Consider the following 230686-nt stretch of genomic DNA (forward strand, 5'->3'; position numbering starts at 1 on the left):
ACCTGTTGATATTCCAAGAGATATGACTGGTGAGCAATTTTTAACACATATGCGTAAAGATAAGAAAAATAAGAAAGGTACTATTCGCTTTATTCTTCCAACCCAATTTGGTCAATGTGCGCTGGTAAGTGATGTTACTGATCAGCAGGTTTGTGATTTAATAGCGCGCTAATGCAATCACAAATATTGCCTAGCCGTGCTGCGCTAGTTGATCGAATCGCTCTGCAGTTTGAATATGGGCAAAACCTAATTTGCTTACTTGGTCCATCGGGGCTAGGCAAAAGTTATTTACTAGAAACCTTTATTACAGATAAATACCTCGACTTTAACAAGGCGTTTGTTCAATTGTCGGGAAAAATGACCGACCAGCAGTTTATGACCGAACTGCTTGAACAAAGCTTTAGTAACCCACTGATAGACCACTCTTTGAGTTTGTCTGAAAACTTCTATCAACTTTATAAACAACAGCCTTGTGGTGATTGCTTATGGGTGATTGATGGAGGGCGTCATTTATCTGAAGAGTTAATCCAGCAACTAGAAATTTTAGCAAAGCAAAGCCCGAGCACACTATACATTTTAATAGCATCCCAGTCGGTAGGGCAATTTAGTCAAGCTGTTGAAATTCATCTAGAAGCGCTGAATTTGAGCGAAAGCAAACAGCTTATGCGTTGGTTTTTCGATAACCTGCCGGTTGAAGAAGATCCTGTTTTTCGCACCTTTTTACAAGAGGCTCATGGTAATCCAGCTTTATTACTTGCATGGCAGCCTGAGCAACAAAGCGCAGACATTCGAGTACCAGAAAAAAGCTACAAATTGCTTTATATAATTTTGTTGTTACTCACAACAATGTTGTTAATTATTGGCTTTTTGTATAAAGCGGATATGACCGAGTGGTGGAAAGCGCATTATCAGCAAGATACAGTGAGCGCTGTGGCAACAGCGCTGCCCGCAGAGACGATAGTCAATAGGCAAGTAGAAAGTGACGAGCGAGTATCAGAACAAGCGTTAGATAAGCTAACAAAACCAGAGCAAGCCATTACTGAACATGCTGTAAATACCACCCCAGTTGCTCAACCGCCAGTAGAAACTTCAGAAAAAGAAAGTCATGAGAACGAAATCCATGACAATAATGTTGCTGCGATTGTCGATAGCCTTTTTCCTGCTGAGCAACAACATGCAGCACAAGATAGCGAGCAGCAAAGCACAGAGGAAATAGCGACAGCGATAAATACTAATACTAAGCCGGTAGTAGCTGCGCTCGAGCAAACTACTGAATCTGAGCTAACGCTTGAAGGTAATGCTTGGTATTTAACTCAGCCAGACGATCATTATGTCATCCAATTACTTGCGGTTACTAAACCAGAGATTAGCGATAAATTTATTAGTGAAAATGATTTGCTAGGGCAGGTTAATACATACCGAAGTCTACGCAGTGGTAAGCCTTGGTGGATTGTAACTTATGGCAGTTATGCCACACTGAATGAAGCTAAGAAAGGTGTAACAACACTTTCTGATAATGTGCGTAAAAATCAGCCATTTTATAAAAAAATAAGTAAAATTAAACAAGAAATCGCTTCACTTAATCAGTAAATTAAAACTGATTAGTGTAAAATCGCGCAACACAGAATTGAAGTTAAGAGCAGATGCAGCAAAAGACCAGAGCCTTCCTTAAATGGGCAGGTGGAAAATACAGCCTAGTTGAAGATATTCGTACCCGCTTGAAGCAAGCGAGTATGGATGCTGACACCTTAGTTGAACCTTTCGTTGGTGCTGGCTCTGTATTCCTTAATACGGACTTTAAGCATTATATTTTAAACGATATCAATGCGGATCTGATCAACCTTTACACTGAGCTAAAGCGAACACCTGATGAATTTATTAGCGATGCAAAGAAGTTGTTTGTAGAGCTTAATAACCACCCTGAAGCCTATTATGAGTATCGTGTTCAGTTTAATCAAAGCAGTGATGTGTATGAGCGTGCAATTTTATTTTTATACATGAATCGCCATGGCTATAACGGTTTGTGTCGCTACAACCTTAAAGGTATTTTTAATGTCCCTTTTGGTAAATATAAGCGCCCTTATTTTCCTGAAAAAGAAATGCACTTTTTTGCTGAAAAAGCGCAGCAAGCAACCTTTACTTGTTTAGGTTATGACGAGGTATTTAAGCTTATTCCTAATAATGCAGTTGTGTATTGCGATCCACCATATGTGCCTTTGAGTAAAACTGCATCATTTACTTCTTACGCTAAAGGTGGCTTCAATTTAGATGATCAGGCTAACTTAGCTAATTTGGCTGAGCAAACTGCATTCGAAAATAACACACCAGTGCTCATATCTAATCACGATACAGTATGGACTCGTAAAATCTATAGCCAAGCTTCACTTGATGAAATTCAGGTGAAGCGAACTATTAGTCCGAAGGGCGGTTCACGTAATAAAGTGAATGAGTTAATGGCTATGTATTTAGCACCAAAGAAACGGTGAAATAAATCGCTGCTACAAACAGGCTAAATAAGATGAGCGCGATGATGATGATAGTACTGAGTGAATGCTCATTGAAGTCAGCTTGACGTTTGTCTTCTGATTGCACACCAAAAAATGCCGCGAAGACACTTTGCAATGCACTAATGAATTTGTTCATGCGATTTAGAACTTAGAACCTAAACTGCTAACTTTCTTTGACTCTTCACTACTTGTTAATAATTCAAGTAAATCAAGATAATGGAATTGAGCGCTGCGGCTATCACCAGTTAACCAAGAAAACCATCCTGTTTCTTGTTCAGCTTTCATACATTGAGCAGAAGATGACGATGCGCTTAGTGTATTGCATGAGCAATTAGACGCCGCTGCTAAAAAGTCGTCTTCATCGGCAGATGAAAAAGATACAAACGTAGCAACCGTAAGTGCGGACGCGATTAAGATCCCTATTTTAAAAGCACGCATGAGAATAACCCTTGTTTGTGTTATTTAGACAAGCATACATAATAATTGCTCAAATAACAAACTTAATTAAGGCTGAATTAAATAAAAATATAATAAAATTAGTTCTTTAAAGTAAATTTTATGTTTATTTTTTGTTTTATTTGGGGTTGTCAATGCAAGTAGCTGAATAGAGTTATTGTTCAATTTTTGATTAAATTCACTTTAATTCAATAAGCTAAAAGGACTAGCCTTAAGTAATAGCCTCTTAACAGTCAGCTGTGGTGTTTTAATCAGCTGTCGATTGGGTTACATTATGCGCTCTTCTTGCAGTCGCAAATTATGATGGAATCTTTTATGTTGGAAACATTACAAAAGTATTTAATTGCCCCTTCTATTTTATCAGCTGACTTCGCCCGTTTAGGTGAAGATGTTGATCGTGTAATTGCAAGCGGGGCTGACGTTGTACATTTCGATGTAATGGATAACCACTATGTGCCAAACTTAACCTTTGGCCCAATGATTTGTAAAGCACTGCGCGATTACGGCATCACAGCTCCTATTGATGTGCACCTTATGGTGAAGCCTGTCGATCGCTTAATTCCCGACTTTGCTGATGCAGGCGCATCTATTATTAGCTTCCACCCAGAGGCGAGTGAGCATATTGACCGTACTTTACAACTAATAAAGGATAGTGGCTGCCAAGCAGGACTCGTGTTTAATCCAGCTACGAGTCTTAGTTATCTTGAACATGTGCTTGATAAAGTAGATGTGGTGTTATTAATGTCGGTTAACCCAGGTTTTGGCGGGCAAAGTTTTATTCCACATACTCTCGAAAAGCTTCGCCAAGCGCGTAAAATTATTGATGATTCAGGTCGCAATATTCGTTTAGAAGTTGATGGTGGTGTGGGTGTTGATAACATTGCTAAAATAGCAGAAGCAGGAGCTGATATGTTTGTATCTGGTTCTGCGATTTTCAATCAACCAGATTACAAAGCGGTCATTGATGCAATGCGTAGTGAACTTGCAAAGGTTGAGTCATGAAATACGATGCGGCTTTTTTCGATTTAGATGGCACCTTAGTTGATAGTGTTTATGATTTATACATTGCGATGAACCTGACTCTAACTGACCTAGCATTTCCGGTTGTTACACAGAAGCTAGTTGAAAGCTGGGTAGGTAATGGTATAGAAACGCTCGTTAAACGCGGTTTGAGTGGCGATATGCAAGTCAGTGAGCATTTAGATGAAGCTCTTACTGAGCGAGCTATTAATTTGTTTTATCAGCACTATGACCAAGTTGTGGGTGACTATAGTGCGCTTTATCAACATGTAGAAACAGGGCTTGCTGCACTTGCTGGTATTCCTAAAGTGGTGATCACCAATAAAGCACGTCGTTTTACCGAGAAGCTACTTGATAAACTCTCACTGACCAGTCATTTTCAATTGATTGTGTGTGGTGATGATATGGCAAAGAAACCATCACCTGAGGCTTTACAATTTGCTTGTCAGCAACTCGATGTCAGCCCAGCCAAAGCGGTTATGATAGGCGACTCAAAAAGTGATATTTTGGCAGCAAAAGCTGCTAATGTTGACGTTGTCGCGCTCGGTTATGGCTATAACCAAGGTGAAAACCTTGCTGATTTCAATCCAGAGTACCTCTGCGAGAATTTCTTAGATATAATACCCGTTCTTACTCAAAGGTAAGAGCATTTTAAATTCGTCTTTTTAGTTTAGTAAAAATATAAAGGAACATCATGAGTAAACCAGTAGTGTTAAGTGGCATTCAGCCAACCGGTGGTATGACAATAGGCAACTATGTTGGCGCTATTAACCAGTGGCTTAAGCTACAGGAAGACCACGAAAGTTTCTTTATGTTAGTAGATTTGCACGCCATTACGGTTCGCCAAGATCCAGAGCAACTACGCTCGCGCGTACTTGACGGTATTGCGCTATATGCTGCATGCGGTATCGACCCAGAGAAAGCTGCGTTATTCGTACAGTCTCAAGTGCCAGAACATGCACAGCTAAGCTGGGTATTAAACTGTTATGCTCAAATGGGTGAGCTTAATCGTATGACGCAGTTTAAAGATAAATCATCTAAGCATGCTAATAACGTAAACGTGGGATTATTCTCTTACCCTGTACTGCAAGCTGCTGATATTTTGTTATACCAAGCAGATCAAGTACCAGTAGGTGAAGATCAAAAGCAACACCTTGAGTTAACTCGTGATATCGCAACACGTTTTAACAACCTATACGGTGATGTGTTCAAACTGCCTGAGCCGTACATTCCTGAGTTTGGCGCACGTGTAATGAGCTTACAAGATCCGCTTAAGAAAATGTCTAAGTCTGATGAAAATCCAAACGGTTACATTATGTTATTAGATGAGCCGAAGAAGATTGAAAAGAAACTGAAAAAAGCAGTAACCGATTCAGACGAACAAGTACGTATCTACTTTGATCGTGAAGAAAAGCCAGGTGTATCTAACTTACTAACTTTATTATCTGTGGCTACTAAGCGCTCAATTGAAGACTTAGTACCTGAGTACGAAGATAAAATGTATGGTCACCTGAAAAAAGACACAGCAGCAGCTGTTGTTAGTATGATTGAGCCGATCCAGACACGTTTTAAAGAAATTCGCGAAGATCAGTCACTGCTTGATAGTATTATGAAATCAGGTGCTGAAAAGGCGAGTATTCGCGCTGAAAAAACATTAAAAGCAGTATATGACGCTGTTGGTTTTATCCCGCGTCCGTAAGCTATTACTTAAGTCACATATAAAAATACCGCTTTTAAGCGGTATTTTTTATTAAAAGCTAAGCACAATTAAAACAGTAAACAAACAGATAAGTGCTGCGGCGGTTTTGTCGGTTTTTTCCATTTTCTTATTCCTCATCTGTATTCAACTGCTTAATTTCATAACCTTTATTTTTTAACAAGGCTAATAGGCTATCTTCTCCGGCCAAGTGAGCTACGCCAACGACTACCAGCTCTTTTTGCTGATCAGTTAAATAATGCTCAATATGATTAAGCCAATTCAAATTGCGTTGCTTTATGAGTATTTGATAAGTGTGGGGATCATGTTCTTTCAATGGCATGATGATAAGCTCATTCATTGCCCGCATATTGCCGTTTCGCCATGCAGCGAGCATGGCAATATAATCATGCTGATAGCGAGAAATTTGCGTTAACTGTGATTCAATAAAGGCATTTTCGTTTTGGCTGCCTAATTCCTTAAATAGATGTAATTGATAAGCTAAGCTTTCAAGGTAGGCTAATTTTTTGCTATCTTTTTTAGCTAATTTAGTAAGGTAGCTATCGACACCTTCACCCAAAAGCGATTGCTTTTTCAGCTCCAACGACATCATCAACAAACCCACCATAAACGGGCGAAAGCTATCGAATTCGCTGAGTTGCATGTCATAGCGGTTTAGTTGCTTTTCTAATCGTTGCTTCACGTGTGCTGTCAGCTTGCCACTTAAGGTTTCACCCGCTGGGTAGCTGAGAGCTTTGAGCATTGTCAGTTGTGCCGAGCTATTGCTTGGTGCTGGCATATTAGCTTCAAGTACTAAGGTATCTGCCAGATGATAAGCCTGATTAAACTCAGCAGGTAATGGTATCTCTTTCGGAGGCAAAACATGAATTGAGCCAGCAATGTAAATATATTTATCACCTTTACTTACCAGCCAAACAGCACTTTTAGCAATACTAAATTCACATATTAATAAGCCTGATACTGCAATCGATGAGATGAGTAAGTGTCGAGTCAGTGTTTTCATTACTTAAGCCTGTTAATTAGATGAAGCTTGCCCAGTATATTGGACAAGCTAGATATTACTTATTGAGCTGTTGCTCAATTTGGTGATCAATTTTATTGTTCATTTGTTCAATAGAAGCCTCGATAGAGGTCTCTAATTGCTGATTTAGCTTTTGGGCATTTTGACTATTTAATAAGGTGTTTGGTGATGTAAAAACAATTACCGTTACTGTTAGAAGTGACATCATTTTTAAAACTGAGCTGGTCATAATTTAATTCCTTTAATTGGTTGGTTAGTTTTATCAGCGAAGCAAAATTGGTTGGTAGCCCGTTGATGGAAACTACAATAGCGAGGAAAATAGTGAGTGTCGCTTATCTACATCTAAGCGATTTATTTATAAGGTTCTAAAAAGTTAATCTTTTTAATTTCAATGTTTTATGTCTAATCCTTACGGGGTTAAATAAGGTTTTATTGTCTATTATTTTTGAGTCTGTGCATTTTGATGCTAGTGTAGGTGTATTAAAATAGGAACTAGTAGGTTTTGGTATGGGCTTTAAAGTAAAACATTATGCGGCTAAAACTGTGGCTGCGAATAGCTCATTAGAATGGGAGCTAATTTTAACTGAACTTATTATTGGTAGCCTTTGCGCAGCCTTCGCAAAGGTCGGCTATGACGCAAGCATGCTGCTTATTTTTATACCCAACTTAGTAATCGCCTTAGTTTGCTTTGGCTTTATTGGGCTTTCGGTATTTCATTTCATCAGAGAAAAACGCAGTAAGCCAAGCGAGTAGTATTGATTGCTGCGTTACTTTGCTACTGGAGTGACACCAGGTGAGTCACACGCAATGACTTCAAATCGATAGCCGTATTCGGCATTGTGATCCGGGGTTACTTGCACAATTTCATAATCATTCAGCTCAACAGTTTTACTGTTCTGTGATTTTAAACAGCGAGAATAGCTATCAGCCTCAAAGCTATAAGCAAACATAGCAATTAAGCGTTTACTCCTTTCAAAGTAACCCTTAGTGTCTAAAAACTGACGTAGGTTTTGCGCAGTTTCGCTATCACCTTCAATATCTACATCTCGCCTTAGAATCGGCACAGAATTGCTGCTGTCTGGTAATTGCTGCTCTATTTTTTCACTGAGTTCTTCAACTGCTTTTTGCTGATCAGTAGGTGTCTCCTCTGCAATAGCTTTGCTATCTGCAAAACTGCTGACAACATCGTCTACCACTTCTTCAACTGGCTTGTCGTCAATAAACGAAATTAGATTAATAAATACGACTGACGCTAATATAAAACGCAATATAGCGGTTAACAGCGGTGAGTAACTTTGGCTAATAAACTTAATTCGCTCAGAACCAAACGGTTTTATCAACAAAAGAATAAAAATATAAAAAGGTAAAAAAAGTTGAAATAACAACAATGTAACTAAGCTAATGCCCATAGCCCAAGGGGGTAAATACAAGAGGGTGGCAAAGTTATGCGTGTAGTTAAAATGACTGGCAGAAACATGTGTTACATCATTTACAATACCGCTCGCACTGGCTAACACAAAATTAGCGACACTGGCGTAGAATATTAAAATCAGTGCTTTACCAGCAAGCGAATGCCAAAGCTGATTAAACTTGGGCCAAAATTCAATAACTAACGCAACAATTGTGATAGAGGCGCTTAACCAGCCCGATTGCACAACAATCAGGCTGCTTAATGCTAAAAGATAAAGCTTTTGTGCGGTACTTAAGTTAAACCAAATGGCTTGTAATCGTTCAACCAGCCTTGTTCTATGCGGCTGCCAGCTACGTTGCTGTTGTTGAAACTGTTTATTAGCGCGCCATTTTGCAATTTTTAAATACCTACGCACGCAATTTCCTTTTTAAAGTAGTGGTTTTAAATATCTTCCGGTGTGTGAGCGCTCACAATCGGCGACATCTTCAGGTGTACCTGAAATTAAAATTTCACCACCGCCTGAGCCACCTTCTGGGCCTAAATCGACAATCCAGTCTGCGGTTTTGATCACATCAAGGTTATGCTCAATAACAACAATGGTATTACCATGATCGCGTAAGCGGTGAAGTACTACTAATAATTGCTGAATATCGGCAAAGTGTAAACCAGTAGTTGGTTCATCAAGGATATATAAGGTTTTGCCGGTATCGCGTTTTGAAAGCTCACGAGCCAGTTTCACACGCTGCGCTTCACCACCAGAGAGGGTTGTTGCAGCTTGACCTAAGCGAATATACGACAAGCCCACATCCATTAAGGTTTGCAGTTTACGTGCAATAGCCGGAATTTTATCAAAATATTCACGGGCATCTTCAACAGTCATTTCGAGTACTTGATGAATGTTTTTACCTTTGTATTGTACTTCGAGCGTTTCGCGGTTGTAGCGCTGACCTTTACACACATCACAAGGAACATACACATCAGGTAAAAAGTGCATTTCTACCTTTATCACGCCATCGCCTTGACAAGCCTCACAGCGACCACCTTTAACGTTAAAGCTAAAACGACCGACTTTATAGCCTCGCGAGCGGGCTTCTTGAGTACCTGCAAATAGCTCACGAATACCGGTAAATATACCGGTGTAAGTTGCAGGGTTTGAGCGCGGAGTACGGCCAATTGGGCTTTGGTCAATATCAATGACTTTATCAAAATGATCTAGACCCTTGATTGACTTATACGGTGCCGCCTCTGCGGTAGTTGCGCCATTTAACTCTGTATGAGCCAGCTTAAATAAAGTGTCGTTGATAAGCGTCGATTTACCTGAGCCTGATACACCTGTGATACAGGTCATTAAGCCAAATGGAATACGTAAATCAACGTTCTTTAAGTTGTTACCTGTGGCACCAAATAGCTCAAGCCATTTGTCGTTGGTTTGATGGCGAGCCGCTGGCACTTCAATTTTCTTCTCTCCAGAGAGATACTGACCTGTGATTGAATCTTTGCTCGCTAAAATATCGTCATGGGTACCTTGTGCAATCACATGGCCGCCATGAACACCCGCACCTGGGCCAATATCGATAATATGATCCGCAGCGCGAATGGCATCTTCGTCATGCTCAACCACGATCACCGTATTGCCTAAATCACGTAAGTGAATAAGGGTTTTTAGCAGGCGATCGTTATCGCGCTGGTGCAAACCAATTGATGGTTCATCTAATACGTACATAACACCAACAAGGCCAGCACCAATTTGGCTTGCTAAACGTATACGCTGCGCTTCACCACCTGACAGAGTGTCGGCACTTCGTTCAAGCGATAAATAATTAAGGCCCACATTAATTAAGAAAGATAAACGATCGCGAATTTCTTTGAGAATTTTATCGGCAATTTGTGCGCGTTGACCAGTTAAATTCAAACCATCAAAAAATGCCATGCTTTCACCAATGCTCATAGTGGTGATGGCTGATAGGTTTGTTTGGCCAATAAATACGTGGCGAGCTTCTTCACGTAATCGAGAGCCATGACAGCTCGGGCACGCTTGGCTTGTTTGGTATTTAGCGAGCTCTTCGCGAACCGAGTTTGATTCGGTTTCACGGTAGCGGCGATTCATATTATTCAAAACGCCTTCAAACTCATGGTTACGAGTAATTAAATCACCACGGTCGTTACGGTAGTTAAAGGCAATTTTGGTTTTGCCAGAGCCTTCAAGAATAACTTTTTGCGCATCTTTACTAAGTTCTTGGAAAGGCACTTCTAGGTCAAACTTATAATGCTCTGCGACTGCTTGCAGCATTTGAAAGTAATAAAAGCTGCGTTTGTCCCAGCCTTTAATTGCACCGCCAGATAAGCTTAGCTCTGGATTTTGCACAACACGGTTTGGATCAAAGTACTGGCGTACACCTAAACCATCGCAACTTTGACACGCACCTGCTGGATTATTAAACGAGAATAAACGAGGCTCAAGCTCACTCATGGCATAGCCACAAGTAGGGCAGGCAAAGTTAGCTGAAAACAGCATGTCTTCGCTAAGTGAGTCGTCCATTGCCGCTACATGGGCAATACCACTCGACAGCTCAAGGGCGGTTTCGAATGATTCAGCTAAACGCTGTTGTTGGCCATCTTTTACTTTAAAGCGGTCAACGACCACTTCGATGGTGTGCTTTTTATGAAGCTCAAGGGTAGGTGGATCAGATAAGTCACATACTTCGCCATCGATACGAGCGCGAATAAAGCCTTGGCTTGCTAGTTGTTCAAGCAACTTAACATGCTCACCTTTGCGATCTTTGACGACCGGCGCTAACAGCATTAGCTTACTGCCTTCAGGTAGGGCTAAAACAGTATCAACCATTTGGCTGATGGTTTGTGCTGCAAGAGGTAAGTCGTGAGTAGGGCAGCGTGGCTCACCTACACGGGCAAATAATAAACGTAGGTAATCGTAAATCTCGGTGATAGTACCAACCGTTGAACGCGGGTTATGCGACGTTGATTTCTGCTCAATAGAGATAGCAGGCGATAAACCTTCAATGTGATCCACATCGGGTTTTTCCATTAGCGATAAAAACTGTCTTGCATACGCTGACAGTGATTCAACATAACGACGTTGCCCTTCTGCATACAAAGTATCAAACGCTAAAGACGATTTCCCTGAACCAGATAGGCCAGTGATAACTATCAGCTTATCACGGGGAATGGTTAGGCTGATGTCTTTTAAATTGTGCGTACGGGCGCCTCGGACTTCAATGTTTTCCATGCTATCTCGTTTTATTACCTAATTATTTTTTCAGTATCTCATAATACGCGATAAGATTAATCCTTGATCAAAGAAAAAATCATCACTTACAGGTGATTATTTAGTTTTCGCTTGTGGTAGAATCCACGCTCAAATTTTAAATAGACAGCAAGATCAGTAATTCATGACAGCATCTTCACTCAACTCTCGAGAAAAACGCGCAGCCGTTTCGTTGGCGAGCGTATTTGCATTCCGTATGCTTGGCCTATTTATGCTGATGCCAGTGTTGGCGATTTATGGTCAGCAGTTGGAAGGGTTTTCACCGCTTTGGATTGGCTTTGCTATTGGTGCTTATGGTTTAACACAAGCTGTCTTGCAAATCCCAATGGGTTGGTTGTCAGATAAAATTGGCCGTAAAAAAGTCATTATAGGTGGCCTTTGTGTGTTTGCTCTTGGCTCTGTGATAGCGGCAACGGCTGAGTCTGTGCAAATGGTTACGCTAGGGCGCGCACTACAGGGGATGGGGGCAATTGCCAGTGCGTTATTAGCGCTAGCTTCTGATTTAAGCCGTGATGAACAACGCCCGAAAGTGATGGCTGTAATCGGTATGTGTATCGGTATGAGCTTTGCAGTCGCCATGTTACTTGGGCCAATTGTCGCTGCATCTTGGGGAGTCGCTGGGGTATTTTGGCTTACTGCTGGACTTGCCATTTTAGGTATTTTAATCGTGTTATTTTTAGTGCCAAATGCTGTTAGTAAGGCACCAAGAGGTGATACGCTAGCGACAGTTGATGACATTAAACAACTCATTAAACACCCACAATTAGCGCGCCTTGATTTCGGTGTAATGCTACTTCACCTTACATTAACTACCGTATTTGTAGCCTTACCAGGGCAGCTTATAAAAGATGGTTTAATTGCAGATCACCATTGGTACTTATATATCCCAGTGCTGTTTTTAGCGTTTTTCCTGATGGCACCGATGATGATTGTGGCGATTCGTAAAGAAAAAGAAAAACAAGCCTTTATTGGCTCAATCGCGCTACTTGTTTTAAGTATGTTAGCGATGTCGTTATGGGTTGATTCGGTGATTGGCATTGGCATTTGTATGCTGGTTTATTTTATTGCTTTTAACTTTTTAGAGGCAACCATGCCTGCACTTGTGTCGCGTATTGCCCCTGCAAACCAGAAAGGTTCTGCGATGGGGGTATTTTCATCTACGCAGTTTTTTGGTGCCTTTTTAGGTGGTTTATTAGGAGGTTACGTTGCTCAAGCATTAAGTGCGCAAGCAGTGTTTGCGGCGGCGGCACTTGTTGGGGTAATATGGCTTATCCTTGCTTGGAATATGCAAGTCCCACCAAGAAGTAAAATAATTAGCTTAATGACTGAATTAAGTTCAGAGCAGCAGGCACAAGCGCTTGCTTCTCGTCTTGTTGCTTTACCGGGCGTAATTGAAGCAACGGTCGTCTGTGATGAAAATCGCAGCTATTTAAAGATTAATGATAAAGAATTTGACCTAGACCAAGCACGCAAAGTGGCTGGTTTAATCTAACGTTTTATAGGAGAAGTTCCATGGCACGCGGTGTGAACAAAGTTATCTTGGTTGGTAATTTAGGCCAAGATCCAGAAGTACGTTATATGCCTAATGGCAATGGCGTAGCGAATATCAGCATTGCTACGACAGATAGCTGGAAAGATAAAAACACAGGGCAAATGCAAGAGCGTACTGAATGGCACCGTGTCGTGTTATTTGGCAAACTAGCAGAAGTTGCTGGTGAGTATCTTCGCAAAGGTTCACAAGTGTACATTGAAGGTCGTTTACAAACCCGTAAATGGACTGATCAATCAGGCCAAGAAAAATACACCACAGAAATCGTGGTAGACATGGGCGGTCAAATGCAAATGTTAGGCGGCCGTGGTGAGCAACAAGGTGGTGGCTATCAAGGTGGCGGATACGGCGGTGGTGCTCAGCAATCACAAAGCAATAATAGTTATGCTCCACAGCAACAGTCTGCGCCAGCACAGCAGCAACAGCGTCCGCAACAGCAATCTGCACCACAACAACAAAGCAATAACCAATATGGTGGCGGTTATGGTCAGCAGCAAAGCAGCGCACCTCAACAAGGTGGTTTTGCTCCTAAGCCTCAAAATGCACCACAAGGTGGCGCATCAAATCCAATGGAACCACCAATCGACTTTGATGACGATATCCCGTTCTAGGAAACGTATAATCTAAAAGTGTAAATATAAATCGCTTTTTAATGAAATATCAAATCAAACCCAGTGTGAAAGCTGGGTTTTTTATTTTTTACACTTTTATCTTTTGAATTTTATACTATAGTTAGGTTAACGTAAGTTTGAAAGTGTAAAAAAAGATGATTGATTACAGTGTTGATACTTTGGTGTTTGGAAATGGTGAGCGTTACCCAATTTTGATGGGTAGCGATGATATGCCACACTTTCACATAACATTATGGACAACAACTAAACTGCGATCTAATGGTAAACAATTTAACACCATATCTAATAAACTCGAACATGTGAAATGGTTCCTTCAGTGGCAAGTTGAAAATCAAAGAGACTTATATTCAGAATTTCAGCAAGGTAAATTTTTAGATACAGATGATATTCAAAGTATTAAGTCTCACCTAGCCATTGATATCAGACAACTTAAAATAAGTACTTCAAGAAAAAATAGCAGCCGGAATAAAGTCATCAATTTAGCTGAACGTCCAACTTTAGTTGATGTTATTCCTTCTGTTGGTCGTAACCACCATTACAACCGAATGACCTCTGTTATTGAGTATTTAGATTTTTTAGCGAACTTGGCGGTAAAAGAACAAGCTTCTTCGATACTGTATGCAAAAATTAAGAAAATGACTAAGCAATTCAGGGCGGCTCGACCTAAAGGAAAAGGCCAAAATGTTCTTGATAATACAGAAAGTAAAACGTTACCTGAGGAGCTAGTTAGAGAATTTATCGCTGTTGCACATTATGACAATCCTCAAAACCCTTTTAAGAACGAGGTGATACGGTTTAGAAATCATCTCATGTTTCATTTAATGGAAAAACACGGAATTAGGGCCGGAGAGCTACTATCTCTGAAATTAGAAGATATCACGGTGCATGGTAGCGGAAAATCATTTTGGGTAAGAAGGACTCATGATGATGTTCATTATCCAAAGAAAAAGCAAAGAGTTGCGAAAACGAAAGAGCGGAAATTAAAGATAAGGGACACTACAGCGGAGCTATTGGATAAGTATATTTTACAATACCGCAAGCAGACACCAAACACGAAAAAGCATTCTTACCTCTTTGTCGCTCACCGAAAAGGTGACACTCAAGGACAACCGCTATCTGGTTCTACATTTGATAATACGATAGTGCCAGCAATGAAATCTGTGGACGAAAAATTTTCAGATATACACCCACACTATTTTCGTCACGATTGGAACGAAGGCTTCTCTCAAAAAATTGATGCAAATAATAAGTTGGCGGCAGCGGGAGTTGAGGGCTTCGAATTTATCGATAGTGGTAAAGAAGCGAAAATGAGAATGCAGCAAATGGGGCATTCAAGTGAAAAGTCTGGCGATACTTATAATAAACGCCACATAACAAAAAAAGCGAATGAGGTTAACTTGAATGAACAAGAAGAATTGAACATGAAAGCAGCGGAAGCTAGGAGCGGTAAATGAATAACAGTGCAGCAATTGTTTCACAAAAAAAGGGCATCGTTTTAAAAGGTACTTCAAGTAAAGTATCTAAAGATGGATATAGCTTCGATATTAATTCAAATAAATGGCACTTGAATAAAGATGTTGTGATTCGTTTTCAAGCAGATGTACTGGAGCTTGATCCTATTACGCAAAATGGATTTCGGGAGTCATTAGCAAGATATGCTGAAGAAGCATCAGCTTCACACACCCTAAATATGTATATGCGTTTTCAACGTATGGTGCGGGATACAAGATGTAAAACAATTGATGAATACGTAATTAGAAATTGGCGTGCGATGCTAGATAATGAGCATGAGTGGTATTTGGGCGCTCTTAGAGGTTTCTTAATCAGTTGGTATGACTATGGCTACAAGGGAATTAGTAGCGAAGTTGTTAAAGTACTAGAGGGTATGACCCTTTCGGGAAATCAAAAAGGAATAGCTATTGCAAATCGTTGCCCATATACAGGTGCATTAACTCAGCATGAGCAGATAGCCGTTGCCAATGAACTTATTAGAATGTTTTCAGAAGATCAAATCTCATTAGCGTGTTATAGCTATTTGGTTACTTTGCAAGCCACAGCTCGAAGAAGTGTACAGTTGCGTCAATTAAAAATTGTAGATCTTATTAAAGAACCTTGTTCTAAAACAAAAACGACTAATTATTACCTCAATATCCCAAGAGCAAAACAAAGAGGTGTGGGTTTTAGAGAAGTATTTAAAAAATTGGCAATAACAGAGGAGCTATATCTTACGCTGTTAAATTTAGCGGAAAGTGAAAGTAATAAGTTAGGTGAAATATTTAATATTGAGTTGAATGATAAGCAAAAGGTGTTAGTTCCAGTTTTTATTGACTGGAGTAAAGTTCGGGAGATGGTAAATCATAATTTGTCGAATGATGCGTTAGAACAGCTTTTAACGACAGACCTATTCCACCTTTCATCAAGCCAATTAATAGGTGGCTTTATTAGACAGGCCAATGTCCTGAATCGAGCTGTAAGTGAGAGAACTGGCGAAATTATTCAATTATCCGCAAGGCGTTTTAGGCGCACTCGTGGTACTAACCTTGGTCGAAAAGGGGTAGGTGCATTAATTATTGCTGAAGCTCTTGATCAGTCTGACACCCAAAACGTTAAAGTTTATACAGAGAACACAGCGGATACGGTAACTTATATTGATAAGGCCGTAGGAAAGCAGCTAGCGCCATTTGCTAAAGCATTTAAAGGCGAGATCATTGTAAATTTAGATGATGGTGAGCGAGGCGATGACCCATCTGCTCGTATACCGAATAATGATAATGAAGCTGTAGGTGCATGTGGTACTAATGACTTTTGTGTTAAAGGTTATGAAGCTTGTTATCTTTGTGAAAAGTTTAGACCTTTATTGGATGGGCCTCATGAAAAATTCTTAGAAAGCCTATACGCTGAAAAAGAAACTCGCCTCAAAGCGACAAAGAGTGAGCAATATGCTTCAACTAAAGACACTTTAATATTGGCTGTTGAATGGGTAGTGCAAGCTTGTGCCGAAATGAAGCAAAAGCAAGGAGACACGACTAATGGCTGATAATGTAATCCGTTTTAAAGCGAAAGCAACACTCAATGCTGAGCAAAATCTGAGTAAATTTATTTCTAATTGCAGAACACACTTAACTGTATTTGGAATAGATAAATGGCATGAAAACAAATGGGACACAGTTAAGGGAACAAGAAAGGTGGTTGCCCGTTTTTCAACGAATTTGAAGCCATCTAATTCTTACCAGTACGAACCTTTAGCTGCACCATTTATAGATTTTGCAAAAGCATACATCAAGCATACCTATACAGATAAGCCAGTTTCTAATTTACAACGTCACATGGAAGCACTACGTGTACTTGAAGAAGCCTTGATTTTAGCTACAGGAAAAGCTGATATTTTGATGCTTGATGGCACAGTACTGGGACGATTGGATGAAGTGTTTCATCGGCAATTGTCAGATTCTACAGCAAGAAATAAATCTGGTTATCAAATGGAGTTGATATTGAATTTTTGCCGTGAAAATTTAATTGCCCCTAATCTACCTGAATGGAACAATCCCTATCAAAAAATTAAAGATTTAACTATAACCGTTGATGAAAAAGGTAAGGAGTACCGTTCAGAAAAATTACCCACTAGTGAAGAAATGTTGCTAATTGCAGAGCTTTTCAACAAAGCACCAACTCTAGGTCTGGAAGTTGAGTATTTCACTGCCGTTTATGCGCTACTCATGGTTGCCCCATCTAGAGCATCAGAAACGACAACGCTTTCTACTGACTGTCTTGTTTGGGAAGAAGATCGTGCAGGAGATTTGAAACTTGGACTGCAATGGGTTCCTGCTAAAAAAGGAAAGGCGGGAGTTAAATGGGTTCCAACCCAAATGCAAGATGTAGTAGTTGATGCTGTGGAGCGACTTAAACGTATTGGTGAGCCTGCACGAAGAGCGGCTAAATTTGCAGAAGAACACCCTGAAGAATTTATGATCCATGACGGATGTATCACACCTGAGGGCTTTTCAATAGACAAGCCTTTGTCAATTGAGCAACTTAATGCGGCACTTTCTACAAACTATAAACAGCTTGAGAACCCACGTACAAAATGGCTAGAAAAACTCTTGGAAGACAACGGTGGTAGCATTAGTTACCGGGTGTTAGGGGGGCATGAGTACAGGAAGTACATCAAAAAGTTCCCGAACTGGCCTTACTCGGATAAAAACAAACATGTAAAAGTTTCTGAAGCATTGTTGTTACATCGAGATAATGAGTTTCATGCAGATTTTAGTCCTAGGGGGTTTTCATTTTGGATTCCAAATGTAAATCAGATTAATGATCGTTTTATTCAGGGAGGGGCGAGAGGTGAACGTAGTCTTTGGGTCAAGTATGGATTTAGTTTGAAAAGTGGGGAGAACATTGACTTATCTACTCATAAAGCTAGGCATTGGCTTAGCACTATGGCGGAAAGTGGTGGAATGGATGCACTGACATTGGCTCACTGGGCAGGTAGAGCAAAAGTTGACGATAACAAAAAATATGATCACCGCACAGAAGATGAAAAGGCAGAAGAAGTTGCGGCCTTAATGCTGCCAGAAGATGCCAATGTTTTAGACAAAATAAAAAATCGTATTCCTGTGACTTTTCAGGATATAGGCAAAGATTTGGATGGAGCTGCCATTGTAACTGAGCTTGGTGTTTGTGAGCATGATTATGCAATGTCACCTTGTCAGCGAAACGGTGATTGTGAAACTTGTAAAGAGCTGGTCTGTATCAAAGGCTTCAGTGACTCTTTAGTCTTACTCAAAAAGAGAGAGAATGAGATACAGCAGCAACTTGATAAAGCTTTACTTGATCATGAAATGGGCACTTTTGGTTCAGATCGTTGGGTAACTAATCAAGGTTGGCGATTAGCTCATATTCGAACAAAAATCCGCTTGCTGGAAGACGAGAATACCGCTGATGGCACACCGATTAGAATTCCAGAAGAATATGACCCCTCTCCTGTTAAAGAAATGTTGAGGGAGAAAGGGCTGGTAACTGATGTAGTAAGTCCTGAAGAGATAGATTTTTCTGATGAAATATTCAACCTGATGGAGCTTTAACGATGCCCAAGATCATAGTTACTAGCGACAATATTACTGAAATATTACACCTGATTGATACATGGAAAGGTAAGTTAACTTGGCCTCTTTTATGTGAGCAGGTTAAGTCTATGCTCGGATTGGAGGATGTTACTCGTCAAACTTTATCTGGTTATAAAGAGATTCAGGAAGCCTTTACTGCACGCAAAGAGTTTTTGAGGGAAAACACTGTTGAAGAAGTAAAGACTAAGGATAGTGACGTAGAGTACCTGATGACCCAAATTGAAGGACTAGAAGCTGAGTTAGCTAGAGCCAATAAAACAATAGAGAAATACAAGCAGAGGTTCGTACTTTGGCAGTTCAACGCTTATAAACATGGAATAAGAATAGACTCACTTGATGACGCTGTTGAAATGTTAGAACAACCGTTGACTGAATTGAAACGCAGGACAGGTGGCTCGTAATGGCAACAGGAAAAGGTTTAAACGGTCAACAAAAAGCACAAAAGAATGTAGATGACTTCATTGCTTGGGCTGCATCGCAATCTGATGATGATTTTAAACAGATCATTTTTAGAGGCCAGTTAAATCGTGGTGAAATTGCCAAGGCAGTCGGCTGCGGAAAATCTGCTTTGAATCAGAATCCATTGCTAAAAGAGAAGCTTAATAGTTTGGAAGATGGATTGCGGGAAAAGGGTATTTTACCAAGGCTGGCGGAGAGCGCCAAAGGAGCCAGCAGTAAACCAAAGCAATATGATAATACTACCAACCGAAAGTTATTAGACTCTAAACGCTTATCTAGCCTTGAAGCAGAAAATGTTGAGCTGAAAGCTAAAGTTCAAGAGCTGGAAAAAAGATTAGAACGGTTTGGCGAACTATCAGATACGCTTGCTGAAATGGGGTTCATGCCAAGATGAACTCGGTAGCGCATGAAGATCAATTCCGAGTCACCAGCATCCCATTTGCTTCCTCAAAGATGGTGATTTTCAGCGGTGTGCCGCTGCGGAAGAACTCATACAAAATAAATAGCGGCAAATATTACGTCACCATCAAGACTCATCCTGACGATATTCCAGTGCAACCTGCAATTGGTCAACACTGGTCAGTCAGAGGTAATAGGCTAGTTGAAGATATGGACACTGGTGACTATGTAATGCAGCAACATACGTACGAGTCACCAGTGCATGTTGAATGCCAGTTACCAGAGACAGGTGAACAGCTAATCAAATTTATTGCTAAAGAAAATGACTTTAAGGGTATCGGTGAAAGTAAAGCAAGGGCGCTCTGGGAGCTGCTAGGGAAAGATTTCCACTCAATTGTTAGTAATGGCAGTACTGAGTCTCGTTCGCGCCTTAGAGAGCTTCTCAGTAACGAGTCAATCAATGCATTGTTCAAAGGTTATGCAAAGTATAAAAACCTAGCGTTCTGTAACTGGATGTCTGAACAGAAAATTCCAGCAACGATTCAACAACGACTGTTGAAGCATCATAGTGAAAATTCAATTGGAGCGATAAAAAATAACCCGTACATTCTGGTGGGTTTTGGGATGTCATTTGAAGACATTGATTTAATTGCTTTTAATCCAGAATTGGGCTTCAACATACAAAAAGACGATGACAAGCGCTTAAGTGCAGCCTTAGAAATAGCAATTAGAAAGGAAATTGAAAAAGGCCATACCTATACATCACAAGCAGATCTGCGCCCAAGGCTAACAAAATTACTTAAAGACAAAGAGCTTGTTAGCCAAGCGTTTAAAGCTGGTTGCGATAAAGCGCAATACATCCTCAACTCTGAAACTGGAAATTATCACCCAACAGCTCAGTTGCTGATGGAAAATGTCGTTGCTAAACGACTAAAACAGCTATCTGGGCAAACAGATCTTTATGATGCAAAAGCCAACAGTGCCTACCTGAAAGCCGTTAGTGAGTTGCCTTATGAGTTAACACAGAAGCAAACAGAGGCTGTTACAACGTGTTTAGATAACGCAATTAGTTGTATCACTGGTGGAGCTGGAACAGGTAAAACTACTGTACTTAGAACAGCATTGCGTGCATATCATCAAATGGAGTTTGAAATACACGCTGTAGCGCTGAGTGGTAGAGCAGCTATGCGTTTGCATGAGTCTATCGGTTTTATTACATCAACCATTGCCAAATTGTTACGAGAAGCGCCTATAGAGCCAAATTCAGAACGGCAAAAACATCTTTTGGTAATTGATGAAGCTAGCATGATTGATTTGCCAACGATGTACCGCTTAGTGAATCATATTCACCCATCCGTCAGGATAATATTTACGGGTGATCCTGACCAACTTCCGCCTATTGGTTGCGGTAAAGTGTTGGCTGATATCGTTCTTGCCGAAACAATTGCTAATACCAAACTTGATATAGTAAAACGGCAAGAAGGCACAACAGGAATCCCTGAATATTCGAAATTGATTAATCAAGGCATTGTTCCTGATAACCTTTCATCGGGGGCAATATATTTTCATCAAACAGACAATGAAAATATAGCTACAGTGTGCTGTGAATTATACCAGAAATCACCCAGTGATAGCCGAATTATGGCTCCAACTAAGAAGTTAGTCGCTGATATAAACAAGCTAACGCAAGAGGCAGTTAACCCTCATGGTAATTTGTTGGAATTCACTATGCACGGAGAGCAATATTTTCAAAATTTCAGATTAAATGATCAAATTCTTTTTACTCAGAACCATTATGATAAAGGCATTCAAAATGGCTCTCTTGGCACACTAACCAGCGTTAATTTTTCTGGTGATGTTTATGGTGCTGTAACGCTTGATACTGGTGATGTGATAGAGATCAACCAATCTGTATTGGATTGCATGGAACTGGGTTATGCAATAACCCTTCATAAAGCTCAAGGGTCGCAATTTCCTCGAATCATTGTGGCCTTACAAAAAGGTAAAATCGTAGATAGAGCGTGGCTGTATACCGCAATTACAAGAGCGGAGAGTGAAATTCATATTGTGGGTTCACAAAATGACTTCAGGCATATAATTGAACAACCTAGTAATTCTTATTGCAGAAATAGTTATTTAGTGGACTTGTTAGTTGATTCTAAGCATACTGTGAATGACTCATTTAGCATTAAAAAAGGAGATTTTTTAAGTGATTCCGTTTAAGTTGAAAGTAAGAAATATTCCTTTTATTTTTCTTGTATTAGCGTCCTGCTTTTGGGCATATTTCTATCAATCATCTATATGGTTAAATGAATACGGTAGTTATAAACCTGAATGGTTATTAATCATTGACGGTTTAATAGTGCTGCCAATTTTGTGCTTAGTTTGTATTGAAAATAAAAAGGAAGCTATTACCAAGGCTATCGTATATGGCTGTTTGATTGTTCTGCTTGGAAGTTTAATAATACCGGAGCCTTCAAAATTATATTGGAACTACTTAGAGTCCTTGCGCTATTTGGCTCTTGCCGCTTTTCTTCTATTAGAAGTCGTAACTATTTTTACTGTGATTTTTGCAATTAAGGCATCGTTAGATAAGAGCCAAGATCCAGATTTGTCTATATCTGAACCAATTGAATCAATAGTTGGAAAATCTGCTATTAGTCAACTTTTATGCTTTGAAGCTAGAGTTTGGACATATTTATTGTTTTCCAGTCGAATAAGTAAAAATAACTTCGAGGGTAATAGTCATTATTACGGTTATAAAAAAGATGGAACTAAAAGCAATTTGATGGGGTTTATCATGTTAATTGCTTTTGAGCTTCCAATCATGCATTTGATTTTGCATTTTGTTTGGTCACCAATTGCGGCAAATATTATAAGTGCTTTAACCCTGATTGGACTGGTTTTCTTTATCTCTGAGTACAAAGCAATTTCTATAAGGCCGATATCAATAACTGGTGAAGCTTTAACCATTAGGTATGGCTTATGGAATCCAGTAAAAATACGTCATAGTGAAATTAAGAGTGTCATCTTGAATGATATATTTGTTCGTAGAGCAAGTGACGTGAAACGGTTTAATTTGTCAGGTGTGCCAAATATCAAAATTGAACTTTTGTCTGGTAATAAAATTTATCTGGGTTTAGATTCACCTAGGGACTTTATTGAGGATTTGAGTCGGTATAAAAAAAATGAATTTTGAAATACTTTCTGCAATGCCTACGCCTAAAGAATACGTTGAGCTTCGAGCATTGGTAGGTTGGGGCGAAGTTGATCTGGAAGTTGCATCAAAAGGACTTGAGAGATCATTATTCAATGTTTCAGCACGATTAGGTTCTAGGTTAGTAGGTATGGGCAGAGTAGTAGGAGATGGAGCTATGTTTTTTTATATCCAAGACTTAGTTGTTGCTCCAGAGTTTCAGAATAAAGGCTTGGGTAAGCGTCTGATGGATCAGATAGAGATTTATATTTCTCAAGTTGCGGTTAAGGGGGCTACGGTTGGGCTATTCTCAGCTCAAGGTAAAGAGTCGTTTTATATGCGTTATGAATATATTAAAAGGACAGGCGAAGATTTGGGGCTAGGCATGTGTAAGTTCATCTAATGATAGAATGAAGCCGCATGGATGCGGATACTGCACCGTACTTTTTAGCAGGTGCAAATCCCTCTCCTGCTAAACAAACGAATTACACTCATACTGTTCTCGACTTGTTGGAACAAGTCGCACTCAAATGTTATGGTTATTTACACAGCAAAAATTCATGGATGAATGATTACCGCTGAAGGACTCAGCGCAAATTGCTCTTATTTAAAAGTGTAAATTTAAACATTAAGATATGCTTAATTACGGGCTTGACTGGTCTTATATTTACGAAAAATTCAAAATCGTAAAAATAGAGTGGGGTAAGTAAGTGGTATGCTGATTGATTAGCCCTTATTCTGTATAAGGTTTCCCTACTCACTCAGTCACTCACTTAGGCAGTTTCGTGAAAATTTACGGATACTACCTTTTTAAATGACCAGACACCGTTAAGTGTTTGCAATATTTTAAACCCAGCCTAGTAGCTGGGTTTTTTATTTGCATAACACTCCGTATCACTACTCTTTAATTGAGTCGTGTTGGTTACAAAATAATTCTCATTAACTATTATTGCTAGGTGTTTAAAATTACAAAACTTTTGACAGCGCTGGTTATAGGATTTTTCTGATCTTGCTTTAAATCGCCCTGCAGCCTTGTATTTATAGGGTTCTTGGACAACACTTTGTATATGTTTAAGCAACTAACCTGTGAAATGAAACGAGATTTAACTTCACAATTCAAGCAACCGGTGGTCATCTATATGATGGCCGCGTTTTTGCTATTGGTTGTTTTTAATATTTTCTTAAGTGATGTGCTGCACGACAAAGTGCATCGCACAGGGACTGAGCTTGCCAAACAGGTTTATGAGTTAAATCTCGACCCAGTTGCCTCGCAAGATATTATTGCTTCATTAGCTAAGAGCCAAGGCTTTGCTGTGAGTGTCAGTGACGTACCCTCTAACTTTGCAAATTTTATTAACCTTGAACAAGAGGTGTTTAGCTATAAAACGGTTAATCTACGTCTTTTTCATTGGCCTTCTTGGCTGGTCGAAAGCCACTTATTTATTTTCTTAAATTTAATCTTGCTTGGAGCAGGGTATTGGGGGTTTCGCTGGTGGAAAAAAATGTTCAAGCAATTGGCTGTCGTAGATAAACCAATAATTAATCCAACTAAGAAGCCGAGTATTCAGTCGGCGACAAAAAAAATAGCATCGCCAAAACCTTTAGGCCATCAAGATTTGAATATTTTGTATGGTGTACCCACAAATTATAATCGCTTGTTTGCGTTGTTTTTTTGGAAGACCCCATTTCCTGCCAACCTCGACGTTGATAATTACTTTAAATTAGTAATAGCTAAAGGGTTTGGTGAGCTTGTAAATCGTTCTGTTAAATTGTTGCCATCTGGTGGTATTGCCGTGACCTTAAATAGTGTACCTGCTACTGAAGTCGACAAATACACTAAGCGATTACATCAAGTTATATATCAAGCTTGCTTAAACTACCGAAGTGACTTGTCTCGCTCTGATATTAAAATTGGCGTATGTAATTACCGTACAGGCGCCGATCAGGCCGTTGTATATCAGCTTACGAAATCGGCATTAGCATTGGCGAAACAAAGTGCTTGGCAGCATATTCACCGCTTGCCTTTTGGTCATACACAGTCAAGTATTTTGGCTGATAGCAAAGAGCACCTTTTTGAATATATAAAGAAAAAGCATTTTATGTTGTTTTTTCAGCCGTTGTTTGACTTACAAACAGGTGACATTTTGCAGCACGAGGCATTGATCCGCATACGCCATAAAAACTTAGGTTTGTTGGCTGCGCGGCACTTTATTCCGCACATGAGCAGTAAAAAAGATGTCTTGCTGTTGGATAAAACAGTGGTTTCGCAAGTGAAGAAAATGCTGGTGAACGAAACTGGCACATTAATAGTAAGCATCAATTTGCATGCAATGAATTGGTTTAATGATGAGTTTTGGGTTTGGTTTAAACAGCAAATGGATGATTTTAATTGTACAGAAAAATTGCAATTTGAACTCAGTGAAGATGATTATTTAAAACAACATAAAAAGCTTAGTGCACAATTTGAATGTTTAGAAACACTGTCGGCAGGTATTGTTATCGATAATGTTCGCAGTGCAGAGCATCTAGCAACTTATAAAAAAAATATCAAAAGTGTACGCAGTATTAAGCTGGCGTTTGAGCTTATTCACAATATTGATACTAATACTCAGCAACAAAAAACCGTTAAACAAATAATTACTAAAGGCACAGAATTAAACTTTCCAGTGTATGCGGTTGGGGTAGAAACTCAAAACGAACTCGCTACCTTGAAAAACCTAGGTGTAGTAGCTGCACAAGGTTTTTACTTTGCAGAGCCATTGCAAAGGCTGGCTGATATTACGCCTCATAGTTAGTCTATTAGCCTTCGATATTTAAGGCCATCTAAACCTTGCAGCCCACCAGTATGGACTGCAATAATGCGCGTTCCTTCACTAAAATAACCTTGTTCAATTAGTTGCCAAACGGCATAAAGCATTTTACCGCTATAAATAGGTTCAAGTGGGATTGCGTGTTGCTTAGTAAACGTTTGACAAAACTGCCACAAAGTATCGCTAAACTTTCCGTAGCCACCATCATGGAAATCGCAAAGCAGCTGCCAGTTTTGCTGTAGCATTGCTTTATTGCTGAGCTGCTTTATTTCCTCAATTAAATAGTGAGCTTGCTTTAACACTGCCACACCTAATAACTGAGTATGCTCTGGCATACCTTCAATTAAGCCCGCTAATGTGCCACCACTACCTGTTGGACAAACAAGCACATCACAACTTGGTAAGCTCTGTGCTAATTCTTTGCAGCCTAAAAGCGCTGCTGCGTTGGTGCCACCCTCGGGTAATATGTACGCATTAGGAAACTGCTTTTGTAATTTTGCCAAATAAGTTTGATCGTGCCTTGAACGGTAAGTAATACGATTAACAGGGTGCAAGCTCATACCACATTGTTTAGCGTAATTTAGTGTTGGGTTTGCTTCATCTAATTCGGGGCCGCGGATAATACCATGGGTTTTAAAACCAAATAGTTTGCCTGCAGTGGCCGTAGCATGGATATGATTTGAAAACGCACCACCAAAAGTGAGTAACTCAGATTTCCTCTGTTGTTTCATAGCATCTAAGTTAAATTTTAACTTACGCCATTTATTGCCACTAATTTGTGGGTGAATAAGATCATCACGCTTGATACTAAGGTGAATTTTACGTGCAGTTAGTAATGGGTGATTAACAGTTTGTATTGGTGATTCAAAGAAAGTGTACACGGTATCATTCAGTAAAAAAACACATCCAATTGTAGCAAAGTTGTCTTACAGATAGAAATTAGTCAATTAAACCAAAATGATTTTGTTATTTACTGGCATCAACTAAGGTAATAGATGTAAACTCAGATAATAATTGAACAAAGCTTGTGTTTTGCTTTGCAAGTACATAGCATAAGAGTTTAATTATAAAAAAATAATAATGACCAAATAATTGCCGCTTTTTGGGAATGGAATATATGCGAATTGCTCCTTTATCTCTGTTAATTTCAGTTAGTTTGCTAGCAACTAGTGCATTTGCACAAGATACTGCTACGGTAACTGGCATTGAATCAGAGATCAGTAAAAAACAAGCCGAATACGATAACTCGACCCTAATCCTCGAAAAACACCTAAAAGAAGAAAGTCAGTTACAAAAACAACTCGAATTATTGCGCGCCCGCTCAACTGAGCTAGACAAAGAAAAGAATCAAGCGCTAGATGCAATGAACGAGATGTACCGCCGACTAATTGATGACCCAACCCTTGATATCAGCAATGCGCAGTCGCGCTATCAAAAAGCGGTTGTTGATCACAAACAAAACAAAGATGATATTTCGATGCAATTGGCGGCAATTGCTTCACATAGAAAAGACATTGAGCAAATTCGTGTATCAAAACATACACAGTTAAACACCTTAGAAAGTTTAAAAGAGCAGTTAGCAACGGCACGTGTTGAGCGTTTACGTAACGAATTCACTCGTGAAGGCACATTAGAGGTTAATCACACAATTAACTGTAAGCGCACTGAAACACTTGCTGCATGTGAACAGCGCGGCCAGCAAATGGGCTTACAAAAAGCCACTAAACGTTTTGTAGACCAAATTTTTGCTAACTTAACTGAAGAGCGTTTAGTTGAACCAAAACGCAACCTTGCTGGTGCACAAGTTAAGATTTTAAGTAGCCATGTAGTGAATAGCGCTTTTAGTGGGCAAGGTAACTACAACGTTAACTTAAGCGTGACGATGCGCGGTGATGTAAATAGTAGCCGTTTATGTAGCTTACTTAATTTAGACAACCGTTTTTGTGCAGACTATGGCACACCTTTAGCTGGAAACTTTCAGCCAAGCTACGGGACCACATATTCAGATAGTCAGTTAACATTCAGTGATCCTCAGGATAATGGGCAGGTGGTATCGGTTTCACGTATGAGTGAACAACCTGTAAGCGATTACTCTGTAAAAAAGCCAATAAAGGTTGAACCATTACCTGATCTAAAAAAATCTAAAATGGTTGAATTAACACTGCGTTCAAATGTTTATGATGACGAAGTGTTTATTGATGGTGTGAGCTATGGCGCAACTAGGTTAACGACATCATTACCAAAAGGTTTCCATGAAATTGAAATTCGCAAACGAGGCTACAAAAGCTATAAAGCGCGAATTGATCTGCGTAAAGCGCAAACAATTAATGCAAATCTAGTGAAAGTACCAGAACCAGTTGTTGCTGAGGTTACTACGGCACCAACTCAACCAGTAATAGCACCCGTTGCAAGTATTGTTAATAAAACCAGCTCTGCCAGCATTGTGGTTATACCCGCTGGTAAATTTAAGATGGGTGATATTAACGGCAACGGTTTAGCGAATGAACGTCCAGTGGTAGAAAAAACCATTGCTAATTCATTTGCAATGCAAAGCAAAGAAGTAAGCGTTGGCGAGTATGAGCAATTCGTTGCGAATACGGGCTACAAAACAGAAGCAGAAAAAGATCGCGGCTGTGCGTATTACTTAAATGGTGAACCAGTGTGGGAAGCAACCCTAAACTGGCGTAACCCAGGCTTTGATCAAGAAAGTGATTTTCCGGCGGTTTGTTTAACTTACAATGATGCCAAAGCGTATGCAGATTGGTTATCTGGTCAAACAGGCCAGTTATTTCGTTTACCCAATGAGGTTGAGTGGGAGTACGCTGCACGCGCAGGTAAAGAAACTGAATACCCTTGGGGTAACGAAATTGGAAAGAATCTAGCGAACTGTGGCTGGTGTGGTAGCGAATGGTCAAATAAGAGCGCTGCACCAACAGGATCGTTTTCTCCTAACGCATTTGGCCTATACGATACAGTAGGTAATGTGTGGGAATGGACAAACAAAAAGTCAGGACAGTCTGATGTGGCTGTTCGAGGCGGTGCATGGAATTTTGCCCCTAGCCTAGCACGTGTATCAACGCGCTTAATCTTAGCGCCAGATTTCCGTGCAAACTATATCGGTTTCCGTTTAGTACGCGAACGATAGGAATTTGAAAAGGAAGCAATGGATGCTTCCTTTTTTAGCAATTTAAATAAAGCAGTTGCGCTTTCTCATGATTAGCATGATAGAGTGAGAGCAGCTAGTATAAGAATGAATTTTTCAAAGGTCATCCAGCCTCATGTTTAAAAAACTCCGTGGTATTTTTTCAAACGATCTATCGATCGACTTGGGTACAGCCAATACCCTAATTTATGTAAAAGAAGAAGGTATCGTATTAAACGAGCCTTCAGTTGTTGCTATTCGTCAAGAGCGTGCTGGTGGCCCTAAGAGCGTGGCATCTGTAGGTACTGAAGCTAAGCAAATGTTAGGCCGTACTCCGGGTAACATTAAAGCGATTCGTCCAATGAAAGACGGCGTTATTGCTGACTTCTATGTGACAGAAAAAATGCTTCAACACTTTATTAAACAAGTGCATAACAACAACTTTATGCGTCCAAGCCCGCGTGTACTTATTTGTGTGCCTTGTGGTGCAACTCAAGTTGAAAAACGTGCTATTCGTGAATCAGCAATGGGTGCTGGTGCACGTGAAGTTTATTTAATTGAAGAGCCAATGGCTGCGGCGATTGGTGCAGGTTTGCCTGTATCTGAAGCAACGGGTTCGATGGTTGTTGATATCGGTGGTGGTACAACTGAGGTTGCCATTATTTCACTAAATGGTGTGGTTTACTCTTCATCTGTACGCATCGGTGGTGACAAGTTTGATGAAGCGATTATCAACTATGTACGCCGTAACTTTGGTAGTTTAATTGGTGAAGCAACGGCTGAAAACATTAAACACCAAATTGGTTCGGCCTTCAAAACTGACGAGCCAATTGAAATTGAAGTACGTGGTCGTAACCTCGCTGAAGGTGTACCGCGCTCTTTCACACTGAACTCACACGAAATCTTAGAAGCATTACAAGAGCCATTAATGGGTATTGTAAGTGCAGTGATGGTTGCGCTTGAGCAATCTCCGCCAGAGCTTGCGTCTGATATCTCTGCACATGGTATGGTATTAACAGGTGGTGGTGCATTATTAAAAGACTTAGATCGTTTATTAATGGAAGAAACCGGTATTCCAGTTGTGGTTGCTGATGACCCATTAACCTGTGTTGCTCGTGGCGGCGGTAAGGCACTAGAAATGATTGATATGCACGGTGGTGACGTATTTAGTTACGACTAATGAAGTTACTGTTTGGTCGTACCATCTCTTTGCAACTGCGACTTTTTGTCGCAGTGCTTTTGAGTGTCGTGTTGATCGTGGGCGATCGCTACACTCAAGGTGGTACAACAATCCGCACTAGTTTAAATACCCTAGTTAGCCCACTTATTTATCTTGCCAATTTACCCTATGAGTTATTTAGTATTGGCGCGAAGAATCTGCACACCCGCGAACAGCTATTAACTGAAAACGAAGCGTTAAAAAAGAAGCAGTTACTACAAAGCGAACAACTACAACAATTGCAATTTTTATCTCGTGAAAACGATAAGTTACGAGCGTTATTGGGTTCATCCGCTAAGCAATCAAATCGTAAAATCATTGCACAAGTACTCTCTGTTCACTCTAATCCGTATAGCCATCAGGTGGTTATTAACCGTGGTACAACTGATGGTCTAAGTGAAGGTCAAGCCGTCATTGACGAAATGGGGGTTGTGGGGCAAATCACTCAAGTGGGCTCGACTACTTCTCGAGTACTACTGATGACAGATACAACCCATGCCACACCAGTGCGTATTCTACGTAACGATGTGCGAACCGTGGTTGAAGGGATTGGCAAAATTAACGTAGTAAAGCTTTCGCACGTTCCGCATAGCCTTGATGTTCGCATTGGCGATATTCTGGTTACCTCAGGTCTGGGGGGCACGTTCCCAGAGGGGTATCCGGTTGCAGTGGTGACCGAAATTAACCGCGATGAAGGGCGTCCGTTTGCACAAGTTTATGCTGAACCCATTGCACAACTCGATCGTATTCGCTTATTGGTTGTGCTGTGGCGTAATCAGCAGGAGAGCATGAGCAATGAATAGTCGTCACTCTTTGCTGATTGCTATCAGTATTTTCTTTGCATTGGTTATGGCGTTAATGCCGTTACCGATTTCGTTTGAGCCCTATCGTCCAGATTGGGTGTTAATGGTATTAATGTATTGGTCATTAGCGGTGCCACACCGTTTAAATATTGGCACAGCTTGGGTGGTTGGTTTATTGATGGACCTTGCATCAGGATCGCCATTAGGTGTGAACTCACTGACTTATTCGGTGTGTATATTTATCACTGCTAGTAACTTCCAAAAAATTAGAAACTTTTCTTTATGGCAGCAAAGTATATTAATTGCTTTGTTTTTAACGCTTTATCACCTCATGCAGTTTTGGCTTAACCACTTTTTAATGGGCGTTTACTTTAGCCCCCATTATATGTGGCCAGTGCTAACCGGCATGCTTTGTTGGTGGTGGATTTTCTTAATTTTGCGTAAATATCGCCGTCATTTCAGGATTAGATAATGCAAATCGCAATTTATTTGGCGTCTGCATCACCGCGCCGAAAAGAGTTGCTCAGCCAACTTGGCGTTGAGTTTTCTCAATTTAGCGTTGATGCAGATGAAAGCCAGTTCCCAAACGAAGCCCCTCGTGACTATGTAGAGCGTCTTGCCAGACTCAAGGCACAATCAGGCGTAGCTATGGGTTACATTGACCGTCCAGTACTTGGCAGCGATACCGTAGTTGTAATTGATGATACCGCACTCGGTAAACCGCTGGACCAAGCAGATTTTACTACCACGATGAAGCGTTTATCTGGCCGTACCCATCAAGTGATGACGGCTGTGGCAATTGCTGATAGTGAGCAAGTAAAAAGCTGTCTTGTTGTGACTGATGTCACATTTAAAGTGCTCAGCGATGCTGAAATTGATGCCTATTGGCATAGTGGTGAGCCACAAGATAAAGCTGGTGGTTATGGCATACAAGGCTTAGGTGGGCGCTTTGTTAGTCATCTTTCGGGTAGCTATTTTGCAGTTGTCGGCTTACCTTTATATGAGACAGAGCAGTTATTAAACGAATTTTTAAGAGGGTAACATGAGCACTGAATTACTGATCAACGTTACACCGAGCGAAAGTCGCGTTGCGCTTATCGAAAATGGCGTACTGCAAGAGATTCAACTAGAGCGAATTGGCAACCTAGGTATTGTCGGTAACATTTACCTAGGTAAAATCAGCCGTGTTTTACCAGGCATGCAAGCTGCGTTTGTGGATATTGGCTTAGAGAAAGCTGCCTTTTTACATGCATCGGACATTGTAAACAGTGCCTCGATTGTGGAAGGCGTTGATGAGCAGCCAATAAAGAAAGTACAAGATATTCGTGAGCTTGTGCGCCAAGGTCAATATATCATGGTGCAAGTGGTTAAAGACCCTCTTGGAACCAAAGGTGCACGCTTAACAACTGATATCACCATTCCTTCACGTTACTTAGTGTTCATGCCAGATGCGACTCATGTTGGTGTGAGCCAGCGCATTGAAACTGAAGAAGAACGTTTACGCTTAAAGAAAATTGTTGCTGAATATGGCGATGATGATGGCAGCTTTATTGTTCGTACCGCAGCAGAAGGTGCGTCGGAAGCTGAGCTACGTCATGATGCTGAGTTCTTAAAAAAACTGTGGCAAAAAATTGTTACTAAGCGTAAAAAAATCAGTAAAGAAAGCATCTTGCATGAAGACTTAACACTCGCTTTTCGAACTTTACGTGACTACGTAGGTGAAGACATGGAGCGTATTCGTGTTGACTCAAAGCTCACTTATCAGGAGCTTAAAGAGTTTACAGAAGAGTTTGTGCCTATCTTATCGGGAGCACTTGAATATTATCCTGGTGAGCGGCCTATTTTCGATTTATTCGATGTTGAAACCGAGATTCAAAAAGCACTCCACCGTAAAGTTGAGCTTAAATCGGGCGGTTATTTAATTATTGACCAAACCGAAGCGATGACAACCGTTGATGTAAATACTGGTGCGTTTGTTGGTCATCGTAATTTAGAAGAAACCATTTTTAATACTAATATCGAAGCGACCTCTGCGATTGCACGTCAACTGCGGTTACGCAACTTAGGTGGCATCATTATCATCGACTTTATCGATATGGTCAGTGATGAGCACAAGCGCCGAGTATTGCACTCGCTTGAGTCAGCTCTTGCAAAAGATCGTGCAAAAGCCAACATAAATGGTCTATCTGCACTAGGCTTAGTAGAGATGACCCGCAAGCGTACCCGCGAAAGCTTAGAGCATATCCTTTGTGATGTGTGTCCTGCGTGTTCCGGTCGTGGTTCACAAAAAACGGTAGAAACAGTTTGCTACGAAATTTTACGTGAAATCGTTAGGGTAAACCGTGCTTATGCGGCTGATAAGTTCATGGTTTATGCCGCTCCTTCGGTAAGTGAAGCGCTGATCAACGATGAGTATCACAATCTTGCAGAGCTGGAACTATTTATCGGTAAGCAAGTCAGTATTCAAACAGAGAGTTTATACAACCAAGAACAGTTTGATGTGGTAATGATGTAATGAAGGCAAAAACGGTCTGCTTTTATTGTTTACGTAAGTTATGGCAAGTATTTGCTATCACTCTCGTACTGCTGGCCGTTATTGTCTCTGTTGTGAAGTATTCACTCCCTTATGCGAATGACTATAAAGATGATATTGAAGCGTTTTTGTATGAACGTTTTGATGTTAATTTAGCGATTGGTTCTATCTCGGCTAGCTGGCAGGGCAAAGGTCCTGCCTTAGTCATTGAAGACATTTCGTTTGAAGATAACCAAACCTCACCCATCGCACTAACCATTGATAAAGCCAGCCTTGAAGTAAACTTATGGGAGTCGGTGAAAAGCCGTCAGCTTAAATCGAGCTACTTTGTGATCAATGGCTTTCATGCTGATGTTGATTTACCCACTATGCTTGATTTGGGTAATAACCAGCAAGCAGGCAACTTTGAGCAAAAAGAACTGATTGAAGGCTTATTCCTTGGTGAAACAGGCCACTTTGCAGTGCAAGACAGTAGCCTTAACCTTACCCTCAGTGATGGCAAAGAGCGTAAGCTGATCCTTGAAAACATTGTTTGGCAAAATACCCCAGAGCAGCATCAAGGCTCGGGAACATTAGCGTTACCGGGGATTTCTGTTGGTAGTTTTGACGCCCGTATGGCACTTAATGGCTCAACCCTCGAAACCATGGCTGGTGATATTTATGTCCAAGCAGCGAACGTCGATGTGTCTAAGTGGTTGGCGCAATATATTAATACTGACAAACAGCAGCTTAATTCAGACATCAACTTAAAGACGTGGTTTAGCCTTGAGAAAGGCCTGATCAGCGATGTAAAAGTGCAGTGGCTACCTAGCTTTATCAACTGGCAGCAAAACCAAGAAGCACATCAAATTAGCTTAAGTGAAGGTGGCTTTCATTTATTTCCAAAGCAAAATGGCTGGCGCTTAAAAAGCACCGGACTCACGTTTGAAAGTGACTTAAAAGAATGGCCGACCTTACAATTTGAAGCTCAACTTGGCGATAAAAGCCAAATCTGGCTTAAACAATTTGATTTTGCATTACTCGCCAAGTTATCGCAGTTAAGTAATTTTGAGGTGCTAGCACCATTTTTAGCACGCCAACCCAATGGTCAATTAAGTGATGCCTATTTAGAATTAGGTCAGCAAGATAAGTGGCAGTTCTGGTTTCAAGGTGAGCAAATTAATTGGCTATCGCTGCAAGGCATTCCTGGTGGGCAAGCTATTCGTGTTGATGGCTTAATTAATCAATCAGCTGGTCGAATTCAGTTATATGGCGAGAATAATCAACTGCTCACGAACGGCAGCTTTAGCCAAGATATTGCTTATAACCAATTAAATGTCGAGCTAGACCTTCATCGTTACGACGATGGCTGGCGTATTAGTAGCGATAATATCTGGCTTGATAACGACGAAGTTACCCTTGCAGCTGAGATGATGCTTAGTCTTACTGATGAGCCGCGTTTAGATTTATATGCTGAAGCCTATGCCCCTGATGCCAACGTAGCTGGGCATTATTTCCCATTACCTGTGATGAGCGAAAAGTTGGTTAATTACCTCAATGGGGCAATTAAGGGCGGTGAAGTAAACAAAGCTCAAGTGTTGTTTTCTGGGCCATTTAAAGGTTTTCCATTCAAACAGAAGCAAGGTCAATTTGAAGTTTTAGCGAATGTTGAGAGTGCCAAATATAAATTCTCACCGAGCTGGCCTACAGTTGAAAATGCTAACGTCATTTTACATTTTGAAAATGAGCGCATGGATATCTATAGCAAGTCAGGCAAGCTAGTTAATTTATCTCTCGGAGAGAGTGTGCACGTCAGTATTGCAGATTTAATGAATGCAGAGATACTAAAAGTTGCTATAAACAAGCGCGCCCATGGCAATAAGCTTAATCCTTTCTTTACTGAGACTCCGCTTGCAAAGCCTTTAGCAAGTGTCTTTGAAGTCGTGCAACCTCAAGGTGAAGCAACCGCCGAGATTGAGCTGTTAGTTAATTTACGTTCTGGTCATGTTGATGCGATTGGTGAAGTTGAACTTGCAAATATTCCGGTTTACCTTGCACAACCGGGGATCACACTTAATAACATGACTGGTATCGTTAAGTTTAATAACGATAAAATCGACCTAAAAAATGCTAAAGCAAACTGGATGGGGATGCCACTCACTGCGAGTTATAACAGCGAAAGCGTGGCTGATAACTACCTCGCAGAAATTGATATAAAACTGGCGCTTGAAGCTGAGCCTTTAATTGAACAAGCCCATGGTTTGCTTGCAGGTTACTTAAGCGGTCAAAGCGATGTTGATATTAATGTTTCACTTAATTTTTTACCGAATGATTTCAATTATCGTGCAGATGTGAGTGGCGACTTAATCGGTGTGACTAGCCAGTTGCCGGCACCTTATAACAAGAGTTCAGAGCAAAGTTGGCCATTAACCGCGGTGGTACAAGGCGACCGCATCTCAAATCTGATTACTGCTAATATCGATGAGCAGCTTTTCTTTAATGCGATTTTAGATAATGGTAAACAGAAATTTAGTAATGCCCATTTAGTTTTAGGCGCACAAGATTTAGGTCTTAATCGTGAAGGTTTTGCTGTATCTATCGATTTGCCAGAAACTAAAATAGTGCCTTGGTTTGGCTTAATTGATCAAATTATTGCGCTCACCAAAGTGAAGTCTGACGCGCCAAGTGTGATGCCTGCATTCAATAACGTAACGGGTAAATTTAATAAGCTGGCATTACATAATATCGACTTTAATGATTTTGAATTTCGCTTAGCACCAAAACAATCAGACTTAGAGTTAAGGTTAAATGCTAAAGAATTACGTGCCGACGCACTTATTCCAACCGGTGAAACGCGCAGACCAATTCAAATTTTTACTGACTATCTGCGTATTAACTTCAACGAAGTAGCAGATCAAGCAGATCAAGTTTCTGAACCTGAAGATTTAAGATGGTTAACTCGTGTTCCAGCAATCGAGTTTAACTGCGAAGATTGTAAAGTGGCAGAGTATCAACTCGATAAAATTAAAAGCAGCTTAGTAGGAGAGCAAGGTAAACTCTTGTTCACTGAGCTTGTTATTGACAAAGGCGATCATGTATTGCGTGGTAAGGGGCAATTTGCTGATGGTCAAACACGCTTTACTGGTAACTTACAAAGTGACGATATCGGTGAGTTATTTGATGAATTTGATATCACAACAACAGTAAAAGATTCTGATGCCGATATTAAGTTTGATCTTGCATGGCAAGGCGCACCTTATAACTTTGACGTACCCAGTTTAGCGGGGGAGCTAGATTGGCGTTTAGGTGAAGGTCACCTTACAGAAATTAGTGATGGTGGTGCGCGGGTATTCTCATTACTGAGTTTAGATTCGTTAGTGCGTAAGCTGAAACTCGATTTTAGAGATGTATTCTCTAAAGGCTTTTTCTATAACAGCATGCAAGGCACTATGCAGCTAGAAAAGGGCATTGCTTACACTCAAGATACCAAGCTTGATGGTGTACCTGCCGATTTAACGATTAAAGGCCACACTAACTTAAACACCTTTGAAATTGACTACGACCTGGCTGTTGCACCGCAGGTAACCTCAAGTATTCCTGTTATTGTGGCATGGATGGTCAACCCTGTAAGTGGTCTTGCAGCGCTGGCAATCGATAAAGTAATTCACTCGGCACGAGTGATCTCTGAGATCAACTTTAAAGTAACAGGGAGTATGAATGATCCTGTAGTGAAAGAGCTTGATCGTAAGAGTCGTGAAGTGACGTTACCGCAAGCTGCGCAAAGTCAGCCACAGTCGTCGACGCAATTAAAATTAAAAGATGCCGCATCTTCAGCGAGTTTAGGTAACAATGAAGACTAATCATCAACCACAGGTTGTCGCAGTACAAATGTGCTCAAGCATGAATGCTGAGCAAAACCTCGCTTTTCTAGCAGATACACTGACCAAGTTACCTGCTACTCGGCCATTGCTTGTGTGTTTACCTGAAAGTTTTTTGATTTTTAGTAAGCACAGCCAAGCAAGCTATGAATTAGGTCTACAGAGTGAGGTTTATAAAGCGAAACTTGCCGATTTATGTAAGCAGCATGATATCTGGTTAGCTGCTGGTACCCTCCCTGTTTCGCAGCAAAATGGTAAGTATTTAGCTGCCTCGTTTTTATTTAATAACCAGGGTGATGTGGTTGCACAGTACAATAAAATTCACTTATTTGATGTAGATGTTGCCGACACGACGCGCAGTTACCGAGAGTCTGATGCGACGCAGGCGGGCGAGGATATTGTGGTGGTTGATTCGCCATTTGGTAAAATTGGCCTAGCAGTATGTTATGATCTACGTTTTAGTGGCTTATTCACCGCGATGCAGCGCCAAGGGGCTGACCTCATTTTAGTGCCAAGTGCCTTTACTACAGTCACCGGCGCTGCTCATTGGCATATTTTATTAGCTGCGCGCGCAATCGAAACACAATGTTATGTGGTTGCCGCAGCACAGTGGGGCGAGCACGAGAATGGCCGTCACACTTATGGCCACAGCATTATTATTTCACCATGGGGAGAAACGCTCAGTGAGCTTGCCTCTGGTACTGGGTTTATCAGCCATTGGCTTGATTTAAACCGCTTGAATACAATTCGCCAAGACATGCCTATGCAGTCTCAGCAACGATTTAGAGAGCATTTATTATGAACACGGTTGAACAGCATTTATTACATGACAGCCAACTAACGAGAGAAGAATTAGAAAAAACGCTCGCTTTTATTCATCAACACCAAGTTGATTATGCCGACCTGTATTTTCAATCTAGTCACCACGAATCTTGGGTGCTTGAAGATGGCTTAGTGAAAGAAGGTTCTTACAACGTTGAACGCGGTGTGGGTGTGCGTGCTGTTAGTGGTGAAAAAACCGGTTTTTCATACTCAGATGCGATTAATCTTGAAGCGTTAAATAAAGCCGCAACCGCAGCGCGTAGTATTGCCAATGCAGGCGAAAACAAAACGATTCAGGTGTTCAGTGATGTTGCTGCTAAAGAGCAGTATGCGCCGCATCAACCTATTCAAAGCATGAGCAATGATGACAAAGTAAGTCTGCTACGTGAGCTTGAAAGCTATATTCGTCAATTAGCACCTGATGCTGAGCAAGTGATCAGTTCAATGTCGGCGGTTTATGAAGAAGTGTTAATTGCTGCAAGTGATGGCACCTTTGCAACCGATATTCGCCCGCTTATTCGTTTAAATTGTTCAGTGTTACTTGAGAAGAATGGTCGTCGTGAGCGCGGTGGTGCAGGGGGCGGTGCTCGTTTAGATTATGGTTATTTTAAAGAGTTAGTCGATGGCAAACCGCGTTGGATGGAATACGCGGAAGAAGCTGTTCGCCAAGCGAAAGTAAACCTAGAAGCTATCGATGCACCTGCAGGTAGCATGGAAGTAGTACTAGGTGCAGGTTGGCCGGGCGTGTTACTACACGAAGCGGTAGGTCATGGCCTAGAAGGTGACTTTAACCGTAAAGGCGCATCAGCTTTTAGCGGTAAGGTAGGTCAAAAGGTGGCATCTGAGCTGTGTACAGTCGTGGATGATGGCACCATTGCTGATCGCCGAGGTTCATTGAACGTAGATGACGAAGGCACTCCTGCTGCGTATAACGTGCTTATTGAAAACGGTATTCTAAAAGGCTACATGCAAGATAAGCTAAATGCGCGTTTAATGGGGGTTAACCCTACCGGTAATGCGCGCCGTGAATCGTACGCTCATTTACCTATGCCACGTATGACCAACACTTATATGTTAGGTGGAGAGCACAGCCAAGCCGATATTATCAGCTCGGTGAAAAAGGGTATCTTCGCGCCTAATTTTGGTGGCGGCCAAGTGGATATCACGTCAGGTAAATTTGTATTTAGCGCCTCTGAAGCCTACTTAATTGAAAACGGTAAAATCACGCAACCTATCAAAGGTGCCACACTAATTGGTAATGGCCCAGAAGTGATGCAGCAGATCTCAATGGTAGGGAACGATCTAGCACTTGATAAAGGCGTTGGCGTGTGCGGTAAAGATGGCCAAAGCGTACCTGTTGGGGTAGGTCAACCAAGCCTTAAAATTGATAACTTAACGGTGGGTGGTACGGCTTAATATTCCCTCATTATAGTTATAATGAACGCGAGGGTAATCCCTCGCGTTTTTGTATTAGCTTACTAGCATCCATATACCTGCGGCTATCATAAATAAGTTTTCACTCAGAGAGATAAAGCCGAGCGGCACATTACTGTCGCCACCAACACAGGCGCATTTCAGATCTCGTTTATCGATATACACAGCCTTAATAACCGATACTGCACCTATACAACCAATAAATAATGAAAATGGGCCAACAGCTAAGGCAGGTAATTCAGCTACCATACCTATCGCTACATACGCCTCAATAAACGGGTATACATAAGCGTAGGGCACAATACGCATCGCTAGTAAGTCATAGGTAATAAATGAGTTAGAAAAGCTGTATAAGTCTTGTAGCTTTTGTATCGCTAATACCGCCATTGATACTGCAACGAACAGCATCAGGTTTTGCAAAGAGAATAAAGCCTCACCGCTGGCATAAGTAAAACCGCAGCTGAGTAGCATAGCGACCGCAAAAATGGCTAATACAGGCGTGTAACTGGTGCCCTGTTGGCCAGCCTTAGGTAGATTATAAAAGTCGCGCAAATCATCGTAACCACCAATGCGTTTATCATTGATAAAGGTTTGTGGTGTGGTTTTTACATCATGCTGCTGTTTGAATTCGTCAGTTTGCTCACGGCTGGTTAAGTGACGATCGTCAACATCGTAACCATGTCGCTCTAATAAATCTTTTGATTTTAAACCGAACGGGCAAATATGCTCATCGGTCACCATGCGGTATAAAATTGCAGACTTAGACACAGTGCCTCCTTGTAAAAATGCCTTGAGTACTGCGTAAAAGTTGCTTAATTACACAGTAAACAAGGGCAAATTGTTGCTATAACTGGTTACTTTATTAACAGTTACAAGGTTTGTGCCAGCACTGTTTATTGCTTGGTTATGGTTAAAATAGCATCCATTACTGGGTCTACACCTGCAAAGTAGTCTTTTGCAGAAAGCGTAATTGGCATATCGGGCGCTAACCAAATACGATGGTCTTCAGCTCTGCTTTGCTGGTGGAATTGGCTCGAAATAAGGCCTGTTTGTTTACTGTATGGTAGGTTAAACCAGCCTGCTTCACCTGCCACGTTAGGGCGGGTGCCTGATGGTTCACCTACAAAAATTGCTGGCACTATATTGGTAATCTTAACTGCTAGATCATGGCCTGCCGAAAATGTATTTCGGCCAATTAATATAAATAACTTTCCTTGTGGCTTTAATACTTTAAAAAATGCGGCCGTTGCTACCAAAGGTGGGGTGAGCGAGCCATTACCACCACTGTTATGGCGAAGGTCTAGCACCATATGCTCAATGTCATCGTGTTTGATTTGTGCTTGTAGCTGCATAGCAAATTCAGCAAGGGTGAGATCTTTGCTATTACGTACATCATTGAATTGTACATACAGTAATTTATTCGCTTTTATTTGTTCGCTCCAAAACGGTGTGTTGTTTTTCGCTAAGTATCTAAGCGTAGGGTGTTCAGCAAGTTTTGGTAACTTAGGAAAACCTGCAAATTGCATTGGCTTGAGCGCTGGTGTAACTGTGGTGAGAGCGCCTTTTGGCGAGCTGAGCGTGAGCGTTACCTCGTTACCTTTGCTAATGCCAAGCCCGTTTAGTACATCAAGCAAACTTAAATAATATGGTCCCAGCCAAAGGGTTTGCATTTCATTATCGCGAGCATTAACACGTTTAGTTAACTCAAGAGCTTGCTGGGCTGGTGTATCGGCAAATGCCTCAACTTTATGGCCAACATATTGCTGGTAATCGCTACTTACTTTGGTGATGTATAAGCCGTCACTAAATTGATAAAACTGAAATGGTAGTTGCTGAAAGTTGCCTTTTTCACCCCATGCTGGGATCAATAGATTATGACCATTGCCAAGTAACGCAATTAGCTCCATAAACTGAAAAACAATTTGCTGATCAGTCAGATCAGGAATCGATTTATCAATCTCAGCTACTTTTTCTGCAAACTGTTGTGAGCTCATGTTTTGATACATTGCCACGTGTAAACGTTTAATCTCTGAAACTAAAAATGCTAAATCGGCGCGCCATTTTTGATCTCGATTGAGCTCAGTATTTAAATCATTACCTGCAAGTGATTTGTAACTGGCTGATTGCGCAAAGCGTTCAAAGTGAGGATTAGTACCAGATTTAAATAAGCTGGTGCCAGCAAGTGTTGGGCGGTCATCCCATCTTGCTGCCAGTGCTTTTTTAAGCCAATATTCTGCTTGCTGTTGGTTGTTAAGCTCTGCGTATGCTTCTGCAATTTTCACCATTAAATCGTTAGGGTTACTGGCCCCATTAGGAATGCCTTTTAAGCTAGTCCCTATTGCAAGTGCGCGTTGCAAAGCATTGCTGGCATTTTGATAATCAGCCAATTGAAAATAACTGAGACCAAGTAAATACCAAGTATCGCCATCATTTTGATATTCATTAATGAGCTGTTTTGTGAGTTTATTCACCAGAGCCCAGTTTTGTTGTTTAGCTAATTCTATAGCCGTTGTTTTCGATTGAAAGTAAGCGATTGGGTCGCTTGCACCAACACGACTTGGTTGCACTTTTAAGGCTTGATTTGTTACCTCTAAAGAGTGATTCGTTGCTAAAGCAAAGCTCGAAAAGCTTATTAATAGGCACAATGTTAGTAGTAAAAAATAGGACTTGTACATCTGGAGTCTCAAAGCTGTTTTTTGTTTAAATTAGCGTTAGGGCTGTAAAAAAGCGTCCTAAAACAGGATTTAGGACGTTTTTTGTCTGTTTTATGAGCAGATTTTTAGTGTTTGCTTCTTAAATTGACTCGGCGTTAATCCCGTTTCTTTTTTAAACACCGCATTAAAAGTCGATTTAGAATTAAAGCCAGCTTGAAATGCCAGCTCTATCAGGCTGAGTTTTTGAGATGAGTCTTGCTCTATTTCGCGTTTAACATCATTCACTCTATGCTGGTTGATGTACTCACAAAAGTTGTTCCCCGTTGTGCTGTTAATAGCCCAAGATATTTCTTTACTACCGAGCCCAGTTTGATTTGCTAAGTCGTTTAGTGACAGCCTAGGTTGTCGATAAAGCGATTCATTAATAATCAAGTTATCAATGGTTGATAAAATTTGCTGCGCAAGTTGCTCGTCAGACGAATCAGTTTGTTCAGCTTCGGGTTCTTCAGGCAATGTGACTGGCTCGAATTGAAAGCTATTTTTGATGGTGTGAAACAACAAAAAGCTAAACATTAGCAGTAACAGTATTTCGTTTAATAAATACCAGTGCATCTTTAAATCGAGCGGCGTGATTGGTTGCACATTCATACGCAGCAAATCGAATACGACAATAATGGCAAAAATAAATAATGCTTTGATCAGCCACTTTAATTTAAGGCTCTCAGCATCTGAGCGCGCATGCATAAGTTGTTTGTGGTAGCCCTTTAAAGTGCCATAAGCAAAGTAGAAGTAGCCAAGTTGACTGAGCGAACCGAGTAAAATGATCTCCTGCGTGTAGTGGGTAAAGGCCAAGGAAATAGCCGCAGGAATTAAGTGAACCGCGTAGTGTGATGTTATAAAGGGCTGCTTACCTGTAATCGACAAGGTAAAAAAGTAAATCATAGGCCCATACAGTAATGTAAATGCCGGTGTGATTAAGTAATCAGAAAGGCCTAACCCTTCTAACAGGTTAAAGGCGCATACACAGCCTTGAAATACAAATAGCAGCACCAAGGAACGACTTTGTTTTTGGCTATTAATTAATAATGCACCAAATAACATTTGGAACAGAAAGATACTCTGTGCAAGGTGTACAGGGAATAAAGTGATTGATTGCAAAGTAGTTTACGTTCTTATTCTTTTAACTGAGTTTAACAACTCATCATCACTTTGTAATCATAGGCATAAAAAAACCTTGTGGCAGCACCACAAGGTTTTAATTTAGCTTAAAGCTAATCTTATCTCATCGTCACAAACTCTTCTGAGCCTGTTGGGTGAATAGCCACAACAGCATCAAAGTCTGCTTTTGTTGCGCCCATTTTCATGGCAACCGCAAAACCTTGGATCATTTCATCAACTGTGAAGCCAATGCCGTGTAAGCCAACAACTTTTTCGTCTTCTCCAGCACACACCAGCATCATGTTACAAGCTTGGCGGTGCTGAGTAACCGCTGTGTACATTGCTGCAAAGCTTGATTTATAAACCTTGACGTTTTCAGCACCATATTGCGAAATCGCTTCTTGTTCTGTTAAACCAATCGTGCCAATAGGCGGGTGGCTGAATACCACCGTTGGTACTAGCTCGTAATCCATTTTTAAATCATCAGGCAATTCTTTATTGAATAAGCGCTCTGATAAAATACGACCTGCTTTAACGGCTACTGGCGTAAGTTCAATACCGTTTTCGATGATATCACCTACTGCATAGACGTTTTCAGCTGTAGTGTTTTGGAATTCGTCTACTTTTACGTAACCGCTTTCGTTCACTTCAACACCTGCTGCCGCAAGGTTGATCTTGTCAGTTGTTGGTGTACGGCCAATTGCCCAAATAACTTCATCAACGTTTTGGCTGTGACCATTTTCAAAGTGAATTGTTAAGCTACCATCGCTTTCTTTAACTACTTCTTTTGGAGTGCAATCAGTGTGAAGCGTAGGGCCTTCTTTAGCCATAATATCGACAAGCGTATCAATAATGTACGGGTCAAAAGTACGTAGCGGTTTGTTTTTACGAACAAACAGGTGGGTTTCTGTGCCAAGGCTATGAAGTACACCAGCGATTTCAACGGCAATGTAACCTGCACCAACCACAGCAACACGTTTAGGTTGTGCGTCTAGCTCGAAGAAGCCGTTTGAATCAATACCAAGCTCAGCGCCAGGGATGTTAGGAATAGTAGGACGACCACCAACAGCAACAAGGATATGATCTGCTGTGTAAAGTTCACCGTCAACTTCAACTGTTTTGTTATCAACAAACTTAGCAAAGCCATTGATCACAGTCACACCATTGCTAGATAAGTACTTGTTGTAACCTTGGTGAATACGACCAATATACGCTTCGCGGCTTTCAACTAATTTAGCCCAGCTAAAACCTTTTAACTCAACATCAAAGCCGTAATCAGGTGCATATGCGTTAATAGCTTCAGCGATTTGTGCGCCGTGCCACATAACTTTCTTTGGAACACAACCGACATTTACACAAGTGCCACCCATGTGTTTTGCTTCAATAAGAGCGACTTTTGCGCCACGCATTGCTGCACGGTTTGCAGAGGCAATACCGCCACTACCACCACCAATTGCAATGTAATCAAAATGCTGAGCCATAGTTTGTCCTCAAAAATAGATAATTTTTTATTAATTAATCGATTTAGTAATAACTTGATAATAGCATAATAAAGACCAAGGTTAAGCCCCTTGTATTTCATCAATTCGCCCCAACTTCAAAATCATCTTCGCATAAAATTTGAGAACAAAAATGACAATTGCAGAAAATAACCCACTCATTGGTTTAGAAGGGCTTCCGCCGTTTTCTAAAATTGAACCTGTACACGTAGTGCCAGCAGTAAAAGCGGCAATTGCTGAGTGCCGCGCTAAAATCGATGAGGTACTGGCAACCAAATCATACACATGGAATGATTTAGTACTTCCGCTTGAGGAAGCTGATGACAAGTTATCACGCCTATTTTCACCGGTATCACACATGAATTCAGTCGTTAACAGTGATGAGTTACGTGAAGCCTATGAGCAATGTTTGCCATTGTTATCTGAGTATTCAACGTTTGTTGGTCAGCACCAAGGTTTGTACGATGCTTACAACACACTTCATAATAGCGATGAATTTAAATCATTAACGATTGCCCAACAAAAAACCATTACTAATGCATTACGTGATTTTGAGCTGTCAGGGATTGCTTTAAAACCTGAACAACAAAAACGTTATGGCGAAATCAGTGCGCGTTTATCTGAGCTGGCTTCTAAGTTTGGTAACAATGTTATGGATGCTACACTTGCTTGGCAAAAACACATTACTGATGAAAGTGAACTGGCTGGCTTACCTGAGTCTGCTTTAGCACTTGGTGCTGATACCGCACAAAGTAAAGAGCTAGAAGGTTGGGTGTTTACTTTAGACTTTCCATCTTACTTACCTATTATGACCTACGCAGATAACCGCGAGTTACGTGAAGAGTTTTACACTGCGTTTGTGACCCGTGCCTCTGATCAAGGCCCTAATGCTGGTGAATTTGATAACTCTGCCATTATGAGCGAAGAGCTTGCACTGCGTCATGAGCTTGCCGAGTTGCTTGGCTTTAGCAGCTACGCTGACATGTCACTGGCAACTAAAATGGCAGAAACGCCTGAGCAAGTTTTCTCATTCTTAGAAGATTTAGCTGATAAGTCTAAACCGCAAGCTGAGCAAGAGCTTGCTGAGCTAACAGCTTATGCAAAAGACAAGCACGGTGTGACGGAACTTGCTGCATGGGACTACGCTTATTATGGCGAAAAACTTAAGCAAGAGAAGTATGCGATTTCTGATGAAGTACTGCGCCCATATTTCCCAGCCAATAAAGTATTAAGTGGCTTATTCACTACAGTAAATCGTTTATTTGGCATTAGTGTTAAAGAAGTAACAGAGTTTGATACTTATCACCCTGATGTACGTTTCTTCGAAATTTACGATAGCAGCAATACCTTACGTGGTCGCTTTTATCTTGATTTATACGCCCGCGATCGCAAACGCGGAGGTGCGTGGATGGATGACTGCATGGGTCGTAAAGTACGTGCTAACGGCGAATTACAAACCCCTGTTGCCTACTTAGTGTGTAACTTTAATAAAGCAGTGGGTGATAAGCCCGCCTTGTTTACTCATAATGAAGTGACAACTTTATTCCATGAGTTTGGTCATGGTATTCACCATATGTTGACGCAAGTTGATGCTGCGCCGGTTGCAGGTATTAACGGTGTTGCATGGGATGCGGTTGAGTTACCAAGTCAGTTCCTTGAAAACTGGTGTTACGAAGAAGAAGCGCTGAGCTTTATTTCGGGTCACTATGAAACAGGTGAACCGTTACCAAAAGAGTTATTAGATAAACTCCTTGCGGCGAAGAACTTCCAATCAGGTATGCAAATGCTGCGTCAGCTAGAGTTCTCGTTGTTTGACTTTACTATTCACCATACTTACAAAGCGGGTGAGCCATGTAATATTCAAGCAACACTTGACGAGGTGCGCAGTAAAACTGCTGTTGTTAAAGCGCCAGCGTTTAACCGTTTTCAGCATGGCTTTAGCCATATTTTTGCGGGTGGTTATAGCGCAGGTTATTACTCTTATAAGTGGGCTGAAGTGCTCTCGGCTGATGCGTTTTCTAAGTTTGAAGAAGAAGGTATCTTTAACCCTGCAACGGGCGAAGCTTTCTTAAAGAACATTTTAGAGAAAGGGGGTAGTGAAGAGCCTATGGAGTTATTTAAAAAGTTCCGAGGACGCGAACCGCAAGTCGATGCACTACTAAGACATAGCGGCATTGCTGCATAATAATTTTTGTTGATTTAAAGCGCCGTAAGGCGCTTTTTTTATTAATATTTCTTCGCAAAATTACGCTCTCGTACTATTCTTCTTAAAAAAGAGTTTATAGGAATTAAGCATGTCAAAACTGGTATTAGCCATTGATGATGATAAATATATCCATCATGTGATTGAGGAATCGCTATCGGGCTTTTGCACACTGATCCATGCTAAAAATGGCGACGAAGGATTAAGACAGGCGTTAAAGTACAACCCTGACATCATCTTACTTGATATCGAAATGCCGGGTAAAACGGGCTTTGAGGTATGTAACGAATTAAAAGCCAACCCGCAAACAAAAGACACGCCTGTGATGTTTTTGTCGGGTAAAGCTGATTTACCTGACCGTGTAAAAGGTTATAACGCAGGTGCAGCTGATTACATTGTAAAACCATTTAATGCTGAAGAGCTCATGGCACGTATTCGCGTGTTATATCAATATCGTCAGCACTCTAAAAAGCTTAAAAGTGATGTAGAGCGAGCGCAAATCACTGCCGAAATCGCGATGACAGATTCAGGCGATATGGGTCGTATAATGCGCTACGTTGGGCAGAGCTATCATGCACACGATATCAAAGCGTTATCTGAGCATATGTTTGAGTTTTTTAATCCGATGGAGCTCGATGTAGTGCTGGCGTTTTGGTATCAAGATATTGGCGTATTTTGTAGTGCTGAGGGCGGAGTGTGTCCACTAGAGCAAGAGTTACTCGAAAAACACCGTGATGCAAATCGCTTTGTTGACTTTAGCCATCGCACAATTATTAATTACCCTAAAGTGTCGATGCTGGTTAAAAACATGCCACTTGATGATGCCCAGCTTTATGGCCGTTATAAAGATTTATTTCCGCATATTCTTGAAGTGACTAACGCTAAAGTACAAGACATGGAAAACAATGAGCGGGCACTGACTCAGGCGCAGCAAATAGGTAACTCGTTTAATGAGTTATCTGATCAAATGTACCAAAACAGTGATTCGCGCGAACATGCTGTAGAGAAATTTGCCGCCCAACTTGATGAGCTAAACAAGTCTATTGAGCAAAGTGGTTTATCGGGCAGCGACGAAGTCGCATTTCACTTGCAGCAATTAAAACAAACTCAGCTGATATTTACCTCACTGAATGAAGACTTAGCGTTTATAAAGTTTCAGCTAAAGCATATTATCGAATCGCGTAGTGAACTTTTAGCTAGCTTACAAAAAATGGCTGAACCGAGTGAGACCGAAGATGTCACTTCACAAACGGATATCGAGCTATTTTAAGCCATGCTATACTGGCGCCGAATAATTTAGCTCGGAGTTTTGCGTGGTAATTCATTGTCCTTTTAAAGAAATGCGTCCTTATTTAGATGCCATCGAACAGCGTTTTGGTTTGGCTAAGTGGGCTGAGCAGAATGTTGGCTTTTCGCTTCATTATGACGATCAGGGTCTCAGCTTAAAGAAAAAGGACGAGCCAAAACTTGGTGCTATCCATGTTGATTTTGTAACTGGTGCTGCAGCCCATCGACGCAAGTTTGGTGGTGGTAAAGGGCAGGCTATCGCAAAAGCGGTTGGCTTAAACAAAGGTGCCACGCCAGTGGTGCTTGATGCCACTGCAGGCCTTGGCCGCGATGGCTTTGTACTGGCATCACTAGGCTGTAAAGTGATTTTGCATGAACGCCACCCTGTTGTTGCTGCACTATTATTTGACGGCCTAGAACGCGCCTATAACGATGCTGAAATTGGCCCTTGGATGAAAGAAAACATGAGCCTAGTGTTTGGCTCAAGCCACACTTTACTGGCGCAGTGCAGCGATACACCAGATGTTGTGTACTTAGATCCTATGTTTCCTCATCGTGAAAAGTCAGCCCTTGTTAAAAAAGAAATGCGAGTATTCCAAGAGCTTGTGGGCGGAGACAACGATGCCGATGATCTTCTTGATTTTGCTTATCCGCTTGCTAGTAAACGAGTAGTCGTAAAGCGCCCAGATTACGCCCCATTTCTAAATGATAAAACCCCGAGTATGCAAATCAAAACTAAAAAGAACCGCTTTGATGTGTATGTGAAGGCTGCAATGGTTTAATACCATTAATCCGCAATAATACTTAATCATTTTGAGGGATTAAACCTACCGCTACCAGCGTTAAAAATTTTTCATTAAGAGCAACTTAATAACGAAATTTTTGCCTTGTAATCGACGAGGTTTTATTGCCTCAAAATAGAGCCCTTAATTAAGCGAATTGGTATTTATGTAACCCTTTTAGCTTAGTTTGATTCGTTTTTACCTGTTATTTTTTACGGTTTACATCAAATTGTCATAAAAGGTTAATATTCTACGCGCGTAACGTTACTTGGGAATATCGTTTATGCGCGTGTCATCATTTACTCGGCTATTGGCCGTTTTACTCACTCTCGCTAGTATTTTACTGGCAGCAACCCTGTTCTGGGCTAGTCAAACTTTACTCGGTTTAGAGCAGCAAGATAACGCTTATAATAAGCTTAAAAACACCATCATTATTGATTTAAAAAGTTACCTTGATGATTATTTAGAGCAAGGTGACAGCCAACACTTAAATAAAGCCTCAACGCTAATAAGCGATGTTAAAAAGCAGCATTTAACTGAGCTACCTAATGACTTGGCGGGCCAACTAAATAGCCAACTGACGGCGCTCGATAAAGACATTAATGGTAAGTATCGTGCTTTAGGTAAGCTATCGGGTAACGAAATGGCGCTGCTCGATAACTCGTTAAGGCAAATGGCAGGTTCGGCCTCATCGTTAATTGGCTATGCAAGCAAAGCCGAGCCGCAAACAGTGCTTGCACTTGAGTATTATCAACTTGCTGCTGACTACTACAGCGAAGTTACATCACTCGCTTTGTATACATACAAGTTAGTGCTTAACTATGATCAAGACACTAAAAATAGCCTCAATCAAAGTGTTGAAAACCTAAATGACCTTGCTGCTAAAATAGATAGACTCGAAAACCTAGGTGTTATGAGCGAAGTGGATGAAGACGCTTTGTTTTTTGGTGAAGAAGCTGAAGACTTAGCCGGTGATATTAAAGCTGAACTAAGTAGCTGGCCTAAACGTTTCCCACGTGATTTAGCATCCACTCTTGAGCAAGCTGAGCAACGTCAAACTGGCATGCAAGCACTTCGAGAACAGATTGAAGCCCTATCTGCGACGGTGCTTGGTGCTGAGCAACAGTTAAAAGATGAACAAAGTAATCTTAAGCAACAAGTGTTTATCGTGTTCTGTGTGGCTATTAGCATGCTGGTGGTTTTAGCGGCGGGTGTTTACTTTGTACAGCGTAACCAAGTGCTTAACCCATTGCGCCAATTACGTGATGGTTTTGCTTTCTTAATTGAAAGTAATGAGCTTAAAAACATCGAGAGTAAAAACCCGAAAACCGAAATAGGTGAAATTGCCCATTACTTTAATCAACTGATTGAGCGTCAGCGTGGTGAGGCAGAAGAACGAGCACAAATGCTGAAGGTTATTAATGACTTTATGCTAGAGATGAGCGAGCACTTACATACCATTGCTCAGCAAACAGATGCCAGTCATTCTCAGGTTGAACAAAACCAAGGTTTACTTTCTGATATTCAACACATTGGTGAGCAGGTCAATAATATTAATGGTCAAGTTGCTGATAACGCCAAACAAACTTTTGGTGCGATGGAGCAGAGCCTAGGCTTTGCCGACAGCATGTTAACCGCAAGCTCTCGCACTGAAGAGCGCGTTGAGCAAGGTCTTGATAGCTTAAAAGAGCTATTAAAAGGGGTTGATGACGTTGGCCAAGTTATTGAGGTGATCAAAAACATTGCTGAACAAACAAATCTATTGGCACTGAATGCAGCGATTGAGTCGGCTCGTGCCGGTGAACATGGTCGAGGTTTTGCGGTTGTAGCGGACGAAGTCCGAAAACTTGCCAGACAAACACAAGGTTCACTTGATGATATTAATAGTCAGCTAAACCGCTTAAGTGAAAATTCAACCATGGTATCAGAGCAAATTAGTGCGTTGGCTAATGATGCCGAGCTGCAAACACAAAATGCCCAAGAGCTTAAACGTAACTCAGAAGGCGTAGCTGACAACGCGCAAGATGCCAATAAAGTCGCGTTTGATGCTATGGAGCTTGCTAAGCAGCAAAATGCTTTACTAGAAAACTTTAGCCAATCAATGCAAAGCATGAAGGGGCAAGTAAGCGAGTCGAACTCACTGGTTAGTGATATTCAGCTGCGCCTACAAGAGCAAATGCACACTATTAAATCCAGCTTAGGTTTATAACACTTCAAAGGGCGAACAATGTTTTGCATTGTTTCCCCTTAAATCATGCGGTATTCAATTTTTTGGGTATATACTCTGTACTCTTATTTTCTTTCAAGGAATCACGATGATCGAACAAGGCCAAACTTTACCTGCAGCAACCCTTAGCGAATTAACTAGTGAAGGTATGCAAACCTTATCAACAGAGGCATTATTTGCAGATAAAAAAGTGGTGTTATTTGCCGTGCCTGGCGCATTTACACCAACCTGTTCTAATGCTCACTTACCAGAATTTATCACCTTAGCTGATAAAATTACTGCCAAAGGCGTTGATGCAATTTACTGTGTATCGGTAAACGATGCATTTGTAATGAAAGCATGGGGTGAAGCGCACAATGCTGAGCACATTCGTATGTTGGCTGATGGTGATGCCAGCTTTACTAAAGCACTTGGTTTAGATAAAGATACGGCAAGTTTTGGTGGTGTGCGCTCAAAGCGTTACGCGATGATCGTTGAAAACCAAATAGTAACAGGGCTTTTTGTTGAACAAGATAAAGATTTTGTTGTGAGCCGCGCTGAAGCTGTGCTAGAAAAACTTTGATAGTAATTCGTGCTTAATTAAGTAAATACAAAAAAGCCGGACGTAAGTCCGGCTGAAAGTCCCAGGGGGGAACTGGGGAGATCAACTATTAAGGTTGATACTGTGCATCCAATGTCACACCAGAGAAAGTCTTGTAAGCATTTAAGCTTAAGTGCCAAGTACCTGCTTGTGGGTTACTGAATGTACATGTTTCTGCGTTACCGTTTTTGTACGGACGACAGTCATAGCTTGATGACGTTGGTTGGCTACCAAACTTAACGAATAAGTCAGCATCACCCGAGCCACCAGAAGTCGTTACTGTGAAGCTTGCCATACCTGCTGGTACTTCTAATGTGTAATGTTTCCACTGACCTGCACTTGCCGAGATATCAGTCACTGTGCCGCCACCTGCTTGTGGTGAACCTGAGCCTGAACCTCCGCCTGATACAGTTAAATCACCCACTAAGCTAACACCTGAGTAGGCAGAATAACCATTCAGCATTACATGGTAAGTACCTGCTGTTGGGTTATCGATAGAACATACTTCATTGTTACCGCCTTTGTATGGACGACAATCATAGGTTGACGTTGTTGGTGCGCTACCTGCACGAACGTAAAGGTCAGCATCACCTGTACCGCCACTCATAGTGAAAGTTACGTTAGTAGCTCCACTAGGTACTTCCATTGTGTAGAAAGTTTGGCTGCTAGCAGAGCCACTTAAACCTGTTAGTGCTTGACCATCTTCTAACACATTCCCCGTTGGTGGTGGCGGAGTTGTACCTGATGCCGCTGCAACTGCTGCTGCCGCATCCACAATACCTGTCCCACAGCTAGTACATGTTGCTGGGAAAGAACGGGTTGTTGATTTTAAAATGTTTTCGATTTCATCAGGCGTTGCTGAAGGTTTAGCTTGCTTGATTAGCGCAGCGACACCCGCAACATGTGGTGCTGCCATCGATGTACCTTGCGAGTAGTGATATGAATCGCTGCTTGGGCCTGTTGAGCCTGAGTTGTGAGTTGATAACACACCTTCAGAATCATTAGCAAAGCTTTGCGCGCCACCCGGTGCTGCAACATCAATGTTGCTACCGTAGTTTGAGTAGTATGCACGACCACCGTTACGACCTACTGATGCAACGTTTACTACGCCATTACAGTTACCTGGGTTGTAGTTTGCAGAGTTATCGTTGTCATTACCTGCTGCGATAACGACTACAGTGCCGTTGTTACGGGCTTGGTTAATTGCATTTTGTGTTGTAGAGCTACATGAGCCGCTACCGCCTAAACTCATGTTAATAACATCAGCAGGGTTAGCATTTGCTGGTACACCAGAAACTGAACCACCTGAAGCCCAGATAATACCGTCAGCGATATCAGATGTTAAACCACCACATTTACCAAGTACACGAACAGGAACTACTTTCGCATCGTAAGCAACACCTGCAACACCTTCACCGTTGTTAGTAACAGCTGCAACTGTACCGGCAACGTGCGTACCGTGCCAGCTAGAGTCTTGAGCACCGTGTGTGTAACCACACTCGTTAGCACTGATTGCATCACCTGGATCGCGAGCATCGCTATCACGACCGCCCCCATCGTTTGCTACAGACACGTTAGAGATCATGTCATAGCCCTGAAGGATGTTTGCGTTTAGATCAATATGAGGACGGTAACCTGTATCAAGTACCGCAACTACCACACCGCTACCTGTTGCTGTATCCCAAGCTGTAGGAAGGTTTAAACCACCTGCTTGCTCGTAGTAGTGCCATTGGTCGTCATAACGAGGGTCGTTAGGCGTTGCAAATGGCTTTAACATTTGGTCAATTTCGATGTATTCAACATTACCTGTTGCAAGCACCTCTTGCATGAACTCTTGTGCTTCTTGAGCAGAAAGTTTTTTATCAGCACGCATTACGTGGTGATTATTCATCGCCATTGCACGAACATATTGTGCTTTTACTTTACCTTTCTTACTGGTGAAGTTTTTAACAAAGCCTTTTGCTTTTTTGTTCATCATAGTTGGCGATTGTTCTGCTGCCGACATAGTCATCATTTCATCATTGTTATTTTTATATTTGATGATGAATTGCGTACCAAAGCCTTCTTGACCTTGTAATTTTGCTGCAGTTTCCTGCATAGATGGCGACATAAGTTGGTTTGGAGTAGCCATTGCTGCTGTTGTCCCAAACAACGCAGTCAAGCTCAGTGCAATTGCGCACTTCTTCAAGTTGTTGTTAGTTGTCATAATGATCCCTAGATTGTTATGTAAATCTTCACGGTATTTTTCGCGAAGGGGGACAAAGGTAAAATAAATGTAAATTTAGTTAAAATATCGTTTTATTATGGTTGTCTCTATTTTGGTTATAACCGAATGTATAGACGTCTAAATCAGTCTTTTTATGGTGTTTTTTAATACTTTTCTCATAATAAAGTTATAAATTTTTAGTTTTGAGTTTTTACTTTATTTCGTTTTTTGGTTTTATCTTTTTTGTAAAAACACCGTACTGTTAACACTGCAGCGAAAATAACTTGTTATAATCAGCTAAATTTTTTTAGTGAGTATGAGTAATGACCCAAGTAGACGTAATTGTGATTGGCGCCGGTGCCGCAGGTTTGATGTGTGCTGCACAAGCAGGCTACCGTGGTCGCAATGTTACTGTGCTTGATATGGGCAAAAAGCCGGGCCGTAAAATATTAATCAGCGGCGGTGGTCGTTGTAACTTCACCAATGAAAACGCAAGCCCAGACAATTACTTGTGTGGCAATCCTCACTTTGTAAAATCGTGTTTAAGCCGTTATACCCAACATGACTTTATTGAGCTGGTGGACCGTCACGGTTTGGCTTATCACCATAAAACGCTGGGCCAGTTATTCTGCGATAACAGCGCACAAGATATCGTCGATATTCTTTTAACTGAGTGCGAGTGGGCGGGAGTTAACATAGCGCTGCGTAACGAAGTACTCAGTGTGACCAAAACAGATGCTGGTTATGAAGTTATTACCGAGCAAGACAGCTATCAATGCGAGTCGTTAGTTGTTGCATCCGGTGGGTTAACCATGCCTAAGCTCGGTGCATCACCAATTGGTTATAAAATTGCAGATCAATTTGGTTTAACAGTGTTACCAACCATGGCGGCATTAGTGCCATTTACTTTGCACCAGCACGATAAAGATCGCTTTGAAGGTTTATCGGGGATCAGTATTCCTTGTCTGGTTAGCAGTGAAGATGGCACCCAGTTCAAAGAGAACATCCTGTTTACTCACCGTGGCCTTTCGGGCCCAGCGATTTTGCAAATCAGCTCTTTTTGGCGTGCAGGGCAAACTGTGTACATCAACTTGTTACCCGAGCTCGATTTGAAACAGCAGCTTGAGCAGTGGCGTCAAAGCCAAGGGCAAAAGTCACTAAAAAATACTCTTGCGACAATTTTACCAAAACGTTTTGTTGAAATGCTGCACGACACCAAGGCTATTCCAGATTGCAATGTAAACCAGCTAAGCCATGCGCAGATCGACGCGTTACATGACTACGTTCATAATTGGCAAATTAAACCTAACGGCACAGAGGGTTATAGAACCGCCGAAGTAACGCTTGGCGGTGTAGACACCGACGAGTTAAGCTCAAAAACCTTCGAAGCGAAAAAGTCACAGGGCCTTTATTTCATCGGCGAAGTAACCGATGTCACCGGCTGGCTAGGCGGCTACAACTTCCAATATGCTTGGAGCTGCGGCTTTGCAGCAGGGCAGTATTGTTGATTTGAGTTGCTAGCTGTTAGTTGCTAGGGGAAAGACATTACTGGCTAGGAGCCAGGAGCTAGGCTCTAGGAACTAGGTGCTAGGTTAGCACTTGTTTGGAGGTCGTGCTTTAGCGTTTTTTTATAACGCCATATGACGGCCTTAATAATTTAGCTTACAGCTCCTCCCATACAGCCAAGTTCCGATTTATGGTCTATTATTTCATTTTGCTGAGTAGTAATAATGTATTGGACTCGAGTTGCCCATGAAGCTTAACGACGCACAGATGTTTATTAACCCTGTTTATCGGTTAATAGAAATTACACCTATCCCCGTTACTGTTTCTTCGCCTAGCGGTAAACTTGAATATGCAAACCCGGCACTAAAACAATTATTAGGTTATGAAGGCGATGAAGTGTACGCAGATGATGTTGTTATAACTCATGCTGATGACAGGGAGTTAAATAAAACTATTCGTGCCAAGCTTAATCAGTTCCCTGAGCAGCCATTACAAATCGAAAAGCGTTACAAGCATAAGCTTGGGCATTCTATTTATTGCCAGCTGAACATTGTCGCAGAGGTAGATAATGACGGTAATGTCGTTCGTTATATTTCACAGATAATTGATTTAACAACGGTCAATAAAGAGGCGGCAGCAGATATTCTACTGACATATTTGGTTGATAAATCAAATGATGCCATGTTTATTGCAGACCCTCAGTTTGGTCAAATTCTTAACTGTAATCAATTAGCTTACAAGTGCTTAGGTTATGAAAAAGAAGAGCTACTAAAACTGACTGTGCCAGATATTAACCCAGACTATGATACGAATAGCAAATGGCTGGATAGGGTAGCGCGAATAAAAGCCCAAGAAACCACTATTTTTGAGTCGTGCTTAAAACATAAAGATGGTCATACTTTTCCAACTGAAGTGAGTGTTTGTTATATCGACCATCAAGGAAAAAGTTATCTTCTCGCGATTGTGCGTGACATTTCAGCTCGAAAAAATAAAGAACAGGCGTTGATTGAGCTTGCTAACCTTGACCCGCTTACCCAATTACCGAACCGTCGTTATTTAGAGCAATTATTGAATGATGTATTTAGTGAAAATGGTGATGTGTCTGAGGGAATGGGCTTTATTTATATCGATTTAGATGAGTTTAAACAAATCAACGATCAATATGGCCATGCAATAGGTGATGAAGTTTTAGTATGGGTTGCAAAGCAACTTCAAGCCGCCGTTAGAAGTACCGACTATGTAGTAAGAATGGGCGGCGATGAGTTTTTAGTGACTATATCAGGAGTAACTAATACGATGATTTTGAATCGCTTAGCTCATAAAATTGCGGCTCAGTTTACAAAACCATTTAGTTCTAAAGGTATATCAATTGAGGTTACAGCGAGTATAGGTGTGACAGCGCATTTTCTAGGAGATGGTGTGTACGCAGCGAACCAGTTAATTGAAGAAGCCGATGCGGCTATGTACCAAGCTAAAAAGCAACCTGGAACAACCATTATTCACTTTAGCTAATCGTTTTAAAGCCTTAAGTTACTTTGAAACTTGAAACTTGAAACTTGAAACTTTTCCCGTCTAAGCAGCCACTTCAACACAATTACGGCCGTTACTTTTCGCTTTATACAATGCTTTGTCGGCAACGGTGAGGGTTTCTTTCACGGTTGTTGAAGAGTGAGCTACGCTGTGTATACCAATACTCACGGTAAACTGCACGGTTTGCACTTCATCAATAGTGATGTAGGTTTCTTGCGCCTTTTGGCGAATTCGCTCGGCAACTAGCTTTGCATCAAGTAGGTTACAATTGAGTAGTAACACAAACTCTTCGCCGCCGTAACGGCAGGCTATATCAGCAAGGCCTTGTTCTGAGGTGAGTATGTTGGCAAATGCGATAATAACTTTATCGCCAACATCGTGGCCGTATGTGTCGTTAATGTTTTTGAAGTGGTCGAGATCAGCAATTAGGAGGGTAAACTCTTGCTGATTGGTTGCCATCGCGGCAATCAGTTCTTCACTTTTTCTGTCAAAGTAACGGCGATTATACAGGCCTGTCATTGGGTCTGTATCGACCAAGCGGTTGAGCTCAGTTTGCTGTGCTTTAATTTTTTCGAGGCTCTTAATTCGATAGGAAAGAATAAACGCCATCATTAACGCTTCGAGCAAAATACCTATGCCAACACCGTGGCTATTAATCACGTTTGCGTCGCTGATCCCTTTGTAATAAAGCACCGCCAGCATATTGAAAATAACGAACATAGAGTGGCCGAGCAAAAAGTATTTTGCCAGCGCGTTACCTTTGCGCCACAGCGAAATAGATACTCCAAATGTCACAGTCATCATTAATGCAGCCAAGCTGCTGGCAGGTTTTAATGCACCTACAATATCGAACAAGCTATAAACAAAGTCCGCAACGAGTAAGAACAAAATAATCGAAAGTGCAATATGCTCTTTAGGGTAGAGCTTTTTGGTTTCGAAAATAAGCATTACAAAGATCACTAAAAAGCTTGGCATACTTAGCAAGTTAGAATTGAGTTGTAATAGTTCGGCACTAAAAATACCGAAAAAGTTAGCGGCAACACCATAAGATAGCGCCACCCAAACTGTGCCAGAAATAAGGTAAAGGGCGTAAACGATGTTCTCGATTTTACGTGCCGATAAATACAAGAAAAAGTTATAAATCATCAGTGCTAACATCATCCCAACAAGTAGAGCAATATAATTACCATTCCCTACAAGAGCACGTTTTGAGTGCTCTTCATCAAAAATAGCGAGTGCAAACCATTGATGAGAAAAGGTCACGCTTTTTATGTAAATTGTTTTTTGCTGATTGGGTGCAATATAAAACGAAAATACGGCACTACCACCAAACATGTTGGTTTTAGGTCCTGCTTTATCAAGCTGAATGACCGATTGGTTTATCAGTTGCCCTGCTTGCGTTTCGTAAAAGCTCACTTCTTCTAAGTGATAGGCATCTGGGTTATGTACAAATAAGCGCAGGGTGTCGCTGTAGGTATTTTTTATAACTATTTTTGACCATGTTGTTTTGGCATTCGTGCCTAAAGTGAGCTTGTTTTGACTGTTTATAAAACTTTGCAGCTGAACTTGTGAAAGAGGCATAGTGCCAGAGCCATCAATAAAATAGCTCATATCAAATTGGGTGAGGTCAATGCTACGTTGGTTAATATTAACAATAGGGGAGTTATCGGCGCGGCTTTGATTAGCCAAAGTTAGGCATATTGAGTAGATAACAAAAAGCAGTATAAAGCGCGTAATCATCCCTGGTGCCTGTATCCAAATAAAAATAGTAATAAAGTTTTATTTTTAACGTAAACTGCTGGCTTGTCGAGTAAATTATTAACGAAAAATAAAAAAGCCGCTAACTTAGCGGCTTTGTTGGTTGCGAAAATATATTAACGTAGGTCGAAACGATCTAGCGTCATTACTTTAGTCCACGCTGCTACGAAATCATCAACGAACTTTTGTTTAGCATCGTCAGATGCATACACTTCAGCAATTGAACGAAGCTCTGAGTTGGAGCCAAAGATCAAGTCTACTGGTGTTGCTGTCCACTTAAGTTTGCCTGACTTACGGTCACGACCTTCGTAAACACCTTCTTCAGAAGATTTAGACCACTTCGTTGACATATCGAGTAGGTTAACGAAGAAATCGTTACTTAATGTGCCTGGTTTTTTCGTGAATACACCGTGTTTAGTTTGGTCAGTATTCGCGTTAAGAGCACGCATACCACCTAGTAGTGCAGTCATTTCTGGTACTGATAAGCTTAATAAATCAGCACGTTCTACAAGCATTTCAGCCGGTGATTTCCATGCTGAGCTGTAGTAGTTACGGAACGCATCTGCCGTTGGCTCAAGCACTTCGAATGATTCAACGTCAGTCATTTCTAATGACGCGTCCATACGACCTGGCTTGAATGGTACTGCGATAGAGAAACCAGCGTCGCTTGCTGCTTTTTCGATTGCAGCCGCACCACCAAGAACAATCATATCTGCTAGTGAAATTTCTTTACCGCCAGATGCGTTTTTGTTGAACTTAGTTTGGATTTTCTCAAGTTTGCTAAGTACTTTAGCCACTTCTTTCGGGTTGTTTACCGGCCAATCTTTTTGCGGAGCAAAACGAATACGTGCACCGTTTGCACCACCACGCATATCTGTGTCGCGGTAGCTTGCTGCTGATGCCCAAGCAACACGGACTAGTTCAGATACAGATAAACCTGAATCTAAGATGCTAGCTTTAAGTGACGCGATATCTTTGCTGTCTACTAGTTTGTGATCAACCGCAGGGATGTAGTCTTGCCAAATTAATACTTCTTCTGGCACTAAGTCACCTAAGTAACGAGCTCGTGGGCCCATGTCACGGTGGTTTAGTTTGAACCATGCTTTAGCAAATGCGAGTTCGAACTCTTTCGGGTCGTTTAAGAAACGTTCTGAGATCTTACGGAACTCAGGATCCGCTTTTAACGCGATATCGGTTGTGAACATGATAGGTGCATGACGCTTACCTTTGATGTGTGCATCTGGCACAAGATTAGATGCTTGACCCTTTTCAGGGATCCACTGAGTTGCACCTGCTGGGCTCTTGGTTTTAACCCATTCAAAGCTGAACAAGTTTTGAAGGTAGTTAATTGACCAACGTGTTGGTGTCACAGTCCATGCACCTTCAAGACCTGAAGTGATGGTATCTTCTGAATGGCCTTTACCACATTTATTTTTCCAACCTAAGCCTTGTTCTTCGATACCCGCTGCTGCAGGTTCTTTGTCTAAACAGGTCGCTTTTTTGGCACCGTGAGCTTTACCAAAGCTGTGACCACCGGCGATTAGGGCAACGATTTCTTCATCGTTCATTGCCATGCGGCCGAAAGATAAACGAATATCTTCTGCTGCAAGAAGTGGATCAGGATTACCGTGTGGGCCTTCAGGGTTTACATAGATTAAGCCCATCTCAACTGCCGCTAGTGGACCTTTTAGTTTGCCTTTTTTGTCACGACGTTCGTCAGTTAACATTTTGCCTTCAGGGCCCCAGTATACGTAGTCTGGTTCCCAATCGTCTTCACGACCACCGGCATAACCGAAAGTTTTGAAGCCCATTGATTCAAGTGCAACGTTACCCGTTAGTGCCATTAAGTCAGCCCAAGAAATACTGCGGCCATATTTCTGCTTTATTGGCCAAAGTAAACGACGCGCTTTATCAAGGTTTGCGTTATCTGGCCAGCTGTTTAGTGGGTCGAAACGTTGTTGACCACCGCCAGCACCACCACGGCCATCGAATGTACGGTAAGTGCCTGATGCGTGCCACGCCATGCGGATGAAGAATGGACCGTAGTGACCGTAATCAGCAGGCCACCAGTCTTGAGAGTCAGTCAGTACCTTCTCAATGTCGGCTTTTACCGCATTTAGATCTAATTTTAAGAATTCTTTTTTGTAATTAAAGTATGGACCCATAGGATCAGACTCTGCGCCATGAGCACGAAGTTGGCTAAGGTCTAATTGCTCTGGCCACCAGAATTGGTTTGATTTTATTTCGTTCGTAGCTTGTACGCCTGTTGCCACCAACAGTGATACTGCAACAGCGACTTTAGAGAAAGCTGAAGTTGATTTTTTTAACATTGTGTTGTCTCCAGTTAGAAGTTGGGTGAAATATAGAGTTGTTCTGATTAACTTTCCACTTACAAACTGGGGTTTAAATCGATTGATAAAATCGATAAAATAGATGGTGTGATTGATTTTTCCGAACAAAGCCAGCAATAATGCTGGCTCTAGGGGAGGGGGACATTAAGCTGAAATTCAGCTTATTGTTTATTCTTCAATAAAAGGGACGCCGTTTTTGATCCACTCAGCAGCAGGTTTACCTTTTAAGTAATGATCAAAATATTCCATCATGCGCACCGAAAAATCCACTTGGTTAGGGAATTTCTTCAAGTGGTGTGGTTCACCTTCGTATTGTAAGAAGGTTGCATCTTTACCAGCACGGCGAAGAGCTAAGTAGTATTGAACCCCTTCTTGCCATGGCACTGCATCATCTTTGTCACCAAACATAATCAGAATTGGGGTATTCACTTTATCGGCAAAGAACACCGGTGAGTTTTCGATATATAGCTCTGGCGCTTCGAATAAAGTTTTGCCTATACGGCTTTGCCCTGTTTCGTATTGAAACTGACGGGCAAGACCTGATTTTAAGCGAATACCGCTATAAGCACTGGTCATATTAGATACTGGCGCACCTGATACAACGGCCTTAAACATGTCTGTTTGAGTGATCATAAAGGCGCTTTGGTAGCCTGCCCAAGAGTGACCTTGTAAACCAATTTTATCTGGATCAGCAATGCCTAAATCAATTAACTTTTGAGTTGCGTTGATCATAGTTTGCGTTGATGATTTACCAGGATGACCAATCTCAAAACGGATATCAGGTAAGAAAATCGCATAGCCATTTGAGGTAAACATCGGGAAGTTAGGGCGATGATTTAACTCCATTTTCGGGAAGTCATACATGCGTTGGCTCATATAGCGGTAGAAGTACACAACTACAGGAACCTTATCGCCTTTTTTATAGCCTGCAGGCTTAATTAATACGCCTTGTAAATCTTCACCATCAAACCCTTTGTAGCTAATAAGCTCAGGTTTTTCACCCCATGCAAAGTTGCTAATTTGCGGGTTTAGGTTAGTAACACGTTGTGGCTTTTTGAAGCTAAAATCAGTTTGGTAGTAATCAGGGAATTGCTGGTATGTTTGTGCAGTAAATAGGTATTTGTCGGCATTTTTAGCCTTTTTCACTACGTCATAGCGCTTTTTACCCGAAAGTACTTTGCTGACTTTATTGCTCGATAAGTCAAGTTTGGCAATCTCTGTTTGCTTATCTTGCACGTTGGTTGCGCTTAGCAATAATGTTTCATCTTTGGCAAAACCAACTTGGTCTTTATCAAGTTTAATAACACGATATTGGGTGTTAGTTTCTTTACCTTGAGTTAAGCGCGTTGCCTTTTGTGATGCGACATCAAAAGCCCAAATATCAAATTTGCTGTAAACCAATACTTGGCTGCTGTCGTTCAACCAGCCCGCAAAACCATAACCCGGCTGAGGTGATGGGTAGTCATGTTTATCATCAGCAAAAACAGCGTTAATTGCTTTAGATAAGGTCGAAACCTTGTTGCTACCTAAATCTTTTAGCTGAACTTGGCTATCTTGGAAAAATGCTGCAAATTGACCATTTGGCGCAAGGCTTGGTCTAAATGGATAGTCGCTGACGATAGCTGTTTGTTTACCGGTTTTAACATCAACACTGAAGTAATCTGCATAAAAACCACCATACATAACGCGCTCTAAGTAAGGTCGGTCTGAATAGCCTAATAGTGCTTCGCGATTAGTGTTAAGCGAAACTTCTGGCATGTTTGGTGTGCTTAGCTGCACAACGTGCTGACCATTTATATGATACACAGCTTGGTAGTGACGAAGCTTATTCGCTTTGTTCCATTGCTGCTCTTCGCGAGGCTTAATTTCAGCGTCTTTATTGTGCCAAACGTTTAGGCCCTTCTGGTCGCGTATGGTATCGAAATCATATAAAGAGGCTTCATCTTTGTATTCTTTCAAGACAGATTTTGCGGCGAGTTTAGGGTGGTTTTCAAAGTATAAACGAGCACCATCTTCAGACCATTTTAATGATGCTGTTTTGCCGATAGTCCAGCTGCTATCTGCTGAGTTAATGGTTGAAAGAGCCCCGTTTTGTAAAAGCTGTAAGCTGTGATCGCGACGTCTTGTATCATCATTAACATAATTACCAATTAATAGTGCTGCGGTATTGCTGTTTGGTTGCCATGCAATTTTATTTGCAACAACACCAGGCTCATCAATCAACACGTTAGTTGCAAAGTCATTATTAAGATCAACTAATACAACTTGGTTGTCGGCACCATCGCTGTAGCTTTGGCTTGCTAATAATTGCTCGCCTGTACTGCTAATCGCATAGCTAAATACATTATTTATAGTGTGAGTGGTTTTGTCTTGAAGATTAACAAGCACTAAATCAAAGCTTTTATCTTTTTTATCTGGCTTGATTTCGCTGCTGTTTTCGTCTTTTTCTTCGCCGTCTTTTTTATCTGCTTTTTCTGCTTTCTTATCTAGTCGATAGGCAAGCCATATACCATCATCCGATAACGCATAGTCTTTTACATCGTTAAAAGTCTGTTGCTCGCCATTTTTAGTATTTACTAAAACAAGGTTATTTTTCAGCTGGTCTTTTTTCTTGGTGGTTTCTTTTTCAAGTAGGGTAGGTACCTGAGTAAAAGCCACCCAGTTTGCCGCTTTATTAATAGTAGGGCGAGTACCGCGCTCAACGCTGGTAAGTAGGTGGTTATTGTTTAACGTATAAACCTGACCTTCAGCATTACCGCGATAAGGGTCTGCACTAAAGCTAAGAATTTGGCCGTCTTCAGAAAGTTGGGTGCCTTTTGCGTATTTAAAATCAAACACGTCTTTAAATTGCAGAGCCTCTTTCGCACTAACATGTGCACTACCAAGGCTTGTCACCAAGGCTAAGCTCAAAAGTGATAATTGCGCTTTCATTAGTCTTTCTCGTTGTTTTTAAAATTTACGCACCCAGTGTAGCGTTTTTAATAAACAATTCGAGTAGATACGATAAGTGGCGTGTTTGGGGAGGTGAGCTGATAGCTGTAAGCTTTAAGCTATCAGCCATAAGCTAAAAAAAGTTGTCGGTAGGTTTTGTTAAAAGGGTAGCAGCGGGTTTATCCCGCGTAATTTTAATTTCACCGCTGCGCGATATGAGATCGCGCCTACGGCTAATTTCCTACAACCAAATCTTCTGTAGTTCTGGCCATTGTTTTTCAAATTGTGCACTTGGTTTTGCTTTAAAGTCGCTGCGCACGAATTGGTTCATCTTACCTTCAACATAGGCGAGTAAGAAATTGGCTAGGGTGCTTTCGTCTGATTGGAATGCTTTGCCTTCGCGAAGTTTGCGCTCGCGTAGCACTTGCTTGAATTGAGTTTCTAGCTTCTCGAATAAGCCTTGTACTCGTTCACGTAAACGCTCTTGTTCACCTTGTAAGGCATCACCGGTCAAAATACGGGTAATGCCTGGGTTTTTCTCTGCAAAGGCTAACAATAACAGCAAAATATTGTAGACTCGAGTTTGGCTTTCTTTCTCATTTTCTAAAATGAGATTAATGCGTGATAACAGAGTATCTTCAATAAACTCGATTAGGCCCTCAAACATCCGTGCTTTACTCGGGAAATGACGATATAACGCAGCTTCAGACACACCTACCTCCGCCGCTAGTTTTGCGGTTGTGATACGTTGACCTGGGCTGGTTTCTAACATTTGTGCGAGTGCTTGCAGAATCTGCTCTTTGCGATTACTTCTTTTTGTCGCAGGCATGACCATTCCTTTCTTATAATTTATTACTTGCGCTGTTGGGAGTCAGACAAGCCATTTTTTGTGCAAATGAGTGGCTTATGTTAATGTTTTATTCAGTTTCTTTCCAGCATTTTTACAAACGCTTGGCAAGCTCAGTCATTACGCTCATGGCCAAATCTTTTTTACTTCCCATTGCTAAATCTAGTTGCTCATTGTGCCAGAACAGTGTTAAAGCATTATGATCAGAATTAAAGCCAAGGCCTTCTTTTGATACGTCATTTGCGCAGATCATATCGAGGTTTTTATTCTTTAATTTACCTTGTGCGTAACTGGCAACATCTTGGGTTTCGGCAGCAAAACCAACTGTATAAGGACGGTTTTCGTTCAGCGCGGCGACGTTAGCTATGACATCTGGGTTTTTAACTAAGGTAAGGGTTAGTTCATCACCTAGCTTTTTCATTTTTTGCTCATGAATCGCTGCTGCACGGTAATCTGCCACCGCTGCACAGCCGATAAAGGCATCCGATTGCGCGGCTAGCTCCATCGAGGCGGTGAGTAATTGCTCAGCACTTTCTATATTAGTAAGCAGGGCATTAGCAGGTGCTTTAATTGTCACTGGGCCTGAAATCAGGTTTACCTTTGCACCTAACGCAAGTGCAGCTTCAGCAAGGGCATAACCCATTTTGCCAGAGCTGTGATTAGAAATATAACGAACTGGGTCGAGGGCTTCTCGGGTTGGTCCTGCTGTGATCGTGATGGTTTTGCCTGCAAGTAAAGGCTCAACCTCAGGTTGTGTACACAGCGCGACTAACTCATGAGGCTCTAACATACGTCCTGCGCCTACATCACCACAGGCTTGCTCACCTTTACCTGGGCCCCAAATAGCAACGCCGCGTTCACTAAGTGTGGCAATATTTGCTTGTGTAGCTGGGTGGGCGTACATCTGTTGGTTCATGGCAGGTGCAACCGCGACTTTTGCAGGGGTGGCTAGTAGTAGGGTTGTCAGTAAGTCATCTGCAATACCCATCGCCATTTTCGCTAAAATATTGCTGGTTGCAGGGGCGACTAAAATAAGGTCTGCCCATTTGGCAAACTCAATATGACCCATTGCGGCTTCTGCTGCAGGGTCGAGTAATGAATCAGAAACAATCTCACCGCTTACCGCTTGCATAGTTAAAGGAGTAATAAAGTGTTTTGCTGAGTCGGTCATGACGACTTTTACTTCACAGCCTTTATCTTTTAAACGGCGAACAAGCTCTGCGCATTTATAGGCTGCAATACCACCACTCATACCTAGCAGGATTTTTTTATTTACTGATTTTGTCATTACGTGAAATTTAACCTTTGTCGATATGGGCTAACGATAGCAAATCTTTACCGATAGCATGAAGTTTTCTTTTTTCTTACAGGAAAAAACGCGATTTTATAGTACAGTTTATTAAATGGAATAGTTGTTTTAAGGATGAAGCAATGCCGTTAACCGATCTACCTTTATCAGCAAGGCCGCGGGAGAAGTTACTCGCCCAAGGCGCAAAAGCACTCTCAGACGCTGAGCTATTAGCGATATTTTTACGTACCGGCGTGCCGGGTATGAATGCCATTGAGTTGGCCGAGCACCTACTAGATATAAATAGCACCCTGCACAATTTATTTAATGCCACTGAACAAGAGTTTTGTTCACAAAGGGGGTTAGGAGCCGCTAAATATGTGCAGCTCCAAGCTGTGCTTGAGTTGAGCCGGCGCTATATGCTTGAGCAATGTAAACGCGAGGCACTATTTAATTCGCCACAGGCTGTGTATAACTATTTAACTATTCAGTTGCGTGGCTTACAGCAAGAAGTATTTATGGTGCTGTACTTGGACAGTCAAAACCAATTGATAAAAGACGAAGTGCTTTTTTATGGCACTATTAATGCGGCCTCTGTGTATCCTCGTGAAGTTGTTAAAGCTGCACTACGCAATAATGCGGCGGCACTGATTCTTGCCCATAACCATCCAAGTGGGGTAGCAGAGCCAAGTCAGGCCGATAAATTGATCACTACAAAATTACAACAAGCTTTAGCCTTAATAGATATAAATGTACTGGATCACATCATAGTGGGTGGTGAAAATTGTGTATCGTTTGCCGAAAGGGGATTAATTTAAGCGGAGCTAAGGCAGGAGTGTGTTAAAAATGAGCAGTTTAGGGCGATTTTAGAAATTAGTTTAATTTAAATGCAGTTTTTACTTTCCCTAAGGGCATTCGATCATTATAATTAGCCGCTATCAAATTTACACATGAGCTGATTGGATAAGATCTGTTACTTGATCTTTGCCTGTATAAGCTGTATAAAGAGCGCCCTTCGATTTATCCCGGGGCACAAATACTGGCCTAAGGGAAAATTAAGCTCGAGCGAAGTTATTGGAGATATATAGACATGTCTAAAGTATGTCAAGTTACAGGTAAGCGTCCAGCGGTTGGTAACCACCGTTCACACGCGAGAAACGCGACTAAACGTCGTTTCCTACCTAACCTACAAACTCACCGTTTTTGGGTTGAAAGTGAAAAACGTTTTGTAACACTACGCACTACTACTAAAGGTATGCGTATTATCGATAAAAAAGGCATCGACGCGGTTCTTACAGAAATCCGTGCTCGTGGCGAAAAAGTTTAAGGAACTGAATCATGCGCGATAAGATCCGTTTAGTTTCAACTGCTGGTACTGGTTTTTTCTACACTACCGACAAGAACAAGCGTAACATGCCTGAAAAAATGGAAATCAAAAAATACGATCCTAAAGCTCGTAAACACGTGATTTTCAAAGAAGCTAAAATCAAGTAATTTTAGTTTTCAGAATCTCAAAAACCCAGCCTCGGCTGGGTTTTTTGTTTTTCAGCTTAGATTTGCAGTTTAGAAAATAGCAATCAGCACAAGAATCTTATTTGCTCTGCTGTTTTATCTTGCTTAATTATCAATCTAAGCGTAAAATGCGCGCTCATTTCGGCTTATTAAATTTAATTCCTTGCCTTAAACCGACTGGCCGAAACGGTAGAAGGCTCTATTAACCGTAAGGAATATCCATGCGTCATTACGAAATCGTATTCATGGTTCACCCTGATCAGAGTGAGCAAGTACCTGGTATGATCGAACGTTATACTGGTTCTATCACTGAAGCTGGTGGTACTATCCACCGTCTTGAAGACTGGGGCCGTCGTCAATTGGCTTACCCAATCGACAAGCTTCACAAAGCTCATTATGTTCTTATGAACGTTGAAGCACCTACTGAAGTAATCAGCGAGCTAGAAACTACTTTCCGCTACAACGATGCAGTGCTTCGTAACTTAGTTATGCGTACTAAAGACGCTGTAACTGAAGCATCTCCTCTTGCGAAAGAAGAGAAGAAAGAAGCACCAGCTGCTTAATCGTTTTGAGTTCAAGCATGGCGCTTGCAGTTGAGACAAAAAGATGAGCCAACCGGTTAATCCTTATATGAATCAGCTGACATTATCTGGGGTTGTTTGTAAAACACCTAAATATAGTCAAAGCCCTGCTGGTATACCGCATTGTATTTTTGTTCTTGAACATAAATCGATGCAAGTTGAAGCAGACCTTAACCGTAATAGTTATGTCAGACTTCAAGTTGTTGCCAGCGGCACGCCAATGCAACAACAAACTCAACAATTGCACGTTGGGCAACAAGTGCAAGTGACGGGGTTTTTAAACCGTCACGAAGGACGAAACGGCTTAAGCCAGTTAGTCTTGCATGCTCAACATATAGAAAGAATTTTTTGAGGAATTTTACTCATGGCACGTTATTTCAGACGTCGTAAGTTCTGCCGCTTTAAAGCGGAAGGCGTACAACAAATCGATTATAAAGATCTAGCTACTCTTAGAAACTATGTTACAGAAAGTGGCAAAATCGTACCTAGCCGTATCACAGGTACTAGCGCTAAATACCAGCGTCAGCTAGCAACTGCTATCAAGCGTGCTCGCTACTTAGCCCTTCTTCCATACACTGACTTACATAAGTAAGCAGCGGATTAACAGTTTTTAAAAGGTGTAGAGACATGCAAGTTATTCTACTAGACAAGATCGCAAACCTAGGTGGCCTAGGTGACCAGGTTGTAGTTAAATCTGGCTTCGCACGTAACTTCCTTTTCCCACAAGGTAAGGCAGTTCCTGCAACTAAAGCTAACATCGAAACTTTCGAAGCACGTCGTGCTGATTTAGAAGCTAAGATCGCTGAAGATCTAGCTGCTGCTCAAGCTCGCGCTGACAAGTTAGAAGCATTAGCTGAAGTTACACTAGTTTCTAAAGCTGGTGACGAAGGCAAGTTATTCGGTTCTATCGGTACTCGCGACATCGCTGAAGCTATTTCAGCTGTTGGCGTTGAAGTTGCTAAATCAGAAGTTCGTTTACCTCTAGGTACTATCCGTGAGACTGGCGAATTTGACGTAGCAATCGCAGTACACTCAGACGTATCGGCTACTATCAAAGTAATCGTTATCGCTGAAGCTTAATAGCAATATTAAGTAGAAAAAGCCGCGCTTTATGTGCGGCTTTTTTGTGCCTGAAATTTTTTTATAAACAACGTTATTCATTCGCCTAAACACTATTAATTTCAGCGTGTTGTACCTCCATTAATCATCAGTATAGATACTAATAGTATTAGTTTTTTATGTTTTAAACACACAAGTACTAACCATATAATCTTACCTATTTTGCAAACTAACGTTCTTTTTTCTTAATTTTCTTAATCTTATTAGTATAATCGGATGAGTAAAAGTAAATTGGTTAAAATTGACACTGACAACGCTGTCATTTATATTGTGCTGGTTAAAAAGTAGTAAGGAGTTGAAGTTGAGAAGTTCATTATTACCATATGGAAAGGGTAAACAAACTGGCTTTACATTAGTAGAAATTCTTATTGTTATCGCTATTTTGGGCATTCTGTATAGCGTAGCATTGCCTGCTTACACTGAGCATATGCAACGTAGTCGCCGCGCAGATATTCAACAACAGTTATTGCAATACAGTGCCAGTCTTGAGCGTATTTATTCACGAAATGGCGGCTACCCCAATGCATTTTCAACCCAAAATACTGATTACTACACCTTTACCTATACAGCAACTGACAAAGTATCAGGTGCTGTAAGCGACTTTAAAAATCGTGGCTACAGTTTAAAAGCCTCTCCTAAATCGGGTTCGGCGCAAGCAAGTGATCGCTGTGGTGACTTAACCATTAAACATGATGGTAGTTACAACGCTTCATTTAGTGATTGCTGGGAGTAACTAAGTTGCGTCGAATTGCAGGGTTTACCTTAATCGAGTTAATGGTTGTGCTAAGTGTTATTGGCATTATGGCAGCCCTTGCTTTTCCGTCATTTAGTCAACAGATCTTGCAAGATCGCGTTGTAACTACTGCAAATCAATTAAATAGTGTCTATAAGTTTGCACGCAGTGAAGCGGTAAAGCGTGACAAACCTATTAACCTAGTTGTTAGCAATAAGAACTGGCAAGTGACCCTCAATGAGGGCGGGGCAGACACGATTTTGAAAGAATTTTCGATCACTAAAAGCGGTGTTACTGTCAACTTGGTGGCACTGGCAATTAGCGCCAGTGGCGAAGTCGATAAACAAGCTGAAATTTTAGTTAAAGATGAGCACACAAATACCACAGATTACATAATGTGTGTGCTTAAAAGTGGTCAAAACTGGTTAGTTGAAAGTTCACAGCGAGGATGTGCATGAATAAGCAGGCAGGCTTTTCATTATTAGAGGTGATGATTTCAGTGGTGATTGCTGGAATCGCATTATTAGGGTTGGCTGCTGCGCAGCTAAAATCGCTGCAATATGCAACCAATAGCTTTAATTACACCGTGTCACTCATTCAAGGCCAAAATACTATTGAGCGTTTGTGGCCGCGCATTTGTGAAATTCAAAAAACTAATACCGCACTTTTTCAAGACGCGACTTTTAGAGCTTCGCTAGCACCACAAGTCAGTGATTATCAACTGACTATCCCAGCTAATTACAGTGATGATATGCAAATTAATGTCGCTTGGGTTGATAAGCGCATGACAGACAGTGCAGAAAATCAAATTAGTCTAAATGCCAGTTTCCCAGATTTAACGGCGGTATGCTCATGAATAAACGCGCTCAGGGCTTTACTTTAGTTGAACTTATGGTGGCATTGGCTGCAGGCGCTTTTTTACTAGCTGGAGTGAGTTTGTCTTACTCGGCGATTAAAAGCACTGTTGAAGTGAGTAAAGAACTCGAAAACGCCCAAGAGGTGATTCGCTATACCAGTAAAGTATTCAATCGTAGCATTAAGCAAACTCAGTTAGCTCCGATCATAAGTGCTGATAAAAGCACGATTACCATTACTCAGCCTAGTGGTGTTATTGCCTGTGATGGCTCTGCGACAACAGCGCAAGTGATTGAGGTCTATAGCTTAAATGGTAGTAATTTAATGTGTTCACTCGATGGCGCTACTGCTGAGCGATTACTCACAGGTATCGAAACTTTATCATTTGATATCGCTGGTGAGCTTGTCACAGTAACTGTGAAGCCAAATGATTTACCTGCGCAATTTGGCAATGGCATCAATATTGATATTGCTCTAACAAATGTAATATTAGTTAAAGCATACGGAGCAGGTAGTGTATAAAAAGCAAGGTGGTTTTACTCTAATTACAGTTTTGATCTTGACCAGTATGGCCAGTATCGTGGTGCTTAGTTCACTGCGCGAGAACGTCGTTCAAGAGCGCTTAAGTGGTAACTTTCAAAAGAAATTAAATAGTCGCTTATTGGCTGAAAAAGGTGTTTTTGAACAAGCTAAGTTATTACAACAAACCTTGGATGAGGAAGGTGTATTAGCGGTTGAAGATTTGATCAGTAAAACCAGTCATGCATCTGGTTCAGGTGTTATCGCTGATGATGCAATTTTTAATGCAAGTTTAAGTCAAAATGCTGCAGGTGAGCTAGAAATTGCAAGCCTTGGACAACGATTTGATGGCGATGCACAAAGTAACTTAGTTGCTCGTTTTGCAGTGCAAGGCGCGAAGGGAAGTTCGATTTTCACGAATGCTATGGTGGGTTGTAAAGGGGTTAACTTGTCTGGCAGTGGCAGTATCGACAGCTATGACTCTAGCAAAGGCACTTACGAAGAAACTAAGTCAAATGATGGCGATGTTTCAACGATTGCTGGCGATTCAGATGTGGTGCTATCGGGTCATTCACCGATAAAAGGCGATGTTAAAGCGACCGGGGTGATCTACTTAAATGGTTCATCACCGATTATTGGTAACATCCATTCAAATACCGGTGTTTATATTTCTCCAGGCAGCGGTTTACGTGTTGACGGTAATGTATATACCCGAGGTTATTATACGCATCGTGGCGGGACAGTTTCGGGGGTAGTGCGAGCGAATGGTGATGCAAAAATGCAGTGGTCAACATTCATCACGAATAGCCAAGCTGAAGCGTTAGATATTATGTATGGTGGCTCAGGCGATTTTAAAGATACCTACAATAATCAACAGGATGGTGTGCACTACAGTGATAGCAAGTTTAATGTAAACCCGAATGTTGAACCGATAACCGTTGCTGACCCAACTGCGCCAGATTATGACCCTACAAACCCAGATACGAGTTGTGATCCTTTGATATTGCCAGAGAAAATGGCAGACATCACGGATCAAGTGAGCAGTTATAGTTCTGTTGTTATAGGCCCTACGCAACAATTTAAGCTAAATACCGAAAAGGGTTATTACAGTAGTGGTGGTAGCCAAGTTATTTTACCAAGCCTTGCTGATATTTTCTTGTTTAACTCTAAAGCTCAGAACCAAGCCAATGGTAGTAATAGCAAAGAGTATATTTTTTCACTTGATAGACTCAAGATGACCAGTGACGGCAAAATGGAAGTGTCTGGTGGTGATGTTATTTTACTGATTGATGGTGACTTTTCGATGGAAGGGGACACCAGTCTAACAATAAAAAAAGATAGCAGCTTAACGGTGTTATTAACCGGAAAAGTAAATATTGGTGCAGGCGCAAAAGTAATTACTGAGCAAGAAGGGCTAACCACCAGTGGTCATCCTTCGTTATCATTCTACTCATCATTTAATGGTGTAAATGGTGTACAATTTAGCGGCGCTGCTAATTTATATGCGGCTATTTATGCGCCTTTGACTACGGTGAAATTGTCAGGTAGTGGTGAGTTGTTTGGTAGTGTACGTGGCTCAACAATTACCGCATCGGGGGGCAGTGGCGCTCACTATGATGCTGGTCTATTACAAGTACAAAATGGTGGTACACCAGCCTCTCCAGCACGCATCGTATTTTTAGGTTGGAGCTATAAAACCACAGAAACAACCGAAGAAGAAAACGAATCATCCCTTGCCGAATAACGCAAATCCCCAAATAAAATTGTGTAAGCTCAATTATTTGTAGCTTACACAAAAAAAATTAATTTCATTTAAACCTTTTGAATCCCTCCTTACGTCTAATACACTAAATTCACAACAATAATCATAAAGGACAACATCCAGGATGTTGATAGATGCAGAACAAGCGTTCGCCCAGCAAAGTGAGCATGCCTTGATAGAGCGCGTAAAAAGCGGTGATCAAGCTGCTTATGCAACACTTTATGAGTTGCATGTGAAGCGGGTTTATAGTCTTTGTTTGCGATTGCTTGCAGATAAAGAGCACGCAGAAGATGCAACACAAGAAGTGTTTGTACAGTTGTGGCACAAAATCGCGAACTTTGATGGACGCTCACAATTTTCGACTTGGTTACATAGTGTTACCAGCAATATTGCGATTAGCTACATTCGCAAACATAAAAGCTGGTTTCAAAAAGTAGTGAGTTTTGAACAAAGCGGTATGGATGAGCAAAGTGCCGAAGATTGCGGCGGCTTTAACGGCCTCGACAAATTAGTACTGAGACTACCTGAGCGAGCACGTATGGTTTTTGTGCTTCATGCAATTGAAGGCTATCGCCATGAAGAGATAGCAAGCATGCTTGATATGGCTGTAGGTTCAAGTAAGTCGCAATTTCACCGTGCAAGGCAGTTATTAAAAGAGTGGTATGAAAATGAGTAAGCCAGAATTTGAACAATTTTTAAATGACTCGCTTAATCAAAAGCAAGATATTAGTCCAGAAAAAGACCTTTGGCCGGGAATTGAGCGAGCAATTGCAAGGCCGCAAACACAGCATATTGATAAGCCAACTAATGGCTGGAATAAACTCGGTGCTGTTGCCGCTTGCTGTATTGCAGCCCTTTTGACTGTGCAGCTTTTTGTTGGCCAAGGTGAGTCAAATAGCATGATGGCAATGAGCGATTATTTTACTAAGCAAAAGCAAGGTTTGTTGGTGCAGTATCAAAATCAACCAGCTTTAACCGACAACTGGCAGCAACAACTAAAAGAGTTAGAAGAAGCCGAAAGTGCCATTAAGCAAGCACTTGAGAATGAACCTGAAAACCCAGCTTTATTACAAATGCTGTCGCAGGTTTATCAGCAACAACTGGACTTAATTAACAAGGTGCATGCACCGAAGTGGCAAACAATTTAGGAGTGACAATTATGAAATTACTAGCCTTAACTTTAGGATTACTGCCACTGATGGCAATGGCAGGACAAACCATTAATGAACAAATTGATGTACCTGCAAATAAACGCATTTTTATTGAAAACCAACGTGGTGATGTACGCATTGAAGGGTGGGATAAACCACAACTTAAAATCGAAGGTGAGCTTGACGATAAAGCACAAGGCTATCGTTTAGATGTAGAAGGCAGCCGTGTTGAATTTATCGTAAAAATGCCGCGTAACTTAGGTGGCTGGAATAGCGGTGACGGCTCTCGATTGACCATTTACATGCCAAAAAGTAGTGAGCTTGAATTTGCTGGAGTGAATGTCACAGTTAGTGCTAAAGAACTTGAAGCGGGCGCAGAGATTGATACTGTTAACGGCGATATTACAGTACAAGATATTAGCGGCAACATGAGCTTTGAAACGGTAAATGGGGACGTAAATGCCCATGACCTGAACGGTGATATTCGCTTTGAAACTGTGAATGGCGAAATTAATGATAAAAACTCGCAAGGTGCTTTACGCTTTACCGCGGTGAATGGTGACATTAAGTCAAAGACCAAAGCGCAAGATGTTCGTCTTGAGAACGTAAATGGTGATATTGACTTTGCTTTTGATGCGATTAAAAAACTGCGTATTAATACGGTAAACGGTGAAGCCGAAGTTCACATTAATAAGCTACTTGATGATGCTAATATTCGTTTTGAGTCGGTTAGTGGTGATGCTGAATTTTACTTCCCTGCTAATGTGTCAGCAAAGTTTGAAATTGAAGCTCACGCTAATGGTAAAATAGTCAATGAACTCAGTGACGACAAAGCAACAAAAGCGAAGTATGGCCCATCAAGCGACTTAGAATTTAGTATTAACGGTGGAGATGCTGATATCGAAATGGATACGATTAGCGGCCGCATTGAACTTCGTAAACAGAAATAACGATTAGAGTTACAATAAAGCGGGAAGACTTCCCGCTTATACCAATCGTGTTAAGTTATTGGTCTTAAATAGCGACAGATAAATGAAGTGATAACAAGGCAGAAATTTTGACATGTAGTTACTCTACTTTAGACATTTCTAACGCAGTTAACGCTTTATTTAGCACGCTAGAATGACCAAATATTTAAGTCGATTGGTATTTACTATTTGCACAGCCTTAGCAAGTCGATAGAATAGAGCCATTCAATTTTAGTTTTGTGAAGTTATGGCCAAACCAGATAAGCAAGTCGATACGTTAAAAGTCCCTCCTCATTCAATAGAAGCTGAGCAATCTGTTTTAGGTGGTTTAATGCTTGATAATCAAGCGTTTGACCGTGTTGCTGAGTTAGTGGTTGCCCAGGATTTTTATACCCGCACTCATAAGCTGATTTTTGAAGCTATGGTAAGCCTTGCTGAAGGCGGTGATCCAATCGATTTGATCACTATTTCTGAAAGCCTTGAGAAAAATAACCAGTTAAGTAGTGTTGGTGGTTTTGCCTACCTTGCTGAAATAGCCAAGAATACGCCAAGTGCAGCAAATATTGATGCCTACGCGAATATCGTGCGTGAGCGTGCTGTTATTCGAGAAATGATTGGTGTTGCCAATGAAATTGCCGAAGCGGGTTTTAGCCCTGAAGGGCGAAATAGCCATGACCTGCTTGATTTTGCTGAAAGTAAAGTATTTAAAATTGCGGAGCAGCGTACTAAAAGTACCGAAGGCCCACAAAACTTACATAGTATTTTAGAAAAAACCGTTGATAAAATTGAAGAGCTTTACCAGTCGCCGCAAGATGGTGTAACTGGTGTGAGTACAGGCTACACCGACCTAGATAAAATGACAGCGGGTATGCAGCCTTCAGATCTTATTATTGTGGCGGCACGTCCATCGATGGGTAAAACTACCTTTGCGATGAACTTGGCTGAACATGCTGCTATGACGCAAGATAAGCCTGTACTTATTTACTCACTAGAGATGCCATCAGAGCAAATTATGATGAGGATGCTGGCATCGCTAGGTCGCATTAACCAAACTAAAGTTCGTACAGGTCAGCTTGATGATGACGATTGGGCGCGTCTATCCTCAACCATGGGCTTGTTGATGGAAAAAGGTAAGATGTATGTCGATGATGCATCGGGCCTAACACCAACGGATGTGCGCTCTCGTGCTCGTCGTATTGCTCGCGATCATGGCGGTATTAGCATGATCATGGTCGACTACCTACAGTTAATGCGTGTTCCAAGTTTGTCAGATAATCGTACGTTAGAAATTGCTGAAATCTCACGTTCATTAAAAGCACTAGCAAAAGAGCTGCAGTGTCCGGTTATTGCACTGTCTCAGCTTAACCGTACCCTAGAGCAACGTGCCGATAAACGTCCAATCAACTCCGACTTACGTGAATCAGGCTCAATCGAGCAGGATGCCGACTTAATCATGTTTATTTACCGTGATGAAGTTTATAACGAAGATAGTGCTGAAAAAGGTGTGGCAGAAATCATCATAGGTAAGCAGCGTAACGGTCCAATCGGTAAAGTACGCTTAACTTTCCAAGGCCAATTCTCGCGTTTTGATAACTACGCGGGCCCAGCTATGGACGACGAATATTAATGCGCCTAGCCATTGCCGAAATCAACCTACAAGCGCTTGCTCATAACTTAGCGCAGGTGAAGCGCTTTGCGCCCGGTTGCAAAGTAATGGCGGTGCTAAAAGCTAATGCATATGGCCATGGTTTAGTTAAAATTGCCCAATACCTAAATGATGCAGACGCATTTGCAGTCGCACGCATTGACGAAGCGTTAGCGCTGCGTGCCGGTGGGCTGACAAAACCTATTGTATTGCTTGAAGGTTTTTTTCATAAAGATGATTTACCTATCTTGCTTGCTAATAACTTTCAAACCATCATTCACGATGAAAATCAGCTCGCAACGCTTGAAAACACAGCTCTTGATGCACCTATTGCTTGCTGGTTAAAAGTTAATACTGGCATGCATCGCCTTGGTATTGCACCATCACAATTTGAGTCTTTCTACAGCCGTTTAAAAGCAAGCTCGAATGCCCGTGATGATATTAAACTAATGACCCATTTTTCTTGTGCCGATGACATCAATGATGAAAAAACCGCTCAGCAAATTGCTTTATTTGACTCATTAGCTGATGGCAAAAGCGAGCAGCATTGTCTTGCAAATTCAGCGGGAATTATTGCTTGGCCAAAAGGGCATGGCGAGTGGGTACGCCCTGGGTTGATGTTGTATGGTGTATCACCAATGCTAAATAGCATTGGTCAACAGCATGGTTTAGAGCCGGTTATGCGCTTAACTACGCGTGTTATAGCAATACGCGATGTCGATGCTAATCAATGTGTTGGTTATGGTGGTCGTTGGCATAGCGATAAACCCACTAAGCTTGCTGTGGTCGCGATGGGTTATGGTGATGGTTATCCACGTCATGCTGAGCAAGGCACACCAGTGGTTATTAAATCACAACGCTATGGCATTGTTGGTAGTGTGGCGATGGATATGATCACGGTGGATATTGGTGATAACAGCGACAACATCAAAGTCGGTGATGAAGTGATCATGTGGGGGCCAGAGCTTCCCGTAGAAGAGATTGCCCAGTGTGCGACAACCATTCCTTACGAGTTACTGTGTAATATCACCCCACGAGTAAGCTACGAGTATCAAGAGTAACTTTGTTACTCTTTAATAAAATACACGTCACTGAACCCCATTCGTGCGAATTCTTGGTCACGAAAGTTACGTACTGCTGAAGAGCCTTTTGAAGTCATTTCTACTTGCTGCTCCATCTTTAAATAGTTGGTTAAATCAATGCCTTCAGCTGCAGCGATCGCATGGTACATATCGCGGTATTTATCTTTTGCAAAATTGATTTCGCGAGGCTGGTTTTTAAATTTGTAAGTGATGCGGCGTGCCATAATGAATCCTCAATGTTTATCGCGGCTGATTTTACACTAAAAAATAGCCATAGCCATGACTTGTTAGTATAAGCGGGTTACAATGCAATACTTTTCAAAGACTCGGTAAATCATAATGAAACTTTCAGTAGAGATCAGTAAGTACCCACTACATCAAGACTACATTCCGTTTATCAAAGGTTTTATTGACCGCGTAAACAGTTACGAAGGTCTTAAAGTGATCACCAATACCTTATCAACTCAGATTTTCGGTGATTATGATTTAGTGATGTCTGTACTTAATACTGAAATCAAACGTTCTTATGAAGAGTTTGGTAAAGCTATTTTTGTCTGTAAATTCTTGCATGGTGACTTGTCGCCTAGCGAAGACTAAAATCTAAAGTAGCGCGTGTTATGGAATTTTTGAGCGAAACCTTCTCTGGCTTTACTGCCATGTCGCATTGGGAATATATTGCCGTTGCATTGTCGATGGCGTACTTACTTTTAGCGATTAAAGAAAGCTTATGGTGTTGGCCAGCCGCGTTTGTTAGCACCTTTATTTATACCGTAATGTACTGGAATGGCGCACTGTTAATGGAGTCGCTACTGAATTTTTATTATATGTATATGGCAGTGTATGGTTGGGTGGTTTGGCGTCGGGGTATAAACAATAAAGATCAACTGCCCATTATTTCATGGTCGTTAAAGCGTCATGCAGTGATTTTGTTTGCAACCTCTGTGGCCTCAGTTGCTATTGGTTTCGTGATGACCAATTACACTCACGCTGATTTTGCCTATTTAGATAGCTTTACTACGTGCTTTGCGGTGGTGACGACTTATCTTGTTGCTAAGAAGGTACTGGAAAACTGGTTGTACTGGATTGTAATTGATGCAGCGTCCATGTATTTATACTTTGAAAAAGGGTATTACCCAACCTTAGTACTTTTCGTGTTTTACACCATTATGGCCGCGTGGGGCTTTAAAACATGGTATGAAGAGTACGAACAGCATCAGGCTAAACCGCTTGCACAGTTATAGATGAAAACTGAGCAACAAATTCGCGCGCTTTTTACGCGCTTCAACTCAAATTTAGTTATTACCTCAATCAGTCCGCTGGTTGAGGGGCTAAGCAATGATAACTACTTGGTAAAAACATCAAATCAAGCTTTCTTGGTTAAGCATTATCGAGACCACTGGCCGGCGATTGGTCTTGCTGCGCAAGCCCATTTTGCAAAGCAAAGTTGCTGCCCAGCACCACTTTGGTTAGAACAAGCAACCGATACTGTTATTTTCGAATACGTGGCAGGGAACATTGCCAGCGGTGAATTTTGTAATAGCTTACTACCCGATTTAGTTAATTTACATCGTTACCCTGTGCTTACCGAGCCGATGGATATTGCGTACGAAATTAACTACTACCAGCAAACACCCCGGTACCAGCAACATGCTGAGTTAATTAGGCAGTCACTGGATTATATTGATGGTGCACCTAAAGACATGGGCTTTTGTCATAATGATTTAGTGAAAGAAAATATCATTGTGAATGAATCGGGTATGTTTTTAATCGACTTTGAATATGCCAAAAGTAACGATGTTTATTTTGATTTGGCTGCGCTGGTGGTGAGCTTTACGTTAAATGATGAGCAGCAACTAGCGTTGCTTAAACGCTATCAAGCGTTAGTGTGCGACCATCACGCGTTTAACTTATCAGTTGAAAAGCTGGCAGCGTTTCATGCGCTGTTTTTACTTTTATGTATTTGTTGGTATGAACAACGTGGAGCGGTGGATAAAGTGGCGCCACTGCTTACACAGCTTAACCACTTCATAGAAAAAGTTAAAAATTAAAGACCGCCAATTCGCTCGGCAAGTTCTTTATATTTTTTTACGTCTTCTGGATCAAACAAAGGTTCACCTTTGTCATCTTGTGATTTCGAGATCAGTAAATGTTCGCGAGCAAGACGTTTTACGCGTTCGACTTTTACACCTAAAAACTCCGCGACTTGCTCTGTAGACATTAAACTCATGATCAAATTCCCCTTACATGGCTATACAGCCACCTTGTTATTAATTTTATTAAGTATACGTTAATACCTTGGTTCTGCACGAAAGTGAAGTGTTTTAATGCAAATTGCTGAATTTATGTGCATATAAAGGTCTCGATGCTAGCATTTAGGGCAAGATGCCATTATCATTGCCGGGTTGTCATGCTGATATCGCGAGTTAGCATTGGCGACGACAAATGTGCTCTCGTGGTGAAATGGATATCACGTGGCCCTCCGGAGGCTAAGTTGCAGGTTCGATCCCTGCCGAGAGCGCCATTTGCTCTTCACTTTAATATCTTCTAAGCTCGATTTATTCCTTAAGTAATCTCAAAAAAGCCAATGACTTATCAACCTATCGACTGTGGCGACTACGATAAATACGAATTATGGTGCATGCATAAGTCCCTATTACGAATTACCTTAGTATCTGGTGAACCGTTAGAGGGAAAGGCTGAGAATCTTAAAATAATTAACCCAGAGGGCGAGCACTTAATTTTGAGCACAAAAAAAGGCGAACATGCCGTTCGCCTTGATTTAATTAAAAAGGTTGTCGAGCTATAGCCATTTCTTATTTTTAAAGTAAATGCCAATCCCTACGGTAAGCACCACCAAGAAAATAATAAACAAACTAAATGCATAAGGGCTTTCAGTGCCCGGAATACCACCTACGTTTACACCCAGTAAACCTGTTAAGAAGCCGAGTGGTAAAAATAGTGCTGCAACCACCGACATTACATACATACGTTGATTTAGTTGCTCAGACACTTGGCTTGTAATTGCTTGTTGAATAATTTGCGCACGTTCAATTGAGCTATCTAGCTCTTCTAAGTAACGGATCAACATATTGGTTGTTTCGTTTAAGCGTGCCTTATCGTCTTCATCTAACCACTTATACTTATTGTTTAATAAAGTGATAAGAGCTTCTTTTTGTGGTCTTAAATAACGTTTTAACGCGATTGTCTGGCGGCGTATTTGTGCTAATGATTGATGATCAAAGCCTTTATTAGGTTCGTCAATTTCATCTTCAAAGCCATCGAGTGTGTCATCTAAACTGTCAATAACAGCTTGCATACGCGACGTTAGGTTTTGCGCCAATTGGCAAACTAATTCAGAGATTGAACATGGGCCATTGCTGCCATCGAACGACTCAACAACATCTTGCACCGATAATAAACGGCGCTTACGCGTTGTGATCACGATGTTTTCGTTAATGAATAAGCGTAACGAGACCATGTCTTCTGGGCTTTGCGCAGGGTTTAAGTTAACCCCACGCAAAAATAGCATATTACCATGAGTGACTTTGCTTAAACGTGGACGTGTCTCATCAGCAATCAGGGACTCAAGCTCGAAATCTGTTAATAAGTTACTCTGCTCAAGCCATTCAACGGCCTCAGCTTGGCTATAGTCCATGTGCACCCAAAGTTTTCCGTGTTCAGGTTGCCAATTTTGCAGCTCAGTACTATTTTCAATAGCACGTGCACCGCCTTGTTCGTCTAAAATTAAGACATGAAGTAACCCATTGATCATATTGAACTCTCGTTTTACAAATAGTGCGATATAGTTGATGATAGTTTAGCCTACGTCAATTAAATCGACTTATCGAGTGGATAAATATATTTCGTTGGTGTTTCTAGCTCCGTAGCGTATAAGACACTTTTTTAAAGAGGGCACATTAATGAGCGCAAAAATTATTGTTGGCTGGCGAGAATGGCTTGGTCTGCCTGAACTGGGAATCGAAAAAATCAAAGCAAAAGTTGATACCGGAGCAAGAACCTCATGTATTCATGCTTTTGACATTGAGGAATTTTCAGAAAATGGCGAAGCATGGGTGAAATTTTCTACCCATCCTCTACAAGACGATGTAGAAACAACGGTAGATTGTCGCGCCAAAGTAGTTGAGCGTAAGTATGTGACCAGTTCAAGCGGTCAGCGTGAGCTACGCTACTTTATTGAAACAAAATTAGTCGCAGGAACCCAAAGCTGGCCTGTAAGGGTGACTTTAAGTAACCGTTCAACAATGAAGTTTAGAATGTTGTTAGGGCGTACAGCAATGGAAAATCGCATAGTCGTTGATCCGGCTTTATCTCATTTATTATAGAAAAAGGACTTATCACACGTTGCTACGTGTATGAGTTTATCAGTTAAGGTTTTTAACTATGAAACTTGGTATTTTATCTCGCAACAAAAATTTATATTCAACACGTCGCTTAATTGAAGCTGCAGAGCAGCGCGGCCATGAAGTGAAAGTAATTGATGCACTTCGTTGTTATATGAATATCAATTCAGAGCAGCCAGAAATTCATTACCGTGGTGAAAATTTAAAAGATTTTGATGCTATCGTGCCGCGTATTGGTTCATCAGTGACCTTTTATGGCTGTGCGGTATTACGTCAGTTTGAAATGATGGGTGTATTCCCTGTCAATGAATCAGTGGCGATCACTCGCTCGCGCGATAAGTTACGTTCACTACAGCTACTTTCGCGTAAAGGTGTAGGTATGCCAGTGACAGGCTTTGCAAGTAAACCAGATGATGTAAAAGACTTACTAAGTATGGTGGGTGGCACACCAGTCGTTATTAAGCTACTTGAAGGTACGCAAGGTATCGGTGTGGTATTAGCTGAAACACGCAAAGCTGCAGAAAGTGTAATCGAAGCATTTATGGGCTTAAAAGCCAATATCATGGTGCAAGAATACATTAAAGAAGCGGGCGGTGCTGACATTCGCTGCTTCGTACTAGGCGATAAAGTAATTGCGGCGATGAAGCGTCAAGCGCAAGAAGGTGAGTTCCGTTCTAACTTACACCGTGGTGGTAGTGCGACTTTGGTTCGTATTACTCCAGAAGAAAGAAAAACAGCGGTTGCAGCTGCTAAAGCGATGGGCTTAAACGTAGCGGGTGTTGATTTACTTCGCTCTGCACGTGGTCCGTTGGTCATGGAAGTAAACTCATCACCAGGCCTTGAAGGTATTGAAGTTGCAACCGGTAAAGACATTGCAGGCATGATTGTCGAGTTTATTGAAAAAACAGCGGCATCAAAAAGAACAGCAACTCGTGGTAAAGGTTAAGTAATATAAGCGCTCTATTAAAAGGAAAAGTGCGTGGCTAAGGTTAAGAAAAATACACCGTTTTCAATTTTAGGTGATACGGTGGGTGTTGGCGAACGTAAAACATTTGCGATTGAAGCTGCCAAGCTTTACACCCACTCGCCGTTAAATATTCCAATTGAAGTCGTCAATGGTGTGCAGCAAGGGCCTGTATTAATGGTATGTGCTGCAATTCACGGTGATGAGCTCAATGGTGTTGAGGTTGTTAGGCAGTTGCTTGCTAAAATCGACCCAGAGCAATTGCGCGGTACTATTATTGCGGTACCGATTGTGAATGTGTTTGGCTTTATTCACAAGTCACGCTATTTACCAGACCGCCGTGACATGAACCGCAGTTTTCCGGGCTCAACACGAGGCTCGTTAGCAGGGCGAATGGCGAATGCTTTTTTTACTCAAGTTGCAATGCATTGTACGCATATTATTGATTTACATACGGGCGCAATTCACCGAACTAACTTGCCGCAAATTCGCGCTAATTTGAGTGACCCTGCAACGGCTGCGATGGCAAAAGCTTTTGGCACGCCAGCGGTGATTGATGCGTCACTTCGTAATGGTTCATTACGCAGTGAAGCGGCCAATTTAGGAATACCCGTTATTACCTATGAAGCCGGCGAAGCGCTACGCTTTGACCCAATTGCAATTGCTGCAGGTGTGCAAGGTGTTGACTATGTGATGCGCCATTTAAAAATGGTGCGCGGCAAGCGAGCTAAAAAGCTGCCAGAACCGGTAATTGCAAGCTCAACAAGTTGGATACGTGCCGAAGTTGACGGTATTGTTCGTGCACAGGTATCACTGGGTGAGCGAGTAATGAAAGGGCAGGTACTTGCCTATATAAGCAGCCCACTTGGTGATGCTGAGCTTGAGTTACTGGCGCCACGCAGTGGTATCGTAATAGGTCAGCAAACCATGCCGCTTGTCAACGAGGGAGATGCCGTGTTCCACCTTGCTTACTTTGCTCACGCAAACAGCCTAGTTGAACAACAGCTCGAAAACTTTATTGATGAAATAAGTGATATTGAAGACGAGTTAAAAACCGCAGAGTTAAATAACTAGCCGTTTAATCAAAATATTAAAAAGCCGCAAATTGCGGCTTTTATTTTTTTGGGCCTAAAATACGTTTTATGGTTGGCGCTTTAGTCGCTGTAGGTGGGTTTTTTAACACCATCACAGGGCGGGTGACAAAGATGTTGTTTGGGTAAATCACTTTGTGACCATCAACATGCTCAAGCACTACGTTCATCAAGCCCATTTCAATAATGCGGCCTTCTAAGAAGTTTGCACCGTCAATCACTCTCACCCAAAAGCCAACGCGACAGTCGTTTTGAATAAACATGAGTAAGAAAGCTGTTAGGTTACTCAGCAACGACCAGGCAGCAAAAAGCGCGACACCCAGCATGGCAAAAATTGATGAGCCTAGTACTAACAAGCCGCGCAGTTCTATACCCCAAAAAACCAAGACTAAACACAGCATGACAATAGCAAGAATGATATTGAGCAACAGCTCGGCACGGTATTCACGATGCGGATCAGCTTTGCCTTTAATTGCTTTTAAAAGCAGTTTTTTAGTGGTTTTACGCAGTAGCGGGTAGAGCAAGATCGCAATGATAGTTACGATTAAGTGGTATTGCTCATTAAAGAATTCGACGAAGTCCAAAAGGGATCCTAAGTTAAATATTTTTCATATCGATTCTAGCTTTTTAGCTTAACAATAACACTACCTTAAAAGGTATTTTTAACTGTTACTAGCCATTGCACTGAGTCAATATCGTCATCTTGTTTATTAATTGGTGCGGCAATATCTAGGTGAATAACAGTACCGGCATTTGCTCTACTTGGTGCTAAGCGCAGACCTAAACCCACATTTTGTAGCACGCCTCCATTCGTGCCATTATCTTTGTCGTTATACCAAGCTCTACCAATATCATAGAACGCGGCACCACCAACTTTGAACAATTGTAATAAGTCATACTCCCAGTAGTAGCGCTTCTCTAAAGTCACTAAAAAGCTACGGTCGCCTACTTGGTAGTCTAGCGGGTAACCACGTAGGCCGTTCTCACCACCAATAGTAAGCTGTTTATCAGCAGTCAGGTTTTCAGCATATTGTAAGCGTACTTTGGCGTACCAGCTTTGTCTAAGTGTGGTATTTAGGTAGTACTGTAGTTGCGTGCTGGCAAACAGGTTTTCGACATCATCGATTTCTTCATTCCAGTAGCCATCAAGGTCTGCCTTAAAACGCCATAACTGGTTGTCTCCAGAGTAATGCGCTTTTGATAACGATAACGAATAAATAGTGCGGCTGGCATCGTCGCTAAAATCTTTACTTGAATAACCTAATAAAGCATGAATATTCCAACCGAGGTTTAAATCTTCTGTACGGTAGATGCTATCGAAGTTTCTCACCTTAACGTAATGATCTTCAAACCATTGGCCACTAATGTAGGGGTAACTCAGGGTACGGTCTTCAGCAATTGGGAAGCGCGTGAATGGCGTTTCTTTAAAGGTTTCTTCGCGGTTTTCGATGCCAAGCTTAATACGTTGAGTCCAGCTATTACCAAGTTGTGATGAGTGACCAAAGTAAGCGCGGTTTAGTACCGTTTTTTGTTCAAACTCATTGACCACATCACCTCGGTAATAAAGTGACTCTCGACGTTGATCTGAGTAACTTGTAACACCGTAACTGTATGGCGTATCTATTGAGAAAAACGGGTAGCTTACATCGAGGTAATGACGCTTACCGTCGTCGTTATCTGAGTATTCAAAACGGCCTTGATACCGGCTCGAGAAAATATGCGGATCGTCATAAACAAATAGGTAACCTGTTCGGTCTGCATCACGGGTGCGACTAAATGAGACCCGCTTACCCCAACCCAAAAAGTTAGATTCACGAAACCCGATACTCGACTCATTTTCTCCGCCACTGCGGCTAAAGCTTATTTCTGGTAATAAGGTCCACAGATCGCGAGTAATTACTTTTACATGTACGTTGCCATCACAATCAAGCTTTGCGTTGATACGTGCATCATATAGATAACCTTGTTTACGCAGCAATCGCTCAGACTCTAACAATTTACGTGGGTTATACACATCACCTTCTTCGAACAATAAAACGCTGTGTATTACATTAGGTTCTGTGGTCATGTGAGCCCGATTGGCAAAGCGGAATAAAAAGTTATTTTCTTCTTCAAGCTCAGTGTTAAAGACGTTTAGTTGTTCAAGTTCAATGGAGACTATTTTACGGTTATTAGCAGCATCGGGGAGTGGGTTGTCGGCATCGAGCTGGCGGCGTAAGTTATTATCTTGTGATTTAAGTGTGCGTTGGTTTTGACAATAATTACTATCGTCAGTAAATAACTGCTCTGCATGAACATTTGCTGCTATGCAGATTGGTAATAGTGTTATTAACCTAGCAACAAAGTGCGACTTCTTAAATCCCATTTACACCCTTAGTTGAGTATGTCCTATACAACTACTACATACTAAGCGAGGTAAAAAGTCTAGCTTATTATTGTAATTGCGCGACTAAATACTGATGAAGTTGTGGTAAAGCTGCACTGGCTTCTATGCCCTCAGCATTAATCCAAATACTTTCACTGTAATGTTCAAAGTTTAGATTAAAACTATGATCTGTAAAGTGAAAGCGTAATTGATGACGATCAGCGCCAGCATCAAAATCAGCGGTTGTTATTGCTGGAGCGTGTAAGAAAAGCGTAGCCCAAAGTTCAAAGTCTTCGTCGTGTGGCAGCTCATTCGACGTTACGAGAATAATTTCATGCTCGGCATCATACGTTAGTTCAGTCATAGCAGTCCTAATTAGCGGCAAGATAGTCGCGAATGGTATTTAAAAATGGTGCGCCGTACTTATTTAGTTTAGTAAAACCAACTCCCGATACCTTTAAAAACTCACTGTCGTTGGTTGGCATTAACTGCGCCATTTCTGCAAGGGTTTTATCATTGAATACCACATAAGGTGGCACATCATCGGCATCTGCCAACTCTTTACGTAAGGCGCGTAATTTAGCAAACAGCTTTTTGTCGTAATTAAACTGGGCGAGTTTATCTTGGTATACATGTTTCGCCTGTAATCGAGGTTCAGCAAGTTGCAGTGCATATTCACTTTTAAGAACCGCACGGGCGGCTTCTGTTAAGCGTAATGAAGAGCCCTGGGTAATGTCTTGGCTTAATAATCCTTGATGGATGAGTTGCCTTAAAATACTGAGCCAAAATTCCACACTGTGCTCTTTTCCTATGCCATAAGTACTAAGCTGGTGGTGATTGTTATCACGAATGCGGCTAGTGTTTGCGCCGCGCAGCAGCTCAACGATATAACCAATCCCAAACCGTTGCTCAGCACGATACACACACGACAAAGCTTGTTGTGCGACAAGTGTGCCATCAAAGCTAGTGGGTGGGTTTAAGCAAATGTCACAGTTGCCACAGGTTTCGCGCTTATATTCACTAAAATAATTGAGCAAAATTTGTCTACGGCATGTTTGCGCTTCCGCAAAGCTGGCCATAGCATTAAAGCGCTGTTCTTCAACACGACGACGTTGTTCGTCTTCGATATCTTCAAAAAAGCGGCGTACGCGGCCTATGTCTGCCGGGTCAAAATACATAATGGCTTCTGCAGCCAAACCATCACGACCAGCACGACCGGTTTCTTGGTAATAAGCTTCGATACTTTTTGGAATATCGTAATGCACCACAAAACGTACGTTAGGTTTATTAATTCCCATGCCAAAGGCAACAGTTGCAACCACAATTTGAATATCGTCACGGGCAAAGCCTGATTGCACAAATTGGCGTTGCTCGTTACTCATACCTGCATGGTAGGCTGCGGCATTAAATCCTGCATCAGCAAGTTTTTCGGCTACATCATCAACCCGTTTACGGCTGGTGCAATAAATAATACCACTTTGATTTTGCTGTTCTTTTAAATAACGAAGTAGTTGCACCATAGGTTTGAATTTTTCTTCTATGGTGTAACGAATGTTAGGTCTATCGAAGCTACCAGTATGCACGTAAGGGTGGTTAAGCTGAAGTTGTTCAATAATATCGTAACGGGTTGCTTTATCTGCCGTTGCTGTAAGTGCCATCATAGGCACATGTGTAAAGCGTTGCTTTAATTCGTTGAGTCTACAGTAATGCGGTCTAAAGTCATGACCCCAATGCGACACACAGTGAGCTTCATCAATCGCAAAGAGTGCGAGTTTTAAATGACTTAAACGCTCTAAAAATTCGTGTTGCAGTACTTTTTCAGGTGCTACATACAACAGCTTAATTTGCCCGTAGTGCAATTGTTGATAGACAGCTTGTTGCTCTTCAAAAGGCAGGCTGTTATTGATGTATGCCGCTTGTACGCCGAGTGCTCTTAGTTGGGCTACTTGGTCTTGCATCAAGGAAATAAGCGGCGAGATAACCACAGTCACACCATCGAGGATCAAAGCAGGCACTTGATAGCACAATGATTTGCCCCCACCAGTTGGTAGGAGTACAAGCGAGTCTTGTCCGTCTAGCGCAGCGGCTATAATCGCTTCTTGGCCATCACGAAAATCCTTGTAACCAAACACTTGTTTGAGTACGGCTTGTGGTGATCGAACGGGTGTGTTGGACGTTGCGGTATTGGTATTCATCGCCGAGCATTTTAGTGGTTTTTTATTGCGATGTCTTTAGCAATATACCCAAACGACCTTAAAATGCAGAATTCAGCGTTTCACAGGTGCTTAATATCAAGGCGTTACTTTGCAACAATGGCAGTCCCTTTTAAGAAGTAAATACATGGGTTTATTTAGCGCGTTTTGGTTGCGTCACTGCTGAGGGGGCGTAAAATAAGGTTTTTAAACTATAAAGCCAAACTTATGCCTACCAACATTGAGCAGCGAAAAGGCGTCATTTTCGCTTGTTTAGCCTTTTTTATGTGGGGTCTTGCGCCCATTTACTTTAAGTTTCTACAGCAGATTTCTGCTTTTGAAATCTTAATGCACCGTGTTATTTGGTCGGTGTTGTTTTTACTTCTTATCATTGCTGCTCGTCATCAATGGCAGCGTATTCGTGTGGTTCTTGGACAGCCTAAATTACTATTGATGTTGGTGATAACAGCAAGCTTACTAGGCTTTAACTGGGGCTTATTTATTTGGGCAGTGAACAATAATCATATGCTTGATGCCAGTTTAGGTTATTACATAAATCCATTACTCAATGTGTTATTGGGTATGTTGTTTTTAGGTGAGCGGCTGCGTAAATGGCAAGGTGTTGCGGTTGGTCTAGCGCTTTGTGGTGTGTTGCTACAGCTTGTGAGCTTTGGTTCATTCCCCGTAGTTGCTTTCTCGCTGGCTAGCTCGTTTGCTATTTATGGTCTATTACGTAAAAAGTTACCAATCGAGTCATTACCAGGATTATTGCTCGAAGCGCTTATTTTATTACCTGTTGCACTTATTTATTGGTGGTTGATGGCGCCATCAGCAAGCTCTGATTTAACTGCAAATGATTGGCACATTAACTTATTACTCATTAGTGCCGGTGTGGTGACAACTTTACCACTGTTATGTTTTACCGGTGCCGCAAAGCGCCTGCAATACAGTACGCTTGGCTTCTTTCAGTACATAGGCCCAAGTTTAATGTTTATGCTTGCCGTGGCGTTTTACGGTGAAGTATTTGATGCTGAGCGTGTGGTGACTTTTGCGTGTATTTGGAGTGCTTTAGCATTATTCAGCTGGGATTCGTATCGTCAAAGTCGAAAGCAACGCAAAGCGCAGTTAGAGGCAGTGACTAAGCCTGTATAGGCTTAGCTTACTAATTTGTTGCGGCCAGAGTCTTTTGCTTGATAAAGCTTTAAATCGGCCTGTTTTATTAGTTCATCCAAACTATAAATGGGCCCATTATGAAAACCAATCGACAGCGTAAACTTGATGTGGTCTTTGCTAAATTCAGAGCTGTGTTTTTCGACAAACAAACGGAATTTTTCTAAACGCTGTAACGATTCTTGTGGATCTTGATCCGCAAAGTACACCGCAAATTCTTCACCACCGAAGCGGCCTACTAAATTATCTCCAAAATACTTCGCCATACATTGTGATAAACCTTTAAGTACTTCATCACCTGCATCATGACCATAGTTATCGTTAATTGATTTAAAGTGGTCAATATCAATCATGGCTAAAGAGACTGAGGTATCTGACATTTTTGCAGCTTTTAGGTGATTGTTTGCTTCACCGAAGAAATAGCGGCGATTAGGGAGTTTAGTGAGGTAATCAGTGTTTGCCTGCAAACGAATTGTTTTAATGTTTTCAAGCATGTCGACGTTTTGGCTTAGCCGACAATAGAACTCTTCATTATTAAATGGCTTGCGAAGGTAATCGTCAGCGCCAGATTTTAAAAAGCGCGTTGATAAATGCAGAGTATCGAGTGCAGAAATGCCGATTATGGCTTTTTCATCGTTAGAATATAAACGGCGAATTTCAACACAGAGCTCATCCCCATTCATATTCGGCATTTCGTTATCGGTAATGATCACCGATATTTTTGGGTTTTCAGCCAGTACTTTTAAAGCATCAACACCATCAACAGCTTCAATGGTTTGGTATTTGTGACGAGTTAATAAGTTACAAATATGGTGGCGTGTTGCCGCTGAATCATCGACCACTAATACCAATATTTGCTCATTACGAGGTAATCGAGCAAGTTGTTTTTCTAAGTATTGATAGGCTTGTTTATTTTCTTTGGTGATGTAATCAATGATGGGATGTTTTTCAACGATATTACGTGTTGTTTCGTCAAGATTGCCGGTCATTACAATGGTGGGAATGTCGGCAGCGATAGTACAGGGAACTGCTTCTCCGGTTGGTGCGTCAGGCAGAATAAAGTCTACTACTGCACAAAAGTAACTGTGCTTGCTAATAAGCTCTTTTGCCTCAGCTAAGTTACCAGCAATGTCGGCTTCATAGCCAACTTTTTGCGCGATGTGCTTTTGCACTCGCGCAATGGTTGGCGTATCTTCAATTATTAATATTCTTCGAGTCACAACTTGCCTTGAAATAACTTACTGGCGAAACAAAAGTTATTACAAGTTTTAACCCTAAAAGGGTAAAAAAGCAAATTGTTATAGGCTATCTGACTCAGAATAATATTCAACACTTTGTGTTGTTGGGCTCGCAATACGAGAGCGCCCAAATAAGGTATGAAACTTAGTTTTGCAGGTTGTTTGCTTAAGGTATTTGATCCAAGCGCGCTCAATTGGATTGGTCGCTTCAAGGTTACCGGTAACAACTTGTACAAATTGAGTTTGAAATTCATTTTGTGGTTCTAGGGTTTTGTTGTATAAACCCTTTAGAACAACACCATGCTGCTCGAGAATGTCGGCTTCTAGCAAAGTGAAGTGACCACTACGACCAAAACCGCGTGGGAAATTTTGATCATCATAGAATTGACGTTGGCTTGCAAATGCTTGACGAAGTGATGAAATGTCATTGCTCATGGCTTTATCCTCATGCCCTATTTTCTTGCTGGAGTATGGATCAAGTTGTCGATTTTATTAAACAAATTATTTTTATCGTAAGGGTAAAAAATGGATATCGATTTATTGAAGACTTTTGTTGAAGTGGTTCGTACGCGCCATTTTGGTAAAGCAGCTGAAAATTTATATATTACACAGTCTGCGGTAAGTTTTCGGATCCGACAATTAGAGCAAGGTTTAGGCGTTAACTTATTTATTCGTCAACGAAACAACATTCAGTTAACGGCACCGGGTGAGCGATTACTGCCACACGCACAAATGATCATAACGGGGATGCAACGAGCAAAAGTTGATGTGGCGCTTGCTGATAATATGCATAAACAAATTAGTTTAGCGGGCACACCTAATATATGGGATGCTTTTTTGCAGTTTGGTATTACAAACATTGTTTCTGCTATGCCGGGTGTATCGCTAGTCGCTGAAGTAAAAGCACAGCAAGAGAGTACTCGCTTATTGCTTGAACGTACATTAGATCTAGCGGTATTATTTGATCCCCCTAAAGTTGATGAGCTGATTGTTCAACGAATTTGTGAACTCCCTATTATTCCTGTGAGCGCTTTTGAAACTGCAAACAGCGAAAACTTTTTCGATAATCAATATGTTTATGTTGATTGGGGAACAACCTTTTCGTTATGGCATGCCCGAGAGTTTAATGGCCATGCTCCCCCTTATTTCAGAACCAGCACCGGGCGTATTGCACTCGATTTAATATTAAAATGCGGCGGCAGTGCCTTCATTCCACAATTATTAGTCGAAGAGCAGCTTAAATCTGGTGAGCTTTATCATGTTGAAGATGTTGCACATACCTCGCGAGATGTATTTGTTGCTTACCACAGAGATAATGAACAAACCCCTCTATTAGAGAAATTAGTGACATTATTAACTGAGCTGCAAATAAAGGCTTAAAATTAATTTAACTTAGCTTTTATAAAAATTTAATGCCGCAACAGTAGGTTACGTTTTTATTTCAGAAATAATTATATTTTATGAAGGTAAATTGACGTTTTTGTTTCAATTGTCATCTTTTTGTCATTTTTTGCTGTCACACTGCGCGCATTGAAACACAGTATGTGTTTTTTGTTGCGATTATTGAGGAAACGACATGAAATTTGCAAAGTCTAGCTTATTCCTAGCTTTATTTGGTGGTTTATCTTTTTCTGCATTAGCTGATGTAGATGTATATGGTAAAGCAAACGTGACTGTTCAATCATCAGATGATGGCGAAGGGTCTTTCACTGAAATTAAAAGCAATAACTCACGTTTTGGGTTAAAAGGTTCAGAAAAAATTTCTGAAGGCCTAGAAGCTGTTTATAAATTTGAGTTTGGTGTAGACGTATCTGACGCTGATTCAAAAGGCGACAATGACGATAACATTACTGCTCGTAACCAATATGTGGGTGTGAAAGGTAGCTTTGGTCAAGTTGTTATCGGCCGTAACGATACAGCAATGAAGCAATCTCAAGGTAAAGTTGATTTATTCAATGACCTTGAAGGAGATATCAAGAACGCATTTAAAGGTGAAAACCGTTTAGGCGACACAATTTCTTATGCTTCTAAAGACTTCAGTGGCTTCAAAGTATTAGCAACTTATGTAGCTGAAGATGATGTAGATGCTGATGATGGTTACTCAGTAGCGCTAACTTACGGCGATGCAAAACTTAAAGAAAGCAAACTTTATGCATCAGTTGCAGCTGACAGCGAAGTAAAAGGCTACGACATTGTTCGTGCAACAGTACAAGGTAAACTAGGTGACTTCAAACTAGGTGCTATGTACCAAACACAAGAAAAAGTGGATGGTAGTGCAGAAGCTGATGGTTACTTAGTAAATGCTGCTTACCAAATGAATAGCAACACTTTCAAAGTACAGTACCAAGTAATTGACTTTGATGAAGGCGATAAGAAAACAGCTATTTCTGCAGGTGTTGATCACAAGCTAAGCAAAAATACTAAAGTATTTGGTTTCTACTCGACGTTTGATACAGACAATCAAGTTGACCAAGATTACTTAGGTGTTGGTATTGAATATAAGTTCTAACCCAACACTGGGATAACTCTCTAACTTGTCAGCCCAGTTAATTAGCTGGGCTTTTTTATTGCTCTAGAAATAAAATTTTTACCGTAGTTAGCTTGCTTGAATGGTTAAGCTTGTGCGTAGTTTGATTTGCCAGCAAGCCAGCGCTGAATCAATTTATCGGTTAGTTCTGGGTAGTCGTTTAAAATTTTGAAGGCTATTGGTCTAACATGATTGAGTGTTTGTTTATCGCGGTTGAGGTCGGCAATTTTAAATTCAGCTAAGCCAGTTTGTTTGGTGCCAAGTACTTCACCTGGGCCACGAATTTCGAGATCTCGCTCAGCGATAACAAAGCCATCATTACTTTCACGCAGCACACCTAAGCGTTTTTGAGCCGTCGCTGATAATGGCGCATGATAAAGTAAAACACAGTGTGACGCTGTAGCTCCTCGACCAACACGGCCACGTAGCTGGTGGAGTTGTGCGAGCCCTAGCCGCTCAGGATTCTCTATAATAATAAGGCTGGCATTGGGCACATCAACACCCACTTCAATCACTGTTGTGGCAACGAGTACATGAATATTCCCGGCTTTAAACTCACTCATAATGGCTTGTTTTTCTGCGGCTTTCATCCGGCCATGCACTAAGCCAACGTTTAATTCTGGCAATGCTGCTTTTAATTGCTCAGCGCTATCTTCGGCGGCTTGGCATTGCAGAACTTCAGATTCATCAATCAGGGTGCAAACCCAATACACTTGCCGACCTTGCTCTGTGCAGGCTGTTCTAACGCGCTGGATAATTTCGTCGCGACGGGTATCAGGAATAGCCACTGTGGTAATAGGCGTTCTACCAGGTGGTAACTCATCAATCACTGAGGTTTCTAAGTCTGCATAGGCCGTCATTGCTAAGGTTCGCGGGATAGGTGTTGCAGTCATTACTAATTGGTGTGGATAACAGTCACCAAAGCGGCCTTTTTCACGCAGTGATAAGCGCTGATGAACACCAAAGCGATGTTGCTCATCAATAATAATTAATACCAGGTTGTTAAACTCAACCTGCTCTTGGAATAATGCATGGGTGCCAACAATCATTTGCGCTTCCCCTGAGGCAATTTTTTCAAGAGTCGTTGCGCGCTCTTTACCTTTACTTTTGCCACCTAACCAAGCGACTTCAATTCCTAATTGATTAAACCATTGGCTAAAGTTGATGCCATGTTGCTCTGATAAAATCTCAGTAGGTGCCATTAAAGCTACTTGGTACCCTTCGCTTATCGCGGTCAGTGCGCTGAGCGCTGCGACTAAGGTTTTACCAGAGCCTACATCGCCTTGCACTAAGCGCATCATTGGAAATGGGTGCTGCAAGTCACCTTTTATTTCTGCCACGACACGACTTTGTGCATTGGTTGGGCTAAAGGCTAAATTAGCTAAAAATTGCTGCTCAAGCTGATTATGAGGCTTTAATGCAACTGCTTTTACGGTTTGCCCTTTTTGCCGCAGCTTTAATAGGCTTAAGTTTTGGGCTAGTAACTCTTCAAAGACTAAACGTTGTTGGGCAGGGTGCATACCTTGCTCTAGAGCTGTTAAATCAATATCGTTTTGTGGGCGATGTAAAGTCATTAAAGCATCGGCTAAGCGCATTCCAGTTGCCTGAAACTGCTCTGGCAGTAGTTCTTCTACTGGGTATTTACGTAATAGAGCAAGCGCCTGATCGCTAAGTGCACGAATAGATAACTGCTTAAGACCTTCAGTAACTGGGTATACTGGTGTCAGCGTTGTGTTCGTTGGTTGCTCAGATGGGGTATCCGATAAGCTGTATTCTGGGTGTGTCATTTCATAACCAACACGACCACGGCGGATCTCACCAAAGCAGCGAATGATTTTACCTGTACTTAAAGCGTTTTTTTGAGCCGCACTAAAGTTAAAAAACCTGAGTGTTAAACGGCCTGTACCATCATTGACTTGGCAAACCAGCATGCGTCTTTTACCAAAGGTGATTTGGCTGGTTTCAATCGTGGCTTCAACACTAACATGACTATGAGGTTGGAGTTCGCAGATTGGGTGAATGCGGGTGCGGTCTTCATAGCGGTGAGGCAAATGAAACAGCATGTCTTGCACCGTCTCAATATTTAGCTTAGCAAGACGCTCGGCCATTTTCGGGCCGACGCCTTTTAATTCTGTAATTGGGTATAACGCTAAGCTAGGATGACTCAAAAGTGACTCAAATTATTAATTAGTAGACTGTTTTTCAGTTTACTTGCACTCGTTAGTAGCTTCAAGCGGTTGCGTGTGTTTTAAAATGTTCCAGAACGTTTCATCAGCAACAATATCACCATTTTCATCAAGCTCAGGGTACGGCAGCTCTTTTTCGCGGCATTGTTCTGCAATAATAGGGTGGCAGCCTTCAAACAAGATACGATGCTTAATTCTGGCATCAAGCATATCTCGGTTGTAAAGCCCAGCTTCTTCCCTTTGGCGCTGTGCTTCAAATAGAATAAGCGCTGCTGCTACGGATACATTAAGAGACTGCACCATTCCTTGCATTGGGATGATGATGTTTTTATCAGCGTGCGCGAGGGCGCGTGATGAAATACCGTCTCGTTCTTGGCCAACAATGACAGCTGTTGGTTTGGTGTAGTCGATTTCGCGAAAGTCGACTGCATCATCTGTTAAGTGAGTTGCTAAAATTTGTACTTCAGGGTTGTGAGCACGCATCATGGCAACGGCCTCATCGATATCACGATGTAAGTGGGTTTCTAGCCAGTTCTTACTACCGCCTGAGGTATTGTTGGTTAACCATTTTTGATTCTCTGGCCATACAGCATGTACGTGATGGCAGCCCGTTGCGTCTGCTGTGCGGGCAATAGCAGATAAATTATGATGCTTGTGTACTTCTTCTAAACAAACCGTTAGGTCCGTTTGGCGGCGATCTAATACGCGCTTAACACGCTCAAAGCGAGTTGTATCCATAGTTGTGTGCTCGTTGACGGATTCTAATTGGCGCTGATTATACCCTAGGGAACAACAGCTCGGCTAATTGGGTTTTGTAATGAGATCAGCGTTTCTGTTGATTGAATAGCTTCGATGGCTTGTATTTTGTTAATTAACACATCTTGTAGATGATCAATTGAGCGCGCCATCACTTTGATAAATATACTGTAATTACCTGTGGTGTAATAGGCTTCGACAACCTCTTCTAGCTCTTTTAAATGCAGTAAAGTTTGCGGGTAATCACGGGCATTATTGAGATTAATGCCAATAAAGCAGCAAACATCGTAACCAAGCTGTTTGGCATCAATACTGACTTGGGTACCTGTAATAATACCCGCTTGTTTCATCTTTTCGACCCTAACATGAATGGTGCCGGCACTTACAGCAAAGCGTTTAGCAAGTTCTGCATACGCTGTTCGGGCATTTTCCATTAAAGCGTTAAGGATGTTTTTATCGAGATTATCGATTTGATAATTTTCCATGGTATTTCTTAGTGTTAATTGTTGAATCAATAATTTTTATAGCATTATTTTTATGAATATTTCAATGTTAAGTTCTTTTTATTGCGGGTTATTGAAAATAATCTTTGTTTGGTTGAGGATTGCTTTAACAGGAGGAGCCAAGCAGCGGGTTTCTCTAATTAAGCAAGTAACAATAACTGGGAATGAGGCCAATTATTATGAGTTCACACTACCTGCAGCAACAGCAGCAAATTAGTAAAGTAAAACAGTTTTTTTCAAGCCAATTAGAACAACAATTAGGGTTAGTTGAAGTACAAGCGCCGATCTTGGCAAAAGTAGGCGATGGTATTCAAGATAACTTAAGCGGTACTGAAAATGCTGTATCGGTAGCAGTGAAAACAATTCCGGGTAGCCAATTTGAAGTGGTCCACTCTTTAGCAAAGTGGAAACGTAAGACCTTGGCTGATTACGATTTTTCGGTAGGTGAAGGACTTTATACGCATATGAAAGCGCTTCGCCCTGATGAAGAATCTTTAAGCCCAATCCACTCGGTGTATGTTGACCAATGGGATTGGGAAAAAGTGATTTGCGAGAGTACAGAGCGTACCTTAGACAAACTAAAAGAAACCGTAACATCGCTTTATCAGGCGATTAAAGCAACCGAACGCTTTGTGGCTAGTGAGTTTGATTTAACCTCGTTTTTGCCTGAGCAAATCACCTTTGTACACAGTGAACAGCTACGTCAGATGTATCCTGACTTTACAGCGAAACAACGTGAAAAAGCGGTCGCACAAGAATACGGTGCGGTATTTTTAATTGGTATAGGCGGCACACTTGCCGATGGTAAAATTCATGACGTACGAGCGCCAGATTATGACGATTGGTCAACACAAACCTGTAGTAAATTTGCAGGCTTAAACGGTGATATTTTAGTTTGGAACCCAGTGCTTGAAGATGCATTTGAAATCTCTTCAATGGGGATTCGAGTAAGTCCTGATGCCTTAGCTACTCAATTAGCGATTACAGGCGACCAAGCTCGTTTAGAGTTTGATTGGCATAAACAGCTACTCGCGAAGAAGTTTCCGCAAACGATAGGTGGTGGTATTGGTCAATCACGACTCGCTATGTTGCTGTTACAAAAACAGCATATCGGGCAAGTACAAGTAGGTGTTTGGCCTGAGCAGCTAAAACAGCAAGTGGAAGGAATTCTTTAAATTAAGATTTAAAGACCCTGGTAAAAAGAGGCTTTAAGCCTCTTTTTTATTAACTAGTTTTAAACTCAACCTCGACCTTGTTTTCTTCGAGCTTCACTTTGCAAGGTGGATATTGGCGGTTAGTTAAAAGTACTTTTTCGAAAATATGAATTTCGACGCCGGAGTGTAGTTTTTTATTAACTACTAACTGCGCATCTTCCAGTAAATCATGCAAATGATGCTCTAAGCTTGATAGCTTTTTCTCAAGAGTTTCAGCTTGCTCGCAATAGTGCATTTGTGTGGCACCAATTTTTGCGAGTAATTGCTTTTTCTTTTCGGCATCTTTTACTTGATCTGCCTTTTCAATAGCAGTTTGTAAGGTATCAAGTTGCGCATCTGTTTGTGCTAAGTCTTTTAAGCACTGATCTGTTTGCGCGGTTACATCAGCACCTGAAGCGGCTAAGTTAATCACCATTTTAGCACCCGATTCATTGCCAATTTCGCCAGCAATAATCATTTGTGCATCTAAGATTTCTCCGCCGAATAGCTTGCCTTGCGGATTATCTTCTTGGCCTATTTGCAACAGCTTAGTGGCTTTCATCGTACAATGGCTGGCTTGGCGCTCAATGAGAATATTATTGGCTTCAAGATAGCAGTATTGACCATGTGATAAGTGAATGTCACCTTGGCTGATGATATTACATGATAACTTTTTATCTTCGAGCTGGTGGCCAATCACGCCTTGTTTTATGGTGATATCGCCAGCCGCTGATAAATGACCAGACTCTACAGTACCCATAACAGTTATATCGCCTTTGGCATTAATACGCATGCCTGGTTCAACGTTATGAGTAACAATGACGCTGCCTTCAAAGTCTACGTGACCACTTTTTACGTTTACATCGGCAATAGTAAAAATATCATCAACACGCATGCCATTGGCAATATCAACAGGGACACCGGCAATGACAGAAATGAGTTCAAGTGGATTATTTTTAGATATTTCGGTACCTTCACCAGCAACTAATGTACTGCTCTCACCTGGTTTGGCTGGCAGTACATCACCGGTGACAGTAAAGCCTTCTTTACCAGGAGTTGCCGGAATTTGTTTAACTAGTAATACGCCAGGCTCTACGCTAGCTAATTTACCAAAGTCACGCATATCGGCAGTGCCATCCTCTCGTAGCTTTGGTTTTTTTAGGCGATCTTTTAAGGTCTCAACTTGTGGTACAAATTTGGATGGTTGACCATCAATAGGCAAGCGACCTTTTGCTAGCACCCCTTTAGCTACTTCTCCTGCGGGTAATTCAAATTGCTTCTGTAGTAATTGTTCTAAAAAGGTTTGTTTGTAACCTCGGGCTACCCCAGCTTTGATAAGCTCTTTCTTCGCTTCTTCAAGGCTCATTACTTTACCGCCTTCAGCGACGGTTAGCTCGCCTGTAGCCAGCATTTTATCATCGCTCAAAGTTACAACTAAGCTTGCATCATGTTTAGAAGCGACCACAAGCATGCGCTCATTAGAGTCACTTTTGAAGAAATTATTGATAGCTTCATGATCCACTCTGCATTCACAAAATGGTGACTTTTCTAATGCTTCGATAATAAACGCAGCACTAGGAGGCGAGTTTTCATGAACATCTAATAAAACGTTGCCGTTGTGAGCGAGCTTAAACACTTGTAATCCTTTTTTACTACTCTAGCTAAAGGTTTTATTAATTATAACAACAGAGTGCTAGAGAATTGCTTATGAGTCAAGAATTTCGGATGAGGAAAGTGGTAAGTTTTTCTAAAATAGCGCCAGCAACATTGCGTTGCTGGCAAGGAGCTATTAGTTTGTTGACGGTAGCTCCATGATACCGTCAATCTCAACTTGAACGCCTTTTGGTAACGCACGTACGCCAATTGCTGCGCGAGCAGGGTATGGCTGCTTAAAGTACTGACTCATTACTTCGTTAACGATAGCGAAGTTAGATAAGTCAGTTAAAAAGATATTTACTTTCACCATGTCTTGAATTTGACCGCCAGCAGCTTGGCAAACAGCTGTTAGGTTTTTGAATACTTGGTGGGTTTGTTCAGTAAAATCTTCAGAGATAACTTCCATTGTTTCTGGTACAAGTGGAATTTGACCTGATAAATAAACAGCCGTGCCTACTTTAACAGCTTGACTATAAGTACCGATAGCAGCAGGTGCATTATCAGTAGAAATAAAAGATTTGTTCATGATTATCCTTGTTACTTTTTACGATAGACTCTTTGCACATCAGGCATAACGCGAATGCGGCGCATAATATTAGCAACATGAACGCGGTTTTTTACCGTGATGCCTAAATCTATCATGTATAAATTACTTTCTTTTTCGTCAGTCGCTATCTCAACAATGTTGGCTTGGGTTGAGGCAACAACATTGGTTAATTTAGCTAGCGCACCTTGGTGGTTGATAATCTCAATACGAAGGGCTGCAATATATTCTTTCTCTGGGTTATCGTCCCATTTTACAACCAGGTATTTTGAGCGCTCTTTTTCCCAACCACGAATATTTTTACATTCTTGGCGGTGGACAGTAAGGCCTTTACCTTGGCTAATATAAGCTGTTATAGCGTCGCCAGGCACTGGGCGGCAGCATTTAGAGTAGTTAACCAACATGCCTTCAGTGCCGATGATGGTTGCTTTTGCTTTTTGCGCTAGGTCATCAAGATCGCCGGCATCAACTTGCATCAAGCGTTTCGCTATCAGCACACTCATTAAGTTACCAGAACCAATTTCAACTAATAGCTCAAGCACTGTATTTAGTTCATGCTCTTGAAGTACTCGGCGAATGTTTTCATCTGGAATATCATCCAGTTTGGTTTCACCTAGAGCTGAGTCGAGTAAACGTCTACCGAGCAACATTGCTTCTTCATGCTGCTGACTCTTCAGGTAATTGCGAATACCTAAACGCGCTTTACCTGTAACAACAAAGTTTAACCAAGTTGCATTCGGGTGTGCGCCTGAGCTGGTGATGATTTCGACCGTTTGTCCTGTATCAAGAGGCTTGCTCAGAGGGTGAGGTTTACGATTAACACGTGCACCCACACAAGTATTACCAACATCAGTATGCACTGCGTACGCAAAGTCGACAGCTGTTGCGCCCATAGGGAGCTCAACTATACGGCCATCTGGCGTGAATACATAAATCTCTTCAGGGAACAGCTCTGTTTTAACGTTTTCAACAAACTCAAAAGATGAGCCTGCACTTTGTTGAAGTTCCAATAAGCTTTGCATCCATTGGCGAGCACGCTGCTGTGCTGTATTACCTGCATTATCACCGGCTTTTTTATACATCCAGTGAGCAGCAACCCCTTTGTCTGCCATGTGATCCATATCGTGGGTACGGATTTGAATCTCTACAGGAATACCATGAGGGCCAACTAGTGAGGTATGAAGTGACTGATAGCCATTAGTTTTTGGTACTGCAATATAATCTTTAAAACGGGTTTCGATTGGCTTGTAAAGGTTATGAGCAACACCTAATACGCGGTAACAGGTATCCATATTATCAACATTGATACGGAATGCGTAGATATCCATTACTTCGTTAAACGACAGCTCTTTATTGAGCATTTTCTTATAAATACTATATAGGTGTTTTTCACGGCCAGATATAGTCGCTTCGATGCCAGATTCTTCTAAGCGCGCTTCAATTTCAGTTTTAATATTACTGATAACTTCTTTTCGGTTACCACGTGCTTTGACGACTTCTGATCTTAATGCGCGATGACGCATAGGGTAAAGGGCTTGAAAACCTAAATCTTCTAATTCATTTTTAATATCATGAATACCTAGGCGGTTCGCAATTGGTGCATAAATCTCTAGCGTTTCACGGGCAATTCGGCGGCGTTTATCTGGACGCAGCGCGCCTAAGGTGCGCATGTTATGGGTTCTATCAGCCAGTTTTATTAAGATCACGCGAATATCTTGGGTCATCGCCATGATCATTTTTCGATAGTTTTCGGCTTGGAATTCTTTTTTATCTTTAAAGCTAAGTTTATCTAGCTTACTCACCCCTTCAACAAGCTCAGCAACTGTGTCGCCAAAAATTTCAGCTAAGTCTTGTTGGCTAAAGTCGGTGTCTTCAATCACGTCATGCATCAGGGCAGCCATCAGCGTTTCGTGATCTAGGTGCATGCCAGCGAGTACTTGTGTCACTTCGACAGGGTGGGTGATATAAGGCTCGCCACTTGAGCGAGTTTGGCCTTCGTGGGCTTCGCGAGCTACCACGTATGCTTTTTGTACCAGCTCAATCTCTGCTGGTGGTAAGTATTCGGATATTTTCTTTTTGAGGCCTTCGAATAGATACAAAGTCACACTCCAATGCGCAAATGAAGTAAATCGGTAACGGTATGAATAGAATATACGATGAAAAGAAGGGCTTGCCAACGGCTAGTGTAGAAATACTAGCCGTATAGCTAAATCAAAGCGGGGAGCTTGATTACTGGTTGCCACCTACGATAGCAGCCACAGCAGCCATTTCTGCTGCTTCTTGATGTTGTTGTTCTTCACGATCAATTAAGTCCATAGAAGAGCTATCAACTAGCCCTTTCTCAATTTCACGTAAAGCAATAACCGTTGGTTTGTCATTTTCAGCATCAACGAGTGGATCTTTACCACCAACCGCGATTTGGCGGGCACGACGAGCCGCAACTAAAATTAAGTCAAAACGATTACCAATTGCATCTACTGCATCTTCAACAGTTACGCGAGCCATCTCAGCACTCCAAATAAATTCTTAAGCAAAGGCGTAGTTTACTGTACCAAGTTAAATTCGCCAATAGCTTGTGGTTAATTTTTATCTTATTCTTAAAAGTATTATTTAAGTAAGTTCTCTAATAACGCCTGATGGCGCAAAGTTTGGCTTTTTAACGATAAACGTTTAGCCATGACAATGGTTTCGATTTCAGCAAGCGCAGTATCAAAGTCATCGTTCACAACAACATAGTCATACTCATTATAGTGTGATGTTTCTGATTGTGCTTTCGCCATTCTTCCTGCGATTACCTCAGCAGAGTCTTGACCACGGTTATTTAAACGTGATTCTAGTTCTTCTTTTGATGGTGGAAGTATGAAGATAGTCTCAACATCATCTACTAATTTACGAATTTGCTGAGCACCTTGCCAATCAATATCTAAAAATACATCAATACCTGCAGCAAGTTGGCTTTCGATTGCTTGCTTAGACGTACCATAGTAGTTATCAAAAACTTGCGCCCATTCAAAAAAGTCATTTTTCTCAATTAGCGCTTTGAAGTCATCCACAGACACAAAATGATAGTGCACACCGTTTTCTTCACCCGGACGAGGTGAGCGAGTGGTGTGCGAAACCGATACTTTCATATCGCCGTGTTTCTTTAATAAAGCACCAATTAAGCTTGATTTACCAGCCCCTGATGGAGCTGACAAGATAAATAAATTTCCGCGAGTTTGCGCCATGATTTGTCTCTAATAAAAAATAAACAGGCTCGGACTATCACTAATCCAAGCCTTTAATTCATCTATTGTACTTTATTTCGCTAAAAGTGCTCAAGTTTGCCTGCTTTTAGCCTCATGAAAAAAAGACCCAGCAGGTGCTGGGTCTTATAAAAATGCTGTAAAGCGTGCTTATTCAATATTCTGAATTTGCTCATTGAGTAGCGGTCTAGACCCTAACAAACTCAATGAGTTATCGAAAAGAAACCGTTCAGAAATGCCTGTTTGCCCACCAAACTGCCCACCACTTGCTTATGGCTTTTACTAAATCTTAGTGGTGCTTCTTGGCTAAAACTACGGAAAAACAGTGCCGTTTTTATGCTGCTGTTAGAGCTAAAACATAGCAGTTTTGAAGGGCTTTATCGAGTGATTTTTCAACACCTCATCCGTTAGTGGATGCAATAGTATCCAATTTCTGTTTTATTTCGCTATAATGGATATAACTGTATCCACTCGGTCTTTGCGGATGAATTTTACCTTACTTGATGATACCGATGTAAGCCAAGCCTATGCGGCTTATTTACGTGAGTTACGAAAGCAGGCAAAGCTGTCACGAGCGGCGCTTGCTGAGCGAAGCTGTGTACCTGCGGCCACCATTAAGAAATTTGAGCTAACTGGGCAAATTTCATTTCGCCAATTGCTGTTGCTATGGCAGACCCTTGATTCGCTAGATAGGCTTTATCAGCTCACGCAACCTAACAAAGAGCGCACCACTATGCCCACTAGCATTGATGAGGTGTTAAAAGATGAGTTTTAAACCCATTCAAAAACTCGCCGTAACTCGTACGTTAAGCTCAGGTGAGCAGATATCAGTTGGAGTCTTGGCGCAGAATCGGCAAGGCGTTTTTTTTCAGTATGCAGACAGCTATTTGCAGCAGTTTGGCAATTTATCACCGTTTACCTTGCAAGCGAATACGCAAGTTCAAGCCGCACCTAAAGCGCCGCACCAAGGTGTACATGGCGTATTTGGAGATTGTTTGCCCGATGGCTGGGGCATGCTGTTGCAAGATCGTATTTTCCGGCAAAAGGGCATCCTACCTAATCAATTAACGGCGATGGATAGACTGGCCTTTGTCGGTGATAAAGGCATGGGAGCATTGTCTTTTTCTCCGGTGTCTGAGTTTTCAGCCACCACGCACGCGGATATTGATTTAGCGACGTTAGGCTTAGAAGCACAAACGCTGTTCGATTCATCGATGTCAGATTTTATGGATGATAATCACGATGAGTTAGATGGGCATACGCAACAGGTGTTGGCCGCATTAGTCGCCGGTGGTAGTTCGGGTGGAGCAAGGCCTAAGGCACAAATTTATATGCCTGCTGGGGAAACTCAGCATTGTCGAACCTTTGCCAAGCCTGGTGATGAAGCATGGCTGATTAAATTTACTTCTAAAAATCTCGCGCTCGGCCATGAAGAAGGTTTGTGCGAGGCGGTTTATTTACAAATGGCCGAGCTTGCTAAATGTCAACCGCCGCAATGGCAACTCATTGAAGCACCAACTACAAGCGGTGCGCCTGCCTGGTTGGCGCTTAAGCGTTTTGATTATGTCACTGAACAGGCCGACTTAGGCAGCAAGCGCAGTTCAGGTCGATTGCATATGCACAGCGCTTGCGGGCTGCTGGATGCAGACTTTCGAACGCCAAGTTTAGATTATATTGACTTGATCAAAGCCAGCCGTCAGTTGTGTAAATCCCCCGCTGCTGGGCAGCTGCAATTTCGCCGTGCCGTTTTTAACCTGCTGTCGTCTAATCAAGACGACCACAGTAAAAACTGGGCGTTTTTGCAAGCGGATGACGGTCAATGGAACCCTGCACCTTTTTACGATGTTACCTACAGCCCGCATCCATTCAACGAACACGCCACTGCTTTCGGCGGTTATGGCAAAGCGCCATCGCTTAAGGTGATGCAAAAACTTGCTACTAGTGCTGGCTTTGCGAATTGGCATGATGCAAAGCAAGTTATTGAAGAAGTCGCAGAAGCCATCAGCCAATTTACGTATCTTGCCAAGCAACAAGGGATCAGTAAAACAGCAGTGTCTGCGATTGCTAAGACATTGGATCAGCGCAAACAGGCAAATGCAGCGCTTTTTCAATGAAAGTAAAACAAACTTTTCAATTCACAATAAATAAATAGCAAGGTCACCGTGAGCGAATATCAATACTATAAATTTGAGCGTCTGGATGGGTATTTAGATGCTAAAGCACGTCAAGCACTCAGAGCCATTTCAAGCCGTGCCGAGATCAGCGCCACGGCCTTTCAGGTGTATTACACCTACAGTGATCTAAAGGCCGAGCCTTTTGAGCTGATGTTAAAATACTTTGATATCGGTTTTTACTATGCCGATTGGGGCTCAATCGATGTATACATCAAGCTACCAGCAGGAACGCTTCCAGATGCGTTACTTGGCTTTTCAAGTGATGGACTTCATGTTCACGAAAACGATGAGTGGCAGTTGCTGATTTTTTCCCTTGAGGAGTATGATGAGTATTTTGACGATGAGCATGCTGACGACTTTTTCCAGCATTTAGCCGCTTTACGCGGCGGGTTAATGCAAGGGGATTGGCGCCTTGTGTACTTTATGTGGCTCAAAGCGTTTGATTTTAATGATGGCGTTGAGCGAGTGCCGTTAATTCAATTCGATTTTGAGCACCTCAGTGAAGAGGAGCAGGCGTTTGCTGCGCTGTATGATATTCCCTTAGCATTGGTTAAGGCGCTCGCCATGGTGCTGAGCGAACAACCCAGTCACCAAGCCAAACAAACTCAGCTTACGCTTGATGCGTGGATCCATAATCTCTCGCAAGCAGAGAAAGACACGCTATTACGCACGTTGTTTGAGCAAGGCCAGCTAACCCGTCACCAAGCCTTAGCGCTGACGCGAAAAGAACCTGTCAACACAGACGAGATCTATCAATACTGGTTAACCTCCGCCGTCATTTCTCCTTTCATTGAGCAAGCGCAAAGTCAATTACAGCAAGAGCAAGCCGCAGCACTCGCAAAAAAATTAGCTATCGAAAAAGCGGAAAAAGAAAAAGCGTTGACGGATATCTACAATCAACGTGAGCACTACTGGCAGCAATCACAAGAGCAAGCGGATCGAACTTGCGCCAGTGGTTACGATGCGGCATCACGCTATCTGCATCAGCTGTTTGAGGCCTATCAGTTCAAAGCTGATGAAGCGGCGTTTGAACAACGCTTTAAGCGCTTTGTTGTGGCGAATAATAGCCGTAAAGCACTGTTAAATCGCTTGAGTGATTTGCTTTAAACGATGAGGCGATAGGCTGGCCAAATGACGTTAGCAAATAACCGATTGAGGGTTGGTTGAAAGGTTGTAAGCCCACCAAAGGTCTACAAATTGTTACCTATGAAGTCACTTTGTGTAGACCTCGGGGTCTAAGCAACGCGCTTTTACCATCTCTGTGGTAAATACTGCGTGAAATACAAAGGCATCACGATATTGGTTTGCTCTAATGCGGATGAGCCTTGTGTACCCGTTAACTTAAAGGTTTTACTTGGAGTACATTTTTCAACGTAGGATGCCAACGATTTTGCTCTTGTACGTTTACCACTTTTGACCTCCACAGGGACGATATCGCCTTCATCGGTCGCCAAAATAAATTCGATTTCGGCGCGGGCGTCATTCCATGAATAGCTTGGGTCAACGCCAATGGCAGTGAGCTCTTGTTGCACAAAGTTTTCAGCCACATAACCTTTGTATTCATAGTTTTGTTGCTTAATTTCTTTATAACTGCTGCCGAGCATATGATTAAGCAGGCCCACATCAAACAGAAACAGTTTCACCATATTTTCTTTTTTATAGGCCGCTAACGGAGATTTCGGCAATCCTTCAATAGGGTAGTTTGGCAAAGCTAAGCGGCAGCAGTTAAGCCAATGGATCGCGGTTTCAAAATCGCTATAACGAGATTTACGCTCATGCACATGCTTAAATTTAAAGCGTTTAACCGACTCATCGCTGACAAGTGATAGCTGGGCTGGAATGCTATTAAATACCGATTCAATCAGTGTGGCGTCGACCTTGCCCGCGTACTTACCAAAATCGCGGCGATAACCTTCCACTAAATCGGCATGAATTTTTGTGACTTTTTCAACACGCTCTAGAATGCTTGAATCCTTATACTGATACCAAGCAGAAACGGCTTCCGGCATACCACCAGTAAAAAAGTAGTCAGTGAGTTTGTCCATCAATTTGGTGTGTACTGCCGGTGTGCTTGCTTGACTATCAAACGCTTTGATCAGCGCTTGCTCGTTGGATGCGTAAATAAATTCTTGGAAGGTCAGTGGTCGTAAATTGTATTGTTCTACCTTGCCCACAGGGAAGGTGTTGAGCAAACCAATATTCGAGCCGCTGGCAGCGACAAAATAGGACGGTGCTTTTTCAGCAAAGTACTTTAGTGAGGTAACGGCACGTTCACATTCGCCAATTTCATCTAATATCAGCAGATCGGTTTCTGGGTTGAACGCTTGGTTGGTTAACAACTCAATGTTCATTACTAGCTCGTCAGGTGACAGAGAGCCATCGAACGCTTCTTTGTAGGCAGGGTTTTCAAGGAAGTCGATACGAAGGATGTTGGCAAAGGTGTTCCCAAATAACTCTTGTAGCAGATAGGTTTTACCTGTTTGTCTTGCACCATCGATCAATAATGGCTTGCGCACCGGTTGATTTTTCCATGCTATTAGGGCGTTTAGTAAGTTGCGCTGCATTGTCATTTCCCGCCAATTAAGACTGTTAACTGCCTGTAGTATAACTCAGTCTACACTTTTACGCGCAGAAAAGTGTGGATTTTTACATTTTTATGCGCATAAAAGTGTAATTTGATGGTCTTTGGCATTCAGGGATTCACATCATCGCCTTGGCCAACGCGCAAACTAAACCTAAAAGTAGGATATAAATCCAATTATATTGAGTAAAGTGGGAATATAGTCCCACATGTAAATTGTTGGAGTTGCTTCGGATTCAAAGTTGGACTATATTCCCATTAACGGTTAAATAGTGGGAATATAGTCCCTTTGGTTGGTGATATGGCTAAGCGTGACTTACACAATGTACTGTTTCCAAAGCAGCGCAAAATCCTGACGCATTTTGGTGAAGACTTGCTGTTGGCGATGAAACGACGTGGTTTTACAAAAAAGCTACTGTGTGAACGTACTGGTTTTGATCATAAAACTGTGAATAAAGTCTTCGCCGGTGATCCGGGTGTTGCCATAGGCACTTACTTAAAAGTCATGGCCGTTCTTGGCATGGAAAGCAACTTTGCAGAAATGGCCGCTCATGATGAAGTGGGTATCAAGCTGCAAAACATAAAATTGCTGGAAGGTTCAAAATGAGCCGTGAAATCGTCGAAGTCTATGCCGACTGGCAGCTAATTGAAGCGCCTTTGCTAATTGGGCTGCTTGCTTACAGTGATTCAAGCCGAGGTGGCGTGTTTAGTTTTGCCTACGATAAAGCATTTTTAACCTCAGCGTTTCGCTTGCAAATTGATCCAATCCTGACGCTTCACTCCGGTGAACTCTATAACGATGAAGCCGATAAAAACTTTCGCGCATTTCTTGATTCATCGCCTGATAGATGGGGGCGTATTTTAATGCAGCGGCGTGCAGCGATTGAGGCGCGCAAAGGCATTCGAGCAACAAGTCGATTAAACGAGTTGGATTACCTGCTGGGCGTACACGACTCTTATCGGATGGGGGGGATTCGATTTAAGCGAGTAGGTTCGGATGCTTTTTTGGACGACAACTCTGAGTTTGCTGCGCCGCCAATGGCTTCTTTGCGAGAGCTAGAGCACGCAGCAATGCAGATTGAAAAAGACGATAACATCGACAGTGACGAGTATTACCGCTGGTTGAAAATGCTGATTTCTCCAGGCTCATCATTAGGTGGTGCAAGGCCCAAGGCTTGTGTCACAGATGAACAAGGCCACTTGTGGATTGCTAAGTTTCCCAATTTAAACGATACCCATGATGTGGGCGCGTGGGAGATGGTCTGTTATGAATTGGCGTTGGCAGCAGGTGTTGACATGTTTCCAAGTGAGATTAGGCAATTTTCGTCACAGCACCATACCTTTTTAACCAAACGGTTTGACCGCGACGGTGAAAAGCGGCTGCATTTTTCGTCGGCCATGACACAGCTTCAATACTATGATGGTGAACAATCTCAAGGTGCTAGCTACTTAGAGATTGCTGAATTTATTTCCAATTGTGGAGCACAAACCACAGCTGATTTAGCTCAGTTATGGCGTCGAATCGTGTTTAATATTGCGGTGTCCAACACGGATGATCACCTGCGTAACCATGGGTTTTTATTAACAAAGAATGGCTGGAAGTTATCACCTGCTTATGATTTAAACCCGATAGTGGGTAAGCATGGCCTGCATCTGAATATTACCGATGCAGACAACACTTTAGACTACCAATTAGCCTTTGACGTAAAAGACTTCTTCAGACTTTCGCAAACCCAAGCCACGCAAATTTACGATGAAGTATTAATTGCGGTTAAGCAATGGCAAACCGTTGCTAAGCGGCTAGGGATCAGCCGAGCGGAGCAAGCCATGAAACAATCAGCGTTTAACGTTTAATGAGCCAGTGAAACTATATTTTCATTTTTTAGCATATAGAGAAGTTATAGTTTCACTTTTATGCTTTGCCTCATTCTCCATGTGTTGTCACACACCACTTAACTCTTGGGCTTCTGGGGCAGTCTGGGCAAAGCCTTAGTTCACGCCACTTAGGCACACACTAACCCTGCCCATACGATATTTATGACTTGGGGCATTATGTAAATTCTGGGGCAAGTAGCGACCTGTACCCTCAGAAAGCTGCACGATCTGGGCATTTATCTGCCTACTGCGTCCGATTAGTACTGGCAAACTCCGAACTGAACTTAACAGATCAGTGAGGAAGCAAACGATGAACCCAACCACACAATTATCCACCACATCAACACACCCAGCGCGTCAGCAGCGGATTTTGCGCTTGCCCGAGGTAAAGGCAAAAACAGGCTTTGGCCGCAGTACCATTTATGCCCTGATGGCCAGCGGTGAATTTCCACGTTCCATTCGTATTGGTGCGCGTGCCGTGGGCTGGTTAGAAAGCGATATCGACCAGTGGATTGAAACCCGCCGTATCGGTGCTGCTTATGGCCGTGGATAAACCATCAGCATCAACCCCGTTACCTGCCAATGAGGTGAATAACAACATGCCAACATTACCGGCTGGTTTTGCCTATAACGCGCAAAACTGGCTGGTGATGCAACCAGCAGGGCAAGATAGCCCAGTTAAAATCTGTTCTTGGCTGCAAGTAGCTGCTCGTACTCGCGATCCGCAAGGGGACAACTACGGCTATTTATTGCACTGGTTAGACGATGACAATCGCCATCGCTACTGGGCTATGCCCGCAGAACTATTGGCCGGAGACGGCAGCGAGTACCGCCGAATCCTACTCAGCCGAGGCATGCGCCTAAGCAACAGTGTCAAAGCGCGGCAGTTGCTCTCGCTGTTTATTCAACAAATGGGCGAACTGGCCACGCAAAAGGCCATTAGCGTGAACTGCATTGGCTGGCATCATCACGCTTATGTGCATCCGCGCCTCACCTTTTACCCAAGCGAACACAGCAATAACCCGCGCATGGTGCTGCAAACCATGCACCCGATAGAAGGCTTTATTCAACAAGGCAGTAGCGACAGTTGGCGGCAGCACGTAGGCCGTTATTGTCTGGATAACCCGCTATTAATTGTTGGCGTTTGTGCTGCACTGGCTGCACCTTTATTGCATTTGTGCGGGGTGGATGGTTTTGGTTTACACCTCTACGGTGCCAGCAGTACTGGTAAAACCGCAGCGTTGTATCCGGCGTTATCGGTGTGGGGCGAGCCTAATCAACTACGCCACAGTTGGCGTGCCACGGCCAACGGTTTAGAAGGCACTGCGTTAGCCCATAACGATGCCTTACTGGCGCTCGATGAAATGGGCGAAGTTGACCCAAAAGAGGCAGGCGATGTCGCTTATATGCTTGCCAATGGCCAAGGTAAAACCCGTGCAGGCAAATACGGTGAAATGCGCTTACCCGCTCGTTGGCGCTTGGTGTTTTTATCCACTGGCGAAGTGACGCTCGAAAGCCACCTTGCCAGTATTGGCAAGCGCGTAAAAGCGGGGCAGCAAGTGCGCGTGATTGATCTCAGTGCCGATGCCGGAGCGCAAATGGGCGTGTTTAACCATAGCCACGGTATGAACGCCGCCGATTTAGCCGATCATCTAAAACAGCAAAGTCGCCAACATTACGGCTACTTGGCCTTGGACTGGTTACGGTATTTAACGCAGCACAGCGCGCAGGTGCGACCCGTTTTCCAAAACGTACGCCAACGCTTTTTAGCCAGCTTGCCTCCCGAGGCTGACGGCCAAGTGCGCCGAGTCGCCGAAAAATTTGCCTTACTGGCCAGCGCTGGCCTGTTAGCCATTCAAGCAAAAGTACTTGATTGGCCAGCTCAAAGTGTCGAAGCCGCCTGTTTAAGCCAGCTTAACCAATGGATACTTGCTCGCGGTGGTGTGGCCGCCAATGAAGACCAACAAGCCATTCGTCAGGTACGCAGTTTTATTGAACAACATGGTGAAAGCCGTTTTACGCCCAAACAAACCGGTTACAGCAGCCAAGTACGCCAACGCGCGGGTTGGCTTGATTCTACAGGCCCACAAACCCTCTACCTGTTTTACCCAACCGGCTGGCGTGAAGCTACCGAAGGACTCAGCCCAGATCGCGCCGCCAAAGCACTAATGGCCGCAGGCTACCTAATCCCCGATGGCAACCGACCACAGCGCAAAGTCAGCCTGCCCGACAACACCCGCCCACGCATGTACTGTGTTAAAGGCAGCATTTTGGATGACTAACGGGGCGATGAATCCTGTGTAGGCTTGTCGCCTTGCAGTGAACCGCCAGTCAACATAAATAGCTAGCGAGGCTTGAAGTCCAATACAGACAATACCGCCAGAGGCATTCCCGTGAACCGCTAGCGTACCAACAACCAGCACCGAACGAATAACAAATACGCTCAATTATTTGGTTTTAACTCAAATAAGTTGAGAATAATCATAATCGTGGTAGGGTAAGTAACAGTGAAAAATCCCCAAGTTTATGGTTAAGAAAACACCGTGGAGAGAGCATGATCCGCTGCCACCTAGCCCGATTAATGGGTGAGAGAAAAATGCGCATTAGCGACGTGATGCGAGAAACTGGCCTAAGCCGTACCACCGTCACGCTACTTTACAAAGAAACCGCGCTTAAGGTGGACTTAGAGGCATTAGATAAACTGTGCGATTTGTTTAACTGCGATATACACGAACTACTCGAGAAATCGCCTGCGGCCTCCGCTGTGAATGAGAATACAAAATGACCCTAATTAACATCAAAGACCTCGAAGCACATCTCTGGCATGCAGCCCACATTATTACCGGGCCTATCGATGCATCGGACTACAAAACTTATATTTTCCCGATCCTCTTTTTTAAGCGCATTTGCGATGTGTACGACGAGGAATTTATCGACGCCATGGAACAAGTGGGTGATGAAGAGCTTGCTAAAGGCGACATGTTTCACCGCATTCAAATTCCACAAGAGTGCCACTGGAAAGACGTTTTTGCCGAAACCAAAGACATTGGCCAAGCCTTAAAAGATGCGTTTCGCGGTATTGAACTAGCCAACCCAAAGCTACATGGCATATTCGGCGATGCCAGTTGGACCAACAAAGAGCGCCTGTCGGATGAACTCTTAGCTACCTTGCTCAACCATTTCAACAAAGTAAATCTAGGTGTGGCGTTTGTTCGCGACGATGATATGGGCCGGGCATACGAATACCTCATCAAACGCTTTGCTGATAAGGCCAACAAAAAAGCCGGTGAATTCTACACCCCGCGCACCATTGTTCGCCTTATGGTGAACATCCTCGACCCGCAAGCGGGTGAAAGCGTGTACGACCCAGCCTGCGGTACGGGCGGTATGTTGCTTGAAACCATCCATCACGTAAAAGAAAACGGCGGCGACCCACGCCTGCTCAAAATCAAAGGTCAGGAAAAGAACCTCACCACCGAAGCCATTGCCCGCATGAACCTGTTTTTACATGGTCAGGAAGATTTCGATATCGTTCGTGGCGATACGCTGCGCGAACCGAAGTTTTTGGTGAATGATCGCTTAGAAACCTTTGATTGTGTAATCGCCAACCCGCCATTCAGCCTAAAAGAGTGGGGGCACGATCTCTGGTCTGCCGACCCTTATGGCCGTAAACAATATGGTTTAGCGCCTAAAACCAACGGTGACTTTGCCTGGGTGCAACATATGTTTGCCTCGTTAAACGAGCAAGGGCGCATGGCCGTGGTATTGCCCCATGGCGTGCTATTTCGTGGTGGGGCCGAAGGCGCAATCCGCACCAAGCTGCTGCAAGAAAACCGCATCGAAGCCATCATCGGCGTAGCGTCAAACCTGTTTTATGGCACAGGTATTCCGGCCTGTATTTTAGTGTTGCGTAAATCACGTCCAGCCGACCATCAAGATCACGTACTGATCATCAATGCAGAAGAAATCTTCACCAAAGGCCGTGCGCAAAATACCTTGTCTAATGATCAAGCCGACGACATTTTTAACATCTATCGTCAGCAAGAAACCTTAGGTCCTAAAGCTGAAGAAATCGAAGGCGTTGCGCGCTGGGTGGCGTTAGCCGAGATTGAAGAAAACGACTTCAACCTCAATATCGCGCGTTATGTACAAAAACCACTGGAAGAAGAAACCATCACAGTGGAAGAAGCGCTAAAAGACTTCCAACAAAAACTGGCCGCCCTGGAGCAAGCCGAAAATGAACTGGAAGCACTGCTAATCAAGGAAGGGTTTGAACTATGAGCAAAAAGCTCACGGTGATGGTGTCATCCACCGTTTATGGCGTAGAAGAGCTGCTTGACCGCGTATATTCACTACTAACAGCATTTGGTTATGAAGTTTGGATGTCGCATAAAGGCACAGTACCGGTATCGTCTAACGAAACCGCCTTTGAAAGCTGCTTAAAAGCGGTAGAAAAATGCGAACTATTTTTAGGCATCATTACCCCACAATACGGTAGTGGCGTTGATTCAACTGGCCTGTCCATTACCCATAAAGAGATGAAAAAAGCCATTGAGCTCAATAAACCTCGCTGGATTTTAGCGCACGATCAAGTTGTATTTGCCCGCCGTCTATTAATGGATTTGGGTTACAAAACCCAAGAACAGCGCTCAGAATTGACACTGGGCAAAGGCGCAGCGTCCATTTCTAATATTAAGGTGATCGACTTATACGAAGACGCCACCATGGAACAACTGCCACTGGATGATCGCCAAGGCAACTGGGTACAAAAGTTCGATCGCGACGACGACGCCAATCTTTTTGTGGTCGCGCAATTCTCTCGCTATCAAGACGTAGAGCAGCGCCTGACAGAACATTTTCAAAATGTCAGTCAAGTGAGCGCCTCAGTAGGAGCAAGCCATGAGTAAAACGGCCGCACAACTCAAGCAACTACTGTCGCTGGGCGAAAACCAAACCCTTGAATACCTTACAAGCTGCGACTTAAAACACTGCGGCCCGCAAGTTTGCGCCTTTTTAAATACCCAAGGTGGATACCTGCTATGTGGAGTCGATGATAACGGCCAAATTAAGGGTGTAGAGCATGCTGAACAAGTAGCTGAACAGCTCGAAAGCCAGCTTAAATCGACCATTCAACCGCCGGTACTGTTTTCGGTAGAAGTACAGCAAGTCGAAAATAAACAACTATTAGTGGTTGAAGTGCCGGCCGGCAAAGACATCCCCTACGCCTTTAACAGTGACATCTACATACGTGCTGGCGAGCAAACCCAAAAAGCCGATGTCGATACCATCCGCGACATGGTTATGCGCAAGCAAGTAGAACCTACCCGCTGGGAGCGTTTGTTTTCGTCTGAACTCGACGAACAAGGTTTATCAGCCAGCGCTTGTAACAAGTTGCTGTCCGCCAAACGTATACCCAAAGAAGTCGCGCAAGCCGAACAAGGCTTACTGCACCAGTTGCAATTGTTATCCTTGGCCAAATACGGCCGTTTAACCAATGCCGCCGATGTATTGCTGGCCAGTGCGCCAGGTAAACGCCATCCGCAAGCCCGCGTGCGTGCGGTGTGTTATCGCCATAAGGCCGACGACGAATATCAAGATTTACAGCACCTCGATGGCCCAATGGCCGAGGTGATAGAGCAGCTTATTAGCTTTGTGATGCGTAATACGCCATCGCGCGCACGCTTTAGCAGCGCCAATAACCAGCGCGAAGACATCCCCATGTACCCAGAACAAGCGGTACGCGAAGCCATTGTCAATGCCTTTGCCCACCGAGACTACAGCAACTTTGCCGGGGGCGTTAAGGTTGAAGTTAGCCCAGTACACCTAAAAATTTGGAACTCAGGTGCGTTTCCGCAAGGCATCGACGAGCACAAGATTCAGCAAGGCCATATCTCGGTACTGCGTAACCCCGACATCGCCCACGGCTTATATCTGCAAGGCTATATGGAAAAGCTCGGCCGCGGCAGTGTGGTGATCCAACAAGCTTGTAAAGCAGCGGGCCTACCTGCGCCAAAATGGCACTCCGACAGCAGCTCCGGCGTGACCTTGACCCTGTTCGCCACGGAAGTCACCACGGAAGTCACCACGGAAGTCACCACGGAAGCCACCACGGAAGTCGCACGGATGATCAGCCTGATGAGCCAAGAGCACAGCCGCGACGAATTAATGGCATTAATGGCACTGAAAAACGCCGAACATTTTCGTAAACACTACTTAAAACCGGCACTGGAGATCACCCCAGCCTTGGTAGAAATGACCATTCCAGACAAGCCAACCAGCCGTAACCAAAAATACCGTTTAACCGCGCTTGGCCAGCAGCTAAAGCAAAAACTAAAGCAGCAACTAAGCGATAAGAAGACATCATGAGCGCATTAAATAAGAAAAAATTAGAAGATTTACTCTGGGGCGCCGCCGAGTTTTTGCGCGGCCAGATCGACGCCTCAGACTACAAGCAGTACATCTTCCCACTGCTATTTTATAAGCGCCTGTCGGATGTGTATTTAGAAGAATACACCGAAGCATTGGAGATCCATGAAGGCGATGCCGAATACGCCGCCATGCCCATGTTCCACCGCTTTGATATTCCCAAGGAAGCCCGCTGGGAAAAGGTGCGCCATACCAGTAAAAACATTGGTGAGGCTATTCAAAATGCGCTGCGTCTAATAGAAGCCAACAACCCACGTTTACACGGCGTGTTTGGTGATGCTCAGTGGACCAATAAAGAGCGTTTGCCGGATCACCTGCTGTCGGATCTGATAGAGCACTTCAGTAAAATCCCGCTGGGTATTAAGTCGGTCGCTCAGGATGATCTGGGTGAGGCTTACGAGTACCTGATCAAAAAATTCGCCGACGACTCCGGCCACACCGCCGCCGAGTTTTATACCAATCGCACCGTGGTGCATTTGATGACGCGTATCATGGGCTTAAAGCCCGGTGAAACGGCTTATGACCCTACCTGTGGCACCGGCGGTATGTTGCTGAATGCGGTGATGGATCTGCGTGAAAGAGGTGAAGAGTGGCGCAGCGTTCATTTGTATGGGCAAGAAGTGAACCTACTTACCTCGGCGATAGCCCGTATGAATATGTTCCTGCACGACATTGAAGAGTTCGATGTGCTGCGCGGCGATACCCTGGCGGAACCCAAGTTTATTGAAAACGACCAGCTCAAGCAGTTTGATGTGATATTCGCTAACCCGCCTTATTCCATCAAAAAGTGGAACCGCGATAAGTTTGCCGCCGACCCTTACGGCCGCAACCTCTACGGCGTACCACCGCAAGGCTGCGCCGATTATGCGTTTTACACCCATATCATCAAGAGCCTAAAACCCGATACCGGCCGCGCCGCCATGCTCTGGCCACACGGTGTTTTGTTCCGTGATTCCGAGCAAAGCATCCGTAAACAAGTGATTGAGTCCGACATTATCGAAGCGGTGATTGGCCTTGGACCAAACCTGTTTTACAACTCGCCGATGGAATCCTGCGTGGTGGTGCTTAATTGCAATAAACCCGCCGAGCGCAAAAGCAAAGTGCTGTTTATCAATGGCGTGGAGCACGTTACCCGAGAGCGCGCCCATAGTCGTTTGTCTGATGATGATTTAGCTGTACTTTGTGAGGCTTACTTTAAGCCTGAGAAGCAGAGCGACATCACAGCGTTGGTTGACATCGAGACCATCAAAGAAAATCTCTACAACCTGTCTATTCCGCTCTATGTGCAAGCACAAAGCAATGGAGAAGTGCTCGATATTGAGCATGCCATCGAGGCATGGAAGGTCAGCCGGGTGCAATTAAAAAAGCAGTCCAATAAGTTATTCCAAAGCCTCGCGCAGTTAGGTTACGAGGTAGAAAACAATGACAAATAAACAAACCGTTAAATTTGGTGATATTTGCCGCGAAGTCAAGCTCACTACCAAAGACCCGATTGCCGATGGTTATGAGCGTTACATTGGCTTAGAACACTTGGATTCTGGCTCGCTAAAAATTAAACGCTGGGGAATGATTGCCGAGGACAACCCGAGCTTTACTCGTGTATTTAAGAAGGGGCATATCCTGTTTGGCAAGCGCCGTCCTTATTTAAAAAAGGCGGCGATTGCTGAGTTTGATGGGATTTGTTCTGGGGATATAATCGTGCTTTGCCCAAAAAGTAGTTTACTTTTAGATGATTTATTACCCTTTCTTATACAGTCAGATTTGATGTGGAATCATGCTGTAAAAACTTCATCAGGCTCGTTATCGCCGAGAACAAAGTTTGCAGAGTTGGCAAAACTAGAATTGCGACTGCTACAAGATAAAGAGCAGGTTAGATACCTAGGTACACTGAGAGCAATTGAAAGCACGCTTGCACAGGTCGAATTTGTAAAAAATAGTGCAGAAATTCTCTTTCAGCGCTTGATTGATCGTTTTTTAACAAACGATAGAAGTGAAACACCGTTAACTGGTTTTAGTAGATCAAGGCTTAAAAACTTGGTGTCAGTTAACTGCAAATCTGTGGCAGCAATTAAAAACTCCACCACTTCGTTCGATTATGTCGATATTTCTTCGGTAAGCTTCCCTGGTCAAGTAAACGAATTGAATAGCATGAGTTGGATTGATGCACCAAGTCGAGCTCAACGAGTTCTAAGCGCAAATGATGTAGGTGTTAGCACAGTAAGACCTAACCACAGAGCATCATTTTTTGTAGATGATGAATTAATCGGCAAAGTGGCATCAACGGGTTTTTCAGTATTGACACCAAAAGAAAGTAAATATGGAAAATGGATATTTTATGCCACATTAAGTAAACAATTTACGCATTCATTAACAAACTTAGCTACTGGCACAAGCTACCCAGCAGTATCTGACGGTGATGTATTAGCTCAACAGATTGATATTCCGAAAGATAATTTGAATGAGTATATTTCTACACTCGACAATATCAGATTATCGGTTAGTCATCTTAATGAGAAAATGAGTAACTTGAACGATGTCAAAATAAATGTGATTCGAGAGTTAATGGAGTAATTATATGTTTAACGAACAAACCGTCACAGAAAATGGAATTATCGACCGCTTAAAAGGGATAAGCGGTGTAAAGTGGACTTACTGCCATGGAGAGAGCCTGCCCAAACAAGCGCAGGATATCTTCGTAGATGAGTGGCTGAAAGATGCGTTGTGTTCGTTAAACCCCGATATCGCCAAGCAACCAGATTACGCGGATGAGGTGATTTATAAGCTGCGTGGCGTGGTGCTGGAAGCGCGTCATACCGGCTTGGTAAAAGCCAATGAAAACTTTCATGAATGGCTAATGGCCGAAAAGACCTTGCCCTTTGGTGAGAATGGCGACCATATCACCATCAACCTGATTGATTTCGACAAACTCGACAACAACCACTTTGTGGTGTCGCAGCAGGTGCACTATATCGCGGCCACCGAAGTCTATTTTGATATTGTGCTCTATGTGAACGGTATTCCCTTGGTGGTGGGCGAAGTGAAAACCGCTACCCGCCCGAGTGTAACCTGGCAAGACGGCGCCGCCGATTTTATGGGCGGTAAAAAGCACTACTGGAAAAACGTTGAACCCTACTTTGTGCCCAACCTGCTGTGTTTTGCCAGTGAAGGCAAAACCTTTGCTTATGGCGCCATCAACGCCCGGGTAAAAGACTGGGGCCCTTGGCACAATACCGACCTACGCGATGATATTCTGCCCGGCTTGGCATCGGTGCTGGATAGCTGTGAGGGTTTGTTAAACCCGCAAACCTTATTGCAGTTGCTGGAATCTTTCGCGCTGTTTTCAACGGTGAAAACCGGTAAGAACACTCCACCCAAGCGCATTAAAATTCTGCCGCGCTACCCGCAGTTTGAAGCGGCCAAGCAGATTGTTGACCGTGTGCGCAAAGGCTACCCGAAGAAAGGCCTGATCTGGCACTTCCAGGGTTCGGGAAAGTCGTTATTGATGCTCTACGCGGCCAAGATGCTGCGCAGTGATAATGCCCTGAAAAACCCCACCGTATTGATCGTGGTGGACCGCCGTGATCTGGATAGCCAAATCAACGAAACCTTTGGCGGTGCCGACGTTAAAAACCTTATCAAAGTACAAAGCTGCAAAAAGCTTGGCGAACATATCGAACAAGACAGCCGTGGCATATTGATTACCACCATCTTTAAGTTTAAAGATGTCGAGATAGACGATAGCAACCCCAACGGCCTCAACAGCCGCGACAACATTATTGTGTTGGTGGACGAAGCGCACCGCACGCAGGAAGGTGGCTTGGGCGAAAAAATGCGCTGGGCCCTGCCACAAGCGCACTTTTATGGTTTAACCGGTACACCGATTTCCGGTATAGACCGCAATACCTTCAAGTTATTTGGCGCCGAAGAAGACCCTGGCCGCTACATGAATCGCTACAGCTACAAGCAGTCGATCCGCGATGGCGCTACCAACCCGGTGAAGTTTGAACCCCGTTTGGCGGAGCTACGGGTAGACCGTGATGCCATCAACCAAGAATTTGAGCAGCTTGCCAAAGACAATAATCTCGACGACGAAGAAAAAGCCGCACTATCAAAACGCGCGGGCAAATTAGCGGTGATGCTCAAAGCGCCTAAACGCATGGCCGCCGTGAGCAATGATATTGCCGAACACTTTACCAGCCACGTTAAGCCGAAAAAGATGAAAGGCATGGTGGTGGTGTACGACCGCGATGCCTGCGTGCAGATGTACTACTTGCTGGGTGAAAAGCTCGGCTTTGATGCCGTTGAAGTGGTGATGAACGTCGACCAGGCACCGGTAAAAGCCGAAGAAGGCGGTAAAAAAGACAAACTCAATAAAGACTGGCGTAAGTGGCACGACGATTTAGAGCTGCCGATTAAACAAGCAGATTTTGAGCGTTGGCAGCAGATTGATGCCGAAGACCAAACCCAGAAAGACTTAATCGAAAGCTTTAAAGACCCCAAGCATCCGTTGCAGCTAATCATCGTTACCGCCAAGCTGCTCACTGGCTTTGACGCGCCAATCTGCTACTGCATGTACTTGGATAAACCGCTGCGCGACCACACGCTGCTACAGGCCATGTGCCGCACTAACCGCTTGTACGAAACAGACGATGTGCGCAAAGACATGGGCCTCATCATTGATTACCTTGGCGTGTTTGAAAACCTGCGCACCGCGCTGGCCTACAACCCGGAAGAAATCGATGGCGTGGTAGAAGGCATTGAAGCCTTTAAAGAATTATTACCCGCCCAGCTAGAAAAATGTTTGTCTTTCTTCCCGGGCGTAGATCGCACCTTAGAAGGTTTCGAAGGCATCATGGCGGCGCAAGAGTGCCTGCCAACCAATGAAAAGCGTGATGAGTTTGCTGCCAGCTTTGGCGTGTTAGCCAAGCTATGGTCGGCCATTAACCCAGACACCTTCTTAGCCCCGTATCGCAAAGACTACAAATGGCTGGCGCAGATTTACGAATCAGTGCGCCCAGTCGGCCAAACCGGTGCTTTGGTGTGGGCGGCCCTTGGCCCTGAAACCATCAAGATGATCCACGAGCACACCGACATCAATCGCATTCGCGACGATATCGACGAGCTGATCATGGATGAACACGCAATTTTCACCCTGACCGACAAAGAACAAGAACAACGTGCCAAGCGCCTGGAAATTGATCTGATGGGCCGCCTGCGCGGCAGCAACGACCCTAAGTTTGTCGAGTTAGGTGAACGCCTAGAAAAACTGCGCCAAGACTATGAGTCTGGCGTGATCAAAGCCATCGACTGGTTAAAAGGCCTGTTAGATGCCGCTAAAGACACAGTGCAAGCCGAGCGCGAAACCGGCGAGCATGTCGTGACCGAAGAGGACAACAAGCAGGCTTTAACCAAACTCTTCCTGGAAACCCGCCCAGAAACCACACCAAAGCTAATCGGCGATGTGGTTGAGCAGATCGACAAGATCGTAAAAGCCACCCGGTTTGAAGGCTGGCAAAACTCCAACAGCGGCCCGCGCGAAATCCAAAAGGCGCTGCTGGTGACATTGGCCCAGTTTGGCTTGGGCAAAGATAAAGATCTGTTCGCTAAGGCGTATGGGTATATAGAAGAGCATTATTGATGCAATACGTAGGTAGTGAACTTGAAAGGTTAGCGCTAAGCGACGCAGACCCTAACAACGCTGATTTGTTGGGGCGAAGTGCGTTCAACCGTTACTACTATGCCGCTTTCCTTATCACAAGAGAAACGCTTGGATATATGCAACCTAATTGGAAAGGTACACAACATGCGAATATCCCAGAGCTATTAACCACTAGTTTAAAGAAGCCGGCCAAACATGCTTTGACTAAGCAACGCCGGAATGGGTTGATAACTCCAGGGAAAGAAAGTCGATTACTTACAGAGTTGCGCACAACGGCAAGTGAATTAGCACAGTTATTAACACAAGCTTATGATGCACGGATTTTGGCTGACTACGAGCCTGAGATAAAAACTATCAAGGACAAAAATGTTATATGTTTGCAGTCTCATAAGTTAACAACTGCACGCCAATGGCCCGAACAAGCAGACCGACATTGTGCTCGACTAAAACGTATCTGGAAGGAGATAGGCCTTGCTTAAACAACCCGCGATCTCAAACTTTGACGGAATACGAGCTGAATACTGTATTTCAGATTTCATTGTACGTGCGTCTGATGGGATTTTAGTGCTGTATGTACCGAAAGATAAGGTCAGTGATAAAGCGCAAAAGGGATTTGTATCTCTAAAACAGCTGGATAACCTACAGAGCAAGTTAAAGAGAGAGTTCGACACCAGTACTGAGATTGTATTATTGGATGCGGATAGTCTGATAAAAGTCGGTGAAGGCTTTGTCGCTTTACTGAAAAGCACTTTTCCAGACATCATCACTGACGCTCGTATTTCTTTTTTAAATGCACATCGTGTGAGTGCGACAATTGTACTTTCAGAGTTTGTAGATGATTCAAAAAAGGAAGCTGTTGAAGCCTTTTTAACGGCGGTTCTAACACCTGCTCATATAGAGTTACAGGCACTTCAATGGGACGAAGTTGAATTGCCATCATTAATCGAGATATTAACAACAACCAAAAAGTTTCAACCAGTAAAACTGGACAATCTATATGACTTTTTGTCTAAAGATTATCCGGCATTACGAATAGACGGGTTAAATAAACAACTCGATAAGTTGATTAAGAAAAAATTTCTTATTCGAGAACGTGATACAGAAACTTATGTAATGACAGCTCTAGGCCTGAATTTGCTGCCCCAAATAGCAAGCCGCAACAGTTCTGACATAGTGAGAGCGCTTGATTTAGGGAAACGAAAATGGTGAAATACAAAAACGGAGCGGCGGAGAATTGTCGCGAGGGTGTGCATCATGCCCGTTTGCGAAGGCTAGACACAGAAACACCGATGGACAAACGTCCATCCGTGCTTCGCCCGGCTGGACGTTTGTCCATCGTTGTAAATTTTTTGAAAAGTACAGTGTCATGAATGCCGCGCCGCTCCTAGTTTCCTTTAACTCCCTAAGTAAATTCCTAGATGCTCTTCCAGAGAAGCATCGTGAGAACAATAGCGACCAAATCGAGAGCTTAGTTGATAAGTCCCTCCCTCCCGTTGTATCAGAAACGTGTTTAGCGGTGTTGTTTGGATATTCTCTTGATTTTGTCTATGCCTTATCTAAAAAGCAGCACAAGTTTTATCGAAGCTTTAAGATCCAACAGGGTAAGAAAGTTCGAACAATCCACTCGCCTAGAGTAGCGCTAAAAGTAGTGCAAAAGTGGTTTGGTACACACTTAAGTAATGCTGTGTCATTTGAACCTCATGTATGTGGTTTCGTGAAAGGAAAGTCATTTGCAGATGCAGCTAAAATTCATCAAGGTGCTAAGTGGGTCTATTCTATAGATATTGAAGACTTTTTTCCGTCTATCTCAATCTTTCAAATATCTAACGCTTTGGAAAGCCTAGGGTATTCAAAAGATGCCGCAAAACTACTAGCTGACATTAGCTCACTTGACTTTAAATTAGCGCAAGGTTCGCCTGCTAGCCCCGTTCTATCAAATATTGTTATGAAAGACATCGACAAGCAATTGAAAGAACTTGCGAACCAATATGATTTGCAGGTTACTCGTTATGCTGATGATATTGTTTTCTCTGGAAAGGACGTATTTCAGGAGGCGCTTCCCACTGAACTAGAAGCTATCTTCGAAGGGACGACATTTTCACTTAATAAGAATAAAACCTACTTTGCAGACTCTGAAAAAGGTCAGCGATTGAAAATTCATGGTTTGTTAGTTAAAGAAGATAAAATCACTCTAACTAAAGGTTACAGAAATAAGATTCGAGCATTTCGCCACATGGTCGCTCAAGGTAAAGTATCTGAAGATGATCTACCTAGGTTGCAAGGGCACCTGCGATTTGCGGAGTTTATTGCAAGCAAAAATGATCATTAATTCAGCGTATTTTTGCTAGGTGACGCCCGGAAATTCCGGATAGTTCAAACAGTAGCCTGAGTAAAAGCCTAACAAACAACGGCCTAGCCAAAAATATCGAGCTATTTGGCGCTTTTGATATTAAAATCGCATCAACAACACCCCTCCCGCTACCCGTTAGATCAGCGCCCCGCGAGGGGTTACTCGTTTTTAAGGGGTAGTGTCGTTTTTCAGGCTTATGATTTTGGAGCGGCAATTTGACACTCGTTGGTACCCTCATCATTGAGGGTACCAAAACTCGCTTTTATCCACACATCATTCTCTGGCCCACAAAGGTGGTGCAGCAGCGCTAGGTTGATCTGGTGGCTGATCATGTTGCTGTTTCGTTTTCGGTTGTCTTTTTTCAAACCTCTCAGTAATAACCCTGTGCATGATTTTCCTATTTGCTCCGGCGAACTGGGCAGGCAAAAGGCGCGGTTTTGCTGTTTGGGGTGCAAGGTAGCGCGCTTTCCTGTTTTAGATAAAGGCGAAATGCACCAAAAGATACAGGCGTTGGCCGGTGTGTTTGCGTGCAATGTGTTGGTTTGAATCGTGCCATCACTATATGTAGGTAACAAATGTGCCGGTAACACAACCAGCCCGCCTTGCGCGTGGCCATCAACCTCAGGTAAAGGTAGCCAATACAGGTTTGGCCATTGCCCGGGGCTATGCCATTTTTCTACGATCACTTGTGCACCAATGCTATTCAGCCATTGGTGAATGGGGCAGCCTGGGTGCGCTTGTTTAACACGCGGTAACTGATAGGTCAGCCAGCGGGTTAAGCGTTCGGCTGCATTATCGCACTGGCTTAATGCTGGGTAGAGGGTAAACGCGGCATTTCCAACCAGTAACGCGACCACCTGCTGTATCCATTCTCTATCCCAATCGTTACCACTTGCCCATAACACGTCACTTATCACCTTATTGGTTTTTCATGCCGTCTATTTTCAGTCGTCGGGTGCAGACGCGGTGGTGAATTAGATGAAAGAAATGGCCATCAAACTAACCAGTCAAATCAGTTTTTTATTATGACCTGTGCGCGGCTAACTGTTTGATATACATAGTCCAATACAGCGCAGTTTGGCGGCATTTGGCTAGTGCAAAAAAATCGAGACGCCAAACGATCGTTTGCATTTTGGGTTTAAAAAATCAAACGGTTTGTACTTTGATGCCGAGGTTTGTTTAGGGTGCAAAAAGTGCCAAACCTTGCTTTGAACCAGTAATGGCAAGGCCTGCCGGCTTTGGACTTCAATCGAGACGCCAAACAGTAAATGGGCTAATTTCCCTGTTTGGCGTTTCGATCCAAAAGCCAAACGGATAGTGGTTTTGGCGTATGGGTATAAAGGCATGGGGAAGTGTTTAATGAAGTGCTGCTGTTTATTTTGGCTTGGTATTTGATGAAGAGATGTCTTCCAGCTTTAATGAAGGTTGCTTGTCACTGTTACCATCACAGTACTCAAGGGCGTACCCCATAGCCTTGTAGCTTTTCTCGCGTTTTTTAAACATGCGTTGCAGCATAGGGAGGGCGCAGTCTACATAGTCGTGAATGGTGACTTGTGTTTTGCCTTCCGATTCACGATGAATACGACCGGCATATTGAGCCAATGTACCTTTCCATGCGATTGGCATAGCCAAAAACAACGTATCCAGTCTTGGCAGGCCAAATCCTTCGCCTACATATTTTCCTGTTGCGACGACAACTTGAGCCGATTGAAGATGATTGTCAGCGTTCTTGCGTTCCGCAGCTTTCATGGCGCCTTTAAGTACGACAGTGCTTATACCCATCTCGGTAAGTCGTGAGTGTATGTACTCTGCGTGCTCTCTACGCTCTGTAAGGACTAACGGATGTCCGCCATTTTGAACACACTGAGAGGCGTCTGAGACGATTTTTGACGTGCGCTGTTGGTTATCGACGAGCCAGCGGTAGGCATCGCTTATTTTTGGGCGCTCATCTGTTTTTATTAGCGCAGCTGGCGGTATATCGTAGAGCTGATGAATCATCACGGTTTGAGTAAATTGCTCATCAGGGCTTTGTTTCACTTTGTAGCGAATTGGCCCTGCCGCCATAAAAATGATCTTTTGATGGCCATCTTGTCGCTCTGGCGTTGCTGTTAGGCCCAATACATATTTTGCTCTTACCTCGTTGAGTACCATTTCAAACCTTGGCGCAGACAGATGGTGGCATTCATCAACAATAATGTGGCCGTAGTCTTGAATGAGAGGCGTGATGGAGTTGTCTTTTTTATTAACCAAGCTTTGGTAGGTGGCAATGTCGATAATGCCACTCGGCTTTCTTTTACCCCCGCCTATACTGCCAATGTTTACGTCGGTTAGGAACGTGCGTAATCGCTCTTGCCACTGTTCAAGCAGTTGTCGGCTATGAACCAGTATGAGGGTATTTACTTTGCGTTTTACGATCATGCCAATGGCAGTAACCGTTTTTCCAAATGCAGTCGGCGCATGCAAAATACCGAAGTCGTGTTTAGTTATTGAGGCCACTGCGTCACGCTGGTTTTTTCGCAAAGTGAACTCAGGGGTAAGTTTTAATAATGGTTTGCCGGTTTCACGCTTATCGTCAAACAGTGGCGAAATATTGTGCTCTTGTAGCAAAGCAATCGCGTCATCGAGACAGCCTCGCGGTAGTGCTAGATAACCGTTTTCAATACGAGCACAGGAAATAAACCTCGGAATGCCATGGGTTGAAAAGCGCAAAGCTTGTGTTTTAAAAAACACAGGATTAGAAAAACTAGCTAATCGCTTTAGTCCTGCCAGTAGTGGTCCAGGTAACTCGCTCATCAAAAAGTAGATATGGTTGGCCAAGGTAATAGTCACGTTTTTTGGCAAAGACTCTAATTTTATTGGTGCGGCTTTGGCTGTGATTTCCCAAGGTGGGCGGTTATCTGTTAGCCCTTGTTCGGACAGTAATAGGGTATCGGGTGTAATGGTTGTTATGAGTTGATCAATACTCGATTGCGTGAGCGTTTTAAGATCTGCAAGATACCGCCATTGATCGTCAATCGCATTCAGGTCACTGTCAACAAAGCAACTACGGCCTGAAAGGCGAGCTTCCTTTTGAAGTGGTAGCGCAATGAGATTACCAAAACCGCCTTCAGGAAGGGCATCTTGGTTAGGAAATAGCCTGTCATAGGAGTCAAACGAAAGATTTGGAAATATTTCCATGGCTTTATCAAGCAAAGCGAAACCCAGTGCCCGAGCCTGGTTAGCGGGGATATTGGTGTCAAAAAAGATCCATAAGTGTGCCCCGTTGCCAGAGCGCGAGATTTCTATCGCGTGGGGAATATCAAACGCTTGGCACGCTTTAGACATTGCTTTGACTTCTTCTTGCCAACAGCCTTTGTCAAAATCGGCGGCTAACAAATAGCACGAATTATCTCTCAGTAAGGGATACAGCCCCACCACTTGTTGACCGGCAAGGTGCCTATAAATAATGTGCTCGCTTAACTTGCTAAACTTTCGGTGTGAACAGTCTTGGCATTTAATTCGGGGTTTGTTGCATACCCCGTTTACCCATTCATTATCACAGGCTACGGAATAGCCACTGCGGCCCTGTTGGTTTTGCCAACGATTGGCGAAGATATCCTCTCGCCCACGAAATCGTTGTCTGAATAGGGCGACCTTTTGTTCTGGCGTGAATGTCTGTACTGAACGCTCGTTTTGAGCGCTACGCAAAGCCTCTCTTAATGCGAGAAGCTGCTGCTTTTCGTTTTCAAGCTCAGCTAGCCTGTTATCAATAGCAGAAATGTTTGGGTAGCGAGCGTCATTCATGACAACATAATTTTTATGCGCAGCGCTATGAAGCGCGAACTTGCGGCGGTTTGATGAGCGACTCTGCTGGAATACCTAGCCCTTCATGAAGTTTCCAAATCATTTTTAGCGTGAGTGATCGCTTATGGTTTAGGATTTCATAAACACGATTGCTTTTACCTATCATGGGTTCAAGATCTTTAACCGTTAAGCCTTTGCGCTCCATCTCAAACTTTATTGCCTCAACAGGGTCTGGCAAATCCATTGGAAAATGCTTTGCTTCGTAGGCCTCGACTAACGTAACCAAAATGTCCAGCTTTTCGCCTTCGACGGTATCAGGCTCCGCCATCATTAGGTTTTCGATGTCGTTTAATGCCGCGCGGTAGTCGGCATCTGTTTTAATAGGTCTGATGTCCATTATATATACCTCTTGTTACTACCTTTTGGCTTCAAATCGTTTGCACATCAATTCTGTCGTATTGTGCATGGCTACCTATAAACCGTATGTAAACCACTTTGTAGGCATAATTGATCCAAACGACTATCCGGTATTTATTACCGGCAATGTTAAACACGACACGCCCATCTTTGAGGATGCTGGCATTTCTAAAGTCCTGTTTCACATCCGCCGGTGATCCCCAATCAGCGTTTAATGCATGCCTATACCACGCTAAAGTTGGCTCTTTCGCGTCAATGTATTCTGGGCTGTCTTCCCAAAATGTTTTTAAGGTTGATAATGCGATAATTCTCATAAACAGATGTTAGTCCCAATTTGGGACTTTTGCAAGTTTGGCATTTTTGATGCGGTTAGGAGTTTTTACCGCATCCCCAATTGCCCCATTCCTTGGGGCGGTTCAAATTCCTCTTATTCACCCTATAAAGCTTGGCATATCTGGTGTTGCCCCATTGTCCCAACTGCCCACAGTAAGTGAGCGCGCGCGTTACGGTTTATCTATGATTGTATATCATAAAGTACTTGGTGATACATAATAGCTAATCATTCTTGTGTTTGTGGGATTACGGTGATATGTTTTTGTATATAATTATTCCTAATTGATTCATTAAGGCGTATCGAAATGAGCTATGTAACAGAGCAGATACTAGAAAGTCTTCGAGAAGCTCGGGTACGCAAGGGGTTTAGCCAAAGAGAGTTAAGCGCGCGTTCGGGGGTGCCGCAAAGTCATATTTCGAAAATCGAGTCTGGCGGCGTTGATTTAAGAATATCCAGTTTAATTGCACTTGCCCGTGTACTCGACCTAGAGCTATTGGTTGCGCCTAAAAAGTCAGTTCCTGCCATCAAGTCGATCATTCGAAGCAGCCAAGGGATCAGCGATGAAGGTGAGGCAATGTCGCCCGCATATCAGTTAGAGGAAGACGACGATGACTAATCATGTTTCTACGCTCAACGTGTTGCTCTATGGCGAACCCATAGCAACGGTCACCAACGTGGGCAATGACAGAACGCTTTTTGCCTTTATGGATTCGTACATTTATGACGACTCACGGCCTGTGTTAGGGCTGGGTTTTAAAGATGCACTGGGTGGCTTGCTGACTAACTTTAAACCGACCCAAACCAAGTTAACTCCGTTTTTCTCTAACCTTTTGCCAGAAGAAACCATGCGTCATTACCTGGCAGAGCGTGCCGGAGTGAACCCCGCACGAGAATTTTTTCTATTGTGGGTGTTAGGACAAGATTTAGCAGGTGCGATCACGGTTGAACCTGCTGATGGCGAAGCGCTGCCGCCTAATGTGCATCAAGACATTGACGATGAAACGAAAATAGATGTTCCAATGCGTTTTTCATTAGCGGGTGTACAGTTGAAGTTTTCAGCTGTACAACAGGCAAACGGTGGTTTGACTATTCCAGCAACCGGTCAAGGTGGCTCTTGGATTGTGAAATTGCCATCGTCTCGCTTTGACGCTGTGCCAGAAAATGAATATTCGATGATGGAATTGGCTCGCATGTTGGGGATGGATGTGCCAGAAACGCAGCTACTCCCGATTAACCAGATTGCTAATATCCCAGATGGTATTGGTAAATTTGGCGATGCTTTTAAAAATGCTCAGGCGTTTGTGATCAAGCGCTTTGATCGTGCAGGTGATCAAGCCGTACATATTGAAGATTTTGCGCAAGTGTTTGGCGTCTATCCTCAAGATAAATACAAAAAAGCCAGTATGCGCAATATTGCTCAGGTTATCGGCATCGAAGGTCAAGACGAAGACATTGCAGAATTTACGCGTCGATTGGTGTTCAATACCCTAATTGGCAATGCGGATATGCATCTGAAGAATTGGTCTGTGATTTACAAAGACAAGCGCGCAGCATCGATTGCACCTGCTTATGACTTTGTCTCGACCATTCCTTATATCCCCGATGATAGTGCGTCGCTGAAGGTGAGCCGTAGCAAGAAATTCAGTGATTTCACGCTGGATGAGCTGTCACACTTGGCGGCTAAAGCCATGCTGCCAGAAAAATTGGTGTTAGATACTGCCAAGCAAACCGTGGCAGGCTTTCATGAAATCTGGGCGAAAGAAAAAGCGCATTTACCACTTACCAAGTCGATGATTGAAGCAATCGAAACACATTTGCGAAGCATACCGCTACGCTAAAATGAGAACCGACGCGTACAGAAATGCAGAGGCGTCGGTCATATTGGTTTAAAGATTATGTTTGGTGGCTTGTTTTGTTAATCCAAGCCCCAATTGCCCCATTCCTTGGGGCAGTGTAATTTCCTCTTATTCACCCTCTAAAGCTCGGCATATCAAGTGTTGCCCCATAGTCCCAACTGCCCACGGTAAGTGAGCAAATGGGGGCTTGTTAGTTTCGCCTGATGGGCCTTTTCGGCATGCGGCTGCGTTTGCCATCGAAGAAGGCCAATACTCTGAACCAATAGAGTGATTTTTCATAACCTAGGCTGTACGTTGGGCGTGCTGGCGGGATGAGCCCCAGTTTGCGTCCTAGGCTGACAATCACGTAGAACGTAAGTTTTAGCGTCAGCCAAGGAGCGAGTACCACGAATACCATCAGGCAATATCGAGTCAGTGCGTAGCCTATACCATGAGGTTGATCGAGTAAGGCAATGCCAATACACCAACCAAGGCCTGCCAGCATGGCTATTGGAAAGGTAATGGGGGCGAGTCGCATCATAAACTGCATATTAGCGCCCTCCTGCGTGCTGTTGCGAATGGGGCTCAAAGTTCACCAGCGGTTCAACCACATCAGCCACGGTTTGATGGGCAATACGGCGCTCTTCAAAGTAATCGTGGCGGTCGTAGATACCCTCAACACCTTTTAGCTTATGGTTAAGACAGCGTTCGGCTACGTTGCCTGCAATGCCCAAAGAGGCGGCAAGGCTGCGAAAGGTGCGGCGCAAATCGTGTACGGTGAAGTGTTCAAGTTTGCCCATTTTATTGGGAGGCTGCTTTTTGCGCCCAGGCTCGCGACCAAAGAGTTTAGATATGGCACGGTTGAGTGTATCTGGCCCCATATGTGGGCGATGGCTTGCTCGTCTGGCTGGGAAAACATAAGGCGAGCCACAAGCGCGGACTTGCAGCTCGTTAAACCAGGCAATGGCTTGGCGCGGTAAGGGGATGCTAATGGGGACGCCGGTTTTGCTGCGTTCTTTGGGTAGATCCCACACACCCGTGGTTAAATCCATTTCACGCCACATGGCTTCGCACAATTCGCTTTTGCGCACACCCAACACCAAAAACAGGCAGCAAGCGAGGTAGTTGTCGCGGCCAAAGCTATTGATATGGGTATGAAACACGCTAAAGGCGTAGTGAATTTCCTCTTTGCTGAGCATCCTGTCTTTACTGGACTCCACGCCACCGGCATCGTCCACGGTAAATGCTGCGGCTGGGTTGTTCAGCGTTAAGTCTAGCTTTATCGCATGCCGAAACAGCTGCTTCATATACATCAAGGTATCGTTGGCAATGGTAGGGCGGTTACTTTCTCGAATGCGCTCTAATACTTCGCGTACATGTGTTGGCCGCACGGCTTGGATAGTAAGTTGACCAATCACTGGTGCAATTTCTTTGGTAAAAACACGTTTGGGTATATTGGGGTGCTTTAACCGGCGACTTAAGTCTTTGGCATACCAGTCTTGAAACAGCTGGCTGACATTTTGGATCTCTGGGATGGTTTCAATAGCGCGAATTGCTAATGGATCTTCACCTTGCTGAAGTTGTAGCTGCATTTTAGACGATTCAAGTCGAGCCTCTGCTAAGGTCATGCTTGGATATTGACCGAGCGTGGCTTCTCGTCGTCCGTTTAGGCTGGTATACCTTAGCATCCAATACGGCATGCCAGATTTTCTTACGCAAAAATATAGGCCATTACCATCATTGTATTTTTTATTTGCTGCTGCGGTGCGAGCATAAGACTGCACCTGAGTTGCGGTTAGTTTTGCCATCGTTTGTTACTCTATATTCCTAAGAAATCGTTAAAATTTGCTCACCATTGCCCACCACTGTTTGTTTATCGATTGGTTCGATAGTTGAGTGATTGAACAATCTGCAAGCAGCACGATAAGTGGAGATGGCATAAGGCGGTGGTGAGATAGATGCAAAAATCTGCTCACCAGATACCTTGACTTTTTGCTTATTGAGTCAAAAAAACAGGTCTTGCCCACCATTTTGCCCACCACTTAAACAGCAACTGGTAACGGACATCTGCAAACCGATATGGACGGGAAAAATAAAAAAGCCCTGTATTTACAAGCAAATAACAGGGCTTCTAAGACATTCTTGGACGGGTAAAAAACCTATTCGATATTTTGAATTTGTTCGCGCATCTGCTCAATTAACACTTTTAGCTCTACCGCAGCGTTAGTGATGTCACTGTTGATAGATTTTGATGCTAACGTGTTTGCTTCACGGTTAAACTCTTGCATCATAAAATCAAGACGTCGACCACATGCGCCGCCTTTAGTTAAGATTTTTTTGGTTTCTTTAACATGCGACTTTAATCGGTCAAGTTCTTCAGCAACATCTTGTTTTTGTGCAAGGTAAATAAGTTCTTGCTCAAGGCGAGATTCGTCGATGTCTGTTTTTAGTTCTTCAAGCTTTAGGTTTAGTTTTTCACGTTGCCATTTAGCGATTTCTGGTAAGTGGCTTTCAACAATAGCAACTTGCTCTAAAATTGCATCAAGGCGAGTCGCAATCATTTCTTGTAAGTTCGCACCTTCATCGCCGCGAGCTTGTTTGAAATCTTCAATGACTTCATCGAACCCAGCAATCAGTGCTGTATTTACGCTATCCATATCTAGCTCTTCGGCTTCCATAACGCCAGGCCAACGTAAAATATCAACAGGGTTAATGTCACCATTGCTTTGGTTTTGCACCCATTGTGCGCTTTTAATTAATTGCTCTGCGAGTGATTCGTTAATCGTTAACTCACCAACATGCGCTGGATTTGCAGCAAACTTTAAGAAAACTTCAACTTTACCGCGCTGTAAATGTTTACGTAAACGCTCTCGAATAACTGGCTCCATGCCACGAAATTGCTCAGGTGCGCGGATAAAAGTCTCAAGGTAACGTTGGTTAACTGAACGAATTTCCCAAGTGCCAGTGCCCCATTCGCCTTTAATTTCGCGGCGCGCATAAGCTGTCATGCTGTGGATCATGGATGATTTCCTAGTGTTATTGAATTTACAAAGTTGACTGATTATACCGAATCAGCTTTTAACCTCTAGCGTAAATTTTCTGAAATGTGTTTTTCTGATGTAGTTAATTATGTAAATGAACATGGCATCTAGCACCACATCGACTTATAATGTGGCAAATTCAGAATTAAGGGGATCGTTAATGCGTCCAAGCGAAAGAACACCTAACCAAATTAGACCGGTTACATTTACACGTAATTACACTATGCATGCTGAAGGTTCAGTATTAGTAGAGTTTGGAAACACTAAAGTTTTGTGTACAGCAACTGTTGAAGCAGGTGTACCACGCTTTATGAAAGGCCAAGGTAAAGGTTGGGTTACGGCTGAATACGGTATGTTACCTCGTTCAACACATACTCGTAATGGTCGTGAGGCAGCGCGCGGTAAGCAGGGCGGTCGTACTATGGAAATTCAACGCTTAATCGCACGTGCACTGCGTGCAGCGGTTGACTTAAAAGCGTTAGGCGAAAATACCATTACTATCGATTGTGATGTGATTCAAGCTGATGGTGGTACGCGCACAGCATCAATCAGTGGCGCGTGCGTTGCATTAGTTGATGCGCTAACTTATATGCGTAGTAAAGGTATGATCAATTCAAACCCACTTAAGCATATGATTGCTGCAATCTCTGTAGGTGTATATAAAGGCCAGCCAATTAGTGACCTTGAGTATCTAGAAGATTCTGAAGCCGAAACAGATATGAACGTGATTTTGACTGAAACTGGCAAAATCATCGAAATCCAAGGTACAGCTGAAGGCGAACCTTTCTCATTCGAGGAACTAGATGAGCTACTTACATTAGCTAAGCACTCAATTCGTGAAATTATCGACGTTCAAAAGCAAGCATTAGCATAATAAAGAAGTAGGTTTATTAGTTATGAAAGATTATCAAAAAGAGTTTATTGAATTCGCACTTGAAAAGCAGGTGCTTAAGTTTGGTGAGTTTACTTTAAAGTCTGGTCGCACTAGTCCTTATTTCTTCAACGCTGGTTTATTTAATACAGGTCGTGACCTTGCACGTTTAGGTCGCTTCTATGCAGCTGCACTTGAAGATGCAGGTATTGATTACGATGTGTTATTTGGCCCTGCTTATAAAGGTATTCCAATTGCGACGACTACAGCCGTGGCTTTAGCTGATCACCACGACAAAGATGTACCTTACTGTTTCAACCGTAAAGAGAAAAAAGCACACGGTGAAGGTGGCACATTAGTAGGTTCTGAACTTAAAGGTAAGATCATGTTAGTCGATGATGTGATCACTGCGGGTACAGCTATTCGTGAGTCTATGGAAATTATTGCAGATAATGGTGCAGACTTAAGTGGTGTTTTAATTGCACTTGACCGTCAAGAGAAAGGTAAAGCTGAGTTATCTGCTATTCAAGAAGTAGAGCGTGACTTCGGCACTAAAGTTATCTCGATAGTAAAACTAGCTGACTTAATTAGTTACCTAGAAGCGAAAGGCACAATGGATGAGCATTTAGCTGCAGTAAAAGCATACCGTGATCAATACGGCATTGCATAACAGCTAAAAACGCAAACTATATAAAAAGCCCTGCTATGTTGCTGGGCTTTTTTGTTTATGGACATTTGTGCTTTTATAGCCTTAAATACGGCTAAAAAGTTACTGAAGCGTTAATAAAGTTTCTCTTTTGTGCTGTTTAGATTAAAAAGAACTCAAAAGGTAGTTTTTTTAAAGTTTTCTCAAAAAAGTGCTTGCGTTAATTCGCCGTATCCCTATAATGCGCATCCACCGACACGGCGGACTGCTTACAAAAAAGCAAAACGACGAGTTGGTTGAGTCAAGTAAGACTGAGTTTTGAAAAAATAAACTTTTCTCAAAATTAAGTGTTGACAAAAATAACGGCTTGCGTAGAATGCACAGCCCTTGAGACGCGAAAGTATCTCAAACGTTCTTTAACAATATAAAGCAATCATCTGTGTGGGCACTCGTACAGATTGAGTTCTAACAGCCGATTCTAGTTCGCTAGATGACGCAAACAAATTTAGAGTCTCAATTGAACTGAGTGACCAACGGAAACAAGTTTACTTGTTTCAGCGCAGTCAATTCGATTCGAAAGAATCAAAATTCAGAATTCATTGAGCATGTCCTTCGGGACAGAAAAAACTTTTAATTGAAGAGTTTGATCATGGCTCAGATTGAACGCTGGCGGCAGGCCTAACACATGCAAGTCGAGCGGAAACGAAGAGGTGCTTGCACCTCTGGCGTCGAGCGGCGGACGGGTGAGTAATGCTTGGGAATATGCCTTATGGTGGGGGACAACAGTTGGAAACGACTGCTAATACCGCATGATGTCTACGGACCAAAGTGGGGGACCTTCGGGCCTCACGCCATAAGATTAGCCCAAGTGGGATTAGCTAGTTGGTGAGGTAATGGCTCACCAAGGCGACGATCCCTAGCTGGTTTGAGAGGATGATCAGCCACACTGGGACTGAGACACGGCCCAGACTCCTACGGGAGGCAGCAGTGGGGAATATTGCACAATGGGCGCAAGCCTGATGCAGCCATGCCGCGTGTGTGAAGAAGGCCTTCGGGTTGTAAAGCACTTTCAGTAAGGAGGAAAGGTTAAGTGTTAATAGCACTTAGCTGTGACGTTACTTACAGAAGAAGCACCGGCTAACTCCGTGCCAGCAGCCGCGGTAATACGGAGGGTGCGAGCGTTAATCGGAATTACTGGGCGTAAAGCGTACGCAGGCGGTTTGTTAAGCGAGATGTGAAAGCCCCGGGCTCAACCTGGGAACTGCATTTCGAACTGGCAAACTAGAGTGTGATAGAGGGTGGTAGAATTTCAGGTGTAGCGGTGAAATGCGTAGAGATCTGAAGGAATACCGATGGCGAAGGCAGCCACCTGGGTCAACACTGACGCTCATGTACGAAAGCGTGGGGAGCAAACAGGATTAGATACCCTGGTAGTCCACGCCGTAAACGATGTCTACTAGAAGCTCGGGTCTTCGGACTTGTTTTTCAAAGCTAACGCATTAAGTAGACCGCCTGGGGAGTACGGCCGCAAGGTTAAAACTCAAATGAATTGACGGGGGCCCGCACAAGCGGTGGAGCATGTGGTTTAATTCGATGCAACGCGAAGAACCTTACCTACACTTGACATACAGAGAACTTACCAGAGATGGTTTGGTGCCTTCGGGAACTCTGATACAGGTGCTGCATGGCTGTCGTCAGCTCGTGTTGTGAGATGTTGGGTTAAGTCCCGCAACGAGCGCAACCCCTATCCTTAGTTGCCAGCGATTCGGTCGGGAACTCTAAGGAGACTGCCGGTGATAAACCGGAGGAAGGTGGGGACGACGTCAAGTCATCATGGCCCTTACGTGTAGGGCTACACACGTGCTACAATGGCGCATACAGAGTGCTGCGAACCTGCGAGGGTAAGCGAATCACTTAAAGTGCGTCGTAGTCCGGATTGGAGTCTGCAACTCGACTCCATGAAGTCGGAATCGCTAGTAATCGCATATCAGAATGATGCGGTGAATACGTTCCCGGGCCTTGTACACACCGCCCGTCACACCATGGGAGTGGGTTGCTCCAGAAGTGGATAGTCTAACCTTCGGGAGGACGTTCACCACGGAGTGATTCATGACTGGGGTGAAGTCGTAACAAGGTAGCCCTAGGGGAACCTGGGGCTGGATCACCTCCTTATACGATTTAGAACTTATTTGTTCGTAGTGTCCACACAGATGATTGTTAGTTAGCTAAACCACTTGGTTTAACTAATTAATATGCTCTTTAAAAATTTGGAAAGCTGATATTAAAATTCTTATAGATACTTGTATCTATAAAGAGTTTTCAAAAGTAAAAAATATGCCATTAATCGAAAGATTAATTGGTATCTACTTTAGTATTCTCATCATTATTTGATGAATTAACTTCTGGCGAAGTTAACAGCTGTCACTAACAAAGACCCGTTTGGGTTGTATGGTTAAGTGACTAAGCGTACACGGTGGATGCCTTGGCAGTTGGAGGCGATGAAGGACGTATTAACTTGCGATAAGCCTAGTCAAGCTAGTAAAAAGCGCTTGAGACTAGGATTTCCGAATGGGGAAACCCACCTGCTTGCAGGTATCGTTAACTGAATACATAGGTTAACGAGGCGAACGCGGAGAACTGAAACATCTAAGTACCCGTAGGAACAGAAATCAACCGAGATTCCGGAAGTAGCGGCGAGCGAAACCGGACCAGCCCTTAAGCTTATTATGTGTTAGTGAAACATTCTGGAAAGTTTGACGATACAGGGTGATAGTCCCGTACACGAAAATGCATCTTAAGTGAAATCGAGTAGGTCGGAGCACGTGAAACTTTGACTGAATATAGGTGGACCATCATCTAAGGCTAAATACTCCCAACTGACCGATAGTGAACCAGTACCGTGAGGGAAAGGCGAAAAGAACCCCTGTGAGGGGAGTGAAATAGAACCTGAAACCGTGTACGTACAAGCAGTAGGAGCCCTTCGAGGGTGACTGCGTACCTTTTGTATAATGGGTCAGCGACTTATATTTTGTAGCGAGGTTAACCGATTAGGGTAGCCGTAGTGAAAGCGAGCGTTAACTGCGCGTTTAGTTGCAAGGTATAGACCCGAAACCCGGTGATCTAGCCATGGGCAGGTTGAAGGTTGAGTAACATCAACTGGAGGACCGAACCCACTAACGTTGAAAAGTTAGGGGATGACCTGTGGCTAGGAGTGAAAGGCTAATCAAACCGGGAGATAGCTGGTTCTCCCCGAAATCTATTTAGGTAGAGCCTCGGACGAATACTTACGGGGGTAGAGCACTGTTAAGGCTAGGGGGTCATCCCGACTTACCAACCCTTTGCAAACTCCGAATACCGTAAAGTACTATCCGGGAGACACACGGCGGGTGCTAACGTCCGTCGTGAAGAGGGAAACAACCCAGACCGCCAGCTAAGGTCCCAAAGTCATAGTTAAGTGGGAAACGATGTGGAAAGGCCCAGACAGCCAGGAGGTTGGCTTAGAAGCAGCCATCCTTTAAAGAAAGCGTAATAGCTCACTGGTCGAGTCGGTCTGCGCGGAAGATGTAACGGGGCTAAACTATGCACCGAAGCTGCGGATTCAAACTTTGTTTGAGTGGTAGGGGAGCGTTCTGTAAGCCGTTGAAGGTGTACCGGGAGGTATGCTGGAGGTATCAGAAGTGCGAATGCTGACATGAGTAACGATAATGCGGGTGAAAAACCCGCACGCCGGAAGACCAAGGGTTCCTATCCCATGTTAATCAGGGTAGGGTAAGTCGACCCCTAAGGCGAGGCCGAAAGGCGTAGTCGATGGGAAACGGGTTAATATTCCCGTACTTGGTATAATTGCGATGGGGGGACGGAGCAGGCTAAACAAGCATGGCGTTGGTTGTCCATGTGAAAGTGAGTAGGTTGAGAGTTTAGGAAAATCCGGACTCTTAAGACTGAGACACGAGACGAGCACCTAAGGGTGTGAAGTTGTTGATGCCATACTTCCAGGAAAAGCCTCTAAGCTTCAGATTATACCGAATCGTACCCCAAACCGACACAGGTGGTCAGGTAGAGAATACTAAGGCGCTTGAGAGAACTCGGGTGAAGGAACTAGGCAAAATCGTACCGTAACTTCGGGAGAAGGTACGCTCCTATCTGTGATGAGACTTGCTCTCTAAGCGGACGGGAGCCGCAGTGACCAGGTGGCTGGGACTGTTTATTAAAAACACAGCACTGTGCAAAATCGCAAGATGACGTATACGGTGTGACACCTGCCCGGTGCCGGAAGGTTAATTGATGGGGTTAGTTTTCGGACGAAGCTCTTGATCGAAGCCCCGGTAAACGGCGGCCGTAACTATAACGGTCCTAAGGTAGCGAAATTCCTTGTCGGGTAAGTTCCGACCTGCACGAATGGTGTAACCATGGCCACGCTGTCTCCACCCGAGACTCAGTGAAATTGAAATCGCAGTGAAGATGCTGTGTACCCGCGGCTAGACGGAAAGACCCCGTGAACCTTTACTACAGCTTGGCACTGAACATTGAACCTACATGTGTAGGATAGGTGGGAGGCTTTGAAGCAGAGACGCTAGTCTTTGTGGAGCCGTCCTTGAAATACCACCCTTGTAGTTTTGATGTTCTAACGTTGGTCCCTAATCGGGATTACGGACAGTGCCTGGTGGGTAGTTTGACTGGGGCGGTCTCCTCCCAAAGAGTAACGGAGGAGCACGAAGGTTGGCTAAGTACGGTCGGACATCGTACGGTTAGTGTAATGGTAGAAGCCAGCTTAACTGCGAGACAGACACGTCGAGCAGGTACGAAAGTAGGTCATAGTGATCCGGTGGTTCTGAATGGAAGGGCCATCGCTCAACGGATAAAAGGTACTCCGGGGATAACAGGCTGATACCGCCCAAGAGTTCATATCGACGGCGGTGTTTGGCACCTCGATGTCGGCTCATCACATCCTGGGGCTGAAGTCGGTCCCAAGGGTATGGCTGTTCGCCATTTAAAGTGGTACGCGAGCTGGGTTTAGAACGTCGTGAGACAGTTCGGTCCCTATCTGCCGTGGGCGTTTGAGAATTGAGAGGGGTTGCTTCTAGTACGAGAGGACCGGAGTGAACGAACCGCTGGTGTTCGGGTTGTCATGCCAATGGCACTGCCCGGTAGCTACGTTCGGAACTGATAAGCGCTGAAAGCATCTAAGCGCGAAGCAGGCCTCGAGATGAGTTCTCACTAGACTTTTAAAGTCTCTGAAGGGCCGTTGAAGACTACAACGTTGATAGGCAGGATGTGGAAGTGGTGCGAGCCATTAAGCTAACCTGTACTAATTACCCGTGAGGCTTAACCATACAACGCCAAACGCGTTTTGTGACAGCGTAACAGACAGAAGTTAAGAAACTAAAGTAGACATTTACTTGATATCAGAATTCCGAATTTTAGTTAATTGCTAAGGCGATTAACGACCCAAATTTGCTTGGTGACAATAGCGTTTTGGACCCACCTGACCCCATGCCGAACTCAGTAGTGAAACGAAACAGCGCCGATGATAGTGTGGCATTTGCCATGTGAAAGTAGGACATTGCCAGGCTCCAAATTAAAGAAAGCCCGATTCGAAAGAGTCGGGCTTTTTTGCGTCTGGAGCTTTCAGCTTTCAGCCGTCAGACGTCAGCTGAAATGTGGGGTTGTTTTTTACAGAGACTCCCTCAGCAACAAAACCCTGTAGGAGGCACGTCAGTGCCGAATCTAGACCTTAACAAACACATTCATGGCTAAAGCCATTCCTACAACTACACTCTTCCTAGAACCTAGAACCTTTATGACTTACTCTTTCTAACTCGCAAATCGTGTTTTGTTCAGCTTACTCCCCTTGTCTTTGTTCAGCCTTGGCTAATTGAATGTATTTGGTTTCTACTAGCTGTGAGAGTGGAACAAGTTCGAAGCCTTGCTGTTGTAGTTTTGGGAGTGCTTGCTGTAGAAATGCAACGGTTTCTGGGTAGGGGTGTGCAATAGCGATTGCATAGTTGAAGTGCTCAGCTTTGGTCTTTAGTTCTTCAAGTTGATGTTGTAGCTGGCTTTGGGTGACATTGTTATCAAGGAATACATGACGAGATACGTTTGCGACACCATAAAGGTTGGCAACATTTTGCGCTTCACTTTGGCTAGTTGTTCGACTATCTAAGAAGTACAAACCACGCTTTTTTAGGACTTCCATGGTCCATTTCATAGGCTCAGTTAGCTGTGTTAGCTCAGACCCCATATGATTATTGACACCTTTTACTTGTGGCAATGAGGCTAACGCATGCCCGAGAGTTGTTTGTAACTCGGACTTAGTCATGGTATCTGTTAGGGCTCCTGGACCAAGCGCTTTGCTTTTATCAAGCGCTTGCATTGGAACATGTAAAAGCAATTCTTTATGAGTTTTACTGGCGCGCTCTGCAAAAATTTGCGAATAGGGGGTATGGGGCAAGATTGAGAATGTCACTTGCCCTGGTAATTTTAATATTTCAAGATCGCGCTGATGATTACCTATATCATCGATTACTATGGCTATTTGCTTTGCTTGGCAGAATAGCGGTAGGCAACATACGGCGAGTAATAAGCCTGTTCGTAGATTCACTTTTTGTAATTATTATATCCATTGTGAGCATTTACTTACTGCATAATAACTAGCTGCTTTGCTGTAAGTTGCTTTTTGTCTTGTCTATCTAGAAGTGAGCTAAAAAGCGCCAATTCTTGAATGTTTTTTATTATAACGTCTTGGTCAATTTCTGAAAGCATTGTTTGATTAATACTCACATCTGGGGGAATCCCTTTACCATCGATTGATTGACCTGCAGGTGTGTAATAGCGTGCTGTGGTCAGTTTTAATGCTGTATTACCGTTACCTAATGGAATAAGCGACTGCACAGAGCCTTTACCAAATGAGGTTTCGCCAATTAGCACTGCTCGTTGATTATCTCTTAATGCTGCTGCGAGTATTTCAGCCGCAGATGCTGAGTTCTCGTTAATAAGTAGGGCGATAGGGGCACCATTGAGTATGTCACCCTTATGCGCTTGATACTTTTGATTAGCTTCGTTGAAGCGACCTCTGGTTGAAACAATAGTGCCGTTATCTAAAAACAGATCAGCGACTTCAATGGCCCCTTGTAATGTACCACCAGGGTTGTCACGTAAATCAATTATTAGCCCAGAAAGTGGAAAGCTATTGGTGACTTGCATTTTTGCAAGTTCTCGAGCAACATCGTGCAGTGTGTGATTGTTAAATGCATTGATACTGATTAGTGCAACGCCTGTATCTGCTAAATAGCCACTAACGCTCTGCAAATTAATTTGTTGGCGTTTAATCGAGAAGTTGAGCTCAGCTTCTTTCTCCCTTTTAACTGCTACATCGACAGCGCTTTGCCCGCTTTCACGAATTAATTTCGCTACTTCTTCAATGCTTTTATCTATAATTGGCTGTTGGTTTATACCAATAACTTCATCATTTACTTGTAAACCAGCAACTGCTGCAGGTGATTTATCAATGATGTTGACTATAAATACTCGACCATCTTCTACTTTGACTTCGATACCTAGTCCTGTGTATCGACCATTAGTGCTACTGAAGATGGCATCGAGCTCATTCTCATCCAGATACTTTGAATAAGGGTCAAGGCGTTCGAACAATTCTTCGACTTGTAAATTATCTGGCTGGTTAACAAATGAATTTTGTAGTTTAAGATCATCTACATAATACGTATGAATATTAAAAAGGATTTCGTTTAATTCATGATGCTGAAGAGACTGTAACGAGGGCTTAGAATTAGCCTGAAACGATTGCAGCATCAGGCAGAGAAAGGTTATAAGCATCATTAAAGACAGCTGAGTGAAAAACTTAGCTGGGGAAAAGTGTGCTTTGCAAGAATGTTTAGTTTTTAGCATCAGCTGCTCCTCATAGAGTGCAGCTATTTAATCAATTAAATGCGTCTGCACCATTTTACAGGATTTACTGCGCGTCCTTTGTGGCGTATTTCGAAGTATAGACCAGGATCCGGTTGTCCGCCGCTTTGACCTACTAAAGCAATTGTCTCCCCTTCTCTAACAAGGTCGCCAACATCGCGAAGTAGAGTTTGTGCGTGGCCATATAAGCTCATGAAACCATCGCCATGATCAATAGCGATAACCCAACCAAAGCCATTTAGCCAGTCAGCGTAAACAACTTGGCCGTTCTGTACGCTTTTTACATTACTGCCTTCTTTAGCGCTGATAAGTACGCCTTTCCAATCTATGTTGCCGTGCTTACGTTGCCCAAAGCGATGGCGTAATGACCCTTTAGTTGGCCAGTCAAGTTTGCCTTTACTACTTTGTAAGCCTAGAAGTTCTACTTTTTGGTTTCGTTCTTGTTCTAGCTCTTCTATTGCGGTTATTAGGGTTTGCTCGTTTTCTTTTAGATAATCAATTGAGCTCTTTGTTTCTTTTAATGCTGATTGTAGTTTATTGAGGTTAGTTTTACGTTCTTGCTGTGCATTGACTAAGGCTTGCTGACGTCTTTTTTGTTCGTCATATAAAGCAACTAGGCGTTGTTTAGTTTTTTCAAGTTCAGCTTGGTTGTCTGCAATTTCTTGCTGCAGTGCTTTGAGCTCTTCAATTTGTTCGATGCGTGCTTTATTTAAGTAATTATAATAACTTAGTGTACGTTCAATTTTGGCAGTGTCTTGCTGGTTAAGCAGCATTTTTGAGTAGTCATGGCTACCAGCCATGTAAGCACTTTTTAACTGTGCAGCTAATAAGGTTTGTCGCTGTGCTTGTTGGGCTTTCAGCTTTTGTGCCTTTGCTTGCTGTTCACGCTGTTGTTGCTCGTTTTCTTTAACCGATTGGGCTGCAAGATTTAATGCTTTTGCATTTTTAGCAATGTCGAGTTCATGGGCGCGGAGATCTTTGCGCATTTGGGCAATTGACTTGCGTTGACCTTTAAGTTCAGCCTCTGTTTTTTGTAAAGCTGATTGAATATCTGATAGGTCTTTTTTGGTTTGATCTTCATTAGCAACAACCGAAGTTGCTACTAATGAAGTCAGTATTAAACCAATTTTAAGGAAGTGGTTAATACATTTACTCATAGCTTATTTCAGCGTCATGATTGGTTTACCAGTCATTTCACTTGGCTGCTCTAAGCCGAGTAGGTGGAGCATGGTTGGTGCCACGTCACTTAATGTCTTACCATCATGCGGTGTTGCATCACGGCCAACATAGATAAATGGCACAGGCTCACTTGTATGTGCAGTATGTGCTTGCCCCGTTGCTGGGTTAGCCATTTGTTCAGCATTGCCATGATCGGCTGTGATGAGAGCTTCACCGCCATGTTCTTCAAGTGCTGCAACCACACGACCAATACAGTGATCAACTGCTTCACAAGCTTTAACTGCAGCTTCAAATACACCTGAGTGACCTACCATGTCTCCGTTAGGGTAGTTACAGATGATAGCATCGTATTTACCGCTAGCGATTGCTTCAACAAGTTTATCGGTCAGCATTTCAGAGTTCATTTCTGGTTGCAGATCATAGGTTGCTACTTGAGGTGATGGGATCAGTTCGCGAGTCTCACCAACAAATTCATCTTCACGGCCACCGCTGAAGAAGAAGGTAACGTGTGCGTATTTTTCTGTTTCAGAAATACGTAGCTGTGTTTTACCTTGTTTCTCTAACCATTCGCCCAATACGTTTGTTAAAGGTTCCGGTGCAAATGCAATCGGCGCATTGATGTCTGCTGCATACTCAGTCATCATTACAAAAGCGCTTAACTTCGGTGATTTTTTCTTATCAAAACCACTGAAGTCAGCATCAACAAAGGCACGAGTCATTTCACGTGCTCGGTCAGCTCTGAAGTTAGCAAAAATAACTGTATCACCGTCATTAATTTCAGCAGCTGATTGGCCCTCTGGCACAACAGTTGTTGCAGCAACAAATTCATCGTTTTCGTCACGTGCATAAGCGGCTTCAAGTGCGGTAACGCCATCTGTATAGCTGTATTCAGCAATACCACTAACCATAACGTCATAAGCAAGCTCGACACGGTTCCAACGGTTATCACGATCCATTGCATAGTAACGACCAACAAGCGTAGCTAAACGGCCGCAGCCAAGTTCTGTAAATACGGCTTCGATTCGTTCAATTGATGCTTTTGCACTGCGTGGCGGCGTGTCACGGCCGTCTAAGAAACCGTGAAAGTAAACTTCTTTTGCACCGCGCTTGGCTGCAAGTTCAATCGTTGCGACAATGTGATCTTCATGACTATGAACACCACCTGGGCTTAAAAGACCCATAATATGAACGGCTTTGCCAGCCTTTACAGCTTTGTCAATATTATCAACAAGTGCTGGGTTGCTATCGAACTCACCATCATCAATCGCTTTAGTAATGCGAGTGAAATCTTGGTAAACAATACGGCCAGCACCTAAATTTACGTGGCCTACTTCAGAGTTACCCATTTGTCCTGCAGGTAAACCAACATCAAGTCCCGAACCTGAAATTAATGTATGTGGGCGGGTTGCCCAAAGGTTATCGAGTACTGGGGTATTAGCAGCAAGAATAGCGTTACTTTCTGTGTCTTCACGGTATCCCCAACCGTCTAAGATCATTAATACCAATGGTTTTTTATGCTCTGTCATTATAGCTCCTGAAGATTGGCACTTATATATCACTAGCATACCGTGTTTTATGGTTTTGATCAGCTATCAATATGTCATATTAAAATATTTCACGCCCTAGCATTTTCAATTCAAGCACGTATACTTGCGTGGCAAATTTTAATTAACCCATGGCTATGCGCTGTGGTATCTAAATTTCTTAGTGGAAAACGCATGGATCAATATATTGAATTTATCTCAAATCATCCGGTTTTGAGCATTATCTGGTTGGCATTAGTCGCAATGCTGATCAGCAGTTGGTTTAAAAGTAAATTTTCGGCTATTCGTCAAATCAATCCACAGCAACTTACTTTGCTAATTAACCGTGATGATGGTCAAGTCGTTGATATACGTGCACAAAAAGAGTTTAACTCTGGCCGTATTGCAGGCGCAACTCACTTAAATCCAGAAAAAGCAAAGCAATCTGATTTTTCAAGCCTTGAAAAGTTTAAGACTAAACCCATTATACTAGTATGTACCACGGGCATGACTGCCTCAGGTATCGCAACTGCAATGCATAAAGCCGGTTTTGAGCGTGTTTATGTATTAGCGGGCGGTATGGGCGCTTGGCAATCAGCTAGCTTACCAACAACGACCGGTCGTTAAACAAAGCAGCTAACAGCCCGATAGAGGAATTATTATGAGTAAAGTTGTTCTTTACACCAAAGCATACTGTCCATTCTGCCAACGCGCTTTGGCGTTATTAGAGAGCAAAGGTGTAAACTACACTAATATCGATATTGGTGTTCACCCTGAGCGTCGTGATGAAATGATCGACAAAGCTAATGGTGGTTACACGGTTCCGCAAATTTTCATTAATGATGAACATATCGGCGGTTGTGACGACATGATGGCAATTGAAGCGCAAGGCCTTTTAGACGCAAAGCTTAACGCTTAATAAATTTTAAATATAAAAACGAATACAAGTTAGGAATTACAATGAACGAAGAAAATCAAAACGCAGCAGCAGAACAACAAGCAGGCGCTCAATTCTCAATCCAACGCATTTATACTAAAGATGTTTCTTTTGAGACACCTAATTCACCTGCTATTTTCCAAAAAGAGTGGACCCCTGAAGTTAAGCTAGACTTAGATACTCGTTCTAACAAATTAGAAGAAGGTGTATTTGAAGTTGTTCTTGCTTTAACTGTGACGGCTTCAATCGGTGAAGAAACAGCTTTCCTTTGTGAAATCCAACAAGCGGGTATTTTCACTATCGGTGAAGTTGAAGAAGTTCAGCTTGCGCACATGTTAGGTGCTTTCTGCCCGAACGTACTTTTCCCTTACGCTCGTGAAGCAGTATCAAACCTAGTTAACCGTGGTACTTTCCCACAATTAAACTTAGCGCCAGTTAACTTTGACGCACTATTTGCTCAATACATGCAACAACGTGCTGCTCAAGACCAACAGGCAACTGCAGACGCATAAGCTATGAGTACAGCACAATCAGCTGTTACAGTATTAGGGGCGGGGTCTTATGGCACCGCCCTTGCTATTTGCTTTGCCAGAAATGGTCACCCAGTTACCTTGTGGGGCCGCAATAGCGATGACGTTGCTACGCTTGCAGCTGAGCGGAAGAATCAACGTTATGTTCCTGATGTTAGCTTTCCTGAAACGCTTCAACTAGAAGCTAATTTAGAAACGGCAGTTAAAGCAAGCAAGATCATTCTTGTTGTTGTGCCAAGTCATGCGTTTGCAGGCACGCTTCAAAAAATTAAACCTTGGTTGTCAGAAGGTGCCGAAGTTGCATGGGCTACTAAAGGCTTAGAACCTAATACTGGCCGTTTATTGCAAGAAGTAGCAGTGCAAGAGCTTGGGGATGATATCCCATTGGCTGTGCTTTCTGGGCCTACTTTTGCTAAAGAAATGGCAATGGGCTTACCAACGGCTATTTCGGTATCGTCGACTTCTAAAGATTTTGCAAAGCAGCTGGCAGACCTTTTACACTGTGGACGTTCATTTAGGGTGTATAACAATGATGATTTCATTGGTATACAACTTGGCGGCGCGGTTAAAAATGTGATTGCAATTGGCGCAGGTATGTCTGACGGCTTTGGTTTTGGTGCTAATGCACGAACAGCCTTGATCACTCGTGGTTTAGCTGAGCTTTGTCGTTTAGGTTGTGCATTAGGTGCTCGTTCAGATACCTTTATGGGGATGGCTGGCCTTGGTGACTTAATCTTAACCTGTACAGATAACCAATCTCGTAACCGTCGTTTTGGTCTTGCGCTTGGTAAAGGTGAAGGGGTTGAAGCTGCGATTGAATCAATAGGTCAGGTCGTAGAAGGCTATAGAAATACCAAAGAAGTGTACCTACTTGCTGAGCGTACAGGCATAGAAATGCCAATTACGGAGCAAATTTACAAAGTGCTTTATGAAAATAAAGATGTAAAAGAAGCTGCGATGGCGTTGCTTGGCCGTGAGCAAAAATCCGAATAAACAATCTTAAAAATTCAGATTGTGCACTGTAAAATAAAAAACGCGATTCATGAATCGCGTTTTTTATTTGCAATTTTAACTGCTAGCTAGATTGCTGGTTCTCTAACGTGTCATTAATAAATTCGCTGACTTGCTCGGCTTTTAATGGTTTACAGTAATAATAACCTTGCTGGAAATGACAACCCATAATATGCAGCATATAGGCCTGCTCCTCAGTTTCCACTCCTTCAGCAACCACATTTATATCCAAATATTTAGCTAGTCGCACTATGGTGGCAGTGATATTGCGATCTTGTTCATTCTTATCGATGTCTTTTACGAATGACTTGTCGATTTTGAGCGTATCTATTGGAAAACGCTTTAGGTAACTTAGCGATGAATGGCCAGTGCCAAAGTCATCAAGCGCGATATGTACACCAATTGATTTAATCCGTTTCATTTGTTGTTCTGCAAACTCAGGGTTATCCATCATGGCGCTTTCAGTGATTTCAAGTTCTAAGCAATGTGCAGGCACGTCAAATTTAGCCAAGTTGTCGATTAGCGTTTCGATAAGGCTGCTTTGTTGAAAGTGTAAGGCTGAAATATTAATAGCTACATTACCAAATGAAATGCTTTGCTTTCGCCACTGAGCCAGCTGATTAAGAAGTTGCTCCATCAGTAATTGGGTGAGCGGAATAATTGCCCCATTTTGTTCTGCGAGAGGAATAAACTCATCAGGAATAATGATGCTGCCATCCTCTTGTGGCCAACGAACTAAAGCCTCAAAACCGTACAATTGGTTGTGCTGAGCATCAAACTTAGGTTGAAAGTAAAGCTCAAACTCATTGTTGGTAATCGCTCTAAATAAAGCGCTTTCTTTGGTTAATTCGGTTGGGTCGAGCGTGTGGCGGTCTTTATCAAAAAACTGATAAGTATTACGGCCCATTTTCTTAGCATGATTTAGGGCACTATTTGCGCTGCGCATTAAGTTTTCACAGTTGTATGCATTGTCTGGGTAGATAGCAAGGCCACAACACGCTGTTAGCGAGGTTTCAAAACCATCTAACATAAAAGGGGTCTTAAATTGTTGTAGTACGATGTCTGCGGTCTTTTTGGCGAAGAACACCGTTTTGCCAGAGTATAGGTAGGGCGGCACCAGTACCGCGAATTCATCAGCACCAATTCTTGCAATAGTAAAGCCTGAATTTAGGGAGTCGGTTAAACGACAGGCGACTTCTTTTAACAGAACATCGCCAATCGTGTGGCCCAGTGAGTCATTAATTTTTTTGAAATTGTCTATGTCGATAAAGATGATCAACAGGCTTGGGTAAGTGTCATTACAGGCTTTAATTGCTTTTTCAAGTGATTCTATAAAAATGGCGCGGTTTGATAAGCCTGTTATGCTGTCTTTGGTAGTGAGCTTGAGCATAGCTCGCTCGTTATTCTTACGAGCTGTCACATCAGAAAACATACCAACGTATCTTATAGAGCTTTTCGCAAAGCGTGGTGTGGTCACTTTTGTTATACACAAATCAATGGCGTAGGGTTGCCCATCTCTACGTAAATTCCAAATTTCGCCAGACCAATAACCGTCATTACTTAACTCCTGTTGTATGATTTCTTCGAGTTGCTTATCGCGACCAGCTTGCGTTAATGCTTTGAATTTTTTGCCAAGTACATCGGTTTTTTTATAACCCGATATTTCACTAAATGCGTTATTGATTTCTATGATCCGAAACTGCTCATCGCTGACCCAAATTCCATCTTTAGACTGAGAGAGTAGGGCATCCAATAGCGTCATCTTTTGATTTCTTTGATAATAGATGACCGCTCCAATAAGGATGACAATAGCTAAAAGAATCAGCAGTAAAAGGGGCGCTATGTTTGGGGCTTGGGAGATAGTGGGATTTGAAACAGCAGTAGAAGCAGCACTAGAAAAGTGCTGCATCAGCAAAATGATACTGCCTACTTGGGCGAAAAAGCGCATTAAAATCCATCTTTAGGGAACAAACTAACCTATTTAGGTTAGTCCATAAAAAATGGTCGTGCTAAACAATTAGTAAATATTTATTACGAGCGTTTTTTCAATAAGTTATTGACCGTTCACAAACCCCAGTTGACGCCAAGACTCATAAACAAATACAGCCACAGAGTTAGATAAGTTCATGCTACGGCTATCTTTTTGCATCGGAATGCGAACTCGCTGCTCTTTAGGTAATGATTGAATGAGCTCATCAGGTAGGCCGCGGGTTTCTGGACCAAACACTAAACAATCGCCTAGTTGGTATTGCGCTTGGTGGTGAAATTGGCTGCCTTTAGTGGTACATGCATAGACTTTTTTCGGCTGGCACTTTTCAAGATATGCTTCAAACGACGCATGGCGCTGTACATGGCTAAATTCATGATAATCAAGACCAGCACGTTTGACCCGTTTATCATCCCACTCAAAACCAAGTGGTTCAATTAGGTGCAGCGCATAACCCGTGTTCGCGCATAAGCGAATGATATTACCCGTGTTCGGTGGAATTTCTGGTTGGTACAACACAATATCAAGCATTTGAATCTCATTTAAAAAGGATTAGATCTGCTGCTGAGTATACACGAACTAGAATGAAAAGATGATATACTCAGTCTAGTTACTCTCTGAAGGTAAGTTGTTGTGCAGCATCGTAGTTATGAGTTTTGGGTTAGAACAGCCAGTCTAGTCACCATTGTAATGGTGAGTTTGATGATTGCGGCAAAAAGCTGGGCTTGGCTTGCATCAGGCTCAGCCTCGATGCTCGGTTCATTGACTGATTCGTTAATGGATATCACTGCATCACTGATGAGCTTTTTAGTCCTAGGTTATGCATTACGTCCTGCTGATGATGATCATCGCTTTGGTCACGGTAAAGCTGAAGCGTTAGCTGGGCTTGCACAAGCCGCTTTTATTGCCGGCTCGGGTTGTTTCTTAGCTTTTCATGCTGTTGAGCGCTTATTTAACCCTGTTATTTTAAAGCACTCTGATCTCGGTATTTGGGTTAGTATTTTTGCTATCGTTTGTACGCTTGTGGTGGTATTTGTTCAAACAAAAGTGATTAATCACACTGAGTCAATTGCGATAAAAGCAGACTCTATTCATTATAAAGGCGATTTAATCTTAAACTTGGCTGTATTACTGGCAATCGTATTAGCTAAGTACGGTGTCGCTTATGCCGATCCATTGTTTGCTATTGGTGTGGCTGTTTATTTGCTTTATAACAGCTGGGATATTGCTCGCGAAAGTGCTGACCACTTAATGGATAAAGAGCTTCCTGATGAAGAGAAACAACAAATATTGGAGATTGTGAATAGTCATCAAGACGTGTTTGGCGCCCATGATATCCGTACTCGCCAAGGTGGTAAAATTAAGTTTATTCAGATGCATTTAGAGCTTGAAGATTCATTATCATTGATCAGGGCGCATCAAGTCGCAGATGAAGTAGAGGCCTTAATTCAAACACATTTTGATTGTGAAATGGATATTCTCATGCACCTAGACCCGCTTTCAGTGGTTAATAAAACACGTCAAAGTGCAGCACAAAACTGATAAAAATCACTGAGTACAGCCTGCCTTATCTCGTCGCGTTCACATAACAGTTCGTGGCGTGCACCAGCATAGCTTTTTAGTTGTGCCTGTTTTTGTTTATGTGTAAGTGCAAACTGAGCGGCGTTATCGACCACTGTATCTTGCTCAGCACTGGCGATAAACAAAGGAATATCGACTTTTTTATCGACTAAAGAGGCGATAAAATCAAACGATGCATTGAGCCAACCATAGGTTACCCCACCTAACTGTAAATCATTTTCTGCAGCATACAGCTCTCTGAACAGTTTATAGCGAATTTCACTACTGGTTAGCTCATTGGCTGCAAAGTCGACCGGTAAGTAGTCGCTTTGGCCAAATGCATAACTGTGGCTAAGACCAATTAAAGATGCAATTTTAGCAGCCAGTTTTGCTACAGGCTTTGGTGTCCCTTTGGTATAAATATCAAACATGGGCGCTGACAAAAATGCCCCCGAAAATTGATGTTGATATCGTGACAGGTAATCATAGGCAATGGCGCTCCCCATTGAGTGTCCGAGCAGTACTTGTTTTCCTTGCCAGTGTTGCTTCACTACTGTATCTATAAACATAGCAAAGTCATCAGCATAATCAGTAAAGCGGTTTACATAGCCTTTATGTGTGTTTTCTAAATGGCGATAAGAGCGGCCTTGTCCTTGGTGATCAACACTAAAAACAGCAAAGCCATTTTGATATAGTTCCCATAGCAACTCTTTGTATTTAACCAAAGACTCTATTCGACCACTACTAATAACAACAGCGGTTTTTGCTTGGCGAGGAATAGCATAACCGTAATAAAGCTTACCATGAGCTGTACTCAGAAAGTCTTGCTGTAATTGCTCAGAAAAGAACTTATTAATATTAGGTATGTTACTGACAAGGCTTGCTTCGCTGCTATAAAACATTTACTCACTCTTAAAAGGAAGGCGGATGTTTACACAAAGTCCACCGAGTTCTTGGTTTTCAAGTGTTAGTGTACCATCATGTACTGAGATAGCATTCTTTGCAATTGCAAGACCTAAACCGGTACCACCTGTACTCCTATCGCGGGAATGCTCTTGACGAAAGAAAGGCTCACAAAGTCTTGCAAGGTTACTTTCTTCAACCCCTTTACCGTCATCACAAATAGTGATGTAGATAGCATCTGATTCAATTAAACCTATTGAAATAGAGTGCTCAGCGTATTTAATCGCATTACGTAGAACATTCTCGAGGGCGCTGGCAATTAAGGTTTCGTCACATTTGATGTCGGCTGTTAGTGCCCCATTGACAATGAGCTCTTTATTATTTTGCTTGGCTTCAAATTTAGCATCGTTTAGTACGTGATCAACAATCACTTGCAGAGATTGTTTACTTAACGCCAGTGTTTGGCTTTTAGCCTCTAAGCGAGATACTTGGAGGACATCAGCAATCATTTTATCGAGCTGATTTGCCTCTTTTTCAATGCGTTCTAAATAAGCGTTTTGTGCGTCATCGGCTTGCATTTGCGCAAGTCCTGTGGCCATTTTTAAACGCGTTAATGGTGAGCGTAGTTCATGGGAAATATCTGCGAGTAATCGCTTTTGGGCGCTAATAAGCTGCTCAAGTTGCACTGCCATGGTATTAAAGTCTCGGCCAAGTACACCTAGCTCATCTTGACGAGTAGGGGATACATCGGCACGGGCAGTTAAATCACCATGAGCCAGTTTTTTTGCGGTTTCTTTTAGACTATTAATAGGGGCAATTAAATTACGGCTAAAGAAGAAACTAAGCATTAATGAAGCAATTAAAGCAATGAGTAGTTTTAGCCAAATTGGCATCAGCCATAAGCTGACAAAAAACGGTTTTTTGCGTTTTTCATCAATCTCGTAGAGATAAAATTTACCTTCAGGTACATTCAATACTACAGGCCCATAGGCTTGATATTCATCGGTAAAAATAATTTGCGGACGCATATATTTGGTAAAGTTAAGCAAGCTCAAATCAATGTCTTTGGATACCGGTTCGCTGAGCATCTCAACACCATGCACCTCACCATTTAAGTACAATAATTTATGTTTGGATAAGCGCGGATGAGATAGTACCTCTTGAGTAGATTTACCGTGTTTAGCAACTATGCGTTCAATACTTTTAGCGGTGTACTCAAGATTTTTAAGCATGGGTCCACGCAGGTCATCATTGCCTACATTGCTCGTTAACTGGCTTAAAAACACCAATATAGTGATAGTGGCTATGACAGTAACCCAAAACCAGGCAAAGATTTTTAAAAATAAATAGTGGCGGGGATGCTTTAGCCAGCTCGGTGTTTGCATATTATTCGCCTTGTATTAGTACATAACCACTGCCACGCATGGTTTTGATCCGTTCATTACTCACGTGTTCTGCAATCTTTTTACGAATGTTACTTACATGCATATCGATTGAGCGGTCAAAAGGGGCGAGGCGTCTACCCAGGACTTGCTCACTTATTTGTTCTTTACTTATCACTTCACCTGCATGCTGTACGAGCATAGTAAGAATTTCATATTCAGTGCCTGTTAGGCTCAGTACGATGTCGTTTACCGAAGCCTCTCGCGTTGCGAAATTGATATTGATACTGTTTACACTCAATGAGCTGGCATGTTGACTCGATAAGCTATTGATATGCTCTATACGACGGGTTATTGCTTTAACGCGGGCTAGCAGCTCTCTGTGGTTAAATGGCTTAGGAATATAATCATCTGCGCCCAGTTCTAAACCAAAGATGCGATCAAAGTCTTCGCCTTTCGCGGTTAGCATGATCACTGGGGTAAGCTTATGCTGTCTTAATTGTTTTAACACCTCAAAGCCATCCATAGATGGCAACATAACATCAAGCAATATGAGCTCATAGCTATGCTTAATAGCTTGTTTTAGGCCCTCAGCACCATCATGAACACACTCTACTGTAAAACCTTGTGCTGATAAGTACTCACTGAGTAATTCACACAATCCTGTATCGTCGTCGATCATCAATAGTTTCATTTTGACACCTAGCTATTTACTTCTTTAAGGCTATTTTACTCACTAAATTGTGTAAAGGTGAATCTTTACACAACCTTTACACTGGTTTGCGTTCCTTTGCATTGAGTTAGATATAGTTATCACATTGGTCGGAAACGACAACAGAGCACAACCCAACAAAAGGTAATGATTATGACTATTTCAAAAAAGCTTTCTAAATTCGTACTTGTTTGTGGTTTAGCAGCAGCCAGTGTAGGTGCTACTTCAGCAATGGCGAAAGGTGACTTTAACCGTGGTATGAACCCACAGGCTCGTTTTTTACTTTCTGAGCGCGGCATTGATAAGTTACAACTTAGCGAAGATCAGCAAACGCAACTAAAAGCGATTTTTGCTGAGCAAAAATCGCAATTTGCAGCACTTCGCGGTGATAAAGATGCAATGAAAGCCTCTCGTGCAGCACACAAAGAGAAAATGGATGCGTTATTAGCAACGAAAGCATTTGACGAAAATGCCGCATTGGAGCTGATTAAAGCTCGCCAAGAAAAAGGCCAGCAGTTTGCAATGCTGAAAATGAAATCAGACCATGCAATTTGGCAAGTTTTGAATGCAGAGCAGCGCGAAAGTTATCAAAAAATCAAACAGCACCTTCGTAAAAAAGGTCACAAAAAAGGCCATTATGGCCTGAATAAAGGCGAGCGTTCAGAAGGTTAAAAGTAAATGTTTATGAAAATGCGGCAAATGCCGCATTTTTTGTATTACACTGCAATCAGACTTTATTCTTTAAAGAATGCATCATCATTTTTAGCCAGCATCGCTTCGATGTCTTCAATCATATCTTGGCTAAGCTCATTGGCATTGTTGATAGGACTAGAAATTTTATTATTTTCAAACGACCACTCGCCTAAATCAATTAGCTGGCAGCGTTTTGAACAAAATGGGCGATGCGGACTCTGCTCCGACCATTCGACTTTTGATTTACATGTTGGGCAGTTTACAACTGTTGGCATGGAATAACTCTTAAATAAGCACTTTAGTCAGATCTTACTGAACAGTTAGCTGATAATCCAGTAACGAATTTGTTTTAAAAACTCGTTACTCGGTTTATTTCTTTCAATGAGGTAACTCCATCGGCAGCTTTTTTAAGACCAGATAAACGCAGATTATTAAAGCCTGAACGAAGCGCTACTTCAGCAATTTCTAGCGAATTACCACCACGCATAATGATTTGCGCGATTTCAGGGGTAATTTGCATTACCTCGTAAACACCAACTCGACCCTTATAGCCATCTGTACAACTATCACAACCATTTGGTGCAAATAACTGGACTTCACTGAGCTTATCTTTATCAAAACCTTGGCGAATCAGCTCTTCTTCAGGAAGTGTTTCTGGCGTTTTACACTTAGGGCAAAGACGTCTCGCTAGACGCTGAGCAATAATAAGGCTGATTGAGCTTGCTACGTTGTAAGCTGGTACACCCATGTTCAAAAGACGGGTGAGGGTTTCAGGAGCTGAGTTTGTATGCAGGGTAGATAATACCAAGTGACCTGTTTGTGCCGCTTTAATAGCAATTTCAGCTGTTTCAAGGTCACGGATCTCACCAACCATCACCACATCAGGATCTTGTCGTAAAAAGGCCTTTAATGCATTGGCAAAGGTCATATCTGCTTTCGGATTGATCTGCACTTGGTTAATCCCTTCAAGGTTTATCTCAACAGGATCTTCGGCTGTACTGATGTTACGTTCTGGCTGGTTGAGAATATTCAAACCTGTATACAATGATACTGTTTTACCAGAGCCCGTTGGACCCGTTACTAAGATCATGCCTTGTGGTTGATCAAGTGCATCCATATACAGCTTTTTCTGCTCTGGTTCATAACCAAGAACATCGATACCCAGCATAGCACTTGATGAGTCGAGAATACGCATAACTATTTTCTCGCCCCAAAGGGTCGGTAATGTACTGACACGGAAATCGATACTTTTTCGTTCAGTAATTTTAAGCTTAATACGGCCGTCTTGAGGTTTACGTTTTTCTGCGATATCAAGTCGTGACATTACCTTTATCCGCGCCGATAAACGGCTGGCTAAGCTATTGGGTGGGCTTGCCATTTCATGCAAAATACCATCGATACGGAAACGCACACGGTAGCGGTGTTCATAAGGTTCAAAATGCAGATCCGAGGCACCTTTTTTAATCGCATCCATCAAAATTTTATTGATGTAAACAATAATAGGTGCATCGTCTTTGTCTTCATCTTTAGGTGCTAAGTTTTGTGGGCTCTCTGACTCTAAATCCCCAAGTTCTTTGAATTCGCTTTCACTTAGATGCAAGCTTCCTGCAGCATCAAGTAATTGCTCAATTTTGTTTTCAAGTTGAAGATAATCAACAACGACCACTTCGCATGAAAGACCGGTACTAAATTCAAAGTTTTCAAATGCACCGTAGTCGGTCGGATCTGAGGCGGCAATATAGAGCTTACGGCCTTTTTTTACTAACGGCAGAATATGGTGTTCACGAATGAGTTTGTCTTTAATAAGCTCTTCAGAAATATACGCTACATCAAAATCTCTAATATCAAAATAAGGCACACGAAAGAGGTCTGTACATTGCTCCGCAAGTTCATGCCCATCCATTCCACATGTTTTAGAAATAAGCTCGGCAGTAGAGCTGTATTCGCGCTGCTTTGATTTTACGGTCTCTGCATCAATGCGACCGAGTGTAATAAATTTTCTAAGTAGCGGTGAGTTTATATTCATTGAACACCTAGTTTGATCCTTTATTTGCCACAATCTAACAGAAAAAGTAAGGCTATTACATCAGTCTTGTCTGATTTAGGAAAAATTGCAAAATAATTTCACCATAAACTCAGTCATTTAGAATGCTTGTTGGTACTTTTGTATTGGTTTTGGGTAGGCTTTGTTTAATGAAAATCTATAAACAAAATCAATAGCCTAGTTCGAGTGTGGCAGGTACTTTTTATGTAGCTTTAGCACATCAATTTTTACCTCCTCAAGAGGGCGGTTGTTATCTAATATATCCGTGGCTTTTTTTTGCTTGTCAGCTCTCGACATTTGTGAGGCTATGATTTGCTTAGCTAATTCAGTAGATACATTATCACGAGCTGTAGTTCTTGTTATTTGCACTTCAACCGGAACATCAATTAGTAAGGTGTGATCGCAGTATTTTTCTAGGCCATTTTCAAAAAGTAAGGGAGCAACTAAGATGACATACTGGCTGGTGGCTTGCTTTAATTGCGTGATCATTGACTCCCTAATAAGTGGGTGTAATAAGCTGTTTAGCCATTGCTTTTCTGATTCATCTGCAAAGATAATCGTTCTTAGTTTTGCACGATCAAGCGTGCCTTCGCTAGTAAGTATTTCATTACCAAAATGTTCAGTAATTTTTTTGAGGCCAATAGAGCCTGGCTCGACGACTTCTCTGGCTACGATATCGGCATCAACAACTTGAATACCAAGCTCTTCAAACATGGCGCTTACTGCACTTTTGCCAGAACCAATACCACCGGTTAACCCTAAAACCCAGTTTGCCATAATTAGTAACCTAAATAGTTAAAGTAATAGCTTTGAATTTGCTGACCCCAAAGCAAAGTTACCCAACCTGCTATGGCAAGGTAGGGTCCAAAAGGGATTGGCGTGGTTTTGTCCTTACCTTGAATAAAAATTTGCGCAATGCCGATGATAGCACCGACGACACTTGATAATAGCACTATGGTTAATATATCTTGCCAACCTAGTAGCGCACCGAACACGGCTAATAGTTTAAAGTCACCATAACCCATGCCTTCCTTACCTGTGGCAAGCTTAAATAACCAGTAGACACTCCATAAGCTTAAATAACCAACCGCGGCACCTATTATGGCATCGGTTGGGGCAATGGTAATATCAATAGTAGCGGCAATCAGCGCTAGCCAAACCAATGGGAGGGTTAGCTGGTCAGGCAGCAACATGTGATCTATATCGATAAAGGTTAAAGCGACTAAAACCCAAGTAATCACTATATAAAGAAGAGCAAGCTTCGTTGGGCCAAAAACAGCAGCAACAATTAAACTTAAAACTGCTGTAAGCATTTCAACAATAGGGTAACGAACAGATATAACGGTTTTACAATTTGCACAGCGACCCTTTAAGAATAACCAACTTAGCACAGGGATATTTTGCCAAGCTTTGATCGGTGCTTTGCATTTAGGGCAGGTCGAATTTGGCTTTATCAGATTAAATGGCGCTTGTTCTGTCTGTTGTTTTGAATTGAGCTCATCGGCCAATAAAATACGGCATTCAGTTTGCCATTCTCTTTTCATCATCAGTGGTAAACGATAAATCACCACATTTAAAAAGCTACCAATACATAGGCTAACTAAGCCGACGGTCAAAAAATAAAACCACTGCTGAGTTTGCATCGCAGTGGTTATATCAAGAAAAAAGTTTTCCATTAAAATACCTAACTTCTGGCCATTTATAGGCCGATTTTACTTCGCTGTGTTGAACTATTCTTATTATTCATTTTATCTTGCAAGCTATCAATCAGCGTTTAGAGTTTTGCTTACAGCTATATTTTAAATCACCGATCCTAATTGGAAGATAGGTAAGTACATAGCAACAATTAATCCACCAACCAGCACACCTAATACAGCCATAATCAGTGGCTCAAGTAAACTTGATAAACCATCAACGGCATCATCGACTTCTTGCTCATAAATAGTGGCTACTTTTGCAAGCATACCATCGAGTGAACCCGACTCCTCACCAATAGCGACCATTTGTACGACCATATCAGGGAAAATTTTAGTATTACGCATTGCCCAGTTCATTAAGTTACCTGAACTTACCTCGGCTTTTATTTCTAAAATCGCATAACAGTACACCGCATTACCAGAGGCACCCGCAGCTGAGTCTAGGGCATCGACCAAAGGCACACCAGCTGCGAAGGTGGTTGATAAAGTACGAGCATAGCGAGCAACTGCCGCTTTATTTAAAATCATACCAATTACAGGTAGTTTTAATATTGCCCTATCATTAGCATCTCTGAGTTTTTTACTCTTAAGAAGTGCTTCTTTATATGCAAAACCTGCAGCAACAATAGCAATGAGCATTATCCACCAGTATTCTTGCATAAACTCTGAAATACCAATCACCATTAAAGTAAATGCAGGTAATTCAGCGCCAAAACCATTAAAAATTTCTTGGAATTGTGGCACTACAAATATAAGCAAGATAGATGTAACGATTAAAGCCACCACCAACACCGCAATTGGGTAAAACATGGCTTTTTTAATTTTTGATTTTAAAGCCTCTGCTTTTTCTTTATAGAGTGCAACACGGTCAAATATTTTATCAAGAGCACCGGATTGCTCACCTGAAGCCACTAGGTCGCAATATAAGTCATCAAAGTAACGTGGGTGTTTACGAAGCGCTTGTGAAAGAGGGATACCGGCTTTAACATCATCGCCAATACCTTCCATAAGTTTGGCAACACTTTTATTTTTAGCACCAGAACCGATCATTTCAATTGATTGAATTAGTGGTACACCAGCCATTAGCATCGTGGCTATTTGTCGAGTAATGAGGGCAATATCTTTTGCTGTGATTTTTTGGACGCGAGCGCCGAATAAAGGCTTTGCTTTACGTTTTACTTTCGACGGAATTATACCTTGCTTGCGTAGTTGTGCTTTAACCAACGCTATGCTTTGTCCAGAAAGTTCACCTTCAAGTTTTTTGCCGCGAGCACTCACACCTACCCACTGGAAAGTATCTAAGCTTTTATTTTCAGGTTGTTTAGCCATTTTTTTCTTTGGAATAGAAGAGAGAAAGGTAGCTTGATCCGCTACCTTAGAATGATTAAAACTATTTAATCAAGTGCCACTAAATTTGACAAGAACTAGGTACGTACTTGTTTTTAGTTGCTGAATCAATAGTACAAGTCCAGTTGATTTCTCCAGCAGGGATTTTACCGCTTGCTAGAGCTGCTGTACCAGTTTTTGGCGTCATTGTTAGTACAACTGATCCAGCTTTTGGTTCAGAAGTTACTTTGATTACTCCCGTACCGGCATCAATAGATACTGCTGAACAGTTTTCAGTTTTAGCGTTTGGATTAAAACCAGAATTAAATGCTGCACCTTCAGCTGCATTCATTGCTACAGTTGTTTTTGCTGCACTAGCAAGGTTTACACATTCTGATACCCGAGCTTTTACAGTATAATCTTGATAAGCAGGAAGAGCTACTGCAGCCAAAATACCGATGATTGCAACTACAATCATTAATTCAATTAGGGTGAAACCCTGTTGCTTTTGTTGTGTCATTTTGTTCCTCTCCTAAAGGATATGTTTATTGTAAGTTTAGCTGTAACTTCAGCGTTGTAAAACCAAGGCTCAATTTACAGGATAAATCTTACAGTTTTACTTAAAGTCAGTTTGAGTAAAGCTTGATGATTAACAAAGTTTTACTAGAACATCCTATGTTCAGAGTTCATAAAATTTACTTTAGCATTATTAAGCGTTTTTGGAAGCCATTTTCCTGTTCAATAAGCAGTTTTTCAGAACTTTCCTACCTTTGTTTGATGTAAAATAAGCTTAGATCTAGTTCTTTGTACTATTTATAAACACCTCATCTCTTTAGGAACTTATTGAATTGATTGCAATCTTGTGTAGGTTCAGGACGTGGATATACAAAATAATTAAAAACGCTGAATGAATGTTGGTTTTTTGTTACTAGCTCAGGCTTTTTACGTATTTAATGCTTTTTTAATTTCTTGTCAATGAATTAGGTAAAGCATTAAATACGTAAAGGAGAGTTTTAGCCGTTAAATCGCATTGAAAGGTCGATTGATTGTAAATTTTTTGTAAGTGCGCCACTTGAAATAAAGTCTACACCTGCCTGTGAATAGGCTTTTAAGGTTTCAAGTGTCATATTGCCAGAAACCTCAAGTTTTGCTCGCTTGTCTGTAAGCACTACAGCTTGTTGAATTTGCTCTACGGTAAAGTTATCAAGCATGATGATATCAGCCCCTGCGTTAATCGCTTGTTCAAGCTCATCAAGTGATTCCACTTCCACTTCAACTGGCTTTGTGGGGTGGTTGATTTTAGCCTGTGCGACTGCTTTATCAATTCCACCACAGGCAGCAATGTGGTTTTCCTTAATTAGGAAGGCATCAAACAAGCCGATGCGATGATTCGCGCCGCCACCACACTTTACAGCATATTTTTGTAGGGCACGTAAGCCCGGAATGGTTTTGCGCGTATCGAGTAGTTGCGTGCTCGTGCCTTCAAGTTCTTTTACATAATGAGCGGTTGTTGTTGCTGTACCACAGAGGGTTTGTACAAAGTTAAGGGCAGTTCGCTCTGCAGTTAAAATAGCCCGAGCTGAGCCAGATGCAGTGAAGAGCGTAGAGTTTGCTGTGACTCTGTCGCCGTCATTTACGAGTACCTCAACTTTTACTGAAGGGTCGACTTGGTTAAATACTTCTAAAATAATGTCTTTACCACAAAATACACAGTCTTCACGGGTAATTACCTTGGCATTGGCTAGCTCGTTTTCTGGAATTAGTTGCGCGGTAATATCACCGTCATTTGCGCTTTGGTAATCTAAATCTTCATCAAGGGCAAGTTTTACCAGTTGGCTAATTAAAGTGTGAGGGACTGACATGTCTAAAGCTCATTGTTTATTAATAAATTGGCGAAATTTTACTATGTTTAACTTCTTAATAGAAGACAAAGATTGCCCACATTTATGTAACCTTAGCCTCACTTTAAGCGAGTAAATTAAAGCAACTAGACCCTGAGTTTTTAACCCTTTACACTATTTAACTTTATTGTCATCGTTAGTTTTTAATATGCATATAAATGAATTAGGGCAATTAAACAATGTGTTACAAAGGCCTTGTACACATTTTGATGAGCGCCCTGAAAACGAAGTATCATTACTTGTTATTCATAATATCTCATTGCCAGCGGGGCAGTTTGCAACGCCCTATGTTGATGATTTATTTATGGGGGTAATTGATTGTACGGCACATGAAACCTTTGTTGATTTAAAAGGGTTAAGAGTGTCTGCGCATTGCTTTATTCGTCGCACGGGTGAAATTATTCAGTACGTGCCTTTTGAGAAACGAGCTTGGCATGCGGGTATCTCAATGTTTGAAGGCAGAGAGCAGTGTAATGACTTTAGTGTGGGCATTGAGCTTGAAGGCACAGATACGCAAGCGTATACCCAAGCACAATATAATGCATTACACTTAGTGACTAAGGCGTTAATGGATAAGTATCCTGCAATAAACCGTTCACGCATTGTTGGCCATTGTGATATTGCTCCCGGCAGAAAAACTGATCCGGGTAGTAGTTTTGATTGGCAGTACTATTTTGATTTAGTGTTTTAGTTGAAAGGATATAGGTAAAAGCATGATCTTAATTTCAATAATTATTGCTTTGGTGATTGAACGTTTAGGAGCTCGAGCTGATTACTGGCAAATCGGTTTTTATGCCAATACCTATTTAAAGCATTCGCAAAAGCAACTGTCAGAAAAGGGGTTGTTTAATTCGCCAATTGGTTTTTTGATATGGTTAATGTTACCTGTACTTGCCGCGGGGTTAGTTTATCAACTCTCTGATTTTATTATCTGGCAGTTGGCTGTGAATGTTGCTGTGCTGCTGGTTTGTTTTGGCTGTGCTAAGCAACGTGCTTTGTATAAGTCTTACTTAAATGCCTTAACACGAAACGATCAAGAAGCGGCTACCTTATATGCATTACAAATGGGCCAAAAGAAAACAGAAGATGAGCCGCTTGGTGAGACCTTTGGCCAAACTTTAGCTTGGTTAAATTTCCGCTTTTATTGTGCCGTTATTTTTTGGTTTGTGGTTTTAGGTGTACCTGGTGCGGTTCTTTATGCGCTGGTTCGTACTTTTGCTGACAAAGTAAGAGATGATCACCATGTTCCCTACGCTAAGCGTTTTAAACTAATCCATAGTTTATTGTTCTGGCTTGACTGGTTACCAGCACGGGTTGCGAGCTTTGGTTATTTAGTGATTGGTAACTTTAATAAAGGTACTAGTTGTTGGCTGAAGTATGTGCTCGACTTTTCAGTGAGTAACCGAAAAGTTGTTACGCAAACCGCACTTGCCGCTGAGCAAATCGAGCAACAACATTTTGGCTGTACTTATGAAGCCACTTGCATGATGAAGCTTGTAAAAAGAAATGTCTTGTTCTTTTTAGTGATTATCGCTGCATTAACCCTGTTTGGTGGCTTGGCGTAGGCGCGATTTTATATTGCGTTTTGATTTATAGGTGTGTACGAGTTTTGTCGCGGGGTAAACCCGCTGCTACAAAGCTACTCAATTCAACTAACATTTAAAACCTGACCTCTACCCGCTGCTACAAAGCTACTCAATTCAACTAACATTTAAAACCTGACCTCTACCCGCTGCTACAAAGCTACTCAATTCAACTAACATCTAAAACCTGACCTCTAAAAGCTCAGCTGCCCAATCTGGTCTGACCATTTATTTTTTATTGTTTTTTCCTTTAGAAAAAGCCACTTTAATCCATACTGTTTAATCTTTAGACGAATTGCGTTAGGGTGTAACCGGGCGCTGAGTGTAGTGAAATTGACAGAAATTCGGGTTTTTGATAACGTATGCGATAAATTTGGTATGACCAATTTACCTTTTTGGTCAAAGCACAAGGCTAAGTACCCGATATTTATGGGGTTAGCGCATAATAATGCGGACGTTAATAAATGTCTTTAAAGATTAAAGCAGCAAAGTTATCTGATGTAATTTTACAACAACTTGAGAATATGATTCTTGAGGGGTCGTTAGCGCCAGGCGAAAAGCTGCCTCCTGAACGTGAATTAGCGAAACAATTTGAAGTATCGCGACCATCATTACGAGAGGCAATTCAAAAACTTGAAGCCAAGGGATTAGTAACGCGTCGCCAAGGCGGTGGAACGTTTGTAAAAAATCAGCTTGAAGAGGGGCTCACTGATCCGCTTTTTGATTTGATTAGTAAGCATCCAGAGTCACAATTTGATTTACTAGAATTTCGTCATGCCCTTGAAGGAATTGCTGCATACTATGCGGCTATGCGCGGTACGACAAATGACTTTAAAAAAGTAAAACAAAGCTTTGACAATATTGCGCTCGTTAATGACGACCTTGTGCAAAAAGCAAAAGCAATTAACGCATTTCATTTTAGTGTGGCAGAAGCATCTCATAACGTTGTGTTACTACATTTAGTACGTGGCATGCAGGCATTGCTTGAGCAAAATGTATTACAGAATTTAACTGTACTGTTAAAAAAACCACAGATCAGCCAACAGCTCGCAGAACATAGACGACTGTTGATGGATGCGGTTATTGAAGGAAACCCAGAGCAAGCTCGTCTTGCTAGTAATGCTCACTTAGCCTTTATCGAAGAAGCCTTACTTGAGGCTGGCAAAGAGCATTCGCGGATTGAACGTAGTTTAAGACGCACCAAACAACATTAAGCAAGTGATTAGCTAAGTTTAGTTAACAACTTAATTTTAAGATTTATTAAAATAATTAGTATTTTAAACATAAGGAAACCTCCATATGTCTGAAGTCAATAAAATTGACGTAGACGCGCTAGAAACACAAGAGTGGTTACAAGCCCTTGAGTCTGTTGTGCGTGAAGAAGGTGTTGAACGTGCTCAATTCTTACTTGAGCAAGTGTTAGAGCAAGCCCGTTTAGACGGTGTTGATATGCCTACTGGCACAACCACTAACTACGTTAATACCATTCCGGTAGATCAAGAACCTGCTTACCCAGGTGACGTAAACATTGAACGTCGTATTCGTTCAATTATCCGTTGGAATGCGATCATGATCGTATTACGTGCGTCGAAAAAAGATCTAGACTTAGGCGGCCATATGGCTTCTTACCAGTCTTCAGCTGCATTCTATGAAGTATGTTTTAACCACTTCTTTAAAGCACCAAACGATGTAGATGGCGGTGACTTAGTTTATTACCAAGGCCACATCTCTCCTGGTATTTATGCTCGTGCATTCGTTGAAGGTCGTTTAACAGCTGAGCAGCTTGATAACTTCCGTCAAGAAGTTGATGGTAACGGTCTTCCTTCATACCCACACCCTAAATTAATGCCTGAGTTTTGGCAGTTCCCTACAGTATCGATGGGTCTTGGTCCAATTGCATCAATCTACCAAGCTCGTTTCTTAAAATATTTAGATGGTCGTGGCTTAAAAGATACTAAAAACCAACGTGTATACGCTTTCTTAGGCGATGGTGAGATGGATGAGCCAGAATCACGCGGTGCAATCTCATTCGCAGCTCGTGAGAAATTAGATAATCTATGTTACCTAATCAACTGTAACTTACAGCGTTTAGATGGCCCAGTAATGGGTAACGGTAAGATCATTCAAGAGCTTGAAGGCCTATTCAAAGGTGCTGGCTGGAACGTAATTAAAGTTGTATGGGGTAGCGGTTGGGATATCTTACTAGCTAAAGATACAACAGGTAAATTGCTTCAGTTAATGAACGAAACCATTGACGGTGATTACCAAACATATAAAGCAAAAGATGGTGCGTACGTACGTGAGCACTTCTTTGGTCGTTACCCTGAAACAGCAGCGCTTGTTGCTGATATGACTGATGAAGAGATCTTCGCGCTTAAGCGTGGCGGCCATGAGCCATCAAAACTTTACGCTGCATTCAAAAAAGCGGAAGAAACCAAAGATCGTCCAACAGTAATCCTAGCGAAAACTGTAAAAGGTTACGGCATGGGTGACGCTGCTGAAGGTAAAAACATCGCACACCAAGTTAAGAAAATGGATATGACCCATGTTGAACACTTACGTTCACGTTTAGGTCTACAAGACTTAGTTTCAGACGAAGAAATTAAAGACTTACCATACTTAACTCTTGAAGAAGGCTCTGAAGAGTATAAGTACCTTCATGCACGCCGTGAAGCGCTACAAGGTTACACGCCTAAGCGTATTCCAAAGTTTTCTGAAAGCCTAACATTGCCAGAAGTTGACGCGTTCAAGCCGCTACTTGAAGAGCAAAAACGTGACATCTCTACAACAATGGGCTTTGTACGTGCACTTAACGTGTTACTAAAAGATAAAGGCATTGGTAAAAACATCGTTCCTATTATCGCCGATGAAGCACGTACCTTTGGTATGGAAGGTTTATTCCGTCAAATTGGTATTTATAACCCGCATGGCCAAAACTACACACCTCAAGACCGTGATATCGTTTCTTACTATAAAGAAGCTACATCAGGTCAAGTACTACAAGAAGGTATCAACGAGTTAGGTGCAATGTCATCATGGGTTGCTGCTGCAACATCATACAGCACTAACGATTTACCAATGATCCCATTCTACATCTACTACTCAATGTTTGGTTTCCAACGTGTAGGTGATATGGCGTGGATGGCTGGTGACCAACAAGCGCGTGGTTTCTTACTAGGTGCTACTGCAGGTCGTACAACGCTAAACGGTGAAGGTTTACAGCACGAAGATGGTCACAGCCACATTCTTGCTAACACGGTTCCTAACTGTATTTCTTATGACCCGACATTCGCATACGAAGTAGCGGTAATCATGCAAGACGGTATCCGTCGCATGTACGGTGAAGATCAAGAAAACGTGTTCTATTACCTAACGCTAATGAACGAAAACTACCATCAACCAGCTATGCCTGAAGGCGCTGAAGAAGGTATTCGTAAAGGTATCTACAAACTTGAAACTGTGGCTGGCGATAAAGCAAAAGTACAGTTACTAGGTTCAGGTACTATCATGATGGAAGTGCGTAAAGCAGCACAAATCCTGAGCGAAGAGTATGGCATTGGTTCTGATGTATTCTCTGTAACGTCATTCAATGAGTTAACACGTGACGGTCAAGATGCTGAGCGTTTCAACATGCTTAACCCTGAAGCAGAACAGAAGACTGCTTACATCACCAACGCATTAACAGATGCCGTGACTGTAGCTGCAACAGACTATATGAAGAACTATGCTGAGCAAGTTCGTTCATTTGTACCAAGCAGCAACTATAAAGTGTTGGGTACTGATGGTTACGGTCGTTCTGATAGCCGTGAAAACTTGCGTCGTCACTTCGAAGTGAATGCTGGTTATGTTGTGGTTGCAACACTATCTGAGCTTGCTAAACGTGGTGAAGTTGAGAAGTCAGTGGTTGTTGAAGCAATCAAGAAATTTGACATCGACACAAACAAAGTTAACCCGCTATACGCATAAGAGGTTCCAATGAGTATTGAAATTAATGTACCAGATATCGGTGGCGATGAAGTTGAAGTAACCGAAATCCTTGTTAGCGTTGGCGATAAGGTTGAGGTTGACCAATCGTTACTAAAGGTTGAAGGCGACAAAGCATCAATGGAAGTACCTGCTGCACAAGCAGGTACGGTTAAAGAAATTAAAGTAGCTGAAGGTGATACAGTAACCACAGGTTCACTTATCATGATCTTCGAAGGTGAAGAGCAAGCTTCTGCACCTTCTGAAACAAAAGAAGCAGCTAAAGCAGAACCTGCTCAGCAATCTTCAGGTTCAGCGACACAAGAAGTCACTGTACCAGATATCGGCGATGATGAAGTTGAAGTAACTGAAATCATGGTTGCGGTAGGTGACACGGTTGAAGAAGAGCAATCTTTATTAAGTGTTGAAGGCGATAAAGCGTCAATGGAAGTACCAGCGCCAATCGCAGGGACTGTAAAAGAGATCAAAATCGCGACTGGCGATAAAGTAAAAACGGGCTCTTTAATCTTTGTGTTTGAAACTGCATCAAGTGGCTCAGAAGCACCAGCTGCAGAATCAGCTCCAGCTGAAGCGGCTCCAGCTGAATCAAGCACTAAAGAAGTAAATGTGCCTGATATTGGTGGTGATGAAGTAGAAGTAACCGAAGTGATGGTTGCTGTTGGCGATAAGGTTGAAGAAGATCAATCAATCTTAAACGTTGAAGGCGATAAAGCATCAATGGAAGTACCTGCACCATTTGCCGGTACTGTTAAAGAAATCAAAGTAGCAGCTGGGGATAAAGTATCAACTGGCTCACTTATCTTTGTATTTGAAGTAGCGGGTAGTGCACCCGCAGCAGCGGCACCTGCTCCTGCAAAAACTGAAGCAGCTCCTGCACCTGCAGCAAAAGCTGCACCGGCCGAGAAGCCTGCATCAGCACCGGCAAGCAACGAAGGTTTTGCAGATAACAAAGCCTATGCACATGCATCGCCAGTTGTACGTCGTTTAGCGCGTGAGTTTGGTATTAACCTAGCAAACGTAAAAGGCACGGGTCGTAAGAGTCGTGTTGTTAAAGAAGACGTACAAAACTACGTGAAAGACCTTGTGAAGAAAGTTGAATCAGGTCAGCTTTCTGCAGGTAAAGGTAATGCTGGTGGCGGTGAGTTAGGTCTTATCCCTTGGCCTAAGGTAGATTTTGCTAAGTTTGGTGAGATCGAAGAGAAGAAACTTTCTCGTATTCAGAAGCTATCTGGTGCTAACTTGCACCGTAACTGGGTACAAATCCCACATGTTACACAGTTTGATGAAGCGGATATCACAAGCTTAGAAGCATTCCGTAAAGAGCAAAATGCCCTTGCAGAGAAGAAAAAGCTAGGTGTTAAAATCACGCCGCTTGTGTTCGTAATGAAAGCTGCTGCGAAAGCACTTGCTGAATTCCCAACGTTTAACTCTTCTCTATCTGAAGACGGCGAAAGCTTAATCTTGAAGAAGTACATCAACATTGGTGTTGCAGTTGATACGCCAAATGGCTTAGTTGTTCCTGTTTTCAAAGATGTTGATAAGAAAGGCATCATTGAGCTTTCTCGCGAATTGATGGATATTTCTAAGAAAGCACGTGAAGGCAAATTAACTTCATCTGATATGCAAGGCGGTTGTTTCACAATCTCAAGCCTCGGTGGTATCGGTGGTACAGCGTTTACACCAATTGTGAATGCGCCAGAAGTTGCTATCTTAGGTGTATCTAAATCAGAAATGAAGCCTAAGTGGAATGGCAAAGAGTTTGAGCCTAAATTAATGGTTCCATTATCAATGTCATACGACCATAGGGTTATTGACGGTGCACTAGCGGCACGCTTTACTGTGACACTAGCAAGCTATATGAGCGATATCCGTCAATTGGTGATGTAATCGTTTCATAATTTATAAGAATCAAATCCCAGCAAGTTGTTTTTTGCTGGGATTTTTACCATTGGCAATGATACAATCTTTGCCATAGAACAATCTTGGTATAGATATCTGCTCTCCCTTTCTGCCTTGCAGAAACATGGCAGTTAAACTTAAGGGCAGTGTCCCGTTCAAACATTTAAGGTAATAGCATGAGCAACGAATTAAAAACTCAAGTTGTTGTACTAGGCGGTGGTCCTGGTGGTTATTCTGCGGCTTTCCGTGCTGCTGACTTGGGCTTAGAAGTTACATTAGTAGAATCTCGCAACACGTTAGGCGGTGTATGTCTAAATGTGGGTTGTATTCCTTCAAAAGCACTTTTACACGTAGCTAAAGTGATTGATGACGCAGCTGAAATGTCATCTCACGGCGTTACTTTTGGTAAGCCTGAAATCGACCTAGACAAAATCCGTGATTGGAAAGAGTCTGTAATCGGTCAATTAACTGGCGGCCTAGACGGCATGGCTAAAATGCGTAAAGTGAAAGTAGTTAGCGGCTACGGTAAATTCACTGGTAGCAACACCCTTGCTGTTGAAGGTGAAGACGGTACAACAACGATCACTTTTGATAATGCTATTATTGCTGCAGGCTCTCAACCTGTTAACTTACCTTTCATCCCTGAAGATGACCGTGTAATTGATTCAACGGGTGCTTTAGAGCTTAAAGACGTTCCTGAGAAACTACTTGTTTTAGGTGGTGGTATCATCGGTCTTGAGATGGGTACTGTATACCGTGCGCTAGGTTCTGAAATCGACGTAGTTGAGTTTGCTGATCAATTAGTACCAGCAGCTGATAAAGACGTTATTAAGATTTACCAAAAATACGTTAAGAACAAGTTCAACGTAATGCTTTCTACTAAAGTTGTTGGTGTTGAAGCGAAAGAAGACGGTCTATACGTTTCATTCGAAGGTAAAAACGCACCGGCTGACGCAGTACGTTACGATAAAGTACTTGTTGCTGTGGGTCGTACACCTAACGGTAAATTACTTGACGCAGACAAAGCGGGCGTTAACGTTGATGAGCGTGGTTTCATCAATGTTGATAAACAGCTTAAAACAAACGTTGATCACATCTTCGCTATCGGTGATATCGTTGGTCAACCAATGCTTGCGCACAAAGCGGTTCATGAAGCTCACGTTGCTGCAGAAGTTATCTCTGGCCAGAAACATTTCTTCGATCCTAAGTGCATTCCTTCAATCGCATACACAGATCCTGAAATTGCATGGGTTGGTGTAACTGAGAAAGAAGCTAAAGAGCAAGGTTTAAGCATCGAAACTGCAGTATTCCCTTGGGCAGCTTCTGGTCGTGCGATTGCTTCTGCACGTACTGAAGGTCAAACTAAGCTAATCTTCGATAAAGACTCAGGTCGTGTTATCGGTGGTGCTATGGTTGGTATCAACGCAGGTGAAATGTTAGGCGAAATCGGCCTAGCAGTTGAAATGGGCGCAGACGGTGAAGACCTAGCGTTAACTATTCACGCTCACCCAACGTTAAACGAATCAATCGGTCTAGCTGCTGAAATCTTCGAAGGTTCAATCACTGACCTTCCAAATAAAAAAGCAGTTAAAAAGAAGTAAGTTCTTTTGACGAATAGCTTAAAAACCCAGCTTCTGCTGGGTTTTTTGTTTTAGTTTAGAGCTATAACAAACCACTCAGATTAATATCTATTCCCCTTATTTTTAGCTACAATACGCGCCGTTCAATTTTCTGGTAAATACAGTGGCTACTATCTCAAATAACTCCGTGTTAGTACTTCGTGCTTTACAAATGGCTGAGTCTCGTCGTGAATTTAAAGCGCGAGGAGCTAAATTAACGCGTTGTGAGCGCTGTTTATTAGCTGAGCATTATTGTATCTGCGAAGGGGTAGAGCAGGCTGAGTGTGAATCGGCGGTCTGCTTACTTATGTATCACAATGAGAGTTTTAAGCCATCAAATACTGGGCGTTTAATTGCTGAGATCGTTCCAGATAACCACGCTTTTAAATGGGATAGAACGAACCCAGATGATGCTTTGTTAAGCTTGTTGGCAGATCCACAGTATCAGCCTATGGTTATTTTTCCTGCTAGTGATGTTGAAGATGAAACCCGTGTGATCACTGAAGTAGTGCCTGAGGACGGTAAACGTCCATTGTTTATCTTTTTAGACGGTACATGGCGCGAAGCAAAGAAAATGATCCGTAAAAGCCCTTATCTAGATAACTTACCTGTGCTTTCTATTACGCCTGAAAAGCTCTCAGATTATCGATTGCGTGTTGCCCCACATGAGCATCAATTAGGCACCGCTGAGGTTGCTATTATGGTGCTTGAGCTAGCTGGTGAAATGGATGCTACGAAAAAGCTAGAGGAACATTTTTTTAAGTTCAGAGATGCATACTTGCTTGGTAAGAGAAATAAAGGGCGTCCAGAGTAGTTCCTTTTGGATAAAAGAAAAGCGCGAACTATCTCTAGTCGCGCTTGCGGAATCTTCTTAATTTTTTGCATCCTGCAATTGAATCTAATCAACTCCCTAAACTTTGCCACTCCATGCGATTACACTTTACTTATTGGTTCTGTGTAATATAAGGCAATCCCGCCTTGTTTCCTTGTAAGTCCATTACATCCTTGCTGGTAATTACTTTACCCTTCCCTTACGTGTTATCCAGACACTATCCCTTTATTTGCAAATCCGTTGCGATGCCCTAACGGCCTGTCCTTTGTTCCACTTTTTTAACTTCCTGTATAACAACATCCTGCTGTTATTCCATTCCACATCATCCTGATGCTGTCCGTAGGTTGTCACTCCTTTGCGTTACTCTTCCTGAGCCTGTCCTTAATTCCTTATTCTCCAAATGAACCTTATTCCGCGGTTTTATGAGTAATGCTTCCTTATCCATCTACTCATTAAGCTTCTTGCTTAGTTGATGTAAGTAATTATAGAGAAATGGTCAAAGCTGAGTAGGTCAAAATCCTACTTAATCTATTGGTTATTTTATTGTCATTTAATATATATTATTAAATTTCAATTGGTTATGTGTTTTTGGGCAGTGTTTTCTGGTGCTTTTTACTCAATTGCTGCCATATAGGTGAGACATCTCTTACATGTAAATTCCTAAATGGCAGCTAGGTTGATTGAAATATGAGTTTAAACGGGTGCACTTTGCGCTAACTCTAGGTAAAATATTTTGATAATTGTTATTATTTAGGTGCTATAAAATGAAGAAAACAGCCTTAGTATTAGTTAGCGCATTATTGAGCGTGCCGGCATTTGCTGCAGACGTAGTAAATATTTACTCGTTTCGCCAGCCATTCTTAATTCAGCCTATTTTGGATGATTTCACTAAGCAAACTGGCATTAAAACTAATGTGGTATTTGCGAAAAAAGGTCTGATTGAGCGTGTAAAGCGTGAAGGCAAGCACAGTAAAGCTGATTTAGTATTAACCTCAAATTTTAGTGCACTTATTCAATTAGAAGATTTAGGTTTAACACAATCAATTAATAGTGATGTGGTAAATGCGAATGTGCCAAGCACCTTTCGCGATGCGGATGGTCAGTGGATAGCGCTTACTAAACGTGTACGTAATGTATACTCTGCAAAAGAGCGTATTGGTGCTCTTTCTGAGTTAACATATGAAGATTTAGCCGATCCAAAGTACAAAGGCAAAATATGCACGCGCTCAGGCAAACACCCATACAATTTAGGTTTAGTTGCTTCGATGGTTGCTCACCATGGCGAAGTAAAAACTAAGCAATGGCTAGAAGGTGTTAAAGCTAATTTAGCGCGTAAGCCGCAAGGTAATGACAGAGCACAAGTAAAAGCTGTGAAAGAAGGCTTATGTGATCTGGCGTTAGGCAACAGCTACTATTTCGGTAAAATGCTGCAAGATGAGCAGCAAAAATCTTGGGCAGAAGCTGTTTATATTAACTTCCCTAACCAAACTAACCGTGGTTCTCATATTAACGTATCGGGCGTTGTTATGACCCGTTACGCTAAAAACCCTGAAAATGCCTTGAAACTGATTGAGTATATGACCGACAATAAGGCGCAAAATATGTATGCTTCAGTTAATATGGAATACCCAGTAAAGCAAGGGGTTGCATTATCTGAGATGGTTGCATCATGGGGGAAATTTAAAGAAGACAGTCTTCCTCTTGATGAGATCAGCAAATATCGCCCAGTGGCACTGAAGCTAATTGACGAAGTAAAATTTGATTTATAACGAGAACACATCTCGTTTTATAAAAGCTGTTTTTTAACAGCTTTTATTTTATCTGGTATTAATCCACTTATGCATGTGAAGTTTTCGCTGTCGCGTTGGCAGCTTATAGCCTGGCTTATTGGCCTGTTGCTTGTTACGCCATTAGGCTTTTTGTTATTTGAATCTCTGCAAGGGGATTCAGACGTATTTCAGCACCTATTTGACACGGTGCTTTGGGATTATACCCGTAATACGCTATTACTCATTGTCGGAGTGGGACTATTAAGCTGCGTTATTGCTTTACCGTTAGCTTGGTTAACTGCCTATTGTGATTTTCCGGGACGTAAGCAGTTTGAGTGGGCTTTAATGCTGCCATTAGCAATGCCAACGTACCTCATAGCTTATGTGTATACTGACTTACTTGATTATGCTGGGCCAATTCAAATAGCGCTAAGAGAGTGGTTTGGTTGGCAATCACCAGATGATTATTGGTTTTTTGATATTCGTACGTTAACCGGGGCCATTATTATGATTGCTCTGGTACTCTATCCATACTTATTCCTTATTTTTAAAACAGCGCTTAGAGAGCAGTCTTTTAAATTAGTACAAGCTAGTCAGTTGATGGGGTTATCGCCATTTAAAAGTTTCTTAAGAGTTAGTTTGCCCCTTGGTCGAGGGGCTATTGTGGCAGGAATAACATTAATCAGCATGGAAGCAATGGCTGACTTTGCCACCGTTAATTATTTTGCGGTGAGTACATTAACGACTGCTGTTTACGATACTTGGCTTGGCTATTACTCATTGACGGCTGCAGCGAAAATCTCTGGCATTATGCTACTCATTTTGTTTTTAACCATCATGGTGGAGCGCTTTAGCCGACGTAATCAAGCTGTATATGAACGTCAGTCAAGTATCAACAGCGCAACATTATATCGCTTAAAAGGCTGGGCTGCATGGGCTGCAAGCTTAGCTTGCATGTTAGTTCTGTTACTTGCTTTTATACTGCCTGTAGGGGTGTTAATTAAGTACGCCATTGCGTATTCCGATGAAGCATGGAATGGGGCATTTTTTAATTACGCTTGGCAGAGTTTTAAAGTCGCTGTTGTGGTGAGTATTGCAACCATCCTATTGAGCTTGTTGGTATTGTTTTATCAGCGAATTGCTAAACAAGCTTACTCTTTACTTCCTGGACGTTTAGCTAGTACAGGTTATGCCTTGCCAGGTACAGTGTTGGCCATTGCCGTATTACTCCCATTAACTCAGCTAGATGATGCATTAAATAACTGGCTTGAGCCTTTTGGTTTATCGCCTGGGTTACTTTTGAGTGGCACTTTATTTGCCATGATCTTTGCTTATGTTGTGCGTTTTTATGCGATTGCGCATGGTGCGCTTGAAAGTAGCTTTCTGCGTATTAGTCCATCGCTAGATATGGCTAGTCAATCAATGGGCAAAGGACCATTACAAACCTTATGGCGGGTACATTTACCGTTGTTAAAACGAGGGATTCTTACTGCTGGTTTGTTAGTATTTATTGAGTGCATGAAAGAGTTGCCAGCAGCTTTATTACTTAGGCCTTTTAATTTTGAAACGCTTGCGACCCATGTTTTTCAGTATGTTAGTGATGAGCAGTTAGAGCTTGCGTCTATTTCAGCTTTGTTTATCGTGTTAGTTGGGTTAATACCTTTGTATTTCGTTAATCGTTCGATGGAGCAAAATCACTCATGAGTCATTTGATAATTCAAGACCTAGCTTATCAGTATAATGGCACTAAGGTATTGAGTGAACTCAATCTTAATGTTGAGCAAGATGAAATTGTTTGTTTGCTTGGCGCAAGTGGCTGTGGCAAAACCACCACCTTAAAGGCAATCGCGGGGATTTTACAGCCCGAGCAAGGCTATATGAGCATAGATTCAAATGTGGTCAATGATAGCGGACTATTTGTTGCACCTGAAAAACGTAATATCGGCATGATGTTTCAAGACTATGCGTTATTCCCTCATCTAACGGTTAGTGACAACATTGCGTTTGGCCTCAGTAATATGAGCAAAGCACAAAAGCGTGAGCGCGTGGACGAAATGCTCAGCCTTGTTAAATTAGATGGTTGTGCTGGACGTTACCCTCATCAACTTTCAGGTGGTCAGCAGCAACGAGTCGCGATTGCTCGTGCTCTTGCTTATAAGCCAAGCTTATTATTACTTGATGAGCCATTTTCGAATATTGACACACAAGTACGCTTTGAGCTTATTGCAGATATACGTCGCATTATTAAAGATCAGCAGGTATCTGCGGTATTTGTTACCCACTCGAAGGAAGAAGCTTTCGCGTTTGCCGACACGCTTGCGGTTATGCATGGTGGAAAAATCGCCCAACAGGGCTCCGCGGAGCAGTTATTTAGCCAACCTAACTCAAAGGTGGTTGCAGAGTTTCTTGGTACGGGCATATACTTAACGGCGAAAGTATTAACGCCAACTGAATACGAAACGGCGTTTGGTGTGGTTCACTCATTGACGGCGAACAATGTAGATTGTCAGCAAGGTCAAGTGTACATAAGACCGCACTATATTCAGTTGTGCGAAGCTGCTCACAGTGACGCAAACAGTTTAACAATCTTGCAAAGACGCTTTATCGGTACGCGTTATGTGTATCGTATCAATATTGCAGGGCAAGAGTGTGAAGTTGCCGCAGAGCAAGATCGCGTGTTAGCTGTTGAGCAGCCTGTAAAAATAAAAATAATGCCGCACACAGTCAATTTTTTTCATGATTAATCAATCTTGAATCCTTGGCTAGGTGCAAATAACGAGAAGCTAAGGATTCACTATGGCGCAAGCGCAATCTGGGATTTGTGCTGAAGCAAACTTACATGGTTTGCACCTGTTTTTTAATGTTTACGATGGCCATGATGAGTCATTACGTAAAAAACTAAAACGCGTCAGCGTTATTCAAGATGAGTTTGCAGATCAGTTCTCTGAAGCCATGCTGTCGTGCGTGGTTGCCCTTGGTGCTCAGTATTGGCCGCATATCCTGCCCGAATTTATTCCAAGTCAATTACAAAGCTTTCCTAATGTGACTCATAGTGAGCATGTGATCAGTGCACAGCCTTTTGACTTGTTTGTACAAATTCGCTCAGACCGCGAAGATGTAAACCATCTATTTGCTCTGCAAATTCTAAAGTTATTAACACCGGATGTAGAGCTGGTGGAGCAGGTACGTAATTTTCGGTTTTTAGATGGGCGTGATTTTAATGGCTTTATTTATGCTGGTGATACCCCTCATGGTCGTCAAAAGCGTAGCACGGCTCTTATCAACAAACCGGGGCACTTTGAAGACCAAGGCAGCTATATTCATGTGCAGCGTTTTGTGCATGACTTGAGTGTCTGGCAGCATTTGTCGTTGTTCGAGCAAGAACAAATCATGGGGCGTACGCGTCTTGATAATACCTTGATTGTGCCTGCTGTAGAAACTAGTCATGCGGTTCGCAGTGAACTAAAAGATGAGCACGGTCAGCCACTATTACTTAATCAAAGCATGCCATTTGGTGATGTGCATAAACAGGGGATTTTGATGGTTTCGTGTGCGGCGCAAGGGGATGCGTTTGAGCAGGTATTAAAGAGCCGGTTGGGGCAGGGCGATTGCTATGATCATTGGCTCGATTTTACTCAAGCCGATATGGGATCTGCGTTTTTCGCCCCGTCAGTAAACTTTTTAAAGCAGCTTTAAACTGTATCGAATAAAGTGCGCACGCGATCAAGCGTGACATCGATTTCTGAAATCTTCGCAGGGGCGATAAAAATAGTGTCGTCGCCTGCAATAGTGCCTAGTACACCATCCGCCTTACCTAGAGAATCAAGTAATCGAGCAATTAATTGAGCTGCGCCTGGGCTAGTACGAATAATGATCATCATTTCGTTATGCATAATATCGATAACAAGCTGACGCAGAGGGCTTTTCGCTGTTGGTACACCCATTTCAGCCGGTAAACAATAAACCATTTCTTGCTTTGCATTACGGGTACGTACAGCACCGAACTTGCTTAACATGCGAGAGACTTTACTTTGGCTAATATTATCAAAGCCTTGCTCTTTCAATGCTTCGACAATCTCACCTTGTGAGCCGAAGTTTTCTTCTTTTAATAGCGCTTTAAACGCTTTGATTAGTGCTTCTTGTTTGTCTTGTGGTTGCATGTTGCCGCTTCTTTATTCATAAAATGTGGAGTAATTCTACACAACTCTGCATATTTATGCAGTATTAGTTTACAAAGTCGTCCAAAATGCTGTGTCTTTACAGCTAAGTTTACAACTATGGTCGAAATTATACGCGAAATAAGCAGGATAAATTTGTTTTTAGTCGCTAATTTCATTATCTTTAGGGCCACAAATATTTCCTACCTCAAATTACGGAGAATTCCAATGAAAGTTGCTGTTTTAGGCGCAGCTGGCGGTATCGGCCAAGCATTGTCTTTATTATTAAAAACAAGTTTACCTGCAGGTTCTGAATTATCGTTATATGATGTTGCCCCTGTTGTTCCTGGTGTAGCGGTTGATCTTTCTCACATCCCAACAGACGTTAAAGTTGAAGGCTTTGGTGCTGACAACTTAGACGCAGCATTAGCTGGTTGTGATATCGTTCTTATCCCAGCGGGTATGCCACGTAAGCCTGGCATGGACCGTGCGGACCTTTTCAACGTAAACGCAGGTATCATCAAAACATTAGCTGAAGGCATCGTTAAAAACTGTCCTAAAGCGTTAGTAGGTATTATCACTAACCCAGTAAACGGCACTGTGCCAATCGTTGCTGAAGTATTCAAAAAAGCGGGTACTTACGATGCTAACCGTGTATTCGGTATCACAACGCTTGACGTGATCCGTTCAGAAGCTTTTGTAGCTGAACTTAAAGGTTTAAGCGCAACTGAAGTTAAAGTTCCAGTGATCGGTGGTCACTCAGGTACTACAATCCTTCCTCTTCTTTCTCAAGTTGAAGGTGTTACTTTCACTGATGAAGAAGTTGCAGCATTAACACCACGTATCCAAAACGCAGGTACTGAAGTTGTTAACGCTAAAGCCGGTGGCGGTTCAGCAACTCTTTCAATGGGTGCAGCAGCAGCGCGCTTCTGTATGTCTTTAGTGAAAGGCCTACAAGGTGAAGAAGTTGTTGATTATGCATACGTTGCAGTTGAAAACGGTGACGCAGCATACTTCGCACACCCAGTACGTCTAGGTAAAAACGGCGTTGAAGAAATCCTTTCTTACGGTGAGTTAAGTGCATTCGAAGAGCAAGCTAAAAACGACATGCTAGCTACACTTAACAAAGACATCCAAGAAGGTGTTGATTTCATCAACGGTTAATTCCGCCGGATGATAGGCGCTTTGCTTATTCGTTAACTTAGTAAAAGCGCTGAAAACAAAAAAGCCTGCAAATGCAGGCTTTTTTAATGGCTCGAATAAATAGAGTTTAATGATCGCGGGCAACGGCGATGCGGGCCAAACTCTCTAATGCTTGTTTGTAAGGTGTGTCTGGTAAGAAAGCAATACAAGCAATCGCTTTGTTAGCTTCTTGTTCTGCTTTTTGCATCGCAAACTCAAGCGCTTTAGTGTCAGCTAGTGCTGCTAGAATGCTCTCTAAGTGATCCATACCATTACCAAGCTCAATAGCTTCTCGTACCAGCTTAACTTGCTCGGGAGTGCCTTTTTGCATTGCGTAGATAAGCGGTAGGGTAGGTTTACCTTCAGCTAAATCATCGCCAATGTTTTTACCAAGTTGCTCGGCATCGGCGTTGTAATCAAGGACATCATCTACTAGTTGGAATGCAGTCCCAAGATGCATTCCGTATAAGTTTAATGCTTCAAGGGTTTGTTCATCTTGCTCAGTAATAATTGCGGCAAGGCCTGTTGCAGCTTCGAACAATTTGGCTGTTTTGCTGTAAATAACCTGCATGTAGCTTTGTTCTGTGGTGTCAGGGTCGTTACAGTTCATTAGCTGTAATACTTCACCTTCAGCGATGATATTCGTTGCATCAGCCAAAATTTGCATAATTGGCATTTTTCCAAGGCCAACCATTAGCTGAAACGAACGTGTATAGATAAAATCACCCACCAATACGCTTGCTGCATTACCGAACTCAGCATTTGCTGTAGGTGTGCCGCGGCGCAAATGTGACTCGTCGACAACGTCGTCATGCAATAAAGTAGCGGTATGAATAAATTCGATGATAGTGGCAAGCGTAATGTGGTCTTTACCCTCATAACCGAGTGCTTTTGCCGCTAAAATGGCCAACATAGGACGAACGCGTTTACCGCCGCTGTTTACTATGTATAAACCGAGTTGGTTAACCAATGCGACATCTGAACGCATTTGGGCATGTATAAGTTGATTGACGTCATCCATTTCATTTTCGATTAACGTCTGGATAGCTTTTATATCCATTGATCTCCGAGCCAATATTTATGGGTATACGGGGCTGATTGTACAACAAAAAAAGCACTTGCTCGATATTTTGTGATGATTCATTAAAAAAACACTGTAAAGTTTTTTATTTGAGATCAATTTTGCCAAGATAAATTTATAACCTTGATTAATAAGTGATCAGCTTTTTGAATTTTTAAAATGCGTATTATTAGCGTAATTTAATTGTCATGAGATCGTAAAAACCGCTTGGCATGTGGTGTTTTTAGGATAGAATAGAGAAAAATATTGAATTGCTCTCAATGCAGCTATTTTTTATTCATTTTATCGAAAAAGAGGCTTGCTAGTTTTTGCACATTAGCGTAAACTTCGCGCCCTATTGAAGAATATTTTAGTTGCGTCGATTTGAGGGCGCACAGACGGAGTTAATTATGTACGCGGTTTTCCAAAGTGGTGGTAAACAGCACCGTGTGACTGAAGGTCAAACAATTCGTCTTGAGAAATTAGACGTTGAAACTGGTGCAGCAGTTGAATTTGATTCAGTACTTTTAGTTGCTGATGGTGAGAAAATCGAGATCGGTGTACCGTTCGTAAACGGTGGTAAAGTAACAGCTGAGGTTGTTTCACACGGTCGCGGTGAGAAAGTTAAGATTGTTAAATTTAGACGTCGTAAGCATTCTCGTAAGCAAATGGGCCATCGTCAATGGTTCACTGAAGTTAAAATCACTGGCATTAGCGCTTAATTAGAGGTACTGAGAAATGGCACATAAAAAAGCAGCTGGTAGTACTCGTAACGGTCGCGATTCAGAAAGCAAACGCCTAGGTGTTAAGCGTTTTGGTGGCGAATCAGTTCTAGCGGGTAGCATCATTGTTCGTCAACGTGGTACTCGTTTCCACGCTGGCGCAAACGTAGGTATCGGTAAAGACCACACTATCTTCGCAAAAGCAGATGGTAAAGTTCAATTCGAACAGAAAGGTCCTTTAAACCGTAAATACGTAAATATCGTAGCTGAGTAATCATCTCGATATTTGAAAAACCCCGCCTTTGCGGGGTTTTTTGTTTTAAGGCGCATAATAGTGCGTATAAATATATACCTAAGCACCTTGGCATTGGGTGCTGAATAGGGCACTTAGGTATATAATAGAGTTATTAACAAGCCAATCTTAAAGTGAGTAATCATGAAGTTTGTAGATGAAGTAGAAATTCGTTGTGACGCGGGTGATGGCGGCAGCGGTGTCGTATCTTTCCGACGTGAAAAATATGTACCAGATGGCGGTCCTGATGGCGGCGACGGCGGCGATGGCGGCAGCGTTTATCTACAAGCCGATGAAAACTTAAATACGTTAATTGATTACCAATTTGAGCGTTTTCATAAAGCAGAGCGCGGCACAAATGGTCAAAGCCGTAACATGACTGGTAAAAAAGGCGCTGATTTAACGCTTAAAGTACCTGTGGGTACACGTATCATTGATGTTGATACTGAAGAGTCATTAGGTGATTTGACCAAGCATGGTCAAAAGGTTGTTGTTGCAAAAGGTGGTTTCCATGGCTTGGGGAATGCACGTTTTAAATCAAGTACAAACCGTGCGCCTCGTCAAAAAACACTAGGCACACCTGGTGAAGTTCGCAGCTTACGCCTAGAGCTAATGCTACTTGCGGATGTTGGCTTACTTGGTTTACCAAATGCCGGCAAATCAACGTTTATCCGCAGTGTTTCTGCAGCTAAACCAAAAGTGGCTGATTACCCGTTTACGACGCTTATTCCTAATCTTGGTGTAGTACGCCCAGACGCTAATAAGTCATTTGTAATTGCTGATATCCCTGGTCTAATCGAAGGGGCTTCAGATGGTGCTGGCCTGGGTATTCGCTTCTTAAAGCACTTAGAGCGTTGTCGTGTATTACTGCATATCATTGATGTTATGCCTGTTGATGGCACAAATCCTGTTGATAATGCCTTTGCGATTATTAATGAGCTGCACCAATACAGCCCTAAACTTGCTGAAAAGCCGCGCTGGTTAGTGTTTAACAAAATTGACCTATTACCAGAAGGTGAAGCTGAAGCCCTGTGTAATGAAATTGCCGAAGAGCTAGGTGAAGAGGCTAATGTTTACCGTATCTCTGCTGCGAATAAACAAAATACTCAAGCACTTTGTCATGACATTATGGCGCTACTTGATAGTATGCCGAAAGAGAAATTCGCTGAAGAAGAGAAAGAAGAAGTTGAATTTAAGTGGGATACTTATCATCAGAAAGCGACCTCTCAAGACGATGATGATTGGGATGACGACTGGGATGATGATGACTACGATGTAGAAGTTATCTACCAACGATAAAATTTAAAACTGAAAAGGAGCCATGCGCTCCTTTTTTATTAATAAGAAAAAAGTATTAAGGTTTAGTGTGAAAATTTCAATGATTGCTGCTATGGCAAATAACCGAGTAATTGGTCAAGACAACCAAATGCCATGGCATTTACCTGCCGATCTGCAACACTTTAAAAAAGTAACCATGGCAAAGCCTGTGATCATGGGCCGTAAAACGTTTGAATCAATAGGCCGCCCTTTGCCAGGCCGTCAAAATATTATTATCACGCGTAATGCTGATTATACCGCAGAGGGTATTGAGGTGGTTACTTCACCTGAGGCTGCGCTGGAATTGGTTGCTGATGTTGAAGAAGTAATGATTATAGGCGGTGGAAATATATACGAACAATTTCTATCTCAAGCAGATCGTCTATACTTAACATTCATCGACCTTGAAGTGGCCGGTGATACGCAGTTTCCAGATTACGAAAGTGTTGCTAATTGGACAGTTGTAGAGCAAGAACAGCATCAGCCTGATAACAAAAACTCTTACTCGTATACCTTTGTAACGCTGTATAAAAATTCGTAACATTATTGCGGTAAAAATAATTAGTTGGTACAATATTACACAATCTTGGTAAGAAGAAAGTATTACATAAGGGCAAAATATGATGAAGTTACCAAACATGTTACTTGCAGCGGTTGTTGTTTCAGCGTCAGTTGCGTATACAGCACCAGCAAAAGCTGATGATCAATTAGCGGTTTCAATCTGTGAGTACATCGCTGCTGATGATAAAAACCGTCTACGTAGTAAGCTGAAAAGCTCACGTGTGAAAATCCGTAATATCTTTGATGCTGTAAAATGTAATGGCAACAATATGCTTCGTCATGCAATTGAAAGCGGTGCTGCTGATGCTGGTGAATACATCGTTAAGAACTTATCTAAAAGTTCTTTAGAAGACGGTGCAGACATCGCATGGGCTGAATCAAACGGTCACGGTGGTTCACCACTAATTGCTGTTATTAAAGAGCGCGCAGGCCTTTAATTTAAACGCCAATAGAATTTAAGAAACCGCACTCGTTGCGGTTTTTTTGTGCCTGAATAACACCTTATAAAGTGAATACATATAAAAAAGCCGTGTTTGCTTTCACAAACACGGCTTCTATCTTTGTTAGATCGTAGCTCGTTTACAGCTTCTTAAACTTTAAACGCGTCTACCGATAAACGTAGTTCTTCGGCTAACTTAGCAACTTCTGAACTTGAAATATTGGTTTGGTTTGCGCCCTCAGCTGTTTGCTCTGCAATTGCCACAATTGACTCTAAGCGTTCGCTAATTTCTTGCGATACTTGTTGCTGTTCGTGAGCGGCTGTCGAGATCTCTTCACTTACATTATGAGCTTGTGCAACGGCTGCGGTGATTGAGTCAAGAGCTGTATTTGCAAGGTCTGATTGCTCAACACACGACTCAGCTTGTTGCTTACCTTTCGACATTGCCGATACAGCAGCCTCAGCGCCAACTTGAAGCGATTCAATCATAGCTTGAATCTCTTGGGTCGACTCTTGAGTCTTGCTTGCAAGAGAGCGTACTTCGTCAGCTACTACGGCGAAGCCTCGGCCTTGCTCACCGGCACGGGCTGCTTCAATGGCTGCATTAAGCGCGAGTAGGTTAGTTTGCTCAGCAATGCCACGAATAACATCTAAGATGCCACCGATTGATGCGCTATCTTTGTGTAGTTTATTGATAACTTGTGATGCATCATCCACTTCACGAGCAAGTTGTTCAATAGTCGCTTTATTTTGCGAAGAAATACCTTTAACACGGTCAGCTTCTTTATCTGCGTTCTTGATTTCACTTAGTGCTTGTTGAGCGCTACTGCTTACTGCTTGTGATGTGCTGCTCATTTCAGTGGTTGCTGTCGCAGCTTGTTCAACTTGCGCTTGTTGATTACGAATGGCCTGGCTAGATTCTTCAGTGATTGCTGAAGTCTCTTCAGAGGCTGCAGCAAGCTGTGTAGAGCGAGAGATAATGCCTTGAATAAGCGTACGTAAACTTTCGATTAGCGTATTACAACTACGCGATAGTTCCCCAAATTCGTCTTTTGCTGAATCGTCTAGACGTTGAGTCATATCGCCGCTAGCGACAATATCAAGAATACGGTTTACTTCAGAAAGCGGTTTAGTAATACGGCTAACAGTAATAGCTGCAACAGCAATGGCAATTAAAGTGGCGATAACCATGGCAATCCAAGTCCAAATGGTTGCCGTAGATACGTTCCCACTTACATCTTGCTGTAAGTCAAAAGCAAGGACCGTTGCTTGGTCAACAAGCTCTTTAAGTTGCTTTAGAGCTTCAGTGGTTGATTTTTCTGCATTAGCCAGCTCAGATTGAGTTTGTGCAATTGCATCAATGAGACGTTTTTTATTTGCTGATAAACTGTTGTTGCCGCGAACGTTGTCAGCAAGACTTTCAAAATAACCATTTAGGTCATTATATAAATCCGCATTATTATCAATGATAGCTGGACGGATAAGGCCAAGGCTTCGTTCAACTTCTTCTAGGTAATAAGTTTGTTCGTTTTTGATGATATCTAAGGTATTAAGCGTTTTAACCGTTAGCATGTCTGTGCTGTTAGTTACTACTGATTGGAAGTTATTTTCCATGTTATTGGCAGCTTGATAAGCACGCGAGTGGTTTTCTTCAAGACCATCAATATCAATAATATCAAGTACAACAGAGTTAGCATCTTCAGCACTTATCTCGATGTTTTCAAGCTGGGTGCGCAGTGTTTTGTTGAGCTCAAGTTGAGTTTGTTTGTCTGCAAAAAGGTTATCGACAGATTTAGCAAAGCGTTTATAAGTTTGTTCAACTTCTTGGCTGCTTTGTTTCAGTTTCGGATCGTTACTAACTACCTGTTGTAAATCTTGGTAGGAGTTATCGTAACGCTTTTTCTGTTCGTTAAAGTTTTTTCTAAGTGCAGCTAATTCATCTTGTGATGTAGTGTAAAAGCTCGCTTGCGCTGACTTACTCATCAAAATGAATTCAACTTGCAACTCATAACTTTTGTCGAGAGCCGGTAATGACAGCTGATTAACTCGCTGTGTCGATTGATCAATGTTGGTAATTCTGATCAACGAGTTACCACCAATAAATAGCAGGAGTAACGTAATAACAATAAAGCCACCCCAAATTCGCTGTCTAACGGTCAAGTTCATATGTAATTCCAGAAAATAGTACTAATCAATACTTATCGGCAAGGTTGCCAATTAGTTAAGTAATTAAATTTAATTAGCTTTAAATTAAATCAACTTTAATTTATATAAATCTAACAGATGTTCAGCTATTTTTCAGTTTATTTAGATAAAAGAGTGGGATTTTTCGACAAAACAGTCTTTTTTGCTGAGTTCCATGAGTGTCATTGCGCCTCCCCATACACAGCCAGTGTCGAGGGCATGAATATTTTCGGCGTTTACTTTACCTTCTAAAGCGGCCCAGTGACCAAATGTGATCTGTTGATTGAGTTCAGAAATATTCGGATGCTCGAACCAAGGTAGTATTGAGCTATCTTCACTAACGCTGGTTTTATTGCTGAAATCTAGCTCACCGAGCAAATTTACAAAACGCATACGAGTGAAGTAATTAACAATATAACGAAACTTGGCTTCATTACTCATCGTTGATTGCCATTCTAATGGATGGGAGTCATACATATTGGCAAAGTAATGATTGGCATCGCTACCTTGATAGCAACTTTCTGCAAAGCGAGCGCGCTTTAATGCTTTTTTAATCGACCAATTTGGATTTAAGCCGGCATGGCTTATTAGCATGTCGTAGCGTTCAAGCCACAAGGCTAAAGGCTGTTGTTGCAAAAAATGAATATATTCAGAGCGTTTTGGACTAGAAAAAACAGCATCAAGCTTATCTTTAGGATTTGCTGGTTTATTTAAATAATGACAGGCAATAAGGTGTAAGTCATGATTACCAAGGGTAATGGTCACACTGCCTTGCATTTTATAAAGACGCTCGAGGCAGGCGAGTGAGTCAGGGCCTCGAGCGACAATATCGCCAACTAAGTAAAGGTGATCTTGGCTTGGGTTGAAGTTGACACGTTTGAGTAACGTATCAAATTCACAGTAACAGCCTTGTAAGTCACCAATTGCGTAATCAGCCATTGTTACCTAGTGCAAAATGTTTGGACAGGCTAAACGAAAAACGTCGATTGGCGCTTCAAACTCAGTACCAAACTCGTTACGCATGGTGTAATGACCTTGCATTGTGCCAACCGGGGTATCAAGTACAGCACCACTGGTGTATTTATAGCTTTCGCCAGGAGCAATAGTGGGTGTTTCACCAACAACACCTTCGCCTTGTACCTCAACTTCTTTACCATTGGCATCGGTAATTAACCAATAACGACTTAAAAGCTTAGCGCTACATAAGCTGTGGTTTTTAATGGTGATTGAGTAAGCAAAAACGTATTTATCTTGTTCAGGCTCTGATTGACCTTCTACATAGAAGGTTTCAACCGAAACCTTAATTGGAGAACCTAAATTACTGCTTGTTGTCATAAATCCAATTAGCTATATCAATAAATTGTTGTAAAGATAGGCTTTCTGCACGAAGAGTGATATCAATACCTATACCTGTTAGTTCTTCAGCTGTAAGTAAGTTAGATAAGCTATTACGCAGTGTCTTACGACGTTGGTTAAAAGCTTCTAAACAAACGGTGTTTAATAACTTAGTACTTTTAGCTGAACGTTGTTCTGGCTTTTTAGGGATCAAGCGGATAACCGCTGAATCTACCTTAGGTGCAGGCTTAAAGCATTCAGGTGGCACATCAATCACTGGCATTGCGTGGCAGTAATACTGTGTCATCACACTTAAACGACCAAAGGCTTTACTGCCAGGGCCTGCTACCATTCGTTTGACAACTTCTTTTTGCAGCATAAAGTGCATGTGCTCAACATTATCTGCGAACTCAAATAAATGGAATAGCAGCGGGGTCGAAACGTTGTAAGGTAAGTTACCAAAAATCTTTAACTTTTCGTCAGACTTGATCAGAGAGCTGAAATCGAACTTCATTGCATCGCCTTGATGCACTGTTAATTTAGGCCCTAAAAATGGGTGGCTCGTTAAACGTTCTGCTAAGTCTTTATCTAGCTCAACAACAGTTAGATGGCCACTTAATTCAGCTACAGGCTCAGTGATTGCACCAAGGCCTGGGCCGATTTCTACTAAATTGTCTTCAGGTTTAGGATCAATAGCCGTGACGATTTTGTCGATGATCATGTCATCGTTTAAAAAGTTTTGACCAAAACGCTTACGAGCGCGGTGTCCTAAATGTACTTTATCTGTCATTGATTCTGTGCTTTTTCATGGGCGAGCTTAATTGCTTCGCGGATCGCTAATTCAAAACTACCTACATCAGCAGTACCAGTGCCAGCTAAATCTAGTGCCGTACCATGGTCTACTGAGGTGCGAATAAATGGCAGGCCAAGGGTAATGTTGACCGAATTGCCGAAACCTTTGTATTTTAGCACAGGTAATCCCTGATCGTGATACATTGCAAGCACAGCATCTGCTTGTGATAGATATTTATCTTGAAACAGGGTGTCAGCTGGCAATGGGCCAATTAAGTTCATACCCTGGTTATTCAGATGTTCTAAAGTTGGCGTTATGGTGTCAATTTCTTCAGTGCCTAAATGGCCATCTTCACCCGCATGCGGGTTGAGTCCACACACTAATATACGCGGCTTTTCAATACCAAACTTAGTTTGTAAGTCATGGTTTAAAATCGTAGCCACTTTACTTAAACGTTCAACAGTAATCGCACGAGACACATAAGCAAGTGGTATATGTGTTGTTACGAGTGCCACGCGTAAGCCTTCTGTTGCTAGCAACATAACTACATCGGCAGTATTTGATTGCTGTGCGAAATACTCAGTATGACCACTAAACGAGATACCCGCTTTGTTGATAATACCTTTATGGACAGGTCCTGTGACAACAGCTGCAAATGTACCATCCATGTTTTTTTCGCTGGCGATACGTAGCGTATCCAACACGTATTGACCGTTAGCGTCATTAAGTACGCCGACTTCAACGTCAGTGCCTAAATCCACTTGATGTAAGTAAACACTGCCAGCAGGTGCAAGGCTTGGCGCTTTGCTATCATCAAACTCAATTAAGTTGATATCTAAGCCAAGTAATTTGGCGCGCTGTTTTAAAAGCGCACCATCAGCAATCACCACCAGTTGGGCATCCCACTGGTGCTGCGCTAACTTGATAAGTAAATCAGGGCCAATACCGGCTGGCTCACCTGGGGTAATTGCGATTCTAATGGTCATAATTTTTATTCTGTTGGGAAAATATCAACGTGCGCTTGCTCACGCATTTCTTGCTGCCAGTTGAAACTTTCTTCTTTAAATTTACGATTAAACAGTAGCTGATGTGCGCGGTTGCGCTTAGCTTGTTCAGTTTTATCTGCTACACGCTTGTCAAGAAGCTGTACAATGTGCCAACCGAATTGAGTTCTGAATGGCTCACTGATTTCATTTTTATCTAGAGAAAGTAAAGTATTTTTGAATTCTGGTACATAAGTACTTGGATCAGTCCAATCATATTCACCACCTTTCAATGCTGAACCTGGATCTTCAGAGTATTCTTTAGCAAGTTCGCCAAAATCTGCTTTGCCTTCACGTAGATCTTTTGCAAAGCCTTTTAGCATGTCACGGGCTTTTTCTTCACTTAAAATTATTGATGGTTTAATTAGAATATGGCGTGAACGAACTTCAGTCGTTTCAACTACTTGGCGGCCACGAACATCTTGCACTTTGATAATGTGGAAACCTGCACCTGAACGTAGAGGGCCAACGATATCGTCTTTTTTATGGCCTTTTACCGCTTCAGCAAACAGCGATGGCATTTCGTTGATACCCATCCAACCTAGCTGACCACCTTCAAGTGCTTTTGAGCCACTTGAAGATGAAATAGCGATACGCTTAAACTCTTTGCCTTCTTTTAAAAACTCGATAACCTTTTCTGCTCGAGTTTTAGCACTCGCGATTTCATCTGCTGACGCATCACTAGGAATATCAATCAAGATGTGACCGATATCGTATTCTTCGGCACTTTTGCCTTGGGTTTCCATGATTTTTAGAAGATTATCGATTTCTTGCGGGCTGATATAAATACGACGGTCAACGTTCGCACGCATGACTTGTTGCGTGGTGATTTCTTTACGAATTTCTTCACGGTAAGCTGTATAGCTTTCACCTGCTGCTTCGATAGTACGGCGTAAATCCGCAATTGTACCGCCTTGCTCACGAGCCATGTTTTCAAGTGTTTGGTCTAACTGAGAGTCAGAGATCTCTAAACCCATTCGCTCAGCAAGTTGCATCATCAGAGTTTGGTTTACTAAACGCTCAATAGCTTGAATTCGAAGCGTGTCATCAGACGGTAACTCTTGACCTTGCTCTGCTGCTTGAGTTTTTACACGGTTGATAATGGTGTCGACTTCACTTTGTAGAATAACACCTTGGTTAACAACACCAACGACTTTGTCAATTTCGACAGGTGTTGCGAAAACGCTTTGGCATAGGCCAACTGTTAATAATGCAGATGCTAATAATTTTTTTAAATTCATACTTTTTCTAATACTCTTGCTAATAGTACTGCGGTACTAGTTATTAAGAAAATACGGTCTACGATAGCCAAAAATACCTTGTTGTAATAATTTTTGTGCATCATAACGGCTTTTACTTCCAAGCCCTTTTAATACGATATTGAAGCCAATACTGGTATCAAAAGTTGCTTGTTCTTGACCAATCGCCTGGTTCAAATCTGTTTCGATTTGACGACGGCCTGTGATTTGAAACGCCCAACAGCAGGATTCATACTGAAGACCGCTGAAAACTTCAATACTACGACCGCTTTCTAAATCGCGGTGGTAGCTACCAACAAACTGCCAATCTTGCGATAGCGGAATGCTTGTAAATAAACCAATTTGCTCGATTGTATTGCCTGAGACATCATTTGCATAGCGATGGTTCAATTGCACGAGCTGTTTATCGTCACCTTTATAATCTAAGGTGATATTTGATTGAATAATATCTTTGCCGTCAGTGTCGTACTGAATCCCACCTGATAAATACCAGCGACGGTGCCAATGTAACATGGTTTGCGCTGCGAACAAGGCATTGTAGTTAGTATCAACATTAATGCCTTGTGTTGTAGGTTTTGCGTCATTACTTAAATAAAAGATTTGTCCGGCACTAAAGTTAAATACTTCTTCGTTTTCATTGCTAAATAAGCGGGTTGTCGCACCTAACGTAAATTGGTTCGCAGTGGCAATACGGTCGATGCTTGAGAATCGACGGTCTCTAAATAAACCAAAAAAGTCGTCTTGTAATTTTGTTGTATCGTAAAGGCCAATGTTTGATTGGTCTTTATTAGGGGTGTACAAATACTGAATTTGTGGTTCAAGTGTTTGAATACCATCTTTAAAGAAAAACCCAGTATCACGTTCAAAATTTAATTGGCTGTATAAACGCACTTTTGGCAGAGTACGCGTGACCTTTTCGTCGTAGTCGGTTCCTGTTAAATCACCATGCTGGTTATATTCTGTATGCAGTAAACTGAATTCAGATAAAAATGACCATGCATATTCTTGGTAACCAAAGCTTGCTTTCGGTTCGATATGAACACGACTTGCTTCATCAATGACTGCGTTATCATTAGTGAAATAGCTAAGCTCACCATCAAGGGTTAAATCAACGCCATAAAAATCATACGCATCAGTTTGCGAAAAGCTAATTTGTGGCAGTGCCGCGTATGACTCGCGGTGATCACCAAGTACTTCAAAACTTTGCAACTTGATATTGGTACGCCAAGTGTCACCTAAGTGAGTTAGTGAACCTGTGCGGTATAACTGAGTATCTGTGCGAGTCGCATAACCAGAATTTAAATCAGTTAAGTAGTTATCATCACTAACGTTAGTAATATCTATATTACCGCGCCAGTTTTCACCAAAGTAGCTTTGCTGCTGCCAATGGAATAGATAACGCGAGTCAACATTTGGTTCTTCATCATCTTTATCTAAGTATTCAACAGCAATAAGACCGTTGTTTTGCTCCGTTAAATAACGAAATTCACCAATAATCTGTAAACCGCGCTTTGACATATAGCGAGGCGTAATGGTGGCGTCGTAATTAGGTGCAATATTCCAGTAATACGGTGTGATGGTTTCAATACCGTAGCGGCCTGAACTTGAGAAGTTAGGTGTTAATAAGCCTGATTTACGGCGGTCATCTAATGGAAACGTAAAATAGGGAATATAAAGAACCGGCGTATCAAATACCCGTAATACGGTATTGTGGGTTTCGCCCCAACCATCTTCACTGGATAGATCAATTTCGTCAGCTTCAATTGCCCACACCGGTGTTTCGCCCGGGCAGGTAGTAAAGCTTGCGTTCATCAGGTTTAAGCCAGACTCGTTTACTGTTAGTTTTTCTGCGCCACCATGACCAAGTTGGTCGGTGAGCTTATAATCAGCACCAAGCAAGCTTAATTCAGAATTATTTAAATCCGCATTGAGCCCAGAACTATTAATTTGGCTTACTTTATCGCGATAAACGATAGGGCCGGTTGCATTAAGTAACCCACGTTGTTTGTCAATCAGTGCACTTTGTGCGGACAAATTCATCGTTAGGGTGTTAATATCTACATTACCGGTAAATTCTGCGCTTTGGGTACCCAATAGTTCAATATCATCTGATTTGATATCGATCATATTAAGTTCAAGGCCAGGGAGCGGTTGCCAAGCTCTGGTTTGCATTGAAGTGCCACAAAGATTGTGTGTCAGTTCAGTTTCGGCGAACGATGGTGCGCTAAGTACGCTTAGCATCATTATGCCCCAGGTTTTGCTCATTTAATGACCTTAATGCTCTTTGGTTGGATATAAGCTAGACATAATAAAGGAAAACAATGGCAAATACAGTAATTGACTTAGTGAAAAATAGATATCTTACTAAATGAATCGTTATAAAAGTTTACAGCAGTTTTTAAATCCTCATTTTAAAGAGGATGAATATCAATTAGCCGCCATCACTGGGGATGCGAGCTTTCGCCGTTATTTCCGCGTAAATACAAGTGAACAGAGCTATATCGTCATGGACTCAGACCCCAATAAATTAGATAACACGCCTTATATAGAACTCAATAAAGTGTTTTCTCAACATGGCTTTAAATTACCAAAAATTCTTCAAGCAGATGAAAAGCAAGGTTTCTTCTTATTGAGTGATTTAGGCAATACTCATTTGGCCGATTTACTGGGCGACGAAGACCGCACTTTACACTACAAACATTTAATAAAGTTAAGTGCACAATGGGCGCAAATCCCACCTGCCCAACATATGAAAGTATTTGATGGTGAGTTTTTACAGTTTGAACTGAGCATTTTTAGAGATTGGTTAGTTGATAACTTTATTGGTGAGCAACTTTCTGTTGATGAACAGCAAATGTGGCAACAGGCTTGTGAGCTATTAGTTAATAATGCCCTTGAACAACCGATTGTTACGGTTCACCGAGACTTCCATAGCCGTAATATTATGCGCACAGGACAGCAATGGGCGATCATTGATTATCAAGATGCCGTACAAGGGCCAGTGTGTTATGACCTTGTTTCGTTATTAAGAGATTGCTATTTTAAGTTGCCAGAGCAAGAGCTAGATTACCTTTTACATTACGCTTATGACGAATTTTGCGAGCAAAAGCTTTTGCAAGACATCTCATTTACGATGTTTAAACGTTGGTTTGATTTAACTGGCGTGCAGCGTCATTTAAAAGCGGCAGGTATATTTTGCCGTTTGAAATTGCGTGACGGTAAGTCTGGCTATTTGAGTAATGTACTGCCAACCCTTACATACATCAGTAATGTCAGTAAAGAATACCCAGAGTTAACAGCCCTTGGCCAGTGGATAGAGCAGATAATTATTCCACAGACTAAGCAGCGTTTAACAAAAGAGATGAAATGAAAGCAATGATCCTAGCGGCAGGGCGCGGTAAGCGCATGATGCCGCTAACAGAAACGATGCCAAAGCCGATGCTAAAGATTAACGGCAAGCCATTATTAGAGCATCATATTAATAACTTACGCCAAGCAGGCATTACCGATATTGTCATTAACCTTGCTTGGCAAGGTGACAAAATAACAGAGTATTTTGCTGATGGTTCGCAGTTTGGTGTATCGATCACTTACAGCCAAGAGCGGGCTGGGGGTCTTGAAACCGCCGGTGGTATTATTCAAGCATTGCCGTTATTGGGTGAGCAATTTATTGTCATCAATGGTGATGTGTTTACTGATTACGATGTTACTTCGTTGATGCAGCTTCATCTGCAAGCAGGGGAGGCGCATATTGTCCTTGTTGAAAATCCTGCTCATAATCCTGATGGTGATTTTGCTCTAAGTCATCTAAGCCCAGATAGTCAAAAGTATACTTTTTCGGGTATAAGCCGCTATCATGTTGATTTTTTTGAAGGTCTCAGCGCAGGTATTCGTCCACTTGGGCCCATTTTGAGAGAAAAACTCACAGAGCATCAAGTTTCTACTGAGCTTTATTTAGGTCAGTGGGATGATATTGGCACGCCTGCCAGACTCGATGAAATAAATCAGCGTTTCACTTTGTAATAACAACAGAGGTTTGCCAAATTATGTGGGGAAAAGTACTCGGTTTTTGTTTTGGCTTTATGTTTGGCAAGTTTATTGGTGCCTTACTAGGTTTATACCTAGGCCATATGTTCGATCGCAGTTTAAAACAAGACTTTGATAAAGCAGGTGGTTTTTCTGGTTTGTTTAAAGGCGATGACATTAACGAACGCCAAGCACTTTTCTTTTCTAGCTGTTTTGCAGTGATGGGGCATATTGCCAAATCGAATGGTCGCGTTAGTGAAACGCATATTCGTGCTGCAAGTTTGTTTATGGACGAAATGGGCCTATCGGGCGATGAGCGCCGTGAAGCTCAAGATGCCTTTCGTAGCGGTAAAGAAACGGACTTTTCATTAAAAGAAACCGTTCATGACTTTAAGGAGCGCTTTGCCCGACGTCATGATTTATTGCAATTATTCCTCGAAATACAAATTCAAATGGCCTTTTCTGATGGCCACCTTGCAGAGCAAGAAAAGCAGCTCTTGCAAGAGGTGAGTAAGCAGCTTGGTATTTCGCGCACTCAGTTCGGATTTTTATTAAAGCGCTACCAAGCCGAATTTGCGTTTCGCCAGCAACAACAGCGCTTTTATGAGCAGCAACGTCAACAAAGCCAGCAAAATCGCAGCAGTCATAGTGAACAAAGAGGGCACAGTGTGCCACCCAATAATGGTATGAATCGCGCGCAAGCTTTGGCTCTTTTAGGCTTAAACAATGATGCTTCTGCGCGAGATATTAAAGTAGCCTATCGCAAACTCATGGCTCAGCATCACCCCGATAAGCTGGTATCGCAAGGTTTACCAAAACATATGATGGAAGTCGCAGTAAAGAAAAGCCAAGATATTCAAGCAGCCTATGAGTATTTAAAAAAGGCGGCGTAGGAAGCCATCAACTTCTTTGAGCAGCCTCTCGTGCTGCTCAGGCTCTGAAGGCACACCAAATAACTCTCTTTGTCGGTAGTCATATTTTGCGTGTTTTCTTACCCAGCGTTTCCTGTCTTTTACGCTTTGCAGCGTGTCAGGGTTACCCTCACTATAGAAAATATCTAATAACGGTGGGCTGATGGTCGATAGCGTAGCATTGAGATGCTGGTTACGAATACTGTTGGGTAAATAACTCCCTAAGCTAATAAAGGCGTTAAGTTCGTTATTTGGAAAGCTAGCATAGTGCTCAATTAATAGCCCCGCACTGGCACCTTGAGCCACAACAACTATGTTGCCGCCCTCATCCATTGCACTGTTATACAAGGCATTGAACCTGGCTATTAACTTTAACTTGTAATCATCAAGCACAGCTTCACTAATATTGGGTGCACCTGTAACAAAATGAGGCGCTTGTTGTGCTTGGGCTGGCGTGGCAGGAGCAGTTTGTTCATCGCTTTGCGTAGTTGACTCTTCAGCGTCTTCAGAGCTCTCAGATGGCTCAGGCATTGCCATGTCAGCAGGGTGCCAATCAATGTCTGGCATAGTCATGGCAAGAGTTGCATAGCCAATTTCATTTAACTGTTTACGTAAAAAGTTAATGCCAGCATTGTTTGTTGGTAAGTGCTGCCAATCGGGAATAATGAGCACAATTCCACGTTGACTTGCAGCCATCGATTGACGATATAAGCTGATAAACTCATCTTCACCAGCAAGCAGGGGACGCACTTCGTCAGTTGGTAAAAAACGTTGAATATCATTTGTGACCAAGCTTGACCAAGGCGTCGGTTTGATAAAGTCGGCTGCATTCACGCTGCTAATCAACGCAAAACAGGCTGCGTAAACTAAGCGATGTGAGGATTTTAAATTCATGCCGATATTACCTGAGTCATTAATTAAATCAGTGATTAACTAGGTTATCGGCAGTGTTTATTAAATATTTAGCGAATTGTCTTAAAACTCAGGAGCAGCTTCAAAAATCAGTGTTTCACCGCTGGCTGGGTGAGCTAAGGTTAGCATTTCGGCATGCAGTTGTAAGCGAGGAGCCATGGCGAATGCCTCGGGGTGAGCATACAACTTATCGCCTAAAATAGGGTGACCCAATGACAGCATATGCACACGCAGTTGGTGAGAACGCCCTGTAATTGGGGTCAGCTCAACACGAGTTGCATTACCTTCATATTCAAGCACTTTAAAATGGGTTAATGACGGTTTGCCATTGTCGTGATCAACCATTTGCTTTGGTCGGTTCGGCCAATCACAAATAAGTGGTAAATCTACCGATCCAGTTTCTTGCTCAAGCTTACCAAATACACGAGCAATGTAGCGTTTCGCGGTTTTTCTATCTTGAAACTGAATGCTTAAATTACGATGCGCTTCTTTGTGCATAGCTAAACAAATAATGCCAGAGGTAGCCATATCAAGGCGGTGAACAATTTTCGCCGTTGGAAAAACGCGATTAATGCGAGCAATAAGGCAGTCAGCGTGTTTTGGGTCTTTTCCCGGCACAGTAAGTAAACCACTTGGTTTATTCACAATAAGTAAGTCATCATCTTGATAAACAATACTTAAATAAGGTGTCATTGGGGGATTATAATTGAGTAACACAGCCAGCCTCGATGATATGCAAGGGCGCTATTTTAAAGGAGTATGAGCGCATACACAATGCCAGTGCTGGTTTTTGAGTAGTAGCTAAGATACAGTAAATTAAGGTATGGAGTTTAAAGAAAAGGACAAATGAATGTTTCGCCTTGGTTTAATTCGCTGTAAGCCTTGTACACGTTGTGGCTTAGAAGTGAATGATCTTGAGCCAGAGTGTCCGCATTGTAAAGGCTTTTCAGACCTACAAGCAGTATATTTGAAGCAAGCTTACAAAGACGATTTAATACAAAGAAATAAAAGCTTAGCTAAGTTATTTTGTAAGCTAGCGGCAGTGGCCGTAATTATTACCCTTGTGGTGTTTTTTGTATAAAAAAACGCGATGTGAAAGCACATCGCGTTTGTAGTTTTGAGTTTAGCGCTTCAACGTTAGTGCGAAACGACAATTAAACGAATTGCATCAAGTTTAACTTGGGCTTTTTCGATGTAAGTAGTGAGTTCGCTACGCTGCTTATCAAAGAAGCTCAGCTCTTCATCACGAATATTCGGATTGATTTGCTTAAGTGCTGTTAAGCGAGCTTGCTCTTCACCAAGGGCGGTTTGCATTTTCTCTAGTGATTCAGCACGCAGTGTTTCTAGCTTTGTTTGTGCCATACCTTGTGCGCTGGTGATCATTGGGTGAATGGCACTTTGTAGCGCGCTGGCTAATTTACTTGCAGTTTGGCGACCAACCGCAGACAGCTGCTGATTGAAAGCATCAAAAGCAACATTATCAGCCAGATTGTTACTGCCCTTATCTAATAAGATACGAATAGGCGTTGGTGGTAAGAAGCGGCCAACCTGAAGTGCTTTAGGCGCCATCGCCTCAGCAATGAAAATGAGCTCTACAAAGAAGGTACCAGCAGGTAGCTTTTTGTTTTTCAGTAACGCCACAGAGGCAGTACCAAAGTCATCATCACAAATCATGTCTAAGCTGCCTTGCACCATTGGGTGGTCCCAGCTGATGAAATGGGCGTCTTCTTGCGAAAGCGAGGTGCTGCGATCAAACGTTACTGTGATGCCATCATCTTTTAAACATGGGAAAGATGGATTTAGCATGTGCTCAGTTGGTTTTAAGATAATGGTATTTTCACCTTTATCTTCTTGGCTTACACCAAAAGTATCGAACACATTGATCATGTAACTTGGTAGTGTAAATTGATCGTCTAACTCTTCGATATCTGCAACAAGACTTTCTGCTCGGCCTTGGCCACTTGAATGCAGCTCTAGTAAGCGGTCACGACCACTTTCCATTTGCTTACGAAGCTTGGCATTTTGACCTGCCACTTGTTCTAGCAGTGGGTCTAGCTCTTCTTCATCGCAATTGTGTGCACCAATAAACTCAAGTAGTTCTTCGCCATACTCTTTATACAGCATTTGCCCTGTTGTCGATGTTGTTTCAAACGCATCTAAGCCTTCGTTGTACCAACGTAATAACACTTCCTGTGCGGTGTTTTCAAAATACGGCACATGAATGTTTACGTCTTGAGTTTGACCAATACGGTCAAGACGACCAATGCGTTGCTCAAGTAAGTCAGGGTTGAGCGGTAAATCAAACAATACTAAGTGATGCGAGAATTGGAAGTTACGACCTTCAGAGCCAATTTCAGAGCAAAGTAGAATTTGTGCGCTGTCGTACTCGTCGGCAAAGTAAGCAGCTGCACGGTCACGTTCAACAATCGACATACCTTCGTGGAAAACAGAGGCTTTAATCGCTTCACGCTCACGTAGAATCTGTTCTAGGCTAAGTGCGGTTTCGGCTTTAGCACAGATAAGCAGTACTTTTTCGTGTTTAAGGGTTTTTAACGTTTCGATTAACCAATCAACACGTGGGTCAAATGCGCCCCAGCTAGCATTTTCACCTTCAAACTCTTGGAAGATCTTTTCAGGAAATAAAGCTCGAAGGGCTGTTAGCTCAGCATTTTGAATGCCGCCCATGTTACCCAGTACCGACATCGCCGTTTTATATTGTTTAGGCATTGCCATAGGGTATGCATGAAGCTTACGGCTTGGGTACCCATCAATACCGCTACGGCTATTTCTAAATAAAATGCGACCCGTACCATGGCGGTCTAACAACATTGATAAAATTTCGTTGCGCGCCGTTTCATCACCTTTCTCTGCTTCGGCTAAAAGATCAGTGATATCGGTTTCTTTTAATAGCTCTTTTAATGTTGCACGAGACGCATCATCAAGGCCTTTTTCACCGAGTAATTGGTTGGCTGCTTCGGCAACCTCTTTGTAGTTACTTTCTTCTTCAACAAACGCATCGTAGTCGTAGAAACGATCTGGGTCGAGTAATTGCAGGCGTGCGAAGTGGCTGCGATGGCCTAGTTGATCCGGCGTTGCAGTTAATAAGATAAGGCCTGGAATGTCTTGGCTTAACTCCGCTATACGTTGGTATTCAGTGCTTGGTTTACCATTATTGATACTTAAATGGTGTGCTTCATCAACAACCAGTAAATCCCAATCAGCCAGAGTTGCTTGCTCAAACCAGCGTTTTTTCTTACTTAAAAATTCAAGGCTAGTAAGTACTAACTGTTCTGTTTCAAATACGTTTGGTGAGTCAGCAAAGGCTTCATCGCAACGCTCTTCATCAAAAATAGAAAAATGTAAGTTAAAGCGGCGTAGCATTTCTACTAACCACTGATGTTGAAGGTTTTCAGGCACAACAATCAGTACGCGACTAGCGCGGCCACTGATGATTTGTTGATGTAAAATCATACCTGCTTCAATGGTTTTACCTAAACCCACTTCATCAGAAAGTAATACGCGTGGCGCAAAACGTTTACCGACTTCTTGTGCGATATAAAGCTGATGCGGAATAAGGTTTGCTCGCTGACCAATTAAACCTTTTAAAGGTGATTGTTGGCGCTCAAACTGATGCTGCCAAGTTTGGTAACGTAGAGTGTAGCGGTCAAAGCGGTCCACTTGACCTGCAAATAAACGGTCTTGTGGTTTATTGAATTTGATAAAGTGATCTAAAAAAGTTTCTTTTAACTGTGCTTTTTCACCGTTATCAACGCGTGTGCCATGATAGCATAGTAACTCGCCTTGCTCTTCAACTGACTCAACTTCTAATTCCCACTCTTCAACGCTGCGAATAACATCACCTGGATTAAATGCGACACGAGTAACAGGTGCTTCTGTTAAAGAATAAACTCTGTTTTCTCCACTGGCTGGAAATAAAATGCTGACCTGGCGGCCTTCAAGGGCAACTACGGTGCCTAATCCTAAATCTGACTCAGTATCACTGATCCAACGCTGACCTAAGGAAAAATTCATGTATGTCTCGTCTATGAAGAAAAAAGGCGGCTATGTTACCTGTAACGCCATGCTACTTCAAGGCAGTAAACTCGCCGCACACAATTAAATTTAGTCAACCTTTTTAAGTCATTATTAAAGGTAAAAATTGTATGTATTCTAACCGGTTAAATAATTATATATTTGTTTGTCATAAAAAGGACTTTTGTCGTAAATAGACTAAACTGAGTATATACCTGACGAATAAACCATAGCTTCATCCGCCGCTTGTTTAGTTTATTGGGTATAGCATAAAAATCATAAAACGTAAGGAAAGTGCTATGGAAAAAGCTTCGAACCTTGATAGTAAAATGTATGTGCTTGATACCAATGTGTTACTCCACGAACCCCTCGCTTATTTATCTTTCCAAGAACACGATGTTGTTATCCCCATGACAGTATTAGAAGAGCTCGACCACATTAAAGATAGAAAACATGACGTTAGCCGTGACGCCCGTGTTGCTATTCGTGGTTTAGATGAAGTGCTAAAGGACGCTTCGCCAGAGCAAATGTTGCAGGGTGTCGCGCTCCCTAGTAACAAAAAGGCTAAAACAGATTCTCGTGGCCGCTTAATTATCGTTAATGACCATTTATTTGCAGACAGTATTTCAGGTTTACCAGGCAACGAAAATGACCACCGAATTATCAATTGTGCTGTGCATTTACAAAAGCAACATAGCGACAGCAAAGTGGTGCTTGTAACTAAAGACATCAATATGCGCCTCAAAGCGAAAGGGGCCGGGCTTAAATTTGTTGAAGATTACAGAACTGACCAATTAATTGATGACATAGCGTTGCTTACTAGTGGCTATAAAAAAATTGAAGGTGACTTTTGGCAACATGTTGGTGAGTGCGAAACAGAACAACAAGGCCGTGATACCTATCACCATGTTGCAAAAAGCACGATTAGCGATGTGTTCTGTAATGAATACATACTCGATGAAAGCGACCACTTTGCGGCTCGAGTAACAAGCTACGATGATAAACAAATTACTTTAAAAGATATCAGTGTTGAACGTTTGATGAGTCATACTGCTTGGGGCGTTAAACCAAAGAATGTGTATCAAGGAATGGCACTTGATGCACTGCTTGACCCAAGTATTGAACTAGTGATCTTAACCGGCCCCGCTGGTTGTGGTAAAACAGGTATTACTGCAAGCTTTTTTTCAATATTTGTGCAGACCTATCTACAGACCTTATTCTTACTGAATAAATTGAGTATTTATAACAGGCTAAGATCTAATCTCTCTAACATGTCATTAAGTGTGACTTAAAGAATAGAACCATTCATCAATAAATATAAATAATGGATTTAACCTGCAAGAGGCACAAACAAAAATAATAAAGCTAAGGTAAATCTAAAATGCTAATTAATGAAAATCGTTCTCAAAGGAGAACTAAAATGAATAATCCAAGTGAAAACAAAAACCCAAGAGTATTGGATACATCGGCACTAGTTCATGATCCAAAGTCACTTCTTGCGTACAGTGAAGACGTATACATCTGTCTAACAGTTCTAGAAGAATTAGATAACTTAAAAGAAAGAACTAACAAATCGGTTAGTGCTGATGCTCGTGTATGTATTCGTATGCTTGAAGATATAATAAATGGGCACAGTGCAGAAGAGATGGAAGCTGGTATTCCACTACCTTCTACTGAAACAGCTAAACGAGGAAAACTGTTTATTGGAATTGATACCCAGCTCGATATGGCTAAAGAGTTAAAGCACGGTATTGGAAGTGACGCTGACAATAGAATAATTAACTATGCACTGTATCTTCAGAAGGACTTAGATAAAGACGTAGTAATTGTTAGCCGTGACATTAATATGCGCTTGAAAGCTCGAACCGTAGGGGTCATGGCAGAAGACGTTGCCGTAGATAATCAAATATCAGATATTGATCTTTTATACACAGGGGTACAAGCCTTTAAAGGAGATCTTTTTGATCGAATTAAATCAGACAAAGACTTCAAGGTTTCAGGAGAAGTTTATACTTTCCCAATAAGTCTATTTAATGATGAAGTTCAGCCAAACATGTATTGGTACGATGAAGCTGGACACATTGGGCGAATTTCAGAAGTAACAGATACTGAGGTATTCACAAAGTTATTGCCTCGTAAACAAGAAAAAGTATGGGGCATTTTGCCTAAAAATCAGCGTCAGGCAGTAGCTTTAAGCCAATTAACAGATCCATATTATGACTTAAATATCATCCTTGGCCCTGCTGGCTCCGGAAAAACTTTTTTAGCAGTTGCTTCGGCGCTGCATCAAGTATTGGAGTTAAAAAAGTACAAAAAAATCGTTGTGGTGCGCTCCAGAGACTTTATGGACGATGATCCGGGGTTTTTACCCGGTGACCTGACAGAGAAATCAATGCCGTTATTAGCAGGTATAACAGATGCGCTTATATCAATGCATTCAGGTGATAACAATGAAGGTAATATTAGTGCAACTGTTGAGCATGTGATCGAAAAAGCCAATATAGAATTTACTAGTATGGCTTACTTCCGAGGTCGTTCAATAGACGATGCTGTTTTAATCATTGATGAAGCTCAAAACATGACTAGAGCGCAAATTAAGGGCATGTTAAGCCGTGGTGGCAAAAATTGTCGCACAATCGTGTTGGGCAACTTAGCCCAGATTGATGATAAGTTTGTCACACCCGCATCTTCAGGTGCTAGCGCGGCTGTTAACGTGTATAGAAACTATGAAAAAGGCTCAGTATTGATATTTGATGAAGTAGAGCGTAGTAGCTTGGCTGAATTCACTGAAAAGAACATGTAGGCATCAAACTACAATTCACATTTCCTTATAATATTGCGACAATAGCCACTGCTTTTTGCAGTGGCTTTTCAGAGAAGCCCGTTCCCACGAAAACAGGACGAAATGGATTTACTCTGAACTAAAAGATTAAATATTCACAAAAACTGAGTGACATAGGTGCGTGGCCTAGCGTTGCCGTTTTTTGGTGTATTGATGTCTTTTAATAAAGAAGACCTGCTAGTAAATATAAAAAGGCAGGCAAAACGATTATCTAAATTATTAACTATTCCCCTTGGACAAGCCCAAGAAGCCCTAGCTATTTGTCTTTACGGCTGTGACAGTTACAGCGATTTACTAGTAAAAATAAAAGCTGAATCCTTTGACAACCCATTGATAGCACTGTCTGCACTCTCACCAAACTCGGAAATATTTTTAGTAAAAATATTAGCTAGCCACCTAGATAGCATTATTGGAAATTTTGAAAAAAAATTTCCCGGCTCCAATATAAATGAAGAGATGGTCGTATCCCTGTTTGGGCTTAGCTTTTCAGAGTTCAAACTCAAAATATCTACCTAAAGTTGTACAAATACGTAAGTTGTCATTTTGTTTTTTGGCGATATTATAATATGAAGGCTGAACGGACAGCCTACGCCTACACATGTTTTTCGCCTTGAAAAACGTGAACAGTGAAGCGGAGCATCCGTAAAAATTTGGTTATTTGAACAATAAATAAAGCAATGTGTTGGTAGGCCATTGTTTATTGGAAAGTTGTTTGGAGAACTAAATGATCTCACTTTATCAATTAAAGAATAAGCTCAATAAACAAGCAAAAGAGTTTGCTGAGTTATTAGAGTTTCCTGATCTTTACGCCCAAGGCCTGTGGGCTAGAGGTGTTTATAACTGCCCTTATTTTTCTGATACCCATAAATATCTCTCTGAAGTATTTGAAAAGAAAAAGCTGGACTCAATTCTAAAGCACGATTCCCTGAAATATTTAATGATCAACGAATACGATGATCAAGAAATTATTGAATCGCTTCATAAAGAAATTGAGTCAATGGCAAACCGTATTGAAAGCCTGATGCTGGTAGATATCGAAACATTAGAGTTAGTTTCAGTGATATACCAAGTTTTAGGGTTGCCTGAAAATGCCAAGTTTATTGTAAATACAGGTGCAGACTTCCGCTTAGAGTGGCGACCATACTTTGATGCCTTTGATGATCCGTTGATAGTTCAATATGCAGATTTAAAAGTTCATGGTTGTTATTTCAGGCTAATCGCTTGCAAGTTTCCGTTTGAAAAGCTTTCCTTGGATGACATTAGAAAATACATGTACATCAATCATGTAAACCATAATGGTGAGTTTGAAGGCTGTATTTCTGAAGGAAATACATTTTCTAAGCATGTGCACTGGCTGGTGTTGACACTTGAATTATTCAGTAGCGGCAAAGTAAATAAGGCTCAGTTCAATCCAACAACCTTCAAAATCGAAGGTATGCGCTATTTGGTATATGGCTTCCCATTGATTCCTTCCTTTGTATCTGATTGGCACAAACCTGATTTATGTCTACGAGTCAAAAATCTAGATGGCGATCAGAAGTTCATTGTTCGTATCGAACAGCAAGATCTTGTTTTTTATGCGAGGCGCGTTGATACCAACTTTTTTAACACAATCGATTATGAAAAATACATTTCGTTGTATCAATCTAGTGTTCTGTCACATTTTGATGCTGACAACAATTTGCTTAAAGTTGATGGGGTTAAATATCTAAGTTTTTTTCGTCCTTTTTCTGTAGAAGATATGAAAGGAGTTCAAGCATGAGACCTAGAGTAAAACTAACCAACGCAAAACTTATCTCAATTCAATCTGATACAGAGGAAAAAGTTGAACGGGTGCTTTACGGCACATTTGCTGACGAAAATGAAAATGGTAAAGAAGGAGATGCTTTATTCACGATAAAGGTTTTGGAAATCAATGGTCTAGAAAGTAAGTGCTTTGGTGTTGACTTTTATATCTTAGATGCTGAATCTAAAGAGTTTGATGTAAATGCATTTGAGTTTAATTTAATGCATGAGTGTATGTATTCTCCTAATGAGTTATTAGAGCTGCGAGATATGCTCCCGGCTAGTTATTAGTAAGGGAATACGTTGGATAGAATATATTTAAAGGATGCCTACATAGTATCTGTTTACGACTATAAAGAATTTGAAAAAATATTTCTTGGCGAGTTTTTATCAGGGGGGGTTATTGAAGATGAAACATTCAGGTTTCGGCCATTTCAGCAAATCGTGACTTCAAAGATTGTTAGCAAATCTGCTGATGAAGATAAGTTAGAAATATACACACATAGTGGGAGTTGTTATGTGATTGATGCTGACCATAAGTTAATTGATATTTCATTTGTTGAACTGGTTGTTATGAGAGCAGGAGCTTATTCGGCAGATCGAGTTTTAGAAATGAGAGAGCAACTTAAGTCTCAAAATAAAAGCCATTGAATAGCGAAGATAAGAAGTCTGATGAGATTATTATTTGTCACTTACCTCTTTGAAAAATTTGACGATAATCAAATATTCATAAATGTTTATACAGCATCAATTGACTTAGTCAAAAATTTGCATTAGTATTAGAAATGTATATTTGTAAGAGAATTTTATGTCTAAAGCATTTTCAAAAGTCTTAGTAATGACGCTTATGCTGGTTGCCTTTGTAGGGCAAGCATTTGCGTATTCTGCTATGCCTTGCGAAATGTCATCAGGTTCTCACGAATCACACATGAACATGAACATGAACATGAACATGAACATGAACATGGATCATGGTGATATGAATAAAAGCAGTAATGGTCAATCAGAAGATTGTTGTGACGTTGAATGTATTTGTCCTGCAAATGCTTGCTCATCTACGACAGTCCTAAATTCCAGTATTGATTCGACAGATATTCAAATATTCAGTGAATCTGTAGCTGCTCTGCAATCTAAACAACCTCATTCAATTTCCACTTCCCTTTATCGTCCACCAATTTTTGCCTAATACAGGATTAGTGCGTCCAAATTTCTCGCACATGTAATTAATTTTTCTGTTAGTCAATATAGCGTCGTAGCGCTATAGATATTTTCCAGCGATGTCTGGGGGCAAAAATGATCAATAAGTATTTAAAAATAGCAGTAGTAATGCTGCTTTCACCTGCGTTTGCAAACGCCAACGAACATAACCATGCAGACAATCACGACGTAACACCTTTGGAGTTAATCGTTTATAAAACCCCTACTTGTGGGTGTTGTAAAAAATGGATAACTCATATTGAAGACAAAGGGATCGTTGCGCATTCCAAAGATTTCCGAAACATCGGCAACATCAAAACTAAGTATGGTATCAAACCTAATTACCGTTCATGCCACACGGCAGTGAGTAGAAATGGATTTGCCTTTGAAGGTCATATACCTGCTAAATTTATTCAGCAGTTCTTATCAGAAGAACATCCCAATGCGATTGGGCTTTCAGTTCCAGCAATGCCAGTTGGCTCTCCCGGTATGGAAGTCGATGACCGCTTTATGCCATACAACGTGTTAATTCTATTTAAAGATGGAACGAGCAAAGTCTATGCAAAAGTTAAGACATACGAGGAGCAATTCTAATGAAATTGAACTCTTCAAACCTTACTTCACTTTCAACTGCATTAATACTCGGCTTATCTGTATTCTCAGCTCAAGCTGAGAAAGTAGTGTCGCTTGAACAAGCTATCACCTTAGCTCAGCAAAATGATCCTTGGCTTCATGGTAGCCGATTGAAACAAAGTGCAGTTGAAAATAGAAGTATTGCTTCAGGTACTTTGCCTGATCCGAAAGTATCGCTAGGGATAATGAATTTACCAACAGATACTTGGGATTTAGATCAGGAAGGAATGACTCAGCTAAAGGTTGGCGTCTCTCAAATGTTTCCGAGAGGCGACAGTCTAGAGATCAAGAAAGACCAGTTACAAATTGAGTCCACGAAATTTCCACTGTTACGAGAGGATCGTAAAGCTAAGTTGAAAAGCCAAGTGTCACAACTTTGGTTAGATGCTTACTTAGCCCAACAAACTATTAAATTGATTGAAGATGATTGGTCTCTCTTTGAGCAGATGGCAGAAGTGGCTAAAGCTAGCTATTCAAACGTTGTTGGTAAAACTAGACAGCAAGATGTTATTCGTGCTCAGTTGGAAATCGTGCAGTTAGATGACAGATTAACTTCGCAAAAGCAGAAACTAGAAACGACAATCGCTCGTCTCAATGAGTGGCTTCATATTTACGATGCGGATCGTTTGAATGAATCATTCAACTTTGACGCGCAACCATTAGAGTTTAGCGTCTCAAAAGAATTGCCTTCGATTCAATTGAATAATCCAACAGTCCTAAAAGCATCTAATTACTCAAGAAATCTATTGGCTCAGGAGCTTTCGAATCACCCAGCCATACTTGCGATTGATATAAAACGCAAAGCTTCAGAAAAAGGAATTGAGTTAGCCAAACAGCAATATGAGCCGCAATGGGGTGTTAATGCTAGTTATGCCTATCGCGACAATATGCCCTCTGGTGATAGCCGAGCTGATTTATTTTCTGTTGGGGTAACGTTTGATTTACCCTTGTTTACCGAGAACAGACAAGATAAGCAAGTTGCAGCTTCTATTGCAGATTCAGAGACTATTAAAACCGAGAAACTATTACTGACAAAGCAAATGATCAGTGTTTTAGAAAAAGAACTAAGACAGCTTAAACGCTTATCAGATAGACAATCTATCTATCAAGAACAACTCCTTAAACAAACTCATGACCAAGCAGAAGCGTCATTGACAGCCTACACAAATGATGATGGCGATTTTGCCGAAGTTGTTCGAGCAAGAATTGCCGAATTAAATACCAGAATATCAGCTTTAAGAATTGATGTTGACGCACTTAAAACAGTTGCTCGTATCAACTATTTCTTTGCGCATTCTCAATCTAACTCAAATGCTGAACATAAGTCGATGCAAACTTCACACAAAACTAATCAGCACTTATCCAGTCAGCAATTTGGAGAAAAATAATGTCAACGAATACAAAAACAATTATTGCCATCATCATTGGGGCAGCACTTGGTGCTGGAGCATTGAGTTTATATCAAGGTACTGGCTCAAACAGTAATAGTAATGAAGCAACATCAGGAGAAAAAAAGCCTCTGTATTGGGTTGCACCGATGGATTCTAATTACCGCCGGGACAAGCCCGGTAAGTCGCCTATGGGGATGGATCTAATTCCAGTGTATGAGGAAGGATCATCTGGTGATGACTTTGGCCCCGGAGCAGTAAAAATTGCGCCTCATGTAGTGAATAACCTTGGGGTTCGCACTGCACCTGTTGAACTGAAAAATATGCATACTGAAATCTCAACGGTAGGTTATGTTCAATATGATGAAGATAAGCTAATTCATATCCACCCACGGGTTGATGGCTGGATTGATAAACTTTACATCAAAGCAGCAGGTAACCCTGTAGAGAAAGGGCAGCCTCTTTATACACTATATTCTCCTCAGTTAGTTAATGCTCAGGAAGAGCTGTTAATAGCGTTAAAGCGCAACAATAGTTCTTTAATTTCAGCAGCCAAAGATCGCCTAAAAGCGTTACAGCTTTCAGCAGACTTTGTTCAAAAGCTAGAAAAGACACGAAAGGTTCAGCAAACAATTACCTTTTATTCACCACAAGCAGGTGTTGTCGATGGTTTGAAGGTTAGAGAAGGTTTTTATGTAAAGCCGGGAAACACCTTATTAAGCATTGGCCAGCTAGATCAAGTTTGGGTTGAAGCAGAAGTGTTTGAACGTGACGCAGCCTTAATTAAAAAAGGACTTCCTGTATCAATGACACTGGATTATTTACCCGGTGAGGACTGGGCTGGTGTCGTTGATTATGTTTATCCAACATTGAACAGTAAAACACGCACACTCCGAGTGAGATTGAAATTTGATAACACAGACTATCAATTAAAACCAAATATGTTTGCACAAGTCTCTATTCACGCTAATCAAGCTGATAGCACCATCCTCGTGCCTAAAGAAGCCGTTATTAGAACAGGTAAACAGGACAGAGTAGTACTTGCGTTAGGTGATGGGCAATTTAAATCTATTGAAGTGACTATTGGCCGGGTTGATATCGACAGCATCGAAATATTAGACGGCTTAAATGAAGATGACGTTGTGGTGACATCTGCCCAATTCTTGATTGATTCTGAATCAAGTAAAAGCTCTGACTTTAAACGAATGACTCATGATGAAGTGCCTAACTCTGTTTGGATGCAAGGGGATGTTAATAGTGTTATGGCAGGGCACCGCATGGTTAATATTTCACATGGCCCTGCTGAAGCTTGGGATTGGCCTGAAATGGTTATGGATTTTACTGTGGCTGAAAAAGTCGATATTGACTCATTAAAGTCAGGTCAATCTTTGCACTTTGAAGTGAGCAAAACCGAAGACGGTGGATATGAAATTACTGGAATTCATATCATGAGTGAGCCTGAAGTATCATCAGCAACAGTATCTGGTTTGATTAATGCGATTGATATTGATACACGGATTCTAAATATTAGCAGAGGCCCAATAGAGAAATGGGATAGACCTGCTGCGACGATGGATTTTATCGTCGCGGACAATATAGAAATGGTTGATTTCAATGTCGGTGATAATGTCACTTTCACTTTTGAGGTTAGAGATGACTTAGTTATCACTGACATTTCTCTTGAATCAGATGAACAACACGGCAAGGAAAATAAAGCTGCTGTTGATCATTCTAATCATTAAGTGGGAGAAAAATAATGATTGAATCAATTATTAGATGGTCTATCGGCAATCGTTTCTTTGTTTTGTTGATTACCTTAATTATCGCGTTTGGTGGTTTGTATTCATTACAAAAAACACCAGTAGATGCACTCCCCGATCTTTCTGATGTGCAGGTTATAATTAAGACGAGCTATCCGGGACAGGCACCACAAGTAGTGCAGGATCAAGTGACATTTCCTCTTACTACAGCGATGTTATCAGTGCCGGGGGCGCAAACTGTTCGTGGTTACTCATTTTTTGGTGATTCCTACGTCTACATTATTTTTGATGACGATACTGATTTGTATTGGGCTAGAAGCAGAGTACTTGAATACTTAAGCCAAGTAGCATCAAGCCTGCCTGATTCGGCAAAACCTCAATTAGGACCTGATGCAACAGGTGTGGGTTGGGTATACATTTACGCTTTAACAGATAAGTCTGGAAACCATGATCTAAGCCAATTAAGAAGCATTCAAGACTGGTTCTTAAAGTATGAACTACAAACTGTTCCGGGCGTGTCCGAAGTTGCCGCCGTTGGTGGTATGGTTAAGCAGTATCAAGTGCAAGTAGATCCTGATAAATTGAGAGCTTACGATATTCCTCTAAGTTTAATACAAATAGCCTTACAAAAAGGGAACAAAGAAACTGGCGCATCCGTTGTGGAAATGGCTGAAGCTGAATATATGGTTACCGCAACGGGGTATATTCAATCAGTTAGTGATATAGAGAAAATCCCACTTGGTATTAACGAACAAGGCACGCCATTGCGTATTGGTGATGTTGCTACCGTTAATTTAGGGCCTCAAATGCGCCGTGGTATCGCAGAGCTTAATGGTGAAGGCGAAGTTGTTGGTGGTGTTGTCGTTATGCGCTTTGGTGAAAACGCTCAACAAACCATAAACGGGGTAAAAGAAAAACTTGAATCGCTTAAATCTTCTCTACCAGAGGGGGTGGAGATTGTCCCTGTTTATGACAGATCGAAGTTAATAGATCGTGCTGTTGATAATCTTTGGAGCAAGTTGCTAGAGGAGCTTGCAGTCGTTGCTATTGTCTGTGTGGCTTTCCTATTTCATCTTCGCTCATCTATTGTGGCAGTTGTTACGCTGCCATTAGGTATCTTGGTGTCGTTCATTATCATGTATATGCAAGGCATCAATGCCAACATTATGTCTTTAGGCGGTATCGCTATTGCGATTGGTGCGATGACTGATGGTGCAATAGTGATGATTGAAAATATGCACAAGCATATGGAGAAAACACCACTAACAGATGAAAATCGCTGGCAAATTGTTGCTAAGGCTGCGAGTGAAGTAGGCCCTGCACTATTTTTTAGCTTACTGATCATTACAGTCTCATTCTTACCTGTATTTATCTTGGAAGCGCAAGAAGGAAGAATGTTCTCTCCGCTCGCCTATACAAAAACCTATGCAATGGCGGCATCAGCAGGTTTGGCGATCACATTGGTGCCTGTTTTGATGGGCTACTTTATTCGAGGCAAAGTTGTTTCTGAAAAGAAAAACCCGTTAAACCGATTATTGATTGCTATCTACATGCCTGTTTTAAAGCAAGTCATGAAGTTTCCAAAATCGACAATAGTAGCAGCAATATTAGTGACTATCGTTGGCTTTTGGCCTGTCGATAAAATTGGTAGTGAATTCATTCCGCCATTGGATGAAGGCGATCTCATGTATATGCCTACTACCTATCCCGGTATTTCAATTGGTAAAGCAAGGGAGTTATTGCAGCAAACAGACAAGCTTATTCGCACTGTGCCAGAAGTTGAAACTGTATTTGGTAAAGTAGGAAGAGCTGAAACTGCAACCGATCCTGCACCTTTAACCATGATTGAAACCTTTATTCAATTGAAGCCACGAGAGCAGTGGCGAGAGGGTGTGACTACTGAATCGTTAAAAGCTGAGTTTGATAAATTGGTTAAGTTTCCGGGCTTAACGAATGCTTGGGTTATGCCAATCAAGACCCGAATCGACATGTTAGCAACAGGCATAAAAACGCCTGTGGGTATTAAAGTCGCCGGACCAGAGCTTGATGTGATTCAGGAAATCGGCCAACAAATAGAGCAAATTTTACCCGAAGTTACAGGCACAGCATCAGTTTACTCAGAGCGAGTTGCAGGTGGACGATATATCAAGGTTGATATTTCACGCGATAAGGCAAGTCGCTTTGGGTTAAACATCGAAGATGTTCAACAAGTGGTTTCTACAGCTATTGGTGGTATGAACGTTACCCAAACGGTAGAAGGTCAAGAGCGTTACCCTGTTAACTTACGCTATCCGCAAGACTATCGAGACTCTCCTGAGCAGCTATCACGATTACCTGTTGTAACACCAAGTGGTCAACGCATTGCACTAGGTGATGTCGCAGATATTCGAGTTGAGAACGGTCCGCCGGGAATTAAGAGTGAAAATGCTCGTTTAAATGGCTGGACGTTTATCGATATAGACGGTGTTGACGTAGGTACTTATGTTGAAAGTGCAAAAATACACTTGGCTAATAATCTAAAACTACCAGCAGGTTATTCAATTACTTGGGCTGGGCAATACGAATATATGGAAAGAGCGAAAGAAAAGCTCACCTATGTATTGCCTTTAACACTCGCCATTATTGTTATTCTACTTTACTTAAACTTCAGAGCGTTTAGTGAGGTGGCTATCATTATCGTTACCTTGCCGATGGCGATGATTGGTGGCTTATGGTTGATGTATCTGGAAGGGTTTAACTTCTCTGTGGCTGTTGGCGTGGGCTTTATTGCTCTAGCTGGGGTAGCGGTTGAGATTGGTGTGATAATGTTGGTCTATCTCAATCAGGCACTTGCTGAGCTTAAGGAAAAAGCTGAAGAGCGAGCTGAACCTATCTCTGATGATGCATATCAAGATGCATTATTGCACGGTGCAGGCTTACGAGTTCGTCCAGTAATGATGACAGTTGCAACAATCATTATCGGCTTGATGCCCATTTTATATGGTACAGGAACAGGTTCGGAGATTATGAGTCGTATTGCTGCACCTATGGTAGGCGGAATGACAAGTGCTGTGCTACTCACTCTTATTGTGCTCCCAGTAATTTACTCAATCGTTAAAAAGCCAGAATTAAACGCCTTTAACAAGGAGCTTTCTAAGGCGGAGCTAAAAAGTAATGCTTAGCACGGCTAGAAAATATCACAAATGGCTAATGGCATTTGTCGGAATACAATTCCTCTTCTGGTCTATTACAGGCGTGTATATGGTGACTATGGATATTCACTATATACACGGCGAAACCTTGGCTAAGAGTGAGGAAGCCAAAATAGATTTAGCAAGTATGGATTACTCCATTGTAAAGCTAGCTGCGGATTATCCTAAAGCTAGCCAAGTTACACTTACTCAAAGTATGGGCCGTCCTTTGTATTCTTTTATTAATGGAGAAAATGGAAAAGTAGCAATAGATGCTAAAACTGGAGCTGTTCAGGCACTTGTAGATGAAATCAAGGCTAAAGAAATCGCACAATACCATTATGCGCTGAATCATCAAATCGACAGCGTAAGGTTGATTAAGTCAGCGACAAACTTGCCTGCTGAGTTGTCCCCAAGGCATTTACCTGTTTGGAGAGTGACGTTTGAGCAATTCTCCACACCGACATTTTATATAAGTCAACAAACAGGATCACTTGTTGCCAAGCGTCATGATTACTGGCGATTGTTTGATTGGATGTGGCGGTTCCACATTATGGATTACTATGATGGAGAAAACGTATCTAACTGGTTTTTGTTCTTGGTCGCAACTCTAGGTCTAATGGGAGCAATTACTGGCGCAGTATTGACTTATTACCGAGTGCTTTCCCCAAATAAAAAGGGAGTCATTTTATGCGACTATTTAAGTTAAATACAACGATACACAAGTGGCTTTCTTTATTTGTTGGTTTACAACTGCTTATTTGGTTGGGAACGGGCCTTTACTTCAATTTGATGGATCACAGTAAAGCCAGTGGTAATGAACTTAGAGTTCATTCTCATCATGAAGGTAGCATTACAGGCTTTGACCTATTCCCTATTAAAGACATTACTAGTAATGCTCCGCAGGAAGTAAACCTTATATGGGTTTTACATCAGCCTTACTATCATTTTGTGTTCGATAAGGGGCAGCATAGCTATCAAGAACGCCACTCAAAGCTATTTGATGCTGTAACAGGAAAGCTATTTAATTTGTCTGAAGAACAAGTACTAACTTTGGCAAAAAACTCCTACTCAGGACAGGGTAAGTTAACTACTCCAGTGTTATCTCAACCTCCGTTTTCTGATCACGTAAGGCAGCAAAATCCTATGTGGCAAGTTGCCGTTGAGGATGAGAACAATACAACTATTTATTTAGAAAGTATTACAGGTCAAGTACTTCGCCATGCCAATGATGATTTCAGATTGAAAGATCTGATGATGAAGCTTCACTTTATGGACTATGGCAATTCTGGAGGATTTAACCATTGGTTGATCATTGCATTTGCTTTTGCAACGCTATTCCTTTCAATTACTGGTGTTACTTGGCTGATACAACAGTATCGAAGTGGTTTACTGAAGCTAGGTTGGGGCACTAACAGGCAAAAAGTGGCAGTGACGTTTTCCAATGAAAATACTATTACTGACATCTCAGCAGTTGGTCGCTCAACTGTACTAGAAGGGCTAGCTAGTTCACATGTATACCTTCCTTCAGGTTGCGGTGGTGGCGGTACTTGTGGCAAATGCGTGTTCTTAAGTTCAACTAAATTACCTATCACACTATCTGAACAGGAACATTTATCTCAGGAGCAACTTAAGGAAGGTTATCGGCTTGGATGTCAGCATAGGTTCTCTGAAATTAGTTCGATTGAAGTTAATACTGATCGCAATATTGAAAATCATGAGCTAGTTGTGGTTGCGACTAATTTCATTACTCCTTTTATCAAGGAAGTGAAATTTAAGCTGAAATCAGGCAAACAGTTGGCATTTAAAGCTGGTGCATATATGCAATTTGATGTGCCAGCAGGGATGAATAGCTTACGTCCAGATGATATGCCAGAGTGCTATGAAAAATACTGGGATAGCTACTATCATGGAAAATTTTCTCATAACGGTGTAACTCGCCACTACTCATTAGTTAACTTTGACGAGGAGTCTGATGAGTTAATGTTTAATATCCGTTGGCAGACCGCAAAGAATGGTTTTAAAGCAGGAATAGGTTCAAGTTATTTAGGTTCACTCCAAGTAGGTGAAACGATAACTGCAAAAGGCCCTTTTTCTGATTTTTATGCCACTTCAAATAAAAAAGTTAGTCGCGTGTTTATTGGTGCGGGTTCAGGACTTGCACCACTGAGGTCTATTATTTTTGAACAGTTGAAAAAGCATAAAGATAAAAGTGGTTTGACTCTTATCTATGGTGCGCGAACTGAAGATGACTTGCTATACCATAATGAATTGAAGTCACTGAGTGAGAAGCATAAAAACTTCTCTTATATTCCTACTCTTTCTAATCCTTCAGAAGAATGGCAAGGGCACTCAGGCTATGTTCAAAAAGTACTTCTGCCGTATATGAACCAAAAATCAGAACTGCTTTTGGCTGAGTTTTACTTGTGCGGTCCAGAAGCAATGATGAGTGAAGTGGAAAAAATAATTACAGATGCTGGGATTCCAAGTAATCAAATTTTCAAAGATAAATTTAGTCGTTAATCCATTAAATAAATAGAGGTATATATGAAAACATTAATTAAATTTTTAACCGTAATCAGTGTCGTTTTTAGTAGTGCGGTATTTGCGCATGTGCATCTTGAAAAAAGTGTGCCTGCTGATAATGCAATGCTAATGAATCCTCCAGAAGAGTTAACTTTGGTGTTCACCAAAGAGGTACGGGTTGTAAAAGTTTCATTGGCCAATAAACAAGGCGAAGAATTTAAATTTGGATTCGAGCCTTCTAAAGTCGCTACTAGCAAATTTACATGGAAACTACCTAAATTAGCTCCTGCAAACTATGCTGTGGATGTAACCTTCTTAGGTAACGATGGTCATAAAATGAAACATAGCTTCGGCTTTATGGTTCACTAAAATAGGCGGTGTGATTGATATGGAAATGTATATCTGGAATACAGTCATTGTACTGTCAAAAATTGTATTTTACGTCGGCTTTGCCTGTATTGCTGGTTATACATTTTTCAGGCAAATATTTGAGAATAATGAATCTCATACTAATGCTGTAATAGCGAATTTAACGTGGACAAGAACTTATATAGTTATGGCTTTGATCGCTAATATTACTTGGTTCTTTGCCAGTACTGGTGCAATGGCAGAAGAGGGAATTCAGGGGGCGATAGACGCTGATATATTGGCTATTATGTGGGACTCCTCTGTCGGCACTGGAGCTTTGCTTCGAGCGCTTGGGCTAGTTACCGCAATAATCGCTTTAGCTTTAAGGTTCAAACTCGCTGTGAACTCGTACTTAAAACAAAGCGCTTTAATGTTGAGTTTATTAATCCTTGCATACTCATTCACGTTACTGGGTCATATTTCTGAGTTAGGCACAATTGAAAAAGGCTTGCTTATTTTGCATGTGCTCGTTATGGCATGGTGGTTTGGGGCGTTATTGCCACTAAAACAGGCTTGCCATCAGCTAAGTTATGCAGAACTTCATTTGCTGATGGAAAGCTTTGGCAAACAAGCAAGTTTTACATTGAGCCTATTGTTGGTAGCAGGCCTCTGGCTCGTGATTCAATTGGTCGGAAGTCTTGATGCACTAATAAGCTCAAGTTACGGACAAACACTGTTGTTTAAATTGGCCCTTGTAGTGTCTATTTTGGCACTTGCTGCTAAACATAAACTAATACTCGTTCCACAACTTAAAAATAGTCAAGGCAGAGAGGCTTTATCTAAATCTATCTCGATAGAAATGGTAGTAGCTTTTGCCATTTTATCTGTAACGGCTGGGCTTACTAGTGTTGTTGGCCCTGCAAATTAAAACCTAAAAGAGAAAATGAAAATGAAAACAATAAATATCCTACTCGTTTTATTAATGACGTTTAGTTTCGCAGCAAACGCTCATGGTGATAAGAATAAAGACAAAGGATTGTTTAAAGGTGTAGATACACCAGCCGCAAAAGTTGTTTTGGCATTTCATCAAGCACTTGAAACTGGCAATCAAAAACAGGCTAGAGCGCAGTTAGCGGATGATGTCACCATTTTCGAGGGAGGCCGCGTTGAAAGGAGCGCTGATGAATATGCTCATCATCATATGTTGTCGGATATGAAGTATTTAGCAGCGATGAAGAGCGACACACTTGAACATCAAGTGACGATACTTGGAAATACAGCTATCTCTGCCTCGCGTAGTCAAACTAAAGGTACTTACAATGGTGAAGAACGTGATTATCAAGGGATGGAAACAATGGTTCTCGAAAAGCAAAACGGTGAATGGAAAATTAAGCACATTCATTGGTCACACTAATTTATTGGTCAAACCTCGGAGAGTAAAATGAGAATTAAAGATCCATTACATCAAATTTCTACACCGCGTAGACGCTTTGTACAAGGTTTAGCTGCTGGCGGTATATTAGCTGCTTTTCCAAGCATTCTTCATGCTGCTTCATCTTTAGTGGCTGGAACAATAACAGGTACTGTGCCCGAACTAAGTGGAGAAATAATAGATCTGGTGATAGATGAGTCACCCGTAAACTTCACAGGTGTTGTAAGAATGGCTACAACAATCAATGGCTCAATACCAGCTCCTACCTTGCGCCTCAGAGAAGGTGATGACGTTACTATCAGGGTAACTAATAAATTATCAGTGCCGAGTTCAATTCATTGGCATGGGATCATTCTTCCGTATCAAATGGATGGCGTACCGGGTATTAGCTTTAAAGGTATAATGCCGGGTGAAACCTTTGTTTATAAATTTAAGCTGCAACAAAGCGGCACATATTGGTATCACTCACACAGTGGCTTTCAAGAAATGACAGGTATGTACGGCGCATTAATTATTGAGCCAAGAGAAAAGGATATTATTAGTGCTGACAATGAGCATGTTATCCAATTGTCTGATTGGACTGATGATGACCCAATGGATTTGTTCCGCAAGTTAAAAGTACAGAGCGATGTATTTAACTTTAATCAACCTACTGTTCCAGAGTTTTTTGATGACATTTCAAATAGCAGCGTTTCAAATGCGCTACAACGCCGGGAAATGTGGAATAAAATGAGAATGAACCCTACAGATCTTGCAGACTTATCAGCATCTGCAATGACTTTTTTAATGAATGGTTGTGCGCCTTTGACAAACTGGCGTGGAATGTTTAAAGCTGGCGAAAAGGTTAGGCTTAGATTTATTAACGGTTCTAGCAATACGTTTTTTGATGTAAGAATACCTGAGCTGAAGTTAACAGTTGTACAAGCTGATGGACAAAATGTTGAACCTGTGACAGTAGATGAATTTAGATTTGGTCCCGGTGAAACTTATGATGTACTTGTCGAGCCAAAAAATGATGCATATACGATTTTTGCACAAAGCATGGATCGCTCAGGTTATGCTAAAGGTACTTTATCAATGGCACCTAATATTGATGCACCAGTACCTGCTCTAGATCCCGTTGAATGGTTAACGATGACAGATATGATGGGGAATATGGCCCAAGGTGGTGAGCATTCCGCGATGGCAGGTATGGCAGACATGTCGGGCATGAATTCTAATAAAATGGATCATAGTGCAATGGGTCATGGAGCGATGGCAATGGATCATAGTAAACATGGAATGACTAAAAACCCATTAGCTGTTGCTAGCACTAAAGTGCGTCATGCAAAAACAGAGTATGGAGCTTCTGTTGATATGCGTGTTGATATGCCTAGAACAAACCTTGATGATCCCGGTATAGGTTTACGTAAAAATGGACGCCGTGTTTTAACACTTGCAGATTTACATTCTCTTGAGGGAATTACAAACCAGCAAGAGCCAGAGGCTGAAATTGAATTACATTTAACTGGAAACATGGAGCGTTATAGCTGGTCATTTGATGGCTTGGAATTTGGAAAAAGCACGCCAGTTCACATGAAGCATAATCAACGTTTAAGAGTTATTTTACAAAACGATACAATGATGACACATCCCATGCACCTGCATGGTATGTGGAGCGATTTGGAGAATGAAAAAGGTGATGTACAGGTTCGTCGCCATACTATCCCTGTACAACCAGCGCAAAGAATTAGTTTTTTAACAACACCTCATGACGTAGGTCGCTGGGCATGGCATTGCCATTTATTATTCCACATGGATGCAGGTATGTTTAGAGAGGTAGTTGTATCATGAAAAAATTAATACTAACCAATACGTTAAGACTATTATTAATAGGTTTGCCCCTTATAAGTGTATCTGTATCTGCAAAAGATGAGATGACTGAGATGGGTGATTCTAAAATGCAAGCACAAGGTGGAGATGCACCTAAAGATGCTAGAGACCCCCATGCTTATGCAGCAGGTACAACTTTGACTGAAGGTCCTTATGCACTCAGTAGCGACAAACGACTGACTTTGGCAGATGAGCATTCATTTTACGCGCTACTAGGGGATCGTCTTGAATATAATGAGCAAACAAACGCAGGTGTTTTTGACTTTCAGGCATGGTATGGCACTACTTTTGATAGATTAGTCATCAAAACTGAAGGAGATTTTAGCGAAGGTAATTTAGAGGAGAACCAAACAGATTTTCTATGGGGCCACGCAATATCTGCTTATTGGGATACACAAGTCGGTATTCGACTTGATTACAATAACGAAGGTGAAAACCGCAAATGGCTAGCTTTTGGTTTACAAGGTCTAGCCCCCTACTGGTTTGAAATTGATATGACTGCGTATTTAGGAGAGCAAGGTAATAGTGCATTTTCGATCGAAGCTGAGTATGAGCTATTACTTACTCAAAAGTTAATTGTTCAACCACGAGCAGAGTTGACGCTTTACGGTAAGGATGACGTCCAAAATAACCTTGGTAGTGGCTTGTCTAGCAGTGCTATTGGTTTTCGGGTTCGTTATGAGTTTACCCGCCAGTTTGCTCCCTATGTTGGCGTTGAGTGGACAAATAAATTTGGTAATACAGCCGACTTTGCGAAGTTAAATGGGCAAAGTACTCGTGATACTGCTTTTGTTGCAGGTATCAAGTTCTGGCTCTGATATGAAGAAATACTATATTGACTTGATGAGAGCTACCGCAACTATATTGATGGTAGCTTTCGTTTTTTGGGATTTAAACCATTTTAGTTATGTTAGGAAAGGCCTAGCTAATAGTTTTTTTGGAAAGAACTAAGAGCAGTAATAGTAAGCTACTTCTTGTTTTCAATCGGTGCCAGTCTGGTGTATACCTATCAAGGTGGAATATCAGCTAAGAAGTAAAGTTGGCGAATGGTTAAGGTTAAAGAGTCAAGGCAAAAAACATCGCCATTGAAAGACGTACAATAGGCCATTTTATCACTTTTGATGAACGGGAATTGGATGTGCCCGGGATAGAACCGATTGTTGCAAAGTACTGCGCTTAAAGCTGAACAATTGGAAAAATGATCCATTACTCAATACCTAGTTATGAGCGTAGGGTTTTTATTTCTTTTAATGGTGCTCATGCTTGGCTTCAATCTCATGAGTATAAATTAGACACCCCTTTTATACTTGTGAAGTTAAAGCTGTTTAAAAAAGTAAAAAGTAAAAAGTAAAAAGTAAAAAGTAAAAAGTAAAAAGTAAAAAGTAAAAAGTAAAAAGTAAAAAGTTTAGGTTTTAGTTCAAAGGTTGATCAAGATCATAAAATTATTTTTATAAAGTGGCTAATATTGTAGGTGATAAATAAGGAATTAAAATGTTTGGACTTTTCAAGTGGTTTAAAATAGTGGTAATTACTCTGTTGCTTACGCAGCATGGCTTTGCTATTGCTAAACCAATGAATTGTGAAGAACATCAAAATGGATCTTCCGACACGCATATTATACAACCAAGCAAAAATATGCATCATCAATCAATGAATGACAATAGTCACTATCACACTGAAAATTCGCAAGATTCTAAAAACCGTCATGGTGATGAAGACTGTGAAAAATGTAAAGCTGGTGATTGTGTTTGTTGTGAAGGCGGTTTTTGTACAAGCTTTCATTTAAATGCCTATCTTGTGGAAGCGCAAGACGAAGGTATTTGCAATATTCATTCTGAGCTAATTCTACAGCGTATACCCCTACCAAAATCTGGTATCCATCTCTTACTTTATCGTCCACCAATTATTGGCTAATCACGGGATCAGTGCGCCTTTTTTTCGCCAGTCCCATCAAAAATAAAACGATTTACTGATTGGTTTAAATTACCAACCGTTTTGAACAATTAGCACAATATTTTTTGGAGGCATGATGAACATGCTCAAACTATTGCTATTTACAGTACTTAATGCTGTCGATTTTGACCGAGATTTCTCTTTTACCAAAAAATTAGTTTTTAGCTTATTCACTAGAATTAGTACTTGACCTGTGTCTTAGACACAGGTCTAAGCTGAAGATGAGAGTACAAACTTAGCTAAAAAACTGAGGAGTGAATATGAAAGTTGCGGAGCTGGCAAAAAGCCTTGGAACGACTGCTGATACGGTGCGCTATTACACCAGATTAGGATTGTTAAAACCTGCTAAGTCAGTGAACGGCTACAAGTCATACTCGAATAAAGAAGTATCGAGACTTAAATTCATTTTAAGTGCCAGAAACCTTGGTTTTTCCGTTGCAGATATCAAGGAAATTATTAATGAATCTGAAGATGGTAAAAGTGCGTGCCCATTAGTCAGAAGCCTGATCAAAGAGCGGCTTGAAGAAACAGAAAAGCAGTTTCAAGCAATGTTGGCACTTCGAGGAAAAATGTCTTCTGCGCTTTCTCGATGGGAAGAAATGGAAGACAAAGCACCGACTGCAAACATGGTTTGTCATCTCATCGAAAACTTTGAGCAAATTAAAAAAGCATAGGAGGAAAAAGGGTGGCTACTAACACAAATATAAAAACTGAATCAGGCTGTTGCTGTCAGGCAAAAGCTCAATCCTCTTCGTGTAAAAGTAAGGAGAATACGTTGGAGAAAGTATCACATAACCAACAGCTTATCATTGAAGGTGCTGGGTGTGCTAGCTGTGTAGGCAAAATTGAAGGGGCGTTGAAGGCAACTCTTGGAGTCGTCAGTGCGGAAATGAATTTTGCTGATAGGACAGTAACAGTTTATGGGACAGCTAAAACAAAAGAGTTGATCAAAGCTGTTGAGTCAGTGGGGTATAACGCGAAGCCAATTGATGATAGCTCAGCAACAGATGCGCTTGATGAGAAAGAGGCTGCGGATTTTGCATATTACAAAAAGCTAATGCGCGATACGTTTATTGCCCTTTCACTCGGCGTTCCTTTGATGATCTACAGCATTGTAGTTGGAGAAATGACGGTTGAAACAAACCTTGAACGAATTTCTTGGTTGGTTGTAGGCATTTTAACTTTTGGTGTTATGTATTTTTCAGGCAAGCATTTCTATGTAGGAGCATGGAAGAGCTTCAAAAATCATTCAGCCAATATGGACACCCTAATTGCTTTAGGAACAGGCACGGCTTGGTTGTATTCGATGGTTGTCGTGTTTGCACCTGACGCTGTTCCATTGATGGCACGGCATGTTTATTTTGAAGCTACCGCCATGATCATTGGCTTAATTGATTTAGGTTTAGCATTAGAAATCAAAGCCAGAGGTAAAACCTCTGAGGCCATTAAACGTCTTATCGGCTTGCAAGCCAAAACAGCAACCGTGGTTCGTGACAACAAAGAAGTTCAGATAGGTATTGAGCAGGTTTTATTTAACGATATTGTGAAGGTAAAACCGGGTGAAAAAATTCCCGTCGATGGCGTGGTATTGGAAGGACACACCTCTATTGATGAGTCCATGCTGACAGGCGAACCTATGCCTGCTGAAAAAGCTGAAGAAGATGAGGTTGTCGCAGGTACTTTGAACAAATCAGGCATGATTTTATTTAGAGCCACACGCGTTGGTAAAGACACGGCGCTTGCACAGATCATCAATATGGTGAAACGAGCACAAAATTCGAAACCGCCGATTGGCCGTTTGGCCGATGTTATTTCAGCTTTTTTCGTACCTGTCGTGATGATCACCTCTGTGTTAAGTGCGCTAGCATGGCTTAACTTTGGACCTGAGCCAGCCATTGCTTTTGCCATCGTTTCAGCAACTACTGTGCTTATTATTGCCTGCCCGTGTGCTTTAGGCTTGGCAACACCCATGTCTGTCATGGTGGGAGTAGGAAAAGCAGCAGAAGCCGGAGTGCTTATTCGCAACGGTGAGGCACTGCAAACCGCCTCTAAAATCACTGCCATGATTTTAGATAAAACGGGCACTATTACTGAAGGGGCACCTAAGGTAACCGATATTATTTTAGCAAAAGCTACTGACGAAAAAGACGTACTACAGCTTGCAGCAAGTTTAGAAAGCGGCTCAGAGCATCCTTTAGCGCAAGCGATTGTTGAAAGTGCGTTAGATCAGGATATTGAGTTACTAAAAATTGAAGCCTTTAACGCCATTACGGGTTTTGGTGTAGAAGCAAGCTGCAACAACAAAGCCCTGCTTTTCGGAAACGATAAACTAATGAAGTTAAAAGGCATAGACCTCACAGGCTTTGTTGAACAAGCACAGTCTTTAGCCAAAGAAGCCAAAACACCTATGTACTTTGCTGTAGATGGTGAACTTGCAGCAATCATTGCTGTTGCAGATCCTATCAAGTCAGACTCAATCTCTGCTATCAAACGGCTTCAGGCTAATGGTATACGCGTCATCATGTTAACGGGTGATAACAAGGAAACCGCTGCCGCCGTAGCTAAAAAAGTGGGTATTAGTGAGTTTCTTGCTGAAGTGCTGCCAGAAGATAAAGCCAACAAGGTGAAAGAGCTACAAGAAGGCGGCGAAATTGTTGGTATGACAGGAGATGGCATCAACGATGCTCCTGCGCTAGCGTTAGCCGATGTTGGCTTCGCCATAGGCACAGGGACTGATGTAGCTATCGAAAGTGCTGACATTACCCTAATGCGTGGTTCACTTCATGGCCTTGCTGATGCCATAGCGGTAAGCAAAGCTACTTTACGAAATATCAAACAAAACTTGTTTGGCGCGTTTGTCTATAACGTAGCCGGGATTCCTTTTGCTGCGGGGGTTCTATATCCCTTCTTTGGCATTCTGCTTAGCCCTGTAATTGCAGGTGCTGCAATGGCGTTTTCGTCATTGACTGTAGTGTCAAATGCAAATCGACTTCGCTTTTTAAAGCAAAAGAGCATTAAGGAGAATCACAATGATGGTTATTAACTTATTAGGCTTAATGTTAATCGCGCTGATTGTTTGGTGGTTTTGGCTATATAAACCCAATAAAACAATCGTTCAAGGTAATGAAGTACTCATTGAAGTGAGGGATGGTGTGTATTCCCCATCCTCAATTCAGGTGTCTGCTAGCCAACCTGTCACTCTGAAGTTTATGCGCAAAGATCAATCCCCCTGCGCTGAAACAATGCTTATTCCTTCATTGGATATAAGCGAACAGCTTAAATTAAATGAAATTACTCAAATTACCCTATTGAACTTATCACCGGGAGAGCATGAGTTTCACTGTCAGATGCAAATGTATCGCGGTGTCTTAAAAGTCGTTTAGGAGGGCAATATGAAAAATCAACACCCTAATTTTTGGTCAACACCTACAGGCTGGGCTGCACTGGCACTTATTGCCGCAGTGACCTACTTCTTAGTGCTTGAGCATGGTCAACATATGCTGCAATTTCTTCCCTACTTGATTTTATTGCTATGCCCCTTGATGCACGTATTTATGCATGGCAGTCATGGTAAACATGGTCACGATCATTCACATGCGCCTGATGAAAAAAAGGAAGAGAGCTTTCAAGAACTCACGGATAAAAATGCAGCCTATCGCGATGGCTACATACAAGGGTTAGAAAAGGCACGTAAGGAATCACATAAAAAGGAGAGCAGTGATGAATGAAACATATGATTATGACTTATGGTCAATGGTGATACTGAACTCAGCAATTTTTATCTTTTTTGCCTTTAGTTTTGTCAAACCAAAAACATCAACTGATTGGAGAAGTCTAAGCGCGTTCTCTGCCTTTATTGTTGCCCTATTTACTGAAATGTATGGCTTTCCTTTAACTATCTATTTTCTGTCGGGGTGGCTGACGGAGACCTATCCAGAAGTAAATTTCTTTGCGCATGAAAATGGGCATTTATTACATACTTTCTTTGGATTTCAAGGTGATGCCCATTGGGACCCATTTCATATAGTGAGTATGGTGTTAATTGTTGCAGGTTTCTTTATGTTGTCTTCAGCATGGAATGTATTGCATCACGCGCAAAAACATCATCAATTGGCTACAACTGGATGGTATGCAAGGTGTCGCCACCCACAGTATGTAGCTTTCATTCTAATCATGTTCGGCTTTTTATTGCAGTGGCCGACAATCCCAACACTTGCGATGTTTCCGATCTTAGTCGTTGTTTACGTCAAGCTAGCGAAACGCGAAGAAGCACAAGCGATTGCTGAGTTTGGTTCGGAGTACCACAGGTATATGGAATCGACACCAAGTTGGATCCCAAATTTTAATAAAAGTGTAGAAGGTAAAAATCATGAAAACGTTAACTAAATCAATTTTATTTATTAGTTCACTACTTATAACCACTAGCTCATTTGCCCAAAACAATGAGCATAAGCATGAAGGTGCGAACAAAGCTGATATGCATCAAGGCATGGCAATACCACATGAGAACATGGGAGAAATGCACAAAAAGATGATGGAAATGAAAAAGGAAGTCCATGCCATTAAAACTGAAAAAGATCCTGAAAAGCAACAGCAGATGATGGTTGAACATCACCGTTCAATGATGAAGATGATGCAATCCATGCACAAAAACATGGAAGAAATGCCAATGCATCAACAAATCAAGATGGCTGAACATCATTTAGAAATGATGGGGAACATGATGCCGCAGATGAACCGTAAAATGGAAGAAATGAAAGATAGCAATCAACAGCATTCACACAAACATTAGGAGAAAAATTATGAGCGATTTAAATCATAGAGTTGGCGTTAAAGAGCAAAATTTAGTTGTTCGAAACCTAAAGCTTAGCAATGTCACAGAAGAAAGCTGTGACGAGTTAGTAAAAGAAATAGATCAGCTTTTTGGTATAGATGAAGTTAGTTACAACATCAAAGAAGGTGAAATACACCTTGCCTATGATGCCGCAAACGTAAGCCTTGATGGGATTGAGGAGGTAATCCGTAAGTATGGCGCAGATGTTCATGATGATTGGTGGACACATACTAAAGAAAGTTACTATAAATTTGTTGATCAGAACATCAAAGATAACTCTGTTCATAAGCCTTGGAGTTGTCATCAAGCACCTTCGGGGGCTGGCCGGAAAAACAAATGAATTCATAAAAAAGTGTATAGATAATTAGTTAGTCAAATGAGGTAACAGTGATGAAAACACCCTATATAAAAGCTCTTTTATTGCTTACATTCGGTTTATATTTAGTGGGTTGTTCCAATACCACTTTTTATCATAAATACATGATGAGAGGTCAGGTAGTAGAAAGTTCTGATAATCGAACTCTAATCTGTATTGGTGCTAAGCATGGCGCAGAGGTTGGGCAAAAATACAGTGTTATTAGATTCCATGAAAGAATAGTATTGAGTGAAGGTGAAGATCCCTACACTATCGAAAAGGTAGGAACGGTACAAATTACTAAAATTGTGAATGATCATTTCGCAACTGTAAAGCTAGTGTCTGGTGACATTGCAGCGAAAGATATGGTGGAACTTGAAAACTAATAAAGTGGTGGCGAAAGCCACCACAAGAGCATAACAATAAAACTTAATGAAAAAACTTTAGTGTTATTTTGTACAACCTTTGAGATTGTTTGCTCAGTTCTGGTTATCTTGATGCCAGTACGACAGAAAAAATGTTACATATGAATTAGAAAGGTGTGGGCTGGCATCCTAGGTCTAATCTTAACAGTTAAGGGGCCGCCGAATAGAGCTATACCTTTACATCAGCAGCATAATCAATGCTCCCGCGATCATAAATAAGTTTTCAGATAGCGATACAAATCCAAGTGGCACACTGCTATCGCCGCCTACACAGGCACACTTTAACTGGCGTTTGTCGATGTAAACGGCTTTGAAAACTGAAATTGCTCCAACTGTGCCGATAAACAATGAAAATGGTGCCACTGCGAGAGGCTGTAGTTGGGCAACCATACCAATACCTGCATATGCTTCAATGAAGGGATAAATATAACCATATCTTATCCATCTCATCGCTAGTAAATCATAAGTAATAAACGAATTTGTGAAACTGTATAGGTCTTTCAGTTTTTGCACCGCTAAGAGCGTCATTGAAAAAGCTATAAATAGCATCAGTGTTCTGATGGAGATAAATGAGCCGGAAGCAAAATGTTGAGATGCGACAGCAAGAAGTGCAGCTATCGAGAAAATGGCTACAACGGGCGTGTAGGTTGTGCCAGTTTGACCTGCTTCATCTTTACCAAAATACTCTCTTAAGTCATCGTATCCTCCGACACGCTTTCCTTCAATAAAGGTTTGTGGCGTAGTTTTGACATCATGCTTAGCTTTGAAGTCATCAGCTTGTTGTCTTGACGTGAGCTTATGATCTTCTACATCATACCCTTGCCTCTCCAGCAAATCTTTCGACCTTAAACCATAGGGGCAGATATGTTCGTCAGTGACCATTCTGTACAGGGTAGCTGTCTTAGTCATCTTAGTCTCCTTTGTTCAGTGTGCCTTCAAACTTTGGGAGCGGTCGTTGCTCAGCCTGAGCTTGTGAGCTGACCTTTCCATTTTCAGAAATATCTTTAATCAGCCATTCCATTTCTTTTATTTCTTTTCGTTGGGCTTTAATAATACCATTTGCCAATTCACGCACGCGTACATCCTCCAAAGTTGAATGCTCACTAGTAAGAATAGCAATGGAGTGATGAGGAATCATCGCTTTCATGTAAGCAGTGTCAGAAATTGTGCTTTGAGAGCGAACAAGATAAAGACATATGGCAAACAGTATTGTCGCCAATAGAAAAATAGCCATGTTGAGCTTCTTGTTACTGTACATGCCAAGCATAAAGGCCAGCATGATCATTGCCATACCTGCTCCCATATACAACGCCATATAGATACGCGTTTCACTAAACCATATATGTGATACTGCGTAAGTGTTGAGATACATCATGACAAACATAGCAATGGTTGAGGTGATGATCATTGCAGCAAATCTTGAGTATTTCATAAGTAATCCTTACATTGATAGTGTAAATATTTCCCACTGTTAGCCTATTATTCTCTACATGTGGTCATGTTCTCGAAAAAGTGCAAGTAATGAGCCAGTATCAATAAGAGTATTTGTAATACGATTGACTCAATTTCAGCTTATATCTAAAGTTTAAGTTTTGAACTTATGATAGACACAGGCTAAATTGGCTTTAGTTAACAATCTAATGGGAGAACTCAAAGCACTACAAGCTGAGCTTCAACAAATGGCAAGCTCGTGTACAAGTGAAGCGTGTGAAATAATTAAGTCACTTTATAGTTAGAATTGTCATTCATTTTCTATCCGTAGTGTACGAATTTCTATTTTTTATTACGTTCATGTACGAAATTTATTTAATATACTTTCGTTCATTTAATTGTTAAGGTGTGCGAAAGTTACAGGTTTCGTATATATGAAAGTTGGTTTTGCAAGAGTTTCAACTAAAGAACAAGATTTAAATGTTCAACTGTCCAAGTTGGACGCTCAGGGCTGTGAAAAAATATTCCAAGGCAAACAGTCTGGTGCTTCGATTCGAAATGAAGAAAAGCTTTAGGAACTCATCGACTTTATCAGCGGAGTTTTTCAAGTTAGTTGTCGCCTCAAGTTAAATTTTATGCCGCCCGCATTTCTTCTTTTTTCTCAGGGTTTAAATTTACTTCATTTATCATTGACCAGTCTCGTGACTTTCCTGACCAACGACTTGGGTTATTCAATTTAGCTGCGTCGTTTACCTGCTGACGCTTAGCTAATATTTCTTTATCTAAACCTGAATGACGTTGGTTTGGCGTCACAAATTTTATACCACTGTGTAGGTGCTCATTATTGTACCAATCAACGAACCCACTTACCCATTCTCTTGCTGCGCTTATATCTTCAAATGCCTTTTCTGGGTATTCTGGGCGATACTTTAACGTTTTAAATAACGACTCAGAGTATGGATTGTCATTACTTACTGACGGTCGACTAAATGATGGCACAATCCCTAACTCCTGTAATGTTGCCAGTAATGTCGCGCCTTTCATTGGGCTACCATTATCTGAGTGCAACGTGACTTGCTCGCGCTTTATTTGCTCCCGACTGCAAATATCCTTCATTAAATCTGCGGCTAATTCACTTAACTGTGTGTCGTAAACCTGCCAGCCAACAACCTTTCGACTAAAAATGTCCATCACTAAATATAAGTATAAAAATTGCCCTTTTACGCTCGTTGGTAAATAGGTGATATCCCAAGTGTATACTTCATTTGCACGCACTGCTTTCAATGCTCTTGGCTTTTTCATCGGCTTAGCTGGCTTTACTTTTTCTCTATGCGTTAATAAGTTATGTGCCTTCATGACACGATAAAACGAACTTTCAGACGCTATCCATATGCCCTTATCAA

General features: G+C 42.0%; 210 protein-coding genes, 1 tRNA gene, 3 rRNA genes and 1 pseudogene (2 of these 215 only partly in view). 142 read left to right on the plus strand and 73 right to left on the minus strand.

The window, feature by feature from the left end; all coding sequences use genetic code 11:
• The 3 genes in view from aroB to J8Z25_RS02360 are tightly spaced (at most 53 nt apart) and all read left to right on the plus strand, a layout consistent with a single transcriptional unit that may run on beyond the window.
• Positions 1-172, plus strand: the 3' end of a protein-coding gene (gene aroB / locus J8Z25_RS02350) for a 3-dehydroquinate synthase (protein WP_130049793.1). 899 nt of this gene lie to the left of the window's left edge; only the last 172 of its 1071 coding nucleotides appear in the window; its start codon lies off the left edge, out of view; it ends in the stop codon at positions 170-172.
• Positions 172-1590 carry an AAA family ATPase gene (locus J8Z25_RS02355; RefSeq protein ID WP_130049792.1) on the plus strand — a complete coding sequence of 473 codons (1419 nt, stop codon included), beginning with the start codon at positions 172-174 and terminating at the stop codon, positions 1588-1590. Before aroB ends, J8Z25_RS02355 begins: the two co-directional genes overlap by 1 nt.
• A gap of 53 nt (positions 1591-1643) precedes the next feature.
• Positions 1644-2486, plus strand: a complete 843-nt coding sequence (locus J8Z25_RS02360; RefSeq protein WP_130049791.1) for a Dam family site-specific DNA-(adenine-N6)-methyltransferase — start codon at positions 1644-1646, stop codon at positions 2484-2486.
• On the opposite strand, the gene J8Z25_RS02365 is transcribed toward J8Z25_RS02360, so the two are convergent.
• Positions 2458-2643: a DUF2970 domain-containing protein gene (locus J8Z25_RS02365; RefSeq protein WP_239978056.1), complete on the minus strand. Its 186-nt coding sequence runs from the start codon at positions 2641-2643 to the stop codon at positions 2458-2460. The two genes, J8Z25_RS02360 and J8Z25_RS02365, sit on opposite strands and share 29 nt — an antisense overlap.
• 5 nt (positions 2644-2648) lie before the next feature.
• Entirely contained in the window at positions 2649-2945 is a 297-nt protein-coding gene (locus tag J8Z25_RS02370) for a hypothetical protein (protein WP_239978055.1), read from the minus strand.
• A 333-nt stretch (positions 2946-3278) separates the two neighbouring features.
• Between J8Z25_RS02370 and rpe the strand changes: the two genes are divergently transcribed.
• Genes rpe through trpS form a run of 3 tightly spaced genes read left to right on the plus strand, consistent with a single transcriptional unit; the run spans position 3279 to position 5682 of the window.
• Complete coding sequence (rpe, locus tag J8Z25_RS02375; protein WP_167658718.1) at positions 3279-3965, plus strand: ribulose-phosphate 3-epimerase; 687 nt, start codon at positions 3279-3281, stop codon at positions 3963-3965.
• Positions 3962-4627: a phosphoglycolate phosphatase gene (locus tag J8Z25_RS02380; RefSeq protein WP_130049787.1), complete on the plus strand. Its 666-nt coding sequence runs from the start codon at positions 3962-3964 to the stop codon at positions 4625-4627. The genes rpe and J8Z25_RS02380 overlap by 4 nt, the downstream gene beginning before the upstream one ends.
• A 50-nt stretch (positions 4628-4677) precedes the next feature.
• Positions 4678-5682 carry a tryptophan--tRNA ligase gene (gene trpS, locus J8Z25_RS02385; protein ID WP_250661610.1) on the plus strand — a complete coding sequence of 335 codons (1005 nt, stop codon included), beginning with the start codon at positions 4678-4680 and terminating at the stop codon, positions 5680-5682.
• 127 nt (positions 5683-5809) lie between these two features.
• On the opposite strand, the gene J8Z25_RS02390 is transcribed toward trpS, so the two are convergent.
• Entirely contained in the window at positions 5810-6703 is an 894-nt protein-coding gene (locus J8Z25_RS02390; RefSeq protein ID WP_250661611.1) for a TraB/GumN family protein, read from the minus strand.
• A 55-nt stretch (positions 6704-6758) separates the two neighbouring features.
• Positions 6759-6950, minus strand: coding sequence for a hypothetical protein (locus J8Z25_RS02395; RefSeq protein ID WP_130049784.1), 192 nt, complete (start codon positions 6948-6950; stop codon positions 6759-6761).
• Positions 6951-7228: 278 nt separating this feature from the next.
• Here J8Z25_RS02395 and J8Z25_RS02400 point away from each other — a divergent pair, with 278 nt between their 5' ends.
• Positions 7229-7474 (plus strand): hypothetical protein, encoded by a 246-nt coding sequence (locus J8Z25_RS02400; protein ID WP_130049783.1) that lies wholly within the window; start codon positions 7229-7231, stop codon positions 7472-7474.
• 14 nt (positions 7475-7488) lie between these two features.
• Here the strand turns inward: J8Z25_RS02400 and J8Z25_RS02405 are convergent, their stop codons facing one another.
• Both J8Z25_RS02405 and uvrA read right to left on the minus strand, forming a co-directional pair.
• A complete protein-coding gene (locus J8Z25_RS02405) occupies positions 7489-8547 on the minus strand; it encodes a hypothetical protein (protein ID WP_167658716.1) in 1059 nt (352 codons plus the stop codon).
• A gap of 12 nt (positions 8548-8559) precedes the next feature.
• Positions 8560-11379 carry an excinuclease ABC subunit UvrA gene (uvrA, locus tag J8Z25_RS02410; protein ID WP_250661612.1) on the minus strand — a complete coding sequence of 940 codons (2820 nt, stop codon included), beginning with the start codon at positions 11377-11379 and terminating at the stop codon, positions 8560-8562.
• 163 nt (positions 11380-11542) lie between these two features.
• Between uvrA and J8Z25_RS02415 the strand changes: the two genes are divergently transcribed.
• From J8Z25_RS02415 to J8Z25_RS02465, 11 genes are all read left to right on the plus strand, one after another.
• Positions 11543-12910: an MFS transporter gene (locus J8Z25_RS02415; RefSeq protein ID WP_130049780.1), complete on the plus strand. Its 1368-nt coding sequence runs from the start codon at positions 11543-11545 to the stop codon at positions 12908-12910.
• A gap of 20 nt (positions 12911-12930) precedes the next feature.
• Positions 12931-13578, plus strand: a complete 648-nt coding sequence (gene ssb, locus J8Z25_RS02420) for a single-stranded DNA-binding protein (RefSeq protein WP_250661613.1) — start codon at positions 12931-12933, stop codon at positions 13576-13578.
• 155 nt (positions 13579-13733) lie between these two features.
• Positions 13734-15053, plus strand: coding sequence for a site-specific integrase (locus J8Z25_RS02425; protein WP_250661614.1), 1320 nt, complete (start codon positions 13734-13736; stop codon positions 15051-15053).
• Entirely contained in the window at positions 15050-16636 is a 1587-nt protein-coding gene (locus J8Z25_RS02430; protein ID WP_250661615.1) for a site-specific integrase, read from the plus strand. The genes J8Z25_RS02425 and J8Z25_RS02430 overlap by 4 nt, the downstream gene beginning before the upstream one ends.
• On the plus strand, positions 16629-18680 hold the full coding sequence (locus J8Z25_RS02435) for an integrase (protein ID WP_250661616.1): 2052 nt from the start codon (positions 16629-16631) through the stop codon (positions 18678-18680). Before J8Z25_RS02430 ends, J8Z25_RS02435 begins: the two co-directional genes overlap by 8 nt.
• 2 nt (positions 18681-18682) lie before the next feature.
• The gene (locus J8Z25_RS02440; RefSeq protein ID WP_250661617.1) at positions 18683-19123 is read left to right on the plus strand and encodes a hypothetical protein; all 441 of its coding nucleotides are present in this window, start codon (positions 18683-18685) and stop codon (positions 19121-19123) included.
• Positions 19123-19575, plus strand: a complete 453-nt coding sequence (locus tag J8Z25_RS02445; RefSeq protein WP_250661618.1) for a VPA1267 family protein — start codon at positions 19123-19125, stop codon at positions 19573-19575. The genes J8Z25_RS02440 and J8Z25_RS02445 overlap by 1 nt, the downstream gene beginning before the upstream one ends.
• On the plus strand, positions 19572-21803 hold the full coding sequence (locus J8Z25_RS02450; protein ID WP_250661619.1) for an AAA family ATPase: 2232 nt from the start codon (positions 19572-19574) through the stop codon (positions 21801-21803). Before J8Z25_RS02445 ends, J8Z25_RS02450 begins: the two co-directional genes overlap by 4 nt.
• Entirely contained in the window at positions 21790-22779 is a 990-nt protein-coding gene (locus J8Z25_RS02455) for a hypothetical protein (protein WP_250661620.1), read from the plus strand. Before J8Z25_RS02450 ends, J8Z25_RS02455 begins: the two co-directional genes overlap by 14 nt.
• The gene (locus J8Z25_RS02460; protein ID WP_250661621.1) at positions 22769-23179 is read left to right on the plus strand and encodes a GNAT family N-acetyltransferase; all 411 of its coding nucleotides are present in this window, start codon (positions 22769-22771) and stop codon (positions 23177-23179) included. The genes J8Z25_RS02455 and J8Z25_RS02460 overlap by 11 nt, the downstream gene beginning before the upstream one ends.
• Before the next feature lie 664 nt (positions 23180-23843).
• Positions 23844-25571 (plus strand): EAL domain-containing protein, encoded by a 1728-nt coding sequence (locus J8Z25_RS02465; RefSeq protein WP_250661622.1) that lies wholly within the window; start codon positions 23844-23846, stop codon positions 25569-25571.
• On the opposite strand, the gene J8Z25_RS02470 is transcribed toward J8Z25_RS02465, so the two are convergent.
• Positions 25568-26467, minus strand: coding sequence for a 1-aminocyclopropane-1-carboxylate deaminase/D-cysteine desulfhydrase (locus tag J8Z25_RS02470; protein ID WP_233786783.1), 900 nt, complete (start codon positions 26465-26467; stop codon positions 25568-25570). The two genes, J8Z25_RS02465 and J8Z25_RS02470, sit on opposite strands and share 4 nt — an antisense overlap.
• 236 nt (positions 26468-26703) lie before the next feature.
• On the opposite strand from J8Z25_RS02470, the gene J8Z25_RS02475 reads away from it, so the two are divergent.
• The 9 genes from J8Z25_RS02475 to tldD all read left to right on the plus strand — a co-directional run bounded on the left by J8Z25_RS02475 (position 26704) and on the right by tldD (position 39378).
• Positions 26704-28731 carry an SUMF1/EgtB/PvdO family nonheme iron enzyme gene (locus J8Z25_RS02475; protein ID WP_130049776.1) on the plus strand — a complete coding sequence of 676 codons (2028 nt, stop codon included), beginning with the start codon at positions 26704-26706 and terminating at the stop codon, positions 28729-28731.
• A 133-nt stretch (positions 28732-28864) separates the two neighbouring features.
• Positions 28865-29908 (plus strand): rod shape-determining protein, encoded by a 1044-nt coding sequence (locus J8Z25_RS02480; protein ID WP_054552787.1) that lies wholly within the window; start codon positions 28865-28867, stop codon positions 29906-29908.
• Complete coding sequence (mreC, locus tag J8Z25_RS02485; protein WP_130049775.1) at positions 29908-30750, plus strand: rod shape-determining protein MreC; 843 nt, start codon at positions 29908-29910, stop codon at positions 30748-30750. Before J8Z25_RS02480 ends, mreC begins: the two co-directional genes overlap by 1 nt.
• The gene (gene mreD, locus J8Z25_RS02490) at positions 30743-31222 is read left to right on the plus strand and encodes a rod shape-determining protein MreD (protein ID WP_054552785.1); all 480 of its coding nucleotides are present in this window, start codon (positions 30743-30745) and stop codon (positions 31220-31222) included. Before mreC ends, mreD begins: the two co-directional genes overlap by 8 nt.
• Complete coding sequence (locus J8Z25_RS02495) at positions 31222-31791, plus strand: Maf family protein (RefSeq protein ID WP_250661623.1); 570 nt, start codon at positions 31222-31224, stop codon at positions 31789-31791. Before mreD ends, J8Z25_RS02495 begins: the two co-directional genes overlap by 1 nt.
• Before the next feature lies 1 nt (position 31792).
• Positions 31793-33265 carry a ribonuclease G gene (gene rng / locus J8Z25_RS02500; RefSeq protein WP_130049773.1) on the plus strand — a complete coding sequence of 491 codons (1473 nt, stop codon included), beginning with the start codon at positions 31793-31795 and terminating at the stop codon, positions 33263-33265.
• Positions 33265-37122 carry a YhdP family protein gene (locus J8Z25_RS02505; protein WP_250661624.1) on the plus strand — a complete coding sequence of 1286 codons (3858 nt, stop codon included), beginning with the start codon at positions 33265-33267 and terminating at the stop codon, positions 37120-37122. Before rng ends, J8Z25_RS02505 begins: the two co-directional genes overlap by 1 nt.
• On the plus strand, positions 37112-37942 hold the full coding sequence (locus J8Z25_RS02510) for a carbon-nitrogen hydrolase family protein (RefSeq protein WP_130049771.1): 831 nt from the start codon (positions 37112-37114) through the stop codon (positions 37940-37942). Before J8Z25_RS02505 ends, J8Z25_RS02510 begins: the two co-directional genes overlap by 11 nt.
• Positions 37939-39378, plus strand: a complete 1440-nt coding sequence (gene tldD, locus J8Z25_RS02515) for a metalloprotease TldD (RefSeq protein ID WP_130049770.1) — start codon at positions 37939-37941, stop codon at positions 39376-39378. Before J8Z25_RS02510 ends, tldD begins: the two co-directional genes overlap by 4 nt.
• 54 nt (positions 39379-39432) lie before the next feature.
• Here the strand turns inward: tldD and J8Z25_RS02520 are convergent, their stop codons facing one another.
• From J8Z25_RS02520 to gorA, 4 genes are all read right to left on the minus strand, one after another.
• A complete protein-coding gene (locus tag J8Z25_RS02520; RefSeq protein ID WP_250661625.1) occupies positions 39433-40164 on the minus strand; it encodes a MauE/DoxX family redox-associated membrane protein in 732 nt (243 codons plus the stop codon).
• A 125-nt stretch (positions 40165-40289) separates the two neighbouring features.
• Complete coding sequence (locus J8Z25_RS02525; RefSeq protein ID WP_250661626.1) at positions 40290-41963, minus strand: hypothetical protein; 1674 nt, start codon at positions 41961-41963, stop codon at positions 40290-40292.
• A gap of 198 nt (positions 41964-42161) precedes the next feature.
• Positions 42162-43208 (minus strand): helix-turn-helix domain-containing protein, encoded by a 1047-nt coding sequence (locus J8Z25_RS02530; RefSeq protein ID WP_250661627.1) that lies wholly within the window; start codon positions 43206-43208, stop codon positions 42162-42164.
• Between the two features lie 119 nt (positions 43209-43327).
• Complete coding sequence (gene gorA / locus J8Z25_RS02535; protein ID WP_167658706.1) at positions 43328-44689, minus strand: glutathione-disulfide reductase; 1362 nt, start codon at positions 44687-44689, stop codon at positions 43328-43330.
• Between the two features lie 151 nt (positions 44690-44840).
• Here gorA and prlC point away from each other — a divergent pair, with 151 nt between their 5' ends.
• From prlC to J8Z25_RS02560, 5 genes are all read left to right on the plus strand, one after another.
• Positions 44841-46892: an oligopeptidase A gene (gene prlC, locus J8Z25_RS02540; RefSeq protein ID WP_178926562.1), complete on the plus strand. Its 2052-nt coding sequence runs from the start codon at positions 44841-44843 to the stop codon at positions 46890-46892.
• Between the two features lie 109 nt (positions 46893-47001).
• The gene (locus J8Z25_RS02545; RefSeq protein WP_250661628.1) at positions 47002-48180 is read left to right on the plus strand and encodes a response regulator; all 1179 of its coding nucleotides are present in this window, start codon (positions 47002-47004) and stop codon (positions 48178-48180) included.
• A 43-nt stretch (positions 48181-48223) separates the two neighbouring features.
• Entirely contained in the window at positions 48224-48979 is a 756-nt protein-coding gene (locus J8Z25_RS02550; protein ID WP_167658703.1) for a class I SAM-dependent methyltransferase, read from the plus strand.
• 283 nt (positions 48980-49262) lie between these two features.
• Positions 49263-51188 (plus strand): methyl-accepting chemotaxis protein, encoded by a 1926-nt coding sequence (locus J8Z25_RS02555; protein WP_250661629.1) that lies wholly within the window; start codon positions 49263-49265, stop codon positions 51186-51188.
• 106 nt (positions 51189-51294) lie between these two features.
• Complete coding sequence (locus tag J8Z25_RS02560; RefSeq protein ID WP_250661630.1) at positions 51295-51768, plus strand: peroxiredoxin; 474 nt, start codon at positions 51295-51297, stop codon at positions 51766-51768.
• Positions 51769-51856: 88 nt separating this feature from the next.
• Here J8Z25_RS02560 and J8Z25_RS02565 read toward each other — a convergent pair whose 3' ends face one another.
• Positions 51857-53992, minus strand: coding sequence for a S8 family peptidase (locus tag J8Z25_RS02565; protein ID WP_167658700.1), 2136 nt, complete (start codon positions 53990-53992; stop codon positions 51857-51859).
• Positions 53993-54315: 323 nt separating this feature from the next.
• Between J8Z25_RS02565 and J8Z25_RS02570 the strand changes: the two genes are divergently transcribed.
• Complete coding sequence (locus J8Z25_RS02570; RefSeq protein ID WP_250661631.1) at positions 54316-55500, plus strand: BaiN/RdsA family NAD(P)/FAD-dependent oxidoreductase; 1185 nt, start codon at positions 54316-54318, stop codon at positions 55498-55500.
• Between the two features lie 244 nt (positions 55501-55744).
• A complete protein-coding gene (locus J8Z25_RS02575) occupies positions 55745-57010 on the plus strand; it encodes a sensor domain-containing diguanylate cyclase (protein WP_250661632.1) in 1266 nt (421 codons plus the stop codon).
• 60 nt (positions 57011-57070) lie between these two features.
• Here the strand turns inward: J8Z25_RS02575 and J8Z25_RS02580 are convergent, their stop codons facing one another.
• The 5 genes from J8Z25_RS02580 to coaBC form a co-directional block, all read right to left on the minus strand.
• Positions 57071-58768, minus strand: a complete 1698-nt coding sequence (locus J8Z25_RS02580; protein ID WP_130049757.1) for a sensor domain-containing diguanylate cyclase — start codon at positions 58766-58768, stop codon at positions 57071-57073.
• A 134-nt stretch (positions 58769-58902) separates the two neighbouring features.
• Complete coding sequence (gene katG, locus J8Z25_RS02585) at positions 58903-61116, minus strand: catalase/peroxidase HPI (protein ID WP_130049756.1); 2214 nt, start codon at positions 61114-61116, stop codon at positions 58903-58905.
• A gap of 189 nt (positions 61117-61305) precedes the next feature.
• Positions 61306-64068: a S9 family peptidase gene (locus J8Z25_RS02590; RefSeq protein WP_250661633.1), complete on the minus strand. Its 2763-nt coding sequence runs from the start codon at positions 64066-64068 to the stop codon at positions 61306-61308.
• Positions 64069-64309: 241 nt separating this feature from the next.
• A complete protein-coding gene (slmA, locus tag J8Z25_RS02595) occupies positions 64310-64897 on the minus strand; it encodes a nucleoid occlusion factor SlmA (RefSeq protein WP_054554189.1) in 588 nt (195 codons plus the stop codon).
• Positions 64898-65009: 112 nt separating this feature from the next.
• Complete coding sequence (gene coaBC / locus J8Z25_RS02600) at positions 65010-66203, minus strand: bifunctional phosphopantothenoylcysteine decarboxylase/phosphopantothenate--cysteine ligase CoaBC (protein WP_250661634.1); 1194 nt, start codon at positions 66201-66203, stop codon at positions 65010-65012.
• A 143-nt stretch (positions 66204-66346) separates the two neighbouring features.
• Here coaBC and radC point away from each other — a divergent pair, with 143 nt between their 5' ends.
• The 17 genes from radC to alr all read left to right on the plus strand — a co-directional run bounded on the left by radC (position 66347) and on the right by alr (position 78109).
• Complete coding sequence (radC, locus tag J8Z25_RS02605) at positions 66347-67021, plus strand: RadC family protein (protein WP_130049753.1); 675 nt, start codon at positions 66347-66349, stop codon at positions 67019-67021.
• 272 nt (positions 67022-67293) lie between these two features.
• Positions 67294-67530 carry a 50S ribosomal protein L28 gene (rpmB, locus tag J8Z25_RS02610; protein ID WP_036973115.1) on the plus strand — a complete coding sequence of 79 codons (237 nt, stop codon included), beginning with the start codon at positions 67294-67296 and terminating at the stop codon, positions 67528-67530.
• A gap of 11 nt (positions 67531-67541) precedes the next feature.
• Complete coding sequence (gene rpmG, locus J8Z25_RS02615; protein ID WP_022946036.1) at positions 67542-67697, plus strand: 50S ribosomal protein L33; 156 nt, start codon at positions 67542-67544, stop codon at positions 67695-67697.
• A gap of 239 nt (positions 67698-67936) precedes the next feature.
• Positions 67937-68278, plus strand: coding sequence for a 30S ribosomal protein S6 (rpsF, locus tag J8Z25_RS02620; protein ID WP_036973113.1), 342 nt, complete (start codon positions 67937-67939; stop codon positions 68276-68278).
• Between the two features lie 67 nt (positions 68279-68345).
• Positions 68346-68648 (plus strand): primosomal replication protein N, encoded by a 303-nt coding sequence (gene priB, locus J8Z25_RS02625; protein WP_036973732.1) that lies wholly within the window; start codon positions 68346-68348, stop codon positions 68646-68648.
• Positions 68649-68660: 12 nt separating this feature from the next.
• Positions 68661-68888, plus strand: a complete 228-nt coding sequence (gene rpsR, locus J8Z25_RS02630) for a 30S ribosomal protein S18 (RefSeq protein ID WP_002962753.1) — start codon at positions 68661-68663, stop codon at positions 68886-68888.
• 35 nt (positions 68889-68923) lie between these two features.
• Positions 68924-69376, plus strand: a complete 453-nt coding sequence (gene rplI / locus J8Z25_RS02635) for a 50S ribosomal protein L9 (RefSeq protein ID WP_054554192.1) — start codon at positions 68924-68926, stop codon at positions 69374-69376.
• 340 nt (positions 69377-69716) lie between these two features.
• Positions 69717-70148, plus strand: a complete 432-nt coding sequence (locus J8Z25_RS02640; RefSeq protein WP_250661635.1) for a type IV pilin protein — start codon at positions 69717-69719, stop codon at positions 70146-70148.
• Positions 70149-70153: 5 nt separating this feature from the next.
• The gene (locus tag J8Z25_RS02645) at positions 70154-70606 is read left to right on the plus strand and encodes a GspH/FimT family pseudopilin (protein WP_130049751.1); all 453 of its coding nucleotides are present in this window, start codon (positions 70154-70156) and stop codon (positions 70604-70606) included.
• Positions 70603-71004, plus strand: coding sequence for a type IV pilus modification PilV family protein (locus tag J8Z25_RS02650; RefSeq protein WP_130049750.1), 402 nt, complete (start codon positions 70603-70605; stop codon positions 71002-71004). The genes J8Z25_RS02645 and J8Z25_RS02650 overlap by 4 nt, the downstream gene beginning before the upstream one ends.
• Positions 71001-71525: a prepilin-type N-terminal cleavage/methylation domain-containing protein gene (locus J8Z25_RS02655; RefSeq protein WP_250661636.1), complete on the plus strand. Its 525-nt coding sequence runs from the start codon at positions 71001-71003 to the stop codon at positions 71523-71525. Before J8Z25_RS02650 ends, J8Z25_RS02655 begins: the two co-directional genes overlap by 4 nt.
• A complete protein-coding gene (locus tag J8Z25_RS02660) occupies positions 71518-73266 on the plus strand; it encodes a DUF7305 domain-containing protein (protein ID WP_250661637.1) in 1749 nt (582 codons plus the stop codon). Before J8Z25_RS02655 ends, J8Z25_RS02660 begins: the two co-directional genes overlap by 8 nt.
• A gap of 142 nt (positions 73267-73408) precedes the next feature.
• Positions 73409-73960, plus strand: coding sequence for an RNA polymerase sigma factor (locus J8Z25_RS02665; RefSeq protein WP_167659157.1), 552 nt, complete (start codon positions 73409-73411; stop codon positions 73958-73960).
• Positions 73947-74432 carry a hypothetical protein gene (locus J8Z25_RS02670; protein WP_250661638.1) on the plus strand — a complete coding sequence of 162 codons (486 nt, stop codon included), beginning with the start codon at positions 73947-73949 and terminating at the stop codon, positions 74430-74432. Before J8Z25_RS02665 ends, J8Z25_RS02670 begins: the two co-directional genes overlap by 14 nt.
• Positions 74433-74443: 11 nt before the next feature.
• Positions 74444-75385, plus strand: coding sequence for a DUF4097 family beta strand repeat-containing protein (locus tag J8Z25_RS02675; RefSeq protein ID WP_130049747.1), 942 nt, complete (start codon positions 74444-74446; stop codon positions 75383-75385).
• Between the two features lie 265 nt (positions 75386-75650).
• Positions 75651-77030, plus strand: coding sequence for a replicative DNA helicase (gene dnaB, locus J8Z25_RS02680; RefSeq protein WP_130049746.1), 1380 nt, complete (start codon positions 75651-75653; stop codon positions 77028-77030).
• A complete protein-coding gene (alr, locus tag J8Z25_RS02685; protein WP_130049745.1) occupies positions 77030-78109 on the plus strand; it encodes an alanine racemase in 1080 nt (359 codons plus the stop codon). Before dnaB ends, alr begins: the two co-directional genes overlap by 1 nt.
• Before the next feature lie 5 nt (positions 78110-78114).
• Here alr and J8Z25_RS02690 read toward each other — a convergent pair whose 3' ends face one another.
• Positions 78115-78354 carry a DUF2960 domain-containing protein gene (locus tag J8Z25_RS02690; protein WP_062567354.1) on the minus strand — a complete coding sequence of 80 codons (240 nt, stop codon included), beginning with the start codon at positions 78352-78354 and terminating at the stop codon, positions 78115-78117.
• 115 nt (positions 78355-78469) lie between these two features.
• On the opposite strand from J8Z25_RS02690, the gene J8Z25_RS02695 reads away from it, so the two are divergent.
• From J8Z25_RS02695 to J8Z25_RS02705, 3 genes are read left to right on the plus strand one after another with little or no spacing between them, the layout of a single operon-like run.
• Complete coding sequence (locus J8Z25_RS02695; RefSeq protein WP_054563401.1) at positions 78470-78727, plus strand: YkoF family thiamine/hydroxymethylpyrimidine-binding protein; 258 nt, start codon at positions 78470-78472, stop codon at positions 78725-78727.
• Positions 78728-78747: 20 nt separating this feature from the next.
• Positions 78748-79371 carry a nicotinamide riboside transporter PnuC gene (pnuC, locus tag J8Z25_RS02700; protein ID WP_130049744.1) on the plus strand — a complete coding sequence of 208 codons (624 nt, stop codon included), beginning with the start codon at positions 78748-78750 and terminating at the stop codon, positions 79369-79371.
• The gene (locus J8Z25_RS02705) at positions 79372-80178 is read left to right on the plus strand and encodes a phosphotransferase family protein (RefSeq protein WP_250661639.1); all 807 of its coding nucleotides are present in this window, start codon (positions 79372-79374) and stop codon (positions 80176-80178) included.
• On the opposite strand, the gene J8Z25_RS02710 is transcribed toward J8Z25_RS02705, so the two are convergent.
• The gene (locus tag J8Z25_RS02710; protein ID WP_054563404.1) at positions 80175-80357 is read right to left on the minus strand and encodes a helix-turn-helix domain-containing protein; all 183 of its coding nucleotides are present in this window, start codon (positions 80355-80357) and stop codon (positions 80175-80177) included. The genes J8Z25_RS02705 and J8Z25_RS02710 overlap by 4 nt on opposite strands.
• A gap of 219 nt (positions 80358-80576) precedes the next feature.
• On the opposite strand from J8Z25_RS02710, the gene J8Z25_RS02715 reads away from it, so the two are divergent.
• Both J8Z25_RS02715 and J8Z25_RS02720 read left to right on the plus strand, forming a co-directional pair.
• Positions 80577-80651, plus strand: a tRNA-Arg gene (locus J8Z25_RS02715).
• A 63-nt stretch (positions 80652-80714) separates the two neighbouring features.
• A complete protein-coding gene (locus J8Z25_RS02720) occupies positions 80715-80936 on the plus strand; it encodes a Rho-binding antiterminator (protein WP_167659156.1) in 222 nt (73 codons plus the stop codon).
• On the opposite strand, the gene zntB is transcribed toward J8Z25_RS02720, so the two are convergent.
• Positions 80931-81902: a zinc transporter ZntB gene (gene zntB / locus J8Z25_RS02725; RefSeq protein WP_130049741.1), complete on the minus strand. Its 972-nt coding sequence runs from the start codon at positions 81900-81902 to the stop codon at positions 80931-80933. The genes J8Z25_RS02720 and zntB overlap by 6 nt on opposite strands.
• A gap of 148 nt (positions 81903-82050) precedes the next feature.
• Here zntB and J8Z25_RS02730 point away from each other — a divergent pair, with 148 nt between their 5' ends.
• From J8Z25_RS02730 to J8Z25_RS02740, 3 genes are read left to right on the plus strand one after another with little or no spacing between them, the layout of a single operon-like run.
• Positions 82051-82473 (plus strand): ATP-dependent zinc protease family protein, encoded by a 423-nt coding sequence (locus J8Z25_RS02730; protein WP_250661640.1) that lies wholly within the window; start codon positions 82051-82053, stop codon positions 82471-82473.
• A gap of 58 nt (positions 82474-82531) precedes the next feature.
• Positions 82532-83437, plus strand: coding sequence for a 30S ribosomal protein S6--L-glutamate ligase (gene rimK / locus J8Z25_RS02735; protein ID WP_250661641.1), 906 nt, complete (start codon positions 82532-82534; stop codon positions 83435-83437).
• A 33-nt stretch (positions 83438-83470) separates the two neighbouring features.
• Positions 83471-84529, plus strand: a complete 1059-nt coding sequence (locus tag J8Z25_RS02740; protein ID WP_130049739.1) for a succinylglutamate desuccinylase/aspartoacylase family protein — start codon at positions 83471-83473, stop codon at positions 84527-84529.
• A gap of 40 nt (positions 84530-84569) precedes the next feature.
• Here the strand turns inward: J8Z25_RS02740 and J8Z25_RS02745 are convergent, their stop codons facing one another.
• The 4 genes from J8Z25_RS02745 to recQ form a co-directional block, all read right to left on the minus strand.
• The gene (locus tag J8Z25_RS02745) at positions 84570-85130 is read right to left on the minus strand and encodes a mechanosensitive ion channel domain-containing protein (protein ID WP_105174932.1); all 561 of its coding nucleotides are present in this window, start codon (positions 85128-85130) and stop codon (positions 84570-84572) included.
• A 65-nt stretch (positions 85131-85195) separates the two neighbouring features.
• Positions 85196-86911 carry a BamA/TamA family outer membrane protein gene (locus tag J8Z25_RS02750; RefSeq protein ID WP_167659155.1) on the minus strand — a complete coding sequence of 572 codons (1716 nt, stop codon included), beginning with the start codon at positions 86909-86911 and terminating at the stop codon, positions 85196-85198.
• A gap of 67 nt (positions 86912-86978) precedes the next feature.
• Entirely contained in the window at positions 86979-87275 is a 297-nt protein-coding gene (locus J8Z25_RS02755; RefSeq protein WP_130049737.1) for a DUF3630 family protein, read from the minus strand.
• Between the two features lie 7 nt (positions 87276-87282).
• Positions 87283-89106, minus strand: a complete 1824-nt coding sequence (recQ, locus tag J8Z25_RS02760) for a DNA helicase RecQ (protein WP_130049736.1) — start codon at positions 89104-89106, stop codon at positions 87283-87285.
• Positions 89107-89331: 225 nt separating this feature from the next.
• Between recQ and rarD the strand changes: the two genes are divergently transcribed.
• Positions 89332-90255 carry an EamA family transporter RarD gene (rarD, locus tag J8Z25_RS02765; RefSeq protein ID WP_130052203.1) on the plus strand — a complete coding sequence of 308 codons (924 nt, stop codon included), beginning with the start codon at positions 89332-89334 and terminating at the stop codon, positions 90253-90255.
• Positions 90256-90257: 2 nt separating this feature from the next.
• On the opposite strand, the gene J8Z25_RS02770 is transcribed toward rarD, so the two are convergent.
• On the minus strand, positions 90258-91493 hold the full coding sequence (locus J8Z25_RS02770) for a GGDEF domain-containing response regulator (RefSeq protein WP_167659153.1): 1236 nt from the start codon (positions 91491-91493) through the stop codon (positions 90258-90260).
• A 78-nt stretch (positions 91494-91571) separates the two neighbouring features.
• Positions 91572-91946, minus strand: a complete 375-nt coding sequence (locus tag J8Z25_RS02775) for a MaoP family protein (RefSeq protein ID WP_130049734.1) — start codon at positions 91944-91946, stop codon at positions 91572-91574.
• A 90-nt stretch (positions 91947-92036) separates the two neighbouring features.
• Between J8Z25_RS02775 and J8Z25_RS02780 the strand changes: the two genes are divergently transcribed.
• On the plus strand, positions 92037-92891 hold the full coding sequence (locus tag J8Z25_RS02780; RefSeq protein WP_250661642.1) for a LysR family transcriptional regulator: 855 nt from the start codon (positions 92037-92039) through the stop codon (positions 92889-92891).
• A gap of 196 nt (positions 92892-93087) precedes the next feature.
• Positions 93088-94020, plus strand: coding sequence for a porin (locus tag J8Z25_RS02785; protein WP_250661643.1), 933 nt, complete (start codon positions 93088-93090; stop codon positions 94018-94020).
• A 104-nt stretch (positions 94021-94124) separates the two neighbouring features.
• On the opposite strand, the gene recG is transcribed toward J8Z25_RS02785, so the two are convergent.
• Genes recG through asnC form a run of 3 tightly spaced genes read right to left on the minus strand, consistent with a single transcriptional unit; the run spans position 94125 to position 97465 of the window.
• Positions 94125-96206, minus strand: a complete 2082-nt coding sequence (gene recG / locus J8Z25_RS02790) for an ATP-dependent DNA helicase RecG (protein ID WP_250661644.1) — start codon at positions 96204-96206, stop codon at positions 94125-94127.
• Positions 96207-96245: 39 nt separating this feature from the next.
• Positions 96246-96962, minus strand: coding sequence for a tRNA (guanosine(18)-2'-O)-methyltransferase TrmH (gene trmH / locus J8Z25_RS02795; RefSeq protein WP_130049731.1), 717 nt, complete (start codon positions 96960-96962; stop codon positions 96246-96248).
• A 44-nt stretch (positions 96963-97006) separates the two neighbouring features.
• A complete protein-coding gene (asnC, locus tag J8Z25_RS02800) occupies positions 97007-97465 on the minus strand; it encodes a transcriptional regulator AsnC (protein WP_054554220.1) in 459 nt (152 codons plus the stop codon).
• A gap of 197 nt (positions 97466-97662) precedes the next feature.
• On the opposite strand from asnC, the gene asnA reads away from it, so the two are divergent.
• Entirely contained in the window at positions 97663-98658 is a 996-nt protein-coding gene (gene asnA / locus J8Z25_RS02805; RefSeq protein ID WP_130049730.1) for an aspartate--ammonia ligase, read from the plus strand.
• Positions 98659-98707: 49 nt separating this feature from the next.
• On the opposite strand, the gene J8Z25_RS02810 is transcribed toward asnA, so the two are convergent.
• The 5 genes from J8Z25_RS02810 to gmk form a co-directional block, all read right to left on the minus strand.
• Positions 98708-100312, minus strand: coding sequence for a flagellar assembly protein A (locus J8Z25_RS02810; RefSeq protein ID WP_130049729.1), 1605 nt, complete (start codon positions 100310-100312; stop codon positions 98708-98710).
• A 153-nt stretch (positions 100313-100465) separates the two neighbouring features.
• Positions 100466-100858 carry a deaminase RidA gene (gene ridA, locus J8Z25_RS02815; protein ID WP_054554223.1) on the minus strand — a complete coding sequence of 131 codons (393 nt, stop codon included), beginning with the start codon at positions 100856-100858 and terminating at the stop codon, positions 100466-100468.
• An 11-nt stretch (positions 100859-100869) separates the two neighbouring features.
• Positions 100870-102975 carry a bifunctional GTP diphosphokinase/guanosine-3',5'-bis pyrophosphate 3'-pyrophosphohydrolase gene (gene spoT / locus J8Z25_RS02820; protein WP_130049728.1) on the minus strand — a complete coding sequence of 702 codons (2106 nt, stop codon included), beginning with the start codon at positions 102973-102975 and terminating at the stop codon, positions 100870-100872.
• 130 nt (positions 102976-103105) lie between these two features.
• The gene (rpoZ, locus tag J8Z25_RS02825) at positions 103106-103381 is read right to left on the minus strand and encodes a DNA-directed RNA polymerase subunit omega (protein WP_054554225.1); all 276 of its coding nucleotides are present in this window, start codon (positions 103379-103381) and stop codon (positions 103106-103108) included.
• A 101-nt stretch (positions 103382-103482) separates the two neighbouring features.
• A complete protein-coding gene (gene gmk / locus J8Z25_RS02830; RefSeq protein ID WP_130049727.1) occupies positions 103483-104103 on the minus strand; it encodes a guanylate kinase in 621 nt (206 codons plus the stop codon).
• A 502-nt stretch (positions 104104-104605) separates the two neighbouring features.
• On the opposite strand from gmk, the gene J8Z25_RS02835 reads away from it, so the two are divergent.
• The 3 genes from J8Z25_RS02835 to J8Z25_RS02845 are packed head-to-tail and all read left to right on the plus strand — an operon-like array spanning position 104606 to position 107402.
• Complete coding sequence (locus J8Z25_RS02835) at positions 104606-104896, plus strand: helix-turn-helix domain-containing protein (protein WP_250661645.1); 291 nt, start codon at positions 104606-104608, stop codon at positions 104894-104896.
• Positions 104886-106235, plus strand: coding sequence for a type II toxin-antitoxin system HipA family toxin (locus J8Z25_RS02840; protein WP_250661646.1), 1350 nt, complete (start codon positions 104886-104888; stop codon positions 106233-106235). The genes J8Z25_RS02835 and J8Z25_RS02840 overlap by 11 nt, the downstream gene beginning before the upstream one ends.
• 48 nt (positions 106236-106283) lie before the next feature.
• Positions 106284-107402 carry a hypothetical protein gene (locus tag J8Z25_RS02845; RefSeq protein WP_075607773.1) on the plus strand — a complete coding sequence of 373 codons (1119 nt, stop codon included), beginning with the start codon at positions 106284-106286 and terminating at the stop codon, positions 107400-107402.
• A 143-nt stretch (positions 107403-107545) separates the two neighbouring features.
• On the opposite strand, the gene J8Z25_RS02850 is transcribed toward J8Z25_RS02845, so the two are convergent.
• On the minus strand, positions 107546-108859 hold the full coding sequence (locus J8Z25_RS02850; protein WP_086585839.1) for an ATP-binding protein: 1314 nt from the start codon (positions 108857-108859) through the stop codon (positions 107546-107548).
• A gap of 318 nt (positions 108860-109177) precedes the next feature.
• On the opposite strand from J8Z25_RS02850, the gene J8Z25_RS02855 reads away from it, so the two are divergent.
• The 14 genes from J8Z25_RS02855 (at position 109178) to J8Z25_RS02920 (ending at position 125165) form a co-directional block, all read left to right on the plus strand.
• Complete coding sequence (locus J8Z25_RS02855) at positions 109178-109483, plus strand: helix-turn-helix domain-containing protein (protein ID WP_036984862.1); 306 nt, start codon at positions 109178-109180, stop codon at positions 109481-109483.
• On the plus strand, positions 109480-110730 hold the full coding sequence (locus J8Z25_RS02860; RefSeq protein ID WP_250661647.1) for a type II toxin-antitoxin system HipA family toxin: 1251 nt from the start codon (positions 109480-109482) through the stop codon (positions 110728-110730). The genes J8Z25_RS02855 and J8Z25_RS02860 overlap by 4 nt, the downstream gene beginning before the upstream one ends.
• A 331-nt stretch (positions 110731-111061) precedes the next feature.
• Positions 111062-111304, plus strand: coding sequence for a helix-turn-helix transcriptional regulator (locus J8Z25_RS02865; RefSeq protein WP_228209230.1), 243 nt, complete (start codon positions 111062-111064; stop codon positions 111302-111304).
• Positions 111291-113033 (plus strand): DUF927 domain-containing protein, encoded by a 1743-nt coding sequence (locus J8Z25_RS02870; RefSeq protein ID WP_250661648.1) that lies wholly within the window; start codon positions 111291-111293, stop codon positions 113031-113033. Before J8Z25_RS02865 ends, J8Z25_RS02870 begins: the two co-directional genes overlap by 14 nt.
• A 272-nt stretch (positions 113034-113305) precedes the next feature.
• Positions 113306-113536, plus strand: a complete 231-nt coding sequence (locus tag J8Z25_RS02875; protein ID WP_000617363.1) for a helix-turn-helix domain-containing protein — start codon at positions 113306-113308, stop codon at positions 113534-113536.
• Positions 113533-115032, plus strand: a complete 1500-nt coding sequence (locus J8Z25_RS02880; protein ID WP_250661649.1) for a type I restriction-modification system subunit M — start codon at positions 113533-113535, stop codon at positions 115030-115032. The genes J8Z25_RS02875 and J8Z25_RS02880 overlap by 4 nt, the downstream gene beginning before the upstream one ends.
• Positions 115029-115658, plus strand: coding sequence for a DUF4062 domain-containing protein (locus J8Z25_RS02885; protein ID WP_250661650.1), 630 nt, complete (start codon positions 115029-115031; stop codon positions 115656-115658). Before J8Z25_RS02880 ends, J8Z25_RS02885 begins: the two co-directional genes overlap by 4 nt.
• The gene (locus tag J8Z25_RS02890) at positions 115651-117117 is read left to right on the plus strand and encodes an RNA/DNA-binding domain-containing protein (RefSeq protein WP_250661651.1); all 1467 of its coding nucleotides are present in this window, start codon (positions 115651-115653) and stop codon (positions 117115-117117) included. The genes J8Z25_RS02885 and J8Z25_RS02890 overlap by 8 nt, the downstream gene beginning before the upstream one ends.
• Positions 117114-118610 carry a type I restriction-modification system subunit M gene (locus J8Z25_RS02895; protein WP_250661652.1) on the plus strand — a complete coding sequence of 499 codons (1497 nt, stop codon included), beginning with the start codon at positions 117114-117116 and terminating at the stop codon, positions 118608-118610. Before J8Z25_RS02890 ends, J8Z25_RS02895 begins: the two co-directional genes overlap by 4 nt.
• Positions 118600-119748, plus strand: coding sequence for a restriction endonuclease subunit S domain-containing protein (locus J8Z25_RS02900; RefSeq protein WP_250661653.1), 1149 nt, complete (start codon positions 118600-118602; stop codon positions 119746-119748). Before J8Z25_RS02895 ends, J8Z25_RS02900 begins: the two co-directional genes overlap by 11 nt.
• A 4-nt stretch (positions 119749-119752) precedes the next feature.
• Positions 119753-122815, plus strand: a complete 3063-nt coding sequence (locus J8Z25_RS02905; protein ID WP_250661654.1) for a type I restriction endonuclease subunit R — start codon at positions 119753-119755, stop codon at positions 122813-122815.
• Entirely contained in the window at positions 122815-123315 is a 501-nt protein-coding gene (locus J8Z25_RS02910) for a hypothetical protein (protein ID WP_250661655.1), read from the plus strand. Before J8Z25_RS02905 ends, J8Z25_RS02910 begins: the two co-directional genes overlap by 1 nt.
• Positions 123308-124045, plus strand: a complete 738-nt coding sequence (locus J8Z25_RS02915; protein WP_250661656.1) for a hypothetical protein — start codon at positions 123308-123310, stop codon at positions 124043-124045. The genes J8Z25_RS02910 and J8Z25_RS02915 overlap by 8 nt, the downstream gene beginning before the upstream one ends.
• A gap of 157 nt (positions 124046-124202) precedes the next feature.
• Positions 124203-125165, plus strand: a complete 963-nt coding sequence (locus J8Z25_RS02920) for a reverse transcriptase family protein (protein WP_250661657.1) — start codon at positions 124203-124205, stop codon at positions 125163-125165.
• Between the two features lie 215 nt (positions 125166-125380).
• Here J8Z25_RS02920 and J8Z25_RS02925 read toward each other — a convergent pair whose 3' ends face one another.
• The 4 genes from J8Z25_RS02925 to J8Z25_RS02940 all read right to left on the minus strand — a co-directional run bounded on the left by J8Z25_RS02925 (position 125381) and on the right by J8Z25_RS02940 (position 129700).
• Positions 125381-126091, minus strand: a complete 711-nt coding sequence (locus J8Z25_RS02925) for a hypothetical protein (RefSeq protein ID WP_250661658.1) — start codon at positions 126089-126091, stop codon at positions 125381-125383.
• Between the two features lie 469 nt (positions 126092-126560).
• Entirely contained in the window at positions 126561-128969 is a 2409-nt protein-coding gene (locus J8Z25_RS02930) for a TOTE conflict system archaeo-eukaryotic primase domain-containing protein (protein WP_250661659.1), read from the minus strand.
• A 25-nt stretch (positions 128970-128994) separates the two neighbouring features.
• A complete protein-coding gene (locus tag J8Z25_RS02935) occupies positions 128995-129366 on the minus strand; it encodes a helix-turn-helix domain-containing protein (protein WP_000354815.1) in 372 nt (123 codons plus the stop codon).
• 31 nt (positions 129367-129397) lie between these two features.
• Positions 129398-129700: a type II toxin-antitoxin system HigB family toxin gene (locus tag J8Z25_RS02940; protein WP_250661660.1), complete on the minus strand. Its 303-nt coding sequence runs from the start codon at positions 129698-129700 to the stop codon at positions 129398-129400.
• 324 nt (positions 129701-130024) lie between these two features.
• Here J8Z25_RS02940 and J8Z25_RS02945 point away from each other — a divergent pair, with 324 nt between their 5' ends.
• Complete coding sequence (locus J8Z25_RS02945; protein ID WP_250661661.1) at positions 130025-130336, plus strand: helix-turn-helix domain-containing protein; 312 nt, start codon at positions 130025-130027, stop codon at positions 130334-130336.
• Positions 130329-131558 (plus strand): type II toxin-antitoxin system HipA family toxin, encoded by a 1230-nt coding sequence (locus J8Z25_RS02950; protein WP_250661662.1) that lies wholly within the window; start codon positions 130329-130331, stop codon positions 131556-131558. The genes J8Z25_RS02945 and J8Z25_RS02950 overlap by 8 nt, the downstream gene beginning before the upstream one ends.
• 208 nt (positions 131559-131766) lie before the next feature.
• Here J8Z25_RS02950 and J8Z25_RS02955 read toward each other — a convergent pair whose 3' ends face one another.
• The 3 genes from J8Z25_RS02955 to J8Z25_RS02965 all read right to left on the minus strand — a co-directional run bounded on the left by J8Z25_RS02955 (position 131767) and on the right by J8Z25_RS02965 (position 134575).
• Positions 131767-132105 carry a hypothetical protein gene (locus tag J8Z25_RS02955; RefSeq protein ID WP_250661663.1) on the minus strand — a complete coding sequence of 113 codons (339 nt, stop codon included), beginning with the start codon at positions 132103-132105 and terminating at the stop codon, positions 131767-131769.
• A gap of 1 nt (position 132106) precedes the next feature.
• Positions 132107-133363, minus strand: coding sequence for a tyrosine-type recombinase/integrase (locus J8Z25_RS02960; protein WP_250661664.1), 1257 nt, complete (start codon positions 133361-133363; stop codon positions 132107-132109).
• A 351-nt stretch (positions 133364-133714) separates the two neighbouring features.
• On the minus strand, positions 133715-134575 hold the full coding sequence (locus J8Z25_RS02965; RefSeq protein WP_167659147.1) for a YicC/YloC family endoribonuclease: 861 nt from the start codon (positions 134573-134575) through the stop codon (positions 133715-133717).
• Positions 134576-134756: 181 nt separating this feature from the next.
• On the opposite strand from J8Z25_RS02965, the gene rph reads away from it, so the two are divergent.
• The 5 genes from rph (at position 134757) to rrf (ending at position 141685) form a co-directional block, all read left to right on the plus strand.
• Positions 134757-135470, plus strand: a complete 714-nt coding sequence (gene rph / locus J8Z25_RS02970; protein ID WP_130049721.1) for a ribonuclease PH — start codon at positions 134757-134759, stop codon at positions 135468-135470.
• A 22-nt stretch (positions 135471-135492) separates the two neighbouring features.
• Complete coding sequence (gene pyrE / locus J8Z25_RS02975) at positions 135493-136137, plus strand: orotate phosphoribosyltransferase (protein ID WP_054554229.1); 645 nt, start codon at positions 135493-135495, stop codon at positions 136135-136137.
• Between the two features lie 607 nt (positions 136138-136744).
• Positions 136745-138285 (plus strand): 16S ribosomal RNA (locus J8Z25_RS02980).
• 278 nt (positions 138286-138563) lie between these two features.
• A 23S ribosomal RNA gene (locus tag J8Z25_RS02985) occupies positions 138564-141446 on the plus strand.
• Between the two features lie 124 nt (positions 141447-141570).
• Positions 141571-141685, plus strand: a 5S ribosomal RNA gene (gene rrf / locus J8Z25_RS02990).
• Together the 16S, 23S and 5S rRNA genes form the textbook arrangement of a ribosomal RNA operon.
• Before the next feature lie 270 nt (positions 141686-141955).
• Here rrf and J8Z25_RS02995 read toward each other — a convergent pair.
• Genes J8Z25_RS02995 through gpmM form a run of 4 tightly spaced genes read right to left on the minus strand, consistent with a single transcriptional unit; the run spans position 141956 to position 146741 of the window.
• A complete protein-coding gene (locus J8Z25_RS02995) occupies positions 141956-142714 on the minus strand; it encodes a divergent polysaccharide deacetylase family protein (RefSeq protein WP_167658225.1) in 759 nt (252 codons plus the stop codon).
• 35 nt (positions 142715-142749) lie between these two features.
• Positions 142750-144018, minus strand: coding sequence for a S41 family peptidase (locus J8Z25_RS03000; protein ID WP_130049719.1), 1269 nt, complete (start codon positions 144016-144018; stop codon positions 142750-142752).
• 35 nt (positions 144019-144053) lie between these two features.
• Positions 144054-145193 carry a murein hydrolase activator EnvC family protein gene (locus tag J8Z25_RS03005; protein WP_130049718.1) on the minus strand — a complete coding sequence of 380 codons (1140 nt, stop codon included), beginning with the start codon at positions 145191-145193 and terminating at the stop codon, positions 144054-144056.
• Between the two features lie 3 nt (positions 145194-145196).
• Entirely contained in the window at positions 145197-146741 is a 1545-nt protein-coding gene (gpmM, locus tag J8Z25_RS03010) for a 2,3-bisphosphoglycerate-independent phosphoglycerate mutase (protein WP_250661665.1), read from the minus strand.
• Positions 146742-146933: 192 nt separating this feature from the next.
• On the opposite strand from gpmM, the gene J8Z25_RS03015 reads away from it, so the two are divergent.
• From J8Z25_RS03015 to gpsA, 4 genes are read left to right on the plus strand one after another with little or no spacing between them, the layout of a single operon-like run.
• Positions 146934-147365, plus strand: a complete 432-nt coding sequence (locus tag J8Z25_RS03015; protein WP_130049716.1) for a rhodanese-like domain-containing protein — start codon at positions 146934-146936, stop codon at positions 147363-147365.
• A 34-nt stretch (positions 147366-147399) separates the two neighbouring features.
• On the plus strand, positions 147400-147657 hold the full coding sequence (gene grxC / locus J8Z25_RS03020) for a glutaredoxin 3 (RefSeq protein WP_130049715.1): 258 nt from the start codon (positions 147400-147402) through the stop codon (positions 147655-147657).
• Positions 147658-147698: 41 nt separating this feature from the next.
• Positions 147699-148187, plus strand: a complete 489-nt coding sequence (gene secB / locus J8Z25_RS03025) for a protein-export chaperone SecB (protein ID WP_058586639.1) — start codon at positions 147699-147701, stop codon at positions 148185-148187.
• Positions 148188-148190: 3 nt separating this feature from the next.
• Positions 148191-149198 (plus strand): NAD(P)H-dependent glycerol-3-phosphate dehydrogenase, encoded by a 1008-nt coding sequence (gene gpsA, locus J8Z25_RS03030; protein ID WP_130049714.1) that lies wholly within the window; start codon positions 148191-148193, stop codon positions 149196-149198.
• A gap of 82 nt (positions 149199-149280) precedes the next feature.
• Here the strand turns inward: gpsA and J8Z25_RS03035 are convergent, their stop codons facing one another.
• Complete coding sequence (locus J8Z25_RS03035) at positions 149281-150978, minus strand: putative bifunctional diguanylate cyclase/phosphodiesterase (RefSeq protein WP_250661666.1); 1698 nt, start codon at positions 150976-150978, stop codon at positions 149281-149283.
• Between the two features lie 291 nt (positions 150979-151269).
• A complete protein-coding gene (gene trmL, locus J8Z25_RS03040; protein ID WP_250661667.1) occupies positions 151270-151734 on the minus strand; it encodes a tRNA (uridine(34)/cytosine(34)/5-carboxymethylaminomethyluridine(34)-2'-O)-methyltransferase TrmL in 465 nt (154 codons plus the stop codon).
• 102 nt (positions 151735-151836) lie between these two features.
• Between trmL and J8Z25_RS03045 the strand changes: the two genes are divergently transcribed.
• Positions 151837-152745, plus strand: a complete 909-nt coding sequence (locus J8Z25_RS03045; protein WP_130049712.1) for a cation diffusion facilitator family transporter — start codon at positions 151837-151839, stop codon at positions 152743-152745.
• Here the strand turns inward: J8Z25_RS03045 and J8Z25_RS03050 are convergent.
• Genes J8Z25_RS03050 through J8Z25_RS03060 form a run of 3 tightly spaced genes read right to left on the minus strand, consistent with a single transcriptional unit; the run spans position 152724 to position 155742 of the window.
• Positions 152724-153665 (minus strand): alpha/beta fold hydrolase, encoded by a 942-nt coding sequence (locus J8Z25_RS03050; protein ID WP_130049711.1) that lies wholly within the window; start codon positions 153663-153665, stop codon positions 152724-152726. The genes J8Z25_RS03045 and J8Z25_RS03050 overlap by 22 nt on opposite strands.
• Complete coding sequence (locus J8Z25_RS03055; protein ID WP_250661668.1) at positions 153666-155051, minus strand: ATP-binding protein; 1386 nt, start codon at positions 155049-155051, stop codon at positions 153666-153668.
• Between the two features lies 1 nt (position 155052).
• Positions 155053-155742, minus strand: coding sequence for a response regulator (locus tag J8Z25_RS03060; protein WP_130049709.1), 690 nt, complete (start codon positions 155740-155742; stop codon positions 155053-155055).
• 171 nt (positions 155743-155913) lie between these two features.
• Here J8Z25_RS03060 and J8Z25_RS03065 point away from each other — a divergent pair, with 171 nt between their 5' ends.
• Positions 155914-156432, plus strand: coding sequence for a Spy/CpxP family protein refolding chaperone (locus tag J8Z25_RS03065; protein ID WP_167658220.1), 519 nt, complete (start codon positions 155914-155916; stop codon positions 156430-156432).
• Between the two features lie 62 nt (positions 156433-156494).
• Here the strand turns inward: J8Z25_RS03065 and yacG are convergent, their stop codons facing one another.
• The 7 genes from yacG to nadC form a co-directional block, all read right to left on the minus strand.
• On the minus strand, positions 156495-156728 hold the full coding sequence (yacG, locus tag J8Z25_RS03070; RefSeq protein ID WP_130049707.1) for a DNA gyrase inhibitor YacG: 234 nt from the start codon (positions 156726-156728) through the stop codon (positions 156495-156497).
• A 74-nt stretch (positions 156729-156802) separates the two neighbouring features.
• The gene (gene pilB, locus J8Z25_RS03075; RefSeq protein WP_130049706.1) at positions 156803-158479 is read right to left on the minus strand and encodes a type IV-A pilus assembly ATPase PilB; all 1677 of its coding nucleotides are present in this window, start codon (positions 158477-158479) and stop codon (positions 156803-156805) included.
• Positions 158480-158674: 195 nt separating this feature from the next.
• Positions 158675-159274, minus strand: coding sequence for a dephospho-CoA kinase (gene coaE, locus J8Z25_RS03080; RefSeq protein WP_239977176.1), 600 nt, complete (start codon positions 159272-159274; stop codon positions 158675-158677).
• 2 nt (positions 159275-159276) lie between these two features.
• The gene (locus tag J8Z25_RS03085; protein WP_284693408.1) at positions 159277-160173 is read right to left on the minus strand and encodes a prepilin peptidase; all 897 of its coding nucleotides are present in this window, start codon (positions 160171-160173) and stop codon (positions 159277-159279) included.
• 123 nt (positions 160174-160296) lie between these two features.
• A complete protein-coding gene (locus tag J8Z25_RS03090; protein ID WP_250661669.1) occupies positions 160297-161523 on the minus strand; it encodes a type II secretion system F family protein in 1227 nt (408 codons plus the stop codon).
• A gap of 79 nt (positions 161524-161602) precedes the next feature.
• Positions 161603-162040 (minus strand): pilin, encoded by a 438-nt coding sequence (locus tag J8Z25_RS20770; protein WP_284693409.1) that lies wholly within the window; start codon positions 162038-162040, stop codon positions 161603-161605.
• A 493-nt stretch (positions 162041-162533) separates the two neighbouring features.
• A complete protein-coding gene (nadC, locus tag J8Z25_RS03105) occupies positions 162534-163382 on the minus strand; it encodes a carboxylating nicotinate-nucleotide diphosphorylase (protein ID WP_250661670.1) in 849 nt (282 codons plus the stop codon).
• A 187-nt stretch (positions 163383-163569) separates the two neighbouring features.
• On the opposite strand from nadC, the gene ampD reads away from it, so the two are divergent.
• From ampD to J8Z25_RS03160, 11 genes are all read left to right on the plus strand, one after another.
• Positions 163570-164112: a 1,6-anhydro-N-acetylmuramyl-L-alanine amidase AmpD gene (ampD, locus tag J8Z25_RS03110; protein WP_178926590.1), complete on the plus strand. Its 543-nt coding sequence runs from the start codon at positions 163570-163572 to the stop codon at positions 164110-164112.
• A gap of 22 nt (positions 164113-164134) precedes the next feature.
• On the plus strand, positions 164135-164986 hold the full coding sequence (ampE, locus tag J8Z25_RS03115; protein WP_178926591.1) for a beta-lactamase regulator AmpE: 852 nt from the start codon (positions 164135-164137) through the stop codon (positions 164984-164986).
• A 482-nt stretch (positions 164987-165468) separates the two neighbouring features.
• Complete coding sequence (pdhR, locus tag J8Z25_RS03120) at positions 165469-166218, plus strand: pyruvate dehydrogenase complex transcriptional repressor PdhR (RefSeq protein ID WP_130049698.1); 750 nt, start codon at positions 165469-165471, stop codon at positions 166216-166218.
• Between the two features lie 85 nt (positions 166219-166303).
• Positions 166304-168970, plus strand: a complete 2667-nt coding sequence (gene aceE / locus J8Z25_RS03125) for a pyruvate dehydrogenase (acetyl-transferring), homodimeric type (protein WP_178926592.1) — start codon at positions 166304-166306, stop codon at positions 168968-168970.
• 9 nt (positions 168971-168979) lie between these two features.
• Entirely contained in the window at positions 168980-170875 is a 1896-nt protein-coding gene (gene aceF, locus J8Z25_RS03130) for a pyruvate dehydrogenase complex dihydrolipoyllysine-residue acetyltransferase (RefSeq protein WP_250661671.1), read from the plus strand.
• Positions 170876-171063: 188 nt separating this feature from the next.
• Entirely contained in the window at positions 171064-172488 is a 1425-nt protein-coding gene (gene lpdA, locus J8Z25_RS03135; protein ID WP_054562783.1) for a dihydrolipoyl dehydrogenase, read from the plus strand.
• Between the two features lie 190 nt (positions 172489-172678).
• Complete coding sequence (locus J8Z25_RS03140) at positions 172679-173320, plus strand: tRNA-uridine aminocarboxypropyltransferase (RefSeq protein WP_130052202.1); 642 nt, start codon at positions 172679-172681, stop codon at positions 173318-173320.
• A gap of 782 nt (positions 173321-174102) precedes the next feature.
• Positions 174103-175107: a Fe(3+) ABC transporter substrate-binding protein gene (locus J8Z25_RS03145; protein ID WP_250661672.1), complete on the plus strand. Its 1005-nt coding sequence runs from the start codon at positions 174103-174105 to the stop codon at positions 175105-175107.
• 69 nt (positions 175108-175176) lie between these two features.
• On the plus strand, positions 175177-176811 hold the full coding sequence (locus J8Z25_RS03150; RefSeq protein ID WP_167658211.1) for an ABC transporter permease: 1635 nt from the start codon (positions 175177-175179) through the stop codon (positions 176809-176811).
• Positions 176808-177851: an ABC transporter ATP-binding protein gene (locus tag J8Z25_RS03155; protein ID WP_130049693.1), complete on the plus strand. Its 1044-nt coding sequence runs from the start codon at positions 176808-176810 to the stop codon at positions 177849-177851. Before J8Z25_RS03150 ends, J8Z25_RS03155 begins: the two co-directional genes overlap by 4 nt.
• A 52-nt stretch (positions 177852-177903) precedes the next feature.
• Positions 177904-178803, plus strand: a complete 900-nt coding sequence (locus tag J8Z25_RS03160) for a Dyp-type peroxidase (protein WP_130049692.1) — start codon at positions 177904-177906, stop codon at positions 178801-178803.
• Here the strand turns inward: J8Z25_RS03160 and argR are convergent.
• On the minus strand, positions 178800-179267 hold the full coding sequence (argR, locus tag J8Z25_RS03165; protein WP_054551012.1) for a transcriptional regulator ArgR: 468 nt from the start codon (positions 179265-179267) through the stop codon (positions 178800-178802). The genes J8Z25_RS03160 and argR overlap by 4 nt on opposite strands.
• Positions 179268-179492: 225 nt before the next feature.
• On the opposite strand from argR, the gene mdh reads away from it, so the two are divergent.
• A complete protein-coding gene (mdh, locus tag J8Z25_RS03170) occupies positions 179493-180428 on the plus strand; it encodes a malate dehydrogenase (protein ID WP_130049690.1) in 936 nt (311 codons plus the stop codon).
• A gap of 106 nt (positions 180429-180534) precedes the next feature.
• Here the strand turns inward: mdh and ispB are convergent, their stop codons facing one another.
• Positions 180535-181506, minus strand: a complete 972-nt coding sequence (gene ispB / locus J8Z25_RS03175; protein WP_250661673.1) for an octaprenyl diphosphate synthase — start codon at positions 181504-181506, stop codon at positions 180535-180537.
• Positions 181507-181916: 410 nt separating this feature from the next.
• Here ispB and rplU point away from each other — a divergent pair, with 410 nt between their 5' ends.
• The 5 genes from rplU (at position 181917) to J8Z25_RS03200 (ending at position 184835) form a co-directional block, all read left to right on the plus strand.
• Positions 181917-182228, plus strand: coding sequence for a 50S ribosomal protein L21 (gene rplU / locus J8Z25_RS03180; protein ID WP_036965957.1), 312 nt, complete (start codon positions 181917-181919; stop codon positions 182226-182228).
• Between the two features lie 16 nt (positions 182229-182244).
• The gene (gene rpmA, locus J8Z25_RS03185; protein ID WP_054551015.1) at positions 182245-182502 is read left to right on the plus strand and encodes a 50S ribosomal protein L27; all 258 of its coding nucleotides are present in this window, start codon (positions 182245-182247) and stop codon (positions 182500-182502) included.
• A gap of 162 nt (positions 182503-182664) precedes the next feature.
• On the plus strand, positions 182665-183819 hold the full coding sequence (cgtA, locus tag J8Z25_RS03190; protein WP_130049689.1) for an Obg family GTPase CgtA: 1155 nt from the start codon (positions 182665-182667) through the stop codon (positions 183817-183819).
• A gap of 79 nt (positions 183820-183898) precedes the next feature.
• Positions 183899-184378 carry a type 3 dihydrofolate reductase gene (gene folA, locus J8Z25_RS03195; protein WP_130052201.1) on the plus strand — a complete coding sequence of 160 codons (480 nt, stop codon included), beginning with the start codon at positions 183899-183901 and terminating at the stop codon, positions 184376-184378.
• A gap of 79 nt (positions 184379-184457) precedes the next feature.
• A complete protein-coding gene (locus J8Z25_RS03200; protein ID WP_130049688.1) occupies positions 184458-184835 on the plus strand; it encodes a DUF3718 domain-containing protein in 378 nt (125 codons plus the stop codon).
• A gap of 152 nt (positions 184836-184987) precedes the next feature.
• Here J8Z25_RS03200 and J8Z25_RS03205 read toward each other — a convergent pair whose 3' ends face one another.
• The 7 genes from J8Z25_RS03205 to lptD all read right to left on the minus strand — a co-directional run bounded on the left by J8Z25_RS03205 (position 184988) and on the right by lptD (position 193716).
• A complete protein-coding gene (locus J8Z25_RS03205; RefSeq protein ID WP_130049687.1) occupies positions 184988-187003 on the minus strand; it encodes a methyl-accepting chemotaxis protein in 2016 nt (671 codons plus the stop codon).
• Between the two features lie 141 nt (positions 187004-187144).
• The gene (locus J8Z25_RS03210; protein WP_130049686.1) at positions 187145-187960 is read right to left on the minus strand and encodes a symmetrical bis(5'-nucleosyl)-tetraphosphatase; all 816 of its coding nucleotides are present in this window, start codon (positions 187958-187960) and stop codon (positions 187145-187147) included.
• A 6-nt stretch (positions 187961-187966) separates the two neighbouring features.
• A complete protein-coding gene (gene apaG / locus J8Z25_RS03215; RefSeq protein ID WP_130049685.1) occupies positions 187967-188356 on the minus strand; it encodes a Co2+/Mg2+ efflux facilitator ApaG/CorD in 390 nt (129 codons plus the stop codon).
• The gene (gene rsmA, locus J8Z25_RS03220; protein ID WP_130049684.1) at positions 188340-189146 is read right to left on the minus strand and encodes a 16S rRNA (adenine(1518)-N(6)/adenine(1519)-N(6))-dimethyltransferase RsmA; all 807 of its coding nucleotides are present in this window, start codon (positions 189144-189146) and stop codon (positions 188340-188342) included. Before rsmA ends, apaG begins: the two co-directional genes overlap by 17 nt.
• Positions 189143-190135, minus strand: a complete 993-nt coding sequence (gene pdxA, locus J8Z25_RS03225; protein WP_130049683.1) for a 4-hydroxythreonine-4-phosphate dehydrogenase PdxA — start codon at positions 190133-190135, stop codon at positions 189143-189145. The genes rsmA and pdxA overlap by 4 nt, the downstream gene beginning before the upstream one ends.
• Before the next feature lie 5 nt (positions 190136-190140).
• Positions 190141-191433, minus strand: coding sequence for a peptidylprolyl isomerase SurA (surA, locus tag J8Z25_RS03230; RefSeq protein WP_130049682.1), 1293 nt, complete (start codon positions 191431-191433; stop codon positions 190141-190143).
• A 36-nt stretch (positions 191434-191469) separates the two neighbouring features.
• Positions 191470-193716 (minus strand): LPS assembly protein LptD, encoded by a 2247-nt coding sequence (gene lptD / locus J8Z25_RS03235; protein WP_250661674.1) that lies wholly within the window; start codon positions 193714-193716, stop codon positions 191470-191472.
• Between the two features lie 103 nt (positions 193717-193819).
• Between lptD and J8Z25_RS03240 the strand changes: the two genes are divergently transcribed.
• From J8Z25_RS03240 to djlA, 3 genes are read left to right on the plus strand one after another with little or no spacing between them, the layout of a single operon-like run.
• On the plus strand, positions 193820-194821 hold the full coding sequence (locus J8Z25_RS03240; RefSeq protein ID WP_130049680.1) for an aminoglycoside phosphotransferase family protein: 1002 nt from the start codon (positions 193820-193822) through the stop codon (positions 194819-194821).
• Positions 194818-195474 (plus strand): N-acetylmuramate alpha-1-phosphate uridylyltransferase MurU, encoded by a 657-nt coding sequence (gene murU / locus J8Z25_RS03245; protein ID WP_239977222.1) that lies wholly within the window; start codon positions 194818-194820, stop codon positions 195472-195474. Before J8Z25_RS03240 ends, murU begins: the two co-directional genes overlap by 4 nt.
• A gap of 23 nt (positions 195475-195497) precedes the next feature.
• Positions 195498-196370, plus strand: a complete 873-nt coding sequence (gene djlA, locus J8Z25_RS03250; RefSeq protein ID WP_167658207.1) for a co-chaperone DjlA — start codon at positions 195498-195500, stop codon at positions 196368-196370.
• Here djlA and J8Z25_RS03255 read toward each other — a convergent pair.
• Both J8Z25_RS03255 and rluA read right to left on the minus strand, forming a co-directional pair.
• Positions 196353-197282: a DUF3530 family protein gene (locus J8Z25_RS03255; RefSeq protein WP_130049677.1), complete on the minus strand. Its 930-nt coding sequence runs from the start codon at positions 197280-197282 to the stop codon at positions 196353-196355. The genes djlA and J8Z25_RS03255 overlap by 18 nt on opposite strands.
• 81 nt (positions 197283-197363) lie before the next feature.
• The gene (rluA, locus tag J8Z25_RS03260) at positions 197364-198017 is read right to left on the minus strand and encodes a bifunctional tRNA pseudouridine(32) synthase/23S rRNA pseudouridine(746) synthase RluA (RefSeq protein ID WP_130049676.1); all 654 of its coding nucleotides are present in this window, start codon (positions 198015-198017) and stop codon (positions 197364-197366) included.
• 133 nt (positions 198018-198150) lie between these two features.
• On the opposite strand from rluA, the gene J8Z25_RS03265 reads away from it, so the two are divergent.
• On the plus strand, positions 198151-198381 hold the full coding sequence (locus tag J8Z25_RS03265) for a hypothetical protein (protein WP_130049675.1): 231 nt from the start codon (positions 198151-198153) through the stop codon (positions 198379-198381).
• Positions 198382-198437: 56 nt separating this feature from the next.
• Here J8Z25_RS03265 and rapA read toward each other — a convergent pair whose 3' ends face one another.
• Positions 198438-201332, minus strand: a complete 2895-nt coding sequence (gene rapA, locus J8Z25_RS03270) for an RNA polymerase-associated protein RapA (RefSeq protein ID WP_130049674.1) — start codon at positions 201330-201332, stop codon at positions 198438-198440.
• Positions 201333-201631: 299 nt separating this feature from the next.
• On the opposite strand from rapA, the pseudogene J8Z25_RS03275 reads away from it, so the two are divergent.
• The 27 genes and pseudogenes from J8Z25_RS03275 to J8Z25_RS03405 form a co-directional block, all read left to right on the plus strand.
• Positions 201632-202495 (plus strand): annotated as a pseudogene (locus J8Z25_RS03275) (PIN domain-containing protein); the annotation flags it as partial.
• A 257-nt stretch (positions 202496-202752) separates the two neighbouring features.
• Positions 202753-204135, plus strand: a complete 1383-nt coding sequence (locus J8Z25_RS03280) for a PhoH family protein (protein WP_008109623.1) — start codon at positions 202753-202755, stop codon at positions 204133-204135.
• A gap of 192 nt (positions 204136-204327) precedes the next feature.
• Entirely contained in the window at positions 204328-204690 is a 363-nt protein-coding gene (locus tag J8Z25_RS03285) for a hypothetical protein (RefSeq protein WP_008109624.1), read from the plus strand.
• A 208-nt stretch (positions 204691-204898) separates the two neighbouring features.
• Complete coding sequence (locus tag J8Z25_RS03290; RefSeq protein WP_008109625.1) at positions 204899-205936, plus strand: hypothetical protein; 1038 nt, start codon at positions 204899-204901, stop codon at positions 205934-205936.
• Positions 205933-206250 carry a hypothetical protein gene (locus tag J8Z25_RS03295; protein WP_008109627.1) on the plus strand — a complete coding sequence of 106 codons (318 nt, stop codon included), beginning with the start codon at positions 205933-205935 and terminating at the stop codon, positions 206248-206250. The genes J8Z25_RS03290 and J8Z25_RS03295 overlap by 4 nt, the downstream gene beginning before the upstream one ends.
• Positions 206251-206262: 12 nt before the next feature.
• Positions 206263-206610 (plus strand): hypothetical protein, encoded by a 348-nt coding sequence (locus J8Z25_RS03300; protein WP_016899198.1) that lies wholly within the window; start codon positions 206263-206265, stop codon positions 206608-206610.
• Between the two features lie 157 nt (positions 206611-206767).
• Entirely contained in the window at positions 206768-207145 is a 378-nt protein-coding gene (locus tag J8Z25_RS03305) for a hypothetical protein (protein WP_250661675.1), read from the plus strand.
• A 107-nt stretch (positions 207146-207252) separates the two neighbouring features.
• On the plus strand, positions 207253-207750 hold the full coding sequence (locus J8Z25_RS03310) for a DUF411 domain-containing protein (protein WP_036956660.1): 498 nt from the start codon (positions 207253-207255) through the stop codon (positions 207748-207750).
• On the plus strand, positions 207750-209177 hold the full coding sequence (locus tag J8Z25_RS03315) for a TolC family protein (RefSeq protein WP_004589253.1): 1428 nt from the start codon (positions 207750-207752) through the stop codon (positions 209175-209177). The genes J8Z25_RS03310 and J8Z25_RS03315 overlap by 1 nt, the downstream gene beginning before the upstream one ends.
• Complete coding sequence (locus tag J8Z25_RS03320) at positions 209177-210919, plus strand: efflux RND transporter periplasmic adaptor subunit (RefSeq protein ID WP_004589254.1); 1743 nt, start codon at positions 209177-209179, stop codon at positions 210917-210919. Before J8Z25_RS03315 ends, J8Z25_RS03320 begins: the two co-directional genes overlap by 1 nt.
• A gap of 14 nt (positions 210920-210933) precedes the next feature.
• Positions 210934-214098: an efflux RND transporter permease subunit gene (locus tag J8Z25_RS03325; protein WP_004589255.1), complete on the plus strand. Its 3165-nt coding sequence runs from the start codon at positions 210934-210936 to the stop codon at positions 214096-214098.
• Between the two features lie 79 nt (positions 214099-214177).
• Positions 214178-214816 carry a PepSY domain-containing protein gene (locus tag J8Z25_RS03330; RefSeq protein ID WP_250661676.1) on the plus strand — a complete coding sequence of 213 codons (639 nt, stop codon included), beginning with the start codon at positions 214178-214180 and terminating at the stop codon, positions 214814-214816.
• Positions 214798-216630 (plus strand): 2Fe-2S iron-sulfur cluster-binding protein, encoded by a 1833-nt coding sequence (locus J8Z25_RS03335; RefSeq protein ID WP_250661677.1) that lies wholly within the window; start codon positions 214798-214800, stop codon positions 216628-216630. The genes J8Z25_RS03330 and J8Z25_RS03335 overlap by 19 nt, the downstream gene beginning before the upstream one ends.
• Positions 216631-216654: 24 nt before the next feature.
• On the plus strand, positions 216655-217002 hold the full coding sequence (locus J8Z25_RS03340) for a copper resistance CopC family protein (RefSeq protein ID WP_004589258.1): 348 nt from the start codon (positions 216655-216657) through the stop codon (positions 217000-217002).
• A 19-nt stretch (positions 217003-217021) separates the two neighbouring features.
• Complete coding sequence (locus tag J8Z25_RS03345; RefSeq protein WP_024596191.1) at positions 217022-217909, plus strand: CopD family protein; 888 nt, start codon at positions 217022-217024, stop codon at positions 217907-217909.
• A gap of 15 nt (positions 217910-217924) precedes the next feature.
• Complete coding sequence (locus J8Z25_RS03350) at positions 217925-218395, plus strand: YybH family protein (RefSeq protein ID WP_024596192.1); 471 nt, start codon at positions 217925-217927, stop codon at positions 218393-218395.
• 27 nt (positions 218396-218422) lie between these two features.
• Positions 218423-220246, plus strand: a complete 1824-nt coding sequence (locus tag J8Z25_RS03355; RefSeq protein WP_013465888.1) for a copper resistance system multicopper oxidase — start codon at positions 218423-218425, stop codon at positions 220244-220246.
• On the plus strand, positions 220243-221103 hold the full coding sequence (locus J8Z25_RS03360; RefSeq protein ID WP_004589262.1) for a copper resistance protein B: 861 nt from the start codon (positions 220243-220245) through the stop codon (positions 221101-221103). The genes J8Z25_RS03355 and J8Z25_RS03360 overlap by 4 nt, the downstream gene beginning before the upstream one ends.
• Positions 221104-221776: 673 nt before the next feature.
• Positions 221777-222199: a hypothetical protein gene (locus J8Z25_RS03365; protein WP_010558026.1), complete on the plus strand. Its 423-nt coding sequence runs from the start codon at positions 221777-221779 to the stop codon at positions 222197-222199.
• 299 nt (positions 222200-222498) lie between these two features.
• The gene (locus J8Z25_RS03370; protein ID WP_008467855.1) at positions 222499-222912 is read left to right on the plus strand and encodes a MerR family transcriptional regulator; all 414 of its coding nucleotides are present in this window, start codon (positions 222499-222501) and stop codon (positions 222910-222912) included.
• Positions 222913-223013: 101 nt separating this feature from the next.
• Positions 223014-225281, plus strand: a complete 2268-nt coding sequence (locus tag J8Z25_RS03375) for a heavy metal translocating P-type ATPase (RefSeq protein ID WP_250661678.1) — start codon at positions 223014-223016, stop codon at positions 225279-225281.
• Positions 225268-225621, plus strand: a complete 354-nt coding sequence (locus J8Z25_RS03380) for a cupredoxin domain-containing protein (protein WP_004589267.1) — start codon at positions 225268-225270, stop codon at positions 225619-225621. The genes J8Z25_RS03375 and J8Z25_RS03380 overlap by 14 nt, the downstream gene beginning before the upstream one ends.
• Positions 225622-225630: 9 nt before the next feature.
• Entirely contained in the window at positions 225631-225966 is a 336-nt protein-coding gene (locus tag J8Z25_RS03385) for a DUF2933 domain-containing protein (RefSeq protein WP_008467859.1), read from the plus strand.
• Positions 225959-226624, plus strand: coding sequence for a methyltransferase family protein (locus J8Z25_RS03390; protein WP_010558024.1), 666 nt, complete (start codon positions 225959-225961; stop codon positions 226622-226624). The genes J8Z25_RS03385 and J8Z25_RS03390 overlap by 8 nt, the downstream gene beginning before the upstream one ends.
• Positions 226608-227030, plus strand: coding sequence for a hypothetical protein (locus tag J8Z25_RS03395; RefSeq protein ID WP_008467863.1), 423 nt, complete (start codon positions 226608-226610; stop codon positions 227028-227030). The genes J8Z25_RS03390 and J8Z25_RS03395 overlap by 17 nt, the downstream gene beginning before the upstream one ends.
• A 10-nt stretch (positions 227031-227040) precedes the next feature.
• Positions 227041-227412 (plus strand): hypothetical protein, encoded by a 372-nt coding sequence (locus J8Z25_RS03400; RefSeq protein ID WP_008467865.1) that lies wholly within the window; start codon positions 227041-227043, stop codon positions 227410-227412.
• A gap of 50 nt (positions 227413-227462) precedes the next feature.
• Positions 227463-227813, plus strand: a complete 351-nt coding sequence (locus J8Z25_RS03405; RefSeq protein WP_004589646.1) for a hypothetical protein — start codon at positions 227463-227465, stop codon at positions 227811-227813.
• Positions 227814-228029: 216 nt separating this feature from the next.
• On the opposite strand, the gene J8Z25_RS03410 is transcribed toward J8Z25_RS03405, so the two are convergent.
• A complete protein-coding gene (locus tag J8Z25_RS03410) occupies positions 228030-228761 on the minus strand; it encodes a MauE/DoxX family redox-associated membrane protein (protein WP_008109669.1) in 732 nt (243 codons plus the stop codon).
• Position 228762: 1 nt separating this feature from the next.
• Entirely contained in the window at positions 228763-229284 is a 522-nt protein-coding gene (locus J8Z25_RS03415) for a DUF305 domain-containing protein (protein WP_008109672.1), read from the minus strand.
• Positions 229285-229717: 433 nt separating this feature from the next.
• Between J8Z25_RS03415 and J8Z25_RS03420 the strand changes: the two genes are divergently transcribed.
• The gene (locus tag J8Z25_RS03420) at positions 229718-229858 is read left to right on the plus strand and encodes a recombinase family protein (protein ID WP_008109675.1); all 141 of its coding nucleotides are present in this window, start codon (positions 229718-229720) and stop codon (positions 229856-229858) included.
• A 58-nt stretch (positions 229859-229916) separates the two neighbouring features.
• On the opposite strand, the gene J8Z25_RS03425 is transcribed toward J8Z25_RS03420, so the two are convergent.
• The gene (locus J8Z25_RS03425) for an IS3 family transposase (protein WP_250661090.1) occupies positions 229917-230686 on the minus strand (it continues 777 nt past the right edge of the window). Within the gene, positions 229917-230686 belong to an annotated coding region that runs on past the window's edge; the region does not span the whole gene.

This window comes from Pseudoalteromonas sp. SCSIO 43101 (assembly GCF_023650775.1).
GTDB lineage: Bacteria > Pseudomonadota > Gammaproteobacteria > Enterobacterales > Alteromonadaceae > Pseudoalteromonas > Pseudoalteromonas apostichopi.

Coding starts and splice junctions, on each gene's coding strand:
- J8Z25_RS02890 (WP_250661651.1), top strand. CDS start 115,651: ATGAGTAAAACGGCCGCACAACTCAAGCAACTACTGTCGCTGGGCGAA.
- J8Z25_RS02730 (WP_250661640.1), top strand. CDS start 82,051: ATGAGCGCAAAAATTATTGTTGGCTGGCGAGAATGGCTTGGTCTGCCT.
- J8Z25_RS02950 (WP_250661662.1), top strand. CDS start 130,329: ATGACTAATCATGTTTCTACGCTCAACGTGTTGCTCTATGGCGAACCC.
- J8Z25_RS03160 (WP_130049692.1), top strand. CDS start 177,904: ATGGCGCAAGCGCAATCTGGGATTTGTGCTGAAGCAAACTTACATGGT.
- J8Z25_RS20770 (WP_284693409.1), bottom strand. CDS start 162,040: ATGACACAACAAAAGCAACAGGGTTTCACCCTAATTGAATTAATGATT.
- J8Z25_RS03360 (WP_004589262.1), top strand. CDS start 220,243: ATGAAAAAATTAATACTAACCAATACGTTAAGACTATTATTAATAGGT.
- J8Z25_RS03330 (WP_250661676.1), top strand. CDS start 214,178: ATGGTGACTATGGATATTCACTATATACACGGCGAAACCTTGGCTAAG.
- katG (WP_130049756.1), bottom strand. CDS start 61,116: ATGTTAAAAAAATCAACTTCAGCTTTCTCTAAAGTCGCTGTTGCAGTA.
- J8Z25_RS02875 (WP_000617363.1), top strand. CDS start 113,306: ATGATCCGCTGCCACCTAGCCCGATTAATGGGTGAGAGAAAAATGCGC.
- J8Z25_RS03210 (WP_130049686.1), bottom strand. CDS start 187,960: ATGGCTGATTACGCAATTGGTGACTTACAAGGCTGTTACTGTGAATTT.
- J8Z25_RS03325 (WP_004589255.1), top strand. CDS start 210,934: ATGATTGAATCAATTATTAGATGGTCTATCGGCAATCGTTTCTTTGTT.
- J8Z25_RS02910 (WP_250661655.1), top strand. CDS start 122,815: ATGCAATACGTAGGTAGTGAACTTGAAAGGTTAGCGCTAAGCGACGCA.
- J8Z25_RS02460 (WP_250661621.1), top strand. CDS start 22,769: ATGAATTTTGAAATACTTTCTGCAATGCCTACGCCTAAAGAATACGTT.
- mreD (WP_054552785.1), top strand. CDS start 30,743: ATGAATAGTCGTCACTCTTTGCTGATTGCTATCAGTATTTTCTTTGCA.
- rpmB (WP_036973115.1), top strand. CDS start 67,294: ATGTCTAAAGTATGTCAAGTTACAGGTAAGCGTCCAGCGGTTGGTAAC.
- J8Z25_RS03415 (WP_008109672.1), bottom strand. CDS start 229,284: ATGAAATACTCAAGATTTGCTGCAATGATCATCACCTCAACCATTGCT.
- gpmM (WP_250661665.1), bottom strand. CDS start 146,741: ATGACAGAGCATAAAAAACCATTGGTATTAATGATCTTAGACGGTTGG.
- alr (WP_130049745.1), top strand. CDS start 77,030: ATGCGCCTAGCCATTGCCGAAATCAACCTACAAGCGCTTGCTCATAAC.
- J8Z25_RS02450 (WP_250661619.1), top strand. CDS start 19,572: ATGAACTCGGTAGCGCATGAAGATCAATTCCGAGTCACCAGCATCCCA.
- J8Z25_RS03355 (WP_013465888.1), top strand. CDS start 218,423: ATGAGAATTAAAGATCCATTACATCAAATTTCTACACCGCGTAGACGC.
- J8Z25_RS02945 (WP_250661661.1), top strand. CDS start 130,025: ATGAGCTATGTAACAGAGCAGATACTAGAAAGTCTTCGAGAAGCTCGG.
- lptD (WP_250661674.1), bottom strand. CDS start 193,716: ATGAGCAAAACCTGGGGCATAATGATGCTAAGCGTACTTAGCGCACCA.
- J8Z25_RS02870 (WP_250661648.1), top strand. CDS start 111,291: ATGGCCGTGGATAAACCATCAGCATCAACCCCGTTACCTGCCAATGAG.
- J8Z25_RS03290 (WP_008109625.1), top strand. CDS start 204,899: ATGATCTCACTTTATCAATTAAAGAATAAGCTCAATAAACAAGCAAAA.
- nadC (WP_250661670.1), bottom strand. CDS start 163,382: ATGTCAGTCCCTCACACTTTAATTAGCCAACTGGTAAAACTTGCCCTT.
- trpS (WP_250661610.1), top strand. CDS start 4,678: ATGAGTAAACCAGTAGTGTTAAGTGGCATTCAGCCAACCGGTGGTATG.
- argR (WP_054551012.1), bottom strand. CDS start 179,267: ATGCAACCACAAGACAAACAAGAAGCACTAATCAAAGCGTTTAAAGCG.
- folA (WP_130052201.1), top strand. CDS start 183,899: ATGATTGCTGCTATGGCAAATAACCGAGTAATTGGTCAAGACAACCAA.
- J8Z25_RS03085 (WP_284693408.1), bottom strand. CDS start 160,173: ATGGAAAACTTTTTTCTTGATATAACCACTGCGATGCAAACTCAGCAG.
- mreC (WP_130049775.1), top strand. CDS start 29,908: ATGAAGTTACTGTTTGGTCGTACCATCTCTTTGCAACTGCGACTTTTT.
- J8Z25_RS02840 (WP_250661646.1), top strand. CDS start 104,886: ATGAGTTTTAAACCCATTCAAAAACTCGCCGTAACTCGTACGTTAAGC.
- J8Z25_RS03405 (WP_004589646.1), top strand. CDS start 227,463: ATGAAAACACCCTATATAAAAGCTCTTTTATTGCTTACATTCGGTTTA.
- J8Z25_RS02365 (WP_239978056.1), bottom strand. CDS start 2,643: ATGAACAAATTCATTAGTGCATTGCAAAGTGTCTTCGCGGCATTTTTT.
- gorA (WP_167658706.1), bottom strand. CDS start 44,689: ATGGCTCAGCATTTTGATTACATTGCAATTGGTGGTGGTAGTGGCGGT.
- J8Z25_RS03090 (WP_250661669.1), bottom strand. CDS start 161,523: ATGGCTAAACAACCTGAAAATAAAAGCTTAGATACTTTCCAGTGGGTA.
- J8Z25_RS03365 (WP_010558026.1), top strand. CDS start 221,777: ATGTTTGGACTTTTCAAGTGGTTTAAAATAGTGGTAATTACTCTGTTG.
- J8Z25_RS03240 (WP_130049680.1), top strand. CDS start 193,820: ATGAATCGTTATAAAAGTTTACAGCAGTTTTTAAATCCTCATTTTAAA.
- J8Z25_RS02425 (WP_250661614.1), top strand. CDS start 13,734: ATGATTGATTACAGTGTTGATACTTTGGTGTTTGGAAATGGTGAGCGT.
- J8Z25_RS03370 (WP_008467855.1), top strand. CDS start 222,499: ATGAAAGTTGCGGAGCTGGCAAAAAGCCTTGGAACGACTGCTGATACG.
- rng (WP_130049773.1), top strand. CDS start 31,793: ATGAGCACTGAATTACTGATCAACGTTACACCGAGCGAAAGTCGCGTT.
- J8Z25_RS02545 (WP_250661628.1), top strand. CDS start 47,002: ATGTCAAAACTGGTATTAGCCATTGATGATGATAAATATATCCATCAT.
- J8Z25_RS03410 (WP_008109669.1), bottom strand. CDS start 228,761: ATGACTAAGACAGCTACCCTGTACAGAATGGTCACTGACGAACATATC.
- J8Z25_RS02965 (WP_167659147.1), bottom strand. CDS start 134,575: ATGATCCACAGCATGACAGCTTATGCGCGCCGCGAAATTAAAGGCGAA.
- J8Z25_RS03155 (WP_130049693.1), top strand. CDS start 176,808: ATGAGTCATTTGATAATTCAAGACCTAGCTTATCAGTATAATGGCACT.
- rarD (WP_130052203.1), top strand. CDS start 89,332: ATGCCTACCAACATTGAGCAGCGAAAAGGCGTCATTTTCGCTTGTTTA.
- J8Z25_RS02510 (WP_130049771.1), top strand. CDS start 37,112: ATGAAGACTAATCATCAACCACAGGTTGTCGCAGTACAAATGTGCTCA.
- J8Z25_RS02565 (WP_167658700.1), bottom strand. CDS start 53,992: ATGACAACTAACAACAACTTGAAGAAGTGCGCAATTGCACTGAGCTTG.
- J8Z25_RS02590 (WP_250661633.1), bottom strand. CDS start 64,068: ATGAAAGCGCAATTATCACTTTTGAGCTTAGCCTTGGTGACAAGCCTT.
- surA (WP_130049682.1), bottom strand. CDS start 191,433: ATGAATTTAAAAAAATTATTAGCATCTGCATTATTAACAGTTGGCCTA.
- rpmA (WP_054551015.1), top strand. CDS start 182,245: ATGGCACATAAAAAAGCAGCTGGTAGTACTCGTAACGGTCGCGATTCA.
- J8Z25_RS03000 (WP_130049719.1), bottom strand. CDS start 144,018: ATGCTAAAAACTAAACATTCTTGCAAAGCACACTTTTCCCCAGCTAAG.
- J8Z25_RS02955 (WP_250661663.1), bottom strand. CDS start 132,105: ATGCAGTTTATGATGCGACTCGCCCCCATTACCTTTCCAATAGCCATG.
- rpsF (WP_036973113.1), top strand. CDS start 67,937: ATGCGTCATTACGAAATCGTATTCATGGTTCACCCTGATCAGAGTGAG.
- J8Z25_RS02695 (WP_054563401.1), top strand. CDS start 78,470: ATGAAACTTTCAGTAGAGATCAGTAAGTACCCACTACATCAAGACTAC.
- J8Z25_RS02475 (WP_130049776.1), top strand. CDS start 26,704: ATGCGAATTGCTCCTTTATCTCTGTTAATTTCAGTTAGTTTGCTAGCA.
- aceF (WP_250661671.1), top strand. CDS start 168,980: ATGAGTATTGAAATTAATGTACCAGATATCGGTGGCGATGAAGTTGAA.
- J8Z25_RS02930 (WP_250661659.1), bottom strand. CDS start 128,969: ATGAATGACGCTCGCTACCCAAACATTTCTGCTATTGATAACAGGCTA.
- J8Z25_RS02400 (WP_130049783.1), top strand. CDS start 7,229: ATGGGCTTTAAAGTAAAACATTATGCGGCTAAAACTGTGGCTGCGAAT.
- lpdA (WP_054562783.1), top strand. CDS start 171,064: ATGAGCAACGAATTAAAAACTCAAGTTGTTGTACTAGGCGGTGGTCCT.
- J8Z25_RS03400 (WP_008467865.1), top strand. CDS start 227,041: ATGAGCGATTTAAATCATAGAGTTGGCGTTAAAGAGCAAAATTTAGTT.
- prlC (WP_178926562.1), top strand. CDS start 44,841: ATGACAATTGCAGAAAATAACCCACTCATTGGTTTAGAAGGGCTTCCG.
- J8Z25_RS03315 (WP_004589253.1), top strand. CDS start 207,750: ATGAAATTGAACTCTTCAAACCTTACTTCACTTTCAACTGCATTAATA.
- J8Z25_RS02940 (WP_250661660.1), bottom strand. CDS start 129,700: ATGAGAATTATCGCATTATCAACCTTAAAAACATTTTGGGAAGACAGC.
- J8Z25_RS02655 (WP_250661636.1), top strand. CDS start 71,001: ATGAATAAACGCGCTCAGGGCTTTACTTTAGTTGAACTTATGGTGGCA.
- dnaB (WP_130049746.1), top strand. CDS start 75,651: ATGGCCAAACCAGATAAGCAAGTCGATACGTTAAAAGTCCCTCCTCAT.
- J8Z25_RS03280 (WP_008109623.1), top strand. CDS start 202,753: ATGAATAATCCAAGTGAAAACAAAAACCCAAGAGTATTGGATACATCG.
- J8Z25_RS03035 (WP_250661666.1), bottom strand. CDS start 150,978: ATGACGCTATTGGATGCCCTACTCTCTCAGTCTAAAGATGGAATTTGG.
- coaE (WP_239977176.1), bottom strand. CDS start 159,274: ATGGCAAACTGGGTTTTAGGGTTAACCGGTGGTATTGGTTCTGGCAAA.
- murU (WP_239977222.1), top strand. CDS start 194,818: ATGAAAGCAATGATCCTAGCGGCAGGGCGCGGTAAGCGCATGATGCCG.
- J8Z25_RS03320 (WP_004589254.1), top strand. CDS start 209,177: ATGTCAACGAATACAAAAACAATTATTGCCATCATCATTGGGGCAGCA.
- J8Z25_RS03205 (WP_130049687.1), bottom strand. CDS start 187,003: ATGAACTTGACCGTTAGACAGCGAATTTGGGGTGGCTTTATTGTTATT.
- gmk (WP_130049727.1), bottom strand. CDS start 104,103: ATGGCGCAAACTCGCGGAAATTTATTTATCTTGTCAGCTCCATCAGGG.
- rpoZ (WP_054554225.1), bottom strand. CDS start 103,381: ATGGCTCGCGTAACTGTTGAAGATGCAGTAGATGCAATTGGTAATCGT.
- J8Z25_RS02895 (WP_250661652.1), top strand. CDS start 117,114: ATGAGCGCATTAAATAAGAAAAAATTAGAAGATTTACTCTGGGGCGCC.
- J8Z25_RS02555 (WP_250661629.1), top strand. CDS start 49,263: ATGCGCGTGTCATCATTTACTCGGCTATTGGCCGTTTTACTCACTCTC.
- J8Z25_RS02855 (WP_036984862.1), top strand. CDS start 109,178: ATGGCTAAGCGTGACTTACACAATGTACTGTTTCCAAAGCAGCGCAAA.
- J8Z25_RS02905 (WP_250661654.1), top strand. CDS start 119,753: ATGTTTAACGAACAAACCGTCACAGAAAATGGAATTATCGACCGCTTA.
- rpsR (WP_002962753.1), top strand. CDS start 68,661: ATGGCACGTTATTTCAGACGTCGTAAGTTCTGCCGCTTTAAAGCGGAA.
- J8Z25_RS03350 (WP_024596192.1), top strand. CDS start 217,925: ATGAAAATGAAAACAATAAATATCCTACTCGTTTTATTAATGACGTTT.
- pnuC (WP_130049744.1), top strand. CDS start 78,748: ATGGAATTTTTGAGCGAAACCTTCTCTGGCTTTACTGCCATGTCGCAT.
- J8Z25_RS02495 (WP_250661623.1), top strand. CDS start 31,222: ATGCAAATCGCAATTTATTTGGCGTCTGCATCACCGCGCCGAAAAGAG.
- rapA (WP_130049674.1), bottom strand. CDS start 201,332: ATGAATTTTTCCTTAGGTCAGCGTTGGATCAGTGATACTGAGTCAGAT.
- J8Z25_RS03140 (WP_130052202.1), top strand. CDS start 172,679: ATGGCTGAGTCTCGTCGTGAATTTAAAGCGCGAGGAGCTAAATTAACG.
- J8Z25_RS03055 (WP_250661668.1), bottom strand. CDS start 155,051: ATGCAAACACCGAGCTGGCTAAAGCATCCCCGCCACTATTTATTTTTA.
- J8Z25_RS02670 (WP_250661638.1), top strand. CDS start 73,947: ATGAAAATGAGTAAGCCAGAATTTGAACAATTTTTAAATGACTCGCTT.
- ampD (WP_178926590.1), top strand. CDS start 163,570: ATGCATATAAATGAATTAGGGCAATTAAACAATGTGTTACAAAGGCCT.
- J8Z25_RS02835 (WP_250661645.1), top strand. CDS start 104,606: ATGAATTTTACCTTACTTGATGATACCGATGTAAGCCAAGCCTATGCG.
- J8Z25_RS02850 (WP_086585839.1), bottom strand. CDS start 108,859: ATGCAGCGCAACTTACTAAACGCCCTAATAGCATGGAAAAATCAACCG.
- mdh (WP_130049690.1), top strand. CDS start 179,493: ATGAAAGTTGCTGTTTTAGGCGCAGCTGGCGGTATCGGCCAAGCATTG.
- J8Z25_RS02705 (WP_250661639.1), top strand. CDS start 79,372: ATGAAAACTGAGCAACAAATTCGCGCGCTTTTTACGCGCTTCAACTCA.
- J8Z25_RS02755 (WP_130049737.1), bottom strand. CDS start 87,275: ATGACTGAACTAACGTATGATGCCGAGCATGAAATTATTCTCGTAACG.
- J8Z25_RS02560 (WP_250661630.1), top strand. CDS start 51,295: ATGATCGAACAAGGCCAAACTTTACCTGCAGCAACCCTTAGCGAATTA.
- J8Z25_RS02390 (WP_250661611.1), bottom strand. CDS start 6,703: ATGAAAACACTGACTCGACACTTACTCATCTCATCGATTGCAGTATCA.
- J8Z25_RS02505 (WP_250661624.1), top strand. CDS start 33,265: ATGAAGGCAAAAACGGTCTGCTTTTATTGTTTACGTAAGTTATGGCAA.
- J8Z25_RS03015 (WP_130049716.1), top strand. CDS start 146,934: ATGGATCAATATATTGAATTTATCTCAAATCATCCGGTTTTGAGCATT.
- J8Z25_RS03285 (WP_008109624.1), top strand. CDS start 204,328: ATGTCTTTTAATAAAGAAGACCTGCTAGTAAATATAAAAAGGCAGGCA.
- rph (WP_130049721.1), top strand. CDS start 134,757: ATGCGTCCAAGCGAAAGAACACCTAACCAAATTAGACCGGTTACATTT.
- J8Z25_RS02650 (WP_130049750.1), top strand. CDS start 70,603: ATGAATAAGCAGGCAGGCTTTTCATTATTAGAGGTGATGATTTCAGTG.
- asnA (WP_130049730.1), top strand. CDS start 97,663: ATGAGTTCACACTACCTGCAGCAACAGCAGCAAATTAGTAAAGTAAAA.
- pdhR (WP_130049698.1), top strand. CDS start 165,469: ATGTCTTTAAAGATTAAAGCAGCAAAGTTATCTGATGTAATTTTACAA.
- pyrE (WP_054554229.1), top strand. CDS start 135,493: ATGAAAGATTATCAAAAAGAGTTTATTGAATTCGCACTTGAAAAGCAG.
- J8Z25_RS03380 (WP_004589267.1), top strand. CDS start 225,268: ATGATGGTTATTAACTTATTAGGCTTAATGTTAATCGCGCTGATTGTT.
- radC (WP_130049753.1), top strand. CDS start 66,347: ATGCCGTTAACCGATCTACCTTTATCAGCAAGGCCGCGGGAGAAGTTA.
- J8Z25_RS02690 (WP_062567354.1), bottom strand. CDS start 78,354: ATGGCACGCCGCATCACTTACAAATTTAAAAACCAGCCTCGCGAAATC.
- J8Z25_RS03150 (WP_167658211.1), top strand. CDS start 175,177: ATGCATGTGAAGTTTTCGCTGTCGCGTTGGCAGCTTATAGCCTGGCTT.
- J8Z25_RS02780 (WP_250661642.1), top strand. CDS start 92,037: ATGGATATCGATTTATTGAAGACTTTTGTTGAAGTGGTTCGTACGCGC.
- tldD (WP_130049770.1), top strand. CDS start 37,939: ATGAACACGGTTGAACAGCATTTATTACATGACAGCCAACTAACGAGA.
- J8Z25_RS02750 (WP_167659155.1), bottom strand. CDS start 86,911: ATGGGATTTAAGAAGTCGCACTTTGTTGCTAGGTTAATAACACTATTA.
- J8Z25_RS02675 (WP_130049747.1), top strand. CDS start 74,444: ATGAAATTACTAGCCTTAACTTTAGGATTACTGCCACTGATGGCAATG.
- J8Z25_RS03420 (WP_008109675.1), top strand. CDS start 229,718: ATGAAAGTTGGTTTTGCAAGAGTTTCAACTAAAGAACAAGATTTAAAT.
- J8Z25_RS03340 (WP_004589258.1), top strand. CDS start 216,655: ATGAAAACATTAATTAAATTTTTAACCGTAATCAGTGTCGTTTTTAGT.
- ridA (WP_054554223.1), bottom strand. CDS start 100,858: ATGAACAAATCTTTTATTTCTACTGATAATGCACCTGCTGCTATCGGT.
- rpmG (WP_022946036.1), top strand. CDS start 67,542: ATGCGCGATAAGATCCGTTTAGTTTCAACTGCTGGTACTGGTTTTTTC.
- coaBC (WP_250661634.1), bottom strand. CDS start 66,203: ATGACAAAATCAGTAAATAAAAAAATCCTGCTAGGTATGAGTGGTGGT.
- cgtA (WP_130049689.1), top strand. CDS start 182,665: ATGAAGTTTGTAGATGAAGTAGAAATTCGTTGTGACGCGGGTGATGGC.
- slmA (WP_054554189.1), bottom strand. CDS start 64,897: ATGCCTGCGACAAAAAGAAGTAATCGCAAAGAGCAGATTCTGCAAGCA.
- J8Z25_RS02865 (WP_228209230.1), top strand. CDS start 111,062: ATGAACCCAACCACACAATTATCCACCACATCAACACACCCAGCGCGT.
- J8Z25_RS03065 (WP_167658220.1), top strand. CDS start 155,914: ATGACTATTTCAAAAAAGCTTTCTAAATTCGTACTTGTTTGTGGTTTA.
- J8Z25_RS02775 (WP_130049734.1), bottom strand. CDS start 91,946: ATGAGCAATGACATTTCATCACTTCGTCAAGCATTTGCAAGCCAACGT.
- pilB (WP_130049706.1), bottom strand. CDS start 158,479: ATGAATATAAACTCACCGCTACTTAGAAAATTTATTACACTCGGTCGC.
- grxC (WP_130049715.1), top strand. CDS start 147,400: ATGAGTAAAGTTGTTCTTTACACCAAAGCATACTGTCCATTCTGCCAA.
- J8Z25_RS02430 (WP_250661615.1), top strand. CDS start 15,050: ATGAATAACAGTGCAGCAATTGTTTCACAAAAAAAGGGCATCGTTTTA.
- pdxA (WP_130049683.1), bottom strand. CDS start 190,135: ATGACCATTAGAATCGCAATTACCCCAGGTGAGCCAGCCGGTATTGGC.
- apaG (WP_130049685.1), bottom strand. CDS start 188,356: ATGACAACAAGCAGTAATTTAGGTTCTCCAATTAAGGTTTCGGTTGAA.
- J8Z25_RS03345 (WP_024596191.1), top strand. CDS start 217,022: ATGGAAATGTATATCTGGAATACAGTCATTGTACTGTCAAAAATTGTA.
- J8Z25_RS03145 (WP_250661672.1), top strand. CDS start 174,103: ATGAAGAAAACAGCCTTAGTATTAGTTAGCGCATTATTGAGCGTGCCG.
- J8Z25_RS02370 (WP_239978055.1), bottom strand. CDS start 2,945: ATGCGTGCTTTTAAAATAGGGATCTTAATCGCGTCCGCACTTACGGTT.
- J8Z25_RS03335 (WP_250661677.1), top strand. CDS start 214,798: ATGCGACTATTTAAGTTAAATACAACGATACACAAGTGGCTTTCTTTA.
- J8Z25_RS03005 (WP_130049718.1), bottom strand. CDS start 145,193: ATGAGTAAATGTATTAACCACTTCCTTAAAATTGGTTTAATACTGACT.
- rpe (WP_167658718.1), top strand. CDS start 3,279: ATGTTGGAAACATTACAAAAGTATTTAATTGCCCCTTCTATTTTATCA.
- uvrA (WP_250661612.1), bottom strand. CDS start 11,379: ATGGAAAACATTGAAGTCCGAGGCGCCCGTACGCACAATTTAAAAGAC.
- rsmA (WP_130049684.1), bottom strand. CDS start 189,146: ATGACAGATAAAGTACATTTAGGACACCGCGCTCGTAAGCGTTTTGGT.
- rplI (WP_054554192.1), top strand. CDS start 68,924: ATGCAAGTTATTCTACTAGACAAGATCGCAAACCTAGGTGGCCTAGGT.
- J8Z25_RS02480 (WP_054552787.1), top strand. CDS start 28,865: ATGTTTAAAAAACTCCGTGGTATTTTTTCAAACGATCTATCGATCGAC.
- J8Z25_RS02445 (WP_250661618.1), top strand. CDS start 19,123: ATGGCAACAGGAAAAGGTTTAAACGGTCAACAAAAAGCACAAAAGAAT.
- J8Z25_RS03060 (WP_130049709.1), bottom strand. CDS start 155,742: ATGAAACTATTGATGATCGACGACGATACAGGATTGTGTGAATTACTC.
- J8Z25_RS03305 (WP_250661675.1), top strand. CDS start 206,768: ATGTCTAAAGCATTTTCAAAAGTCTTAGTAATGACGCTTATGCTGGTT.
- J8Z25_RS03050 (WP_130049711.1), bottom strand. CDS start 153,665: ATGTTTTATAGCAGCGAAGCAAGCCTTGTCAGTAACATACCTAATATT.
- J8Z25_RS03200 (WP_130049688.1), top strand. CDS start 184,458: ATGATGAAGTTACCAAACATGTTACTTGCAGCGGTTGTTGTTTCAGCG.
- J8Z25_RS02360 (WP_130049791.1), top strand. CDS start 1,644: ATGCAGCAAAAGACCAGAGCCTTCCTTAAATGGGCAGGTGGAAAATAC.
- recQ (WP_130049736.1), bottom strand. CDS start 89,106: ATGAATACCAATACCGCAACGTCCAACACACCCGTTCGATCACCACAA.
- trmL (WP_250661667.1), bottom strand. CDS start 151,734: ATGCTTGATATTGTGTTGTACCAACCAGAAATTCCACCGAACACGGGT.
- J8Z25_RS03390 (WP_010558024.1), top strand. CDS start 225,959: ATGAATGAAACATATGATTATGACTTATGGTCAATGGTGATACTGAAC.
- J8Z25_RS02440 (WP_250661617.1), top strand. CDS start 18,683: ATGCCCAAGATCATAGTTACTAGCGACAATATTACTGAAATATTACAC.
- trmH (WP_130049731.1), bottom strand. CDS start 96,962: ATGGATACAACTCGCTTTGAGCGTGTTAAGCGCGTATTAGATCGCCGC.
- J8Z25_RS02575 (WP_250661632.1), top strand. CDS start 55,745: ATGAAGCTTAACGACGCACAGATGTTTATTAACCCTGTTTATCGGTTA.
- J8Z25_RS02710 (WP_054563404.1), bottom strand. CDS start 80,357: ATGAGTTTAATGTCTACAGAGCAAGTCGCGGAGTTTTTAGGTGTAAAA.
- J8Z25_RS02720 (WP_167659156.1), top strand. CDS start 80,715: ATGACTTATCAACCTATCGACTGTGGCGACTACGATAAATACGAATTA.
- J8Z25_RS02665 (WP_167659157.1), top strand. CDS start 73,409: ATGTTGATAGATGCAGAACAAGCGTTCGCCCAGCAAAGTGAGCATGCC.
- ispB (WP_250661673.1), bottom strand. CDS start 181,506: ATGGATATAAAAGCTATCCAGACGTTAATCGAAAATGAAATGGATGAC.
- zntB (WP_130049741.1), bottom strand. CDS start 81,902: ATGATCAATGGGTTACTTCATGTCTTAATTTTAGACGAACAAGGCGGT.
- J8Z25_RS02885 (WP_250661650.1), top strand. CDS start 115,029: ATGAGCAAAAAGCTCACGGTGATGGTGTCATCCACCGTTTATGGCGTA.
- J8Z25_RS03310 (WP_036956660.1), top strand. CDS start 207,253: ATGATCAATAAGTATTTAAAAATAGCAGTAGTAATGCTGCTTTCACCT.
- J8Z25_RS02465 (WP_250661622.1), top strand. CDS start 23,844: ATGTTTAAGCAACTAACCTGTGAAATGAAACGAGATTTAACTTCACAA.
- J8Z25_RS03255 (WP_130049677.1), bottom strand. CDS start 197,282: ATGAATTTAAAATCCTCACATCGCTTAGTTTACGCAGCCTGTTTTGCG.
- J8Z25_RS02570 (WP_250661631.1), top strand. CDS start 54,316: ATGACCCAAGTAGACGTAATTGTGATTGGCGCCGGTGCCGCAGGTTTG.
- J8Z25_RS02900 (WP_250661653.1), top strand. CDS start 118,600: ATGACAAATAAACAAACCGTTAAATTTGGTGATATTTGCCGCGAAGTC.
- J8Z25_RS02960 (WP_250661664.1), bottom strand. CDS start 133,363: ATGGCAAAACTAACCGCAACTCAGGTGCAGTCTTATGCTCGCACCGCA.
- asnC (WP_054554220.1), bottom strand. CDS start 97,465: ATGGAAAATTATCAAATCGATAATCTCGATAAAAACATCCTTAACGCT.
- J8Z25_RS02580 (WP_130049757.1), bottom strand. CDS start 58,768: ATGATTACGCGCTTTATACTGCTTTTTGTTATCTACTCAATATGCCTA.
- djlA (WP_167658207.1), top strand. CDS start 195,498: ATGTGGGGAAAAGTACTCGGTTTTTGTTTTGGCTTTATGTTTGGCAAG.
- J8Z25_RS02935 (WP_000354815.1), bottom strand. CDS start 129,366: ATGGACATCAGACCTATTAAAACAGATGCCGACTACCGCGCGGCATTA.
- J8Z25_RS02860 (WP_250661647.1), top strand. CDS start 109,480: ATGAGCCGTGAAATCGTCGAAGTCTATGCCGACTGGCAGCTAATTGAA.
- J8Z25_RS02395 (WP_130049784.1), bottom strand. CDS start 6,950: ATGACCAGCTCAGTTTTAAAAATGATGTCACTTCTAACAGTAACGGTA.
- yacG (WP_130049707.1), bottom strand. CDS start 156,728: ATGCCAACAGTTGTAAACTGCCCAACATGTAAATCAAAAGTCGAATGG.
- J8Z25_RS02380 (WP_130049787.1), top strand. CDS start 3,962: ATGAAATACGATGCGGCTTTTTTCGATTTAGATGGCACCTTAGTTGAT.
- J8Z25_RS02435 (WP_250661616.1), top strand. CDS start 16,629: ATGGCTGATAATGTAATCCGTTTTAAAGCGAAAGCAACACTCAATGCT.
- J8Z25_RS02415 (WP_130049780.1), top strand. CDS start 11,543: ATGACAGCATCTTCACTCAACTCTCGAGAAAAACGCGCAGCCGTTTCG.
- J8Z25_RS02920 (WP_250661657.1), top strand. CDS start 124,203: ATGAATGCCGCGCCGCTCCTAGTTTCCTTTAACTCCCTAAGTAAATTC.
- secB (WP_058586639.1), top strand. CDS start 147,699: ATGAACGAAGAAAATCAAAACGCAGCAGCAGAACAACAAGCAGGCGCT.
- J8Z25_RS02355 (WP_130049792.1), top strand. CDS start 172: ATGCAATCACAAATATTGCCTAGCCGTGCTGCGCTAGTTGATCGAATC.
- J8Z25_RS03395 (WP_008467863.1), top strand. CDS start 226,608: ATGAAAACGTTAACTAAATCAATTTTATTTATTAGTTCACTACTTATA.
- ampE (WP_178926591.1), top strand. CDS start 164,135: ATGATCTTAATTTCAATAATTATTGCTTTGGTGATTGAACGTTTAGGA.
- priB (WP_036973732.1), top strand. CDS start 68,346: ATGAATCAGCTGACATTATCTGGGGTTGTTTGTAAAACACCTAAATAT.
- J8Z25_RS02785 (WP_250661643.1), top strand. CDS start 93,088: ATGAAATTTGCAAAGTCTAGCTTATTCCTAGCTTTATTTGGTGGTTTA.
- rplU (WP_036965957.1), top strand. CDS start 181,917: ATGTACGCGGTTTTCCAAAGTGGTGGTAAACAGCACCGTGTGACTGAA.
- J8Z25_RS03385 (WP_008467859.1), top strand. CDS start 225,631: ATGAAAAATCAACACCCTAATTTTTGGTCAACACCTACAGGCTGGGCT.
- ssb (WP_250661613.1), top strand. CDS start 12,931: ATGGCACGCGGTGTGAACAAAGTTATCTTGGTTGGTAATTTAGGCCAA.
- aceE (WP_178926592.1), top strand. CDS start 166,304: ATGTCTGAAGTCAATAAAATTGACGTAGACGCGCTAGAAACACAAGAG.
- rimK (WP_250661641.1), top strand. CDS start 82,532: ATGAAACTTGGTATTTTATCTCGCAACAAAAATTTATATTCAACACGT.
- J8Z25_RS03265 (WP_130049675.1), top strand. CDS start 198,151: ATGTTTCGCCTTGGTTTAATTCGCTGTAAGCCTTGTACACGTTGTGGC.
- J8Z25_RS02880 (WP_250661649.1), top strand. CDS start 113,533: ATGACCCTAATTAACATCAAAGACCTCGAAGCACATCTCTGGCATGCA.
- gpsA (WP_130049714.1), top strand. CDS start 148,191: ATGAGTACAGCACAATCAGCTGTTACAGTATTAGGGGCGGGGTCTTAT.
- J8Z25_RS03295 (WP_008109627.1), top strand. CDS start 205,933: ATGAGACCTAGAGTAAAACTAACCAACGCAAAACTTATCTCAATTCAA.